Origin of the sequence: Actinomadura latina NBRC 106108, from assembly GCF_001552195.1 — a bacterium.
Classification (GTDB): Bacteria; Actinomycetota; Actinomycetes; order Streptosporangiales; family Streptosporangiaceae; genus Spirillospora; species Spirillospora latina.
This window is the reverse complement of the sequence record NZ_BCQS01000003.1, coordinates 733,177-957,665: the sequence shown is the minus strand read 5'-3', so window position 1 is coordinate 957,665 and position 224,489 is coordinate 733,177. Positions and strand designations below refer to the sequence as shown.

Genomic DNA, 224,489 nt, shown 5'->3' with positions numbered 1-224,489 from the left:
GCCGAGGCCGCGCCCGGAAAGCTGCGGGACGGCCGCGCCGCACGCTGCCACCAGCGGCGCGAGCGGCAGGGTGATCTTGTCGCCGACGCCGCCCGTCGAGTGCTTGTCGGTGGTCGGACGGTCCAGGGACGACCAGTCCATCCGCTCCCCGGAGCGGATCATCGCCTCCGTCCAGCGCGCCACCTCGGCCCGGGTCATGCCGTTCAGCAGGATCGCCATCGCCAGCGCCGACATCTGCTCCTCGGCGATCGCGCCATGGGTGTAGGCGTCGACGGCCCAGTCGATCTGGTCATGGGTCAGCACGCCGCCGTCGCGCTTGGCGCGGATGACGTCAATGGCGTCCACGAATCACGCTCTCTCGATGAGGTCGTCGGGGCCGAACGCGTCCGGGAGGACGTCCGACATGGGCTGGATGCCGCGGACGGTCTCCAGCAGCATCGGGGCGCCGCCGTGCTCCCAGAGGAGCTGGCGGCAGCGCCCGCACGGCATCACCGGGTCGCCGTGCCTGTCGACGACCGACACCGCGACCAGGCGAGGCCGCGACGACTTGCCGGGGCCGTGCAGCGCCGACACGAGCGAGCATTCCGCGCAGAGCCCGACCCCGTACGAGGCGTTCTCCACGTTGCAGCCGGTGATGATCCGGCCGTCGTCCGCCAGCGCGGCGGCACCGACCGGGAAACCGGAGTACGGGCAGTACGCGCGCGTCATCGCCTCCCGCGCGGCGTCGCGCAGGACGGGCCAGTCGATCTCCATACGCGCTATCTTGCCTCGCCCCGCCGGTACTGGAGCCCGTTGGCGGCGGGCATCCGGAGCCGCTGGCTGGCCAGGGCCAGGACGAGCAGCGTCGTCAGGTGCGGCGTGAAGGAGACCAGCTCGCCGGGGACGATCTCGCTCATCAGAAACCAGGCGAGCAGCCCGGCGGCCGAGACCAGCGCCAGCACCGCGCCGAGGTAGGCGTTGCGCATCTCGCGGCGCGCCAGGTCGGTGATCGCGTGCGGCCGCAGCCGGTTCGCGCGGACGCCCTGCCAGACCGCGACGGCGATCAGCAGGATCGCCACGAACAGCAGCAGCGCGTGGACGGCCTCGCCGCCGCCGCGCACGTTCATCGCGTCGGTGTACCCGAACAGCAGCGAGCCCGCGGCGAGCCCGCCGGGACGCCAGTTGCCGAAGATCATGGCGGCCAGGCCGATGAAGCCGCGGCCGTTGGTCTGGCCGTCCTGGTAGAGCGGGGCGGCGACGGTGACGAGGAACGCGCCGGCCAGCCCGGAGAACGCGCCCGAGATCATCACGGCGGCGTACTTCATCCGGTACACCTGCACGCCGAGCGACTCGGCGGCGTACGGGTCCTCGCCGCAGGAGCGGATGCGCAGGCCGAACGGGGTCCGCCACAGGATCAGGAAGCTGAGCGGGACGAGCAGCAGCGACACCAGCGTCAGCAGCGACATGTCGCTCGTCAGCCCGCGGACGATCCCGGCGGCGTCCGACAGCACGAACCAGTGGTGGTCCTCCAGCGAGCCGAGCCAGTCGGGGCTCTGCCAGCCGCCGATCTTGCCGCCGGACAGCACCGGCAAGGTCAGTGTCGCGATCGGATCGACCGGTGGAGACTGCCGGGGGCCGCCGCCCAGGGCCTTCGCCTCGCCGGTGTCGAAGATCAGCCCGGCCAGGAACTGCGTCAGGCCCAGCCCGAGGATGTTGATCGCGACGCCGGACACGATGTGGTCGACGCCGAACGACACGGTCGCGATCGCGTGCAGGAGGCCGCCGAGCGCGCCGCCGATGATCCCGGCGAGGACGCCGATCCACGGACCCCACTGGTAGCCGGCCCAGGCGCCCGTCCAGGTGCCGAGGATCATCATGCCCTCAAGGCCGATGTTGATCACGCCGGAGCGTTCGGACCAGAGCCCGCCGAGGCCGGCCAGGAAGATCGGCACGGCGAGGCGCAGCGCGGCGCTGACCGTCCCGCTGGACGTCACCGGGTCGGCGTCGTCCACGACGCGGACCAGCGACAGCAGCACCAGCAGGCCGGAGATGATCAGCAGGTAGTGCGGCCAGCGCAGCTGGAACTTGCCGTTGGCGGTCTTCTTGACGGCCGCCGTTTCGGTCACGGCGCTCATGAGGCGCTCCCAGCGGCCTCGCGGGCCAGGTCGTGGCCGGTGGCCAGCTCGGCGGCGACGGTCCGCTGCTGCAGCCGGATCTCCCAGCGCCGGACGAGCTCGTACACGATGACGACGGTCAGCACGACCACGCCCTGCATGACGCCGACGATCTCCTTCGGCACGTCGACCTCCTGGAGCACGTCGGAGGTCTGGTCGAGGAACGCGAACAGCAGCGCCGCGAGCGCGATGCCGGCCGGATGGTTGCGGCCGAGCAGCGCCACCGTGATGCCGGTGAAGCCGAGCCCGGCCGGGAAGTTCAGCGAATACTCGTGGGACGCGCCGAGCAGCTCCGGCATGCCGATCAGGCCGGCCACCACGCCGGACGCGATCATCGTGTAGACGATCATGCGGCCGGCGTTGACGCCGCTGGACTGCGCGGCGGACGGGGACAGTCCCGAGATCTTCAGGTCGAACCCGAACCGGGTGTAGTTGATGACGACCCAGAACACGATCCCGACGAGGACCGCGAGGGGCAGCAGCCCGTACACGTCGCCCGGCAGGTCGATCCCGATCGAGGACAGGAACCCGTTCAGCGGCCCCACCCGTCCCGACTCGGGGATCTGCGGGGTCGCGACGTTGTTGCTGCCCGGCCGGACCTCGGCGAGCCGCTTGTCGTTCAGCAGGTAGGCGATGACGCCGGTCGCGATCGCGTTCAGCATGATCGTGGACAGCACCTCGCTGACCCCGCGGGTCACCTTCAGCACGCCCGCGATCGCGGCCCACAGCCCGCCGACGACCATCGCGGCGACGATCACCAGCAGCTGGCCGAACGGCGCCGGCAGGGTGAGCGCGCCGCCGAGCGCGGCGGCGAGGAACGCGGCGATCCGGTACTGGCCGTCCACGCCGATGTTCAGCAGCGCCATCCGGAACCCGATCGCCACCGCGACCGCCGACAGGTAGTACCTGGTCGCGCGGTTGACGATGTCGACGATCGAGTTCTCGGTGGTGCCGTAGTCGATCATGCTGCGGATCGAGCTGATCGGGTCGGCGCCGGTGACCCGCAGCAGGATCATCGTGATGCCGAGCGAGATCAGCAGCGCCAGCACCGGCGCGCCGATCTTCAGCCCGAGCCCGGTCGGGCCCATCCCCTTCAGGATCGCCTTCCACGCCGGCACCGCGGCGATCTCCGCCGCGCCCGGCGTGGTCGCCGTCCGGCCGGACGCCGGCGGCTCGCCGGCCTCCGGGCCCTGCGGCGCCTCGTCCGGCCGCTCCGATTCGTCCGGTTCGCGCTGCCCCGGCACGGACGGGTCCTCGCCCGGCGGCGTCGGGTCCTTCGGCCCGCTCATGAGGCGCCGCCCGCGCCGGTCATGGCGGAGCCGAGTTCCTCGGGGGTGACGGTCCGCGGATCGACTTCCGCGACCAGCCGGCCCCGCAGGATCACGTGCAGGGTGTCGGACATTCCGATGAGTTCCTCAAGGTCGGCGCTGATCAGCAGCACGGCCAGCCCGTCCGCGCGGGCCTGCCGCAGGTGTTCCCAGATCGCGGCCTGGGCGCCGACGTCGATGCCGCGCGTCGGATGCGCGGCGATCAGCAGGTGCGGGTCGCCGGACATCTCCCGGCCGACGATGAGCTTCTGCTGGTTGCCGCCCGACAGCGCGGCGGCGGGCACGTCGATCCCGGGCGTCCGGACGTCGTACTCCCGGACGATCCGGGTCGTGTCGCGGCGGGCGCCGCGCCGGTCCACCCACGGGCCGCGGACGTTCGGCTTCTGCGTCTGGTGGCCCAGCATCCGGTTCTCCCAGAGCGAGCCTTCGAGGACGAGCCCGTGCCGGTGCCGGTCCTCGGGGATGTAGGCGATGCCGGCCTCGCGGCGCCGCCGGGTCGACCAGTGGGTGATGTCGTCGCCGCTGTAGACGATCGTCCCGGTGTCCGCCGACCGGACGCCCATGATCGCTTCGATGAGCTCGGTCTGCCCGTTGCCCTCGACGCCGGCCAGCCCGACGATCTCGCCGCGGCGGATGCGCAGCGAAACGTCGTCCACCACGGGACGGCCCTCGGCGGTCAGCACGGTCACCCCGCTGACCTCCAGCTCGACGTCCGCGGTGACGGTGGACTCGCGCAGCTCCGGGGTCGGCAGCTCGGAGCCGACCATCAGCTCGGCCAGCCGCCGGGAGGTGACCTCGTGCGGGTCGAGCCGCGTCGCGACGGTGGTGCCGCGCCGGATCACCGAGATCGTGTCGGCGACGGTCAGCACCTCGTCCAGCTTGTGCGAGATGAACAGGACGGTGAGGCCCTCGGCGCGCAGCTCCCGCAGGTTGCCGAACAGCTCCTCGACCTCGTGCGGGACGAGCACGGCGGTCGGCTCGTCCAGGATCAGCACGCGGGCGCCCCGGAAGAGGACCTTGAGGATCTCCACGCGCTGCCGCTCGCCGACGCCGAGTTTCTCCACCAGCGTGTCGGGGTCGACGTGCAGCCCGTACGCCTGCGACATCTCCTTGATCTTGGCGCGGGCGGCGGCGAAGTCGATCCGGCCGCGCCGCCACCCCTTGGCGCGGGGCTCGGCGCCGAGGACGACGTTCTCCAGCACGGTCAGGTTGTCGGCGAGCTTGAAGTGCTGGTGGACCATGCCGATGCCGCGGCCGATCGCGTCGGCCGGCGTCCGGAAGGAGACCTGCTCGCCGCCGACCTCGATGGTGCCCTCGTCCGGCTTCTGCATCCCGTAGAGGATCTTCATCAGCGTGGACTTGCCGGCGCCGTTCTCGCCGCAGAGCGCGTGCACCTCGCCGCGCTCGATCGTGAGGTTGATGTCGCGGTTGGCCACCACTCCGGGGAACCGCTTGGTGATCGATGTCAGCCGTACGGCCGGCACCTGCTCAGGCACGAGTGCCCCTCCTCCTGCCTAGGACGCGCTGTCGGCGACGGTGGACGCGGTGCGCACCGGGAGCCACCCGGCCGGGTGGCTCCCGGTGCGGCACGGCCGGACCGCCGGGTCAGGCCTTGGTCGGGACCTTCGTCTCGCCGCTGACGATCTTGGCCTTCAGCTCTTCGAGCTTGGCCTTGATGTCGTCGACGTTGCCGCCGGACGTGGAGTAGCCAACGCCGTCGTTGCTGAGGTCGTAGGTCTTGGTGCCGGCCTTGGACGTGCCCTTGGCGACGCCCTCGACGAAGTCGAACACCGACACGTCCACGTGCTTCACCATCGAGGTGAGGATGTGCTCCTTCACCCCGGCGACCGCGGGCTGGTTGTACTGGTCGGAGTCGACGCCGATGGCCCACTTGCCGGCCGCGCCGACGGTCTTGATGACGCCGATGCCGGCGCCGCCCGCGGCGTGGTAGATGACGTCCGCGCCCTGGTCGAGCTGGCCCTTGGCGGCCTCGTTGCCGAGGCTCGTGTCCTTGAAGCCGTTGAAGTTCGGCGGCTGCGTCAGGTACTTCGGCGGCAGGATCTTGATGCCGGGCTTGGCCTCCTTGGCACCCGCCTGGTAGCCGGCGAAGAACTTCTGGATCAGCGGCACGTTGACGCCGCCGATGAACCCGATCGTGCCGCTCTTGGACTTCAGCGCCGCGGCGGCGCCGACCAGGTAGGACCCCTGCTCCTCGGCGAAGCAGGCGCCGCTGACGTTGGCGCCCTCGACCTTGCACTGGTCGGCGTCGACGACGAGGAACTTGGTGTTCGGGAAGTCCTTGGCGACCTTGACGATCGAGGTGGTGTAGGCGAAGCCGACCCCGATGATCGGGTTGTAGCCCTTGTTGGCGAGCAGCCGCAGGCGCGACTCCTTGTCGGAGTCCGGCTCGTCCGGCTTGGCCGAGATCTCCTCGGTCTGGACGTTCAGGTCCTTCTTCGCCTTGTCGAGCCCGGCGGCGGCCGAGTCGTTGAAGGACTGGTCACCGCGGCCGCCGATGTCGAAGGCCAGGCCGATCTTGAGGGTCTTCTTGGCGCCCTCGTCACCACCGCCACCGGTGTCCGCTTTCTTGCCACCGCATGCGGAAGCGCTGAGCAGCAGCGCCGCACCCGTCACGGTGACGAGCGAAGTCTTCAGTCCACGGCGCAAGGTAGCGCTCCTTCCGTTCCCACCCACGGTCCGGCGACCGGTCCGGTCACCGAAATCGATCGGACGCTACCCCGCGAAAGCGGGCAAACTTCCCGCCTGCACTGATTCGCAATAGGTCCGTTACCAATGCGTACGCATATCGCCACAGGTCAGCGACGACGTCGGTGGCCAGGGCGGACACATGGGTGTGCCAGGTCACGGGGTACCGACGGGAGACGGAAGGTCACACTGCGTGACGCGGTGGTCAGGCGATCGCCGCGCCCTCGATCCGCTCGGTGTCGCCGGGGCGGCCGCCCTCCCACAGCGCGGTCAGCGCGGTGGCGCTCAGCACGCGCAGGCCGACCGCGATGCACCGCTCGTCGACGTCGAAGTCGCCGCGGTGCAGGTCGTACTCGCCGGACGAGCCGGGGGTGCGGACGCCGAGCCGGGCGAGCGCGCCGGGGATCGACTCCAGGTACCAGCCGAAGTCCTCCCCGCCGAGGCTCTGCGGCGTCGGGACGACGCCCTCCTCGTCGATGACCTGCGCGGCGGCGTCGCGGAACATCTGCACGCTGGCCGCCTCGTTCACGGTCGGCGGGACGCCCCGGACGTATTCGAGGGACGCCTCCACGTCGTAGGCGGCGGCCACCGACTGCAGCAGCGCCTTCATCATCTCCGGCGCGCGGTGCCACGCCTCGTCGTCCAGGCAGCGGACGGTGCCCTCGGCGATCCCGTCGTCGGGGATCGCGTTGGCGACGGACCCGGCGGACACGCGCCCCCACACCAGCGACAGGCTGGAGCGCGGGTCGACGCGCCGGGACAGCGCGGACGGCAGCTCGGTGACGATCTTGGCCAGCGCGTAGACCAGGTCGGCGGTCAGGTGCGGCCGGGCGGTGTGCCCGCCGGGGCCGGTGACCTTGACGTAGACCTTGTCGCAGGCCGCGGTGATCGGGCCGGTTCGCAGCCCCAGCTGGCCGACCTCGATGCGCGGGTCGCAGTGCAGCGCGAACGCGCGGTCGACGCCCGCGATGCCGCCGGCGGCCATCACGTCCAGCGCGCCGCCCGGGGTCTCCTCGGCGGGCTGGAACAGCAGCCGGACGCGGCCCGGCAGCAGCCCCGCCTGGGCCTGCTGCGCGAGGAACAGGCCCGCGCCCAGCACCATCGTGGTGTGGACGTCGTGGCCGCACGCGTGCGCGACGCCCGGGACCGTCGACCGGTACGGGGCGTGCTCCTTCTCGTCCGCCAGCGGGAGGGCGTCGATGTCGGCGCGCAGCGCGACCGTGGTGCCATCGGCCGGGCCGATGTCGCAGAACAGACCGGTGCCCTTGGGCAGTACCACCGGGTCGAGGCCGGCGGCGCACAGCCGCTCGGCGATCTTCGCGGTGGTCCGGTGCTCGGCGTAGCCCAGCTCGGGGTGCGCGTGCAGGTCCCGGCGGAACGCGATCAGCTCGTCCTCGTGCGCGGCCAGGAACGCGTCGAGCTGCGGCTGCAGGACGGCCCCGCCGAGCACCGCGGGCACGCCCGCATGGCCCGCCCCGGGCACGCCGGCCGCGGACACCGCCGCACCGGATGCCGCGGCCCCGTTCAGGCGGCCGGCCGCGCCGGCCTCCCGATCCGCCGGGTCCGCGACGGTTGCTGGTTCAGGGCCGGGCATCACCCCGGGTCCCGGATGTGTCATCTGCGCCCCCTGCGCGACGGCGGAGCCGAACGGCGTCCGCCCGGTGGTGTTCTCGTTCTCGGGAACGTTCTCTGCTACTTGTTCGCTCTTCGGCGGTGAAGCGTTCACGGGGCCGACCGGGTCCGTCGCGCCCGCCAGCTCACCGGGACGGGCCGTTCGCTGCGGCCTCTCAGGCTCCGGCATGTACGACCTCCCCCAGTGTGACGAACCGGTCCTCCGCGAGCTCCGCGATCGCCGCGTCGACGATGTTCTCCAGCGTTCCGCCCCCGGCGCGGATCGCGCGCTGCCGCTCGTACGGGGCCCCGTGCTCCAGTACCTCACCGGCGACCTTGAGCTCCTCGGCGCAGCCGAGCCGGTCGGCGACCGGCTCCAGCTCCCGGATCAGCTCGTACAGCTCGTCCCGCAGCGGCGCGGTGTTGCCGCTGTCGTCGGTGATGACGATGGCGTCGAGCCCGTACCTGGTCGCGCGCCACTTGTTGTCGCGCACCACCCAGGCGGCCGGTCTCGGCAGCGTGTAGCCCCGGTCGAGCTGCTGATCGAACAGCGTGACCAGACTCTGGCACAGCGCCGCCGCCATGCCCACCTCACGGAGGGTGGGGATGCCGTCGAACATCCTGATCTCGACGGTCCCGAAGTCGGGATGCGGGCGGATGTCCCACCAGACCTCTTTGATGCTCCTTATCGTTCCCGAACGCATCAGCGTGGCCATGTAATCCTCGAAGGCCGCCCAGTCGTCCAACGAGTGGGGAGGTCCGGCCGTCGGCAGCTGGCCGAAGACGACCGCCCGGCAGGACGCGAGGCCGGTATCACCGGCGCTCCAGAACGGGCTGGACGCGGTGAGCGCCAGGAAGTGCGGAAGGTAGGACGAGAGCGCGTTGACGATCGGGATCGCCTTGGCGCCGTCGGAGATGCCGACGTGGACGTGAACGCCGAACGTCTGGATGCGCCGGGCCAGCCACTGCATCTCCTCGACGAGCTGGGCGTAGCGCCCCATGGGCGCCATCACCGCGTCCCGCCAGTCGCTGATCGGGTGGGTGCCCGTGCAGGCGAGCGCGATGCCGCGGTCGGCGGCGGCGGCCCGCAGCGCGCCGAGCGTGCCGGACAGGTCGGCCTTGGCCTCCCCCACGGTGCTGCAGATGCCGGTCACGACCTCGACCATCGACTCCATGAGCTCGTGGCGGATACGGGGATTGTCGCCGTCCAGGCTGAGCGAGGGCAGGGCGGCGAGCACCTCGCGTGCGTCCTGCCGCAGGTGCCTGGTCTCCGCATCGACGAGCTGGATCTCCCACTCGACGCCGAGCGTCGCCCCGTTCGATACGTTGAAGTCAATGGCCACGGCCAACCTCCGTCCACAATCCTTGCAGGTCGTTGCGTGGCACGTGGCGCAATTCAGCCAGCGGGTCCCTAAGCCTGGACAAACGCCGGGCCCAGGTCACGTGTTCGCTCCCATGATGGCGCTCGTGCCCGCCACCCTGCCGGGTGTCCATGCCCTTTGCGGATCATTTGACTCATGCGGGCGGGGGGCGGACGCCCCGGGGTCCTACTTTTCGGTCATCGATCTTGTTCGGGACACCACTAGATCGAACTAGTCAGCCCGTCCCAAAATACCGCCGATGACGGACCGTGACCAAGGTTTGGTGTCCCTTACGTACCGTCATATCACGTCTGCGTCATGCGTCGCGTCCATCCCGTGCTTGCCGTCTTCGCGGTCGGGTACCCCTTCGCCGGATACGTCGCCTAGTCTTCGGGGGAGTCATGGGCGTTGGGCGCCTGCGCGTCGGGAGCGAAGCGGCTCCCACGGGAAAGAGGAGCGTCGAGAGCTTGCGAGCCGAGCGACGAGGGCCGGCCGGCGTCCGCCGCGCCCTGACGGTGATCACGATTCCGGTCACGGTGGGGGCCGTCGCCGCCGCACCCGCCCTGGTCGCGGCACCCGCCGCGGCGGCCGCTCCGGCGGCGGGCCCGGTGGCCGCACCATCGGCCGCGCCGACGGCCGAGACCGTCGGCGGGCCGCAGCTCGCCGGTCGCGGCGTGGTCGTGAACAAGGCGCCCGGCATCCCGGCGCTGCCGAAGATCAAGGCCGCCTCGTACCTGATCGCGGACGCCGACACCGGCGCGGTCCTCGCCGCCAAGGACCCGCACGGGCGCTACCTCCCGGCCAGCACGATCAAGACGCTGACCGCGCTGACGCTGATACCCAAGCTGGACCCGGGCCGGCTCGTCCGCCCGTCCCAGCACGCGTGCGACGTCGAGGGCACCAAGGTCGGGCTGACGCCGAAGATGCAGTACAAGGTCTCCGACCTGTTCCACGCGATGCTGATGATGTCCGCGAACGACGCGGCGTTCACGCTCGCCGAGGCGGACGGCGGCGTGCGGAAGACCCTCGCCGACATGAACGCCGAGGCGAAGCGGATCAACGCCCACGACACCCTCGCCGGGTCGCCGAACGGGCTCGACCGCGACCTCGGGCTGAACGTCCGGACCCAGCACACCTCGGCCTACGACCTGGCGCTGATCCTGCGCGAGGGCATGAAGAACCCGCAGTACCGCGCGTACATGCAGGCCGTCGACATCAAGTTCCCGGCGCCGCCCACCAAGAAGCAGCGCAAGAAGGGCCTCAAGGTCGGCGGCTACCCGATCCACACGCACAACCACATGCTGCCGGGCGAGCGGCAGTCCTACCCCGGCATGATCGGCGGCAAGAACGGCTACACGATCGCGGCCCAGCAGACGTTCGTCGCCGAGGCCCGGCGCGGCGGGCACACGATCGTGATCTCGCTGATGCGCGCGGACCGGCCGCCGTCCCCGTACGCGGCCAAGCTGCTGGACTGGGGTTTCGCGGCCCGCGGCAAGGTGCAGCCGGTGGGCGCGCTCGTCCCGCCCGGCGACATCAGGCAGGCCAAGAAGGACGGCGACTCGGGCGGCGTGCTGCCGGACGCCCCGCTCGCCTCGGACGACGCGTCCCGCAGGTGGCTGCTCCTGGGCGGCGGCGCGGCCGGCGCGCTGCTGGCGATCATGGCGCTGTTCGTCGTCCTGCGGCGCCGTCGCCGGCTGGAGGCCGCCCGCTCCGTCCCGCGCGACACCCGCCGGTAGGTCAGCGCGCCGAAGGCGCGGACGAGGGCTCCTCGCCGGCCTCGGCGCGTTCCTGGAGCGCCTCCACCTCGGCATGCTCGGCGCAGTTCTCCGGGTTGTCGGCGTCGGCGGTGAGGACGACCCGGCGCGTCGCCGTCCACGCGGCGGCGAACAGCGCGAACCGGGACGCGATGTTGATCCACACCATCAGCCCCACCAGGACGGCGAACGTGCCGTAGACGGGGTTCTGCGTCGTCCGGGCGAGCAGGAGCGCCGCGACCTGCTTCAGGATCTCGAACCCCACGGCGCCGAACAGCGCGCCCCGGATGATCCGCCGCCACGGCGCGCGGGTGCCCGACAGCCGGCTGAACAGCACCAGGAACACCACGGTGTCGAACATGATCGCGCAGCCCAGCGACAGCAGCCGCAGCCCCGTCCCGGCACCGGTCACGTCGTCCCACCCGAGCCAGCCGAGGACGGTGTGCGTGGCGGAGTTCGTGACCGTCGTGACCGCCATCCCGGAGATGAGGATCACGCCGAGGAACGCCAGCACGGCGGCGTCCCAGACCCGCATCAGGACGTAGTTGCCGCCGCCGCCCGGCTCGTTGCCCCAGATGTCGCGCAGCGACTCGCGCAGCACCTGCACCCAGCCGAGCCCGGTGAACAGCAGCGCGACCAGGCCCAGCACCCCGACGGCCGTCTTGGACTGGGCGATCTGCTCGACCTGCAGCTGGCCCCCGAGCCCGGGCAGCTGCGAGTTGATCGCCCGGACGAAGTAGTCGCGGGCCTGCGCGCTGACTCCGACGAGGTAGCCGAGCAGCGAGTACGCGAGCGCCAGCAGCGGGAAGAACGACAGGAACGCGTAGCACGTGAGCGCGGCGGCGAGCCGGTCGCCGCGCCGATCCTGGTACCGCTCGAACGCCCGGACCTGGTGGTCGAACCACCGCCACCGCTCCCGCGCGCCCCGCAGCAGGCCCTTCCCCTTGCCGAACAGGGACTCGATCCGCCCCTGCACTCGATTGATCACCTGCCGCATCTACGCAACGTACCCACACCGCCCGACTCGATACCGCATTCGGTAATCACTCGTTCAACCCAGCGCATCGATGCCCGGCGCGCCGCGTCCCCGCAGCGCGGGGAGCGCTAGCGACCGGAGCGAGGAGACTCGTGCCGCGCGGCCGGGGGGTCCGGGGGGTCGTCCCCCCGATAGACAGTGGCGCCGTCGCCGAAGATGTAGTCGCACCGGCGGCGCCAGACACCGTCCAGGCCGTGCTCGTAGAGGGAGAAGCCCCAGGCCAGGAAGTCGGCGCTGTAGGCGGCGAGTTCCTTGAACGCGCGGTCCATGACGTCGTCGGGCAGGTGGTGGGCGATGGTGACGTGCGGGTGGTAGGGGAACGGCAGCGGCCGGCCGAGAGGGCCCGACATGACCTTCTCCTGGACGCGCTCGCAGCCGCCGATCCCCTCGGCGAGCGCCACGAACACGACCGGGGACACCGGCCGGAACGTTCCGCTGCCGCGCAGCCTGATCGGGAACGGGCGCTCGGCGTGTGCGATCCCGATCAGGTGCTCGTGGATGCCGTCCAGCGCGGCCTCGGCCACCTCGGTCGGCGGGAGCAGCGTGATGTGCGTCGGGATCGCGTGCGCGAGCGGGTCGCCGAACGAGGCGCGCCTGGCCTGCAGGTACGTGCCGTACGGGTCGGGGATCGGGATGGCGACGCCGATCGCGCGGCGGCCGGGCCGGGACACCGCCGGAATGCCCCCGGTCATCGTGGTCTGGGCCGCGGAGGGGGCCTCCCCCTGGCCCCCCGCGGCGTCGCCGTCGAGCGGTGCGCGGTCAGCGACCACGTCCCACGAATCCCACCCGTTCGCGCACCGTCTCCATCGTCCGCACGGCGACCTCGGAGGCGCGCCCGGCGCCCTGGGCGAGGAGCCGGTCGAGGTGGTCCTCGTCGTCCAGCAGCTTGAGGGTGCGCTCCCTGATCGGCGTGAACGTGTCGAGGACGACCTGCGCGAGGTCCTTCTTGAACTGCCCGTAGCCGGAGCCCTCGTAGCGGGCCTCCAGGTCGGGGACGGACGTGCCCTCCAGCGCGGCGTAGATCCGCAGCAGGTTGGTGATGCCGGCCTTCTTCTCCTCGTCGTAGACGACCTCGGAGCCGGTGTCGGTGACCGCGCGCATGATCTTCTTGCGCATCGGGCCGGGCTCCTCCAGCACGTCGATGATCCCCTGCGGCGAGGACGCCGACTTGCTCATCTTCGCGCCCGGCTCCTGCAGGTCGGTGATCTTCGCGGCGCCCTCGGGGATGTGCGCGTCCGGCTGCACGAACGTCTCGCCGAACCGGTGGTTGAACCGCTGCGCGAGGGTGCGGGTCAGCTCCAGGTGCTGCCGCTGGTCCTCGCCGACGGGCACCCGCAGCGGCCGGCCGGCCGCCGGGTCGGGCGTGTAGAGCAGGATGTCGGCGGCCTGCAGCACCGGGTAGGTGAACAGGCCGACGCTCGTCCCGGCCGAGCCCTGCTTGGACGACTTGTCCTTGAACTGGGTCATCCGGCCCGCCTCGCCGAACCCGGTGAGGCAGCCGAGCACCCACGCCAGCTCCGCGTGCTCGGGGACGTGGCTCTGCACGAACACGGTGGCGCGCTCGGGGTCCAGGCCCATCGCGAACAGCTGCGCGGCGGCGACCTTCGTGCGGCGGCGCAGCAGATCGGGGTCCTGCTCGACCGTGATCGCGTGCAGGTCGACCACGCAGTAGAACGCCTCGTGCGTCTCCTGCATCGCGACCCACTGCCGGAGCGCGCCCAGATAGTTGCCGAGGTGGAAGGAGTCGGCGGTGGGCTGGATGCCGGAGAACACGCGCGGCGTCACCGCGGTGGTTCCGGACGCCGGCTGGCTGGGCGCTTCGGACTGGCTGGGCGCTTCGGGCATGTGCACGATTCTCTCAGGTGTCACTCGAGACTCCGCCCCCGGTGGCCCGCTCGCCGAGCGGACCGGCGGCGGCGTCGCCGGTCACCGCCCGCGGGGTCGCGGACGGCGTGCCGGGCGGCACCGGCAGGGCCTGCGGCGTCGCGCGCGGCATGACGCGCACCCGGGCCACCCGCCGGCCGTCCATCCGGGCCACCGCGAGGCTGCGGCCGCCGGCCTCCACCGAGTCGCCCTCGGCGGGCACCCGGCGCAGCACCGCCATGATGTGCCCGGCGACCGTCTCGTACGGCCCGTCCGGCAGCCGGATGCCGGTCTCGGCGGCGAAGTCGTCCAGGTTGAGCAGGCCGTCGACCTCGACCACCCCGCCGTGCAGGCGCCGTGCCTGCGCGTCCTGCACATCATATTCGTCGCGGATGTCGCCGATGAGCTCCTCCAGGAGGTCCTCCAGCGTGACGATCCCGGCGACGCCCCCGTACTCGTCCATGACGATCGCCAGGTGGCAGCCCTCGCTGCGCATCTCCGACAGCGCCGGCAGGACCCGCTTCGAGGGCGGCAGGAACTTCACCGGGCGCACCAGGTCGCCCACCGGCACGTCCTTCTCCGGCGGCTCGGGCGCCAGCAGGTCGCGGATGTGCACGAACCCGACCACCTCGTCGTGGGAGTCGCGGCAGACGGGGAACCGGGAGTGCGGGCTGCGCGCGGCGAGCCGGGCGGCGGCGCGGACGGGGAGCGTCGCGTCCAGGAACACCACCTCGGTGCGCGGCACCAGGACCTCGCGCAGCGGCCGCTCCCCCGCCGCGAACACCTCCCCGATCAGTGCCCGCTCCTCGGCGGTGAGCTGGGTGTTCCGCGCCACGAGCGCCCGCATCCGCTCCGCGGTGATCTCCTCGCGCAGCGCTTCCGGGTCGCCGCCCGACAGCCGTACGACCAGGCTGGCCGAGCGGGACAGCAGCCAGACCAGCGGGCGCGCGAGACCCGCCGGCCGCCGGGGCGGCGTCCGGTCCATGCATTCAGCCTTCCCAGATCGGCGTTCCGGATAGCCTGGGAGGACCCCGCCGTCCCAGAGTCTTCTTCGTGGAGGTCCGTCAGTGAAGCTGCTCGTCACCGGAGGCGCCGGCTATGTCGGCAGTGTCGTCTCCGCTCTGCTCCTGGAGGCGGGGCACGAGGTCGTGGTGCTCGACGATCTGTCCACCGGGCACGAGGACGCGGTGCCGGAGGGGGCCAGGCTGGTGCGCGGCACGCTGCGCGACACGGCCGCGGACGTCCTCGGCGGCGCCGGGTTCGACGCCGTCCTGCACTTCGCGGCCAAGTCCCTCGTCGGCGAGTCGGTGGAGAACCCCGGCCTCTACTGGGACAAGAACCTCGGCGAGTCGCTGGCGCTGCTGGACGCGATGCGCGTCGCCGGCGTGCCCCGGATCGTGTTCTCCTCGACGGCCGCGACCTATGGGGAGCCGGAGTCGACGCCGATCCTGGAGACCGACCCGGCCCGTCCGACCAACCCGTACGGCGCGACCAAGCTGGCGATCGACACGGCCCTCGCCGAGTACGCGCGGCTGCACGGCGTCGGCGGGGTGTCGCTGCGGTACTTCAACGTGGCGGGCGCCTACGGGCGGCTCGGCGAGCGGCACACCGTCGAGACCCACCTGATCCCGAACGTGCTGAAGATCGCGCAGGGCGACGGCGCGGCGGTGAAGATGTTCGGCGACGACTACCCGACGCCGGACGGCACCTGCGTGCGCGACTACATCCACGTGGTCGACCTCGGCCGCGCCCACCTGCTCGCGCTGGACGCCTGCGAGCCGGGCACCCACCAGATCTTCAACCTGGGAAGCGGCAGCGGCTACTCCGTGAAGGAGGTCGTGGACGCGTGCCGCGAGGTCACCGGCCGCGAGATCCCCGCAGAGGCGGCGCCGCGCCGGGCCGGCGACCCGGCCGTGCTGATCGCCTCCTCGGAGAAGATCCAGGCGCAGCTCGGCTGGAAGCCCGAGCGGGACCTGCGCACCATGATCGCCGACGCGTGGACCTTCCTGCGGTCCCGATGACCGACGGCTTCGCGGACGCCTACGGGCGCGCGCCGGACGGTGTCTGGCACGCGCCCGGCAGGGTCAACCTGATCGGCGAGCACACCGACTACAACGACGGGTTCGTGCTGCCGTTCGCGCTGTCGCGCGGCGTCTCGGTGGCCGCCGCGCGCCGCGACGACGGCATGGTCGAGGTGCGGTCCCGGCAGGCGTCCACCGTCGTGACCGCCCCGGTGGACGGCCCGCCGGTCGTCTCCGAGGGGTGGCCCGCCGAGCGCGCCTGGGCGGCGTACCCGGTCGGTGTGGCGCGGGTGCTGCGCGAGTACGGGACGGGCGGCGCGTCGCTGCTGATCGACTCCGACCTCCCGCAGGGGGCGGGGCTGTCGTCGTCCGCCGCGCTGGAGTGCGCGACGGCGCTGGCGCTCCGCGACCTGTACGGCGTGGAGATCGACCGTCCCGCGCTGGCCCGGCTGGCGCAGCGCGCGGAGAACGAGCAGGTCGGCATGCCGTGCGGGCTGATGGACCAGTCGGCGTCCCTGCTGTGCGAGGCGGGGCACGCGCTCCTGCTCGACTGCCGCAGCGAGCTGTCGTCCCAGGTCCCGTTCGACCCGGCCGCCGCCGGGCTGAGCCTTCTGGTCGTGGACACGCGCGCCTCGCACACCCTGACCGGCGGCGAATACGGCCGCCGCCGCGCCGAATGCGAGGAGGCCGCGTCCCTGCTCGGCGTGGACGCGCTGCGCGACGTCAAGGATCTGGCCGCCGCGCTGGGGAGCCTGCGCGACCCGGTGCTGCGCCGCCGCGTCCAGCACGTCGTCACCGAGAACCACCGCGTCGAGGCGAGCGTCGGCCTGCTGCGCGCGGGCGCCCTCCCCGAGTTCGGCGGGATGCTGAACGCCTCGCACCTGTCCCTGCGCGACCAGTTCGAGATCTCGTGGCCCGAGGCCGACGTCACCGTCGACGCGGCGCTCCGGGCGGGCGCCCGCGGCGGCCGCATGGTCGGCGGCGGCTTCGGCGGCTCCGTCATCGTCCTGACGCCTGCGGCCCGCGCGGACAAGGTCCGCGAAGCCATCACGGCGGCCTACGCGAAGCGGGCCTGGACGCCCCCGGAGTTCCTGGACGCGATACCCTCCCGGGCCGCTCACCGGCTCAGCTGATCTCCGCGAGCCGTAGGACGGGGCACGTCAGCCGTAGGGCGCGGCACGTCAGCCGAGCGCGGCCCGGATGTCCTCCAGCAGGCGGGTGGCCTCCTCGGCGGGGCCGGTCTGGTCGAGCGCGGTGAAGCCGTCCACGGCGGCGGACGCGTGGGCAGCGGCGTCGTCCACGCGGCCCGCCCGGGCCAGGACGCGAGCCTGCTCGAACGACGTCAGGGCGGTCTCCCAGACGCGGGCGGGCTCGTTGTCCGGGGGCAGGCCCGCCAGCGCGGCGCGGGCCGTCTCCATGGCGGGGACGGCCGCGTCGACGTCGCCGCTCCACATCAGGCACACCGCGGCGCGGCGGCGGGCGCGGACCACGCCGTACGGGTCGCCCGCCTTCTCGTACGCCTCGGCGGACTCGGCGTACCGCTCGGCGGCCGGGCCGTCCATGTCGAGTTCCGTCAGGACGTCGGCGGCCTCGTAGCGGAAGTGGGCCTCGGCGCCGTGCTCCCCGTCGCGGGCCGCGTCGTCGGCGAGGGACGCGAACGTCGCGGCGGCGCCCTCCTCGCGGAGCTGCTTCTGCGCGTGCGCCAGGACCAGCCGGGCGCGCTGCCTCGCGTGGTGGACGGACGGGTCGGCGTCGCCGCCGGGTTCGGGGAGGGCCTGCAGGACCTCTTCGGCGGCCTCGGCGGCCTCCAGCGGCCGGTCGGTCGACAGGTAGCCGCCGGCGAGGTCCACCCGCAGGTGGACGGCGTTCTCGTGCATGCCCTCGGCCGTCCACTCCGCGATGGCCTCGACGAGGTCGGGGACGCCGTCGGCCGGGCGGTCCAGGGCGATCAGCGAGGCGCCGCGCTCGGCGAGGGCGGCGGCGCGCAGCGGGGACGGGCCGGGCATCGCGGCGAGCGCCTCGTCCAGCAGCGCGAGGGTCTCCTCGTCCGGGGCGTTCTGCCGCCGCGCCACCGCCCGCGCGAGCTGCAGCGCGGGCGCGGCGATCTCCTCGGGGTCGCCGGACGCGCGGGACAGCTCGGCGGAGCGGCGCAGCGCCGCGATCCCGTCGTCGGTCTCGCCGGACATCAGCAGCGCCTGCCCCCGCAGGTACCACAGCTCACCGGCGCGGTCGGGCGCGTCGCCGGCGGCGGCCCGGTCCAGCGCGGTGAGGGCGTCGGCGGGGCGGTCGAGCCTGAGGTAAGCGGCGGCGAGGCGGAGCAGCGCGGCCGGCGCGTCATCGGCCTCCACCGGGTGCGCGGTGCAGTGCTCGGCCGAGGCGATCACCTGGTCGAGCCCGCCCGCGTCGCCGAGGTCGACGCGCAGCGCGCCGAGCCGGCCGAGGGTGCGGTGCCGGCGCGTCTCGTCGCCCAGCTCGCCGAACAGCCGGGCCGCCTCCTCCCAGCATTCGACCGCCTCCCGGCCGGCGCGGTCGACGGCGTGCTCGACGCCCCGGGCGTCCAGGCGGCGGGCATGCTGCAGCGGCGTCGGCTCGGTCGTCGCGGCCACGGCGTCGAACCGGCGCCACGCCGCCAGCATCCCCGGCAGGTCCTTCTTCCTGCGGCACCGGTCGGCGGTGTCGAGCAGTTCGTCGAGATCGTCGAGGTCGTCGAGGGAGGCGAGGTCGTCCCGCGGGGCGGGTTCCGGTGCGGGGGCCTGGGCCGCCGGGCGGCGGTGGTGCGCCGCCAGCGGGAGGAAGCCGATGACCGGCTCGGCGGCCAGCGTGGCGCGCACCCGGTCGCCCTGGTGGGACGTGCCGTTGCGGGCGTCGAACCGGGCGGCGAGCCCCGTCGCGCGTTCCGCCAGCTCGGCGTGCAGCCCGGACAGGGGGACGTCGGCGGCCGGGCGGCCGTCCGCGGCGGGGCGCCGGATCGTCGTGGCACCGTGCCCGGCGGCCGTCAGCCGGCCGAGGAGGAGGGCCGCCGCGGCGGAGAACCCCATGTCCGGGTACGCGCTGGGGGCGCGGTCCAGCCAGCCGAGATGCCGCTGCAGGATCTCCAGGCCGCGCGCCTCGTTGCCGGTGACCGCGCAGAACTCCAGGTGCTCGGCGATGTCGCCGAGGTCGGCGAGCCGCGTCCGGTGCACCCGGTAGGCGCGGCGGTGCGCGTCGGCGGCCTGCTCGGCACGGCCCGTCCGCAGGTACACCGGCAGCAGTGACGTCTGGATCGACTGCGGCTGCTCGTTGCAGTTCAGCTGCGCCGTCAGCACCGGCGCGGCGATCTCGAACGCCTCCTCATGGCGGCCGGCCTCGACGAGGTGGCGGGCCATGCCGGTGGGGTCGCACCCCTCGCAGTCGGACAGCTCATCGCGTTCGGCGGCGCGCCACTTCACGTACCACTCGTCGGCCGTCCCGTCGCCGACGTGCCGCGCCACCACGTTGCGGTAGTGATACACGGCCTGGAGGCTGTGCCCGCCGGCCTTGTAGCGCCGCTCCATGTCGTCCAGCACGGCGTAGGTACGGTCCAGCGGGATCTCGGGGAAGAGGGTGAGGGAGCTGACGATCGCCTTCATCTGCCACAGCAGACCGTGCGTCTCGTCGAACCGGCCCGGGTCGCGGTCGTGGTCGGCGAGCGTCCGGCTGAACGTCGCGAACGCCTTCGCGGGCTCGCCGCCGTACCGGTACGCATCGGTCAGCCGGACCCGGACGTGGAACGCCAGCACGTCGTCACCGGCCGCCTCCGCGCGGCGCAGCGCGTCCTCGACGAGGACGGTGCGGGCCTCCCCGTAGGGCAGTTCCTGCGACCGCGCCATCAGCGCGTAGACGTCGTCCGTGCTCACTTGGGCTCCTCCGGGGAGTGGACGGCCCACTCCAGCAGGCCGATGAAGGAACGGTTCAGCACCGCCGTGTCGGCGGGCCGCAGCGGATGGTGGCCGAGCAGCAGCGCCTGCCCGTACAGCGCTTGGACGGCCGGCTCGACCGGCCCGCCGCCGCCCAGCGACGTGACCCGCCGGGCCAGCGGATTGCGGTAGTTCAGCACCAGCTGGGGTCGTTCGACACCGGTGGGGTCGACGGCGCCGAGCACGTCCGCCCAGAGCTCACCGGCCTCCTCCCTGGCCCGCGTCAGCTCCTCCCGGAACTGCGCGTCGCGGCTGGTCAGGTACAGCGCGGGCAGCGAGGCGGGGTCGAAGTCGCGGACGACCACCTCGCAGCCGAGCCGCTCCACCGCCCGCTGCGCCGCCGCGAGGAACGGCCGCAGCGCCAGCTCCGCCGCCGGGTCGAGGACGCCGAACGTCGTGGTCAGCTCCGCCGCGTCCAGCCGGGCCAGCCGGATGTCGGGGTCCACGTCGGGCAGCCGCTCGATGATCTCGGTGTCGTGCACGTAACCGCCGTTGACCAGCCCGACGCCCTGCGCGCCCGCGACCGCCGACAGCCGCCGGAACTCGTCCACGCTCCCGGTGAACCGGCCGTCCGGATGCCGGCGGCGGAACTCGTGCAGCGTCATCGGCCCGGCGGACGTCTCGTACTCCAGCCAGCGGTCGACGATCCGCAGCATGGCGTCGTCGTGCAGCGCCATCGCCTTCACGCCGAGCTGGTGCAGCCGCAGGAAGGCGCGGAGCCGCGCCGGGTCGGTCTCGGCCAGCCTCACCAGCCACTGCCGCAGCACCTCCCCGAGCCCCAGCCGCGCCGATTCGAGCAGCTCGTCCTCGTACAGGGCCTCGCGGCTCGCGGTCGGCCGCAGCTCCCCCGCGTCCACGACGCAGCGGGCGAAGAACGCCCACTCGGGGAGCAGCCCCTCGACGCTCTCGGCCAGCAGCATCCGCTTCAGGTAGACGCGGTGCGCGGCGCGCGCGGTCGGCGAAACGGGCGCGGGCAGGATGAACGCGACCCCGGTCAGCCCCGCCTCGGGCACGTCGAGATCGACGACGTCGAACGGCGTGAACCCGTAGAGCTCCTCGCAGTACTGCTCCAGCGCCCGCCGCCGCCCGCCCGGATCGCGGTGGGACGCCTGCCACGGCGGCCCGTCCCCCGTGATCGGCACACCGTCGACGACCAGATCGACCGGCAGCAGCGATCCGTAGGTGCTGGCCAGTTCGGTCACGACCTCCGGGCTCAGCAACTCCCCCGCGCCCGGACGCGCCCGGAGCGTCACCGTCGTGCCGGGCTCGTCTCGCTCGCCCGGCTCGACCTGGTAGCTGCCCTCCGAACGGCCCGTCCATCTGACGGCGTCACCGCCGCGCGCCGACCGCGTCACGACCTCGATCTCGTCCGCGACGAGGAACGCCGACAGCAGCCCGATGCCGAACTGCCCGAGGAAGTCGTGCCGCGCGAACCCCAGCTCGTCCCGCTTGGACGACCGCCCGATGGTCGCCAGCAGCGTGTGGACCTCGTCCTCGGTGAGCCCGACCCCATCGTCGTGGACCCGGAGCGTGCCGCCGCCGGTCTCGATCTCGACCCGGCCGCCCGCGCCCCGCGCGGTGATCGCGTCCACCGCGTTCTGCAGCAGTTCCCGCAGGTAGACGCGCGGGCTCGCGTAGAGATGGCGGCTGAGCAGATCCACCACACCCCGCAGATCCACCTGAAACGCCTGTTCCGCCACCGTCCGCCTCCTGATCACCTTTCCGAGCCATCACACACTAGCGACCGGTACCGACGCCTTCAGATCATTTTGGAACGCTCGCTTCCCGTGGACGCGGCCGCCCGCGAACATGGGACGAGCCCCGGACCGGTGCGGTCCGGGGCTCGTCCACTGGAGAGGTCAGATGAGGCCGAGCTTGCGGACGGCGTCGCGCTCCTCGGACAGCTCGTTCACCGACGCGTCGATGCGGGCGCGGGAGAAGTCGTTGATCTCCAGGCCCTGGACGATCTCCCACTCGCCGTCCTTCGTGGTGACCGGGAAGGACGAGATCAGGCCCTCGGGGACGCCGTAGGAGCCGTCCGACACGACCGCCATGGACGTCCAGTCGCCGTCGGCGGTGCCGTTCACCCAGGTGTGCACGTGGTTGAGCGCGGCCGACGCGGCGGACGCCGCCGACGAGGCGCCGCGCGCCTCGATGATCGCGGCGCCGCGCTTGGCGACGGTCGGGATGAAGTCGTTCTCCAGCCACGCCTGGTCGTTCACCGTCTCGGCGGCGTTCTTGCCGGCGATCTCGGCGTGGAAGATGTCCGGGTACTGGGTGGCGGAGTGGTTGCCCCAGATCGTCATCTTCTTGATGTCGGCGACGGAGACGCCGGCCTTCTTCGACAGCTGCGCGAGGGCGCGGTTGTGGTCGAGGCGCGTCATCGCGGTGAAGCGCCCGGCGGGGACGTCCGGGGCGTGGGACTGCGCGATCAGGGCGTTGGTGTTGGCCGGGTTGCCCACCACGAGGATCTTGACGTCGTCCGCCGCGCCCGCGTTGATGGCCTCGCCCTGCGGCTTGAAGATGCCGCCGTTGGCCTCCAGCAGGTCGCCGCGCTCCATGCCCTTCGTGCGGGGGCGGGCGCCGACGAGCAGCGCCACGTTCGTCCCCTCGAACGCCTTGGTGGCGTCGTCGAAGATGTCGATGCCGGACAGCAGCGGGAACGCGCAGTCGTCCAGCTCCATCGCGGTGCCCTCGGCGGCCTTCACCGCCTGCGGAATCTCCAGCAGGCGCAGGCGTACGGGCACGTCCGCGCCGAGGAGGTGCCCGGACGCGATGCGGAACAGCAGCGCGTAGCCGATCTGGCCCGCGGCGCCGGTAACGGTGACGGTGACTGGGGTGCGCGTCATTGTCCTTCTTCTCCTGGAGTGACCTGACGGGGCTCAGGCGGCCATCCTTCGAACCCGACCGCCGAAGAGCCGCGCCGCCGCGGTTTCTCTCGCCGTCGAGATACTTCCGTGGTTCAGGCTATCGCGCGTCCCCTACCCGGCAACCCCCCAGGTGCACCCACCGGCATGGCGCCGCCCCGGAACACGCGGAAGGCCGCCCCGGACGGATCCAGGACGGCCTCGGCGGAAGACTCGGGGGGTCAGCCGTTGATCTTCTTCTGGAGGTTGGTGTCGAGCGCCTCCAGGAACTGCTGCGTGGTCAGGTACGGCGTGTCACCGCCGACCAGCAGGGCCAGGTCCTTGGTCATCTGGCCGTGCTCGACGGTCTCGACGCAGACCTCTTCGAGCGAGCGGGCGAAGCCGATCAGCTCCTTGTCGCCGTCCAGCTTGCCGCGGTGCTCGAGGCCGCGGGTCCAGGCGAAGATCGACGCGATGGGGTTGGTCGACGTCGGCTTGCCCTGCTGGTGCTGCCGGAAGTGGCGGGTCACCGTGCCGTGCGCGGCCTCGGCCTCGACGGTCTTGCCGTCCGGGGTCATCAGGACGGACGTCATGAGGCCGAGCGAGCCGAAGCCCTGGGCGAGGGTGTCGGACTGGACGTCGCCGTCGTAGTTCTTGGTGGCCCAGACGAAGCCGCCCTCCCACTTGAGCGCGGCGGCGACCATGTCGTCGATGAGCCGGTGCTCGTAGGTGATGCCCTTGGCCTCGAAGTCGGCCTTGAACTCGGTCTCGAAGATCTCCTGGAAGAGGTCCTTGAACCGGCCGTCGTAGGCCTTGAGGATCGTGTTCTTCGTCGACAGGTACAGCGGCATCTCGCGGTTGAGCGCGTAGCGCATGCTCGTCCGCGCGAAGTCGCGGATGGAGTCGTCGAAGTTGTACATGCCCATGGCGACGCCGCCGCCCGGGAAGTCGGCGACCTCCATCTCCATCGGCTCGGAGCCGTCCCGCGGCGTGAAGGTGATCGTCACCTTGCCGGGGCCGGGGACGACGAAGTCGGTGGCCTTGTACTGGTCGCCGTGGGCGTGCCGGCCGATGATGATCGGCTTGGTCCAGCCCGGCACCAGGCGCGGGATGTTGGACACCACGATCGGCTCGCGGAAGATCACACCGCCCAGGATGTTGCGGATCGTCCCGTTCGGGGACCGCCACATCTTCTTCAGGCCGAACTCCTCGACGCGCGCCTCGTCGGGGGTGATGGTCGCGCACTTGACGCCGACGCCGTGCTCCTTGATGGCGTTGGCGGCGTCGATGGTGACCTGGTCGTCCGTGGCATCACGGTGCTCGATCCCCAGGTCGTAGTACCTCAGGTCCACATCGAGGTAGGGCAGGATCAGCTGGTCCTTGATGAATTTCCAGATGATCCGCGTCATTTCGTCGCCGTCGAGTTCGACGACCGGGCCCGCTACTTTGATCTTGGGCATGCTTGTGCTGTCCCTTTCCTACACCTGGCCAGCAGTCCTTGTAAGGCTCAACTGGCTAGGCTAGCCGAGGCGGTCACGCGGTCTAGACCTGGCCTGGCCCCGAACGCCGCCACCTGGGACGACGCACTAGCCCGGTGGTCCGTTTCCGGGCGCGGAGCGGCGTCCGGCGATGAGCAGCCGGATGCCGCGGGCCGCGGCCGTGAGGGCGATGAGGATGCCGAACGCGCCCGCGAGGACGAGGCCGGTCTTGTTCATCGGCGGGACGCTCAGCGACACGAACGCGACCATCTCGCCGAGGAGGACGAGCGTCCAGCAGTCGACCGACCGGCTGCGGACGGCGAGCGGGCCGAGCTGCGACTCGGGCAGCAGCAGCCGGGCGAGCGCGCCGACGAGCAGTGCGGCGGCCATCAGGCCGGAGCCCTTGCGGAAGTAGTTGAAAGCGCACAGGGTCAGGCCGGCGCCCACCCCGCTGAGCACGAGCAGGTACGGCAGCTGCGCCAGCCAGTGCGGCGCGGCGCCCCTGCGTCGCGGCGCCCTGCGCCTGCGCCGGTGCACCTGAGTGCTCATGGTCCTCACGGTATCGCCGATCGCGCGACCGGACGACATCGCCGCGATGGAACGGTCCGTCTTGTCGCCCATCGGCCGGAAAAGCGGTGTGACACAGGGTGCCCGGGTGATGCCGGAGAGGCCGGAATCCCTTGCGCCATCGGTGCTACTCGCCAGTAGGAGGGTGTGACGGCACGGCGCCCGGGTAACCCGGCAGACAGGGGTCGCTAACTAGCTGGGAGGACTGCCGTGGAGGGGCCGTTCATGCGGATCGAGGACAGCGGGCTGGTGATGCCGCTGCGCCCCGACGTTACGACGGTCGGGAGAGGGAGAGGAGTCGACGTACGCCTCGACGACCCGAGTGTGTCCCGTTTGCACGCAGAAATCGTCCGACGCGGTCCGTACGTCTACGTGGTGGACATGGGCCTGTCCCGCAACGGGACGCGCGTCAACGGCCGGCCGATCGCCCGCCGTGTGCTGGAGGACGGTGACGTCGTGAGCTTCGGCACGGCGCGCTGCCGGTTGGGGGGCATCCCCCGTGAGGAGGTCGACCCGGACGTCGAACTGCGGCGCGCCGTCGCGCCCGAGCTCACCCGCCGCGAGGTCGACGTGCTGACCTCGCTGTGCCGACCCGCCCTGTCCGACGAGGCGTTCGTGGCCCCCGCCACGGCACGCGACATCGCCGGCGAGCTGGTGGTGACGGAGGCGGCCGTCAAGCAGCACCTGCTGCGCCTCTACCAGAAGTTCCGCATCCCCGAGGGCGCCAACCGGCGCACCCGGCTCGCCAACGAGGTCATCGCGATGGGCCTCGTCCGTCCGCTGCCACCGGTGCACGTTCCGCACCAGGGCCGTCCGCCGATGGACGGCCGGGTCCCCGGAGTGCGGGGGACGACGGAGAACCGGAGGCCGGGCAGCCCCGGCCACGCCCACGGGCCGGGACGTCCGGCCCCTAGCACGGCCGGACGGAGGGCCAGCTGATGTGAACCTGCGGTCGCCCTCCCGGCAGCGCGAGCATGAGGGCGATCGCTGAACCTCCGACGGGGCGGCGCAAGTGACGGCGCGGCCCGGCCAGGAGCAATGTGTGCGGGGCCGCCACCTCGGTGCTGAGTGGCGGCCCCGGCCACGTGTCAGAGGCTCTTCTCGGCGGCCTCGACGACGTTCACGAGCAGCATGGCGCGGGTCATCGGCCCGACACCGCCGGGGTTGGGCGCGACCCATCCGGCGACCTCCCGGACGTCGGCGGCGACGTCACCCGCGAGCTTGCCGTCCACACGGGAGACGCCCACGTCGAGGACGGCGGCGCCCGGCTTGACCATGCCGGCGGTGATGAGGCCCGGAACGCCGGCGGCGGCCACGACGATGTCGGCGGCGCGGGTGTGCGCGGCCAGGTCGCGGGTCGCCGTGTGGCAGAGCGTGACGGTCGCGTTCTCGCTGCGCCGGGTCAGCAGGAGCCCGAGCGAGCGCCCGACCGTGATGCCGCGGCCGACGACGGTGACCTCCGCGCCCTTGATCGGGACGTCGAAGCGGCGCAGCAGCTCGACGATGCCCTTCGGGGTGCACGGCAGCGGCCCCGGCTGCATGAGGACGAGCCGGCCGAGGTTCACCGGGTGCAGGCCGTCGGCGTCCTTGGCCGGGTCGATGCGCTCCAGCACGCGCTGCTCGTCCAGGCCCTTCGGCAGCGGGAGCTGGACGATGTAGCCGGTGCACGCGGGGTCGGCGTTCAGCTCGGCGACGGCCCGCTCGACGTCGTCCTGGGTGGCGGTGGCGGGCAGGTCGCGGCGGATGCTCTCGATGCCGACCTCGGCGCAGTCGCGGTGCTTCATGCCGACGTACGCGTGGCTGCCCGGGTCGTCGCCGACCAGCACGGTGCCGAGCCCGACGGTCACGCCGCGGTCGCGGAGCGCCTCGACGCGCACCTTGAGGTTCGAGCGGATCTCGGCGGCCGTGGCCTTGCCGTCCAGAATCTGTGCCGTCATGCGTTCCTCCGCGTGGATCTCGCCGGGGCCCCGCGGGGCCGGGCCCGGCTCGAGGTCCCGTCCACCCAGGCGCGCGGTGTCCGGACTGTCGTTCGCTCCCCGGTGGTGATCCACCTTGCCGCGCCAGTCGCGTGAAAACCCATGGTAGCGGCGGGGCGGGTCAGTCCTCGGAGCGCTGCCGCGAGGTGATGATGCGGTCGGTGCCGTGCCAGCCGAGCTGGGCGGCCAGGACGGCGGCGAGGAAGGCCGCGATCAGCCCGATCACCTGCCGGGAGTCCATCAGCAGGGAGTCCGCCAGGTACACCGACCTCAGCATGACGGCGAGCAGCACGTCCATCGCGCCTCCTCATGGAACGCCCGCGCCGGGGTCAAGGGAGGGTCATCAAGGCGCGGCCGGGCCGAGGCTACCCGCAGTGCGGAGTGGAATATCCGGGGCCAAACCCGGTGCGGCGGTGTTCTCCGCCACACCGGGCCGGCCGCCGGTCAGTGGTAGAAGTGCCGGACGCCGGTGAAGTACAGGGTGATCCCGGCCTTCTCCGCCGCCTCGATGACCTTGTCGTCGTTGACGGAGCCGCCCGGCTCGACGATCGCCTTCACGCCCGCCTCGGTCAGCACCTCCAGGCCGTCCGGGAAGGGGAAGAACGCGTCCGACGCGCCCACGGCGGACGCGGTCCGCTCGGCGCCGGCCCGCGCGACGGCGAGCTTGGCGGAGTCGACCCGGTTGACCTGCCCCATGCCGACGCCGACGGTCGCGCCGCCGGCGGCCAGCAGGATCGCGTTGGACTTCACCGAGCGGATCGCCCGCCACGCGAACGCCAGGTCGCGCAGCGTCGCGTCGTCGGCGGCCTCGCCGGTCTTCAGTTCCCAGGTGGACGGGTCGTCGCCGGGCGCGTCCACGCGGTCGACGCCCTGCAGCAGGACGCCGCCGTCGATGCGCCGGTACTCGGTCGCGCCGGCCGGGGCGTCCGGGCAGACCAGCAGCCGGACGTTCTTGAACCGGTTCTTGAGGACGGTGACGGCCTCGTCGTCGAAGGCGGGGCCGATGACGACCTCGGCGAAGCTCTCGGTGACCTGCCGCGCCATGTCCGCGGTGACCGGGCGGTTCGCCGCGATCACGCCGCCGTAGGCCGAGACGGGGTCGCAGGCGTGCGCCTTGCGGTGCGCCTCGGCGATGTCGGCGCCGACCGCGATGCCGCACGGGTTGGCGTGCTTGATGATCGCGACGCACGGCTCGGTGAAGTCGTAGGCGGCGCGGCGGGCGGCGTCGGTGTCCACGTAGTTGTTGTAGGACATCTCCTTGCCGTACAGCTGCTCCGCGCCGGCCAGCCCGGTCTCGCCGGGCGAGCGGTACAGGGCCGCGCGCTGGTGCGGGTTCTCGCCGTACCGGAGGGTGTCCGAACGCTCCCAGGTGGCGCCGAGGAAGTCGGGCCACTGCGTCTCGGCGGCCGTCTCGTCCGGGGCGTAGCCGCTCGCGAACCAGGACGCCACGGCCACGTCGTAGGACGCGGTGTGCGCGAACGCCCGCGCGGCGAGGCGGCGGCGCTCCGCCAGGGTGAACCCGCCGGCCTGCACCGCGTCGAGGACCGTCGCGTAGGCGGACGGGTCGACGACGACGGACACGCTCGCGTGGTTCTTCGCGGCGGCGCGCACCATGGTCGGGCCGCCGATGTCGATCTGCTCGACGCACTCGTCCGGCCCCGCGCCCGAGTCGACCGTGTCGGCGAACGGGTACAGGTTCGCGATCACCAGGTCGAACGGCTCGACGGCGAGGTCTTCGAGCTGCTGGAGGTGGTCCTCCTTGCGCCGGTCGGCGAGCAGGCCCGCGTGCACCCTCGGGTGCAGGGTCTTGACCCGTCCGTCCAGGCACTCGGGGAAGCCGGTGAGCTTCTCCACCCGCATCACCGGGACGCCGGCGGCGGAGATCCGGCCCGCCGTCGACCCGGTCGAGACGATCTCCACCCCGGCCTCGTGCAGGCCCCGGGCCAGCTCCTCCAGCCCGGTCTTGTCGTACACGCTGATCAGCGCACGCCTAATCGCCACCCGACTCACCGGCCGAGCTCCCCTCATGGTCGTCGGAAGAATCCCTGTCGGACGCATCACCGCAGGTCCCGCACTTCATGGAGACCCGCCTGCCGCGCGTGGTCCAGCCGTCGCGGGCGAGCCGTCCGACGACGTCGACGAGGAGCCGGCGCTCCACCTGCTTGATCCGCTCGTGCAGGGAGTCTTCGTCGTCATGCCAGCCCACGGGAACGGTCTCCTGGGCGATGACGGGTCCGGTGTCCACGCCTTCGTCGACGAAGTGAACCGTACAGCCCGTGACCTTCACGCCGTACGCCAGGGCGTCCCGTACGGCGTGGGCGCCGGGGAAGGAGGGCAGCAGCGCGGGGTGGGTGTTGACCGTCCGGCCGCCGAACCGCGCCAGGAAGCGCGGGCCGAGGATCTTCATGAAGCCGGCGGAGACGACGAGGTCGGGTTCGTGCTTCGCGACGGCCTCGGTCAGCGCCGCGTCCCAGCCGTCCCGGGACGGGAAATCCGGGATGCAGACCGTAAAAGTGGGCAAACCCACACGCTCTGCGCGTTCGGTTCCCGCGATATCGGGGCGGTCCGCGCCCACGGCCACGACTTCCGCCCCGTAGGCTGGATCCGCGCACGCGTCGAGCAGCGCTTGTAGGTTGGTCCCCGCGCCGGAGACGAGGACGACGAGCCGGGCGGACACCATGACTCCCAGGTGGACGTTGACGGGGTGTGCGGCCACCACGAAGCCTATCGGGCGGGCTCGGCGCCGCTTCACCGCAGACAGCACCCACGGGCCAGGAGGAAACGAAACGTGAGCGAGCAGCGGGGCCGCGAGGCCCGTCCCGATGACCGCCCGGACGGGCGGCCGGCGGGAGAGCCGCCCGCGGGACCGTCCGAGGCGCGGCAGACCGGCGTGCGGGCCCTCTGGCTCGGCGGCATCGCGCTGGTGACCTCCCTGTTCTTCTACCCGCTCGGCCTGGTGCTGGGCGTCGCCTCGCTCGTCGTCGGGATCAGGGCCCGGCGGCAGGCGCGCGGCACGGCGGACGCCGTGCCCGGCGCCGTCCCCGGCATGGTGATGGGCGCGATCGGCCTGGCGATGTCGGTGCTGATGGTCGGGATGGCGGTCTTCCTGCGCACCGAGTTCAGCGGCTACTGGGACTGCGTCAACGCGTCCAACACCCACACCGACCAGCAGGCGTGCCGCGACGAGTACTACCCGAAGATCGAGGACAAGCTCGACCTGCCCCCCGGCTGGATGGACAAGTACGGGCACCTGCTCTAGCCGCCCCCTGGCCGGCTAGTCGCCGGCTAGTCGCCGCGTTCGGGTTCTTCGCGGAGGACGTAGATGGCGCCGCCGCGGTTCTCGGTGCGGTTCGGGTCCGCGCGGGGCGGCGGGACGGGCCTGGGCGGTTCCTCGGGCTCGGGAGCCGGGTCGTCCACGATGTGGCCCTCGACGACGATCGTGCCGTCGCCCGGCGGTGACGGCGGTGGCGCCGGTTTCGGTCCGGGGCGTTCTCCGGCGAGGTCGGGCAGCGGATCGCTCCGGCGGCGGGGACGGCGCGGGGCGAGGACGGGGTCGGCCTCTTCGAACTCCAGCGGATCGGGCGCGTGCGGGGCCCTCGGCGCCTTCGGCGCGGGCGTCGCGGGCAGGTCGTAGTCGCCCGGGACGGGGGCCGACAGCGGCACCGCCGCGGGCTTCGGCCGGACGCGCCTCTTCGGCGCCTTCCCGGGCCTGCTCTTCCGGGTGGCCGCGCGCGCCGGGCGCCGCAGCACCATCCAGTTCGCCACCCACGCCGCGATGGCCGCGGAGATGCCCACCTCAAGGGCCGCCAGCAGCCCCACCTGCCAGGCGGACGGCCCCACGGTCGCCATCCGCCCGCCGCCGAGCGGCCCGCCGGACAGCGCGCTGAGCAGGGCCGCCACGGCACCGGTCAGCGCGCCCGACACGAACCCCCACAGCGGCGCGCCCTCCGCCACCGGGCTCGGCAGCGACCTGATCGTGAGGACGCCGCCGACCGCGCCCGCGACGAACGGCGCGGCCAGCGCGAGCAGCGACAGCGCCGGCGCCGGGCCGGGCTGCGGCAGCGCGGCGAGCGGCGGGAACGCGGGGACGATGTCCAGGAACACCCCGGTCGGCGAGACGCTCGTCCCTGCGCCGACGGAGAACCCCGGCCCGACCGCGTAGGCCATCCCCCAGATCACCGCGTTCGGCAGGAAGGCCAGCTCGACGAGCAGCAGCAGGACGCCGCCGACGACGCCGGGGGCGAGCATGCCGTAGAGGTCGTCGGCGCCGGCCGTGTTCATGGCGAGCGCCGCGCCCACGAGCACCGCGCCGGACGCGAGCAGCACGCCGAGCGCGCCCGCCACCCCGATCACCAGCGAGCGGGGCCGCTCGGGCAGCAGCCGCAGCAGCGCGCCCAGCCCGGACCGGACCCGCCGTCCCTTCGCCTCCGCCGCGACCTGCGCGGCGACCACGGCCCGCGCGGCGCCGAGGCCGCCCGCGATGACGGCGACGAGGAAGCACGCGATGAGCGCCTGCCACGCCGACGGCCGCACCTCCTCCGACGAGGCCGCGAGCGCGAGCAGCGCGGCCAGCCCCGCGTACGGCGCGGCCTGCGCGACCGCCACGTGCACGACCGCGATCCGGGGACGCTGCCGCAGCCCGGCGACCCGGATCATCCACCCGCCGCCCCGGTACAGCAGCACGCCCGGCAGGACGAGGACGCCCAGCGGCAGCAGCCCGACCCGTCCCTGCCCGTAGGAGAAGCCCGCGTGGTGGGACACGAGCCAGAAGTTCACGGCCGTCCGGAACACCCCGGACATGCCGTGGCCGAGCGCGGTCTTCGGCGCCGCGATCCACCCGATGAGCGTGATCGTGGTGAGCACGGCGAGCCCGATCCCGACGCACCACAGCGCCGCGACCAGCCCGGTCACGTACAGCGGCCGCGCCATGGCGGCGGCCGGCTGCCCCCTGGCGGCCTCGGCCCGCGGCCGTCCGCCGGCCCGTCCGGGCCCGCCCTTCGCCGGCTCCCGCTTCGCACGCCGCCCGGGGGTCTCGTCGCTCACCGCTCCATGCTGGCACCACGCCCGCCCCCGGACGCCCCGCCCGCCCGGCGTGTCGCCTTGTCGTCGCGCCGCCGGGCCGCCACGCACCGGACGGACGCGAAAGACGCCCGGGCCGCGGCGAGGCGGCTCGGGCGTCTTTTCGGTGCGCGCGGGATCAGCGGTTCTTCATGATCTCCCGCATGAGGACGGCGGTCTCGCTCGGGGTCTTGCCGACGCGGACGCCGACCTTCTCCAGGGCCTCCTTCTTCGCCTGCGCGGTGCCGGCGGAGCCGGACACGATCGCGCCCGCGTGGCCCATGGTCTTGCCCTCGGGGGCGGTGAACCCGGCGACGTAGCCGACGACCGGCTTGGTCACGTTCTTCTCGATGAAGGCGGCGGCGCGCTCCTCGGCGTCGCCCCCGATCTCACCGATCATCACGATGGCGTCGGTCTCCGGGTCGTCCTGGAACGCCTGGAGGGCGTCGATGTGGGTCGTCCCGATGACGGGGTCGCCGCCGATGCCGACGCAGGTGGTGAAGCCGACGTCGCGCAGCTCGTACATCATCTGGTAGGTCAGCGTGCCCGACTTGGACACGAGGCCGATGCGGCCCGGCGTGGTGATGTCGGCCGGGATGATGCCCGCGTTCGACTTGCCGGGGGACGCGATGCCGGGGCAGTTCGGCCCGATGATGCGGGTCTTGTTGCCGTGCTTCTCGGCGTACGCCCAGAAGTAGGCGGTGTCGTGCACCGGGATGCCCTCGGTGATGACCACGCAGAGCGGGATCCCGGCGTCGATCGCCTCGACGACGGCGTCCTTGGTGAACTTCGGCGGGACGAACACGACCGACACGTCCGCGCCGGTCTCCTCCATGGCCTCCTTGACGGTGCCGAACACCGGGAGGACGGTGCCGTCGAAGTCGACCGTCTGGCCGGCCTTGCGGGCGTTCACGCCGCCGACGACCTGGGCGCCGGACGCGAGCATCCGGCGGCCGTGCTTGGTGCCCTCGGAGCCCGTGATGCCCTGGACGATGATCTTGCTGTTCTCGGTGAGCCAGATGGCCATGCTCATGCACCTGCCGCTGCGAGTTCGGCGGCGCGCTCGGCCGCCGCGTCCATGGTGTCGACCTGCTGGACGCCGGGCAGCGCCGCGTCGTTGAGGATCTTGCGCCCGAGTTCGGCGTTGTTGCCGTCCAGCCGGACGACGAGCGGGCGGTCGACGGACTCACCGCGGTCGGCCAGCAGCTTGTAGGCCGAGACGATGCCGTTCGCGACGGCGTCGCAGGCGGTGATGCCGCCGAAGACGTTCACGAAGACCGACTTGACGGCCGCGTCGGACAGGACGATCTCCAGCCCGTTCGCCATCACCTCGGCGGACGCGCCGCCGCCGATGTCGAGGAAGTTCGCCGGCTTCTGGCCGTCGAACCGCTCGCCCGCGTAGGCGACGACGTCGAGGGTCGACATGACCAGGCCCGCGCCGTTGCCGATGACGCCGACGCTGCCGTCCAGCTTCACGTAGTTGAGGTCCTTGGCCTTGGCCGCGGCCTCCAGCGGGTCGGCGGCGGCCTTGTCCTCGAACTTGTCGTGGTCCTGGCGGAAGCCGGCGTTGTCGTCCAGCGTGACCTTGCCGTCGAGGGCCTTCACCTGGCCGTCGGCGGTGAGGATCATCGGGTTCACCTCGACGAGCGAGGCGTCCTCGTCGCTGAACACGGCCCACAGCCGCTCGATCAGCTCGGCGGCTCCGTCCAGGGCCTCCTCCGGGAGGCGGCCCTTCTCGGCGATCTCGCGGGCCTTGGCCCGGTCGATGCCGTCCAGCGGCGAGACCGGCACCAGCGCCAGCCGGTCGTGCGGCACCTCCTCGATCTCCACGCCGCCCTCGACGGAGCAGATGGACAGGAAGGTGCGGTTGGCGCGGTCGAGCAGGAAGGAGAAGTAGTACTCCTGCGCGATCGCGCTCCCCTCCTCGATCAGGACCTTGTGGACCGTGTGGCCCTTGATGTCCATGCCGAGGATCTGGCCGGCGAGCGTCTCCGCCTCGTCGGCCGTGTCGGCCAGCTTCACGCCGCCGGCCTTGCCCCGGCCGCCGGTCTTCACCTGGGCCTTGACCACGACCTTCTTGCTGCCCGCGGAGAACAGCTCCTCCGCGATGGCGCGCGCTTCCTGGGGAGTATGGGCGACCTTGCCGGTAGGCACCGGTACCCCGTACTCGGCGAAGAGTTCCTTCGCCTGGTGTTCGAACAGGTCCACGAGGGCGTCCTTAACGGATCGACAGCCAAAGACCACACGAGTCGGCGATCTGCACGGGTTTCCGTGCGGCCTGCACTCTGCGGTCCGCTCCGTCGATGCAGCCTAGTCAACCCGCCTGCGTGGTGATGCCGCCGGGTCCATATGTCACGGAGTGTCCCCTCTCGAAGGCAAGTGTCACCGGGCGGAAGGTGTCTCATCCTGAGGGGTGGGCACGAGTGGCTCGTGAGGAGGATGAACCAATTGACATAGTTTGATGTACTTATTTCGCTTCGGCGGGTGCGGCAAAGGGGGCTGGACGCATGGCGATGGCGGATGAACGGGACCCGTCCCCCGCAGCCGCCGTCCCCCTACGGGCCGTCCACGTCCAGCCGTCGCATCCCCTCAGGCGGTCCAGACCCCGCAGGGCCTCGGGCGTGCGCAACGTCCGCCGCACCGCCGCCCTGCTGATCGTCGCCGCGCTCGTCGCGACCGGCGGCGCCACCGTACCGGAACCGTCCAGCCCCGGCTGGGCGAGTCCCGGGCTCATCGGCGGGGGCGGCTGGCCGTTCGCCGGCGTCCCGCTCTCCCCCGAGCAGGCCGAGGGGGCCGCCTACCTGCCGGACAGCTCGGTCATCCGGCTCGCGGACGGACGCATCCGGCTCATCCCGTCCGGCGGCGACACGCCCATCACGGTGAAGCCGTCCGACCCCCGCGTCGCCACGGCCGTCCGGTCGGACAACGCGTGGCTGTCGCAGGGCACCGTCCCGACCGGCGGCAGGGACCAGACCTACCGCGACATGGCGGCGCGCGCTCTGCTCGACCTGCGGCTCCTCACCCGCCCGAACGGGGCGTCGCTCGCCTCCTGGTACACCAAGTGGCGGTACAGCTGGCCGCGCGACTCGGCGTTCGCCGTCGCCGCGTTCACCGTCACCGGCCACCCGTCGGAGGCCCGCCGCGTCCTGCGCTTCCTCGCCCGAGCGCAGAGCGGGAACGGCATGTGGGCCGCCCGCTACAACGCCGACGGGACGGCGGTCGCCGACGGCCGCCGGCCCCAGCTCGACTCGCTCGGCTGGGTGCTGTGGGCGGCCTGGTTCCACCGCGTCCAGACCGGCCCCGCGGACGAGCTGCCCGACCTGTGGCCGATGGTGAGGCGCGCCGCCGACCACCTGGCGCGCTCCCTGGACGCCGAGGGCCTGCCGCCCGCCTCGTCCGACTACTGGGAGCGCGACCCCCTCCGCGAGCAGGACCCGCGGCGCCCGACGCTCGGCGTCGTCGGCCCCGTGCTCGCGGGCCTGCGGTCCGCCGCGGACCTCGCGCTGCTGCGCGGCGACACCGCCAAGGCCGCCGAGTGGCAGCACGCCGCGCACCGCGTCGCCGACGCCGTGGCCAGGCAGTTCGCGCCGTACGGCTACCCGCGCTCGCCCGTCCTCGGCGGCCTGATGGACACCTCCGTGACGTTCCTCGCCCCGCCGTTCGCGCCGGCCGACGCGGAGATCACGGCCGCGATCGGGAACGCCGCCCGCAGGCAGGCGCTGCCGAACGGCGGCGTGCTGCCGGGCGAGCGCTGGTCCGGCACCCCGGACGTCGCCTGGACCCCGGAAACGGCCCTCTTCGGCCTGAACTCGGCCGCCTCGGGCCGCCCGGACGAGGCCCTCGGCCGGCTCGGCTGGCTCGGGGCCCACCGCACGTCCCTGGGCGTCCTCCCGGAGAAGGTCGGGCCGGACGGCAAGCCCGCCGGCCCCGCTCCCCTCGGCTGGACGGCGTCCCTCGTCCTCCTCACCCTCTCCGCCCTGGAACGCCCCCTCCCCGTCCCTTAGCCGGACTGCTCGTAGACCGGGCTTCGCCACCGGCGCGTCGCGATGGCGCCCGGCTTGCCAGTGGGGAACGCGACGGTGACCGGTGAGCCCCCGGGAGTCACGAGCTCCACTCGTCGGCGAGGACGGCCCAGACCTGGGTATCCCTGCGCTCGCCGTCCAGCACGAACGCCTCCCGCAGAATGCCCTCGCACGTCATGCCGAGCCGCTCCGCGACGGCCGCGCTGGCGGTGTTGCGCGGGTCGCACAGCCACTCGACCCGGTGCAGCCCCCGCGTCCCGAACGCCCAGTCGATCATGTGGCGGACGGCCGTCGTGACCAGCCCGCGCCCGCGCGCCCCGGCCGCCAGCCAGACGCCCGCCTCGCAGACGCCCCGTTCGGCGTCGAACGTCCGGAAGACCGTCCCGCCCTGGAGGACGCCGTCGACCCAGATGCCGTAGATGCGCCCCCTGTCGGCGGCCTGCTTCGCGGCGTAGGACTGGAGCAGTTCGCGGGCCGACTCCTCGTCCACGACCGTCCGGGCCCAGGGGATGTAGGCGTGGATGTCGGCACGGACCTTCCGCGCGTGCTCGGCGAACTCGGCCGCCTGCCACGGTTCCAGCGGACGGAGTTCGGCGCCGTCGGCGAGCGTGCGAGCGAACATGGGGCCTCCCGGTGGACGCCGTCGCGGAGGATCAGAGCTTTTCGATGGTGGCGAAGCGGAGGACGAGGGTGCGGACGCCGTAGTCGCCGCCGAAGTCGACGCTGGCCTTCTCGCCCCGGTCGTAGACGGAGACGACGGTGCCGAGGCCGAAGGCGTCGTGGGTGACCTTGTCGCCCGGGGAAAGGGACGGGACGGGGCGGTTTCCCGGGGAGCGGGTGCCGGGCCGCTCCGCCATCCGGGACATCGCCGGGGTGGACGTCGACGAGGCTTCGCGCTCCCACTCGAGGAGGGTCGCGGGGACTTCGCCGAGGAAGCGGGACGGCGGGTTGACCTGCGGCGCCCCCCAGGAACTGCGCATCGCGGCGCGGGAGACGTAGAGGCGCTGCCGGGCGCGGGTGATGCCGACGTAGGCGAGGCGGCGCTCCTCTTCGAGCTCCTTCGGGTTGCTCATGGCACGCAGGTGCGGGAAGACGCCGTCCTCCATGCCGGTCAGGAAGACGACCGGGAATTCGAGGCCCTTCGCGGTGTGCAGGGTCATCAGGGTGACGACGCCCTGGTCGGTCTCCGCGGGCTGCTCGCCGGGCGGGACGGGACCGCCCTTGGCGCCGCCGGGAATGGAGTCGGCGTCGGCCACCAGGGCGACCTGCTCCAGGAACTCGGGGAGGCGGCCTTCGGCGGACTCGCCGTCGAGGCGCTCCTCGAACTCGCGGGCGACGGCCTCCAGTTCCTGGAGGTTCTCGACGCGGGTCTCGTCCTGCGGGTCCTTGGAGTTCTGGAGTTCCTCCAGGTAGCCGCTGGCCTTGAGGACCTCGGTGATCAGGTCGGCGGGGGTGAGCGTCCCGGCGGCGGTGCGCAGCTCGTCCAGCAGGGCGACGAACTCGCGGACGGCGTTGATCGAGCGGGTCGCCATGCCCGGCACGTCCTCGGGCACCCGGAGCGCCTGCCAGAACGAGATCCGCTCGCGGGACGCGTACGCCTCGACGCAGGCTTCGGCGCGGTCGCCGATGCCGCGCTTGGGGACGTTCAGGATGCGCCGCAGCGACACCGTGTCCTCGGGGTTGGCGAGGCAGCGCAGGTACGCGAGCGCGTCGCGGATCTCCTTGCGCTCGTAGAAGCGGACGCCGCCGACGACCTTGTACGGCAGGCCGACGCGGATGAACACCTCTTCGAAGACGCGCGACTGGGCGTTGGTGCGGTAGAAGACGGCGACGTCGCCGGGACGGGCGTCGCCGTCGTCGGTGAGCCGGTCGACCTCGTGGGCGACGAACGCGGCCTCGTCGTGCTCGTTGTCGGCCACATAACCGGTGATCTTGGGGCCTTCGCCCTGGTCGGACCACAGCCGTTTGGGCCGGGGACGCGGGTTGCGCTCGATGACCGCGTTGGCCGCGGACAGGATCGTCTGCGTCGAGCGGTAGTTCTGCTCCAGGAGGATCGTGGTGGCGTCCGGGTAGTCGCGCTCGAACTCCAGGATGTTGCGGATCGTGGCGCCGCGGAACGCGTAGATCGACTGGTCGGCGTCGCCGACCACGCACAGCTCGGCCGCGCCCACCCCCTCGACCGGGGCCGTCAGCTCGCGGACGAGTTCGTACTGCGCGTGGTTCGTGTCCTGGTACTCGTCGACGAGGACGTGCCGGAACCGCCGCCGGTAGTGCTCGGCGGCCTCCGGGAACACCTGCAGCAGGTTGACCGTCATCATGATCAGGTCGTCGAAGTCCATGGCGCCGGCCTGCTGGAGCCGCGCCTGGTACATCTCGTACGCCTCGGCGAGCGTCTGCTCCATGTGCGTCGACGCGCGGTTCTTGAACGTCTCGTAGTCGATCAGCTCGTTCTTCAGGTTGGACACCTGCGCGCTGAACGACTTCGGCGGGTACCGCTTCGGGTCGAGGTCGAGCTCGCGGCAGACGAGCGCCATGAGGCGGTTCGCGTCGGCCTGGTCGTAGATCGAGAAGCTCGTGGGGAAGCCGAGGCGCTTGGCCTCGCGGCGCAGGATCCGCACGCACGCGGAGTGGAACGTCATCACCCACATGGCGCGCGAGCGCGGCCCGACGAGGGCGCCGACGCGCTCCTTCATCTCGGCGGCGGCCTTGTTGGTGAAGGTGATCGCGAGGATCTGGCCGGGGTGCACGTCCCGCTCGCCGAGCAGGTGGGCGACGCGGTGGGTGAGCACCCGCGTCTTGCCCGAGCCTGCGCCCGCGACGATGAGCAGGGGGCCGCCGGAGTGCACGACGGCGGCGCGCTGCTGCGGGTTGAGGCCATCGAGCAAGGGGTGAGCTTCGGTCTTCGACATCACGAGCGAGTCTACGGCGCGGCGCGGACGTTTTCGGCGCGTCCCGGAGTCCGGCCGCGCCCGCCCGCGCGGGCCCCCGCGGCAGCATGTGGACAGATGGCCTGCTTTTCACGTCCCCGGGGTTGATTGGATCTCGCGCCCGGCGGACGTTGGGCAGACGGAGCGGACATATGAGCCGGCCGCGCCGGTCCACGGGTGAAGGCCCCGCACTTCGACGCCGCATGTCCGCTCGCAGGGGCGCAGGGTCATCAGGACCTCGCGCACTGTCAGGGGAAGGTGGTTTCGATGACGATCCACCAGCAGGACTTCCAGGCGCCGCGGGACGCCGAATCGATGCTGATCGACATTCCCGCCCAGCGAGTACGGCGAGCGGTCCCCCCGGTTCCCGGGCCCGCGCCTCGTCCGGTGCCGGTTCCGGCGCCGCTGAGGACCGGGCACCGGTTCCTCGTCTACAAGCAGGACCCCTCGGTCACCGACCTCGGCGCCCGGCTGGCGTTCATCCCGACCGTGGTGCTGAACGGCCCGACCGACGCCCGCGTCCGGACGGAGCTGGAGGGCGTGACCCCGGTCGTCCGCAACATCAGCGGCGACTTCGTGTTCGCCGCCGGAAGCCCGCAGTTCGACTGCGCGCACGCGTTCGCCGTCGTCCGGCAGACGATCGCCATGTACGAGCGGCACAACGGCGGCGACCCGATCCCGTTCGCGTGGAACGTCGGCGGCAACACCGACCGCATCACGGTGTTCCCGCACGCCGGCGAGGGCGCGAACGCCTTCTACAGCAGGACGGCGAAGGCGCTCAAGTTCCTGTTCTTCACGCCGCAGGGGGACGGCGCCGTCCTGCACACGTGCCGGTCGCTCGACATCGTGGCGCACGAGACCGGGCACGCGGTCCTGGACGGCCTCAAGCCGGGCTGGCTGTCGGCGGACAACCCGCCGCAGACGGGCGGGCTGCACGAGGCGTTCGGCGACATCACCGCGATCTTCCTGGCGCTGGCCGAGCCGGACCAGGCGGAGGCCCTCGTCGCGCTCACCAAGGCGAACCTGCACGACAAGTCGTTCCTGTCGGAGCTGGCGGAGGAGTTCGGCAAGGCGCTCGGCATGCCGTCCGGGCTGCGGAACGCCGACAACGACCTCAAGCTCGGCCAGGTCGGCAACGAGGTCCACGCGATCTCGCAGGTGTTCACCGGCGCGATCTACGACGTCCTCGCGGACATGTTCACGTTCGAGATGAGCCGGCAGCGGCGCACGAAGGACGCGACGATCGTGCTGATCGAGACGGCGTCCGCGCTCTGCAGGCTGGTGTTCGACGCGATCGCGGCGTCCCCGGCGACCGGCGCCCGGTACGTGGACGTCGCGAACAAGATGCTGGAGGTGTCGGCGGGCCGCGGCGACCCGGCGATCTACCGGACGTTCATCCGGAACCGGTTCGCGGTCCGCGAGATCACGACGGCGGCGACGCCGCTGCGCGACCTGATGAGCGGGCAGATGGCGATGACCGACCCCGGCTACACCGGCGACGGGCGGGACGTGACGGAGGTCGAGGCGCACGACGAGCACTCGGCGAGCCTGCGGGCCGACCAGGACAGGTCGCGCTGCTGCGGCACCATGCAGATGCCCGAGTACCAGGTCGTCGCCCCGGAGAAACTGGCCAGGCGGGGGTCGCTGGAGGACGATGACATCCTCCGGGACGAACTGGACGAGTTGCGCCGGGCCTTCAGCAAGTAGGCGACCGGCGGGGAGGCGTTCATGCGCGTGAAGATCGAGAGCGCCGGCGGGTTCACCGGCCGGAACACCGTCGTCGCGCTGTACGACACCGCCGCGCTCCCCGCCGGGCGGGCCGGCCGCATCCGGGCGGCGGTGGACGCGCTCGCCGCCGCCCAGGAGCGCGGCGAGCCGGACGAGATCGGCGCCGACCTCCCCGCCTACCGGGTCACGGTGGACGAGCCGGACGAGGAGCCCCGCGTCTTCGAGGTGCGGGGCGACCCGACGGCCGGCGTCGGCTCCGTCCTCGGCGCCCTCCTCCACGGCCCGGACGCGGGCCCCGACACGACCTGAAGCCGCCGTGGGCGGGTTGGTCCCGGCCCGCCCACGGCCGCTCAGCCGCTCAGCCGCTCTTGCGGTGGTCGCGGGCGGACTCGGCCGCGGCGTGGACGGCGGCGAGCCCGGCGCCGGTCGCGGCCATGGACGCCGCCGCGACCGCGCCCTCGACCAGCGGCGCGTCCGCGAGCAGGACGTCGTCGCCGCCCGTGTCCTCGATGAGCATCTTCGCGGTGAGGACGGAGCTGCCGAGGTCGGCGAGCAGCACGACGCCCTCCCCCTCGTCCGCCGCCGCGACGGCCTGCTCGACCAGGTCGATGCTGGTGCCGAGCCGCCCTTCGGAGTCGCCGCCGGCGGGTTCGACCACGGCCTTGCCGACGCCCATCGCGCGGGCGACCTCGGCGACGCCCTCGGCGAGCGTCCGGCTGTGCGAGATGATCACGATCCCGACCATGTCAGCCCTCCCCCGCGACGTCGGCGAGCCCGCGCAGCAGCAGCGCGCTGGACGAGGCGCCGGGGTCCATGTGCCCGACGCTGCGCGGCCCCAGGTAGCTGGCCCGCCCCTTGCGCGCCTGCATCGGGACGGTGCCGTCGGCGCCCTCGGCCGCGGCGCCGGCGGCGGCGCGCACGCAGCCGGCGAGGTCCGCGCCGTCCGCCAGCGCCGCCTCGTAGGCCGCGACGGCCGGCGCCAGCGCGTCGACCATCGTCTTGTCGCCGTCCTCGGCCTTCCCGAGGTCCCGGACGCCGTCCAGCCCGGCCCGGAGCGCGGCGCCGAGCGCGGCGGCGCCGACCTCTTCGGCGTCGCCGAGCGACTTGCCGGCGCGGCGCAGCAGCGTCCCGTACAGGGGGCCGGACGCGCCGCCGGTCTTCGACACGACGGCCCGTCCGGCGGCGATCAGCACCTTCCCGGGCGGGGCGTCGTCCGGGAGCGCCTCGACGGCGGCCCGGAAGCCCCGGTCGAGGTTGTGGCCGTGGTCGCCGTCGCCGATGGCCGCGTCCAGCCGGGTGAGCCGCTCGGCGTCGGCCGACACCAGCTCGGCCGCGTGCCGGATCCAGGCGGCGAGATCTGCCGCGTTCAACGGCCCCACCGCAGTCCCGGCGTCTCGACGGGCGCGTCCCAGAGCCGGGTCAGCTCGGGCGTCACCCGGCACACGCTGACCATGCAGCCGGCCATCTCCAGGCTGGTCACGTACGGCCCGACCAGGCGGCGGACGACGGTCGCGCCGTGCCCCTCCAGCCACTCGGCCGCCGCCGCGTAGGCGACGTACTGCTCGATCAGGGGGGTGCCGCCCATCCCGTTGACCAGCACGAGCACCTCGGATCCGGACAGCCGCATGTCCGCGTCGATCGCGCTGAGCGAGGCGTCCACGATCTGCGTCGCCGTGCCGGCCCGGACGCGTTCGCGGCCGGGCTCGCCGTGGATGCCGATGCCGAGCTCCATCTCGTCCTCGCCCAGCTCGAACGTGGGCGTCCCGGCGGCCGGGACCGTGCAGGACGACAGCGCCACGCCGAACGACCGGCTGCGCTCGTTCACCTCCCGCGCCACCGCCGCGACGGCGTCCAGCGCGGCGCCCTCCTCCGCGAGCGCACCGGCGATCTTCTCGGCGAACAGGGTGGCGCCCGTTCCCCGCCGCCCCGCGGTGAAGGTGCTGTCCTCCACGGCGACGTCGTCGTTGACGATCACGGACGTGACTTCGATCTCCTCGTCTTCCGCGAGCTCGGCGGCCAGCTGGAAGTTCATGACATCGCCGGTGTAGTTCTTCACCAGGTGGAGGACGCCGGCGCCGCCGTTCACCGCCATCGTCGCCGCGATGATCTGGTCGGGCACGGGCGAGGTGAACACCTCGCCGCAGCAGGCCGCGTCCAGCATGCCGTGGCCGACGAACCCGGCGTGCAGCGGCTCGTGACCGGACCCGCCGCCCGACACCAGGGCGACCTTCCCGGCGCGCGGCGCGTCCGCCCGCACGACGGTGCCGTTCTCCGGGTCGACGTTCAGTTCGGGATGCGCGGCGGCCAGTCCGCGCAGCGCGTCGGAGACCACGTCCGCCGGGGCGTTGATGAGTTTGCGCATGCTCATGCTGTACCCCCGTGCGGCGCCGCGTCCCAGGCCCAATCCGGGATCGGCAAGATCCGGATAGGTTGCCTGCGTGACGAATGGACCTTCGTTCCTGTACGACTGCGACACCGGCATCGACGACGCCATAACGCTGCTCTATCTGGCCTCCCTCGTGCGCGCGGGCGAGGCGGAGCTCGTCGGCGTCGGCACGGTGCACGGCAACATCGACCCGCTGACAGGCGCGCTGAACACGCTGCGCGTGCTGGAGGCGGCGGGGATCACGGAGGGCGTGCCCGTCGCGGTCGGCGCGGCCCGGCCGATGGCGCAGGACGTCCACTACGCCCTGGACTGGCACGGGACCGACGGCCTGGGCGACACCCGCCTGCCCGACCCGGCCGGGCGGCCGGTGGCCGAGTCCGCGCCCGCGCAGATCGTCCGGCTGGCGCGCGCGATGCCCGGCGAGCTGACGCTGCTGGCGACGGGCCCCCTGACGAACCTGGGCGCGGCGCTGCTGCTGGACGGCGAGCTGCCGTCGCTGATCCGCGAGGTCGTGGTGATGGGCGGCGCGTTCGACCACCCCGGCAACATCACGACGCACGCCGAGGCGAACATCTGGCACGACCCGGAGGCCGCCGACCTGGTGTTCGCGGCGGACTGGCCGGTCGTGCTGGTGCCGCTGGACGCGACGCACCCGACGGCCGTCCACGACGACTGGCTCGACCGGCTGGCCGCCCACGACGGCGAGGTCGCCCGCTTCGCCGCCCGCGTCCTGAAGTTCTACGAGGTCGCCTACACGCCCACGCTGAAGCGGCGGGGCGCGGTCATCCACGACGCGCTCGCCGCGATGCTGGCCGCCGACCCGGAGCTCGGCGAGTACACGCACCGTCCCGTCCGGGTGGAGCTGCGGGGCGAGCTGACGCGCGGCACGACCGTGTGGGACGCGCGCTCGCTGCCCGCCGAGGACACCCGCCGCCCGGTCAAGATCGCGGTCGGCAGCGACGTGCCGGCGTTCCAGGAACGCCTGCTCAGGGCCCTGACCTCGCGCTGAGTTCCGTCCCGCGCGGGAAGGTCCCGATCTTTCGGATGTGCCCGGATCGTTCAATGACCTTATTGTTGAAACCGTGACCAATGTTCTGGACAACGATGAGCCGAGCGAAGCTCGTCCGTTGAATGGCGGCGGGCGGGGGCTGGAGGACGGTGAGCCGAGCGAAGCTCGTCCGTTGAATGGCGGCGGGCGGGGGCTGGAGGACGGTGAGCCGAGCGGAGCTCGTCCGTTGAATGGCGGCGGGCGGGGGCTGGAGGACGGGGAGCTGCAGCGGATCCTGGTGGTGATGGCGCACCCCGACGACGTCGACTTCGGCGCGGCCGGGACGGTGGCCGGCTGGACGGACCGGGGCATCGAGGTCGTCTACCTCATGGTGACCGACGGCGACGCGGGCGGTTTCGACGACAACGTGTCCCGCGAGGAGATGGCGGCGCTGCGCCGGGAGGAGCAGCGCGCGGCGGCCAAGTGCGTCGGCGTGGGCGACGTCCGGTTCCTCGGCTACTCCGACGGCCGGGTGGAGGCGACGCTCGATCTGCGCCGCGACATCGCCCGGGTGATCCGGCAGGTGCGGCCCGACCGGGTGCTGATGCCGAGCCCGGAGCGCAACTACGAGCGGATCTATCCGAGCCATCCCGACCACCGCGCGGTCGGCTCGGCCGCGCTCGACGCCGTCTACCCGGACGCCCGCAACCCGTACGCGTTCCCGGAGCTGCTCGCCGACGAGGGCCTGGACGCGTGGACGGCGCGGGAGGTGTGGATCAGCGGCGGGCCCGTCGTGAACCACTACGTCGACATCACCGACCGGTTCGAGCGGAAGGTGAACGCGCTGCGCGCGCACGTGAGCCAGACGGGGCACATGGGCGACGGGCTGCCGGAGATGCTGCGCGGCTGGCTGGGCGCCAACGCCGCGGCGGCGGGCCTCCCGGAGGACCGGCTCGCCGAGTCGTTCCAGGTCGTCGACACCGCCTGAGCTTCCAGGAGTTTTCGGTCACACTACAAATACACTTCTTCACAAGCCGTAATTAACTGCGAATCGGGCATGTACCCCATGTGACAGAACACGGGGGGTTGTCATGCCGGATGAGATCGAAGCCACCGCCACCTCCTGCGCCGGGCCGGATGTGATCTTCAAGCATCTGTGCGTCGCGGAGGCGTGGGGCGAGTGGGGCGGCTTCTGGATCCGCGCCAGGCGCGAGGCCGACGGCACCGAGCACCCGAACGGGATCGGGGCCGTCCGGTCCGTCCCGCCCTGGCGCGAGGAGGTCGTGGCCTGGGACCCGCCGCGGCACTACGGGTACGTCGCGCTGGCCGGTCCGCCGCGGCGCCGCGTCCGGGCGGACGTGACGCTGGAGCCCTGCCCGGCGGGCACGCTGATCCGCTGGCGCGGCGAGATCGAGGGCTTCCCGGGCACCGGGCCGTTCACGCGGGCGGCGCTGCGCCGCCGGTTCGGCGCCTACGCGCGCCGGGTCGCCCGGCACTCCGAGCGCTGCGAGCCGGGCTGCCCGGCCCGCCTTCCGGGCGTCCTCTAGCAACTCCTGATCATTACGGGTCGCACGAATTCGGGGGGATCGATGCGGCGTCATGTCATCGTGCTCGCGCTGGCCGCGGGCGCCACCGGAGCGGGGCTCACCGCCCACTGGGTCGCCTCCGACGCACCGCACCGCAGGAGCGGCGTGGTCGTCGGCGCCACCGAGCCGATCACGGCCGAGCAGGGCGCGGCCGTGGCGAAGGTGCAGGCCCGGCCGTTCGACGCGTGGGCGCTGAGCCACGCCGTCCGCGCCTACCTCGGGACACGTCCGGGCAAGGCCGGGGTGATGGCGAGGGACCTCCGCACAGGGCTGTCCTTCGGAGAGAACGAGAAGGGCCGGTTCGTCACCGCCAGCATCGTGAAGGTCGACATCCTGTCGAGCCTCGTCCTGCAGCGGCAGCGCGGCCATCACGCCCTGACCGCGGCTCAGCGGGAACTGGCCGGACGGATGATCCGTGAAAGCGACAACAGCGCGGCGGACGCCCTGTACTCCGCCGCCGGCTACGGAGAGGGCGTCAGGAAGGCCAACAAGAAGTTCGGGCTGAGGAACACGAAACCGTTCCCCACCTCATGGGGTTCGTCCCTGACGACTCCGGCCGATCAGGTCCGCCTGCTGGCGAACCTGGTCTCCGACAAGAGCCCCATCAAGGCTTCGGGCCGCCACTACATCCTGGACCTGATGGGGTCCGTCCTGAAGGAGCAGGCGTGGGGCGTGAGCGCGGCGGCCCGTCCGGGCGACAAGGTCGCGCTGAAGAACGGCTGGGCGCCGATCCACAACCAGGGGAACGGCTGGGCGGTGAACAGCGTCGGCCGCGTCACCGGACACGACCACGACTTCCTCATCGCGGTGTGCAGTGGCGACAACCCGACGATGGAGGCCGGCGTGTCCACGGTCGAGCACGTGGCCGAGATGGTCGCGAGCACCATGCGCGACTCGCGCTGAGCGGGGCGTCCCGGGCCCGGGCGGCGGGCCGGCCGCCCGGCGGACGCCGGGATCGTCAGCGCTGCAGCGGGCGGGTGAGCTTCGTGCCCTCGTCCGCCGCCACGGCGACGCAGGTGACGGAGCGGTCGCCCTGCCGCCACGAGTCGTCGGTCGGGTAGTAGTAGGAGTTCGCGAGGCTGCCCGCCGCCGGGTCGCGGCTGATCCTCGCCCGCGTGCGGATCTTGCAGCCGTCCGAGGCCAGCCGCCGCAGCTGCGCCTCCGGCGGCAGAGTGCTGCCGGACAGCCGGAAGACCGCCGTCACCTCGCCGTCGTGCGGCGACGTGCACGGGACGATCTTGACGCTCTCGACCTCGACCGGCTCGGACGCGGACGGGTTGGCCGCGGCCGTGTTGTCGTTGATGCAGTCGCCGAGCTTCATCTTCTTCGCGTCCACCTCCTTCGGCTTGGTCCGGGTCACGCTCGGCGTGGCCCGGTCGCCGCCGGAGGAGTCGCTGTTCGCGGCGATGACGCCGATGGTGACGCCCGTGACGATCCACAGGCAGGAGAAGATGATGCCCGCGATCGCGAAACCGCGGCCGCGGCCGCCGTTCCGGCCGATCTGGCTCAGCGCGATCGCGCCGAGGATGAGCCCGAGGACGCCGAAGCAGCCGAGCAGCCCGGTGACGAACGCCGCGACCGCCAGGCCGTTGGTCTTGTCGTTGCCGTACGGCGACCCGTAGCCGGGGCCCGGCGGCGGAGGGGGCGGGTACGGCGGCTGGGAACCCGGATATCCGGGTCCGGGGGGTGGATATGCCATGACCAGCGACTGTATCGGCCGCTGACACCGCTTTCAGCCGCTATGCCCGCTATACGGCTTACACGAGGCGGCGGGCGGCAGCCCACCGGGACAGCTCGTGCCGGTTCGACAGCTGCAGCTTCCGCAGCACGCTGCTCACGTGCGTCTCCACCGTCTTGACGGAGATGAACAGCTCCTTCGCGATCTCCTTGTAGGCGTAGCCGCGCGCGATCAGCCGCAGGACCTCCCGCTCCCGCTGGGTGATCTGGTCCAGCTCGGGGTCGACCGCCGGGACGTCGGTGGCGGCGAACGCGTCCAGCACGAAACCGGCGAGGCGGGGGGAGAACACGGCGTCGCCCTCCGCGACCCGGCCGATCGCGTCCGTCAGCTCCGGCCCCGAGATCGTCTTGGTGACGTAGCCGCGCGCCCCGCCCCGGACGACCCCGATCACGTCCTCCGCCGCGTCCGACACCGACAGCGCGAGGAACTTGGACGCGACGGAGCCGTGCAGCCGCCGCAGCACCTCGATGCCCCCGCCGCCGGGCAGGTGGACGTCCAGCAGCACCACGTCCGGCCGCACCCCGCGGATCACCGCGACCGCCTCGTCGACGTCGCCCGCCTCGCCGACGATCTCGACGCCGCCGCCCAGCTCCGCCTTGACGCCCGTCCGGAACATCTGGTGGTCGTCGACCAGCACGACCCTCTTCAGCGCCTCGCTCACGATTTCCTGATCTCCAAACGCACCTCGGTGCCCTCGCCCGGCGCGGTGCGGACGGTCGCCTTGCCGCCGTTGCGCTCCATACGTCCGATGATGGACCCTCGCACGCCCATCCGGTCCCCGGGGACCTGTTCGAGGTCGAACCCCTTGCCGCGATCGCGGACGAAGACGGCGATCGCGTCGCTCTCCACCTCCGCGTACACCGACACCGACGGCGCCTCCGAGTACTTGGCGGCGTTCACCATCGCCTCCCGCGCCGCCTGCAGCGCCGCGCCGAGCCGCTCGTCCAGCGCCGTGTCGCCCACGCAGACGATCTCGATCGGCACGCCGTGGTCGTCCTCGACCTCCCCGGCGAGCTCCCTGATCGCGGCGGCGAACGTCTGGTCGGGGTCGGCGCGCGGCTCGTACAGCCAGGTCCGCAGCGTCCGCTCCTGGGACCGGGCGAGCCGCTGCACCTCCCGCATGTCGTGCGCGTTCCGCTGGATCAGCGTCAGCGTGTGCAGCACCGAGTCGTGGATGTGCGCGGCCAGCTCGGCGCGCTCCTGGGAGCGGATGCGCTCGTGGCGCTCGGCGTCCAGGTCCTGCCAGAGCCGCACCACCCACGGCGTCACGATCACCGCGACCCCGGTCAGGATGATCGCCATGGCGATGATCACGGACCGCGCCTGGTCGGCCTCCACGTTCTGCACGACGACGCCGCCGATGCCGCCGACCACCAGCAGCAGGCCGAGCAGGCTGCGCAGCCAGCGCTCCCGGAGCGGCAGCGTCCACCGCTGCCGCTGGTCGCGGTCGGCCTGCTGCCACAGGATCGCGGCGCCGACGCCGCCGACGATGAACGGCCACAGCGCCCACTGGACGATCCCCGCCGCGCCCCACGGCAGCGCCGCGAGGCCCAGCGTGACCGCCGCGTAGGCGAGCAGCTGGCCCCAGTCGCGGCCGCGCCGCCGGTCGGCCGCCGGGGCCCGCTCCGGTGCCGGGACGAGGATCCAGAACGCGGCGTACGCGGCGACGCCGAACCCGCTCGCCACCGTCAGCAGCACGAACGCGGCCCGGACGAGCAGCACGTCCACGCCCAGATGGCCGGCCAGCCCGCGGCACACCCCCGCCACGAGCCCGCCCTCGGCGGAGCGCTCCAGCGCGGGCGGACGCACCGGCGCCGCGTCCGGCAGCTCCGCCGTCTCCTGGCTCACCGCCGCCCCTTCCTCGGTACTCCCACGCCACCGATCGTCACACGCGCCCGCCCGGACCGCATCAGGGACGCACCCCGGAACCCGGTTCAGGGTCGGGTCAGGGACGTCCCCGATACCGCGCGCGGGCGGTGAAGGGCCACGATGGCAGGCATGGACGGCGAGCAGAAGACGCAAGAGCGGACGGACCAGGGCTACCAGCGGCTGGCGCGGGACGCGGACCGGCGGCTGCTCGCCGGCGTGTGCACCGGCCTCGGCCGCTACACCGGCATCGACCCCGTCGTCTTCCGCGTGGGCTTCGCGATCCTCGTGCTGGCGCACGGGCAGGGGATCCTCCTCTACATCGCGGCGGTGCTGCTGATGCCCGCGAGCCCCGGCGAGTCGTCGCTCGCGGAGCAGTTCTTCAAGCGGTGGTTCGACGCGCAGGCCGTCCTGTCGATCCTGGGCGCGCTGCTGTGCGTCGGCGTCGCGCTGACCTTGTTCGGCGGGGCCTACACCGACGCGATCGCCGTCATGGTGGTGTTCGGGCTGGTGCTGGTCGTCGCGCACTCGCGCGGCGCGGACCTGGTGGCGGCGGCGCGGTCCGTCCCCGAGCGGCTCGCCGGGCACCCGCCGGAGCCGTCCGCCGCGTGGACGCGGTCGGAGGACGTGATCGTCGGCGGCGTGTCCCTCTACAAGGACCTGTCCGGGGAGCGGCCGGCGGGCGGCGGGCTGCCCGCGGGCATGATCGACCTCGCCGAGTACTCGGCCACGCGCGCCGACGCCCTCGCCGACGAGGCTCCGGCGGCGGCGAAGGCGGCCAAGAAGGCGCCCGAGAAGGACGGATGCGGCGGCGGGTCGCCGGCGGCCACGATCACGGTGCTGCTGGCCATGGCCGCGGGCGCGGCGATGATCCCCGTCGCGAAGGGATACCCGGCGCCCGACTCCTGGCTGATCGTCATGGCGCCCGCGCTCGCGGTCGTCGGGTTCGGCCTCGTCCTCGGCGGCTGGTTCCGCACGCACGGCCTCGCCACGGCGGGCACCCTGCTGACCCTCAGCATGCTGACGACGACCGTGGTGGGCGACATGCCGCGCAACGCCGAGTACGGGGACATCGACTGGCGCCCCACCGACGTGTCCCAGACGAACCAGACCTACAAGGTGGGCGTCGGCCAGGGCGACCTCGACCTCACCGCCCTCCCGATGGCCCCCGGGCAGCGCGTCACGATCGACGCGCAGGTGGGCCTCGGCGGCCTCGAGGTCACGATCCCGGCCGCCGCCCGCGTCATGGTGGACGCCCGGATCGCGCTCGGCGACCTGCGCATCCAGCAACGGACGACGAGCGGGCCGAACGCCAAGGTCACCCGCGTCCTGGAACCCGAGACCCCCGGCGGGAACCCGCCCGTGATCGAGCTGCGGATACGCAGCAAGGTCGGAGACGTGGACGTGCACCGTGCCTAGGGGGAACGACGTGGCCAAGCGATACCGGTTCGACCCGGCGGGCCCGGTGACCGGGGTGTTCTTCCTCGCCCTCGCCGGGCTGTTCCTCGCCGAGGGCCTGACGGACGAGCCCATCCTTTCCGCCACGGTGCTGGCCCCCGTGGTGCTGATCGGGCTCGGTCTCGTCGGGACCGTCCGGGTGCTGACCCGGGGACGCCGCCGCCACCTGCGCTGACATCGCCGCGATCACGCCTCCCCGCACTCCCGGAACGGGAAGTAGTGTGAGCCCGACGGCAGGTGACGGAATGGGGTTCGATGGCAGGGCAGACCGGGCCGCCCGAGGCGGGACGCACGGAGGTGCTGCCCGGGTCTCGCTCCGCGCTGGATCCGGGCCGCGCCATCAAGCCCGGACGGCACGGCCTCTCCCCCGAGACCGTCGCCGGCATCCAGCGTGAACGGCTGATCGACTCGTTCGTCCAGGTCGTCTCGGAGCGCGGCTACGCGCACACCACGATCAGCAGCGTCACCGAGGGCGCCGGCGTCACGAAGAAGACGTTCTACGCGCACTTCGCCGACCTGGACGAATGCTTCCTCGCCGCCTACCAGCGCGGCATGGACATCCTGCTCCGGCGCATGACGCAGGCGTACGAGTCGGCCGCGGACCAGCCGGACGGCGTCCACGCCGCCCTGCGCGCGCTGCTCGCCGCCCTCGCCCGCGAGCCCAGGTTCGCGCGGGTGTCGCTGGTGGAGGTGAACGCGGCGGGCCCGCAGGTCCGGCAGGCGCGCCTGGACAACCTCGCCCGGTTCCGCGACTTCCTCACCCGCCCGTCCCTGCCGCCCGTCCCGGTCGCCGTGGTGGACGCCATCGTCGGCGGCATCTACAGCGCGATCCACGTCCAGATGGAGACCGGCGAGCCCGGGGAACTCTCGTCGCTGCTGCCCTCGCTGACCTATTTCGCGCTGCTCCCGCTGATCGGCCGGGAGGCCGCGTCCCGCTACCTCACCGACGACGCCGGCTGAGGCTCAGCGGGCCACGCCGGCGTGCAGGCTGACGGCGAAGGCCGGGCCGGGGTTCGTCAGCGCCTGCGAGGCGCCGTGGACGCGGACGCGGTTGGCGCGCAGCGGCCGCTCGGTGACACCGCGCTCGGTGATCGTGACGACGGCCAGTTCGCCGGCGACCAGGGTGCTGACGCCGCCGTGCACGGTCCCGCCGTGTCCGGGCGGCCACGTCGTCAGCCAGGTCGTCAGCCAGGTCTCATCGTCCAGCGGGACGTTCCGCGGGCGGTCGGCGTCGAACCGGACGAGCCGCCACCACTCGTCGGGGCGCGCGGCCAGCTCCCGGACGCGAGCGGCGAGCTGCCCCGCGGTGGGCGGGCGGACGGCGACCGCGCGGCCGTGCGGATCGTCCTGGCCACGCATGGTGAGGTCGGGAACCATGAGAAAGGTCCTTCGTGTACGAGTGTCGGCCGGTGAGAACGGGTTCAGCGACAACACGAAGGACACAGCGCGCTGGCCGCGCGGCGCAGGGCCACGGGGCTGTCAGTCGACACGCGCTCGGTCACGCACCCAAGAAGACACGCACCGCCGCCCCTTGTCAAACCGATCGCGGGCGTGTCAGCGGCTGATGACCAGGTAGACGAGCCCGCTCAGGATCAGCGTCACGATCAGCGATCCCAGGCATCCGAGGCGAGACGAGAAGAAGAGGAACATAACGGCCTCCTACCCCGCAATCCCAGCTCATCGCCCCAGAGATCGGCACACCCCGGGCGACGCGGCGATCGGGCGGTCCAGCGGTGCGGCGGTGTCACTGACGACGGCATCGTCGGTCCGATAGCCTGGCCGGTTCTGCTTCGCGTGCACTGGCCATCATTGGGCCAGACGTCGGTAAATATGCGACGTCGGGGGCTAGTACGGCATTCAACCGCGGCATAGGTTCGTAGGGTCGCCTTCCACGGAGGTGGCCCCGATGACGTGGCCTGACCAGCGCGCCCCGCCCCTGGGGACCTCTCTTCTCCATGTCCACACCGAGACGTCCCTGGGAGAAACGCATGCCACGTATCCGTGTCGAGGTAGACGGTGCGACGTATGAGGACGACGTCGAACCGCGCCTGCTTCTCGTCCATTATCTGCGCGAACGGCTGGGGAAGGTCGGGACCCCGGTCGGGTGCGACACCAGCAACTGCGGAGCCTGCACCGTCCTGATGGACGGGATGAGCGTGAAGAGCTGCTCCGTGCTCGCCGTCCAGGCGGACGGCCGCGATGTGACCACCGTCGAGGGACTCGGCGTCGACGGCACCCCGCATCCGATGCAGAAGGCCTTCCACGAGGAGCACGCGCTCCAGTGCGGCTACTGCACGCCCGGCATGATCATGGCGTCGCTCGATCTGCTGCGGGAGAACCCCGACCCGTCCGAGGACGAGGTCCGGGAGGGCCTCGAAGGCAACCTGTGCCGGTGCACCGGCTACCAGAACATCGTCAAGGCGGTGCGGCGAGCGGCGAGCGACATGCGCGAGCCCGCCGGGCAGGAGGTGACGCCGTGACCGTGCAGGAGGTCGGCAGCCCGCGCAAGCGGTCGGAGGACGCACGGCTCATCACCGGCCGGACCCGGTGGACCGACAACATGACCCCGGCGGGGACGCTGCACGTCGCGTTCCTGCGCAGCCCGATCGCGCACGCCCGGGTCACGAACGTCGACACTTCGCGCGCCAAGCAGAGCCCCGGTGTGGTCGCCGTGTTCAGCGGCCAGGACCTCGCCGAAGAGCAGGGGTCGCTGCCATGCGCGTGGGTCGTCACCGAGGACATGAAGCACCCGGACCACCCGCCCATGGCGGTGACCGAGGTGCGCTACGTCGGCGAGCCCGTCGCATGCGTCGTCGCCCGCGACAAGACCGCGGCCGTGGACGCCCTGGAAGAGATCGACGTCGACTACGAGCCGCTGTCCGCGGTTGTGGACATGGAGGCGGCACTGGCCGAGGGCGCCGACCTGGTCCATGACGACCTGGGCACGAACAAGTCCTACACGTGGGTGTTCGAGAACGGAGATCTCGACGCCGCGATGAGGGACGCGCCGGTCGTCATTGAGCGCCGCTACGTCCAGCAGAGGCTCATCCCCACGGCGATGGAGCCGAGGTCGGTTCTGTGCGTCCCGGAAGGGGACGAGTTCACGCTGTACTCGGCCACGCAGATCCCGCACATCCTGCGGCTGATGCTGGCCACGGTCACCGGTATCCCCGAGCACCGGATCAGGGTCGTCGCACCGGACGTCGGCGGCGGCTTCGGCTCCAAGCTCCAGGTGTACGGGGAGGAGGTCCTCGCGCTGCTGCTGGCCCGCAGGCTCGGCCGCCCGGTCAAGTGGACGGAGACGCGCAGCGAAGGCAACATGACCGTCCACCACGGACGGGACCAGATCCAGCGGCTCACGCTCGCCGCCGAGCAGGACGGCCGGATCCGTGGCCTGAAGGTGGATCTGCTGGCCGACATGGGGGCGTACCTCATGCTGGTCACGCCCGGCATCCCGCTGCTGGGCGCGTTCATGTTCAACGGCATCTACAAGATGGACGCGCTCTCGTTCACCTGCACGGGCGTGTTCACAACGAAGATGCCCACGGACGCGTACAGGGGCGCGGGCCGTCCGGAGGCCACGTTCGCGATCGAGCGGATCATGGACGATCTGGCCGCCGAACTGGGCATCGACCCCATCGAGGTGCGGCGCCGCAACTGGATCAAGCACGAGGAGTTCCCGTACGAGACGATCGCGGGCCTCACGTACGACTCCGGCAACTACGAGGCGGCGACGGACAAGGCCCTGGAGCTGTTCGAGTACGACAAACTCCGCGCTGAACAGGCCGACAGGCGAGAACGGCAGGATCCGGTGCAGCTCGGCATCGGGGTGTCCACGTTCACGGAGATGTGCGGGCTCGCGCCGTCCCGGGTGCTGGGTTCGCTGTCGTACGGCGCCGGCGGCTGGGAGCACGCGGCCGTGCGGGTTCTGCCGTCCGGCAAGGTCGAGGTGGTCACCGGTTCGTCCGCGCATGGGCAGGGCCACGAGACGGCCTGGGCACAGATCACGGCGGACAAGCTCGGTGTCCCGTTCGAGGACGTGAAGGTCCTGCACGGCGACACGGCCATCTCGCACAAGGGCATGGACACGTACGGTTCCCGTTCGCTGGCCGTGGGCGGGGTCGCGCTGTTCTCCGCCTGCGAGAAGGTCGTCGACAAGGCCCGCACGATCGCCGCGCATCTGCTGGAGGCGTCCGAGCAGGACCTGGAGTTCACCGCCGGGCGGTTCAGCGTCCGGGGCGTCCAGGATGAGGGGAAGACGATGCAGGAGGTCGCGCTGGCCGCATTCGCCGCGCACGACCTGCCGGACGGCATCGAGCCCTCACTGGACTCCGACGCCACGTTCGACCCGGACAACTTCTCCTTCCCGCATGGCACGCACCTGTGCGCGATGGAGGTCGACACAGAGACGGGGATGGTGAAGATACGCAAGTACGTGGCGGTGGACGACGTCGGCAAGGTCGTCAACCCGCTCATCGTGGAGGGGCAGGTCCACGGCGGGCTCGCGCAGGGCATCGCCCAGGCGCTGTACGAGGAGGCCGTGTACGACGCGGAGGGCAACCTCACCACGACGACCATGGCCGACTACCTGATCCCGTCGGCGGCGGACCTGCCGACGTTCACGACCGACCGCACCGAGACGCCCGCGACGACCAACCCCATGGGCGTGAAGGGCGTCGGTGAGGCGGGCACGATCGCCTCCACCCCCGCGGTCGTCAACTCGATCGTGGACGCGCTGCGCCCGCGCGGCGTGACGGACGTGCCGATGCCGTGCACGCCCGAACGCGTCTGGCGCGCGCTGCGCGGAGAATCCGCCCCGGCCGCCGCCGAACCGGGCGCGGCCGGCGGCCTCGGCTCGGTCGGAGGTGACCAGTGATCCCCGCGGCGTTCGACTACGTGCGGCCCGCCTCGCTGGACGACGCCGCGAGGGCGCTGTCCGACGCGGGCGAGGACGCGAAGGTGCTGGCCGGCGGGCAGAGCCTGATGCCGCTGCTGCGGATGCGGCTCGCCATCCCGGACGCGCTGATCGACCTGGACCGCCTCGACGGGCTCCGGGAGATCCGCGACGACGGCGACGCCATCGTCATCGGCGCGATGGCGACGCACCACCAGGTGATCCGCGATCCGCTGGTGCGCGAGCACGTCCCGCTGATCGCGAAGACGACGGAGACGGTCGCCGACCCGGCCGTCCGGCACCGCGGCACGTTCGGCGGGTCGCTGGCGCACGCGGACCCGGCGAGCGACCTTCCGGCCGTGGCGCTGGCGCTGGACGCGGTGCTCCTCGTCCGGTCCGTGCGCGGCGAGCGGGAGATCCCCGCGGCGGAGTTCTTCGTCGACTGGATGACGTCGGCGATGGAGCCGGACGAACTGCTCGTGGGGGTGCGCGTGCCGAAGCTGGGCGCGGGCTGGGGCGTGCACTACGAAAAGTTCCACCGGACGGCGCAGGCGTGGGCGATCGTCGGTGTCGCGTGTGCCGTCCACCGCAACGGTGACGGGATCGATGACGCACGGATCGCGCTGACCAACATGGGGCCGACCCCAGTGCGGGCCAGTGCGGTGGAGACCGCCGTCAGGGGCGGGTCGGCGTCCGAGGACGCGTTCCGGACCGCCGCGGCGCAGGCCGCGGCCGGCACGGAACCGCCCACCGACCTGAGCGGGTCGTCGGAGTACCGGACGCATCTGGCGACGGTGCTCACCGCGCGGGCGCTGACCGCCGCCGCGGGCTGACCGGATCATGCGGCCGGACCCCGGGGGTCCGGGACCCGGCCGCATGATCGCCCGGCCCCCGGGTAACGCCCCCGGGTAACGGATCGGCTGTCAGCGGCCCCCACTGGCGACGGGATGGGCCGCCGCCGTAAGGTCGCGGGCAAGTTCTCCGGACGATAAGGACTTTGATCATGGAGCTCGACCACGATTTCACCGTCCCCGTACCGGTGGATCAGGCCTGGTCGGTGCTGCTCGACGTGGAGCGGGTCGCGGCCTGCATGCCGGGCGCCACGCTCGACTCGGTCGACGGCGAGGAGTACTCGGGGCGGATGAAGGTGAAGGTCGGCGCGATGACCATCACCTACCGCGGCACCGCGCGGATCGTCTCGGCGGACGAGGCCGCCCGGGTCGTGGCGATGGAGGCGTCCGCGAAGGAGGCGCGCGGCTCCGGCACGGCGGCGGCGACCGTCCAGGCGAGGCTGCACGCGCAGGACGACGGCACGACGCGGGTCGCCGTGCACACCAAGCTGAACGTGACGGGGCGTCCCGCGCAGTTCGGCCGCAACATCCTGTCCGAGGTCGGCTCGAAGATCATTTCACGGTTCGCGAAGGCGCTGGAGGCCGAGCTGGAGTCGTCCGACGAGACGTCCGCCGCCGCCGCGCCCACTGCGCCCGCTGAGAGCCCCGCCGAGGCCGCGAAGGCTGAGGTGGAGGCCGAGACCGGGGTGGCGTCCGCGAAGCCCGCGGAACCGGCCGACAAGCCCGGCCCGGTGAAGGCCACCGACGAGGCGGCCGCCCGGGCCGAGGCGGCCGTGCCGGCCGCCGCGCCGGAGCGTCCCGCGCGGCGCCCGCTGCACGTGGCCGACGAGGACGACGCGATCGACCTGCTGGAGATCGCGGGTCCGTCGGTCGCCAAGCGGGCCGTCCCGGCGGTCGGCGGCCTGGTCGCGCTGCTGCTGGCCATCCGGTTCCTCCTGCGGCGGCGCCGCAGGCGCTGACGCCCGGCGGGGGTCAAACCGGGGTCAACGATCGGCCCGCGGACGGCGGCGACGGTGGAACGGGCCGCCGCCGATGCCGTCGGCTTGACCCGTGGACGCCATCGAGCTTCAGCGGATCGCCCGGATCGAGGACGGCAACTGGTGGTACCGCGAGCGGCGGGAGATCCTGTCCGCGGAGCTGCTGCGGTTCAGCGTGCCCGGCACGGCCGTCGACATCGGCGCCGCGTCCGGCGCGCACTGCCGGGTGCTGGCCGAGCACGGCTGGCGGGCCACCGGCATCGACCTGAGCCCGGCCGCCGTGGCGCTGGCGCGCGCGCACGGCGTCGAGGCCTACGAGGGCGACGCCCGCTACCTGCCGCTGCCGCCGTGCGAGTACGACCTCGCGCTGGCGCTGGACGTGCTGGCGCACGTCGACGAGGACGCGCGGGCGGCGGCGGAGATCGCCCGGGTGCTGCGGCCGGGCGGGATCGCGCTGCTGTCCGTGCCGTGCGACATGGCGCTGTGGTCGGCGCACGACGTGGCGCTCGGCCGCGTCCGCCGCTACACCCGCCGCACGCTCGCCGAGCTGGTCGAGGGCGCCGGGCTGGTGCTGGAGGCGGTGTGGAGCAGGGGCGTCCTGCTCCGGCCGCTGCTGCGCCCGTTCAGGCACCGGACGGCGCGCCGCGAGGACCTGGCGCCGCTGCATCCGCTCGCCAACGAGGCGCTGCGCCTGTCGGCCGCGCTGGAGCGGCGGCTGCCGGTGTGCGGCGGGTGGCCGGGCGTGTGGCTGTTCGCGCGCGCCCGGCGGCCCGGCTGACGCGTCAGGCGAACAGGTGGGCGAACACGTGGTCGACGACCCTGGCCGCCGCGTGGCCGTCGTCGTAGGGGCAGTACTTCACGAAGAACCGGTCGTAGGCGTCCGCGTACCGGTCCTCGCTGTCGGGTGCGGCCCTGACCGCCTTGGCGAGTTCCGCCGACGTGGTCACGACCGGTCCGGGCGCCTCGGCCTCCAGGTCGAAGTAGAAGCCGCGCACATGGTCGCGGTACCGCTGCAGGTCGTAGGTGTAGAGAACGATCGGGCGGCCTAGGACGGCGTAGTCGAACATGGCGGACGAGTAGTCCGTGACGAGTACGTCGGCCGCCATGTAGAGCTCGGTGACGTCGGGGTAACGGGACACGTCCATGACGAAGTCGTCCGCCGCCGAACGGGCCTTGTCCGTGACGAGGTGGTGCGTCCGCAGAAGGAGGACGTGGTCGTCGCCCAAGGTCTGCCGCACGGCCTCCACGTCTAGCTCAAGTGAGAAGCCCTGCTTACCGGGCCCGTGGCGCCGGTCGTCCCGCCATGTCGGCGCGTAGAGGACGACCTTCTTGCCGTCCGGGATCCCCAGGCGCTTGCGCACGCGGGTCCCGACGCTCTCCCATTCGGGGGCGCTGAGGACGTCGTTGCGCGGGTATCCGCTCTCCAGGACGTCGCCGTCGTACCGGAACGCCCGCCGCATGATCTGGGTGGCGTACGGGCTCGGGGACACGAGCAGGTCCCATCGCGGCACCTCCCACTCCATCCAGTCGTGGCGTTCGGTGCGCTGGTAGGGCATGTCCTTCAGATCGTGGGCGAGGCGCTTCAGCGGGGTGCCGTGCCAGGTCTGGACGTAGGTCTGGCCGTCGCGCTTGAAGTACCAGGGCGGGAGCCCGTGGTTGGTGATGATGTGCCTTGCGCGCGCGAGGACGCGGTAGTGCTCGCGGCTTCCGGCCAGGACGGTCCTGGTCTTCACGTCGGTTGTGAAGTCGATGGAGAACTGGTCGTCCTGGGTGACCCACACGCATTCGAGGTCGGGGTTGCGTCGGGCGAGTTCCTCGTAGATGGCCCTGGGGCTGCAGCTGTACTGGGTTCCGTCGTAGCTGTCGAAGACGACGATGTCCGTCAGGGGGCTTCGCAGATAGACGGGGTAGTCGCGCTGCTGGAGCAGCGCCTGGGCGTGGCTGCCTCGTTCGTCGTCGCCCAGGGCGGGACGGCTGTGCAGGGTCAACGCGTCGATCTGGTGTACGCCGACTTCGTACTCGTGGGTGCCGACGCGCCTCCGGTCGGGCAGAGCCGGGATCGCCTCACGCTCGACGACGACCGCCACCTCGCCGGACCGCGCGCGCGCCAGCACGTCCCATGTTCCGCTGGGCAACGGCAGGTCGGTCCCGAACACGGCCATGGCCGCGGGGGTGAAGGCGGCGGTGAAGCGGTGCTGGTCCCAGGTGACGGGTATGCGGTGCTCGTCGCCCGTCCGGCGCCGCCGCACGACGAAGTGGCCGGGACGGTCCTCCGGGGCCGCGTAGTCGCCAGTGAAGGTGAGGAGCCCGTCGTCGTCCCATTCGGCGGCACGGACGACGGGGCGGAAGGTGCGCTCGACGGCGCGCAGGTTGCCGAACGACGTGCGCGTGAGCGCCAGTTCGCGGTCGTGCCCCGGCAGGGCGTGGCGGACGGGCTTGACGTTGCTCGCGACGGTGAGCCGCAGCGGGCCGCCCTCGCCGGTCAGCCGGATGTCCCAGTCGATGGCGTCCCGCAGGTGGGGCTGCCGGGGGTCGGCCAGCGTGGAGGTCAGGAACTCCAGCGGGAGCCGCGCCGTGAAGTCGAACCCGGTGCCCTCGGCCATGCGCAGGACGGCCGACTGGCGCAGCGTCACCTCGCCGCGGACCTCCTCTCCCCCGTGCCTGCGGGCCGCGACCATGGCGGCCCCGGCGCCGAGGGCGCGCCGCGTCCAGCCGGTCAGTTCGAGCACGTCCCCGTCGCGGCGGATCCGGGTGAGGACGGCCTTGGCCCGCTTGACGTGGACGGCGAACACATCGTCGTCGCCGGCCGCCGGCTGGACGGCCACGTGCTCGTCCACCTGCCGCGCCGCCGTCCACCGCACGGCCGGGGCCGTCGCGGTCAGCCGCTGCGCGGCCCTGCGTCCCGCCGTGGACACCTCGGCCAGGAGCTCGTAGGTGGCCGTCCGCCACTCGTCGCCGTCCAGCAGGTACTCGGGCTCCACCCGGACGGTGAACCCGGACCAGTCGTAGGAGACGCTCGACTGCCCGGACCGTGCCGTGGCCTCCGGGCAGCGGGTCCGTTCCACCGGCAGCCGGACCTCCCTGCCGGTCTTCACGTCCCGCATCCAGACCCGGATGCGGGAATCGGCCGCCGCCGACACGTCGAACCGGTCGAAGTGGGCGTGCCCTTCGACGATGAGGGTGTCGACGTCCCATTCGACACGGTCGATGTCCGCCCAGAGGCCGATCTCGTCGGTGACGTCGTACACGTCGACGGGGATGTCGCGTTCGGCGTCGTCGAAGAAGGGGTAGCGGGCGTACCAGCGCGGGCGGAGGCGCCCCCTGGGCACGATCGGGACGTCCTGGAGTCCGCCCTCCTCGAACCGGAGCACTTCGAGCAGTTCGGGCACCATGCGCTCGCGGAGCAGGTGCAGCTCCAGGCGCCTGATCGCGTCCAGTCCTCGGGTGGCCGAGCGGTCGGCGTCGGCGACGACCTCAGCGCCCAGCTCGACCAGGCGCTCGCGTTCCTCCCAGGTGGCGGCGGGCAGGGCGAGCATCAGCTCGCGCAGGTCCAGGTCGAGCGCGTACATGTCGTGGACGGCCAGAAGCTCGGGTGCGTGGTCGTGGACGAAGTTCCGGACCTTCGCGAGGGTCGCCATCCGGTCGGTGATGTGGGCAGGTTCCGGACGGAGCCGCGGCGCCGTTCCCGGACGGTCGCGCCAGAAGTAGACGGTCGTGTCGAGTACGTCCACCACGGAGGCCAGGAGCTGGCTCTGCACGGCGATCAGGGTGTCGTGGTCCGTGCCCGGCTCGAAGCGGTGCGCGTCCCAGAACGAACGCCGGTACACCTTGTTCCAGAGCGTCCGGTCTTGCAGGAGCGTGGGGTGGCGGGTGACGTGCGTGGACTTCATCGTCTTCGCATAGGGCTCGCGGTGCAGCGGTGACTGCCACACCTGTTCCCCGTCCAGGCACACGACGTTTCCGCCGGCGAGATCCGACCCGGTCGAGTCGAGGGTGCCGACCAGCAGCTCGTAGGCGTAGGGCGGTAGCGCGTCCTCGCCGTCCGCGAAGGCCAGATACCTGCCCTTGGCCTGCTCCACGCCGGCGTCGGCGGCCGGTGTGGCGGGGCCGGGCTGGAGCAGCGCGAAGCGGTCGTCGTGCCCGGCGAACTCCTTGGCGACGACCGCGCCGCCGTCGTCGGACCCGTCGTCCACCATGAGGACCTCGACGTCGCGCAAGGTCTGGCCTGCGAGCGACTCCAGGCACTCGGCCAGGCGGCCGCCGGTGTTGCGGAACGGGACGACGATGCTGATCTGCGGGGACACGAGCGACTCCGTGTTGGGGTGAGCGGGGTTGTCAGTGACCGGATCGGAGGACCCGGTCCAGCACGCGGGAGGCGGCGCGGCCGTCGTCGTGCGGGCAGTAGCGGGCGGCGAAGGCGGCGCGGGCGTCCCGGTACCCGGTCTCCAGGGCGGCCGGGTCGCGCAGCGCCTCGACGACCTCCCGGGACGTGCTCAGCAGCGGCCCCGGTGCCTCCGCGTCGAAGTCGAAGTAGAAACCGCGCACGTGGTCGCGGTAGCGCTCCAGGTCGTAGGTGAAGAACACCATCGGGCGGCCGGTGACGGCGAAGTCGAACATGGACGACGAGTAGTCCGTGACCAGCACGTCGCTGATCAGGAAGAGCTCGGAGATGTCGGGATAGACCGACACGTCCATCACGCAGTCGCCCGGCCGCAGCTTCGGCCGGTCCGTGACGAGATAGTGCGTCCGCAGGAGCAGGACGTGGTCGCGGCCGAGCGCCGCCCTGAACCGGTCGATGTCGAGTTCGAGGCGGAACGCGCGCTTGCCGATCGAGTGGTGGAAGTCGTCCCGCCAGGTCGGCGCGTAGAGCACGACCCGCTTGCCCTCGGGAATGCCGAGGCGCCGCCTGACCGCAGCGGCGATCTCGTCCCGGTGCGGGCTGCTCAGCACGTCGTTGCGGGGATAGCCGCTTTCGAGGACCTCGCCCTGATAGCCGAACGCCCGCCGGAACAGCGGCACCGAGAACGCGTTCTGCGCGAGGAGCAGATCCCACTGCGGGACGTCGTACTCCATCCAGTCGACGCTCTCGGTGCGCTTGTAGGGCATCTGCTTGACGTCGTAGCCCAGTTTCTTCAGCGGCGTCCCATGCCAGCACTGCACGTACGTCTGGTCGTCGCGCTTGGTGAACCACTCCCGCTGCGACCAGTTGCCGAAGACGAAGCGCGCGCGGGCGAGTGCCTCATAGTGCTCGCGCGTACCGACCAGGACCGTGCGGGCACCCGCCGGCCTGCCGAACTGGCCGTTCTCTGTGACCCACACGCATTCCAGGTCGGTTCCGCGCCGCCGAAGCTCGTCATAGATGCCGCGCGGGTTGCACGCGTACTGGCGTCCCCGGTACGCGTCGAACACGGCCAGGTCGCGGACGGGCAGGTTGAGGTGCCGCCGGTAGTGGCCCGACCGGATCCGGCTCTGCGCGTAGGCTCCGCGCTCGTCGTCGTCCAGGGCGGTCTCGATCCGCAGGGTCAACTGGTCGGTCTTGTGGGCGCGGACGGTGATGCGGTGCAGGCCCGCCTCGAACGGCTCGGGCAGGTCGCGGAGGGTGTGACGCCTGATGACGACCGGGTGGTCCTGTCCGCCGATGGTCGTGAGGACGTCCCAGCGGCCGGCCACCAAGGGACGGGACAGCCCGAGCACCGGCATACGCGCGGGAGAGAACCTCGCGGTGAAACGGTCGCCTTCCCAAAGCAACGTGACGTTGTGCTCCTCGGACGACCGCCGTCGCCGGAGGAACAGCGAATCGGGCCGTCCGGCACGGTCGGTGCAGGTGCCCGCCAGACGCAGGGCGCCATCGGACGACCACGACACCTCTTCGACGACGAGGGCCCGTCCGCGCACGACGATGCGCAACGTGCTCCGCCGCGTCCTGGCGACCTCCAGCTCCCCGCCGGGGACGGGGAAGGCGGTTCCGGCCGCGTCCGCGTCCAGGTAGGGCTTGACGCCGCCCGGCAGGCTGACCTCCCAGTCGCCCTGCCGCCGGGCCAGCCCGGCGACCGGCAGCCTCGCCCGGAACCCCTCGCCGCCGACCGGTTCGACCGGGCCGGTCACCGTGGCGCGCCCCGCCTTCGGCGCGGCGGTGACGCGCGGCTCGTCCCCGAGCGGGGTGCGGCTCCAACCGTCCAGGCACAGCTCGCCGCGCTCCAGATGGCAGCCGACGACCGCCGCCGGCGTCCGCCGCACCTGCACCACGAACCGGTTCCGGGCCGCGACGCCCTGGACGAGGACGCCCGGCGCGCACTCCCGGTCGTCCGGCCACTGCCGGCCGGTGAGGCGCGGGTTCGCGAACGTGCAGCGCCGCCGCAGCCCCCGGTTGACGATCTCCACGCAGGGGACCCAGTCGACGTCGCGCCAGCGTCCGAAAATCCTCAGCGCCGCCGGGTCGATCTCCGCGACGAACCCGGACCAGTCGTAGGAGACCCCCGACTGCCGCGACCGGGCGGTCACGTCCGGCCGGCGGACCCTCTCGACCGGGACGCGCACCAGCCCGCGCCTGTTCGCCGCGACCAGCCACACCCGGATGCGGGAACCGTCCTCGGTCGAGGAGTCCAGGTGCCGGATGTAGGCGTGCCCCTCGATGCGGAGCCGCCCGTCGACCCAGGTGGCGCGGTCCACGGCCGCGACCGGCTTCAGCTCGTCGGTCACGTCGTACACGTGCGCCGGGACGCCACGCTCCTCGTCCTCGAAGAACGGGAACTCCGCGTACCAGCGTTGCCGCAGGCCGCGCCGGACCCGCGGCACGTCCGCCGCCTGCCGGAGCAGGGCGAACCGGAGGACCTCCAGCAGTTCCGGCAGCATCCGCCGGGACAGCAGGTGCAGTTGCAGGCGCGTGAGCGCGGGCTGCCGCTTCACCACGCGCGGGCTGATCTGCCGGGCCAGCGCGGCGCCCATCGCGACGAGTTCCTCGCGGTGGTCGTCCTGCGTCCTGGGGAGGGCCTCCAGGAGGACGCGAAGCTCGATGGGGACGAGCGCGTGCTCGTCGTAGGCGTTCAGCAGGTCGGGTGCGTAGTCGGCCAGGCCGTCCCGCAGCGCACGGGCGGACGCCATGCGCTGGTTGATGTTGTCCCAGTCGTAGCGGTCCTCCGTGATGGACCCGGGCCGCTTGCGCCAGTAGTAGACGGTCTCCGTCAGGACGTCCACCGACCGGGCCATGGCGTGCGCGCGCGCCGTGACGGGCGGGTCCTCGTAGAAGCCCGTGGGGAATTCCAGACCTGCCTTGTCCCAGAATTCACGGCGGTAGACCTTGTTCCATGGCGTCCGGTCGCGCATGAGCACGGGCTTGGACGACACGTGCGTCCTTGAGCACGCGTCTGTGAAGACACCATCGTGCAAGGGGGACTGCCATTTCCGGTCGGCGTCCATACGCTCGACGTTGCCGGACGCCATGTCGGAGCCCGTCCGCTCCAGGGACCCGACCAGCCACGTGTAGGCGTCGCGCTCCACGACGTCATCGGCGTCGGCGAAGGCCAGGTAATCGCCTTTCGCCTGCCGCACCCCCGCGTTGCGTGCGGCCCCGGGGCCCTCCTGCTCCCGCGTGAACAGGCGGAACCGCTGGTCGCGGGCGCACATCTCCTTGGCGATCACGGCGCTGCCGTCGGCGGACCCGTCGTCCACCAGGATCACCTCAAGGTCGCGCAGCGTCTGGGCGGCCAGCGACTCCAGGCACTCCCGGAAGTACTCCTCGGTGTTGTGGAACGGCACGACGACGCTGAGCTTCGGCATGGGGCCTCCTTCTCGCCCCACCGAGCATGGTGACGTTACGCCACCGCATGAACACGCATCGCCATTGCCAAGCCGTCCCCTGGCACAGACTTGACCTCGTCTAGCCGCGGTTTACCGGGGCGTTAAGGTCGCGCCGGCCGGATGCCGGGCGCGACACCGGAGTCGGCCATGGCGATCCGGACGCTCTCGGCGAGCACCTCGAACTCGTCCGCGCGCGGGCACGTCGACCGGAACCCGAGCCCGATCGTCCGGAACGGCGCCGGCGGGGTGAACCGGTGCAGTTCGAGGTTCGGGGCGCGGCCCGTCTCCACCGGCAGCGCGGTCTCCGGGACGAGCGTCACGCCGAGCCCGCCCGACACGAGCTGGACCAGGGTCGCCAGGCTCGTCGCATAGGTCGCGGCGGCGGCGCGCGCGCCCACGTCCCGGCAGACGTCCAGGGCCTGGTCGCGCAGGCAGTGGCCCTTGTTGAGGAGGAGGACGTCCAGGTCGTTCAGGACCTCTCGCGGGATCTCCTCGTCGCCCAGCTCGAACCCCGCGGGCGCGACGAGCACGAAGTCCTCGTCGTAGAGGGCGACCTCCGTGACCCCGGCCGTGAGGACGGGCAGCGCCAGGAGGACTACGTCCAGCCGTCCGGCGAGCAGTTCCGTGACGAGGTGTTCTGTCTGCTCCTCATGCACCGACAGCTTCAGGTCGGGGAACTCCTTGGCGAGCCTCGGCAGGACGATGGGCAGCAGGTACGGCGCCACGGTCGGGATCACGCCCACCTTGAGCGGGCCCACCAGCGTCCCTTGGACGGCCTTGACCTCGTCTACCAGGCGATCCAGTTCCGCTAGGACGATCTCCGCCCGCCGTGCGACCTGCTGCCCGGCGGGGGTCAGCAGTACTTTGCGGGTCGTCCGCTCGACAAGGTGGGTTTCCAGCGATTCCTCAAGCGCGGCCACCGCCCCGGAGAGGGCGGGCTGGCTCATGCGCAGCGCGGCGGCGGCGTCCCGGAAGTGCAGATGCTCGGCGAGCGCCAGGAACGCCCGCAACTGAGCCACCGTCGGTCTGCTGATCGCCATCTCAATCGAACGGTACCTCTCGGCCGTCACGGATCGTGATGAATCGCTGGTCAGCCGACGGTGTGATTCACCACAGCGGCAGCCGGTCCGGGTGCGGGATAGGTGAACCGGGCTCGGCGACACGCCTCGTGAACGTGCCGTGGAATCCGAACGGGATGTGGTGCTTCAGGTGGAGCGTGGCGACATCCTCCAGGCCTCGGGCGTCCAGGATGCTGAGCTGCGACCGGTGTTCCGCAGCGAGATACACCACGCTCAGCAGCCACCCGTCGTCCTCGGCCGCATCGGGCGTTCGGGGCACGAAGATGGGTTCGCCCACGTAGGCGTGCGGCCCCATCTCATGGACCTCTGTACGGCCGGTGTCGCTGTCGACCTTCAGGACGCTGTCGTACTCGCCGCTGGTCCCCGTCCGTCCGCTCATGTAGGTGTAGCGGTGCGGGCGTGTGGAGCGGCGCCAGTCGAACTGCGGAAGCTCGCCCGGCACATCGGAGAGCTGCGTCCCGATCACGCGCCCCGACGGCGTGATCCGGTACCGCATGAGCCTGCTGGCCGGCAGTTCGGGGAACCGCGTGCGGAACCCGGTGAGGTCCCGCCGGATCTCCTCGTAGTCGTCGAACTCCACCAGGTCGACGACCGTGTCCGTGCCGTCCTCGAAGGCGTTGGCGACATGGAGGTGGACGAGCGTCTCGTGCTCCACGATCCGCGCCGGCCCGCCGTTGCGCGGGACGAGCACGAACCGCGTCCCCTTCTCCGGACGGTGCCGGATCGCGTCGAACATGGGTCCGCCGCTCAGCATCGTGCGCAGGTCGAACATGTACGGGTCCAGGACGAACACCATGTGCTCGCTGGTCAGCGCGACATCGTGGTTCCAGGGCATGTTCAGCATCCGCACCCTGGCGAGCCGCCGCATCCGGCCCCGCCGGTCGACCTTCCAGCAGTTCAGTGCGGGGAACGGCGCGAACTCCTGGCCGAAGTTGAACATCTCCCCGGTCGCCGGGTCCCACTTCGGATGCGCGGAGAACGCCTTGAGCATGCCCCGGAGCCGCCCGCCGAAGTCGTGGATGCCGAGGGTCTCCAGGGTGTCCGGGTCGAGCCGGTAGGGCGGCCCGCCCTCCCACAGGGCCAGCAGCCGGTCGGCGTGCATCACGACGCCGGTGTTGGCGGCGTTGGCGGGCCCCTTCGCCTTGGCGAAGTTGGTCCAGAACCCGCCCGGGAGCGCCGTCCCCACGGCGGGGCGGCGCGCACGGCCGGCGACCATGCCGTCGTGGAACTGCGGCGTCCGGACGTACCGGTTGCGGAACCTGACCTCGCGGCCGTCGAAGGCGAACTGCGAGACCATCCCGTCGCCGTCGAAGAGGTGGTGCAGCAGCGTGCGCCCGACCTCCCACTTGCCCGGCCCGATCCGGTACAGCGTCCCGGTCAGGCCGGCCGGGAGCTCGCCGTCCACCTCGTCGATGACGTAGTCGTGCTCGTGCATCAACGGGGTGAAGATGTTCTCCATGTCCGGCGCGGTCTGCAAGGGCACGGCGGCCTCCCCGTTCTGGATACGGACGTCCCCAGAAACGTAAGTTCTAACTTACCGCCGCGTCAATGCGCGTCCACCGGCAACTCGCCCGCGCCCCCGGGCCGCGGGCGAGCCACCGGCGGCGACGCTCAGCCGCGGTGGGGCTGCTCGTTCGTCCAGCCCGCCGACGTGACCGTCGTGTAGCTGAGGACGTCCCCGGGCTCGCGCTGGGGAACGTCCACGGCGATCCGCTCGAAGCCCATGAGGCGGTAGGTGTCCGGGTCGAGGACGACGCGCGTCTCCGTCGCGGCGTCGCGCATCGCCAGCCCGATCCCCGTGCGGCCCTTGGCGTCCTTCACCGTGCCGATCGCCTTCACCCCCGGCAGGTCCGCCATCGCGCGGAAGACGACCGACCGTCCGGACGCCGACACGGGGTTCAGGGTGATGAGCCGGAGCCCCTTCCACAGGTAGTCGACCGTGGCGGTCTTGCGGGGATCGCCCAGCATGAGGGTCTTGTACCGGTCCGGATTCTCGCCGAACTTCTGGAGCTGCTGCTCAAGGGCCAGCATCTGGAACTCGCACTCGCTCGGCCGGTCCGCGTTGGCCGCGCACTTCTTCCGGATGTCCGCCGGGTCGTGCTGCGCCAGCGAGGCCTTCTTGTGCTCCGGTGTCTCGACCCGCTTCTCCCAGCCGACCGTTCCCAGGTCCTTCGTGGTCAGCGTCAGCCGGTGGCCGTCCGCCTCCACGCGCATGCTCTGCGGCGAACCGGCCTTCTTCCAGGCGTCGGCGTCCTTCGGCGTCAGCGGCCTCGCGCCGGGCGCCACCATGGCGTACTCGACGTCGGGGTCGGAGCTCGAACGCGCCTTCCAGCGGTCCCATCGGTCGCCGTAGGTGATGGAGTAGCCGTCCGCTCCCCCGACGCGGTACACGTTCCCGTCCTCGCTCACGACGTGCCAGTAGCGTCCGGGCGCCTCTGTCGACGCGTGATCGGCGGCGGCGAGCAGGATGCGCTGCGCGTTCGGGTCCGTGGATCCGAGCTGCGGCGCTTCGCCGTCCGAACCGGTTCCGCCGCCGGTGAGCACCGTGGCGACGCCGACGGCGAGCGCCATGGCGGCGGCGGCCCCGGCCAGGCCGAACACGGGACGCCGGCTCATCTGGCGCCGCGCCGCGGGCTTGCCCGCGTGCAGGCGGCGGCGCCCCTCCGCGACGACGTCCTCGGACGGCGGCTCCTCCAGCAGCAGTGCGCGGATCATGCGGTCGTCATTCATCGCTGTCCTTCCCGAGGGCGTCCTTCACCTTCGCGCGGGCGCGGCTCAGCCGCGACGTGACCGTGCCGTAGGGAACGCCGAGTGCTTCCGAGATCTCCTGGTTCGACAGTTCGCTGAGCGCGCTGAGCAGCAGGACGTCCCGCTGGCCCTGCGTCAGCGAACGCAGCGCCTTGGCCAGGCGCGGCTGCAGGCCCTCGGCCCGCACCCAGTTGACGACCCGCTCCTCATGGCCGCCGTCGATCGTCTCCGGGCCGACCTTCGCCATCGCCCGGTACCGGCGCGACTCCTGCCGCCGGTGCTGCGCCACCAGCTTCGTGGCGATCCCGAACAGCCAGGGCCGGATGCTCCCCCGCTCCGGGTCGAAGCGGTGCCGCTGCCGGAGCGCGATGACGAACGTGTCGGCGGCGATGTCGTCCGCCACGTCCCGTCCCAGCCGCCCCGCGATGTAGCGGTGGATGTCGGTGAAATGCTCGTCGTAATGCACCGCGAAGTCGTCGGCCTGACGCGGTTCGGGCCGAGCGATCCCGGTGCCCTTCACGTCTGGTGACCTGTCATTGGGGCGCCTCTCTGCGAACGGGTACGGTCACCCATCACTCCGCCCGCAGCCCCGATTCTGCTCCCGCGGATTCACGCGACATGCTCACAGCCGATGTACGTGATTGCGTACCCTCACTCGGAGGGGGGGTGCGATGCAACCGATGTCCGCGAGCGAGTTCCACTCGAACCTGGCCGCCGTGACCAGCCTGCGCGAGTACGAGTCACTGAAGGAGACGGCGGCCAGCGGCCGGGCAACAGCCGATCTTGATCATGCAGAGAAGAAGCGGCGCGGTCCCCGGCCAACCGGCCCCTGGATCAAAGGTCGTAGTGCCCCGCCTTGACCCGCCCCAGGAGAGCCGCCAGGTCGCCCGCGCTGACTACCAGGTGCGCAGCGGACAGGCTCTTACTGTCCCGAATCCCGACAGCACCCTCCAAGGAGGCGAGCTCCACGCAGTCAGAGGTTCCGTGTGACTGGCTGTAGCTGCTCTTCCGCCATGTCGTCATAGCACTCGCCTATCTGCTCTAGGTGCTCACGCGACTGATCCTCGCTCCAGGCTCGTGCCGCGAGCCGCTGGAAGCGCGACGCCACACCAACGGCCTCAGTCTGATCATCGATGACTCGACCGATACCCAGCGCGTTACCCGAGTAGGCCGCCAAGCGCCGACCTGGCAGCGTGAAGCACCAATAGGAACCATCTACGCCCGTATGCGGCGCAGCCGACAGCGGAAGTATACGGACGGAGACATGGCGTGACTTGCCCATCTCAACCAGTTTGTTCCGCTGATCCGCCATGACCTGCGGACTCGCCATCTGCCGAAGAGCTATCTGGTCGATCAGGATCCATAGGTTCGGCTGACCGTCCAGGATCGCCGCCTGAAGATCCATCCGCATCGCCACTGCCACTTCAAGGTCATCAATGAGACCCGCGGCGTGGCCTGCCGCCAGCAGACTCCTCGCATATTCCTCCGTCTGAAGCGGAAGCGGCACCAGGTTGTGGGAGTAGATGCAGTGCTCGATGGCCTTGCGCTGGTAGCGGTCGAGGCGGGATGGGGCGTTTGCATCGATTCCGAGTTTTGCGTAGCCCAGCCAGATCGTGAAGACGCCGCCGGTGTCCCATGCCTTGTCGAGGGCGGCGCACTCGCGGGTGCCGAGTTGCTTCTCGCCGGACTCGTATTTGGAAACCTGGCCGATGGAGCAGTTGAGGAGCTTCGCGACGTCGGCCTGGGTCAGGCCGCGCTGGAGGCGCAGGAAGCGCAGGTAGTAGGCCAGGAAGGCGTAGATCGACTCGTGCGGGTCAGGGGACGGACGGACCATGATCGCGCACCTCCGCACTTCATTGTTTTTCTGATGTTGTCGGCAACAATGACAACCATAAGCCTTGTTGGTCAATCTGTGGCGCGGAATAGGAACGTCCACGACAGAGGCGATCACGAGAATGGGTATCGACAAATTCCGCAAGGATGACTTCATAGACGAAACGGACTCGCTTCCGGCCGTCCAGCGGACCGAGGCGCGGTGGGCGGAGCCCTATCGGGCGCGTGGTACCGGGCTGTGGACGGTCCATCTGCGCCGGCCCGAGACGCTCCGGAACAGCGACGGGCACCTGGTCGCCACGGTCACCGCGGGCGATCTCCACACGCTCGGCGACCTCATGGCCCAGCAGGACGCGCTGGCGAGGGAAGGCCGGCGGTGAGCGCCATGATCGAGGGAACGTCGGCCGGCCCCAAGGCACTGCGGCGAAGCCTTCTCGCCACACCCGACGCCGTCCAGCAGGGCCGTCTCATCGTGGAGTCGCAGGCCCTCCAGTGGAGGGTTCCGCAGAGCACGGTGGACGACGCCGCCCTCATCGCGTCCGAGTTGCTGACGAACGCCAGTCGGGCAACACCGTGTCAGGCGATCACGTTGCGGCTGGCCCTCGTCCCGGCCGGGCTGCGCATCGAGGTGTGGGACGGCTCCCCGGAGAAGCCGCAGGCGTCCACGCCCGACCTCACAATGCCGACGGAACCCCTGCCGGACGACGCGCCGGACCCGGGTGGGTGGGGCCTGAGCATCATCGCGTCTCTCGCCGAGGAACACGGCTGCCGTCCCGAGCACGGCGGTAAGAGCGTCTGGGCTGTCTTGCCCACAACTTTCAGGAGGAGTTCATGAGTCGGCCGTACGAGTTCGTCAAGGGCACCTTGTGCCTGGAGTTCGACCGCCACGAGTGGCAGGGCTTCATCGAGAGCGTCACGAACAACGAATTCGACATCTGACGCACATCAGACTGCGGGCCCCGTTCCCCCTGGGCGGGGCCCGCTTGGTGGAAGGCTCGGCCCGTGACCATCCCGCCGTTCGATTACGACGCCTATCAGCGGGACGAATACCGCGACGACCGGCTTCGCAAGCCGTCCCGGACGATCCGGCAGGCGCCGGTCACGCCGGAGGTTCTGGTCACTCCATGCGTGCGACGGGCGACAGAGGCTCTACACTTGCTCGCTACGCAGGGTTAGGCCCGATTTCGGATGAGTTTCTGTGATTTACGTCTATTGGACGTCACTTCAGTGCATCGCCGGAATTTCATCACCGCAGGTCACGGCGTTTTCCGGGGCATTGATAGGTAACTCCTATCGCACTCTTGGGATTAATCGATTTCTCTTTTGAATCGATCCGCGGCACTGTGAGTGACATCGGCCGCCGAGGCGCAGAACCCCGCGGCCCCTCCTGCGCCTCCTCAAGCGGAGGCGACCCTCTCTTGACGAAGGAGCATCCGTGCTTACTGTCGGTGACCAGTTCCCCGAGTACGAGCTCACCGCCTGCGTCTCGCTGGACGCCGAGAACGCGTTCGAGACGATCAACCACAAGTCCTACGAGGGCAAGTGGCGCGTCGTCTTCTTCTGGCCCAAGGACTTCACCTTCGTGTGTCCGACCGAGATCGCCGAGTTCGGCCGCCTCAACGAGGACTTCGCCGACCGCGACGCCCAGGTGCTCGGCGCGTCCGTCGACAACGAGTTCGTCCACTTCGCGTGGCGCAAGGACCACCCGGACCTGCACGAGATCCCGTTCCCGATGCTGTCGGACCTCAAGCGCGAGCTGACCGAGGCCCTCGGCATCCTCACCGAGGACGGCGTGGCCCAGCGCGCGACGTTCATCGTCGACCCGAACAACGAGATCCAGTTCAGCATGGTGACCGCCGGTTCCGTCGGCCGGAACGTCAAGGAGGTCCTGCGGGTCCTCGACGCGCTCCAGAGCGACGAGCTGTGCCCCTGCAACTGGAACAAGGGCGAGGACACCCTCGACGCCACCAAGCTGCTGGCCGGCGCCTGATCCCGAACCCCTTCACGGCCGGCCGCGCGTCGCGGCCGGCCGTTCGCATGAAAGGACGCATGATCATGAGCGTTGACGCGCTGAAGAGCGCCCTCCCGGGCTACGCCAAGGACACCAAGCTCAACCTGGGGTCGCTGACCTCCACGTCCCAGCTCACCGAGCAGCAGCTCTGGGGGACGGTCCTCGCCTGCGCCCTCGCCACGCGCAGCGCCGTCGTCATCCGGGAACTGGCCGAGGACGCGGGCGACTACCTGTCCGCCGAGGCGTTCGAGGCGGCCAAGGGCGCCGCGTCGATCATGGCGATGAACAACGTGTACTACCGCTCCACCCACCTGATCGGGGACGAGACGTACGCGACGCTGCCCGCCAAGCTGCGCATGTCGATCATCGGCAGGCCCGGCGTCGACAAGGTCGACTTCGAGCTGTGGTGCCTCGCCGTGTCCGCGATCAACGGCTGCGGGCAGTGCCTGGAGTCGCACGAGAAGGTCGTCCGCGGGGGCGGCCTGTCGCGCGAGCTCGTCCAGGAGGCGCTGCGGATCGCCGCCGTCGTCAACGCGGCCGCCGCGACCCTGGACGCCGAGGCCGCCCTGGCCCCCGCGACCGTCTGAACCACCGGAGAAACGTGAGGGCCCGGGTGCGCGCACCCGGGCCCTCATGTCTTACCGGCCGGTCACTCCCACTCGATCGTGCCCGGGGGCTTGGACGTGATGTCGACCGTGACGCGGTTGATCTCGCGGACCTCGTTGGTGATACGGGTCGAGATCCGCTGCAGGACGTCGTACGGGAGCTTCGCCCAGTCGGCGGTCATCGCGTCCTCGCTGGTCACCGGGCGCAGGACGATCGGGTGCCCGTACGTCCGGCTGTCGCCCTGCACGCCCACGGACCGGACGTCCGCCAGCAGCACCACCGGGAACTGCCAGATGTCGCGGTCGAGACCGGCGCGGGTCAGCTCCTCCCGGGCGATGGCGTCGGCGTCGCGGAGGATGTCCAGGCGGTCGCGCGTGACGGCGCCGATGATGCGGATGCCGAGGCCCGGCCCCGGGAACGGCTGCCGCCAGACGATCTCGGACGGCAGGCCGAGCTGCTCGCCGAGCGCGCGGACCTCGTCCTTGAACAGCGTCCGCAGCGGCTCGATCAGCTTGAACTGCAGGTCGTCGGGGAGGCCGCCGACGTTGTGGTGCGACTTGATGTTGGCCGCGCCGGTGCCGCCGCCCGATTCGACCACGTCCGGGTAGAGGGTCCCCTGGACAAGGAATTCGACCGGCTCGGACGCGTCCTCCGCACTCTTCTGGGGGGACGCCCCCCCAGACCCCCCGGAACCGCCGTGGACAATCTCTCGAGCCGCCTCCTCGAACACGCGGATGAACTCGCGGCCGATGATCTTGCGCTTCTCCTCGGGGTCGGTGACCCCGTCGAGGGCGGCGAGGAAGCGGTCCTGGGCGTCCACGACGTGCAGGTTCACGCCGGTGACGGCGACGAAGTCCTTCTCGACCTGTTCGGGCTCGCCCTTGCGCAGCAGGCCGTGGTCGACGAACACGCAGGTCAGCTGGTCGCCGATGGCCCGCTGGACGAGCGCGGCGGCGACGGCGGAGTCGACCCCGCCGGAGAGCCCGCAGATCGCCCGCCTGCCGCCGACCTGCTTCCGGACGGCCTCGATCGACTCGTCCGCGATGTTCACCATCGTCCAGCTCGGACGGCATCCGGCGCCTTCGTAGAGGAAACGCCGGAGAATCTCCATGCCGTACTGGGTGTGCAGAACCTCCGGGTGGAACTGGACGCCGAAGAAGCCGCGCTCCAGGTCCTCCATGCCGGCGACCGGCGTGACGTCGGTGCTGGCCGTCACGGTGAAGCCGGACGGGGCGCCGCTGACGAAGTCTCGGTGGGACATCCACACCGCCTGCTCGTGCGGCAGGCCCGCGAACAGCATGCCCGGGGACGCGACCGCGACGGTCGCGCCGCCGTACTCGGCGACGTCGGAGTTCTCGACCGTGCCGCCCAGGGCCTGCGCCATCACCTGGTGGCCGTAGCAGATGCCGAGCGTCGGGACGCCGATGTCGAACAGCCCCTCCGGCGCGATCGGGGCGCCGTTCTCGTACACCGACGCGGGGCCGCCGGAGAGGATGATCGCCTTCGGCCGCTTCGCGAGCATCTCCGCCGCCGGCATGGTGGACGGGACGATCTCGCTGAACACATGGCACTCGCGGACGCGCCGCGCGATCAGCTGCGCGTACTGCGCGCCGAAGTCGACGACGAGAACGGTGTCAAAGGACTGGTCTGCGGCCACCAGCTAAGCCTTTCGCACGGCCGGAAGGGGGCTCCAGTCTACGGGCCCGCTGCCTGCGCCGATGCGCCGACCCCCGACACTCCCATCACATGGTGCGATTGGCCGATAACGGTCGGCATTCGTTTACCTTGATCCCACTCGCTGCGGCACTTCGTTCTGATACGTCTTGGTGACGTCCTGTAGTCGAAAGCACCGCGCCCGCATGGTCCCCGTCCGCAAGCGACCTCCCTAGGAGTGCCGTGAAGCTGCTCGCCGCCGCCGTCCTGATCGCCGCTCTCGTCCCCGCCGCTCCGTCCGGGCCCGCCGCCTTGCGCGGGCCCGCGGACGACTGCGCGCACCCCGAGGCGCGGCTGCGGACGAACGGCCACGGCCGGGAGCGCAACGACCTGACCCCGGCGCAGGCGGCCATCGTGGAGCGGCGTCTCGACCGGATCCTGGACGGCCTCGGCCTGAGTCTCGACGCGGACGACCAGCCGGACGGCACCGACGTGCGTCAGGCCGCCCAGATCACCGTCCCGGTCTACTTCCATGTGATTCACGACGGGGCGACGGGCAACGTGTCCACTGCGGAGGTCGAGCGCCAGATCAGCACCATGAACGCGTCCTACGGCGGACGCAACGGTGGTGCGAACACGGGCGTCTCCTTCGTACTGCGTGAGATCAGCCGTTCCGACAACGCGGCCTGGTTCCAGGACCCGGAACGCTACGAAGGCACCTACAAGCCGATGCTGCACAAGGGCGGCAAGGGCACGCTGAACCTGTACAGCACCTACATCGGCGGCGACCTGCTCGGCTGGTCGACGTTCCCATGGAAGTACAAGGCCGACCCCGCGATGGACGGCGTGACCATCCACTACGGCAGCATGCCGGGCGGCGGCATAGAGCACTTCAACAAGGGCTTCAGCGCCACCCATGAGGTGGGGCACTGGCTGGGGCTCTACCACACGTTCCAGGACGGTTGCGGCGGCAAGGGCGACCGGGTCGCCGACACCCCTGCTGAGCGCGACCCCTCCAACGGCTGCCCGACCGGCAAGGACACTTGCCCCGCCCCTGGGTCCGACCCCGTGCACAACTACATGGACTACAGCTACGACACGTGCATGACGTCCTTCACCACCGGCCAGGGTGCCCGTATACACGAGGTGTGGCAGGCCTACCGCGCTTAGGAGGCCCTCCGGAGCCGAGCCGCATCGTCTTCGGGCAGGCGCCGGAGGGCCTCGCGCAACGTCACGCCCGAGATGGTGCCGAGACGGGGCTCGACCCATCGCACCACCCACGCCGGGTCCTTCTTGGAGAGCTCTCGGAGGACCCACCCCAGGGCCTTCCTGATGAAGAACTCGCGCTCGCCTATCAGCGCGTCTCCGAACCGGCTGATTCTCTCCAGATCCGGGTTTCCCGTCCGGACGCCCGGCAGCAGCGCCAGGACGGCCGTGCGCCGTATCCACATGTAGGGGTCGGCGACCCATGCGTCCAAGGCCGTCGCCAGTTCCGGATGCCGGACGACCAGCCGGCCGACGACCCTCTCCGCGATGTTGTCGACGTACACCCAGCTCGCTGAGTCGCGGACGAGGCGTTCCGCCATCCCCATGTCGCGAGGCTCCAGCAGCGCGGCCCGTTTGACGAGCACCTCTATGGCCGCCATGCGGGCTTCATGCACGGGACGGCCTTCGTCGGACACGTCCCAGAGAACCCGTGCAAGGCTCAGCAGCTCGTTCCGCGTAGGCGCGGCCTTGACCGCCGACACGGCGACCTTGCGCACCGCCGGTACGGGGACGCCGATGTGCGTGAAATCGCTCTTCAGATAGCGTTTCTCGCTCTCGGCCCGCGCCGGGTCGGCCTGCGCGCGCAACTCCGCCAAGATCTGCGCCGCCGCCCCCTCCACGTCCATGCGGGACACGCTACGCCCCGACGCTAGGGCGCCGTTTTCAGCGTTACACGTCCCCATTCGTCCAGGTTTGCCAAAGACGTGACGTTTGTTCGCATCCACTCTTGTTCCAGCGATGACTCCGCTCCCCCAGCGCGCGCTCCCCCGCTCGCGCCGCCCCCCAAGGAGTTCCATGAAACGCGCCGGAATCGCCACCGTCCTCGGCCTGGCCGCCGCCTTCACGGCGTACGCGCCCTCCGCCCCCGCCACCCTGGCGGCCCAGTCCGCCCAGTCCGCCCAGTCCACCCAGTCCACCCAGTGCGCCGACCAGCCCGCGCAGGCCCGCGTCCGGGCCGGGGCCCACGTCACCGAACGGAACCAGCCGAGCTCGGCCAAGGTCGCCGCGATGGAGAAGGACTTCCAGAAGCGCGCCGGCAAGCTCAAGACGATGCGGGCCGCCGCGGCCATCACCGTCAGGGTGCACTTCCAGGTCGTCTACGGCAGCGCGGGCAACGTGTCCGACACGACGCTGCAGCGGCAGCTCACCGTCCTCAACAACGCCTACGCCGGCAGCAACGTGACGTTCACCCTCGCGGAGATCAGGCGGACGAGCAACGCGTCCTGGTTCTCCGACCCGGAGGGCTACGAGCGCCAGATGAAGAGCTCCCTGCACACCGGCAACGCACAGGACCTCAACATCTACACCGCCGACCTCGGCAGCAGCCTGCTCGGCTGGGCCACGTTCCCGAGCAGCTACCGCTCCCAGCCCACGATGGACGGCGTCGTCATCCACTACCAGAGCCTGCCGGGCGGCGCTCTGGGCAACTACAACGAGGGCGACACCGCCACCCACGAAGTGGGCCACTGGATGGGCCTCTACCACACCTTCCAGGGCGGCTGCAGCGGCCAAGGCGACCGCGTCTCCGACACCCCCGCCGAGCAGAGCCCCGCCTCCGGCTGCCCGACCGGCCGCAACACGTGCTCCGCCCCTGGAGCCGACCCGATCCACAACTTCATGGACTACAGCTACGACTCGTGCATGTACGAGTTCACTCCGGGCCAGAACGCCCGCATGCAGTCCCAGTGGGCCGCCTACCGCGCCTGACCAGCCCCCTCGGAGCCCACTGCGGCCACCCCGCCGCGGTGGGCTCCACCACGTCCACCAGAGCCGCGGCGCCCACCGCCCCGGGCCACCGGGAAATCAGGTGATGTCGACGATGGGGAGTTTCAGGGCCGCAGGGGCGTCCGCCGGGACGACCGGGTTCTTCGGCCGGACGGGGGCCACGCGGCGGTAGGCGGTGCCCAGGGCCGGGCGCGGGTCGTCCTCGGAGCGGTTCGGCCAGAACGACATGGCGCGCTCGGCCTGGGCCGTGATGGTCAGGGACGGGTTGACGCCCAGGTTGGCGGAGACGGCCGAGCCGTCCACGATGTGGAGGCCGGGATGTCCGTAGACGCGGTGGTAGGCGTCGATCACGCCCGTCTCGGCGGAGTCGCCGATGGCGCAGCCGCCGAGGAAGTGGGCCGTCATCGGGATGTCGAACAGGTCGCCCCAGGTGCCGCCCGCGATGCCGCCGATCTCCTCGGCGATCCGGCGGGTGGCCTCGTGGCCCTCCGGGATCCAGGTCGGGTTCGGCTCGCCGTGGCCGGCGGACGCGCGGACGTCCCAGCCGAACGGGCCCCGCTTCGGGCGCAGCGTGATCGAGTTGTCGCGGGTCTGCATGACCAGGGCGATGACCGTCCGCTCGGACCAATGGCGGACGTCGAAGAGCTGGATGAGGTCGCGGGGCCTGCGCACCACCTCGCGCGCGAACTTGCGGAGGCGGGGCCGGTGCTTCTCGCCGGGGCGGTCGCCGTCGACGAGGAGGGTCTGCAGGCCGGCGAGAAGGTTGGAGCCGCGGCCGTAGCGGACGGGCTCGACGTGCGTGTCGGGCGTCGGATGGAACGACGAGGTGATCGCGACGCCCGCGGAGAAGTCCGGGCCGGGCTTGCCGTTGCCGCGGCCGCCACCGAGGATCGCCTCGGAGTTCGTGCGGGTCAGGGCGCCGAGACGGTCCGACAGGCCCGGGAGGGCGCCGGTCGACTTGAGCTTGTGCAGCAGCTTCTGCGTCCCGTACGTGCCGGCGGCGAAGACGACCTGGCCGGTGGTGAACGTCTTGCGGTTGCGCCCGAACGAGCCGGTCCGCACGATCTCGACCTCGTAGCCGCCGCCGGGCAGCGGCTTGACCGAGGTCACGCGGCTGAGCGGCATCACCCGGGCGCCGGCCTTCTCGGCGAGGTACAGGTAGTTCTCCGTGAGCATGTTCTTCGCGCCGTGGCGGCAGCCCACCATGCACTCGCCGCATTCGAGGCAGCCGCGGCGGCGCGGGCCGGCCCCGCCGAAGAACGGGTCGGCGCTCTCGATCCCGGCGCCGGGCCCGAAGTAGACGCCGACCGGGGTCTTGACGAAGGTGTCGCCCTTGCCCATCCGGTCGGCGACCCTCTTCATGACCTTGTCGGCCTCGGTCGTCGTCGGGTTCTGGACGACGCCGAGCATCCGCTTCGCCTGCTCGTAGTAGGGCGCCAGCTCCTGCTGCCAGTCGGTGATGTGCGCCCACTGCCGGTCCTTGAAGAACGGCTCCGGCGGGACGTACAGGGTGTTGGCGTAGTTCAGCGACCCGCCGCCCACACCGGCGCCCGCGAGCACCATCACGCGGCTCGACTTCGCACCCCGGACGAGGTGCATCCGCTGCATGCCGGTCAGGCCGAGCGCCGGGGCCCAGAGGTACCGCGCTATCCGCCAGTTCGTTTTCGGCAGCTCCGGATACCGGGCCCCCGGCGCGCCGGACGGGTTCGTGTCGAAGCGGCGGCCCGCCTCGATCACGCCGACCCGGTAGCCCTTCTCGGTCAGCCGCAGCGCCGACACGCTGCCGCCGAACCCCGATCCGACGACGAGCACGTCGAAGTCATGCTTCACGGGCGATCCCTACTTGATGCGCAGCTTCTTCATGAGCTTGATGCCGGACGCCATGTAGTCCGCGAACTTGTCGTACGCGATGGCGCCGGGGGGTTCGAGGTCCATGAGGTGCTGGCTCGCGACGGTCTGCACCTCGGTGAACTTCAGCAGGCCCTCGGTCCCGTGGCGGCGTCCCATACCGGACTGCTTCATCCCGCCCATCGGGGAGTCGTACGACGCGAACGCGGCGCCGTAGCCGTCGTTCACGTTGACGGTTCCCGCCTGGATGCGGGCGGCGAGACGGCGGCCCCGCGCCGCGTTCTTCGTCCACACCGAAGCGTTCAGGCCGTAGGGGGTGTCGTTGGCGCGGGCGACGACCTCGTCCTCGTCCCGGTACTTGTAGACCGCGACGACGGGCCCGAACGTCTCGTTCGCGCACAGGTCCATGTCGCCGTCGACGTCCGCGAGGATCGTCGGTTCGTAGAACAGCGGGCCGACGTCGGGACGCGCCTTGCCGCCGGCGAGGACGGTCGCGCCCTTCTCCACGGCCTGGTCGACGTGCCGGCTCACCGCGTCCAGCTGACGCTCGTAGGTCATCGAGCCCATCTCGGCGTCGAAGTCGAGGCCGGCGCCGAGCTTCATGTCCTTGACCAGCTCGACGAACCGGGGGACGAACCGGTCGTAGATGTCCTCGTGGACGTACATCCGCTCGATCGAGATGCACAGCTGGCCGGCGTTGGTGAAGCACGCGCGGATGGCGCCGCGCGCGGTCCGCTCGACGTCGGCGTCCGCCATGACGATCATCGGGTTCTTGCCGCCGAGCTCCAGCGAGTAGCCGACGAGGCGGGACGCGACCTTCTCGGCGATGGCCTTGCCGCCGCGCGTCGAACCGGTGAACGAGACGTAGTCGGCGCTCTCCAGCAGCGGGTCGCCGATCTCGGACGGCTCGCCCACGACGATCTGCCACAGGTCCTTCGGCAGCCCGAGGGAGACCAGCAGGTCCAAGACCCACAGGCTGGACAGGCATGTCTGGGTGTCCGGCTTGTGGATCACCGCGTTCCCCGCCATGATCGCCGGCGCGATGTCGCTCGCTCCCAGCGCGAACGGGTAGTTCCACGGGGAGATCAGCGCCACGACGCCCTTCGGGTGCCGCAGTTCCTGCACGCGCGTCAGCCCCGGCATCATGCCCTGCCGCCGCTTCGGCTTCAGCAGCTTGGGGGCCCGCCGGGCGTAGTACAGCGAGCACAGCGCCACGTCGAGGAACTCCTCCATCGCGTGGCGGCGCGCCTTGCCGGTCTCCAGCTGGATGACGTCGAGGATCTCCTCGCGCCGGTCGACCAGCGCGTCCGCCAGCCGCAGGAACGGCTTGACCCGCTCCCCTGCGGGCAGCGCCGCCCAGGCCCGCTGCGCCTCCCGGGCGCGCTCGTGGGCCTTGCGGACGTCGTCGGCACTGGAGACCGGAACGGTAGCGAGCGGCTCACCGGTGAACGGGCTGGGGATCGTCGCGCTCTCTGAGCCGTCCGAGACCACGTGGGAGACCAGCCGGTCGACCAGGGTCTGGGAGAGCTGCGCGTCTTTGGCAGGGACCGTCGGGGATGCCATGCAGGCAGAGTATGACCCCCTGGCCATTTTTGGCTACCTGCAAGTAACGCACTACGTGCAGTGATATGCCCCACCTGATCCCGTAGTGTCCGTCACCAGCTGACAACCGGCGGCGAACGGAGCGTTCCAAGACGGCCGGAATTGCGCAACTCCCAGACTGACCATGTCCGACCGGTGTATTCCGAAGAGGACGGGAGAATCTCGGCGCGCGACCCGCCGCCCGGACCGGCCGCTGCCACGCGTCCGGCCACGGCGAGCCGCCGCCGCACAAGGGGAGGAACGGACGCACGCCCGCGAACGGAGCCGCGCACGGGCGGCCGGCGCCCGCGCGGGAAGGTACGGCCACGGCACATGGGGAGCCGGACACGCGACGCACGAGGAGCACGTGTCTCGGCCAGGGAGGGGACAGCGTATGAGGGACGCCTACGGCGACAGGCGGTCTGAGGATGCCATCGCGGGGGGCGGGGCCCTGCGGCCGCCCGGAGGCAGCGGCCCCGGGCCGCGGCGGGACCGGCGGGAGCAGACTCGCGTCGCTCTGCTCAGCGCCGCCGAGCGCCTCTGGGCCGAGCACGGCATCCACGGCGCCTCGCTCGACGACATCGCGGCGGCGGCCGGGCTCACCAAAGGCGCCGTCTACTCCAACTTCGCGGGCAAGACCGACCTGCTGCTCGCGCTGATGGAACGCATCACCAGCGACCGCACCCGCCCCGACGTCTGCGACGAGCTGCGCGCCGCCGGAGACGGCGCCGGCCTCAGCGGCCGCCCGTCCCGCCACGACGCCGACGACGGGCCCCGCCGCATCACGCTGCTCCTCGTCGAGTTCTGGCTCTACGGCATGCGCGACTACGCCGCCGGCTGGCGGATCGCCGACTGGTACGCCGAGCGCCGCGCCCAGCTGGCCAGCGAACTCGAACCCGCGGACGGCATCGCTCCCGCCGACCGCGCCACCCTCACTCTCGCGCTGGACTTCGGCCTGGCCTTCCAGCACCTCCTGGACCCGGACCGAGTCCCCGCCGATCTCTACAGGACCGGCAAGTCCCTCGTGCAGGCCCCCTGCCCGGACGCCCCCGCCTGACCGCGCCCGCATCGCGGCCCCACGACGTTCACGGCCGGTTCGGCCGGTTCGGCCGGGTCAGGGGGTCGCGATGGGGACTATCTCGGGGGCGCCCTTGCGGTGGGCGTCGGCCTCCTGGTCGTCGTCCTGCGTCTGGGAGGCGCGTTCGGCCTCCACGCGCTTGCGGTAGTACTCGATCTCGCGGTCGCGCTGCTTCTTGGACCAGCCGAGGACGGGGGCCAGGAGGTCGGCGGCCTCCTGGGCGACGCCGACGCCGCGGTCCCAGGTCTCGATGGAGACGCGGGTGCGGCGGGCGAGGACGTCGTTGAGGTGCCGGGCGCCCTCGTGGGTGGCGGCGTAGACGACCTCGGCGCGGAGGTAGTCCTCGGCGCCCGTCAGCGGCTTGGCCAGGTCGGGCTTGTCGGAGATCAGTTCGAGCAGATCGTCCACGAGGGTGCCGTAGCGGCGCAGGAGGTGCTCGATGCGAGCGACGTGCACGCCGGAGCGGGACGCCAGGCGGTGGCGGGCGTTCCACATCGCCTGGAAGCCGTCGCCGCCGACGAGCGGGATGCGGTCCGTGCAGGACTCGGCGACCTTGCCGTCCAGGCCGTGGACGACGGCGTCGATGGCGTCCTTGGCCATGACGCGGTACGTCGTGTACTTGCCGCCGGCCACCAGGACCAGGCCCGGGACGGGGTGCGCGACGACGTGCTCACGGGAGAGCTTGGAAGTCTCCTCGGTCTCGCCGGTGAGCAAGGGGCGCAGGCCCGCGTAGACGCCCTCGACGTCGTCGTGGGTGAGGGGGGTGTTGAGGACGGAGTTGACGTGGTCCAGCACGTAGTCGATGTCGGCCTTGGAGGCGGCCGGATGCGCCCTGTCGAGGTCCCAGGCCGTGTCGGTGGTGCCGATGATCCAGTGGCGTCCCCACGGAATCACGAACAGGACGGACTTCTCCGTGCGGAGGATGATCCCCGTCGAGGAGTGGATGCGGTCCTTGGGGACGACCAGGTGAATGCCCTTCGAGGACTTCACATGGATCTGGCCGCGCCCGCCGACGAGTTCCTGGATGTCGTCCGTCCAGACGCCGGTGGCGTTCACGACCTGCTTCGCGCGGACCTCGCTCGTCGTGTTCCCTTCGAGGTCGCGGATGCGCAGGCCCGTGACGCGTTCCCCCTCGCGCAGGAAACCGAGGCACTGGGTGCGGGACGCGATCTGGGCGCCGTACTCCGCGGCCGTCCGCAGCACCGTCATCACGTAGCGGGCGTCGTCGACCTGCGCGTCCCAGTACTGGATCGCGCCGGTGAAGGAGTCCTTGCGCAGGGACGGCGCGAGCCGCAGCGCGCCGCGCCGGGTCAGGTGCCGGTGGTGCGGGACGCCGCGGGTGCTGCCCATCTGGAACGCGAGCGCGTCGTACAGCGCGACGCCCGCCCCCAGGTACGCCCGCTCCCACACGTGGTGGGTCGTCGGCAGCAGGAACGGGACGGGCTTCACCAGGTGCGGCGCGATCTGCTGCAGCAGCAGGCTGCGCTCGGTCAGCGCCTCCCGGACGAGGTCGAAGTTGTACTGCTCCAGGTAGCGCAGCCCGCCGTGGATCAGCTTCGACGAGCGCGACGACGTCCCGGACGCGAAGTCGCGCGCCTCGACCACCGCGACCGACAGCCCCCGGGTGGCCGCGTCCAGCGCCGCGCCCGCCCCGACGATGCCGCCGCCGACGACGACGACGTCGAACTCCTCGCGCGCCATGCGGTCGAGCGCCGCCGCCCGCTCGGCCGGGCCCAGCCGGGAACTTCCAAGTCCGGTCACCGGTGATGCCGTCATCGCATATCCCCCCACAGCGTTCGGTTCCCAGCAGTACCTACCCAAGAGTAGGGACGGGCCCACTCCCGAAAACCCTGAACGAGCGTGGGTTCGCTCTCAGTCGGTGGACCGGCGTGGAGCCACCACGACCTGTACCCGCTGGAACTCCTTCAACTCCGTGTAACCGGACGTCGCCATGGCGCGGCGCAGGGCCCCGATGAGGTTCATGGAGCCGTCCGCGACATGGGACGGGCCGTAAAGGATCTGCTCCATCGTCCCGATCGTCCCGATGTCGAGGCGGGTTCCGCGCGGGACGTCGCCGTGGTGCGCCTCGCTGCCCCAGTGGTAGCCGCGCCCGGGCGCCTCGGTGGAGCGGGCGAACGGGGAGCCGACCATCACGGCGTCGGAGCCGCACGCGAACGCCTTGGCGATGTCGCCGCTGTTGACCATGCCGCCGTCGGCGATCACGTGGACGTAGCGTCCGCCGGACTCGTCCATGTAGTCGCGGCGGGCGGCCGCCACGTCCGCGACCGCGGTGGCCATGGGGACGGCGACGCCGAGGACGGTCCGCGTCGTGTGCCCCGAGCCGCCGCCGAACCCGACCAGGACGCCGGCGGCGCCGGTCCGCATCAGGTGCAGCGCGGCCGTGTAGGTGGAGCAGCCGCCGACGATGACGGGGACGTCGAGGTCGTAGATGAACTGCTTGAGGTTGAGGGGCTCGGCCCGTCCCGACACGTGCTCGGCGGACACGGTCGTCCCGCGGATCACGAACAGGTCGACGCCCGCGTCGATGACGGCCTTGTGGAACTGGGCGGTGCGCTGCGGCGACAGCCGCGCGGCGACGGTGACGCCCGCCTCCCGGACCTCTTCGATCCGGCGGCCGATCAGCTCGTCCTTGATCGGCTCGGAGTAGATCTCCTGGAGCCGCTCGGTGGCGCGCACGTCGTCCAGCGAGGCGATCTCGGCGAGCAGCGGCTCGGGGTTCTCGTACCGCGTCCACAGCCCTTCGAGGTCGAGGACGGCGAGGCCGCCGAGCCGGCCGACGGCGATCGCGGTGGCGGGGCTGACGACGCTGTCCATCGGCGCGACGACCAGCGGCATCTCGAAGCGGTAGGCGTCGATCTGCCAGGCGACGCTGACCTCCTCGGGGTCGCGCGTCCGGCGGGACGGCACGATGCCGATGTCGTCGAAGGCGTACGCCCGGCGGCCGCTCTTACCCCGGCCGATCTCCACCTCAGCAGCCACTCTGTTCCTTTCATCGCCCTCGGCGTCAGGCGCTGGAGCACCTTCGTCGGCGGGCAATGCGGCGATCGCTGCATCGCTCCGACTCGCCCAGGGGCCCGCTGCGCGATCAGGTTCTCGCAAGCTCGAACCCGGCTTCGCACGCGATCGCAACGTTTCGGTTGTTGCAGGTCTGGTTCCTACCCTGGGGATTCTATCGGCCTTGGTAATTCGGGGCTTCTACGGTCATCTGGATGTCGTGGGGGTGGCTTTCGCGGAGGCCGGCGGCGCTGATCCGCATGAGCTGGCCGCGCTCCTGGAGTTCGGGGATCGTGCGGGTCCCCGCGTACCACATGGACTGGTGCAGGCCGCCGACCAGCTGGTGCGCGACGTTGGCGAGCGGGCCGCGGTAGGGCACCTGGCCCTCGACGCCCTCGGGGATCAGCTTCTCCTCGGCGCTGACGTCGGCCTGCGCGTAGCGGTCCTTGGAATAGGACGCGCCGCGCTCGCGGTTGCGCATCGCGCCGAGCGAGCCCATGCCGCGGTACGACTTGTACTGCTTGCCATGGACGAAGATCAGCTCGCCCGGGGACTCCTCGACGCCGGCGAGCAGGCTGCCGAGCATGACCGTCTCGGCGCCCGCGACCAGGGCCTTGGCGATGTCGCCGGAGTACTGCAGGCCGCCGTCCCCGATCACCGGGACGCCGGCCTCCTTCGCCGCGCGGGCCGCCTCGAAGATCGCGGTGATCTGCGGGACGCCGACGCCGGCGACGATGCGGGTGGTGCAGATCGAGCCGGGGCCGACCCCGACCTTGATCGCGTCGGCGCCCGCGTCCACCAGGATCTTCGCGCCGGCGTAGGTGGCCACGTTGCCGCCGATGACCTCGACCCCGGAGTTGCCCTTGATCACGGCGATCGTGTCGGCGACGCCCTTGGAGTGGCCGTGCGCCGTGTCCACGATGATCACGTCGGTGCCGGCCTCGATCAGCGCGCGGGCGCGGCGGATCGCGTCCTCGCCGACGCCCACGGCGGCGGCGACGAGCAGCCGGCCGTCGGAGTCCTTGGTGGCGTCCGGATACTGCTCGCTCTTGGTGAAGTCCTTGGTGGTGATGAGGCCCTTGAGCCGGCCGTCGGCGTCCACCAGCGGGAGCTTCTCGACCTTGTTGCCCGCCAGCAGCCGGAACGCCTCGTCCCGCGACACGCCCACCGGCGCCGTCACCAGCGGCATCGGGGTCATGACCTCGCGGACCGAACGGGACAGGTCGGACTCGAAGCGCATGTCGCGGTTCGTCACGATGCCGACCAGGACGCCCCGCACGTCGGTGACCGGCACGCCGGAGATCCGGTAGCGCGCGCACAGCTCCTCGACGTCGGCGAGCGTCGCGTCCGGCAGGCAGGTGACCGGGTTGGTGATCATCCCGGACTCGGACCGCTTGACCCGGTCGGCTTCCTCGGCCTGGTCCTCGATCGACATGTTGCGGTGCAGGACGCCGATGCCGCCCTGCCGCGCCATCGCGATCGCCGTGCGCGCCTCGGTCACCGTGTCCATCGCCGCGGACAGGAGCGGGATCCGCAGCGAGATCGCGCGGGTGAGCCGCGTCGTGGTGTCGGCCTCGCCGGGCTGCATGTCGGAGTACCCGGGGAGCAGCAGCACGTCGTCGAAGGTCAGGCCCTGCGGGAGGAACTTGTCGGGCTCGGCGGCGGGGTTCATGACGTCCTTCCCGTGGTGGTGGCGGCATCGGGCCAGGTCACGCGGGACCCTGTTCCCATGGTAGGCCGTGAGCCCGCGCCGGGACGGGCTCTTGCGCACGACGGGCACGTGGTCTTGATGACACCACTCAACAAGCCGGACGGCGCCGAACATTCCCGTCACTCCTCCACGCAGCGTGTCTGTTCGCGCACAGAGGAGAGCGGGGGGTGCACCTTTCGGGCCGTCCGGCAGTAGCGTGGGAGTGTGCACGACGACGCTCCGCTCGACCCGTTCGCCGGAGATCCGGAGGATCCGGCGGCGGCGCTCGGCGACCCCGGCGACGAGGCCGCTCCGCTCACCGTGACGGAGCGGGAGGACGTGCTGGCCGACCTCGCCGACCTGGAGGTGTTCCGGGCGCTGCTGGAGCCGCTCGGCGTGCGCGGGCTCACCGTCGACTGCGGCGACTGCGGCAAGCTGCACTACATCGACTGGGAGCTGCTGCACGGCAACCTGCGCCACCTGCTGGACGCCGGCCTGCCCCGCGTCCACGAACCCGCCCTCTCCCCCGACCCCGTCGACTACGTGAGCTGGGAGTACGCGCGCGGCTACGTCGACGGCGTGATCGACAGCGAAGAGGGCCACGACGAGACCTAGCCGCCGCACCCGCCGGTTCCGGAGGGCCCGCCGGTTCCCGGAGGGCCGTCAGCCGTCCCAGCGTGGGGTTTTGTAGTTGTTCGCTTGTTCCTCGGCTTCGCGGCGCAGGTCGTCCAGGCGGCGGCCCAGGTCGTCGTCGGGCGGGCCGGCGTCCGGGCGGCCGGACGGGGCCGAGCGCGTGATCGCGGCGGGGAGGTCCGGGCGGCCGTGCTCGTGCCGGGGCGGGAACAGCTGCTCCAGGCGCCGCTTGAGGCGTTCGATGTCCGCGCGCTCGAGGTCGCGGCGCGGCTGGGACGCCGTGCCGGGCACCGGGCGGGCGGGCGGCCGCGGACGCTCGTGCGTCGCGGCGTCGACGTCGGCGGCCGCGGGCTCGCCGTTCCGACCGGGCATCCCGGACGAGCTGGGGGCCGGGGCGGCGGCGGAGCGGTCGGCGACGCCGCCGCCCGCCGCCGCGACGCCGGTGCTGGCGAGGACGGCGCCCGCCACGCCCAGCGCGACGATGGTGCGGGGCCCGCGGCGCCGCGGGCCGGGGCCGGGCGGGGCCGGCGGGGCCGGGTCGGCGATCTGCTCGTCCACGTCCGCGACCAGCGCGCTCAGCAGCCGCACCGCCGGGTCGGACTCGTCGGCCGGACGCGCCGGGCCGGGGCCGCGCCGCGCCGCCAGCGACTCGATGAGCGCGTCGGTACGGCGGACCGCGGCCAGGTCCGCGGCCAGGTCCGCGGCCGGCGGCCGGGCCGCCGGGGCCGGGGCATCACCGGAGTGCGAGGGCTCGGCCGGATTCGGGGCGCCCCCGATGCCGGTGAGGGGGCCTCGCTCCGTCAAGCGATCGACTCCTCTCTGGCCATCGCCCGGAGCCGGGCCAGGGCCCGGTGCTGCGCGACCCGCACCGCGCCCGCGGACATGCCCAGCACGTTGCCGGTCTCCTCGGCCGACAGGCCCGCGACGACCCGCAGCAGCACCAGCTCGCGCTGGTGCTCGGGCAGCCGGGTGAGCAGGTCGCGGGCGCGCTGCGCCTCGATGTAGCGGACCACGGTCTCCTCGGGCCCGGGACGGTCGTCGGGACCGTCCGGCAGGTCCTCGGTGGGCACCGCGGCGCGGACCGCGCTGCGCAGCGCGTCGGCGATCTTGTGCGCGGCGATGCCGAAGACGAAGGAGGCGAAGGGGCGGCCCATGTCCCGGTAGCGGGGCAGGGCCGACAGGACGGCGATGCAGACCTCCTGTGCCACGTCGTCGGCGATGTGGTACTGCCCGGAGACGCGGCCGAGCCGGGCCCGGCAGTACCGGACGATCATGGGACGCACCTCGGCGATGAGGACCTCGATGGCGCCTGGATCGCCCTGCACGGCGAGGTTCGTCAGCTCCCTGAGATCGCCGTCGCCCGCGACCGCGGCGCGCGGAACCCGGGTCCCGCGGCCGGTGTCGCGGGGCGGTGGAGGGGCAGGCCCTCCCGAGGGTTCGGCAGCGCGCGCGGTCATGGTCCCGGCGTAGCATCCCTCGGTCACGTCAAGCATGATGCCCAGCACCGCCGGGCGTGTCTGCCCCGTCCATGGCAACGGAATGGTCACAGTGCTGGAACGAACCTGGGGATACTACGCCGCGCGTTCGCTCCACCGCCCGGTGTCACGAAATCTTGACCGGCTCCTCCAGCTCCGGACAGGTCCTCAGTCGGCGAAAGGCGAGACCCCCGCCCGGACGGACGGGGGCCTGCCATGCGGTTCCGGACGGCTCAGTGGCCGTGCCCGTGACCGTGGCCGTGACCGCCGGCGGCCGGCTCCTCTTCCTCCGGCTTGTCGACGACGAGCACCTCGGTGGTGAGCAGCATGCCCGCGATCGACGCGGCGTTGGTGACCGCCGAACGCGTGACCTTCACCGGGTCGATGACGCCCTGGGCGATCAGGTCGCCGTACTCGTCCGTCGCGGCGTTGTAGCCGTGCCCGGCCTGCAGCGCCTGCACCTTGGAGACGACGACGTAGCCCTCCTGGCCGGCGTTCTCGGAGATCCACCGCAGCGGCTCGTTCAGCGCGCGGCGGACGGCCTCGGCACCGGTGGCCTCGTCGCCGGACAGCCCGAGCGCGTCGAAGCCCTCCTTGGCGACGTGCACCAGCGCGCTGCCGCCGCCGGACACGATGCCCTCCTCGATCGCCGCGCGGGTCGCCGAGATGGCGTCCTCCAGGCGGTGCTTCTTCTCCTTCAGCTCCACCTCGGTGGCGGCGCCGACGCGCAGCACGCAGACCCCGCCGGCCAGCTTGGCCAGGCGCTCCTGCAGCTTCTCGCGGTCCCAGTCGGAGTCGGAGTTCTCGATCTCGACCTTGATCTGGTTGACCCGCGCGTTGATGTCGTCCGCGGAGCCCTCACCGTCGACGACGGTGGTGGCGTCCTTGGTGACGGTGATGCGGCGGGCGCGGCCGAGGTCCTCCAGCCCGATGGAGTCGAGCTTGAGGCCGATGGCCTCGCTGACGACCTGGCCGCCGGTGAGGGTGGCCATGTCGCCGAGCATCGCCTTGCGGCGGTCGCCGAAGCCGGGCGCCTTCACCGCGACCGACAGGAACGTGCCGCGGATCTTGTTGGCGACGAGCAGCGCCAGGGCCTCGCCCTCGACGTCCTCGGCCACCACGAGCAGCGGCTTCTTGGTCTGCGCGACCTTCTCGGCCAGCGGCAGGAACTCCTGCACGTTGGAGATCTTGCCGTCCACGATGAGCACGTAGGCGTCCTCCAGGACGGCCTCCATGCGCTCGTGGTCGGTCACCATGTGCGGCGACAGGTAGCCCTTGTCGAACTGGAGGCCCTCGGTGAACTCCAGCTCAAGGCCCATCGTGTGGGCCTCCTCGACGGTGATGACACCGTCCTTGCCGACCTTCTCGAACGCCTCGGCGATCAGCTCGCCGATCTGCGGGTCCTGCGCGGAGATGGTCGCGACGTGCGCGATCTCGTCCTTCTCCACGATCTCCCGGGCCGACTTCAGCAGCTGGTCGGACACGAACTGGGCGGCGGCGTCGATGCCGCGCTTGAGCGCGAGCGGGGACGCGCCGGCCGCCACGTTGCGGGTGCCCTCCCGGACCAGCGCCTGCGCGAGGACGGTCGCCGTGGTGGTGCCGTCGCCCGCGATGTCGTTGGTCTTGGTCGCCACTTCCTTGGCGAGCTGGGCCCCGAGGTTCTCGTAGGGGTCCTCCAGCTCCACCTCGCGGGCGATGGTGACGCCGTCGTTGGTGATCGTCGGCGCGCCGAACTTCTTGTCGATGACGACGTTGCGGCCGCGCGGGCCGATCGTCACCTTGACGGCGTCCGCGAGAGCGTTGACGCCGCGCTCAAGAGCCCGGCGAGCGTCCTCCTCGAATTCCAGGATCTTCGCCATGCGGATACTCCTCTTCACGCGATCCGCCCCGGCAGCCCCGCCGAAGGCGGCGCCGACCGGGGCGGGTGCATCACGTCTCGGTGATTACTTCTCGATGACCGCGAGCACGTCGCGGGCCGAGAGGACGAGGTACTCCTCGTTGTTGTACTTGACCTCGGTGCCGCCGTACTTGCTGTAGAGCACGACCTCGCCGACCTTGACGTCGACGGGGACGCGCTCGCCCTTGTCGTCGACACGGCCCGGGCCCACCGCGATGACGGTGCCCTCCTGGGGCTTTTCCTTCGCGGTGTCCGGGATCACCAGGCCCGACGCGGTGGTGGTCTCGGCCTCAAGCGGCTGGACGACGATGCGGTCCTCAAGCGGCTTGAGAACAACCTTGGTGGCGGTCGTCACGATCTGACCTCCCCTTCGATTGGTCCTCGGCCGGCCACGGATGACCGGCCAGCACATGTGACAGAGAGGCGACCCTGGACCGGCCTGCCGTCGCGGGTGCCAGACCGACCTTTGTCGCTGTTTGTTGGCACTCTCAGTACGAGAGTGCCAGTCATGGAGACTATTCCGTGCCCGTGAGCGCGTCAACACGGACACGGGCGCACGGGGCAGTGTTCACCGACCGCTAACTTCCCCCCATGGACATCGCGTCGTTCCGGGCCCTGCGCACCCCGTCCGGCCAGGCACTCCTCAGCGAGGCGGCGGACGCGGACGTGCGCGAGGACGCGCTGCTGGCGACGGCGTCCCGGTTGCGCGAACGCCACGATCCGGCGCTCGTCGCGGCGGCGCTCACGCAGGTGCGGCTCCGGGAGCGGGCACGGGTCAAGTTCGGTGCGGACGCCGACCGCATGTACTTCACGCAGGCGGGGCTTGAGCAGTCGACCCGCGCGAGTGTGGCGGCACATCGTGCGCGACGGTTCGCCGCCCGTCTGGACGGCGCACGCGTGCTCGACCTCGGGTGCGGCATAGGCGCCGACCTCATCGCGCGGGCGCGTGCGGACCTCGCCGGGGAGGGCGTGGAACTCGACCTCCTCACGGCAGAGGTGGCGCAGGCGAACGTGGCCGCTTTTGGACTCAACGCCTCTGTGCGCATCGGGGACGCCACCAAGGCCACCCTGGACGGGTTCGACGCGGTGTTCGCCGACCCCGGGCGACGTACTGCTCGTGGCAGGGTCTTCGACCCCCGCTCGTACGAGCCGCCGCTTGACATCGTCCTGGACATGGCCCGGAAGCTGCCTGCCGCCTGCGTCAAGGTGGCGCCCGGCATACCGCATGAGGCCGTTCCAGACGACGCAGAGGCCGAGTGGGTGTCGGTCCACGGCGACGTCAAGGAGGCGGCCCTCTGGCTAGGGTCGCTCGCAGGGGACGTGGGACGCCGAGCCACGCTGCTCAAGTCCGACACCGACCCGGAGGTCTGGACGCTGACCCCGCAGGGGCTCGACGTCCCGGATGTGCGCGCGTGGGGCCGTTACCTGTACGAGCCTGACGGAGCGGTGATCCGCGCCCATCTGGTGGGTGAGGTGGCGGAGCTGGTCGGCGGCGGGCTCGCGGACCCGCACATCGCGTACATCACGTCCGACCGGCTGTGCCCGACACCGTTCGCGTCCGCCTACGAGATCGAGGACGTGCTGCCGTTCTCCGTGAAGCGCCTGCGCTCGGAGCTGCGGCGCCGCGAGGCCGGCGTGCTGACCGTCAAGAAGCGCGGCTCGGCCGTCGACGTCGACCGGCTGCGGCGCGACCTCGGCTTCGGCGGACGCAGGGCGCGCCGGGGCGGCGCGGAGCTGACGCTGGTGGTGACGCGCGTCGGGCGCGACCCGGTCGCCCTCCTCACCCGCCCCGTCCCGGGCGCCTGACCGGGCCGGCGCGGGCACCGGACGGCAACCGTGCCCAAAGATCTTCCGCACGGGCGGGCAACGCCAAGCGGGACCGGGCGACGCGCCACGGCGGTGCAAATCATCGGCGTTTTCCGGCATCACGTCCACCAGGGATTGCGGGTGCCCGGCAAGGGCGCGGCACCGGCCGCGAATCGGCGCACCGAGATCAACGCACCCGAAAACACCGAGGCGGCTTCAGCGGCAGGGACTTCGGGCCCGCGAAATACCCTCCGAAATAGGGCCTGAGCCCGCCGCGCGGCATCACATTCCCGTGGATACGCGTCGGCCATCCGTACTCACCGGCGGTTCGGGAACTGCCGATGTCGGACGAGATGTACGGACACGGCGCCACACCGCGCCCGCCGCCCACCACTGACACATCACCACGAGCACCGCGATTGCCGCGAAGCGGGGAACAAACCCGCACCCGGCCATTTTTCGCTATTCACCCCAGCCGGATAACAGGCGCATTCCGCAGAACTCACAATCTTCTCTGCTACCCGTTTTAGCGGCTCTCTACACGCACTACAGTGGCCATCTCACAGATTCATTTGCCGTGCGTCATTTCGTCGCGCCGGCACACGAAGGAGCATCGGGTGGAAACGAATCACAACTTCCTGCAGACGGGGGGTCAACCGGTCTCGGATCGGATGCGGGAGTTGCTCGCCCGTGCGGCGCAGGACCACGTCTATGAACAGCGCTCACAGGGTCAGGTCCTGGACGAGATTCGGCAGCGGCTGGAGGGCATGGAGTGGCTGCTCCGCGAGGTCCGCGAGCGGGAGCTCAGCGGGCTGACCGGGCAGATCGAGAGCGTCCGCGGCCAGGTCGACGAGCTGTCCGGCAAGCCCCCGGAATGGGCCGAGGGACTGGCCGAGCACATCGAGTCGTTCGGCGAGCGGGTCAAGCCCGTCGCCGAGCTGCCCGCGCTGTGGGCTGACGTCGGCGTCGTCGCCGAGAACGTCGACGAGGGCCTGACCCGGATCCAGGCCGTCCTCGACTCGGCGCAGCAGATCACCGACGCCACCCGGCAGGCGTCCCAGCGCATGGACGAGATGACCAAGCGGCTGGACAAGCTCCAGGGCAGCATGGAGGCCGCGTCCGTCCGCTTCAACCGGCTGGACAAGTCGCTCGCCGAACTGGGCCACCGGTCCGAGCGGCTGGAACACTCGATCAACGGGGTCACGTCGCGGGTCGACCAGTCGCTCGGCGAGATGGCCGAGCGGATGGAGCAGGGGCTCGAGGCCGTCAGCGGCCGGGTCGAGGGCGTCGGCGGCCGGCTCGACGGACTGGACGGGCGGCTGGACGGCGTCGACGGCCGGCTCGAAGGGCTGTCCGGCAAGCTGGAGGGCCTGGACGGGCGGTTCGAGGGCCTCGACGGCCGCATCGACGGGGTCGGCGAGCGGATCGGCCGGCTCCCCGCCACGCTGGAGATCGCCGAGCTGCACCGCATGCTGCGCGACCTCGCGCAGCGTCCCGCGGCCGAGTACGGCGACCGGTTCGACGCGCTGGAGAAGCACCTCGCCGAGGCGGTCGACCCGCTGATCGAGGAACTGCGCGCCCGGCCGGACCGCGACGAGGTCAAGGCGACCATGTCGCAGATCGCCGAAACCGCCTACAGCGACGTCGCCAAGCGCATGGACGAGTTCTCCCGCCGGTTCGAGGACGTGCACGAGGACGTCCGCAAGCGCATCGAGAACATCCACGAGGAGGTCGCCAAGCGGGTCGACGGCGCGCTGGAGGAGTTCACCGCGCAGGTCGACCTCGTCTCCCGCCGGGTCGAGTCGGTGCACGCCGACGTCGCCAAGCAGGTCGAGTCCGTGCACAGCGACGTGACGCGGCAGGTCGGCAACGTCCACGACGACTTCGGCAAGCGGATCGGGGACATCCACGAGGACGTCACCCGGCAGGTCGGCAACATCCACGAGGACGTCGCCAAGCAGGTCGGCAACATGCAGGAGGACGTCGCGCGGCAGGTGGGCGGCGTCCAGGCGGAGTTCGCGCGGCGCGTGGAGGGCATGCAGGACGAGGCCGGGCGGCGCGCCGACGCCGCGCAGGCCGACTTCGCCAAGCGCTTCCTGCACGTCGAGGACGAGGTCGTCCGCAAGGTCGACGGCGTCCACGACGAAGTCTCCAAGCAGGTCAACGCGGTGCACGAGGACGTGCTGAAGCGGCTGTCCACGCTGGAGGAGACGATGCTCGCGCTGGCCGAGGCGCTGCTGCGCCCCCGCCGCGACCCCAAGGACTGACCTCCGTCCGGGTGGGGCCGCGCGGGCCCCACCCGGACACCTCCGGATACCCAACGGAATCCGCGGCGTTTGTCCGGCAACCGCCCGCGACGACCGAAGGTGCTCCTGCAAGCCGCCCCGCTGACGTGCATTCTGTTACGTTCTGTCTTCGCAAAATCACTCCCAATACCCTTCGGAATCCGTTTTTATGGATCAGGTGACTCGCACACCGGCTCCCTGCCTGCCGACCGGCGCCCCACCCGGCCACCTCACCCTTCGCTGGGTCGAGGGGTGTCTCGGCAAGGGCGCCGAGGTCCGCATGGTGCGGCCGCTCGCCGGCGGGACCACGCACGCCAACCACGCCCTGCTCGTGGAGAGCGGCTCGGGCAGCGCCCACCGCCTCGTCCTGCGCCGCTGGACGAGCCCCGCCGCCTCGCCCGACTTCTGCCCCGAACGGGAGATCGCCGCGCTCGCGCTCCTCGCCGGCTGCGAGATCCCCACCCCGGCCCTCGTCGCCGCCGACCCCGCCGGCGCCTACTGCGACGTCCCGGCCCTGCTGATCACCCGGCTCCCCGGCCATCCGCCCCGGCCGTCCCCCGACGACCTGCCCGAGTACCTCATCCAGCTGGCCGCCGCGCTGCTGGCGGTGCACGCGCTGAACGGCGCGTCCACGATGCCCCCGTACGTCCCGTACAACCGGCTCGACGTGCGGCGCCCGCCCAAGCACGCGCTCCGCCCCGGCCTGTGGGAGCGCGCCTTCGAGGTCGCGGCCCGTCCGGCCCCCGAGGCGCCCGTCCGGTTCATCCACCGCGACTACCACGCCGACAACACGCTGTGGTCCTACGGAAGGCTCACCGGCGTCGTCGACTGGTCGGACGCCTCGTCCGGCCCCGTCGCCGCCGACATCGCCTGCATGCGCCGCGGCCTCGCCCTCCGCTACGGCACCTCGGTCGCCGACCGCTTCCTCGCGTCCTTCGACCAGGTCTCCGGAGGTCACGTCCACGACCCCTACTGGGACGTCCGCTGCCTCCTGGACCTGCTCCCCGAGACCGAGGACCACACGATGGACGAGGCCAAAGTCCCCCTCTTCGAGGACTACCTGGCCGCGCTCCTGGCGGAGTGCTAGCTCCTCAGAGCGTGATCGTCTCTATGGGGAGGCTGGAGTCGGCGGGGAGTTCCAGGTCGGACGGGGACGCGCCGGAGGCGACCAGTTCGGAGCCCAGGGCGGCGACCATCGCGCCGTTGTCGGTGCAGAGTTTGGGGCGCGGGACGCGCAGGCGGACGCCGGCCGCCTCGCAGCGTTCGGCGGCCAGGGCGCGGAGCCGGGAGTTCGCGGCGACGCCGCCGCCGATCAGCAGGTCGCGGACGCCGTTGTCCGCGCAGACCTTCAGGGCCTTCTGCGTCAGGACGTCGACCACGGCCTCCTGGAAGGACGCGGCCACGTCCGGCACCGGGACGGCCTCGCCCGCGCGCTCCTTGGCCTCCACCCAGCGGGCCACCGCCGTCTTCAGGCCGGAGAACGAGAAGTCGTAGGTGCCGTCCTTGTACTTGCCGCGCGGGAACGCGATCGCGGCGGGGTCGCCCTCGCGGGCCATCCGGTCGATGATCGGGCCGCCGGGGAAGCCGAGGCCGAGGACGCGCGCGACCTTGTCGAACGCCTCGCCGGCCGCGTCGTCCACCGTGCTGCCGAGCGAGCGGACGTCGCCCGCCACGTCCGGCACCAGCAGGATGGACGAGTGGCCGCCCGACACCAGCAGCGCCACGCAGGGCTTCGGCAGGGGGCCGTGTTCGAGCTGGTCGACGCACACGTGCGCGGCGAGGTGGTTGACCCCGTACAGCGGCTTGCCGAGGGACAGCGCGTACGCCTTCGCGGCCGCGACGCCGACCATCAGCGCGCCCGGCAGGCCCGGCCCGGCGGTGACGGCGAACGCGTCCACGTCGGTGAACGCCACGCCGGCGTCCGCCAGCGCGCGTTCGACGGTCGGCCCCATCGCCTCCAGGTGCGCGCGCGACGCGACCTCCGGCACGACGCCGCCGAAGCGGGCGTGCTGCTCGACGCTGGAGGCGATGGCGTCCGCCAGCAGCGTGTTGCCGCGCACGATCCCGACCCCGGTCTCGTCGCACGACGTCTCGATCCCGAGCACCAGCGGCTCGTCCCGAATCATCACTTCTCCCGGTTGAAGCCCATGGGCCGGCGGCGGTCGAGCGTGCGGCTCATCACGATCGCATCCACGTCCGAGGGCTGGTAGTAGCGCTTGCGGAGGCCGACCCTGACGAAGCCGAACCGCTCGTAGAGGCGGTGCGCGGCGTCGTTGTCGGCGCGGACCTCCAGGAACACCGACTCGCTGTTGCGGCGGACGGCCTCGTTCAGCAGCTCGGTGAGCAGCGCCGCGCCGATGCCGTGCTTGCGCCGGTCGGCGCGCACCCCGATGGTCTGCACGTCGGCCTGCCCGCCCGCCGCCGCGAGGCCCGCGTAGCCGACGATCTCGCCGCCGGGTTCGGCCGCGACGACATAGTGGCGGGTGCGCGGCTGGTCGGCGAGTTCGCCGCGCAGCATCTCCTCGCTCCAGGCGTCCTCGGGGAACAGGGCCTCCTCCAGCCGGTGGACGGCCGGGAGGTCCGCGTCCGTCATGGGCCGCAGGACGAGATCGGTCATGCCGGTGTCACCTTTTTGCGGGGGCCCGGTTCCTTCGCGTCCGGCCTGCGCAGGTACAGCGGCTCCGGCGTGAGCAGTCCGGGGACCTTGAGGCCGGCCAGGCGGGACACGGTCAGCTCAGCGAGGGCCCCGGCGGTCGGCAGCAGCGGTTCATGGCCGGAGTCACCGAGGACCTCCGGGTAGAGGGCGGCGCCCTCACCTACGACGGGCAGCCCTTGCGGGACATCCGACGGCGGGCCGACGGCAGGTTCGGTGGCGCGCGCGCGGGCCGAGTCGTACCGCGCCCAGTAGACCTCCTTGCGGCGGGCATCGGTGGCGACGACGAACGGCTCGTCCCGGCCGGTGGCCCAGGCGATGATGTCCAGGGTGCAGACGCCGTGCACGGGGATGCTCAGGGCCTCGCCCATGGCGCGGGCCGTGACGAGCCCGACGCGCAGCCCCGTGTAGGGCCCCGGCCCGACGCCGACGGAGATCGCGCTCAGGTCGTCCGGCGCAGCCCCGGCCTCCGCCATCACCTGCGCGATGTACGGGGCGAGCAACTCGGTATGCCTTCGCCGGTCGACCGCCTCGGCCGCGCCGCGCGGCACGGCGCCCTCGCCGGGAATCCACTCGTACAGCGCCACGGTGATCGCGGCGGTCGCGGTATCGAAAGCCAAGACCAGCACGGGTTGTAAGCCTACCGGTCAGGCGGCCCGTGCTGGTTCAGCCCTGATTGAGGGCCTGGATCACGGCCTTGGCGACGTCGGTGGCGCCGCCGTTCGCGGACTTGGACGAGAGCGGGTCGCCGTCGTTCGAGCCCGAGTAGTGGATCGTGACCAGGATGTTCGCGAGCCGGACGTTGCCGACGGCCTCCCCCGCCCCCTGCTTGTCGTCGACGCTGTACACGATGTAGCCGTCGTCGCCGACGTTCTCGAGGCGGAGCTTTTCGGTGAGCTTCTGGTCGGGCAGCAGCGCCTTGCCGGACTCGTCGGCGGTGCGCTCGGACGTGAACGTCCTGGTCGCGGCGTCCGTGGGCGTCTGGTCGGCGTTGCCGGCGATCGCGCGGAGCTCGACGGTGAGCTGCCGCTTGGTGTCGCCCGCGTAGGCGCCCCACACGCACTGGTTCTGCCGCTCGCTGCTCTGGTAGCTGTCGGCCTGGGTGCGCTCGGAGCCCGGCGCCAGCCGGTCGATCAGGTCCTGGCCGACGATCGTGCAGGAGTCGGGGACGACGGAGCGCTCGCCCTTCGCCGTCGGGGAGCTCTCGGCGGCGCCGCTGCCGACGATGTCGCCGCCGTCCTTGTCGCCGCTCGCGCCGACGCCGCCCAGGATGACGATCATCGCGAGCACGCAGACGGCGATGCCGGCGACGATGCCGCCCAGGATGACGCCCCAGCGCCGTCCGCCGCCATCGCGCGCCACCCGGTGGCTGCCGGTGCGGTAACCGCCGCTGTCGGCCCGCCGCCGGCCGCTTCCACCGGCGCGGTATCCGCCGGTGTCGCTCCCGTATCCGCCGCTCCCGTATCCGCCGCTGCCGGACCGGTAACCGCCGCTACCGGTCTCGTACGGGCCGGTCTCCCGCTGGTACGGGCCGCTGCCCCGCTGGTACGGGCTCGCCTCGCGCCGGTAGGCACCGGTCTCGCGCTGGTACGACCCCGGCTCCGACCGGTACTTGCCGGTCTCGCCGGCACCGTACGAACCCGACTCGCCCGCACCGTACGAACCCGACTCGGCGGGACCGTACGAACCGGACTCCGGGCGGTACGCGCCGGAGTCCCGCTGATAGGGGGCGCCGCCCCTCTGGTAGGGACCGCTACCTGATTGGCCGGACCCGTAACCGCCGGTTTCGTACCCGCCGGTCTCAGAACCGGCGGTCGGGTACCCGCCCGTCCGGTATCCGCCGGTCTGCTGACCGCCGGTTCCCGAGGGGCCGCCGGACTCCAGGCCCGGGGACGGCGTGTACTCGCCGCCGCCCGTGCCGTATGCACCGCCGTCCGGCCGGTAACCACCGCCTGGCCCTTGGCCACCGCCCGAACCGCGGTAGCTGTCGCGGTCACTACCGCTGCGATGGCTACCACTCACCGGTTCCCACTCCCACTAGGAAATCGATATGTCGCGTAGGTGAGGCTTGTTCGGCAAAGAGTACGACATGCAGCCGTAAAGTGGTCCATCCTGGATGGCAAAAACCACAGAAGTTGCCCGCAGGCCCTCATCCAGCGCCGAGTTCCAGGTCGGACCAGCGATGACCGACCCCGACGATCCTTACTTCGCGTCCCTCGCCGGGCCCGTCCCCGCGCGAAATGATCAGTTCCAGGCGGTCTTCGGCGAGGCCCTCCGCGAGCCCTTCTCCCCATTCCACGATCGTCACCGATTCGTCCACGGACGCGTCGAGATCGAGATCGTCGAGTTCCGCGAAACCGCCGAGCCGGTAGGCGTCCACGTGCACCAGCGGCGGGCCGCCCGCGAGCGACGGATGCACCCGCGCGATGACGAACGTCGGCGAGGTGATCGGGCCCCGCACCTTCAGGCCCTCGCCGATCCCCTGGGTGAGCGTCGTCTTGCCCGCGCCCAGATGCCCGGTCATGACGAGCAGGTCGCCCGCCCGGAGCCGGCCGGCGAGGCGCAGCCCGAGCTCGTGCATGTCCGCCGCGGTCGGGACGGTGACGGTGATCGCGTTCACGCCGTGCGCTCCTCCTCCTGCTGCTGGTAGCCGGGCTGGACGCGGGCGATCAGCCGCCGCAGCGCGCCGGTCACCACCCCCGGGTACTCCAGCGGCAGCACGTGCCCGGCAACCTCCACCTCTACCAGTTCCACGTCCGGCATCGCCGCCGCGATGCGGCGCGCGTGCTCGACCGGGGTCAGCCGGTCCCGCCCGCCGGCCAGCACCACCGCGGGCACCCTGCCGAGGACGCCGAGGCAGCCGACCTTGTCGTGGCCCATCAGCGCCGGGTAGAACTCGGCGATCACGTCGATCGGCGTCGCCCTGATCATCTGCTCCAGGAAGTCGACGACGGACGGGCTGACGTACTTGTCGGCGAACGCCATCTTCCGGGTGACGACGAACGCGAGGTCGGCGCCCAGCCCGCGCGCCTTCTCCACGAGGTCGGCGCGGCGGCCGAGGCCGCGCAGCGTCCCCGGCGCCAGCGGCCGGACGGCCTTCGCGACCACCAGCGGCAGCCCCAGCGTCATCTCCGCCAGGTCACCGCAGGACGTGTTGACGAGCGCGACGCCCACGACCTGCCGGTCGAACAGCTCGGGATGCCGGTCGGCCAGCGCCATGATCGACATCCCGCCCATGGAGTGCCCGATGAGGACGACCGGCTCGTCCGGGCCGACCACCGCCTTCAGCACCGCGTGCAGGTCGTCGCCGGTCTGCTCGATCGTCGCGCGCTCCAGCTTCCCGCGTCCGGACCGGCCGTGGCTGCGCTGGTCCCAGAACACCATGCGCAGCGACCCCTGCAGGTCGCGGCGCTGGTAGTGCCACGAGTCCTGGTTGAGGGTGTAGCCGTGGCAGAACACCAGGGTGAGGCCGGCGTCGTCGGGGCCGTCGATCTCCACGTGCAGCGGGACGCCGTCGTCGGCCTCGACGGTCAGCTCGCGCCCGCGCAGCAGGCCGAACGGCTCGCCGGCGTCCGGGTCGGGCCGCAGCCGCACCCGGCCGACGGCGAAGTGCCGCAGCCCGACGGCCGCGCCCACGCCCGCCGCGCCGACGCCGGCGACGATGCCGGCCACGCCGATCCTGCGCCTGCTCTTGCTGTCCATGCACGCGCCCCCTACAGCGCCCGTCCCGGATACGCCCTCGGCACCCGGGACCCGATGCGGGTGACGATCTCATAGGAGATCGTGTCCAAGGCGTCCGCCCACTCCTGCGCGGTCGGCTCACCCTGGCCGCCCGGCCCGAACAGGATGATCTCGTCACCCGCCGACAGCCGGTCGTCGCCCAGGTCGATGACGAACTGGTCCATGCAGACCCGCCCGGCGATCGTCCTGCGGCGTCCACCCGCGAGGACCTCCAGGAGGTTGGAGCCGTGCCTGGGGATCCCGTCGCCGTACCCCACGGGCACGACGGCCAGGTTGGTGGCCTCACGTGTGGTGTACGTGTGACCGTACGACACTCCGCGACCTGCCGGGACACGCTTGACCAGCGCCGCGTCCGCCGCCAGCGTCATCGCGGGGCGGAGCCCGAACGTCCCGAGCCGGGGCACCGGGGTCAGCCCGTACGTCGCGATCCCGGGGCGGACGAGGTCGAACCGCGCCTCCGGCAGGGTCAGCGCGGCCGCCGAGTTCGCCAGATGCCGGACCTCGAAGCGCGCACCCGCCTTCTCCGCGTACGCGACCATCTCGGTGAACGCGCCGAGCTGCGCCGCGATCGACGGGTGGCCCGGCTCGTCCGCGCACGCGAAGTGGGACATGACCCCGGCCACCCGCACCTGCCCGGCGGCCTCGGCCTTCAGCGCCGCGTCGACGAGCGCCTCCCAGTCCGCGCCGCCCGCGCCGCCCCGCGACATGCCCGTGTCGGCCTTGAGGTGCACCCGCGCCTGCCGCCCGCTCCGCTCCGCCGCCCGGACGACCTCGTCCAGCAGCCAGATCGCGCCCACGGTGAGGTCGATGTCCCGCGCGACGGCCTCCGCGTACGGCTCGCCGGGCACGCCGAGGCAGACCAGCGTCCGGGCGGTGAGGCCCGCGTCGCGCAGCCGCAGCGCCTCGGCCAGCTTCGCGACCCCGAGCCACGTCGCGCCGCCGGCGAGCGCGGCCCCGGCGGCCTCGACCAGTCCGTGCCCGTACGCCTCGGCCTTCACCATGGCCATGACCTCGGCGCCCCGGACGCGCTCGCGCAGCAGCCCGATGTTGTCGCCGATGGCGCCGAGATCGACGCGCGCCTCCGCAGGAACCCTCATAATCATCCAGTGTGCCGCCCCGATGGCCATGCCCAGTCGTTATCGCCAGGTCATGACCGGGACATCGGCGTCCGATGAGCGCTCCCGCAGCACTCCTCGCCCGATAAGACGCACTTGTCCGGCCCCGGGTTCAACACGCCCCGGTCCTCACGGCCGCATGGCTCGGGCCGCGCTCCCCCGGTCGACACTGCGGAAGGCGGCGGGGAGGGCTCCGATGACGTCGCAGGCGCTGATCGGCGACTCCGCGCCGGGGGCGGGAGCGGCGGCCAGCCGGGCGGCCAAGCCGTGGAGGTAGGCGCCGGCGGCGGCCGCGTCCAGGGCGGGCAGGCCGCCTGCCAGGAGGGCGCCGATCAGGCCGGACAGGACGTCGCCCGTGCCGGCCGTCGCCAGGCGGGGGCTGCCGGTCGGGTTCACCCGGACGGGGCGGTCGGCCTCGGCGACCAGGGTCGTCGAGCCCTTGAGCAGGACGGTCGCGGAGAGTTCGGCGGCGGCGCGGCGGGTGTGGTCCAGGCGGGCCGCCTCGATGTCCGCGCGGTCGGCCGAGATCAGGCGGGAGAGCTCGCCCGCGTGCGGGGTGAGGACCGTCGGGGCGGTGCGGCGCAGCAGGTCGCGGCGGCGGGCCAGGACGGTGAGGCCGTCGGCGTCCACCAGGACCGGCAGATCGGTGCCGAGGACGGCTTCGAGGAGGGACTCGGCTGCGGCGCCGGTGCCGAGGCCGGGGCCGGCGACCCAGGCCTGGACGCGTCCGACGCGTTCGAGGACCCCGGCGTCCTGGCGGCCGGGTTCGATCACCGTGGTGACGGCCTCGGGCCAGCGGTGGCGGACGAGCTCCACCGGATGCGCGACGGAGGCGAAGCGGACCATGCCCGCGCCGCCGTGGACGGCGCCGCCGGTGCACAGGACGGCCGCGCCGGTGAACTCGTCGCCGCCCGCGAGAATGCCGACGACGCCGCGCCGGTACTTGTCGGACTCGGGGCCCGGCTCGGGCGGCTGGACGTCCGCGGGGCGGGGCACGACGACGTCCGGGTCGGGCAGGTCGGGGCCGAGCCCGATGTCGACCAGTTCGACCACTCCGCAGTAGGACGCGCCGGGGTCGATGAAAAGGCCCGGCTTGTGCGTCCCGAACGTGACGGTGACGTCGGCGTGGACGGCGGCGCCCTCGACGCGGCCGGTGCTCGCGTCCACGCCGCTCGGCACGTCGCAGGCGACGACGACGCCGGTGGACTCGGAGGCGAGCGCGGCGTACCGGGCGTGCGGTTCGCGGAGCCCGCCGGCGCCGCCGATGCCGGTGAGGCCGTCGATGATCAGGTCGGCGCCCGCGAGGGCGGTCTCCGCGCCGCTGGAGAGGCGGCCGCCGGCGGCCAGGAGGGCGGCCAGGCCGGCGTCGTGGATCGTGGAGCCCGCCTGGACGGCGTGCACCCGGGCGCCCCGCCGGGCGAGCCGGGCCCCCGCGTAGAGGGCGTCGCCGCCGTTGTCGCCGCCGCCGGCGAGGAGGACGACGCGGGATCCGTACACGGCGGGCAGGAGGCGGGCGCAGACCGAGGCGAGGCCGGCGGCGGCGCGCTGCATCAGGGCGCCGTCCGGGAGGCGGGCCATCAGGGCCGCCTCGGCCGCTCGCACCTTGCCGACCTCGTGCGCGTACCTCATCCCCGGCTCCCCAAGTCGATCACACACTTAGAGTGCCACGGGAATGCGCTCCGCAACCCTCGCACGCGGCGCATTTGTACGTTGCACTGCAAGTTTCAGTGTCATGTGCGGAAAAGAATCATCGGCCGTAGAATCTTCCTCATCCGCTCCGGGGTATTCGCGCCGCGGCACCGGGTGCGGCAGAATACGCCCAGATCAGTCCGCCGGGACTGGAGAGGCCCGAGCAATGAGCACTTCCCGAGGTCCCTCCGTCCGGCAGCGGCGGCTGGCCGCCGAGCTCCGGAGGCTGCGCGAGCGCAGGGGTCTCACCGGGGACGAGGTCGCCGCGCGGCTCGCCTGGTCCACCGCCAAGGTCAGCCGGCTCGAGAACGCCCGCACCGGCGCGAAGATCGGCGATGTGCGGCGGCTGCTGGAGCTGTACGAGATCGACGGCTCCCGGCACGCGGACCTCGTCTCACTGGCGCAGGACGCCGCGCAGCGCGGCTGGTGGGAGGAGTACCGCGACCTGCCGAGCCCGCTCGCCGATTTCATCGCCCTGGAGTCCGAGGCCACGGCCGCCAGGGAATGGGGCAGCACCGTCTTTCCCGGGCTGCTGCAGACGGAGAACTACGCGCGGCACGTGATCGGCGGCTGGAGCGACCTGGCCACGCTGCCCCCGCAGGAACTGGAACGCCGGCTGGACGTGCGAATGCGGCGGCGGGAGCTGCTGCAGGGGACGCGCCCGCTGGAACTGTCGGCGGTGCTGGACGAGGCGGTTCTGCAGCGCCTGATCGGCGACCAGAAGGTCATGCGGGAGCAGCTCGAACATCTGTACCGGATGACCGAGCTGCCGAACGTGACCGTGCAGATCCTGCCCTTGGGGATCGCACACTCGGTGTTGGCCGAATCGTTTATACTTCTGGAATTCTCACCTGTGCATGACATCCTTTTCCCTGATATCGTGCACGTGGAATCCCTGACAATCAGCCACTTTGCGGATGAGGCGGTTACCTATATGTACAGGCTCGCCTATTCAAGCCTGGCGGGCCAGGCGCTGCCCACCGACGAATCCCGGCGGCGCATCGCCGCGGCCAAAGACGCCTGGTGACGGGTCCGCTAAGGGGCTCAATCCTTGTGAAAGGCACCGAGTGTCCCCTTTCGCCACTCCTGCTCCGCAATGGAGGAGAAGCGCCCACTGCGGGGCGAGCAACACGTGCGTCGAAATCGCCGCACTGGTCGGTTCGTCCCATTCTATCGGCGCTCGCGACGCCAAGCACGGCGCGCAAAGCCCGGTCCTGTCGTTCTCGCACGGAGCGTGGCAGGACTTCCTCGATCGAGCCAAGAAGGGCGAATTCGATCTGGGCCGATGAGGCGGCGCTGAAACGCCGCTGAGCCCCTCCGCCGCCTCACGAGGGCGGAGCGGAGGGCACGCCGACGAGCCGGGTCGCCACGTCAGACCCGGCTCTTCGCCACCACACCGGAAACTCTGGACCCGCCTCGCCGCGCCTGTCACACGGGTACCGCGCCACCCGTTCGTGATCAGGCGTTTTTTGCGATCTTGTTACCGTGTGCTTGACGCACCGGCAGCGCCGCCGAGTTCAATGCAACTTTCGATGCAGGGAGCCGGAATGAGTTTCCACGCGACACCGCCCGGACAGTGGAGGAAAAGCACCCGATGCGCCAGCAACGGCTGCGTCGAGGTCGCCCGGCTGGACGACGACGCCGTATCCGTGCGGGACACCGAGGACACCGCCGCACGTCTCGCCTTCGGCCTGGCCGAATGGAGCGCGTTCACCGCCGACGCCAAGGCCGGCCGTTTCGACCGCCCCTGAAGGCAGCGCCGAAAGGAACGCTGCAAATTTCACCGGACTGAGATTCTCACAACGGCGCGAGAATTGCTGACGCGGACGCCTCTCAAAGCCGCTGAGAGGCGTCCGCAAGGGCGGGTCACTCGACGGTGACGGACTTCGCGAGGTTGCGGGGCTGGTCGACGTCGTGCCCCTTCGCGGTCGCCAGTTCGCACGCGAACACCTGCAGCGGAACGGTCGTGACGAGCGGCTGCAGAAGGGTCGGGACGGGCGGGACGCTGATCAGCGTGTCGGCGTACGGCTCGACCGACTCGTCGCCCTCCTCGGCGATGACGATCGTCCGCGCGCCCCGGGCCCGGATCTCCTGAATGTTCGACACGATCTTGTCGTGCAGGACGTCCCGCGCGCGCGGCGGCACCACGACCACGACCGGCAGGTTCTCCTCGATCAGCGCGATCGGGCCGTGCTTCAGCTCGCCGGCGGCGAAGCCCTCGGCGTGCATGTAGGCGAGCTCCTTCAGCTTCAGCGCGCCCTCCAGCGCCACCGGGAAGCCCACATGGCGGCCGAGGAACAGCACGCAGTGCTCGTTCGCCAGCGACCGGGCCAGCTCGCGGACCGGCTCCATGGTCTCCAGGACCTTGTCCACCTTCTCCGGCATCCGCTCCAGCAGCTGCACCATCGCGAACACCTCGTCCCCCCACTTGGTGCCGCGCACCTGCGCCAGGTACAGCGCGATGAGGTAGACGGCGACGAGCTGGGTGAGGAACGCCTTGGTCGACGCGACCGCGATCTCCGGCCCCGCGTGGGTGTAGAGGACGCCGTCGCACTCGCGCGGCAGCGTGGAGCCGTTGACGTTGCAGATGCCGAGCAGCTTGGCCTTCTGCTCGCGGGCGTGCCGGACGGCCATCAGCGCGTCCATCGTCTCGCCCGACTGGGAGATCGCGATGACCAGCGTCGTCGGCGACAGGATCGGGTCGCGGTAGCGGAACTCGCTGGCCAGCTCCACCTCGCAGGGCAGCCCCGCCCAGTGCTCGATCGCGTACTTGGCGATCAGGCCCGCGTGGTAGGACGTGCCGCACGCCACGATGATGATCTTGTCGACCTCGCGCAGCTCCCGGTCGGAGATGCGCATCTCGTCCAGGTGCAGCCGGCCGTCGGAGCCGATCCGGCCGAGCAGCGTGTCGGCGACGGCGCGCGGCTGCTCGGCGATCTCCTTGAGCATGAAGTAGTCGTAGCCGCCCTTCTCGGCGGCGGACACGTCCCAGTCGACGTGGTACTCCTTCACCTCGGCGGGACGCCCGTCGAAATCGGTGACGGTCACGCCGCCGGCGCGCAGCTCGACGATCTGGTCCTGGCCCAGCTCGATCGCGTCGCGGGTGTGCGCGATGAACGCGGCGACGTCGCTGGCCAGGAAGTTCTCGCCGTCCCCGACGCCGACGACGAGCGGCGAGTTGCGGCGCGCCCCGACGACGAGGTCGGGGTCGCCGGTGTGCACGGCGACCAGCGTGAACGCGCCCTCCAGGCGGCGGCAGACGCGGCGCATGGCGGCGGCGAGGTCGCCGCCCGCCTTCAGCTCGTCCTCCAGCAGGTGCGCGACGGCCTCGGTGTCGGTGTCGGACGCGAGGCCGTGCCCGCCCTCCTCCAGCTCGGCGCGCAGCGCGGCGAAGTTCTCGATGATCCCGTTGTGGATCACCGCGACCGAGCCGGTGCAGTCGACGTGCGGGTGGGCGTTGCGGTCGTTCGGCGGGCCGTGCGTCGCCCACCGGGTGTGCCCCATGCCGAGCGTCCCGGCGGGCGGCGGCTCCTCCGCCAGCGCCCCCCGCAGGTTCGCGAGCTTGCCCGCGCGCTTCGCCGTCGCCAGCTTCCCGTCGGCCAGCACGGCCACTCCGGCCGAGTCGTAGCCGCGGTACTCCAGCCTCGCCAGCCCCTCGACGACGACGTCGAGCGCCGCCCGGCCGCCTACGTACCCCACGATTCCGCACATGGCGGCAACTCTATTCGGTGTCCTGGCCAGGGCCTACCCGCAGGCGGCGCGGACGTTGCCGCTACCGTGAACAGCCGGTGAAAACCCGGTGACACGCTGAACCGCCCCCGTAGTGTTCAGCCATGACGGACGGATGGGACAGCGTGCCGAGCCCCTACGTGGAACTCTCCCGCGACGCCTGGCGCGGGCTGCGGGAGAACACGCCGCTGCCGCTCACGCCCGGTGAGCTGGAGGCGCTGCGCGGCCTGAAGGACCCGATCGACATCGCCGAGGTCGAAGAGGTCTACCTGCCGCTGTCCCGGCTGCTCAACCTGTTCTTCCTGGGGGACTGGCGGCTCCGCGACACCGTCAGCGGGTTCCTCGGCGGCGAGGTGCGGCCGACGCCGTTCATCATCGGCGTGGCGGGCAGCGTCGCGGTCGGCAAGTCCACCACGTCCCGGCTGCTGCGCACGCTGCTGGCCCGCTGGCCGGAGCATCCGAGCGTGGAGCTGGTGACGACCGACAGCTTCCTCTACCCGAACGCCGTCCTGTCCGAGCGCGGGCTCATGGACCGGAAGGGCTTCCCGGAGTCCTACGACCGCCGCGCCCTCGTCCGGTTCGTCGCCGCGATCAAGGCGGGCGCGGCGGAGGCGCCGATCCCGGTGTACTCGCACCTGGAGTACGACATCGTGCCGGACGCGGCGCAGACCGTCCGGCGGCCCGACATCCTGATCGTCGAGGGGCTGAACGTGCTGCAGGCGCCGCCGCCCGGCACCCTCGGCGTGTCCGACTTCTTCGATTTCTCCATCTATGTGGATGCGCGGGTCGAGGACATCCGGCAGTGGTACATCGACCGGCTGTTCGCGCTGCGCCGCACCGCGTTCACCGACCCGCGCTCCTACTTCCACAAGTACGCGCACGAACTGGACGAGGACGAGACCGCCGCGTTCGCGCAGCGCGTGTGGCGGGACGTCAACGAGATCAACCTCGTCTCCAACATCCTGCCGACACGCGCCCGCGCCACTCTCGTCCTGCACAAGAACCGCGACCACTGCGTCCAGCGCGTCCGCCTCCGCCGGATCTAGCTAGCGCCAGGGGCCGGTGACGGCGAACGTCGTGCCCGGTGTGTAGACGTTGACGAACATCGTCCGGCCGTCCGGGGAGAACGTGACGCCGGCGAACTCGCCCCATTCGGGTTCGTCCTCCGTGCCGATGTTCTGCCTGTTCCGGGCCATCGGGTAGACCTTGCGGCGGCGGGACACGCCGAACACGTACTGGGCGCCGTTGCCGTCCTCGCACACCATCAGCCCGCCCTGCGGCGCCAGGCAGATGTTGTCGGGCGATTCGCCCGGCTTCTGGACGTCGGTGCCGGGCCCGAACACGATGACGAGGGTGAGGCGGCGGTGGCGCGGCTCGTACGACCACACCTGCCCGAAGTGGTCGGCGCGTGAGCCGTCCGCCGTCTTCGCGAAGCTCGACACGAAGTAGACGCGGTCGCCGCCCCAGTAGCAGCCCTCCAGCTTCTGCGCGTGCGTGATGCCGCCGGGCCCGAAGTCCTGGAACCGGATCCCGGTCTCCTTCGCCAGCGGATCGGGCACCTTCTTCCACTCGACGTGGTGGAACACCGTGCCGGGCTCCTGGACGACCGACAGGTCCGGGACGTCCGGGACGCACAGCGCCTCCAGGCGTCCGCCGGCCCGCAGGCTGCCGAATCCGCCGCGCGGGTTCTCCGGCAGGAAGCGGTAGAACAGCCCGAACGGCTTCTCGAAGGCGTCCTCGGTCTCGTAGACGGTGCCGTCGCGCGGGTCGACGGCGATCGCCTCGTGCTGGAACCGGCCCATCGCGGTCAGCGGCTCGGGGACGGTCCGGTCCCGCCGGTACGGGTCGACCTCGAAGATGAACCCGTGGTCCTTGGTGTAGTTGCCGGTGCCGGCCTTGTCCTCGGTCTCCTCGCAGGTCAGCCACGTGTGCCACGGGGTCGGGCCGCCGGCGCAGTTGACGGCCGTCCCGGCGATGGCGACGCGCTCGGTGCGCACCCGCCCGGCCCGGTCGACCTCCAGCGCGGTGCAGCCGCCGAGGCCCCCGGGGTCGTAGGTGACGCCCTCGACCGGCGGCACCCGGTGCTCGGCGTCCGGGCGGTTCTCGTGGTTGCGGACGAGCCACGTGCGGCCGCGTCCGGGAAAGGCGGACATGCCGTCGCAGTGGCTCGGCACCGCGCCCTCCCCGGAGCGGAGCGGATCCCCCTCCCGGGACAGGACGGTGTAGCGGAACCCGCGCGGCAGGTCGAGCAGGCCGTCCGGGTCGGGCACGAGCGGCCCGTACCCGTCATGGCGGCCGGCCGGGGCGGCTGCGGCGCCCCCGGCGAACAGCTGCTCGACGGCGCCGGTGAAGGCGATCCCCGCCCCCACCGCGCCCGTCCCCGCCAGGAGCCGGCGGCGCGTGACTGACATGGGTGCACACTCCCTTGACTGGAACGATCAAAGACCCTCCAGGCCCGTTGTAACACGCGTCACACCGCACGGATACGGCACACCCCGGCAGACCGCTGTGGATCGACGTATCCGGTCAGGCTCCGCAGGCTGTCGTGGCCGGACAGGCTCATCAGCATCGCCGCCGTCCATCCGTCCTCGCCGAGATGGGTCAGCCTGGAGTGGCGCAGCTGGTACAGGGTGTAGCCATGGCCGGCCGGGTCGTCGTCCCGCGTGGCCCGCTTGAAGAGGTACTGCGCACGCTCGTAGGAGAGCCGGCCCCGGCCCGTGACCGGGCACAGGTCGGACGCGCCGGGCATGCGCGCCGGGGCCGGCCGCCGGTCGGCGAGGAAGACCGGGCCGCGCCGGCGCCCGTCGATCAGGGCGAAGAGCCGGCGGGTGGTGACGGCCTGCCAGCGGATCCAGCGGACCGCACCGTCCCGGACGACGCTGCCGCGGTCGTGCATGAGGTCCAGGTCCTCGATATTGAGCGAGAGCACCCATTCGGCGCTGGCCGCCGACTCGTACAGCAGCCGCCAGAGCGTCCTCTCCCGGTGCGGGACGTCGGCGCGCTCCAGCAGGTCCGCGATGGTCTTCCGGTCGAGGACGCGCGTGCGCCCCCGCGGTTCCGGCCGCCGCGCGACGCCGGCGGCCAGGTCTCCGACGGCCCACCCGCGCCGGGCGGCCCAGGTCGTGAACGACCGCAGCGTGGCGCGGTGCCGGTTCCAGGTGCGGGCGGCCGATTCCTCCCACGTCCCGGTGAAAGCCTCGGCGACGCGTTCGGGGGTGAGTTCGGTGAGCGGCGCGCCATCCCCGAACTCCCGGCGCAACCACCGCATCGTCTGCCCGTAGGACCGGACGGTGTCGGCGTCCAGGTCCCGGCGGACGAGGAATTCCTCCGCCGCCCGCCCCAATGGGACCTCGGCCGTCAAGATCATTTCTGTAGTCATGATCATTTCCCCGCCCGGCCCGCCGAAAAGGGATCCGATAGCGCATCATTGGCATAGCCGTCCAAGGCGTCCACTTCCTTCTGATTTCCGATATTCGGTCACCGCGATCGGTCGCGGCCACCGGCTTGACCCCTTCCCCGGACGCCGAGCATTGGAAACCTCAATGCCCAGGGAATTGTTATGGGGCAGCATAGGAGTGGCTTCGCAGATATCTTCTCCGCTCACTCATGACAGGGAATGCAGCATTCCCTGTCCTAGCGGGCCGGCGGCGGACTCGCCTGCAAATGCCATGGGCATTGCTTTACCGTCCACTGGTTCTCTTCAATGGCACTGCTGCGTAGCGTGAGGACCGGTCGAAGACCATCGTGAATTCGTTGTCCACCGAAAAGTGCCACAGCGAATGCACGGCAGACCGGGCGCGGCGATTAACCAGAGAGTGTCACCAGGACCCTCGATCGCCGGGTCCTTCAGAAAGGCGAGAGCATGACGACCTACACGATGTCCGTCACCAACTACTCGGAACTCGCGCAAGGCAGCCCCAAGTTTGCGATCGTGGCGGAGCTGCCCGAGGCGCGCAACGGCAGCGCCCTCAGCACCGCGTGGCTGACCCAGGTCATCCACCCTGGGAACACCTACACGTTCACCTGGGACATCAACTGGGGATTCGCGTGGTCGGCGAGCGGTGCGGTCAAGGACTACCAGTGGACTGCGCACGGCTCCCTTGAGGCCGACCCGGCCTCGGCGGCCCAGTGCGCCGCCCAGTTCGACTATGTGGAGGGGGATTTCCTGCTCCGGTCGATGACCCGCGACCCGGATCCGGCGCACGACAAGCTGTGGATCAGCAACACCGGTTCCGTGCCGACGCCGAGCGTCCAGCCGAGTTCGGTCGCCATCACTCTCGACGGGCAGCCGGCATGCGTGGTCGAGGCGGGACCCAACATCACGCAGCGGGGCACTCTGCACCCCCGCTACCACATCCTCGCCGGGAACCTGAAGAAGTGTCAGATGCTGGATATGGCGTCGTACACCGACGCCCAGCTCATCTCGTACGACAACGGGGTCCAGGCGAAGACCGTGGTGCTGGACGACAAGAACAACTGGCACGTCGCGAACGGCGAGGCAGTCGACCCCGGCACGGTTCTGAACACGCCCCCGGCGGCGGTGATGAGCAGCTGACCGGCGTGATCCGACCGATTTCATAACGTGCCCGGTGCCCCTCGGACGGCCCGGCCCGAGCCGTCCATCCACCGTTCCTTCACACGGGGCACCGGGCATCTTCATCGGGCACGACGAGGCATCTCGGAACAGCAGAGCACGGAAGAGGAGAGAACAATGGTGCAGTTGCTGCAAGGCAGGCCGCGCACGCTCGATCAGACGAATCGGACCGTCCGGAGGCAGATCGGCGACCAGGCCGACGGTATCGAGTTCGTGGACCTGTGGCGTACGGGCCGCACCATCATCTCCTCCAGCGGGCGCAATCCCGTCCGCATTGACAACCAGGGCCTCGGGTTCGAGGTCATCGACAACACCGGTCACTGCTACGGAAAAGGCCAGCAGATCAGCGCGAAGGGAGGAAACGCGACGTACGCGGTGATCTGCCTGGCGGACAGCCTGCAGATCCCGCGGGACCCGCACCACGCCGACACGGTGAAGGCGGCGGTGCAGAACGCATTGAAGCTCAGCGCGAGCAGCGATCCCGGCTGCGTCTACGTAGTGGTCCCGTAGCGGGATCGGCACGGACATCGCACCGTCTCGGTGCGGTCTTTTGATGGAGGGAATTAATTCATGAGCAGCGATAATTCGCAACCTTGGTCCGCTTCCGTACCGGTTGAGATCATGGCGGTGAGAGACGAGATCGCCGCAGCCATCGAGGCCGAGATCCAGCATCAGCCCAGCGCCGATTTCGCCGATGACTTCCGGGGGGCAGGGAATGTGCAGGGAGTCTCCATCGGGCTGGCTGAGGCGGACGCCGGGGGTACGTCGTCACCGGTCGTCGATGTGCACCTGGCGGAATCGGCGACCCATGATGACGCCCGGTCCACCGTCGTGGACGCGATGGGGGTCCGGTCGGCGGGCGACGTCCCCATTCGTTTCATCACCAGCGGAGTCATCGAAGCACTGGAGGACAACAAGAAACTCGTCCGGCCCGCCCCGGGCGGCTTTTCGATCGGCAACTGCCGGTCGCGGGGAGCCGGCACGCTCGGCTGCCTGGCGAAGCACACGGACCCGGACGACGACCGGGTGCTCCTGCTCAGCAACAACCACGTCATCGCCCGCCTGAACGACGCGGAGCCCGGCGAGCGCATTTCGCAGCCGGCCGTCCGCGACCGCGGGCGCTGCCCGGAGGACGAGATCGCCGAGCTGCTGGAATTCGTGCAGCTGCACTTCGTCGACGGACAGGAGCGCCCGGCGAACTATGTCGACTGCGCCGTCGCCGAGTGCGATCCGGACACGGTGACGCCGCAGATCGGCTACACGGACGGAGGCACGGTCAGCTACTTCGACATCAGCGATCAGCCCGTCCTCGCCACGCAGGGCATGCAGGTCGGAAAGTCCGGCCGCACCACTGGACGCACCCGGGGAACCGTGACCGGTCTCGGCTGGTGCGGCGTGGTCAACTACCGGAACCGAACCCTGCGGGCGTTCTTCCGCGAGCAGATAACGATCCAGGGCGCCGAAGGGACCCGCTTCTCGGCGCCCGGCGACTCCGGGTCCTGCATCTGGACGTGGGACGCACCGAAGAATCCGGTGGGTCTGCTCTTCGCGGGCTCGGAGAGGGGGATCACCTACGCGAACCCGATCTCCAAGGTCTTGAGCGCACTCGAGATCGAGCTCCACACCCGTAGTTGACGCCGGCACAGGAGAGGTCATGGGAAAGGGCCGAGAACCGCAGGATCACGAGTCTCCCCATGACTCTCCGGCAGGGGCGGCGGCATCGTCCGGTCCGCCGCCCCACCCGCCGTCCATGGCGCAGGCGATACAGCGGCACGCGGAGCGGATCCTGTCGATCGACGGCGTCGTGGGGCTGGACCAGAGCCGTGCACCGGACGGGACCGACGTCATCCGTGTCCACGTCACGAGCGAATCCGTGCGGCGCGATGTGCCACAAGAGCTGGACGGGTATCCCGTAACGACCCTCGTCACCGGAACACCCGAGGCCTACTGACCGGACCGGCGGTGAGACCGCCGCCAGAAGGCGGCGATCGCCTCGCGGATCCGGACGGGAGGCCCGCCGGTCCCCGGCGGGCCGCTGCCCGTCAGTCGGCGCTGGCGACCGGGAGGGAGCGGAGCCGGAAGGTCGCCAGCAGGGTCGCCGCGGCGGTGACCAGGACGAGCAGCGTGATCGCCAGCGGCAGGTCGACGGTCGAGGTGACCGGGGAGGCGTCCGTCAGCGCGTCCGTGATGGACAGGCACCACTGCTGGATGGACGCCGACTTGGCGCCCGGCGCGAAGTTGCCGAGCAGCGACTCCCAGACCAGCGCGTACAGCAGGCCGATCGTGACCGCGTTGCGGCTCGCGACGGCGAGCGCGACGAACACCGCGCTGTAGGCGACGCCGCCGACCAGGACGCCGACCGTGAACGCGGGCGTCAGCTGCGCCGTCGTCCCGGTGAGGATGAGGCCGGCGAACAGCGTCGGGACGGTCGCGAACGCCGTCGTCAGGACGATCGCCACGACGAGCTTCGTCAGCACGATCACCTCGCGGGGGATCGGCTTCGTCAGCACGTACATGATCTGGCCGTCGTCGATCTCCGGGCCGATCACGCCGGTGCCGGCGATCAGCGCGAGCAGCGGCAGCAGCGTGGCGAGCCCGAACCGCTGCAGGACGCCCGCGGAGACGTCCAGGTCGTCCTGCCCTGCGGCGCGCAGCACGACCGCCAGGATCAGCAGGATCAGCGGCAGCCCCATCAGGAGCAGCGCGCGCTTGCGTCCGAGCATCCCCCGGAACGTGATCATCGCAATCGTCGGGTTCATCGGCTGGCCACCAGGTAGGAGAAGACGCTTTCGAGGGATTCGTCCGCCGGGGAGACCTCCCACAGCCGGACGTCCGCGTCGCGGGCGAGCTGCGGGAGCAGCAGGGTGAAGCGCTGGAAGTCGACCGCCTCGATCCGCAGCCCCTTGTCGGTGAGCTGGACACTGCGGGCCGAGCCGTCCGCGATGATCGAGGCGGCGAGCCGCCGGTCGTCGGACGAGCGGACGGCGAAGATGTGCGGCCGGTCGGTCATCAGCCGCCGGATCTTGCGGAAGTCGCCGGACGCGGCGTGCCGGCCCGCGACGATGACCTCGATGTGGCTGGCCAGCCGTTCGACCTCCTCCAGGATGTGCGAGGAGAACAGGATCGTGCGCCCCTCCTCGGCCATCCGGGTGATGAGGTCCATGAGCTGGAGCCGCTGCCGCGGGTCCATCCCGTTGAACGGCTCGTCCAGCAGCAGGACGGGCGGGTCGTGCACCAGGGCGGACGCCATCTTGATCCGCTGCTTCATGCCCTTGGAGTAGTTGCCGATCGGGCGCTGCGCGGCGTAGTCCATCTCGACGAGGCCGATGGCGCGGCGGGCGGCGGCGGCCGGGTCGGACAGCTTGTGCAGCTTCGCCATCGCGACGATGAACTGCTCGCCGGTGAGGAAGTCGTACGCCGACTCCCGCTCGGGAACGAGCCCCAGGCTGCGGTAGACGCCCGGGTTCCGCCAGATCGGCTTCCCGTCCAGCGTGACGCTGCCGGACGACGGCGCGAGGAACCCGCCCATCATGTGGATGAGCGTCGACTTGCCGGCGCCGTTCGGGCCGAGCAGACCGGTCACGCCCGGCCCGACCTTCATCGACACGCCGTTGACCGCGACGACATTCCCGTACCAGCGGGACACGTCCTCCAGGACCAACTCACTCATGACAGGCCCGCCTTCCGGAAACGGCGGTACAGGACCGCGATCGAGCCGAGGACGATGACGGCGCACACCGCGAGCGCGACCGCGCCGCCGGTGATGCCGGGCGCGATGCCGGGCGAGGACGACTGCGCGCCGAGCAGCCGGACCTGGACGATGTCCACGAGGTTGAACGGCGTCCCCAGCCCGATCCAGCCCTGCAGGGTGAAGTTCGTCTCCGCCTCGGCGATGCCCTGCACGGCGCCGACGAACGCGGCGCTGATCATGTAGACGGCGATGACCGCGGCGACGCCGAAGCCGCGGCGCGGCGTGAACGCGGCGACCACCATCCCGATCGCGGCCAGCACGAGCGCGTAGAGCACGCACCCGACCAAGGCGCCGAGGTACTTCAGCAGCTGCTCGCCGGAGTCGGGCATCTTGGTGATCAGGCCGCCGACGTACAGGACGGTGACGGGCACCGCCATCAGCGCGAACAGCGCGGTCGTCAGGGCGGCGGCCTTCGCCAGGACGAAGTCCAGATGGCCGACCGGGCGCGAGAAGTACAGCGGGATGACGTGGAAGCGCACCTCCCGCGAGGCCAGCACCGGCGCCTGCGTGGCCAGGAAGATCGCCACGATGACCTGCATGATGTTCACGTAGGAGGAGTAGCGGAACAGGGCGTCCGGCTCCTTGCTGAACGCGAACGCGGCGACCGACCCGGCGGCCGGCAGCATCATGATCGCCACCAGCAGGAACGGCATGACCTTGGCCCGCGCGGGGCGTCCGAGCCCGAACGCTGCGCGCAGGTTGTGCACGTACAGCGACCGCATCACGTAGGCGCGGCCGTTGCGGCGCCCGTCGTAGTGGCGGTAGCCGATGTCGTGGATCGTGCTCGTGCTCATCGCGGCGCTCCCTGCTGGACGGTTCCGGCGGGGGCCGGCGGCGCGGGCGGCCCGGTCTGGAAGACCTCCTCGATGTGGTGGCGGCGCTGCTCCATCCGGATCAGCCGCAGCCCGAGGCCGGCGACGCCGTCGCGGATCTGGTCGTAGGTCGTCTCGCCGGCGATGTCCACGATGAGGAACCGGCCCTCCGGATGGACGGACACGCCCTGGTCGTGGAGGTGCTGCCCGAGCACGTCCCGTCCCTCGTCGACCTCGACGGTCAGCACGCCGCTCGCGGTCGTGTACGCCTCGACGGCCTGGGACCGCAGCAGCCTGCCGCCGTCGATGATGACGACGTGGTCGCAGACCCGCTCCAGCTCGCCCAGCAGGTGGGAGGTGACGAGGACGCTGATCCCGAACTCGGCGCCGATGCGGCGGATCAGGTCGAGCATCTCGTCGCGTCCGGCCGGGTCGAGGCCGTTGGTCGGCTCGTCCAGGAACACGAGCTTCGGGTCGTGGACGAGGGCCTGCGCGAGCTTCACCCGCTGGCGCATGCCGGTCGAGTATCCGCCGATGGGGCGGTAGCGCTCCTCGTACAGGCCGACGTGCCGGAGCGTGTCGGCGGCGCGTTCGCGGGCGGCGGCCGGGGGGAGCCCGCACATGCGGGCCATGTGCACGACGAACTCGGTCGCGGACACGTCCGGCGGCAGGCAGTCGTACTCGGGCATGAACCCGACGCTCTCCCGGATCCGCAGGCCCTCGCGCGCTATGTCGAGGCCCAGCACGGTCGCGGTGCCGGACGTCGGCGGCAGCAGCCCGAGCAGGATCTTGATGAGCGTCGACTTGCCGGCGCCGTTGGCTCCGACGAGCCCGACGACGCCCGGTTCGACGGCCACGTTGAGGTCGTCCAAGGCGGTCACCCGGGGGAACCTCATCGTCAGGCCCTGGGTGGCGATTATCGGCATGGTCCGAATTTAGCGGCTGGTATCGGGCGGCACGTCACCCTGAAGTGCTATGCGGGGGCAGCCTTTCGTCCAGTCTTGCGGCGACCTAAGTACGACGTCCGGCGGCCGGACGTCGCCCCCGCCGGAGAACGACGCCCCACAGCGCCTTCTGGACGAGCAGCGTGAGCGTCCCCGCGATGATCATTCCGGCGAAGTTGACGGCGAGCTGCAGCAGTGAGCCGGTGATCTCGCTGCCGTGCTTGAGCGCCAGCGCGACCGCGAGGTTCCCGGCGGCGGGCACGGTGGTGACGGAGATGAACACCCCGACCAGCGCCGACGACTTGCCCGCGGTGAGCGACAGCACCCCGGCGCCGCCGGCGAGCAGCGCGACGATGAACGACCAGCGGTCCGGGCTGTAGATGAACGCGGTGAGCGGGCGCTGGTCGGGCAGCCGGTCCAGCTCGATCACCCCGATCCACCGGCTGACCAGGGCGCACACATAGGTGAGCACGATCGCGACGGCGAACCCGACGGCCAGCGCCCGCACCGCCTGGACGATGTGCCCCGGCCGCCATCGGACGAGCCCGTAGCAGATCGCGGCGACCGCGCCGAACTCCGGCCCGAGGACCATCGCGCCGACCACCAGCACCGGCGAGTCGATCAGCGCGGCGATCCCCGCCAGCTGCGTGGCGAGCGCGAGGAACGCGACGAACGACCAGGTCAGCGCCGTTCCTTCGGTGACCTGCCGGTCGAGTTCCTGCCAGATGACGGCGTCGTCGCCATGCCCGGGCGCCCGCTCCTTGGCCTGGTCGGCGGTATGCGACAGCGTCAGGTCGACCTTGTCGAGCGCGATGGACCCGTCCCGGTGGACGTCCATGGCGCGCAGCGCGTCCAGCACCTCGTTGGCGGATTCGCGGGCGATGTCGGCGGTCAGGAGGTCGCCGCGCGGGGACCGGGCGGCGCCTCCGATGACGACGACGTTGGTGGCGCCGGCGCAGTCTGCCAGCACCGCGCAGACGGCCTCGGTGCGGTCCGCCGGGACGATCGCTCTCAGATGCAGCACCGGCCAATGGTGCCGCAAACGGAGGGGTCGTGTGGCGGCGGCGGTACGACATGCGGTTTGATCGGCTATTTGCATGCCTATTGGTGAAAAATAACGACAACGACCCCAGGGTGGTGACGGCATGACGCGACATGACCGGATTCGGCGGGAACCGGGCCGGAGGCTGCTGGCCGCGGCGGCGCTCGCACTCGCCGTCCCGCTGGCGCTGTCCGGCTGCGAGGCGACTCTGAACGCCGGTGCACCGTCCGAAGCGCCCGGCGGCGCCGTGTCCGGCCAGGGCGACGGGAACGCGGCCAGCCCGCTCGACAACCCCAAGGGCACCAAGCCTGGCCTCGCCGCCATCACCTCCGGCGGCGACCGGGCCGAGGCGCGCAAGCTCATCGAGAAGGTCGACACCAAGGGACGCGGCCCGAAGACCGGCTACGAGCGCGACAAGTTCGGCTACGCGTGGATGGACAGCGCACCCGACGTGCCGTTCGCGCACAACGGCTGCGACACGCGCAACGACCTGCTGAAGCGCGACGGCGAGAAGGTCCGCTACCGGTCCGGGTCCGACTGCGTGATCATCTCCCTCACGCTGCACGACCCGTACTCCGGCAAGACGATCGAGTGGAAGAAGGCGCACGCGACGGCCGTCCAGATCGACCACGTGATCCCGCTGTCGTACGGCTGGCAGATGGGCGCGGCGCGCTGGTCGAAGGACAAGCGCGAATCCCTCGCCAACGACCCGCTGAACCTCATCCCGGTGGACGGCCCGCTCAACGGGGCCAAGAGCGACTCCGGCCCGGCGTCGTGGCTGCCGCCGAACAAGCGCGTCCGCTGCTCCTACAGCGTCCGCTTCGCACAGGTGGCGCTGAAGTACGACCTGCCGGTCACGGACGCCGACAAGAAGATCATGCTCGACCTGTGCGGCGGATGACCGCCGGGCCCGCGTCCGCCGGCGCTCGGGTCACCGCACGGCCGAATATGCTCGTCCGATGAGCGACGAAGTCAACGAGCAGGGCACGGCGGACGAGCGGCCGAGGGTCCGGACGGAGCGGGGCGTCGGCGCGCGGGCGACCGGGGCGGAGGTGACCGGGGCGTCCGCGACCGGGCTCACGGTGCGGCTCGGGAACGGGCTCGGGTCGCTGGCGGTGGGCTCGATGGCGCTCGGTGCGCTGGCGATCGGCGCCGTCGCGATCGGCAAGCTCGTGGTGAAACGCGCCGTCATCGCCCACCTCGAGGCCGGGACCGTCGAGATCAAGCACCTCAAGGTGGGTCGCCTGGAGATCGACGAGCGCTAGCCCAGCGCGGTCTTCACGACGCCGGCGAGGTGCTCGGCGACCGACTGGGCCTGGTCCTCCGAGGCCGCCTCGACCATCACGCGGACCATCGGCTCGGTGCCGCTCGGCCGGATCAGGACACGGCCCGTCTCACCCAGGTCCGCCTCCGCGGCGGCGACGGCCCCGGCCAGCTCCGAGGACGTCTTCGCACGGTTCTTGTCGACGTCCCGGACGTTGATGAGCACCTGCGGCAGCCGGGTCATCACCTTGGTCAACTCGTCCAGCGGGCGGCCCCGGCGGACCATCGCGGCCGCCAGGTGCAGGCCGGTCAGGACGCCGTCGCCGGTCGTCGCGTGGTCCAGCATGATGACGTGGCCGGACTGCTCGCCGCCGAACCCGAAGCCGCCCGCCTTCATCGCCTCCAGGACGTACCGGTCGCCGACCGCGGTCTCCACCACGGTGATCCCGGCCTCCCGCATGGCCAGCTTGAAGCCGAGGTTCGACATGACCGTCGCGACGACGGTGTCGGACGGCAGCGCGCCCGACTCCCGCAGGTCGAGGGCGAGGATGGCCATGATCTGGTCGCCGTCCACGACCTCGCCGGTCGCGGTCACGGCCAGGCAGCGGTCGGCGTCGCCGTCGTTCGCGATGCCCACGTCCGCGCCGTGCTCGCGGACGGCGTCCCGCAGCGCCTCCAGGTGCGTGGAGCCGCAGCCCGAGTTGATGTTCAGGCCGTCCGGCGCCGCGCCGATCGTGTAGACCTCGGCGCCGGCGCGGCGCAGCGCCTCCGGCGCCACGTCGCAGGACGCACCGTTCGCGCAGTCGACCACGACGCGCAGGCCGTCCAGCGACACCGTGACCGTCGACAGCAGGTGCGCGACGTACTGCTCGACGGCGCCGTGCGCCTCGCGGACGCGGCCGACGCCGGCACCGGTCGGCGGGTCCCACTCCTCGCCCAGCCGCGCCTCGATCCGGTCCTCGATCTCGTCCGGCAGCTTGTAGCCGCTGCGGTCGAAGAACTTGATGCCGTTGTCGGGGGCCGGGTTGTGCGACGCCGACAGCATCACGCCGAGGTCGGCGTCCAGCGCGTGGGTCAGGTACGCGACGGCCGGGGTCGGCAGGACGCCGAGGCGCAGCACGTCCACCCCGGAGCTGGCGAGGCCCGCCACGACGGCGGCCTCCAGGAACTCACCGGAGGCCCGCGGGTCGCGCCCGACCACGGCGAGCGGCCGGTGGCCTTTGAACGCGCCCTGCTCGCCCAGCACCCGCGCCGCCGCGACGGACAGGTCCATGACGAGCGGTGCGGTCAGGTCGCGGTTGGCGAGCCCGCGCACGCCGTCGGTCCCGAACAGACGAGCCACAGTTCAACTCCCGATGAGACTGGACGACCCCGGAAAGCGTACGAGCCGCCGCACCCGCCGCGCCGGCCACGCGGAACGGCCGCGTGGAGGCCACGGGGTGCGACGGCTCGTACCGCCGATCAACGCTTGCTGTACTGCGGAGCCTTGCGGGCCTTCTTGAGACCGGCCTTCTTGCGCTCCGGCACCCGCGCGTCGCGGGTGAGGAAGCCGGCCTTCTTCAGCGCCGGGCGGTGCTCGATGTTCGCGAACTGCAGCGCGCGGGAGATGCCGAGGCGCAGCGCACCGGCCTGGCCGGTGGTGCCGCCGCCGCCCACGCGCGCGAGCACGTCGAACTGGCCCTCCAGGCCCAGCAGCACGAACGGCTCGTTCACGATCTGCTGGTGAACCTTGTTCGGGAAGTACTGGTCCAGGGTGCGGCCGTTGATCTTCCACTGGCCGCTGCCGGGGACGATGCGGACCCGCGCGATGGCCTGCTTGCGGCGGCCGGTGCCGGCGGCCGGGCCGGTCGCGACCGGCTGGCCGAGGAGGCCCTCGCCGGCGGCTTCGGGGGTCTCGGTGCTGTACTCGGACGGAGCGTCCTCGTACGAGTCGAGTTCGGCGCCCGCCTCGGGGGCGCCGGTGGTGTCGTCCACGGTTCTCCTCAGGGTGTTCTAGCCAGGGCGGCCGACCCGTCTGACGGGTGCCCCGGCGGCCTCGTGTCTCTGGGTGCGCCCGGAGGCGCGGGTGTCACTTCGCGATCTGGCTGATCTGGGTGATCTCGAACGGGACCGGCTTCTGCGCCTGGTGCGGGTGGTCCGGCCCGGCGTAGACCTTCACCTTGCCGAACATCTTCCGGCCGAGGGAGTTCTTGGGCAGCATGCCCTTGATCGCCTTCTCGACCGCCCGCTCGGGGTTCTTCGCCAGCAGTTCGGTGTAGGTCACCGAGCGGAGCCCGCCCGGGTACCCGGAGTGCCGGTACGCCTTCTTGCGCTCCGCCTTGTTGCCCGACAGCGACACCTTGCCGGCGTTCACGATGACGACGAAGTCACCGGTGTCGAGGTGCGGTGCGTAGATCGGCTTGTGCTTGCCCCGCAGCAGCTGCGCGACCTGACTGGCGAGACGGCCCAGCACGACATCGGTCGCGTCGATGACGTACCACTGACGCTGGACGTCAGCGGGCTTAGGGGTGTACGTGCGCACGGTCGTCAGCCTTCGTTTCTCGTCGACTTCAGCGGTTTCGATCCTCCGCTCCCCCTCGCGGGCGAGCGCCACGTATCAGCGGAAATCCTGCTCGCGCCGATCAGAGGATCATCCGACCGTGCGCTCCGGGAGGCCGGGGCCCGCGTTCGCGGCACTTGACGCGTACGCCTCGGGACGCACCGGCTCGCTGCGGCGCCGCGCCGCCCTGCGGGCAGGCGTCACGCACACAACAACTACGCAGGATACAGGATGGCGAGCGCAGCACGCACCACGCTCGTCAGACGGGAGAGGCGAAGCACGCCCACCTGCCGCACAGTCTTTCCCCCTTGCGGTCCAGGACGAGCCAGGTCGCACCGAGGAGACACTGAGCGGCGTCAAAGTGACGGTGGGTAGTGATTTTGATCTTTCTTGAGAGATTCTCGTAACTCGGGGTGCATATGGGGATATGGTGCCGGGCGACCGAGTCCACGCCGGCTCGTGCCGGCCCGCACCCGGGAGCCCCCGCTGTCCACTCCCCGCAGACCCGGCGGTTCCGCCGGAGGCCACCAGCCCAGGCATGACGGGCGGAGCGGCCCCATGCGCCGCGCCGACGTCCCCCCTCCCCGCGACGAACTCGTCGCGGGCGGCCCGCGACGCGGCGCGTCCCGTTCGGGACCCCCGCCGCGCGGACGCCGCCCGGACGACGGCGCCGCGCACGGCCGCCGGCCCGGCGGCAGGGGACGCAAGCGGTCCCGGGCCAAGAGCGCGACCGGGCTGATGGTGGTCGTCACCGCGTCCGGCCTCGCCATCGGCATCGGCGTCGCGATCGACCGGCTCGTCCTGCCCCAGCTGCGGTCGGAGAAGACCGCCGCGTCCGGGCCGGACGCGCGGCCGTCCGCCGTGATCCCGCCGGGGCCGCAGAGCGACGCGCCGACCGGGACCGGCCCGGAGTCCGGCGCCCCCGCGGACGGCAGGCGCGCGCCCAGCGCATCGCCCTCGCCCACGGCCGCGGAGCAGACGCCGCCGCTGAAGCCGATCCACCCGAGCAAGAGCGCGTCGGCCGAGCCGTCCAAGTCCAAGAAGGCGTCCGAACCGGCCCGGCCGCCGTCCGGCGGAGGCGGCGGATCACCGGGCGGCGGCGGCGCATCGTCCGGCAGCGAGGCCACCGTCGTGTCGCTCACGAACGCCGAGCGCGCCAAGGAGGGCTGCCAGCCGCTGCGCACCGACTCGCGGCTCACCGTCGCGGCCCGCAAGCACTCCGCGGACATGGCGGCCAACAACTACTTCGACCACACGTCCCGCAACGGCGACAGCCCGTGGAAGCGGATGGAGGACGCCGGGTACACGAGCCCCGGCGCGGAGAACATCGCCAAGGGCTATCCGACCGCCGCGGCCGTCGTGAAGGGCTGGATGAACAGCCCCGGTCACCGGGCCAACATCCTGAACTGCGGCCTGCGCGCCATCGGCGTCGGCGTGGCCTCGGGACCCGGCGGCCCGCTGTGGACCCAGGACTTCGGCTGGAAGTGACCGGACCCGCTCCCGAATGAGGGACGGTAAGGTCCACCCCATGGGTTATCCGGGCGATCAAGGCAAACCCGGCGACTGGCCCCCTCGGCAGGCGCCGCACGCGCCGTACGGACCCCGAGCCGAAGCGCCGCCGTACGGCCATGACAGCGACGAGGCCCCGTTCGCACCGCGCGACCGGGGCGACGACCACCCCACCGCGTGGAACGACCAGCCCGGCGGGTGGGACGACCGGCCGACCGCGGCCTGGGGCGACGAGCCCGTCGCGGGCGGCGCCTTCGGCGATGACGCCTACGGCTTCCCCGAGGGCGCGCCACCCGGTCCGTCCGGCGGGCCGCCCCCGCCCGGGCGGCGCCGCAACCTGCCGCTGATCATCGGCGGCTCGGCCGTCGCCGGCATCCTGCTCATCGGCGGCGGTGTCGGGCTGTCGTCGCTGCTGAAGGACGACTCCAAGCCGAAGGCGGCGCCGACGCAGGCCGCGTCCACGCCGGCGCAGCCGACGCCGAGCCCGACGAAGCCCGTCCTCGCGCCGGTGAAGCTGCAGAGCCGCAGCACCGACCCGAAGCCGCTGACCCTCAAGGAGGTCTTCGGCAAGGGCAAGTTCACGGCGGGCGGCTACAAGTACGTGCGGACGGCCGCGGACGCGAAGAAGAGCTGTACCGGCGTCGTCGGCGGCACTGCCTTGGAGAAGGCCCTGAAGAAGGGCGGCTGCACGCAGGCGCTGCGGGCGACCTACGCCCTCTCCACCGGCTCGCTCATCGGTACCGTGGGCGTGTTCAACCTGAAGACCGAGGCGGCCGCCAAGACGGCCGTGAAGGCCGCCGCCGGCAAGGACGCGTTCCTCCAGGCGCTGCCCGGCAAGGGCGCGTCCAAGACCAACGGCAAGGGCGAGGCGTTCGGCACCTCGCAGGCACGCGGCCACTACGTCATCATGACGTGGGTGCAACGCCCGGACGGCAAGAAGGTCGCGAGCAAGTACCATGCGGCCGTCCGAGTCTTCGGTACGCAGATGGTCAAGGGCAGCAATCTCGCCCTGGCCCTGCACTACAGGGAAACCGAAGGCAAGCCCCTCCAAAAGTGACCTCTCCGAAATACCCTCACTGCTTATGTCTGGACCTAGAGACACCCGGGAGACCGCCGAGCAGGCGGGGACGTCAGGCGTCCCCGCCGATCCGGCGCCGCCCAGCTTCGGCGGCACGGCTCCCCCGGCCGGCGCCGGGCCCGCCGACGCGGCCTCGGCGCCCCCCGCCGATAAGGCCGCCGGCGAGGCGGCATCGGCCGCCGAGGCCGCCTCCTTCCGGCTGCCCTCGTTCGGCCTGGAGGCCCCCTGGTGGGCCGCCGAGTCCGCCGGCACGGCCCCGCCCGCCGGAGAGCCGCCGGCGGCCGCGGCGCAGCCCCGGGCCGAAGAGAGCGCTCCCGCCGTCGAGCCCGAGGCCGCGGCGCAGACCGCGGCCGACGACAGTGCACAGGACGACGGCGCGCAGGACGACGGCGCGCAGGACGACGGCGCGCAAGAGGACAGTGCGCAGGAGGACGGCGCGGACGAGGAGGGCCCCGCCGGGCCGCCCGCCACCGGGCCGCCCGGGACGCTCGTCGCCGGCGAGGGGGTACCGTCGGTCGACTCCCGCCGGGCCGTGCCCGCCGCGCCGCTCGTCAAGCCCCCCACCGCGGGCGACGACACCGACCCCGACGGCTTCGCCGCCGTCCGCCCGGAGGGCGCCGCCCCCGAGGAAGAAACCGCAGAGGACGAGACCACCGTGGACAACTCCGCCGTGAACGAGACCGCGGAGAACGGTCCCGCGCCGCTCTCCGCCTTCGAGAAGGCGAAGGAGGCCGAGAACGCGGCCGCGCAGACGGCCGTGCTGGTGCCCGACGCGATCCTGCCGCCCGGTGTGGTGCCGCCCACCGGCAGCGGACCGTTCCCGCACCCCGAGACGGCGGACGGCGCCGCGGCCGGCGCCCAGACCCCCGTGATCGCGCCCGTCTACCACGCCGAGGGCGGCGTCCCGCTCGACACCCCGCCGCCGCCCGGCACTCCCCCGCAGGGCGCGTCCGGCGGGAACAGGCGCCGGACGCTGCTGATCGGCGGCGGCGCCGCGGTCGTCGTCGCGGCGGCCATCGCGCTGTTCACCGTCGGCGGCAACGGCCCGAGCGGCGAGGGCGAGGCCCGCAAGGCGGCCGAGCCGTCCGCGGCGCCGACCTCGGCCGCCCCCGCGACGCCGGCCCCCTCGGCCGCCCCGGTGAACATCGCCGACGAGAAGACCGACCCGAAGGACCTCTCGTTCCGCGACGTGTTCCCGCAGGAGAAGCTCCGCCTCGGCGGGCGGACCTACACGCGGGACCGCTGGTCCCTCAACCGCGACGTCAAGTACGCGGCCCGCGGCTCGATGCTCAGCGCGCTTGAACGCGAGCAGTGCCGCAAGATCATCCGCGCGACGTACATCGACCGGGAGACGGGGCTCGCCGTCACCTCCGGGGTCGCGGTGATGCCGACGAAGGCCGCCGCGGTCACGGTGAGCAAGGCCGGCGACCCCGCCAAGTACGAGTGGTTCCGCGGCATGGCCGGCAAGCACTCCCCGGACATCGACCGCGCCGGCGGCTACGCGGCGGCGACCGTCCGCGGCCGGTACGTCGCCTACGCCTACGTCCAGTGGGCGAACGGCAAGAAGGCCAAGCCCGGCGACCCGCTGATCAAGCAGGCCGCCCAGCAGTTCATCGACCACGACCTCCGCCCGATCATGGCCCGCGCGCACGGCTGAGCCGGCCGCACGACGGCCGCGGGCCCCGCCGGGGGAGCCGCGGTCGTCACGCGCCTAGGCCGTCCCCTGCTGGGACGAGGCGGGCTGCTGCTCGACGGCGGCGGTGGCGTTGAGGGTCCGGACGCGGCGGGTCTCCTGGGCGCGCCTGGCCAGGCTGTCGTCGTCGGGGTAGCGGATCTCCTCCAGCGACAGCCCGTGCGCGGGCGCCACGTTCACGGCCGAGTCGCGGACGCGGGCGGCGAGCACCTCGGCGGGCCACTCCACGTCGCGGCGGCCGTCCCCCACCATGAGCAGGGCGCCGACCAGCGCGCGGACCATCGAGTGGCAGAAAGCGTCGGCCTCCACGGTCGCCAGCGCCAGATGCGGGTCGCGGTCGTCGCGGGCCCACTCGTAGCGCAGCAGCTCGCGGATCGTCGTCGCGCCCTCCCGCTTCCGGCAGTACGCGGCGAAGTCCGCCTCTCCGACCAGGCGCCGCGTGGCGTCGTTCATGCGGGACAGGTTCAGCGGACGCGGATGCCACAGCACGTCGTGGCGGCGCAGCGGCTCCACCCCGACGGGGTTGTCGCACACCCGGTACACGTACCGGCGCGCCAGCGCGGAGAACCGCGCGTCGAACCCCTCGGGCGCGATCGACACGCGCCACACCCGCACGTCCGGCGGCAGCAGCCCGGCGAGCCGGCGCGGCATCGTTCCGTTGATCGCCGAGTACGCCGCGACCGGCACCACCAGGTGCGCGACCTGGCCGCGTGCGTGGACGCCCGCGTCGGTGCGGCCGGCGACGGTGAGCATGGGCGGCGGGTCGAGGCGCAGCATGCGCGCCAGCGCGTCCTCGATGACGCCCTGGACGGTCCGCTGGTTCGGCTGTCTCGCCCAGCCCGCGAAGCCCGACCCGTCATAGCCGATGTCGAGCCGGAGTCGTACCAGAGCGGTCATGTCAGCCGAATTGTCCTTCTGCGTCACTGCCTGTTCCGTTCCACCCTGAGCCGGCCCGCTCGATGGGCACTCCCCTGACACGCTCCCCGGTGAATCGCCGCCCGCCTGACCTGACCATGGATCAAGTCTCGCAAAGATGAGGGCCCGCCGTCCCGAGGCAGACGGCGGGCCCTCCCAATCATGTCGGCCGAGACCCTTAATGGAATGGCCAAGGGGTCGCTCACCCCCGCGTGCGCGGTGATGAGCGGGCCCCTGGACGACCGGCGTTCTACTTGGCGTCGCCCTCGTTGTCCTTGGCGTCCGCGGCCGCGGTGTCCTCGGCCTTGGCCTCGGGCTCGTCGGCGGCGGCCTTGCTGAGGGTGACCTCGCCCTCGGCGGGGAGCTCCGCCTCGCTGACCTTCGGCGCCTTCCCGCCCGTGGCGGCCGCCATCGGCTCCGCCACCAGTTCGATGACCGCCATGGGGGCGTTGTCCCCCTTGCGCGGGCCGATCTTGGTGATGCGGGTGTAGCCGCCGGGGCGGGTCTCGAAGCTCGGCGCGATCTCGGTGAAGAGCGTGTGGATGACGCTCTTGTCGCGGATCGTCTTGGCCACCAGGCGGCGGTTGTGCAGGTCTCCCCGCTTGGCCTTGGTGATCAGCTTCTCCGCCAGCGGACGCAGCCGCCGGGCCTTGGCCTCGGTGGTGGTGATGCGGCCGTGCTCGAACAGCGCCGTCGCCAGGTTCGCCAGGATCAGCTTCTGGTGCGCGGCGCTGCCGCCGAGGCGGGCGCCCTTGGTGGGCTGAGGCATCGTGGTGTCCTTCCTGCACCGGCCGTGTCAGGTACCGGTGTCAGCTGGTTCCGCGACGGCCGGGGAACGCGCCCCCGGCCGTCCGGAATCGGGTTTCTAGTACTGCTCGGTCTCGGCGTAGCTCGTGTCGTCGTCGCCGTAGTTGTCCGCCGCCGCGCTCGGGTCGAACCCGGGCGGGGAGTCCTTCAGCGACAGGCCCATGTCGTTGAGCTTCTGCTTGACCTCTTCGATCGACTTGGCGCCGAAGTTGCGGATGTCGAGCAGGTCCTGCTCGGAGCGGGCGACGAGCTCGCCCACCGAGTGGATGCCCTCGCGCTTCAGGCAGTTGTAGGAGCGGACCGTGAGGTTCAGCTCCTCGATCGGCAGGGCCAGGTCCGCGGCGAGCGCGGCGTCCGTCGGGGACGGGCCCATGTCGATGCCCTCGGCCTCGACGTTGAGCTCCCGGGCCAGGCCGAACAGCTCGACCAGGGTCTTGCCGGCGGACGCGACCGCGTCGCGCGGCAGCATCGACTGCTTGGTCTCCACGTCCAGGATGAGGCGGTCGAAGTCGGTGCGCTGCTCGACTCGGGTCGCCTCGACCTTGTAGGTGACCTTCAGCACGGGCGAGTAGATGGAGTCGATCGGGATCCGGCCGATCTCCTGGCCCGGCTGCTTGTTCTGCGCGGCGGAGACGTAGCCGCGGCCGCGCTCGACCGTCAGCTCCATCTCCAGCTTGGCCTTGTTGTTCAGCGTGGCGATGTGCAGGTCCGGGTTGTGGACCTCGACGCCCGCCGGCGGCGCGATGTCGGCCGCGGTCACCTCGCCCGGGCCCTGCTTGCGCAGGTACATGACCACGGGCTCGTCGTGCTCGGACGAGACGACGAGCTCCTTGAGGTTCAGGATGACGTCGGTGACGTCCTCCTTGACCCCGGGCACGGTGGAGAACTCGTGCAGGACGCCCTCGATGCGGATGCTGGTGACGGCCGCACCGGGAATCGAGGAGAGTAGCGTGCGACGCAGCGAGTTGCCGATCGTGTAGCCGAAGCCCGGCTCCAGCGGCTCGATGGTGAACCGCGACCGGTACTCGTCGACCTGCTCTTCGGTGAGAGTGGGACGCTGAGCAATGAGCATGGTGGTGCCTTCTTTCCGCGGTGCCCGCTATTTGACGACCGCGTTCTGGAGTGTTCCCCGTCTCGCCGGGATCCCACGCGGGGACCCCGGCGAGACGGCGTGCGCCCTACTTGGAGTAGAGCTCGACGATCAGCTGCTCCTGGACGGGAGCTTCGATCTGCTGCCGGACGGGCAGCGAGTGCACGAGGATCCGCATCTTCTCGCCGTCCACCCCGAGCCACGCCGGGACGGGACGCTCGCCGATCTCGGCCTTCGCGACCTGGAACGGCGTCGACTCCATCGACTTGGGCTTGACGTCGATGATGTCGGCCTCGCTCACCAGCGCCGACGGGATGTTGACCTTCTTCCCGTTGACCCGGATGTGGCCGTGGCGGATGAGCTGGCGGGCCATGTCGCGGGACTTGGCGAAGCCTCCGCGGTAGACCACGTTGTCGAGCCGGCGCTCCAGGAGGGCGAGCAGGTTGTCACCCGTCTTGCCCTGCTGGCGGTTCGCCTCGACGTAGTAGTTGTGGAACTGCCGCTCCAGGACGCCGTAGATGCGCCGCGCCTTCTGCTTCTCGCGAAGCTGCAGCAGGTACTCGGTCTCCTTGGGCCGACCGCGGCCGTGCTCACCCGGCGGGTAGGGACGGATCTCGATCGGGCACTTGGGGCCCATGCACTTGCTGCCCTTGAGGAACAGCTTCATCTTCTCGCGGCGGCAGAGCTTGCAGTCCGCACCGGTGTAACGAGCCATTGTTCTAGATCTCCCCTGCCTCAGACCCGGCGACGCTTCGGCGGGCGGCAGCCGTTGTGCGGAACGGGCGTGACGTCCTGGATCGAGCCCACCTCCAGGCCGGTCGCCTGCAGCGACCGGATGGCGGTCTCGCGGCCCGAGCCCGGGCCCTTCACGAAGACGTCGACCTTGCGCATGCCGTGCTCCATCGCGCGCCGGGCGGCGGCCTCGGCGGCCTGCTGCGCGGCGAACGGGGTGGACTTGCGCGAGCCCTTGAACCCGACGTGGCCCGAGGAGGCCCAGGAGATCACGTTGCCGTTGGGGTCGGTGATCGAGACGATCGTGTTGTTGAACGTGCTCTTGATGTGGGCGTGCCCGTGAGCGACGTTCTTCTTTTCCTTGCGGCGCACCTTCTTGGCGCCGACACGGCTCTTAGGAGGCATGTGCTCTCTCTACTCTTGAGGTCATCGATCCGGAGGACCGACTCCGGACTACTTCTTGCCGGCCTTCTTCTTGCCGGCCACGGTCTTCTTCTTGCCCTTGCGGGTGCGCGCGTTGGTCTGCGTGCGCTGACCGTGCACCGGAAGCCCGCGGCGGTGCCGGATGCCCTGGTAGCACCCGATCTCGATCTTGCGGCGGATGTCGGCCTGGACCTCGCGGCGGAGGTCGCCCTCGATCTTGTAGTTGGCCTCGATCCAGTCCCGCAGCTTGATCAGCTCGTCGTCGCCGAGCTGGTGCACCCGCATGTCGCCGCTGACGCCGGTACCCGCCAGGGTCTCCAGCGCCCGCGTCCGGCCGATGCCGAAGATGTAGGTGAGAGCGACCTCGAGGCGCTTTTCGCGCGGGAGGTCAACGCCGAGGAGGCGTGCCATCGTGGGCAGTTCCCTTCATTCTGCGGAGGTATGGACGCACCGCGTCCGCACACACCCTGCCCGGGTGGCGGCCTCGGCCTCCGACGATCCGAGGGTGGTCCTCACGCGCCGTTGCCGTACGGCCCGATCTCCGGGGTCCGGGGGTCGCCCCCGGGTGGACACCGGTCCCTGGGAGGGAAGCTCTGCTTCCGACCCGGGTGATCGCGCTGCGTACGGCGTGCGTGTGAAGGCTGCGGTGCGCTTGTCGGTTGTTGAGCGTCAGCCCTGACGCTGCTTGTGGCGCGGGTCCGAGCAGATGACCATGACCCGGCCGTGCCGGCGAATGACGCGGCACTTGTTGCAGATCTTCTTGACGCTCGGCTTGACCTTCACTGGGTCTCCTAGAGATAAGGGTCACCCCCGCGCCGCCACGCACGGGGAAGGCAACCCCAGTGGGATTACTTGTAGCGGTAGACGATCCGACCGCGCGTGAGGTCGTAGGGGCTCAGCTCCACAACAACGCGGTCGTCCGGCAGGATCCGGATGTAGTGCATCCGCATCTTGCCGCTGATGTGGGCGAGCACCTTGTGCCCGTTCTCGAGCTCCACCCGGAACATGGCGTTCGGGAGGGACTCGATGACGGTGCCCTCGATCTCGATGGCCCCTTCTTTCTTGGGCATGTCCTCCGCGCTTCGCTGATCGGCTCATTGGACGCGGCCCGGCTCTCCAGAGGAGAATCGGCCGCAACCCACCACGACGCGAGAGCGTCGGAAACGGGGAATCAGGCGGCCGGCGACGGACCGACACAGGAGTCTACGTCAACCGGACGCGCAATGCGAAATCGGCGGACGCCACGGGTCCGGAGACTGCTCCCGACACAAGCATACATCGCCCGCGCGTTGTACCTTTCCAGGAGTAGAGACGTCAGAGGAGGGTCAGCATGCCGAGCTATGACTTCGCGCTGATCCTCAGCCGTCCCCTCTACGAGGACGAGCTGGACCCGCTGTTCGACCGCACGCACGGCGCGGTCACGGTGTCGATCATCAGCGAGGCGCAGCACGCCGACCGTACTCCAGCCCCCGCCCACCACCATCCAAACGACGAGCTCCGCTCGGCCGACCGGCTGGGCAACGCGTCCTGCTCGTGGACGGGCGCCACCCTCGCCGCCGCGATCATGGAAGTGGTCGGGCACGTCGAGGAGAGCGCCCCCGGCCTGCACGTGCTGCAGGTCGAGGCCGACCTGCTGCTGACCATCCGCGACATCGCCGAACGGGTGGGCCGCTCGCTCGACTCCGTCCGGCACGCGATCACCGGCGCGCGCGGCGCGACCGGCTTCCCGCCCTCGGAGATGTCCACCGCCGGGCACCGGCTGTGGCGCTGGTCGAAGGTGGCCGCCTGGTACGGGCTGGACGACCCGCAGCTCGTCGAGGCCAAGCCGACCGTCCAGGCGATCAACGGCTGGCTCGCCCTCCGCGACGTCGTCCCCGACATCGCCCCGGCCCCCGAGGAGGTCACCTCGGCGCTCTCCCTCGTGATCCCGCACGTCGCCTGAACGTCACCAGCCGGACGGGCACCAGGCCGGGTTCGGCTCGACGTTCGCGAACCAGGCGGACGGGATGACGCGGCCGTCCGGGAGGCGATGCGTCTCCGGGCCGGGGACGGGGTCGAGGCCGGCCCGCCACAGCGAACGGACGCTCGCCACGTTCTCCGGCTCCGCGCCGGCCCGGACCTCGGTGAAGTGCAGGTGCCGCTGCGCGAGCACGAGGCCCGCGGTGAACAGTTCGGCGCCGAGCCCGCGGCCGCGGTAGGCGGGGGCCAGGTTGCCGCCCAGCTCGCAGACCTCGGCCGACAGCGGCAGCAGGCTGACGGCCCCGGCGGCCGTGCCGCGGTCGGGATCGATGGCGATCAGGCCGGTCTGGATGCGCGGGCTCGGCAGCCCGAACCGGCCCCGGCCGCGGCCGGCGGGCGCGGCGAGGAGGCGCTCGCGCTCGTCCGGCGGGAGCACCGCGTCCGGCCGCCAGCCGAGCCACCGCTGCGCCGCCGGGTCGCCGGCGGTGGCGGCGATGCGGCGCAGATCCGACCGGGTCGCCGAGCGGAAGACCAGCCGCGGGGTCAGGATCACGTGCCCGCCGCCGGCGCAGCCGCGGACGACCCTGTGCGACCGCTGCCGCATCGCCATGCGCGCCCTCCCGCCGTGATCCACCGTGATCCGCTGTGATCCGCCGCCGAGCAAGGTAGCGGGCGGACGCGCGGGACGGAAGACGCCCGTAATGTCGTTATCCACGGAGCGGAGTCGACAGCCGGGCGGGCGGACGCGAAGATCGTCGGGGGCACGGCCGGGGTACCCGGCACGGGGGCCGTGATGTGCTGGGGGCAAGGGGAGGATCCATGGCGATCATCGCGCAGCTGAGCGACATCCATCTGGCGGCCGGGCGGGACGGCGAGGTGGACGACGGCTCGGGGCCGGTGCGCGCGCTGCGGTCCGCCGTGTCGAGCCTGCTGTCGCTGCCCGCGCGCCCCGACGCGGTCGTCCTCACCGGCGACCTCGCCGACGCGGGCCGGCCCGCCGAGTACACGCGGCTGCACGCGCTGCTGTCGCCGCTGCCGATGGCCGTCTACCCGATGTGCGGCAACCACGACGACCGCGACGAGATGCGGAAGGTGTTCGGCGACCATCCCGCGGTCGCGGCGACCGCGACGGCCCCGCGGGCGCCCGTGCAGTACGCCGTCGACGTCGCGGGCGTGCGGCTGATCTGCTGCGACACCACCGTGGACGGCCACCCGCACGGGCACATGAGCGAGGAACGGCTCCGCTGGCTGGAGGAGGTCCTCCGCGCGGCCCCCGACACGCCGACGGTGATCGCGACGCATCATCCGCCGTATCCGATCGGGATGCGGTTCATCGACGACCTGCGGTTCGTCGACCCGGCCGGGTTCGCGGCGGTGATCTCCCGGCACCCGCAGGTGGTGCGGATCATCTCCGGGCACGTCCACCGGGCGTCGGTCGGGTCGCTCGCCGGACGAGTGAGCACGACCTGCCCGAGCACCTACCGGCAGCTGTTCCTCGACCTGACCAAGCAGGGGCGCGCCGCCGTCACCGGGGAGCCCGCCGGCTTCGCCCTCCACCTCATCGGCGAGGACGGCACCGCCACCACGCACTTCGCCCCGACCGGCAACTACCGGCCGCTCATGGACGTCGAGTAGGGGCCCGGCCGGAGAGGGCTCAGCGGTCGCCGTCCCGGTCGCCGAAGATCGTGCGCATCAGCAGGATCGCGCCCCACGGGCCCGCCACCCAGATCCACCACGGGTAGACCGCACCGGTCGTCACCAGGACGATCAGCCAGACGGTGAAGTTGATCGCGCTGACCGTCGCCCACGCGCCCCACATGGCCTTCATGCCGCGCACGTCGAGATCGCGGGACGGGACCTTGGCCACGGACGCGGTGCTCTTCGGCTGCGTCGCCGGGACGGGCAGCTGGTACAGGTCCTCCTCCGGCAGATCGGAGGTGATCTCCTGCAGCTCCCCGACGGTCTTCGCCCCGTACACCGAGTCGACCCGCTCCTGCAGCTCGTCCATCGTGATCCGGCCGAGCGCGCAGTGCTCGCGCAGGCTCGCGGCCACCCGGTCGCGGTCGGCGTCCGACGCCCGGATGTCAGGGTTCGGCGCCATCGTTCCTCCGCTCCTCAGGACGAGTTGTCAGTTCCATTCTGCGTGGCCGGACCCAGCTTCTGGAACCATTCGCGGCCTTCGTCCAGTGCGGTCAGGACGCGCGGGCCGTCCGGCGTGACGGCGAACGTGTGCTCGAAGTGCGCCGAGTAGCGCCCGTCGGCCGTCACGACCGTCCAGCCGTCGTCCAGTTCCCGGGTCTCCTTGGTGCCGAGGTTCACCATCGGCTCGACCGCGAAGCACATTCCCGGCTCCAGGACGGGGCCGTACCCGGCCGGGCCGTGGTTCGGGATCAGCGGGTCCATGTGCATCTCGGTGCCGATGCCGTGCCCGCCGTAGCCCTCGACGATCCCGTAGGGCCCCTGAGAGCGGATGTAAGCCTCGATCGCGTGCGACATGTCCGTGAGGCAGGCTCCGGCCCTGCCGGCCGCGAGACCGTGCCACAGGGACGCCTCGGTGACGTCCAGCAGCGTCCGCAGCTCCTCGGTGATCTCCCCGACCGGGACGGTGATGGCGGCGTCGCCGTGCCAGCCCGCCACGATCGCGCCGCAGTCGATGGAGATGACGTCGCCGTCCCGCAGCACCTTCCCGGCCCGCGGGATGCCGTGCACGATCTCCTCGTTGATCGACGCGCAGATCGTCCCGGTGAACCCGTGGTAGCCCTTGAAGGACGGGATACCGCCGTTGTCGCGGATGTGCCGTTCGGCGAGCGTGTCGAGGTCCAGGGTGGTGATCCCCGGCTTGACCGCCTCGCGCAGCAGCTCCAGCGTCCGGCCGACGAGCAGCCCCGCCGCCCGCATCAGCTCGATCTGCTCCGCGGTCTTCATCTGGATGGTGGGCCTGCGCCGTTTGAACATCATTCCCCCTGCACCGGGTCGGCCGCCGGGCGGGCGCGGAGCCGCAGGCCCCGCGCCCGCGCCGTCACTGCTCCAGCGGGCGCAGCGCGGCGAGCGCGCGCTTGGTGACCTCTTCGACCGGGCCCGTGGCGTCGATGCCGACGAGAATGTTCTCGTCGGCGTAGAACTGCACCAGCGGGGCCGTGTCGTGCTTGTAGACCTCCAGGCGGTGCATGACGACCTGTTCCTTGTCGTCGTCGCGCTGGAACAGGTGACCGCCGCAGTCGTCGCAGATGTCGTCCTGCTTGTCGTCGAAGTCGACGTGCCAGATCCGCCCGCACTTGTCGCAGGTGCGCCGGCCCGACAGCCGCCGGACGACCTCGTCCTCGTCGACCACCAGCTCCAGGACGATGTCGAGGCGCGTGTCCCACTCGGCGAGGATCTTCTTCAGCGTCTCCGCCTGCGGGACGTTGCGCGGGAACCCGTCCAGCAGGAACCCGTCGCGGGCGTCGTCCTCACCCAGCCGGTCGCGCACCATCGCGATGGTGACCTCGTCCGGGACGAGGTCGCCGCGGTCCATGTACTGCTTGGCCTGGAGGCCGAGTTCCGTCCCGCCGCTGACGTTGGCGCGAAAGATGTCACCTGTCGAGATCTTCGGGACCGACAGATGAGATGCGATGAACTGGGCCTGCGTCCCCTTGCCCGCTCCCGGGGGGCCCACCAGCACGATACGCACTACCGGAGGAAGCCCTCGTAGTTGCGCTGCTGCAGCTGACTCTCGATCTGCTTCACGGTATCCAGTCCGACGCCGACGACGATGAGGATGCTCGCGCCGCCGAAGGGGAAGTCCTGGCCGGCCTTGAGGAGTGCGAAGGCCACCATGGGGATCAGCGACACGAGCCCCAGGTAGAGCGCACCGGGTGTGGTGATCCGGGTCAGCACGAAGTCGAGGTATTCGGCGGTCGGCCGACCAGGACGGATACCTGGGATGAACCCACCATACTTCTTCATGTTGTCGGCCACTTCAGTGGGGTTGAAGGTGATCGCCACGTAGAAGTACGTGAAGAAGATGATCAGGACGAAGTAGAACCCCATGTGCCACGCGTTGCTCGGCTGCAGGTACGGCTGGATCTTCTGCAGCCACTTGGTGTTGGGCCACAGCTGGGTCGCCAGGATCGGCAGGTAGAGCAGCGACGACGCGAAGATGATCGGGATGATGCCGGCCTGGTTCACCTTCAGCGGGATGTACGTCGACGTGCCGCCGTACATGCGCCTGCCGACCATCCGCTTGGCGTACTGGACGGGGATCCGCCGCTGCGCCTGCTCCACGAAGACGACGGCCGCCATGATCGCCAGGCCGACGAGGACCACGATCGCGAAGACGAAGCCGTTCTTGGCCTTGTAGATGCCCCAGAACTGGCCGGGGAAGACCGCCACCACCTGGGTGAAGATCAGGACGGACATGCCGTTGCCGACGCCGCGGTCGGTCATCAGCTCGCCCAGCCACATGATGACGGTCGTGCCCGCCACCATGCAGACCACCATCGTGATGATCGGGAAGATGCTCGTGTCATGGAGGATGTCGCCGCTGCCGGACACGCCCTGGAACAGCTGCCCGGTGCTCGCCATCGCCACGATGCCCGTGGCCTGCAGGATCGCCAGGCCCACCGTCAGGTAACGGGTGTACTGTGTGATCTTCGTCGTGCCGGCCTGGCCCTCCTTCTTCAGGGCCTCCAGCCGGGGGATCACCACCACCAGCAGCTGCAGGATGATGCTCGCCGTGATGTACGGCATGATGCCCAGCGCGAAGACCGACAGCTTGAGAAGCGCACCACCGCTGAACAGGTCGACGAGGCCGTAGAGCTGGTTGCTCTCCTTGGCCGCGGCCGCGGTGTCCTTCAGCACCTTCACGTTCACGTTCGGTGTCGGAACGATCGATCCGATCCGGAACACCAAGATCATGAACAACGTGAACAGAATCTTTTTACGCAGGTCAGGCGTACGGAAAGCCCGAGCGAACGCGGTCAGCACCATTCCTCCTGCGCGACTGGCGGGTTCATCATGGCCACCGAGGGGCCGGTTACAGGTCCATGAGGTCGGGCGGAGGATACCCGAGGAGATGCGTAAGTGCGCAATCTCACGCGAGTCGCCTTCGCCCGTGTGACTCTAACAGCAGATGACGCCGGGGCCGTCCCGCCTTTCCCGGAGACCTCACGGTCCCGGGCGTCAGGCGAGTACGGCCCCGGCATCGAAGTGGGCTTCTTACAGCTCGTCGGTGGTTCCACCGGCCGCCGCGATCTTCTCCTTGGCGGCGCCGGAGAAGGCGTGCGCCTTCACCTGGACCGCGACGGAGATGTCGCCGGTGCCGAGGACCTTGACCGGACGGCCGCGGCGCACCGCGCCCTTGGCCGCCAGATCGTCCGCCGTGACCTCGCCGCCCTCGGGGTAGAGCGCGGCGAGCTTGTCCAGGTTCACGACCTGGAACTCGACCCGGTTCGGGTTCTTGAAGCCCTTCAGCTTCGGCACCCGGCGGATGAGCGGCATCTGGCCGCCCTCGAAACCGACGGGGACGGTACTGCGGGCCTTGGTGCCCTTGGTGCCGCGGCCGGCGGTCTTGCCCTTGGACGCCTCGCCGCGGCCCTTGCGGACCTTGGCCTTGTTGGAGCCGGGGGCCGGACGCAGGTCGTGCACCTTGAGGGGCGTGCCCTCCGCGGCGTCGCCGCTCTTCTCGAGATCAGCCATGTCAGTCGACCTCCTCGACGGTGACCAGGTGCGCCACCGTCCGGATCATGCCGCGCACCTCGGGGCGGTCTTCGCGGACCACGGTCTGCCCGATCTTCTTCAGGCCGAGGGTGCGCAGCGTGTCACGCTGGTTCTGCTTCTCGCTGATCACGGACTTCTTCTGCGTGATCTTCAGATTGCTCACGACGACGCGGCCTCCGCCCTGGGCTCGCTGCCCGCGGCGCGCGCGCGCAGCATGGCCGCCGGGGCGACGTCCTCGATCGGCAGGCCGCGCTTGGCCGCGATCTCCTCCGGACGCTTCAGGGCCTTCAGCCCCGCGATCGTCGCGTGCACGATGTTGATCGCGTTGTCGCTGCCCAGCGACTTGCTCAGCACGTCGTGGATGCCGGCGGCCTCCAGCACCGCGCGCACCGGGCCACCGGCGATGACACCGGTACCGGGGCTGGCCGGACGCAGCAGGACCTCGCCCGCCGCGTCCCGCGCCTGCACCAGGTGCGGGATGGTGCCCTGGATCCGCGGCACCTTGAAGAAGTGCTTCTTGGCCTCTTCGACGCCCTTGGCGATCGCCGCGGGCACCTCCTTGGCCTTGCCGTAGCCGACGCCGACGGTGCCGTTGCCGTCACCGACGATCACCAGGGCGGTGAAGCTGAAGCGACGCCCGCCCTTGACGACCTTGGCGACACGGTTGATCGCCACGACCTTCTCGATGTACGACTGGCCCTTGTCGGCGCCACCGCGGCGGTCGTCGCGGCGATCGCGACGGTCGCCACCCTGACCGCCACCACGCCTCTGCGCTGCCATCAGTGGTTCCTTCCATTAAAGCTGCTGGGTGGGGGCTGGAGGACGGTCATCAGAGCTGCAGGCCCCCCTCGCGCGCACCGTCCGCTACAGCGGCGATGCGGCCGTGGTACTTGTTGCCGCCGCGGTCGAACACGACCGCGTGGACACCGGCCTCCTGGGCCCGCCGGGCGACGAGCTCGCCGACCTTGCGGGACTTGGCCGTCTTGTCGCCGGAGTCGGCGCGCAGGTCCGCCTCCATCGTCGACGCGCTGGCCAGCGTGTGGCCCTTGTCGTCGTCGATGACCTGGACGAACACGTGCCTGCTGGAGCGGGTCACGACCAGGCGAGGCCGCGCGGCGCTGCCCACGACCTTCTTCCGGACCCGCAGGTGCCGGCGCTTGCGGGACTTGGCCCGCGCCGACGTGGCCTTCGCGGCCAGGGTCTTGGTGCCTGCCATGACTACTTACCAGCCTTTCCGACCTTGCGGCGGATCTGCTCGCCCTCGTAACGCACGCCCTTGCCCTTGTACGGGTCGGGCTTGCGCAGCTTGCGGATGCGGGCGGCGATCTCGCCGACGAGCTGCTTGTCGATGCCCTCGACGGTCAGCTGCGTCGGCCTCTCGACGGTGAGCTTGATGCCGTCCGGCGCTTCGAACGGGATCGGGTGGCTGTACCCGAGCGAGAACTCGACGTTCTGGCCCTTCGCCACCACCCGGTAGCCGACGCCCTGGATGACCAGGGTCTTCTTGTAGCCGTCGGTGACCCCGACGACCATGTTGTTGATCAGCGTCCGGGTGAGCCCGTGCAGCCCGCGCACCTTGTTGATGTCGTTCGGCCGGGTGACGACGATCCTGCCGTCCTCCTGGCTGACCTCGATGGGCTCGGCGACCGTGTGCGACAGCGTGCCCTTCGGCCCCTTGACGGTGACCTCCCGGCCGTCGAGGCTGACCTCGACGCCGCTCGGCACGGCGATGGGGAGACGTCCAATACGAGACATTGTTAGGTACCTCCCCTCACCAGACGTAGGCGAGGACTTCCCCGCCCACGCCGCGCTTGCCCGCCTGACGGTCGGTCATCAGACCGGAGGACGTCGAGATGATCGCGACGCCCAGTCCGCCCAGGACCTTCGGCAGGTTGTCCTTCTTCGCGTACACGCGCAGACCCGGCTTCGAGACGCGCTTGATGCCGGCGATCGAACGCTCACGGGTCGGGCCGAACTTGAGCTCGATGTTGAGCTTCTTGCCGACCTCGGCGTCCTCCACGCTCCAGCCCGAGATGTAGCCCTCCTGCTGGAGGATCTCGGCGATGTGCGCCTTGATCTTCGAGTACGGCATCGCCACCTGGTCGTGGTACGCCGAATTCGCATTGCGCAGACGCGTCAGCATGTCTGCGATCGGGTCGGTCATCGTCATGGCCTACTGGCCCTCCCTCGCCACGGTTTCCTCGGGTTGATGCGGCCCGTGGACCTTTGGCGCGGTCGTGGGCGCCCTCTCGGGCTCCCGGTTGGTCATTACAGGCCGGTGTCCCGTCCCCCGGGGTCGTCCCCCGGGGGACGCGGTCACCAGCTGGACTTCGTGATGCCGGGCAGCTCGCCGCGGTGGGCCATCTCCCGGAAGCACACACGGCACAGGCCGAACTTCCGGTAGACGGAACGCGGGCGCCCGCAGCGCGAGCACCGAGTGTACGCGCGCACACCGAACTTCGGCTTCCGCGCCGCCTTGGCGATCAGCGACTTCTTCGCCATGCTCAGCTCTCCTTGAAGGGGAAGCCCAGGAGCTTGAGCAGCGCCCGGCCCTCGTCGTCGGTCTTCGCGCTCGTCACGACCGTGATGTCCATGCCCCGCGAGCGGTCGATCTTGTCCGGGTCGACCTCGTGGAACATGACCTGCTCAGTCAGCCCGAAGGTGTAGTTGCCATTGCCGTCGAACTGCTTCGGCGACAGGCCGCGGAAGTCGCGGATGCGGGGCAGCGCGGTGGCGAGCAGCCGGTCCAGGAACTCCCACATGCGGTCGCCGCGCAGCGTGGCGTGCGCGCCGATCGGCATGCCCTCGCGCAGCTTGAACTGCGCGATGGACTTGCGGGCCCGGTTGACCGCCGGCTTCTGGCCGGTGATCAGCGACAGGTCGCGGACGGCGCCCTCGATCAGCTTGGCGTCCTTGGCCGCGTCGCCGACGCCCATGTTGACCACGATCTTGGTCAGCGTGGGAATCTGCATGACGTTGGCGTAGCCGAACTGCTCGCGCATCTGCCCCGCGATCTCCTCGCGGTAGCGGACCTTGAGGCGCGGCGTCGGGACGGGACGCTCTGTGGTGGTCTCGGTCATCGGTCTCAGATCTCCTTACCGCTGCGGCGCGAGATCCGGACCTTCGTGCCGTCCTCGTTGATGCGGTAACCGACCCGGACCGGCTTGCCGTCCTCGACGATCGCGACGTTGCTGACGTGCAGCGGCGCCTCGACAGTGACGCGGCCGCTTTCCTTGCCGGCGCGCTGCTGGTCGGCCTTGATGTTCTTGGTGATGAGGTTGACGCCCTCGACGACGACGCGCTCCGCGCGCGGGTCGACGCGCAGGACCTTGCCCGTCGCGCCCTTGTCCTTGCCGGCGAGGACGATGACCTCGTCGCCCTTGCGGATCTTCATCAGAGCACCTCCGGCGCGAGCGAGATGATGCGCATGAACTTCTTCTCGCGCAGTTCGCGGCCCACCGGGCCGAAGATACGGGTGCCGCGGGGGTCGCCGCCGTCCCGGATCAGGACGGCGGCGTTCTCGTCGAAGCGGATGTAGGAGCCGTCCGGGCGCCGGCGCTCCTTGCGGGTGCGCACGACGACCGCCTTGACGACGTCACCCTTCTTCACGCCCGCGCCGGGAAGGGCGTCCTTCACCGTCGCGACGATGATGTCGCCGACTCCCGCGTAGCGCCGACCCGAGCCGCCGAGAACCCGGATGCAAAGGATCTCCTTCGCACCCGTGTTGTCGGCGACCTTGAGTCGCGACTCCTGCTGGATCACGTCAACTCCTGTTCGTCACACCGGTTCTGCACCGGACGTCGTCCGGCCAGCCTGGTGGAACCAGTCATGTACAGTGCGGGGCTCGCGCCCCGCGGGCCTACTTGGCCTTCTCGAGGATCTCCACCACGCGCCACCGCTTGGTGGCCGACAGCGGACGGGTCTCCATGAGCCGGACGCGGTCGCCCACGCCGCACTCGTTGCCCTCGTCGTGCGCCTTGTAGTTCTTCGTGCGGCGGATCACCTTGTGGTACCTGCGGTGGGTCACCCGGTCCTCGACGGACACGACCACGGTCTTGTCCATCTTGTCGCTGACCACGAGACCCTCAAGGACCTTGCGGCTGCTCCGCTTCTCCGTCTGCTGCTCGGTCATTCGTTGCCCTCCGCGGCGTCCTCGGCGACCGTGACGATGCCGAGCTCGCGCTCGCGCATCACTGTGTAGATGCGAGCGATCTCGCGCTTCACGGTGCGCAGGCGCCCGTGGCTCTCAAGCTGGCCGGTCGCGGCCTGGAAGCGGAGGTTGAACAGCTCCTCCTTGGCTTCCTTCAGCTTGGTGACCAGGACGTCCTCGGGCTCGGTCCGCAGGTCGTCGGCGGCAAGACCCTTGGCCATCAGGACTCACCCACCTCTCGCTTAACAATCTTGCACTTCATCGGGAGCTTGTGGATCGCGCGCGTGAGGGCCTCCCGGGCGATCCGCTCGTCCGGGTAGGAGATCTCGAAGAGCACGCGGCCCGGCTTCACGTTGGCCACCCACCACTCGACGGAGCCCTTGCCGGAACCCATGCGGGTCTCGGCGGGCTTCTTGGTCAGCGGACGGTCCGGGAAGATGTTGATCCAGACCTTGCCGCCACGCTTGATGTGACGGGTCATCGCGATACGCGCGGCCTCGATCTGCCGGTTCGTCACGTACGCGCTCTCGACGGCCTGGATGCCGTACTCGCCGAACGTCACCCTCGTGCCGCCCTTGGCCATGCCACGGCGCCTCGGGTGGTGCTGCTTGCGGTGCTTGACCTTGCGAGGGATCAGCATCGGTTACTCAGCTCCCCTCACCCTGCGGAGCAGCCTCGGCCGCCGGGGCCGGCTGCTCGGAACCCTGCTGCTGCTTCGGCTCGGCGCCGCCGCGGCCACCGCGGTCGCCGCCGCGCTCGCCGCCGGCACCGCCGCGTCCGCCACGACCGCCGCGGCCGCCGCCACGGCGCTCGCCGCCGCCGCCACCGCGACGCTCACGGCCGCCGCCGCCACCGCCGCCGGCCGCGCGCTGCTGCGCGGCCTTCTGCTCGCGCTCGGCGCGCGTCGCCGCGGCCTCGCCCTTGTAGATCCACACCTTGACGCCGATGCGGCCGAACGTCGTCCGGGCCTCGTAGAAGCCGTAGTCGATGTCGGCGCGCAGCGTGTGCAGCGGGACCTGGCCCTCGCGGTAGAACTCCGACCGCGACATCTCGGCGCCGCCGAGGCGGCCGCCGCACTGCACCTTGATGCCCTTGGCGCCCGACTTCATCGCGGACTGGATCGCCTTGCGCATGGCGCGGCGGAACGCGACGCGGCTGGACAGCTGCTCGGCCACGCCCTGCGCGACGAGCTGCGCGTCGATCTCGGGGTTCTTGACCTCGAGGATGTTCAGCCGGACCTGCTTGCCGGTCAGCTTCTCCAGGTCCCCCCGGAGGCGCTCGGCCTCGGCGCCGCGGCGGCCGATGACGATGCCCGGCCGGGCGGTGTGGATGTTGACCTCGACACGGTCACGGGTCCGCTCGATCTCCACCTTGGAGATGCCCGCCCGGTCCATGCCCTTCTGCAGCATGCGCCGGATCTGGACGTCTTCCTTGACGTAGTCCTTGTAGAGCTTGTCGGCGAACCACACGGACTTGTGGTCGGTGGTGATGCCGAGCCGGAACCCGTGCGGGTTGATCTTCTGACCCACTACCGGGCCCTCCTCGTCTTCTTACCGCCGCCCGACGCGGAAACCGCGTCGTCCCGCGACTCCACGACCACCGTGATGTGGCTCGTGCGCTTGTTGATGCGGTAAGCCCGGCCCTGGGCGCGGGGGCGGAAACGCTTGAGCGTCGGCCCCTCGTCCACCCACGCACGGCTCACGACGAGCGCGTCCGAGTCGAGCTTGAAGTTGTGCTCGGCGTTGGCGATGGCACTCGCCAGCACCTTGCCCACCGGCTCACTAGCAGCCTGGGGGGCGAACCGCAGCACCGCCTGAGCCTCCGCGGCAGGCAGGCCGCGGATGAGGTCCACCACGCGGCGGGCCTTCCTGGGCGTGACGCGGATGTACCGCGCCTGGGCCCTGGCTTCCATCGCTGATCCTCTCCGTACGATCTACTGCTCTGCCTGCTCAGCCTCGGCGGCTGCGGCGGTCTTCCTTGACGTGGCTGCGGAACGTCCGCGTCGGCGCGAACTCGCCGAGCTTGTGTCCCACCATCGAGTCGGTGATGAACACCGGCACGTGCTTGCGGCCGTCGTGCACGGCGATCGTGTGACCGATCATGTCCGGCACGATCATGGAGCGCCGCGACCACGTCTTGATGACGTTCTTGGTGCCCTTCTCATTCTGGACGTCGACCTTCTTCTGAAGGTGGTCGTCCACGAACGGGCCCTTCTTAAGGCTACGTGGCATGACGAGCGACTCCTACCGCTTCTTCTTGCTGCGACGACGGACGATCAGCCGGTCGCTCGACTTGTTCGCCTGGCGAGTGCGGCCTTCCTTCTTGCCGGCGGGGTTCACCGGGTGGCGGCCACCGGAGGTCTTGCCCTCACCACCACCGTGCGGGTGGTCGATCGGGTTCATGGCGACACCGCGGACGGTCGGGCGCTTGCCCTTCCACCGCATCCGGCCGGCCTTGCCCCAGTTGATGTTCGACTGCTCGGCGTTGCCGACCTCGCCGACCGTCGCGCGGCACCGCACGTCCACCATCCGCATCTCGCCGGAGGGCATGCGCAGCGTGGCGTACTTGCCCTCCTTGGCCAGCAGCTGGACGCCGGCGCCCGCACTGCGGGCGATCTTGGCGCCGCCGCCGGGGCGCAGCTCGATGGCGTGCACGACCGTACCGGTCGGGATGTTGCGCAGCGGCATGCAGTTGCCCGGCTTGATGTCCGCGCCCGCGCCGTTCTCCACCCGGTCGCCCTGCTTGAGTCCGCGCGGGGCGAGGATGTAGCGCTTCTCGCCGTCCACGTAGTGCAGCAGCGCGATCCGCGCGGTGCGGTTCGGGTCGTACTCGATGTGCGCGACCTTGGCCGGCACACCGTCCTTGTCGTGCCGGCGGAAGTCGATCACGCGGTAGGCGCGCTTGTGCCCGCCGCCCTGGTGCCGGGTGGTGATGCGGCCGTGGTTGTTGCGGCCGCCCTTCTTGGGGAGCGGACGCAGCAGCGACTTCTCCGGCTCGTCGCGCGTGACCTCGACGAAGTCGGCCACGCTGGAGCCGCGACGCCCTGGAGTCGTCGGCTTGTAGTTACGGATGCCCATCTTTTTCGTTCATCCCTTTATCTGCTCCGGAGCCTCGGCCGGTTAGGCCGGGCCGCCGAAGATGTCGATCCGCTCGCCCTCGGCCAGGCTGACGATGGCTCGCTTGCTGTCCTTGCGCTTGCCGTAACCGAACCGGGTGCGCTTGCGCTTGCCCTGCCGGTTGAGCGTGTTCACGTTCGTCACCTTGACGCCGAACACGGCCTGGACGGCCTGCTTGATCTGCGTCTTGTTGGCGTCCGGGCGGACGATGAACGTGTACTTGTTCTCGTCCAGCAGCCCGTAGCTCTTCTCCGAGACGACCGGCGCGATGATGATGTCGCGGGGGTCGGCGATCTTGTTCATGGGTGCGACCCTCCTTACTTCTTCGCCGCGCGCGAGATGAACTCGTCGTAGGCCGTCTTCGTGAAGACGACGACGTCGTTCACCAGCACGTCGTAGGTGTTGAGCTGGTCGGAGACGAGAACGTGCACGCTCGGCTCGTTGCGCAGGCTCTTCCAGGTCAGCTCGTCCTCGCGGTCCAGGACCAGGAGGACGCGCTTGGCCTCGGTGCCCGCTCCGTGCGCATCGGCAAGCACCGTGCGCAGGGCCTTCACTGCCGTCTTCGTCTTCGGGGTGTCGCCCTCGATGATGCTGTCGACCACGTGCACCCTGCCGTAGCGGGCGCGGTCGGACAGGGCGCCGCGCAGCGCGGCCGCCTTCATCTTCTTGGGCGTCTTCTGCGAGTAGTCCCGCGGCTGCGGGCCGTGCACGGTGCCGCCGCCGGCGAACTGGGGCGCGCGGATCGAGCCCTGGCGGGCGCGGCCGGTGCCCTTCTGCCGGTACGGCTTCTTGCCGCCGCCGCGGACGTCGCCGCGGGTCTTGGTGGAGTGCGTGCCCTGGCGCGCGGCGGCCAGCTGCGCCACCACGACCTGGTGGATCAGCGGCACGCTGGTCTTCGCGTCGAAGACCTCGGCGGGCAGGTCGATGTCGAGCTTGGAGGTCACTTGCCCGTCCCCTTCACTGCGTCGCGGACCAGCACCACGCCGCCGTTGGGACCGGGAACCGCGCCCTTGATGAGCAGCAGGTTCTTCTCCGCGTCGATGGCGTGGACGGTCAGGTTCTGCACGGTGGTACGGGCGTTGCCGTGCCGTCCCGCCATGCGGAGGCCCTTGAAGACGCGACCGGGGGTCGCGCAGCCGCCGATCGAACCCGGGGAGCGGTGCTTGCGCTGGGTGCCGTGCGAAGCGCTGAGGCCCTTGAACCCGTGGCGCTTCATGACACCGGCGGTGCCCTTGCCCTTGCTCGTCCCGGTCACGTCGATCTTCTGGCCGGCCTCGAAGACGTCGGCGGTGATCTCCTGGCCGAGTTCGTACTCGGTGGTGTCGTCGGCCCGCAGTTCGACGAGGTAGCGGCGCGGCGTCACGCCGGCCTTCTCGAAGTGACCCGCGCGCGGCTTGTTCACCTTGCGGGGGTCGATCTGCCCGAACCCGAGCTGGACGGCGGTGTAGCCGTCGTTCTCCTGGGTGCGGAGCTGGGTCACGACACACGGCCCGGCCTGGACGACGGTCACCGGAACGATCCGGCCCTCATCGTCGAAGACCTGGGTCATGCCGAGCTTCTCGCCCAGGACGCCCTTCCTCTGCGTACTCATTCTCGGTGCGTCCCTCAGAGCTTGATCTCGATGTCAACGCCGGCCGGCAGGTCGAGCCGCATCAGCGAGTCGACCGTCTTGGGCGTCGGGTCGATGATGTCGATCAACCGCTTGTGCGTGCGCATCTCGAAGTGCTCGCGGCTGTCCTTGTACTTGTGCGGCGAGCGGATGACGCAGTACACGTTCTTCTCGGTCGGCAGCGGCACCGGGCCCGCGACCTTGGCGCCCGTCCGCGTCACCGTCTCAACGATCTTCTTCGCGGAGGTGTCGATGACCTCGTGGTCGTAGGCCTTGAGCCGGATGCGGATCTTCTGTCCCGCCATGGTGGCCTCGGTGTCCTTTGCTGTAGTGCCGCTGTTTACTTCATGGTCGTGACGCGGCGGCCCAGTTGCCGGGGTCCCGGCGGCTGGGCCGCCGCGTTACGAGGGGTGTTACTTGATGACCTTGGTGACGCGACCGGCGCCGACCGTCCGGCCACCCTCGCGGATGGCGAACTTCAGGCCCTCCTCCATGGCGACGGGCTGGATCAGCTCGACGCGCATCTCGGTGTTGTCGCCCGGCATGACCATCTCGGTGCCCTCGGGGAGGTTCACCACGCCGGTGACGTCCGTGGTCCGGAAGTAGAACTGCGGACGGTAGTTGTTGAAGAACGGCGTGTGCCGGCCGCCCTCGTCCTTGGACAGGATGTAGACCTGCGCCTCGAACTCGGTGTGCGGGGTGTTGGTGCCCGGCTTGATGACGCACTGGCCGCGCTCGACGTCCTCGCGCTTGATGCCGCGCAGGAGCAGGCCGACGTTGTCGCCCGCCTGGCCCTGGTCGAGCAGCTTGCGGAACATCTCGACACCGGTGACGGTGGTCGAGGTGGACTCGGGCTTGATGCCGATGATGTCCACGGTCTCGTTGACGTTGACGACACCGCGCTCGATGCGGCCGGTCACGACGGTGCCGCGGCCGGTGATCGAGAAGACGTCCTCGATCGGCATCAGGAACGGCTTCTCGGTGTCGCGCACCGGCTCCGGCACGTTCTCGTCGACGGCGTTCATGAGCTCGACGATGGACTCGGCCCACTTCTCGTCGCCCTGCAGCGCCTGGAAGGCGGACACGCGGATGACGGGAAGGTCGTCGCCCGGGAACTCGTACTCGGAGAGCAGCTCGCGGACCTCGAGCTCGACGAGCTCCAGGATCTCCTCGTCGTCCACCATGTCGCACTTGTTCAGCGCGACGACGATGTAGGGGACGCCGACCTGGCGGGCCAGGAGCACGTGCTCCTTGGTCTGCGGCATCGGGCCGTCGGTGGCGGCGACCACCAGGATGGCGCCGTCCATCTGCGCCGCACCGGTGATCATGTTCTTGATGTAGTCGGCGTGCCCCGGGCAGTCCACGTGCGCGTAGTGCCGGGCCTCGGTCTGGTACTCGACGTGCGCGATCGAGATCGTGATGCCGCGCTCGCGCTCCTCCGGCGCCTTGTCGATGTCCTCGAACGGCGTGAAGGGGTTGAGGTCCGGGTACTTGTCGTGGAGCACCTTGGTGATCGCCGCGGTAAGGGTGGTCTTACCGTGGTCGATGTGTCCAATGGTGCCGATGTTCACGTGCGGCTTCGTCCGCTCGAACTTGGCCTTCGCCACTGGTTGCTCCTTGTTGCGATCCTCGGCCGTCTAGACGACCGCTTCGATGTACGTCTTGGTGATCTGTGGGCAGGCCCGGGTGCTTACTCGCCCCGCGCCTTGGCGATGATCTCCTGCGCGACGTTCGTGGGAACCTCGGCGTAGGAGTCGAACTGCATCGTGAAAACAGCCCGGCCCTGGGTCTTGCTTCGCAGATCACCCACGTAGCCGAACATCTCCGACAGGGGCACGAGCGCCTTGATGACGCGCATGCCGTGCCGCTCGTCCATGGACTGGACCTGGCCGCGGCGGCTGTTGAGGTCGCCGATCACGTCGCCCATGTTCTCCTCGGGCGTCGTGACCTCGACGGACATCATCGGCTCCAGCAGCGTGGGGGACGCCTTGCGGGCGGCCTCCTTGAACGCCATGGAACCGGCGACCTTGAACGCCATCTCCGAGGAGTCGACCTCGTGGTAGGCGCCGTCCCGCAGGGTGACCTTGACGCCCACCATCGGGTAGCCGGCGAGGACCCCGAACTCGGCGGCCTCCTGGCAGCCCGCGTCGACCGACGGGATGTACTCCCGCGGGATGCGGCCACCGGTGACCTTGTTCTCGAACTCGTAACCGTCGGACCCGCCGCCCAGCGGCTCCAGGTCGATGATCACGCGGCCGAACTGGCCGGAGCCGCCCGTCTGCTTCTTGTGGGTGTACTCGACCTTCTCGACCTTGCGGCTGATCGTCTCGCGGTAGGCGACCTGCGGCTTGCCGACGTTCGCGTCGACCTTGAACTCGCGCTTCATCCGGTCGACGAGGATCTCCAGGTGGAGCTCGCCCATGCCGGAGATGACGGTCTGCCCGGTCTCCTCGTCCGAGCGGACCTGGAAGGACGGGTCCTCCTCGGCGAGCCGCTGGATCGCGGTGCCCAGCTTCTGCTGGTCGGCCTTGGTCTTCGGCTCGATCGCGACGTGGATGACCGGCGCCGGGAAGTTCATCGACTCCAGGACGATGGGGTCCTTGTCGTCGCACAGCGTCTCACCGGTGGTGGTCTGCTTGAGGCCCATCACCGCGACGATGTCGCCGGCGCCCGCGCGCTCGATCTCGGTGCGCTTGTTGGCGTGCATCCGGTAGATCTTGCCGATGCGCTCCTTGCGCTCCTTGACGGAGTTCATCACGTTCGTGCCGGACTCCATGACGCCGGAGTAGACGCGGACGAAGGTGAGCTTGCCGAGGTGCGGGTCGCTCGCGATCTTGAACGCCAGCGCCGAGAACGGCTCCTCCTCGCTCGGCTTGCGCGTGAGCACCTTCGCCTCGTCGCGGATGGCGTGGCCCTCGATGGCCTCGACGTCCAGCGGGGAGGGCAGGTAGCGGACGATCGCGTCCAGCAGCGGCTGCACGCCCTTGTTCTTGAAGGCCGTGCCGCACGTCACCGGGGTGAGCTTCGCACCGATCGTCGCGCGCCGGATGCCGTCGTGGAGCTGCTCGACGGTGGGCTCGTTGCCCTCCAGGTAGAGCTCCATGATCTCGTCGTCGTTCTCGGCGAGGGTCTCGACCAGCCGGTCGTGCCACTCGCGGGCCGCCTCGGCGTGCGACTCGGGGACGTCGACCGTGTCGTACATCTCGCCGAGCTTGGCCTCCTCGTTCCACACGAGGGCCTTCATCGTCACGAGGTCGACGACGCCCTTGAAGTCGGCCTCGGCGCCGATCGGCAGCTGCAGCACGAGCGGGGTCGCGTTGAGCCGGTTCTCGATCATGTCCACGCAGCGGTGGAACTCCGCGCCGACCCGGTCGAGCTTGTTGACGAAGCACATGCGCGGGACGCCGTAGCGGTCGGCCTGGCGCCACACGGTCTCGGACTGGGGCTCCACACCGGCGACCCCGTCGAACACCGCGACGGCACCGTCGAGCACACGCAGGTTGCGCTCCACCTCAATGGTGAAGTCGACGTGCCCGGGGGTGTCGATGATGTTGATCGTGTGGTCGGTCTCGTCCACGGGCCAGTGGCAGGTCGTCGCGGCGGAGGTGATGGTGATCCCCCGCTCCTGCTCCTGCTCCATCCAGTCCATGGTGGCCGCGCCATCGTGGACCTCGCCGATCTTGTAGCTCATCCCGGTGTAGAACAGGATGCGCTCGGTCGTCGTGGTCTTGCCCGCGTCGATATGGGCCATGATCCCGATGTTGCGGACCCTGGCCAGGTCTACACCGGTTTTGGTAGCCACTGTCGTCCTCGCGTCGTCTCGTCGGTGCAGTTCGCCGGGGTTACCAGCGGTAGTGAGCGAAGGCCTTGTTGGACTCCGCCATCTTGTGCGTGTCCTCGCGCTTCTTGACAGACGCGCCAAGACCGTTGCTCGCGTCGAGCAGCTCGTTCATCAGCCGCTCGGTCATGGTCTTCTCGCGGCGCTGCCGGGCGTACACCACCAGCCACCGGAGGGCGAGCGTGGTGCTGCGGGCCGGCCGCACCTCGACGGGGACCTGGTAGGTCGCGCCACCGACGCGGCGGCTGCGGACCTCCAGGGTCGGCTTCACGTTGTCGAGGGCGCGCTTCAGCGTGACGACCGGGTCGTTGCCGGTCTTCTCGCGGGCGCCCTCAAGGGCCTCGTAGACGATGCTCTGCGCGATCGAGCGCTTGCCGTCCAGGAGAATCTTGTTGATGAGCGCGGTGACCAGCGGCGAGTTGTACACCGGGTCAGCGATCAGCTGGCGCTTGCCAGCAGGGCCCTTGCGCGGCATCAGCTCTTCTCCTTCTTCGCGCCGTACTTGCTACGCGCCTGCTTGCGGTTGCGGACGCCCTGCGTGTCGAGCGAACCGCGGATGATCTTGTACCGAACACCCGGGAGGTCCTTCACACGGCCGCCGCGCACGAGCACGATCGAGTGCTCCTGCAGGTTGTGACCGACGCCGGGGATGTAGGCCGTGACCTCGATCCCGCTGGTCAGCCGGACACGGGCGACCTTGCGAAGCGCGGAGTTCGGCTTCTTGGGCGTCGTCGTGTAGACGCGCGTGCAGACGCCCCGGCGCTGGGGGCTCGCCTGCAGCGCGGGCGTCTTGTTCTTGGTCACCTTGTCCTGGCGGCCCTTTCGGACCAGCTGCTGGATCGTGGGCACCGCGTCTCCGTCTTCCTCGTACCGAGCCGGTAAGTCTTCTTGCTGCAATCACCACCTCAGGCGAGGCTGTGACCTGCCGGTTTCCCGACCTCTCCGACCCCCGCGGTCGGGCGTGTCGCCACCCCACGGAAATGCAACCGCGCGAAACCGACACAGACCGCCCGGCCCTTAACATGGGCCGAATCAAGCCGGGGAGTAGATGCGGCGCTGGGGCTGGCCTACCGGCCTCGCCGACGCACACGCACAGTGGCCCGCACAGCGGGCGCAAGTGAAGAGATTACCGATCCTCGCAGCAAAGTGCAAAACAAGCAGCGCACGCGCTCTTCGCACCGCCTCCGGCGGTCCGGTACCGCGGCGATCGCCGCACCGCTCCGGCTCGCCCGGCGGGCCCGCTTCGCGATCAGCCGCCCGCTCCGCCCGAACCCGGCATCGCCAGCGATCGCAACGCCGAGGTTGTCGCGGGCCGACCTCAAGGATGTTTTGCCCTGAGATTAGCGCATGGTTGCGGCGATGGCCGAGGACGGCGTTCAAGCATTCTGTCCCACGCTTCCCGGTTAGGGAAGATGTGGACCAGCCTTTACGCCGTCCCCGGACGTCATCGCAGTGCCGCGCGGGTCTACAGAACGAACGTCACGACCACGATCACGAGGATCACGACGATGGCGACGCCGCCGACGACGAGCCAGAGCATGTTCTTGCCGCCCTTGCCCTCCTCGGCTCCGGCGCCGGCCCCGTAGGCCGGCTGCTGGCCGTACTGCTGCTGGCCGTACTGGGCGGGCTGGCCGTACTCGCCGGGCTGGCCCGGCTGACCGGGCTGGCCGTACGCCTGCTGCTGACCGTACTGCTGCTGGTCGCCGGGCTGACCGTACTGCTGGCCTTGGGCCGGCTGCCGGCCCTGCTGGTCGTACTGACCCTGCTGCTCGTATTGACCCGGCTGGCCGTAGCCCTGCTGGTACTGCTGGCCGTACTGCTCGGGCTGGCCGTACGCCTGCTGCTGCTCGGGCTGGCCGTAGGCCTGCTGCTGGCCGAACTGCTGGTCGGCCTGCGGCGGGGCCTGCGACTGCGGCTGCTGCTGCCCCCACTGCTGCCGGCCGATGTCGAGCCGGGTGCTGTCCGCCGTGCCGGGCGTCTCGGCGGCGTGCCGTCCCTGGGACGGGGCGGACGGGTCGAACGCCTCGGTCGGGCGCGCGTCCTCGACACCGCTCTCACCGGGCGGGGCGTACAGATCGTCCACCGAGGGCGAAGGGCCGGACGAGGTCGAGCCGGCGCCGAAGCCCGACTCGGGCGGCGGCACCATCATGGTCCGCTCGTGGTCGCCCTGCCCCTGCTGCTGACCGGACTGCGGACGGCCCTGCTGCGGCGCCTCCGGCGACCACGGCTCGGGCGTGGACGGCGGCGTCGGCGCCTGCCACGGCTCGGCCGGCGGGTCCTGCCTGCGCTCGGGGCCGGTGGCGACCGGCACGTCGGTGCCGGGCGACCAGTGCAGCGTCGCCTGGTCGTCGATCGGGGGGCGCGGCGGCTGCTCGGGCTCGGGCGCGCCGGTGCCGGGACTCGGCACGATCACCGTGCGGTCGCCGGAGACGTCCTGCGGCTGCTCCGGCTGAGGCTGCTCACCGGGCGTGCCGGGCCGGCCGCCGAACGGCGGCGGCTGCTGCCCGTACTGCGGCTGCTCCTGCGGGGCGCCGTGCATCGGCTGCTGCGGGTACCCGGGCTGCTGCGGAGGCTGCTGCCCGTACTGCTGCTGGCCGTACTGCTGCTGGTCGTGCTGGGGCTGGTCGTACTGAGGCTGGTCGTACTGGGGCGGCTGCCCGTAGCCGGGCTGAGGCCGGCCGTACTGCTGCGGCTCCCCCGGCGGGACGTACTGCTGCGGGTCCTGCGGGGGCGTGAAACCGCCGGGGGGCGGGCCGTAGCCGGCGGGCGGCTGCCCGTACGGCGGCGGCTCCTGCGGGGCGCCGTAGGGCGGCTGGGGCGGTGCCGGAGGCTGCTCGCCGAACTGCTGCAGCGGCTGCTCGACCATCGTGGGGGGCGGCGGAGGCGGCGCGGGCCGCTCCTCCTCGCGCGGCTCGGGCGGCGTCGCGCCGCCGCCCTGGCCGGTCTGGCCGCCCAGCTGCGGAGCCCCGAACACCACGGTGCGGTCCCCCAGCGGCCGGGCGGGAGGTTCCTGGCCCTCCAGCGGCCCGGGCTTCCCCTCGTCCTCCGGCAACGGCCGCTGCGGTCCCTGCGTACCGTCGTTCTCGGTCATCGTCGGGCTCCTTCAGCGCCGTCGTCCCGGGGCTCCTCAGCTCCCGGCAGCCCGGAGGCGCGCGGCGCATAACGCCGCCTCCGAACCTTCACCCATATCACCACGTGGCGGTCTTGCCATGCGTGGGCGTTCTCGTCCACAGCCTGCCCCGATCTCCCGGGGAATCGCAAATCACCACCCCCTGATAGACGCCGGACGCCCCCTGTACGTTCCGTGCGGGGACGTCCGCGCCCATCTACCCGTCAGGAGTGCCCCAGAACCTCGTGCGGGCGGTACGGGGCCTCCAGCCGCGCGGTTTCCTTCTCGTCCAACTCCAGGCCCTCGGCGGCGATCGCGTCGTCCATATGAGTGAGTTTCGTCGCTCCCACGATCGGCGCCGTCACTCCGGGACGTCCGAGCAGCCACGCGAGCGCCACCTGCGCCGCCGGCACGCCGCGCTCGCCCGCGACCTCCCTGACGGCGTCGACGACGTCGAAGTCGGCATCGGTGTACAGGCCGTCCCCGAAGGCGTCGTTCTGGGCCCGGACGGTCTTCCGCTCACCGCCCCTCTCCCGGTTCCCGGCGAGGAGGCCGCGCGCCAGAGGGCTCCACGGGATGACACCGACCCCTTGGTCGAGGCAGAGCGGCATCATCTCCCGCTCCTCTTCCCTGTAGACGAGGTTGTAGTGGTTCTGCATCGACACGAACTTCGTCCAGCCGTGCGTCTCGGCGACGTGCTGCGCCTTGGCGAACTGCCACGCGTACATGCTGGACGCCCCGATGTACCGTGCCTTGCCCGACTTCACGACATCGTGCAGGGCCTCCATGGTCTCCTCGATGGGCGTCCCGTAGTCCCACCGGTGGATCTGGTAGAGGTCCACGTAATCTGTGCCCAGCCGCCGTAGCGAGTCGTCGATGCCCGCCATGATGTGCTTGCGCGACAGGCCCCGGTCGTTCGGGCCGTCCCCCATCGGCATGCAGACCTTGGTGGCGAGGACGTAGTCGTCCCGCCGCGCGAAGAACGTCGGCAGGAGCCGGCCGGTGATCTCCTCGCTGACACCGAGCGAGTACACGTCGGCGGTGTCGAAGAACGTCACCCCGCCGTCCACCGCCCGCCGGACGATCGGCTCCGCCGCGGCCTCGTCCAGCGCCCACTTGCGCACCGCCGGGTCGCCATAGCTCATCATCCCCAGGCAGATCCGCGAGACCTTCAGCCCACTCCTGCCGAGCCGTACCTGTTTCATGTCTGTCTCCTCTCAACTCTCTCCACGGTGCACCGCCACCCCGGCGATCACCAGTCCCACCCCGCCGGCTTCCGCGATCGTCGGCACCTGCCGCAGCACCACCAGCCCCGTCACGGCGGCGGTCGCCGGCAGCAGCGAGACCATCAACGCGTACGTGGCCCGGCTGAGCCGCGCCATGGCCAGCTGATCACACACGTACGGGATGACGGACGACGTAATGCCCACACCGATCCCCGCGGCGACCAGCATCGGGTCGTCCAGCACCGGCACGGCCTGCACAACGCCGATGGGAAGGACGAACACGGTGGCGGCGACCATCGCCATGGCCAGCCCGTCGATGCCTCCCGCGTCCGACTGCGCGGCCCGGTGCGCGACCACCACGTACAGCGCGAACAGGCCCGCGTTGGCGAATGCGAAGACGAACCCCAGCGGCTCCCCCTCGAATCGCACTTCCGTCAGCACGTACACGCCGCCGACGGCCGCGACCAACGCGACCAGGTTGCGCTTCGTCCGCACTCCCAGAGCGGCCAGGGCGATGACGGGCAGGAACTCGATGGCGGCGACCGTGGCGAGCGGCAGCCGCGCGATCGCCATATAGAAGGACGCGTTCATGGCCGCGAGCACAGCACCCCCAGGGCGGAAACGACATGGCCGTATCGTCGGCCGATGCCTAAGTTGGGGGAATGGCGAACCGAAGGAGCCGACCGGGCCGCGCCTACGAACCCAAGCCGCTCGACGCGATCGACCTTCAGATCCTCACCGAGCTGCAGCGGGACGGCCGTGCGCCGCTCGCCGAGCTGGGCCGCCGCGTCGCCCTGTCCGCCCCGGCCGTCGCCGAACGCGTCCAGCGCCTTGAGGAGACCGGCGTCATCACCGGCTACCACGCGACCGTCGACCCGGTCGCGCTGGGCTTCCCGATCACGATCCTCGTCCGGGTCAGCCCGAATCCCCGCGAGCTGAGCCGCATCCCCAAGATCGCCGACGAGGTCCCGCAGATCACCGAGTGCCACCGCATCACGGGCGACGACTGCTTCTTCTTCATCGCCCACCTCCGCAGGGTCGAGGAACTGGAGCCGATCCTCGACCGCTTCACCCCCTACGCCCGGACGACGACCTCGATCCTCCAGTCCTCTCCGGTCCCCCGGCGCCCCCTCCCGCCCGCCTGACCCCGCCCCGCTGCGGCAGCAGCGCAACCGCGGCCGGGGGGCGCGACCGCGTTCCGGCGGCGGGCGAGGTTCGACGGGCGCAGGCGTTCGAGATCACCGAATGGGCCGACGCCCACCCGCCGCGCTGAGCCCTGACCGCTGATGGCTCCGGGAGGGGGCCGTTCCTCGCCGGACGGGCCCCCACCGCCGGCACGTGCGGCGGCGTGGTCGACATCCGTAAATGTGCCGTTAAGTGTTGGTCGATCACGGTTTGTGGCATCGGCGTGGGCGGGCAACCTTCGAGCACCGAGTCGGCGGCGATCGACCGCGACCGGGAGGGGGATCGAATGACGACCAAGACCGCCCACGGATCCGCTTCGACGATGACACGACCACGGACATCGGGATGGCTCGCCTTCGCGGGCACGCTCGCCCTGGTGATCGGCGCGTTCAACATCATCGACGGCCTGGTGGGCCTGTTCAGGGACAATTACTACCTCGTCGGCCAGAACCAGATCCTGGTGTTCGACTACACGACCTGGGGCTGGATCTGGCTGATCCTCGGCATCGTCCAAATCGCGGTCGGTGCGGCGATCCTGTCCGGGAAGATGTGGGCTCGTGCGACCGGGGTCTTCTTCGCCGTCGTCGCCGCCATCGGGCATCTGGCGTTCCTGCTCGCCTTCCCGATCTGGTCGGTGCTGACCATCGCCCTGTGCGTCCTGCTGATCTACGCGCTCACCGCACCTCCGGCGGGGGCGAAGGCCGGCTGACGAAGGCCGGCTGACGAAGGCCGGCTGACGAAGGCCGGCTGACAGGGCGCGGACGCCCCAGCCCTCCGCGCGTCGAAGGGGCCCGTCCGCATGGAACGGGCCCCTTCGACGCGCGGCGGGCTCAGGCGAACGCGTGGCACTCCACCGTGGCGCGGCGCTCGGTCATGCCCTGCTGGACCGCCGCGTTCACGCACGCCTGCTGCTTCTCACTGAGCTTGGGCTTACCGCACTCGGTGACGCTGGAGTAGGTGCGGCAGTCCTGGCGCGTGCCCCGGTCCTGGGACGGCTGGGCGGCGGCGGCGCTGCCCACTCCGGCGACTCCCACGAAAGCGGCGATCAGCGCACCGGTCATGACCCTCTTCATCTGGCTTTCTCCCCCGTCGCGTACATCAGGCAACGAGTGCCTTCATCCCCGCCCCACACAGCGACAAAACCGGACAAAGGTCAAGGAAACGGAGATACACCCAGGTCAAGCCCACGGCTGCTGCACGCAAGCGGTGGCGGCTCAGCGGACGCCGGTCGGAAAGAGCCACTTGAGTGCGGTCAGGCCCTTGTCGAGGTATTTGGCGTGCCCCTCCTGGAGCCCGTAGGCCATGTCCTCCAGCACGCTGCACCTGGCGTAGAAGCCGGCGCGCGCTTCGATCTCCTCGGCGTCGTGGACACCCGCCTGGTAGTTGCGGAGCGCCAGGTCGAGAGCGGCGGGGCCGAGGTCGCGGTAGAGCAGGCCGAAGTCGTAGGCCGCGTCGGTGATCGCAGCATCGCTCCAGTCGATGATCCCGGTCACCGCCCAGGTGGCCGGGTCGATGAGGACGTGTTCGATCCCCAGATCGTTGTGGGAGAACACGAGTTCGCCCCGCTCGGGCGGCGGCGGAGCGCTCAGGAACGCCTCCACGGCCCGGCGATGCGCCACCGGGACCGCCTCGCCGACCAGCGGGTAGGTCTGTGCCGCCTCCTCCAGCCACGCTGCCGCCGGCTCGTCATCGACCTCCACCAGGCCGTCCACCCGGGCGACCGGGACAGCATGCAAGGCGCCGAGGAACTCCCCGAGCGCTGCGGCGATCGAGTCGGCATGGGCCGCGCGCTGTGCCGGGGCCACGTCGATCAGCGGGATGCCCGGAAGCTTGAAGTAGGCGAGGCACCCGTCCTCTGCCACCGTGAAAACCGGCTCGGGCACCGGCAGCGGCGACACGTCCGCGACCGCGGCGAGAAGGCGGGCCTCGCCGCGCACCCGAGCGGCCCGCCCCACGGCATCGGACTCCTTGCCGAAACGGACGATCAACTCGTGGTTGGCCTCGAAGGCGATGTTGTCCTCGCCTTCGCCGAGCAACTCCACCGAGTGGATGCGATAGCCGGGACGATGCGCGACCACCACGTCACGGACGTCCCCTGCGCTCCGGCCTCCCATGGACCGACTGTAGACGGCTCGGGCCTCGGCGGCCGGACGCAAAAAGGCCCCACCCGGGCGGGTGGGGCCTCTTCGCGTGTCGTCAGGCACGGGTGTCCGCGAGCCGGGACGCCGCCGGAGCGGCGTCCCGGGACGGGACGCTAGCGGTTGTACTGGCCGAAGTCGTACTCCTCCAGCGGGACGGCCTCGCCGGAGCCCTGCCCGAAGGCGTACTCGGCGCCGTCGTCGTAGGAGCCGACGGAGTAGACCGCCGCCTTCGCCTCCTCGGTCGGCTCGACCCGGACGTTGCGGTACTGCGGCATGCCGGTACCGGCCGGGATGAGCTTGCCGATGATGACGTTCTCCTTGAGGCCGAGCAGCGGGTCGCTCTTGGCGTGCATCGCGGCCTCGGTGAGCACCCGGGTCGTCTCCTGGAAGGACGCCGCCGACAGCCACGACTCGGTCGCGAGCGAGGCCTTGGTGATGCCCATCAAGACGGGGCGGCCGGCGGCGGGGACGCCGCCCTCGGCCACGACGTTCCGGTTCGTCTCCTCGAAGATCGGACGCTCGACCAGGTCACCCGGGAGCAGGTCGGTGTCGCCCGACTCCAGGATGTTCACCCGCTTCAGCATCTGGCGGACGATGATCTCGATGTGCTTGTCGTGGATCGACACGCCCTGCGACCGGTACACCTCCTGGACCTCCTGGACCAGGTGGAGCTGGACGGCGCGGGGGCCGAGGATGCGCAGCACCTCGTGCGGGTTGATCGCACCCGCGATGAGCTGCTGGCCGACGCCCACGGACTCGCCCTCCTTGACCAGGAGGCGGGACCGCATCGGCACCTGGTAGGCGATCTCCTCGGAGCCGTCGTCCGGGACGACGACGACCTTGCGGGCCTTCTCCGTCTCGTCGATCTTGACGCGGCCGGCGACCTCGCTGATCGGGGCCACACCCTTGGGGATGCGGGCCTCGAACAGCTCCTGGACGCGCGGCAGACCGTGCGTGATGTCGCCACCGGCCACACCGCCGGTGTGGAAGGTGCGCATGGTCAGCTGCGTGCCGGGCTCACCGATGGACTGCGCGGCGATGATGCCGACGGCCTCGCCGACGTCCACCCGCTTGCCGGTGGCCAGCGAGCGGCCGTAGCAGGCGGCGCAGACGCCGATCTTGGCCTCGCAGACCAGGGCGCTGCGGGTGCGGACCTTCTCCACGCCCGCCTCGACCAGGCGCGTCACGACCGCGTCGGACAGGTCGGTGTCGGCCGGGAAGATGACCGTCCCGTCGACGACGACCTCCTCGGCGATCGTGCGGCCGACCAGGCTGGTCTCCGAGGTGGCCAGCTTGACCAGGGTGCCGTCGTGCAGCCGGTCGGCGACCTCGAAGGGGATCGTGCGGTCGGTGCCGCAGTCCTCCTCGCGGACGATGACGTCCTGCGCGACGTCCACCAGGCGCCGGGTCAGGTAACCCGAGTCGGCGGTGCGCAGCGCGGTGTCGGCGAGGCCCTTGCGGGCGCCGTGCGTCGAGATGAAGTACTCGACGACCGACAGCCCCTCGCGGAACGACGACTTGATCGGACGCGGGATGGTCTCGCCCTTCGGGTTGGAGACCAGGCCGCGCATGCCGGCGATCTGGCGGAGCTGCAGCGGGTTGCCGCGGGCGCCCGACTGGATCATCATCCAGATCGGGTTGGCCTTCGGGAACGCCTTCTCCATGTCCACCGCGACATCCGCGGTGGCCTTGTTCCAGATCTCGATGAGCTCCTGCTTGCGCTCGTCGTCGGTGATCAGGCCGCGGTTGAATTCCCGCTGCACCTTCTCGGCGCGCGCCTCGTAGCCGGTCAGGATGTCCTGCTTGTTGGGCGGCGTGATGACGTCGGCGATCGCGATCGTGACACCGGACCTGGTCGCCCAGTGGAACCCGGTGCTCTTCAGCGCGTCGAGCGCGTTGGCCACGGCGACCTTCGGGTACGTCTCCGCCAGCTCGTTGACGATCGCCGAGAGCTGCTTCTTGCTGATCTCGTCGTCCACGAACGGGAAGTCGTCCGGCAGCGTCTCGTTGAACATCGCGCGGCCGAGCGTGGTCTCCAGCCGGTACGGCCGGCCGGGCTCGTAGCCCTCGGGCGCGATCCACTCGCGCGGCGGCGGGATGTCCTTCAGCCGGATCTGGATCTTGGCCTGGAGGTCGAGCTCGCCCCGGTCGTAGGCCATGATCGCCTCGGCGACCGACCCGAACGCGCGGCCCTCGCCCGTGGCGCCGTCCTTCTGCGTCGTCAGCCAGTACAGGCCGATGACCATGTCCTGGGTGGGCATGGTGACGGGCTTGCCGTCCGACGGCTTCAGGATGTTGTTGGTCGACAGCATCAGGATCCGCGCCTCGGCCTGCGCCTCGGCGGACAGCGGCAGGTGCACCGCCATCTGGTCGCCGTCGAAGTCCGCGTTGAACGCGGTGCAGACGAGCGGGTGGATCTGGATGGCCTTGCCCTCGACCAGCTGCGGCTCGAACGCCTGGATGCCGAGCCGGTGCAGGGTCGGCGCGCGGTTCAGCAGCACCGGGTGCTCGGTGATGACCTCTTCCAGGACGTCCCACACGACGGGACGCGCGCGCTCGACCATCCGCTTGGCGGACTTGATGTTCTGCGCGTGGTTGAGGTCGACCAGCCGCTTCATGACGAACGGCTTGAACAGCTCCAGCGCCATCTGCTTGGGCAGGCCGCACTGGTGCAGCTTGAGCTGCGGGCCGACGACGATGACCGAACGGCCGGAGTAGTCGACGCGCTTGCCCAGCAGGTTCTGCCGGAACCGGCCCTGCTTGCCCTTGAGCATGTCGGACAGCGACTTCAGCGGACGGTTGCCCGGCCCGGTGACCGGGCGGCCGCGGCGGCCGTTGTCGAACAGCGCGTCGACGGCCTCCTGCAGCATCCGCTTCTCGTTGTTGACGATGATCTCGGGAGCGCCCAGGTCGAGCAGGCGCTTGAGCCGGTTGTTCCGGTTGATGACCCGGCGGTACAGGTCGTTCAGGTCGGACGTGGCGAACCGGCCGCCGTCGAGCTGCACCATCGGGCGCAGGTCCGGCGGGATGACCGGGATGCAGTCCAGCACCATGCCGAGCGGGCTGTTGCGGGTGTTGAGGAACGCCGAGACGACCTTCAGCCGCTTCAGGGCGCGGGCCTTCTTCTGGCCCTTGCCCGTGCGGATGATGTCGCGCAGCTTCTCGGCCTCGGCGTCGAGGTCGAAGTTCTGCAGCCGCGCCTGGATGGCCGCGGCGCCCATGCCGCCCTCGAAGTACTTGCCGAACCGGTCGCGCATCTCGCGGTAGAGCAGCTCGTCGCCCTCCAGGTCCTGGACCTTGAGGTTCTTGAAGCGGCTCCAGACCTCGTCGAGGCGGTCGAGTTCGCGCTGCGCGCGGTCGCGCAGCTGCTTCATCTCCCGCTCGGCGCCGTCGCGCACCTTGCGCTTCTGGTCGGCCTTCGCGCCGGCCTCCTCCAGCTCCGCGAGGTCGCCCTCCAGCTTCTGCTGGCGGGCCTCGACCTGCGCGTCGCGGGCCTGCTCGATCTGCTGGCGCTCCACCGAGATGTGCGCCTCCAGCGTGGGCAGGTCGCGGTCGCGCCGCTCCGTGTCCACGCTGGTGATCATGTAGGCCGCGAAGTAGATGATCTTCTCGAGATCCTTCGGGGCCAGGTCCAGCAGGTAGCCGAGGCGGGACGGCACGCCCTTGAAGTACCAGATGTGCGTGACCGGCGCGGCCAGCTCGATGTGGCCCATCCGCTCACGGCGCACCTTGGCGCGGGTCACCTCGACGCCGCAGCGCTCACAGATGATGCCCTTGAAGCGGACGCGCTTGTACTTGCCGCAGTAGCACTCCCAGTCCCGGGTCGGGCCGAAGATCTTCTCGCAGAAGAGCCCGTCCTTCTCCGGCTTGAGGGTCCGGTAGTTGATCGTCTCCGGCTTCTTCACCTCGCCGTGCGACCACTGGCGGATATCGTCGGCGGTCGCCAGACCGATGCGAAGCTCGTCGAAGAAGTTGACGTCAAGCAACTGTTTTCCCCTTGAGTTCTCAGACCTCGTCGACGCTCATCGCGCCCTCGTTAGGACGGCGGGACAGGTCGATGCCGAGCTCCTCCGCGGCGCGGAAGACGTCCTCGTCGGTGTCGCGCATCTCGATGGACATGCCGTCGCTGGAGAGCACCTCGACGTTGAGGCACAGCGACTGCATCTCCTTGATGAGCACCTTGAAGGACTCGGGAATGCCGGGCTCGGGGATGTTCTCGCCCTTGACGATGGCCTCGTACACCTTCACGCGGCCGAGGACGTCGTCGGACTTGATGGTCAGCAGCTCCTGGAGCGCGTAGGCGGCGCCGTACGCCTCCAGTGCCCAGACCTCCATCTCACCGAAGCGCTGGCCGCCGAACTGGGCCTTACCGCCGAGCGGCTGCTGGGTGATCATGGAGTACGGGCCGGTCGACCGCGCGTGGATCTTGTCGTCGACCAGGTGGAGCAGCTTGAGGATGTAGATGTAGCCGACCGAGATCGGGTCCCGGTAGGGCTCGCCCGTGCGGCCGTCGAACAGCCGTGCCTTGCCGCCCGGTCCGACCATGCGGTCGCCGTCGCGGTTCGGCAGCGTGCTCTCGATCAGGCCGGTGACGTCGCTCTCCTGCGCACCGTCGAACACCGGCGTCGCGGTGTTCGTCCACGGCTCGGCCTCGTCGGCGCCGATGGCCCTGAGGGCCTTCTTCCAGTCGGTGTCGTCGCCCTCGACCTTCCAGCCGCGGGAGGCGACCCAGCCGAGGTGGGTCTCCAGGACCTGGCCCACGTTCATGCGCCCGGGGACGCCCAGCGGGTTCAGGACGATGTCGACCGGCGTGCCGTCCTCCATGAACGGCATGTCCTCGACGGGGAGCACCTTGGAGATGACGCCCTTGTTGCCGTGCCGGCCGGCGAGCTTGTCGCCGTCGGTGATCTTGCGCTTCTGCGCGACGTACACGCGGACCAGCTCGTTCACGCCGGGCGGGAGCTCGTCGCCGTCGTCGCGGGAGAACACCCGGACGCCGATGACCTTGCCCTGCTCGCCGTGCGGCACCTTCAGCGAGGTGTCGCGGACCTCGCGCGCCTTCTCACCGAAGATCGCGCGGAGCAGCCGCTCCTCGGGGGTCAGCTCGGTCTCGCCCTTCGGGGTGACCTTGCCGACGAGGATGTCGCCGGGGACGACGTCCGCGCCGATGCGGATGATCCCACGCTCGTCGAGGTCGGCGAGGACCTCCTCGGAGACGTTCGGGATGTCCCGGGTGATCTCCTCGGGGCCGAGCTTGGTGTCGCGGGCGTCGACCTCGTGCTCCTCGATGTGGATCGAGGAGAGGACGTCGTCCTGCACCAGGCGCTGGCTGAGGATGATGGCGTCCTCGTAGTTGTGGCCCTCCCACGGCATGAACGCCACGAGGAGGTTCTTGCCGAGCGCCATCTCGCCGTCGTCGGTGCACGGCCCGTCGGCGACGACCTGGCCGACCTCGACCCGCTGGCCCTCGTCGACGATCGGCTTCTGGTTGAAGCAGGTGCCCTGGTTGGACCGCTTGAACTTGGACACCCGGTACGTCGTCCGGGTGCCGTCGTCGTTCATGACGGTCACGTAGTCGGCCGAGACCTCCTCGACGACGCCGGCCTTCTCGGCCGTGATGACGTCGCCGGCGTCGACCGCGGCGCGGTACTCCATGCCGGTGCCGACCAGCGGCGCCTCGCTGCGCAGCAGCGGGACGGACTGGCGCTGCATGTTGGAGCCCATCAGCGCGCGGTTGGCGTCGTCGTGCTCCAGGAACGGGATCATCGCGGTGGCGACCGAGGTCATCTGCCGCGCCGAGACGTCCATGTACTGGACCTCGCGGGCGGGAACCAGCTCGACCTCGCCGCCCTTGCGGCGGACCAGGATGCGGTCGTCGACGAAGGTGCCGTCGTCGTTCAGCAGGGAGTTGGCCTGCGCGATGACGTAGCGGTCCTCCTCGTCGGCGGTCAGGTAGTCGATCTGCTCGGTGACGACGCCTTCGGTGACCTTGCGGTACGGCGTCTCGACGAACCCGAACGGGTTGACCCGGCCGAACGCGGCGAGCGAGCCGATCAGGCCGATGTTCGGGCCTTCCGGCGTCTCGATCGGGCACATGCGGCCGTAATGGGACGGGTGGACGTCGCGGACCTCCATGCCCGCCCGCTCACGCGACAGGCCACCGGGCCCCAGCGCGTTCAGCCGCCGCTTGTGCGTCAGCCCGGCCAGCGGGTTGGTCTGGTCCATGAACTGGGACAGCTGGCTGGTGCCGAAGAACTCCTTGATGGAGGCGACGACCGGCCGGATGTTGATCAGGGTCTGCGGCGTGATCGCCTCGACGTCCTGGGTGGTCATCCGCTCGCGGACGACGCGCTCCATCCGGGCCAGGCCCAGCCGGACCTGGTTCTGGATCAGCTCGCCCACCGTGCGCAGGCGCCGGTTGCCGAAGTGGTCGATGTCGTCGACCTCGATCGGCACCGGGACGGCCCCGAGGGTGGCCTCCTCCTCGCCGGCGTGCAGCCGGACGAGGTACTCGACCGTGGCGACGACGTCGTCCTCGGTGAGGGTGCCCTGCCGCATGTCCAGGTCGAGGCCGAGCTTCTTGTTGATCTTGTAGCGGCCGACCTTGGCGACGTCGTACCGCTTCGGGTTGAAGTACAGGTTCTCCAGCAGCGTCTGCGCGGACTCGCGCGTCGGCGGCTCGCCCGGACGGAGCTTGCGGTAGATGTCGAGCAGAGCGTCGTCCTGGCCGGACGTGTGGTCCTTCTCCAGGGTGACGTTGATCGACTCGTAGGAGCCGAAGCGCTCGCGGATGCGCGCCTCGTCCCAGCCGAGCGCCTTGAGCAGCACCGTGACGGGCTGCTTGCGCTTGCGGTCGATGCGCACGCCGACGTTGTCGCGCTTGTCGATCTCGAACTCGAGCCAGGCGCCGCGGCTCGGGATGACCCGGCAGCCGTAGATGTCCTTGTCGGACGCCTTGTCGAGGGCGCGGTCGAAGTAGACGCCGGGCGACCGGGTCAGCTGGGAGACGACGACGCGCTCGGTGCCGTTGATGATGAAGGTGCCCTTCGGGGTCATGAGCGGGAAGTCGCCCATGAACACCGTCTGGCTCTTGATCTCACCGGTGGTGTTGTTGATGAACTCCGCCGTGACGAACAGCGGGGCGGAGTAGGTCATGTCCTTGTCCTTGCACTCCTCGACGGAGTACTTGGGCGGTTCGAACCGGTGGTCCCGGAACGACAGGGACATGGTTCCGGAGAAGTCCTCGATCGGACTGATCTCTTCGAAGATCTCCTCCAGCCCCGACTGGGTCGGGACGCTCTTACTTCCGGCCTTCTGGGCCGCCTCGACCCGGGCCTTCCACCTCTCGTTGCCCAGCAGCCAGTCAACGGAGTTGGTCTGCAGTGCAAGGAGGTCCGGGACTTCGAGCGGCTCCTTGATGCGCGCGAAGGAGACGCGGTTCGGACCGGTTGCGGTATTCGAGGCGTTGCGCGAGGCTGCCAAGAGTGGTCCTTCCGAGGGCTCGCGGCGTAACTGACGACACGCACGCCAGACGATCCACGTCCGAGACCTGATTTTTCAGGGTCTACAACAGACCCCTGCAGGGGTGCACTCACACGTGGATAGTCAGAGGGCAGCGCAAAGGGGCAGTGTAGCCGACTGGTACACCGCTCGCAACTCTAGCGCCGCAGTATGCATCACGTTGCCATGGAGCATCGCCCCTCAGCGCCTCTCAGTCAAGAGCGGACTTGGACTTTTCAGGCCCTGACCTGCAGTGAGGAAGGCCATAGTTTAGGGCACCGGCGAGGGTCGGGCATCCGTCGGCGCGGCCCGGTGCGTCCGGGTCCCCGCGAGGCGACCGGATCCACCGGGACCCCCGGCGCAAAAAGAACCCCGTGACCTCGGCGGGAGGCCACGGGGTGCGTTCGTTCAGGCGGCTAGGAGATGACGGTCAGCTCGGACGCCAGCCACTTGCCGTCCTTGTTCACCATCGTCATCTTGATGCGGAGCGGCTCGGGGAGGCGCTGCTGCTTGTCGTCCTTGGTGACGGACGAGCGGTTGGCGTAGACCAGGGTGACGACCTTGTCGGGGGACGCGCTCACCACGCCGACCTTCATCACCGTCGTGTTGGAGACGGCCTGCTGCTGGACGGCGACGGTCCTGAGCTCCTGGGCGAGCTTCTCGTAGTCGGTGTGCAGCTTGCCCGTCGTCGTGGCGGACGCGGCCTTCAGGTCGGCGTCGAGCGTCTGGTAGTCGTACGAAGAGAGCTTCTGGGCCGCGCGGGACGACGCCATCGACGCGTCCTTGCCCGCCTGCTCGGTCGCCTTCTGCTCGCTGACCTTGAGGTAGAGGACGGTGGTGCCGGCGCCGAGGGCGATCGTCAGGACGGCCAGGACGGCGATCACCGTCGAGAGCCCGCCGACGCGGCGGGAGCGGCGGGGTTCGTCCTCCTCGTCGTCGTCCGCGACGGCCTTCGCCGCCTTCTTGGACTTCAGGCGCGCCGGCTTCGCCGGCTTCTCGTCCTCGTCGGCCTCGTCGGCCTCGTCCTCGTCGGCAACGTCCTCGTCGTCGGCCTGGACGGTCCCGCCCGCGACGGTTTCGTCGTCCTCGGCGGTCTCGTCCCCGGTCTCGCTGTCCGCTGCGGCGGCTGAGTCGGCTTCTGAGGCGTCTTCGGGGGCGGGCTCGCCTTTGGCGGCCTTCCGGGACTTACGGGGCTTCTCCGGCGATTTGGCGGCCTTCTCCGGCTCCTCGGCCTCCTCGGCCCCCGCGGCGGCGGCCTCGTCGGCGGCTATCTGGGCCAGGCGGGCGGCCTCGCGGGCCTTCGCGGCGGCCTCTTCGGCCAGCTTCGCCGCCTCTTCGGCCTTGGCCGCCTTGTCGTCGGGCTTCTTCTTGCCCCGTCCGAGCATCGTCACGGGACAACCTCCAGTCCGGACACGAGCCAGCGGTCGTCGACCCGCGTGAGGTCCATCTGGTAGCGGTAGCCCTGCGGCGTACCGTTCTGCACCTTGTCGTTGGTGACGGTCCCGTTGAGGGAGACCATCACCTCGGCGGAGTCGCCGTCCATCGACACCAGCGCGGCGTTGACGTCACTGACCGTCGACTTGGCCTTCGCCTTGGTGATCTGCTGCATGAAGGCGTTCGACTGGCTCGCCAGCTTGTTCTTCAGATCGCCCGTGGTGCCGGCCACGATGCGGTCCATGTCGCGCTGCGCGGTGGAGGCGTCGAGCGACATCAGGTTGACGCCCATCTGCCGCGCGGACTGGATCGCCTTCGCCCGCTGGCCGGCCTCGTCCTTGTTGCGGAGGGTCACGACGCCGAGCCAGCCGGACGCGATGGCCAGGCCGACCACGATGACGCTGAGCGTGATCGCGGTGACCAGGGGCAGGCGGCGCCTCACCGTGCCCGCCTCACTGGCTCAGAGGTCCGAGCAGGAGCCACTTCCACGAGGATTCCTCTCCCAACTGACGGGTTCCGGCGCTGCGCGGCATGACGTATCGCTTGCCGTCGGGCCCGTAGACCGCACCGGTCGTTGGATCGTATCCAGCGAATTCCACTGAATCGGACGGATACGAAAGGATCAGCCGGCCGTCGTCGACCTGGCCGGCGGGGGCCGCCGCGGCGGCCTTCGTCTTGGCCCCGCTCTTGCCCTCGGCCTGCGACTTTCCGCCCTCGGTGCCGGTCGCGCCGCCCGCGGGGAAACCGGCGCCGGCGGTGGCGCCCGCCGGGACCTGCGGGTACGGCAGGATCTCGTCCTTCGGGAAGTTGCGCGAGCCGCGGACGGCGGTGGGCGCGTTGTGCGGCGCCTTGCAGCCGGCGTCCAAGCGCGGCTTCTTGGGGGACGTGTCCTGCGGCCAGCGGTGCTTGACCTTCTCGTAGCCCTGCGTGCACGGCGGCGGCGAGTCGATGTTCAGGTCGAGGCCCAAGTGCTGGGTCCCGTCGCCGGGCGTCACGGTGAACGCACCGGCGACCGTCACCGGGTACAGGATGAACAGCGACCGGAGGCCCGCTTGGCGGGACGTGATGATCTGACCGGTCGTGGTGAGGTTCGCCAGCAGGACGGGCAGCGTCGGCGCGAGCTGCTTGATGGCCTTGTGCGTCTCGTCCACGGCGCCCGGCACGCCGTCGATGGTCCTGCGGAGGGCCGGGTCGTCGTTGCGGAGGGACGTGGTGAGCTCGTTGAGGTTGCGCGCGAAGCCCTGGATGTTGGCGGCCTGCCCGCGCTGGGTGTCCAGGACGGTGACGCTGTTGTCCAGGAGCTGCTTGGTGTCGGGGTAGGCCTCGTCGGCCGTCTTCAGCAGCCGGTCGGTGTCGTCCAGGATCGACTGGAGGTCCTCGGCGGAGCCGGAGAACGCCTTGTCCAGCTCGTCCACGATGGTGCCGAGGTCCTTGGTGTTGACGGAGCCCACGAGCGAGTCGACGTTGCGCAGCAGCTCGGCGGTGGACACCGGCAGCGTGGTGCGCTCCTTCGGGATCGTGTAGGCGTTGCCCTGGTCGAGGTAGGGGCCGCTCTTCTTGGTCGGCTCCAGGTCGATGTACTGCTCGCCGACCGCGGACCGGTTCGCCACGATGGCCTTGGTGCCGTCGCGGGGGATCCGCTCGCCGCGCTTCAGCACCAGCTTGACGCGGATGCCGCCCTTGGTCAGCTCGATCGGGCCGACGCGCCCGACGGGCACGCCCCGGTAGGTGACCTCGGCGTTGGTGAACACGCCGCCGGAGTCGGTGAGGTCGACGTAGGCGACGTACTCCTTGCCGAGGAGGTCGCGGCCCAGCCCGATGTAGTTCACCGAGACGATCGCCACGCCGACGATCGTGATGACGACGAACGCGATCAGCTGGACGATGACGCCGCGCTTCAGGATCACGACAGGCCCCCCGTCATCAGGGTCCGCAGACCGCCGTCGTCGGAGCCGAGCGCGCCGGTCCGCTCCGGTGTGGGCGTGCTGGACGTCTTCTTCGATGTCGGCGTCGTCTTCGGAGTCGGCGTCGACTGGCCGGGCAGGCCCGGGACGCCGCCGGGCGCCTGCGGCAGCACGCCGAGCGGCGAGTCGGGCAGCGTGACGTTCGGGACCTGCAGCATGTTGCGCATCTGCTTGCCGCTGCCGAGCGTCCCTTCGAGGTCGGTGCCGCCGAGCAGGTTGCGGGCGATCGACTCGAAGTCCAGGTCGACGGTCAGCCGCACGTTGCCGTAGTCGCCCTCGACGACGTTCTCGAACGTGGCGGGGAACGGGAACGTGATCAGCGACTCCAGCGACCTCGGCAGGTCGTTGCCGGCCTTGTTGAGGTTCCGAAGGATCTTGTCCACGTCCCGCAGGTTCGCCAGCAGGTCGGCCTTCGACCGGTCGATCACGGTGGTGGTGGTGCGGCTGAGCTTGTTCAGCGCGACCAGCATCTTGGTGAGGTCGGCGCGGTTGCGGTTGAGGACGTCGATCGCGGGGCCCGTCTCGTCGATGGTGTCCTGGATCGTCTTGCGCTCGTCCGCGAGCTTGCCGGTCAGCCGGTCGATGCTGTCGAGCGCGCGGGTGATCGCGGCGCGGTTGCGGTCCAGCGTCCCGGCGAAGGTGTTGACCCGCTCCAGCACCGACCTGATCGTGTCCGTGCGGCCGTTCATCGCGGCCTGCAGTTCGTGGCTGATCGTGGAGACCTGCTCCAGCCCGCCGCCGTTCAGCAGCAGCGACATCGCCGACAGCACCTCTTCGATCTCGGTGCCGCGGGACGTGCGGTTCAGCGGGATCAGGTCGCCGGTGCCGAGCTTGCCGTTCGGGGCCTCGTACGTCGGCGGCTCGATCTGCACGAACTTCTCGCCGAGGAGGCTGGTCTGGCTGACCGTCGCGATCGAGTTGTCCGGCAGGTCGATGTCCCCGCGCATCTTCACCGTGACGAGCGCGTACCAGCCGCCCTGGCCGGGGCTGCCGCCGGTGAGCTTGATGTCGTCGACCTTGCCCACCGACACGTCGTTGACCTTGACCGCCGACTGCGGGACGAGGTCCAGCACGTTCGCGAACTCGATCTTGACGGTGATGGGGTGCGAGCCGAGGTCGGGGCCGCCGGGCAGCGGCAGCGACGAGACGCCGTTGAACGAGCAGCCCGACAGGGCCGTCGTCGCGGCGATCGCGGCGGCGCCCAGCAGCCGGGCGCGGCGCACCGGCCGTGTCCTGCTCATCGGCCACCTCCAGGCAGCAGCGCGCTGAGGTCTCCGGGCCTGCTGCTCGTCCCGGCCGTCGCGGTCTTCGTGGTCGTGTTCGTCTTGGCGGTCTTGCCCGTCTTGCCCTGGCGGCCGCCGGGGCCGTAGGCGTCCGGCGGGATCGGCACCGGGTCGTAGTGCGTGGTCAGCGCGGTGATCCAGGACAGGTCCAGGCTGAAGCCCGTCAGCGCCTTGCCGATGCCGTTGTACGGCTTGACGAAGTCGAGGCATTCCTTGGCGGGCGTGCCGACCGAGTACGCCAGCGAGCAGATCCAGTCGGCCAGGTCGTGGAACTGGCGGAAGTTGTTGCGGGTGTGGATGGTGCCGCTGATCGGGTCGTACGCGCGGGCCAGGTTGTTGACGGCCAGCGGGCCGGCGGTGAGGATCTCGGCGAGCGCGTCCTTCTCCTTCACCAGCACGCCGGTGATCTGGGCGAGCTGCCGGACGTTCACGGCCAGCTCGCTGCGGTTGTCCTTGACGAACCGCTGCACGTTCCGCAGCGTCGGGGCGAGGGTGTTGAGGGCCGCGCTCAGCTCCTCCTTCTCCCCCGCGAGCTGCGCCGACACCCCGTTGAGGTGCCCGGTGAACGACTTGATCTGCAGGTCGTTCGCCTTCATCGCGTCGGTGATGATCCGCAGGTTCCGGATCGTGTCGGCGACGTCGCCGCGGTCGGTGCTCAGCGTGCTGAGCGCCTTGGACGCGTCCGCGATCGTCTGCCTGATGTCGTCGCCCTGCCCCTCCAGGTTCGCGGCGCCGACCTGCAGGAGCCGCGACAGCGAGCCCTGCTGGCCGTCCGGCCCGGGAGCGTTCGCGCCCTCCGGCCCGAGCGCCTTGGAGAGGTCGCTCAGGCTGCCGCCGACCTCGTCGACCTCGACCGGGACGGCGGTGCGGCTGGTGGTCAGCGTCGCGCCGTCGGCGAGGACGGCGCCGCTCTTGTACACGGGCGTCAGCTGGATGTAGCGGTCCGCGACGAGCGTCTGGTTGATGATGACCGCCTGCGCGTTCGCGGGCACCTTGTACTTGGCGTCGTACTTCAGTTCGACCTTGACCGCGTCGCCGACCGGGTCGACGCTCGTGACCTCGCCGACCGGGATGCCGAGGATGCGGACGTCCGCGCCCTTGTACAGGCCGACGGTCTTGGTGAAGTACGCCGTCATGCGGCGCTGCTCCGGCTCCTGGAGGATCAGCAGGAGCGCGGCGACCAGCACCGCGACGGCGAGGATCGCGCCGCCGAGGCGTAGGACGGTTCCTGAGTTGCGCACTGTGACCTGCCTGCTCACGGGAGGAACGGCAACGGGTTGCTGCTGTTGCCGGTCTGGTTGCCGTTCTGGCCGCCCTGCTTCTTCGTCGTCGTCCCGCCGCTCTTCGGGGCGTCCTGGATCGAGGCGGGGATCGGGAGGAGGTTCTGGATCCAGGAGTCGAACCAGCGTCCGGTGCCGGTGACGTCCGAGAACTGCCGCGCGAACGGCGCGAACAGCTGCAGGATCCGGTCCAGGTTGTTCTGGTTCTTCAACAGGATCTGGTTGACCTTCGCCAGGTTGTCGAGCATCGGGCGCAACTGCTTCTCGTTCTCCCTGATCAGGGCGTTCACCTGCTGGGACAGGGTCACGGTGTTGATCAGCAGCTGGTGGATGACCGCGCGGCGCGCCTGCACCGCCTGCAGCACCTTGTCGCCGTCCTGGACGAGCTTGGCGAAGTCCTGGTTGCGGTTCGCGAGCAGCTGCGAGACGTCCTTGGCCTTGCCGGCCAGCTCGTGCAGCTCGTCGTCCCGCGACGCGATCGTGTCGGACAGCCGCCGCAGGCCCTGCAGCGACGCCCGGACCTCCTCCGGCGAGTTCTTGAACGTCTCCGACAGCACGTCGAACGACTTCGCGACCTGCTGGACGTTGATCGCGCCGACCCGCTGGCTCAGCTCGCTGATCGCCGGGACGACCTCGAACGGGGTGTGCGTCCGCTCGATCGGGATGTTGCGGCCGAGCCTGCCGGTGCCGCGCGGGGTGAGCTCCAGGTAGTGCGAGCCCAGAATCGTCTTGATCTTGATGCCGGCCTCGGTGCGGGAACCCAGCCGCACGCCGTCGTCCACCCGGAAGGTGACCTTGACGTGGTCGCCGTCCAGGTCCAGACCGGTGACCTTGCCGACCTTGACGCCCGCGATGCGGACCTCCTCGTCGGCCCTGAGCCCGGCCGCCTCCTTGAACGACGCCGTGTGGGTCTTGCCGCCGGCGACGAACGGGATGCTCTCCAGGTTCATCGCCAGCACCAGCAGCACGGCGATGATCGCGAACGCGGAGAGCCCGATGGGGACCGGGTTGCGTTCCCGGAACGGAATCCTCATCTACTTGCACCTCGCGTTCTCGTTCACGATCGCCGGCGTCTGGTAGACCGGTCCGCCGGGCAGCCGCACCCGCGCGTCGAGACCGCAGATGTACATGTTGAACCAGGACCCGTAGGACGAGATGTTCACGAGCCCCTCCAGCCGCTTCGGCGACCGCTTCAGCCCCGCGTCCAGCTCGGCGCCGTTCGCGTTGAACGTCCCGGCGAGCTTGCGCAGCCCGGCGATGTCGTTCTTGATGCTCGGGCGCGCGTCGGAGAGCAGGTCCTGCGTCGTGCCGGTCAGGTCGTTGAGCGCCGCGACCGAGTCGAAGATCGCCTTGCGGTCGCCGGAGACGCCGCTGACGAAGCCGCGCAGGTCCCGCACCAGCTGGTCGACCTGGTCGTGCCGCTCGTCGATGGTGCCGAGCACGGTGTTCAGGTTGTCGATCACCCGGCCGATGACCTGGTCCCGGTCGGCGAGCGTGTTGGTCAGCGACGCGACGTGCGCGAGCAGGCTGTTGATCGTCCCGCCCTCGCCCTGCAGCACCTGGATGATCTGCATCGCCAGCGAGTTGACGTCCTTCGGCTCCAGCGCGCGGAACAGCGGCCGGAAGCCGTTGAACAGCGTCGTCAGGTCCAGCGCCGGCTTGGTCTGGGCGACCGGGATCGTCCCGCCCGGCTTCAGGTAGTCGTTGGCCTGCCCGGCGCCGTCGGTCAGCGCGAGGTACCGCTGGCCCATCAGGTTCCGGTAGCGGATCTGCGCCTGCGTGGTGGACGGCAGCCCCGCCTTGAACGGGCCGTCCTCCGCGACGCTGAACGTCACCTCGGCCTTGTCGCCCCGGTAGAGCTTGATGCCCTCGATCTGGCCGACCCGGACGCCCGCGACCCGGACGTCGTCGTTGTCGAGCAGCCCGGTGGCGTCCGTGAAGATCGCCTTGTACTCGCGGGTGTCCTGGAAGCGGAGGTTGGCGATCGTCATCGCGAGGATCCCGGTGACCACCGAGGTGATGACCACGAAGATGGCCAGCTTGATCGCCGCGTTCGTCGTCCTCACTTGATCGTCACCACCGATCCGTCTCGCAGCAGCGGACCGAACATCAGCGCCGACACGTCGGACAGCTCATCGGAGTTGGTCCGGGTCAGCGGCCCGAGCACGCTCTTGAGCTGCTCCTTCGGGGTCAGCGAGCCGGTGTCGACGAACACGTTCGACAGCGCCCGGCCGCGGCTGCCGCCACCGCCGTTCGGGTCGTCGGGGTTCTTCCACCAGAGGTCGTCCTGCGTGCCGTCCAGCGCCAGGTAGTCCGGGGACGGCACCTTCGGGTTCGGCAGGCCGTAGCAGCGCGGGTTGCGCTGGTCCTTGGCCTCCGGCTTGTCCAGCGGGTACTTGAAGCCCGGCCGCGGCTTGACGATCTCGATCGTCAGGTTGAAGGTCTTGGACCCGCCGCCGCCGGCCACCCGCTCGGCCTCCGGCTTCAGCTTCATCATGCCGGCGAACACGCAGGGCAGCGACGGCGAGTACCGCGCCACCAGGCTCGCGACGTCCCGGTTGGCGATGTTCACGCCGATGATCTTCGGGCCGTTGTGCCGCATGAACGCGTCGCCGTCCTGCGCCAGCGCGGTCGTCGCCGGGATCAGCTGCTCGATCGTGGCCCGCTTGTCGGTGATCGTGCGGCTGGTCACGTTGAGGTTGCGCAGCGTCTGCAGCAGGTCGGGCGCCGCCGCCGCGTAGATGTCGGAGACGTCGGCCAGGCCGTGCAGGTCGTGCACCAGCGTGCCGAGCTGCGGGTTGATCTTGCGGAGCAGGTCGTCGGCCTGCTCCAGGTTCTGGCCGATCTGGTCGCCGCGGCCCTGCAGCGCCGTGGCGAGGGCGTTCAGCGTCGCGTTCAGCTCGGCCGGCTTCACCGCCTGCAGCAGCGGGAGCAGGTCGTTCAGCACCTTGTCGATCTCGATCGCGGCCTGCGAGCGGTCCTGCTGGATGACCTGGCCCTCGCGCAGCCCGAGCGGGCCCGGCTGGTCGGGGATCTCCAGATCCACGTACTTCTCGCCGAACAGCGTCTTCGGCAGCAGCCGCGCCTGCACGTTCCGCGGGACGAGCTTCGCCTTGCCCGGGTCCAGCGCGAGGTGCAGCGTCGCGCCGCCGGCGGTCGCGTCGGTGCCGCGCACCTCGCCGACGATCAGCCCGCGCACCTTCACGTCCGAGTGCGGCAGCAGCTGCAGCCCGGCCCGCTCGGTCTTCACCTTCACCTCGGTCACGGGCGTGAACGCCTTGTTGTACAGCGCCACGGTCAGCGCCAGCAGCAGGACGATCACGGTGATCATCCCGATGCCGAGCACCCGGTAGCGAACCTGTTCGCTCATCGCGCCGTCACCCCGCGATCCGGACGGTGGTGGTGGTGCCCCAGATGGCCATGCCGAGCAGCAGGTCGGCCACGTTGATCACGACGATGCTGGTGCGCACCGCGCGGCCCACCGCGACGCCGACGCCCGCCGGGCCGCCGCTCGCGTGGTAGCCGTAGTAACAGTGGATCAGCATCACCAGCACCGCAAAAATGATCACTTTGCCGAAGGACCACAAGATGTCGTTCGGCGGTAGGAACAGATGGAAGTAGTGGTCGTAGGTCCCGGTCGACTGCCCGTAGAACATCGTCACGATCACCCGCGTCGCGCCGTAGGAGGCGAGCAGGCCGACGATGTACAGCGGGATGACCGCGATCATCCCGGCCAGCATCCGGGTCGTGACGAGGAACGGCATCGACGGGACGGCCATGACCTCCAGCGCGTCGATCTCGTCGGAGATCCGCATCGCGCCGAGCTGCGCGGTGAAGCCGCAGCCGACCGTCGCCGACAGCGCCAGCGCCGACACCAGCGGCGCGATCTCGCGCGTGTTGAAGTAGGACGCGACGAACCCGGTGAACGCGGCCGTGCCGATCTGGTTCAGCGACTCGTAGCCCTGCAGGCCGACCTGGCTGCCGGTGAAGAACGTCATGAAGCCGACGATCACCACGGAGCCGCCGATGACGGCGAGGCCGCCGGTGCCGAGGCTCACCTCGGCCAGCAGCCGCAGCACCTCGGTGCGGTAGCGGCGCAGCACCCGGAACACCCACGCGAACGCGCGGGCGTAGAACGACATCTGGTGACCGAAGTCGTCCAGCCGCTCCAGCGGCGCGCTCACCACGCGGGAGACCGCCTTACCCGTCTTTCCAGGGGCAGCCATCACATCCCCTTCGACGGGACGAACTGGAAGTACAGCGTGGAGATCAGGAAGTTCTCCAGGAACAGCAGCATGAAGGTGATGACGACGGTCTGGTTGACCGCGTCACCGACGCCCTTCGGCCCGCCCTTGGCGTTCAGTCCCTTGTACGCGGCGACGAGGCCGGCGGTGATGCCGAACACGAACGCCTTGAACTCGGCCTGCAGCAGGTCGGGCAGCTGCGCGATCGCGTTGAACGACGCCAGGTAGGCGCCGGGCGTGCCGCCCTGCAGCATGACGTTGAAGAAGTAGCCGCCCATGAGGCCGACCACCGACACCAGGCCGTTGAGGAACAGCGCGACGAACGCGCACGCGAACATCCGCGGCACCACCAGGCGGTGCAGGGGGTTGATGCCCAGCACCTCCATGGCGTCGATCTCCTCGCGGATCTTCCGGGAGCCGATGTCGGCGCACATCGCCGACCCGGCCGCACCGGCGACCAGGAGCGAGGTGACCAGCGGGCTGGCCTCCCGGACGATCGCGACGACCGCGGTCGCGCCGGTGTAGGACTGCGCGCCGAGCTGCCGGATCAGCCCGCCGACCTGCAGCGACAGGACGCCGCCGAAGGGGATGGCGACCAGCATGGTGGGGACGACCGTCACGCTGACGATGAACCAGGCCTGCTGGATGAACTCGCGCCACTGGAACGGCCACTGGAACGTCGCGCGGGCGACGTCCAGGCAGAGGGCGAAGAACCGGCCGGGCTCCTTGACGACCACGTTGGCGGCGCCGTCCCCGATCTTGCGGAACGTCGCCGAGCCGCCGCCCTTCCCCTCTCGCCGGCCCGCGCCGATGCCGGATTTTTGAGGAGTGGACATCAGTAGCCTGCACCACCCGCGTGCCGGCCGGGCGGCGGGTTGCCGGGGAACCGGCCGCCGGGGCCGCCGGGGGGCGGGCCGGGCGGCGGACCGCCGGGTCCGCCCGGGGCGGGGGCGCCGACGGGCGCCATGGACGCCACGTACCGCGGCCACTCCTCCACCCAGTTGCGGCCGAGGTCGTCGATGAACGAGCCGGGCGGCGGGGTGACGCCGTGCGCGGCGCACCACGCGCCGGGCGCGTGCATGCCGGCCCGGATCAGCCCGTTGCTGGCCATCTGCTGCGGCGGGATCGGCGGCAGCTTGCCCGAGTCGAGGCCCATCTTGGCCTCGGCCTCCAGCTCGGAGGCGTCCTTCTCCTCGGACATGCCGATCGGGCCGACCTTGCTGGCGTTGAGGAACTGCCGGACGACCGGCTCCTCGCTGGACAGCAGCATCTCCCGGGGCCCGAACATGGCGAGGTTGCGCTGGTAGAGCAGCCCGATGTTGTCCGGGACGGTCCGCGCCGTGTTGATGTCGTGGGTGACGATGAGGAACGTCGCGCCGATCTGCGCGTTCAGGTCGATGAACACCTGGTTCAGGAACGCGGTGCGGACCGGGTCGAGGCCGGAGTCGGGCTCGTCCACGAGGAGGATCTCGGGGTCCAGCACCAGCGCGCGGGCGAGGCCGGCGCGCTTCTTCATACCGCCGGAGATCTCACCGGGAAGTTTGTGCTCGGCACCGAGGAGACCGACCATCTCCATCTTCTCGAGAACGATCCGCTTGACCTCGGACTCGGACTTCTTGGTGTGCTCGCGCAGCGGGAAGGCGATGTTGTCGAAAAGGTTCATCGAGCCGAACAGCGCGCCGTCCTGGAACAGGACGCCGAACAGCTTGCGGGTCTCGTACAGCTGGGACTCGGGCAGGTAGGGCAGGTCCCTCTCGCCGATCCAGATGTGCCCGCGGTCCGGCTTGAGCAGCCCGACGAGCGACTTCAGGAAGACCGACTTGCCGGTACCGGACGGGCCCAGAAGAACGGAGATCTCACCTGCGGGAATGGTCAGCGACACGTCCTGCCAGATCACCTGGCGGCCAAAGGACTTGGTCAGGCCCTCGACTCTGATCTCGACGCCCACTCGTCACCTTTCGTCCAGGCCGGGGGAAATCCCGAACCAATGAGCGAGTAGCACTCAGGCTCTTGCTGTCGTCACACGGCGTGTCCGCCGTGTTGCTACCGTCCGGTAGCCGCGCCGGGTTTCACTACCGTAGCGGGCCGCCGTCCAAATGGAAGGGGTTCCAGTCCAGATCAGCGGCTAAATGCGACGTCGTAAGACAATCGTTACTTACGGCACCTATGAGACTAGTGGTCCAAGAACCAGAGCCTCAAGACCGGGTCCCGGCCGCCCGCAGACCGCCCGGCGAACCCGACGGAAGGGACGGAGACCGCCCAGTGTGACCACAGCGTCAGAACGGGACGGTACGCCGCCCGCCGATGGCCACACAACCCGTCGCGGCACACGCTTTTTCGCGGACGTTTATCACTCCCGCACAGGAATCGGATCCCCCGGCTGAGCAGGACTGAGCAGAGCCGAGCACACCGGAACGCGAAGGAGGCGGCCACCCCGGGAAGGGGTGGCCGCCTCCTTGGAGAGCGGTGGAGCCGCGAGGCTCCGGAGCTCTGGAGCCGTCCTACTTGACGGTGACCGACGCGCCGGCCTTCTCCAGGGCCTCCTTGGCCTTGTCGGCGGTCTCCTTGTTGACCTTCTCCAGCAGCGGCTTCGGCGCGCCGTCGACCAGGTCCTTGGCCTCCTTGAGGCCGAGGCTCGTCAGCGAGCGGACCTCCTTGATGACCTGGATCTTCTTGTCGCCGGCGCCCTCGAGGATGACGTCGAACTCGTCCTGGACGGCAGCCTCCTCGCCACCGGCGGCCGGGGCGCCCGGGGCGGCGGCGACGGCCGCGACCGGCGCGGCGGCCTTGACGTCGAAGACGTCCTCGAACTGCTTCACGAACTCGGAGAGCTCGAGAAGGGTCATCTCCTTGAAAGCGTCGAGCAGCTCGTCGGTGCTGAGCTTCGCCATGATGTTTCCTCCGCTATGGCTTGAATCTCGGGTGGTACGGGAACCGCGGGTGTGCCTACTCGGCGGACGCCTCGGCGGCGGCGGGTGCCTCGGCAGGGGCCTCGGCGGTCTCGCCCTCGCCCTCGCGCTTGGCGCGCAGGGCCTCGGCGAGCTGGGCCGCCTGCGTCGGCAGGGCGTTGAACAGCGCGGCGGCGTTCGCCATCGAGCCCTTCATCGCACCGGCCAGCTTGGCGAGCAGAACCTCACGCGACTCGAGGTCCGCCAGCTTGGTGATCTCGGCGGCGTCCATCGACTGACCGTCGATGTAGCCGCCCTTGATCACCAGCATCGGGTTCGTCTTGGCGAAGTCGCGCAGGCCCTTGGCGGCCTCCACCACGTCGCCGCGCACGAACGCGATCGCCGACGGGCCTTCGAGCAGCTCACGGAACCGCTCGTCGACACCGGCCTCGTTCGCGGCGCGCTTGGTCAGCGTGTTCTTCACCACGCGGAACCGCGCGTTCTCGCCGAGGTTGTCGCGCAGCTCCTTGACCTGCGCGACGCTGAGCCCGCGGTACTCGGTCAGCACGGCGCCGCTGGAGCTCTCGAACTCGCCCTTGAGCTCGGCGATCGCCGCGTCCTTGTGGGCCTTGGCCATAGCCCTCCTTCCGATTACCTGGGTGGTCCGATCCGCGCCCGTCCCACGCGATGGGGACTGGGACGCCGATCCACCAAAAAACGCCCCGGCGCAGGCGCACGGGGCGTCCAGGCAAGGCACGGAGGCCATGCGGAAGCTCTCGTCTCACCTACGCAGGCCGCCCGAACTGAGTCGGGTCCTTCGGCCGCCTCACACGGAGGCGACGACCGGCGGTCTTCGGCAACGGACAGAATACGTGCGTCACCGGCTAAGGCCAAATCGGTAACGCGACGAGGGACCGCGCCCTCCGCGGGGCGCGGTCCCTCGTTCGTTCACGTGGCGGGTCAGGCGCCGGGGAGGCCGCCGCCGCCACCGAGCTTGCTCAGCATCTCGCCGAAGTCCGTGACCTGGCTCGCGGGCGGCGCGGTGATCTGCACCGGCTTGCCGTAGTCGCGGTACTTCATCGTCATGTTCAGCGTGCCCTCGGACGTCTGGTCCGACTTCATCTTCAGCTGGCGCGGCAGCTGCTGCCCGTCCACCCAGAGGTCGAAGTGCATGTTCTCCATGCCGGACGAGGTGAGGTTCTTGCGGTAGGCCTCCCGCATCTCCGGGGAGAGCTTCGCGATCGCGTCCTCCATCCGGTAGGTGCCGGTGAAGTGGGTCGTCTCGATGCCGTCCACCGTCTCCTTGCCGACCTCGCGCGCGTCCTTGGACGCGGTCAGCATCTTGGTGTTCTGCACCGGGTCCATCTGGCGGGACTGCTGCAGCAGCTGTTCGATGTTCATGCCGGACTTCTTGCCCACGTCTTCCAGCGAGATCTTGATCCAGGGCTTGGACGCGTCACCGCCGAGCGCACTCAGCATCGCCATCTTCATGTAGATGGTCCGGCCGACGAGCCGCTGCTCCATGCCGCCGATCGACTTGCCGCCGGCCGACATGTCCGCGAAGTTCATGCTGTAGGCGAGGTCGGGCTTCGTCCGGTACTGCATCGTGCCGTTCATCGACACGTCGCCCTCGGACGTCCCCGCCATCAGCATGGACATGTCGGCCTTGAACGAGTCGGTCTGGCCGGTCTTCTCCGCGGCCTTGCCGAGCACCTGCGCGGCCGTGAGCTTGATGTTCTTGCCGGCCTCGTCCACCTTGTTCCCGGCGTCCCCGAGACAGCCGGTCATCGAGAGGGCGAGGCCGGTGGCCAGCGCCGTGGCGGCGGCGAAACGACGGATCATCGTGGGGGTTCTCCTTGTTGGCTGGTCGCCCGGGCGCACGGGCCGAACGTTGGATCAGACGCCGGAGAACTCCGTCCGGTTCACTCCGATCGATGTGATCCGGGTTCAGTTGCCGCCGAGGAACGAGCCGAGCGACAGTTCGCCCACCTGGTCGGACGGCGGCCGGTTCACCGTGAACGAGTCACCATAGTCGCTGTAGCGGACGGTCACCGAGCCGGTCTCGCCCTGCGAGCCGTTCGCCTTGGACACGATCTTGCGCGGCAGGTTGTCGCCGTCCGTCCACAGATCGAAGTTGATCTTGCCGTTGGCGCGGTCCTTCGGCAGCCATGTGGCGACCTTCTGGCGCGCCTGCGGGTCGAGCCGGTTCAGCGCGTCCTGCACGGTGACCGTGCCGGTGTAGTGGACCGTCCGCACGCCGTCGACGGTCTCCGTGCCGACCCGGCGGGCGTCCTTGGAGCCGGTGAACATCTTCGTCTGCTCGGCCGGGTCCACCTTCTGCACCTGGTTGACCAGGCCCTGGACGTCGAACCCGGTCTTCTGCGACACCTGGTTCACATCGATCTTCACCCAGGGCTTGCCGCCGCTGACGAACTGGGCGAGCTGCGGGACCTTCGCGTAGAGGACGTTGTCGGTGAAGACCGCCTGGCCCTTGGCGCCCGGAACGCTCTGCCCGTTGTGGCTGAACTCGTCCAGCTTCGCGCTGAACTTCAGCGCCGGGCGCAGCTGGAACTGCCCGTCGGCGTGGATCCTGCCGGCGCCGTCCCCGGTGCCGGTCACGGTCAGGTCGGCCTTGAACGTGTCGGCGTTCTCGGCCTTCTGGGACGTCTTCAGCAGCGCCTGCCCGGCACTGAGCTTCATGTTCTCCGTGTTCGCCGACCCGTCCCCGTTGCATCCGGACAGGACGAGCGCGGCACCCACGGCGGTACTGCCGACCGCCACCACGAGTCGTCGGTTCATGAGGGTTGAGCCTCCCTTGTCGCCCTTCTGGTGTTCCCAGTGTTGCGGGACGCCAACATCCGGGGCATCCCCCGGTGGTACGAACGGGCGCTCAGGCGGTACGACCAACGGCGTAGCCCGCGCACTGCCGGACGGCGGCGCGGGAACGCGGCGTCAGCGGTAGGAACCGAAGGTCATCGACCCGTTGAACGTCGCGCCGGGCGCCTGCGCGTTCAGCTGGATCGACGCCGGACGGGCCTTGCTGTCGGCCCACAGGTCGAGCCCGCAGCCGGTGGCGTCCGGGATCCAGGTGCGGAAGCGGGTCGCGGCGTCCTGCGGAAGCAGCGTGTAGACGCCGCCCATCAGCGCCTGCGCGGAGAAGCGGGTCTTGCCCGCCGCGTCCGGCTCGCTCGCGATCATGCCCGGCAGCGTCCCGATCATGAAGGTGAACTGCCGGGGGTCGGAGTCGTTCTGCAGCTTGCCCAGCTGGGCCGCGGTGAGCGTGGACGTCGTCCACTTCGCGCCGTCGAAGCCCTTCAGGGTGGTCCCGCTCACGATCACCTTCTGGGTGACCTTGCTCTGCTCGCCGTCCTGGCTCGTCGTCGTGACGCCGGTGGCGCTCATCGCGAACGTCGGCCACAGGGTGAACGAGGCCGTCTCGACGGCGTGCTGGAAGTCGCCGTTCGCCCCGATCGTCACCTTCATGTCCGTCTTGCGGGTGAAGGAGTGCAGGCTGGGGCCCGGCTGGGGCGGTGCCGTGGGCAGGCCGTGCGCGCCGCCGCCGTTCCCGGTGCCGGGAGCGCCCGAGCCGGGGGCCTTGCCCGTGCCGGGGCCCGGCGCGGCGGGCGCGCCCGGCGTGACGGTGCCGGACGCCGAGCCGTTCGGGTTGGTCCCGTTCTGCTGGGCCATGGCCGCGGCCGGCGGCATGGCGCCCGCGTCCTTCGCGGAGTCCCCGCCGACCTTGACGGCCATCAGGATGGCCGTGGGCACGACGGCCACCGCGGTCACGGCGGAGATGGCTATGGCCCGGTCGGTACGACGCTTCACAGGGACAATTCAACACCAAGTTCCCCGCAGGTAACAAAACAACCTGGGAACGAATTGTCCGGATCCGGACTGCGATCTTTGTATCCACGGCGTTCGGTGCTAAGCGGACGCCGGTCGTCCCGCCAGCCGGGCGCGGAGGGCCGACTTGCGGATCTTGCCGGTGCCGGTCCGCGGCAGCGCGTCGGCGTACTCGATGCGGCGCGGTGCCTTGAAGCCGGCGAGGCGGGCGCGGCAGGCGGCGATGAGGTCCGCTTCGCTCGGCGGAACGCCGTCGGGGACGATCACCGCGCAGACCGTCTGGCCCCAGCGCGGGTCCGGCAGCCCGACCACGGCGACCTGGCCGACGCCCGGGACCGTGCGGAGAACGTCCTCGACCTCCAGGGAGGAGACGTTCTCGCCACCGGTGATGATCACGTCCTTGAGGCGGTCAACGAGGTAGAGGTAGCCGTCCGCGTCGATGCGGCCCGCGTCGCCGGTGCGGAACCAGCCGCCGGTGAACGCCTCGGCCGTCGCATCCGGATCGTCCCAGTAGCCGGTCGTGACCTGCGGACCCCGGACGCCGACCTCGCCCAGCGCGCCGGGCGGGAGCGGCGTCCCGTCCGCGTCCAGCACGGCGATCTCGGCGCCCCGCGCGGGACGTCCCGCCGACCCGGCCAGCTCCGGCCTGGTCGTGATGGCGGCGCGGTGGTCGGCCGGCGAGAGGAAGACCGCATTTCCGGACAGCTCGGTCATCCCGTAGCCCTGGTTGAAGTCGCAACCGAGCATGTCGGCGGCGCGGCGCAGCAGCGGGACCGGCATCGGCGCCGACCCGTACGCGATCACGCGGACGCCGCCGCGCAGGACGTCCAGCGCCGCCGGGTCGTCCGCCGCGTGCGCGAGCAGATCCTCCAGCATCGTCGGGGCCAGCGACAGGTTCGTGACACCGTGCCGGCGCGCCGCCTGCACGAGCGCGGCCGCCGTGAACCGGCGCAGCACGACGGCATGCCGCCCGAACAGGTGGTGCAGGATGACCTGATACCCGGCCACATGGCACAGCGGGAACGGCGTGCAGAACACGTCGCCCGGCCGCACGGGACGGCCGGAGGCCGTGACCCCGATGCCCGCGAGCAGGCTCCGGTGCGTGAGACGCACTCCCTTGGGACGGCCGGTCGTGCCGCTGGTGAACATCAGCCACGCGACATCGTCCGGGGCCGTTTCGGACGCCGACGCGGGGCCGTCCCAGGGCAGGTCCGTGACGCTTGCCAGGGGCGGGTGGTCCGGCGGCAGATCGCCGTCGGCGGCCAGGCGGCCGAGGAGGTCCGGTTCGCCGAGGACGAGTCCGGCGCCGCTGCGGGCGATCTGGTCCGCCCATTCCCGCGGGTGCAGCCGCTGGTTGAGCGGCACGAGGATCCGGCCGTCACGCGGAACTCCGTAGTAGGCGGCCACGTACTCCGGGCGGTTGTGGGCCAGCAGCGCCACCCGCGCGCCTCGCGGACAGCGCGCTGAGAGGTAGGTGCTCAGTGCGTCCGCCCGGGCGCGGAGGTCCCGGAACGTCCAGGTCGTGTCGTCCACCGACAGCGCCGGGGCCTCGGGCGCGTCCGCCGCCGCCGCGTCGAGCACGTCGTGCAGCCGGCGCTGCGAACCGTCCATCACACTCCTCGCCATCCCGGCGAATGTACCGAGCACACGGCGGGCCGGAGCCGCCGATACCGCTGGGTGGACGCCGGGACGACGGAAGGGCGTCCCCGCCGCGGCGGGGACGCCCTTCCGGTGACGCGATCAGGCGGTCTCGAAGTCCGCCGCCAGGTTGCGGACGGCGTTCGGGTCCACCGGAATGCTCGGGCCCATCGACGTCGCCAGCGACGCCTTCTTGACGTACCGGCCCTTCGCGGCGGACGGCTTGAGCCGCTGGATCTCGTCCACGGCCGCGGCGTAGTTCTCCACCAGGTGGCGCTCCTCGAAGGACGCCTTGCCGATGATGAAGTGCAGGTTCGCGTGCCGGTCCACCCGGAACTCGATCTTGCCGCCCTTGATGTCGGTCACGGCCTTCGCCACGTCCATGGTGACGGTGCCGGTCTTCGGGTTCGGCATCAGGCCGCGCGGGCCGAGCACCCGGCCGAGCCGGCCGACCTTGCCCATCTGGTCAGGCGTGGCGACCACCGCGTCGAAGTCCAGGAAGCCGCCCTGGATCCGCTCGATGAGGTCGTCGGAGCCCACGATGTCGGCGCCCGCGGACTCCGCCTCCTGCGCCTTCGCGCCGACGGCGAAGACCAGCACGCGGGCGGTCTTACCGGTGCCGTGCGGCAGGTTGACGGTGCCGCGCACCATCTGGTCGGCCTTGCGCGGGTCGACGCCCAGCCGCATCGCGACCTCGATGGTCGCGTCGAACTTGGTGACCGCGGTCTCCTTGGCGAGCTGCACGGCCTCGGCCGGGGTGTACAGCCGCTCCCGGTCGATCTTCTCCGCGGCTGCGCGGTAGCCCTTGCTGCGCTTCATGGTCGTTCCTCCACTGGAACTCGTGGTGCGGGCCGGCGCCGGCCCTCCCACTGGGTGACTTACTTGACGTCGATGCCCATCGAACGCGCGGTGCCGGCGACGATCTTCGCGGCGGCGTCCAGGTCCTTGGCGTTGAGGTCGGGCATCTTGGTCGTGGCGATCTCGCGGATCTGGTCGCGGGTCACCGAGCCGACCTTGTTCTTGTGCGGCTCGCCGCTGCCCTTCTCCACGCCCGCGGCCTTCAGGATGAGCTGCGCGGCCGGCGGCGTCTTGGTGACGAAGCTGAACGACCGGTCCTCGTAGATGGTGATCTCTACGGGGATGACGTTGCCGCGCTGGGACTCCGTGGCGGCGTTGTACTGCTTGCAGAAGTCCATGATGTTGACGCCGTGCGGACCGAGCGCGGTACCGACCGGCGGCGCCGGCGTCGCCTGCCCGGCCTGCAACTGCACCTTGACGAGCGCGGCGATCTTCTTCTTCGGAGGCATGCGAACCCCTATGTCCCATTTATGGTGGTCCCGACTCCCGGTCGTCCGGGCAACACGACGGCTGGGACGCATCCACCGTGTAGGAACCGCTGAACTCGACATCCCCACCCGGGCGGTACCGCCGGCCGCAGGTTCGCCTGGCACTGTGCGAGTACTGCCGAGTACTGCTGCGAGGCGCGGATCATTGACGCTTCTACGCCGGGGATGACCCACCTAGCATACGGCCTCTCGAAGCCGGTCGGTCACGACGTCCGCGCGGGGCCCGTCCGGAAAGTGCTCGGGCCGTCCCCGCGTGAGCGGGAACGGCCCGAACGCGGCCTGGAAGCGGTCAGATCTTGGAGACCTGGTTGAAGCTCAGCTCGACCGGGGTCTCGCGGCCGAAGATGGAGACCAGGACCTTCAGCTTCTGCTGCTCGGCGTTGATCTCGTTGACCGAGGCGGGGAGGGTGGCGAACGGGCCGTCCATGACGGTGACGGACTCGCCGACCTCGAAGTCGACGGTGGGCCCCGCCTTCGCCTGCTCCTTGGCGGTCTTGGTGGCGCCTTCCTCGGGCTGGGGGGCCAAGAGGTTGGCGACCTCGTCCAGGCTCAGCGGGGACGGCTTGTTCAGCAGGCCCACGAACCCGGTGACGCCCGGCGTGTTGCGGACGGCGGCCCACGACTCGTCGGTCAGCTCCATCCGGACGAGGATGTAGCCCGGCAGGACCTTCTCGTTGACCTTCTGCCGCTTGCCCTGCTTGATCTCGGTCACCTCGTGCTGCGGGACCTCGATCTGGAAGATGAAGTCCTCCATGTTGAGGGTCTGCGTGCGGGTCTCGATGTTGGTCTTGACCCGGTTCTCGTAGCCCGCGTAGGAGTGCACGACGTACCAGTCGCCCGGCTGGAGGCGGAGCTCCATCTTGAAGTCGGCGTACGGGTCGGCCGGCGGCTCGGGCGCGGCCTCCTCGTCTTCGTCCGCGTCCTCGCCCTCGACCGCCGCGTCCTCGCCCTCGACGGCCTCGGCCAGGTCAGCGGCGCCTTCGGCGGCGTCCGGCGCGACGCCCTCGCCCTCGAGCTTCGTGTCCGCGGGCTCGGCGTCGCCGGCGGACACGGCCGCTTCGGCCGTCTCGTCGGCGGGCTCGGCCGCCTGGTCGGCCGCAGCAGCCGCAGCGGACTGGGCCTCTTCAACGGCCTCGTCGTAGGGCTGTGAGGGCTCGGACACAGTGACTCTTTCTCTCGGTCTGCGGTGATGGACTTGCAAAGGGTGCGGCGGGCCAGGTCGGACCCGCGGCCGGGACGTCAGCCGAAGATGGCGTAGACGCCCTTCTGCAGCCCGTAGTCGAAGCCGGAGACGACCGCGACCATGATCAGCACGAACACCAGTGCCGCGGTCGTGTAGGTGACCAGCTCCCGCCGCGTGGGCCAGATGACCTTGCGCAGCTCGGCGAGGACCTGGCGCACGAACAGCGCGGGCGAGGTCCGCCTGGACGGGGCCTTCTTCCTGCCCTTGCCCTTGCCTTCGTCCTTGGCCTCGGGCTCGTCGCGCTCGTCGCGCGTCTCAGTCGCCATTTGCCGCCGTTCACCTCATAGGTCGTGATCCAACCACCACGTGGTTGCCGCCCGATCCCGCGCCGTGGCCTGCCACGGCGCCCGCCGTGACGCGACCGGCACGGGTGCGCGCACCGCACCTCGCAGGGCAGGAGGGACTCGAACCCCCAACCGCCGGTTTTGGAGACCGGAGCTCTACCAATTGAGCCACTGCCCTTCATTCTCCGGCTAAGGAGAACACCCGACCATGGGATCGGGACGGTGCCGGGTCCCAGCTTACGGCCTCACGTTGATGCCCGCGTGCGGACAGGCTCGTATACCGGTGACGCGTCACTTGGAGGGTGAGTCTACGTGGCGGAGGGCCCTGCGTCGAACCGATACTCAGACATCGTTCACCGGCCGGCGGCGGGGCCGACGTGACCGGCGCGGATATATGGCTCGGGTCACGAACGGCGATCTGTAACGATGGGGGCATGAGCACTGACCGTCCTCGCATCTCCAAGCGCATCGCCGCGATATCCGAGTCCGCCACGCTGGCCGTCGACGCCAAGGCCAAGGCGCTGAAGGCGGCGGGCCGTCCGGTCATCGGGTTCGGCGCGGGCGAGCCCGACTTCCCCACGCCCGACTACATCGTCGAGGCGGCGGTGGCCGCCTGCGGGGTGCCGCGCTTCCACAAGTACACGCCGGCGGGCGGGCTGCCGGAGTTGCGCGCCGCCATCGCCGAGAAGACCGAGCGCGACTCGGGTTACCGGGTCGAGGCGAACCAGGTCCTCGTGACCAACGGCGGCAAGCAGGCGGTGTACGAGGCGTTCGCGGCACTGCTCGACCCGGGCGACGAGGTGATCGTCCCGACCCCGTACTGGACCACCTACCCCGAGTCGATCAAGCTGGCGGGCGGCGTAGCCGTGAACGTCGTCGCCGACGAGACCACCGGCTACAAGGTGAGCGTCGAGCAGCTCGAGGCGGCCCGCACGGACCGGACGAAGGTGCTGCTGTTCGTGTCGCCGTCCAACCCGACCGGCGCCGTGTACTCGCGGGACGAGATCGAGGCCATCGGACGCTGGGCCGACGAGCACGGCCTCTGGGTCGTCACCGACGAGATCTACGAGCACCTCGTGTACGGGGGCGCCGAGTTCCACTCGATGCCCGTGGTGGTGCCGGAGCTCGCCGACCGGACGCTCGTCCTGAACGGCGTGGCGAAGACGTACGCGATGACGGGCTGGCGGGTGGGCTGGCTGATCGGCCCGGCGGACGTCGTCAAGGCCGCGCAGAACCTCCAGTCGCACGCGACGTCCAACGTGGCGAACGTGTCGCAGGCCGCCGCGCTCGCCGCGGTGAGCGGCGACCTGTCGGCCGTGGCGGAGATGCGCAAGGCGTTCGACCGGCGCCGCCAGACGATCGTGCGGATGCTGAACGAGATCCCCGGCGTGGTGTGCCCCGAGCCGGAGGGCGCGTTCTACGCCTACCCGTCGGTGAAGGCGCTGCTGGGCAAGGAGCTGCGCGGCAAGCGCCCGGAGACGTCGGTCGAGCTGGCCTCGCTGATCCTTGAAGAGGCGGAGGTCGCGCTGGTGCCGGGTGAGGCGTTCGGCACGCCCGGCTACTTCCGCCTCTCCTACGCACTGGGCGACGACGACCTCGTCGAGGGCGTCTCGCGCGTCGCGAAGCTGCTCGCCGAGGCGAACTGAACCTGCACGGAACTGAACCTGCACGCATGAACCGGCCCCGGGCGCACACGTGCCCGGGGCCGGTCTCATGTGGACGGGGCATGCCCGGCCCCGTCCGCAGACGCCCGGACGGGACGTCCCGCAGCGGCCCCTCTCCGCTGTGAACCGTCCCGCCAGGGCGGGTATCAGGGGCGTACTCCTTCGGCGATGCGCATGAGCTGGTCCTTCGCCGATCCCTGCGCGGTCACGGTGACGCCGACTCCGGGCCGGGCCAGCCATGAGATCTGCCGCGCCGAGTCGGCGCGGTCGCCGGTCAGCGCCGGCATCCCCCGGACGGACGTGCGGCCCGGGACGCCCGGTGTGCGTATGAGGTCGCCCGGGCCGCTGAATCCGCTGCCCTTCACCAGGGCGATCTCCACCCAGCCGGCCGTGCCGCGCCAGGCGCACGTCGTGGTCTCGCGGTCGGCGTCCCGGGCCGCCCGGCACGGGCCGGTCGCGGTCAGGCCGCCCGGAATGTAGGTGATCCAGCCCGGCAGCCTGCCGACCACGCCGTCCGCACCTGGCTTGCGCGGTTCCGTCCCGGCGCCGGACGACGGGTGCGGCTCCGGGTTCGGTGAAGCTCCCGCCTCGGGCCTCCCCTTGGACGGCGGGGACGCGGGGAGGCCCGGGGCGGGAGGTCGCTCCGGCGGCCGGGACGCCGGGACGGTGGCGGTGGGGCGCGCCGTCTCGGAACTCCCGGCCGGTGCGGCCCGGAACGACTGATAGGTGGGCACGAGGGCGAGCGCGGCGACGGAGGCGGCGGCCACGCCCGCGGCGGCGTGCATCCGGGCCCTCCGGCGCCGGTGCCGCCGTTTGACGTCGGTGACGAGCGACGGCGACGCGGACGTCCCGGCCACCCGCTCGGCCATGGCCTTCCGCAGTTCACTCTCCAGGTCCATCGCTCATCTCCCCAGTGGCGCCAGGTTCGTGTCGAGGCGCTCCCGGAGCCTGGCGAGCCCCCGGGACGCCTGGCTCTTGACCGTTCCGACCGAACAGCCGAGCGCCTGCGCCGTCTCCGCCTCCGAGAGGTCCTCCCAGAAGCGCAGGACCAGTACCGCCCGCTGCCGCGGGCCGAGCTTGCGCAGCTCGTCCATGAGCGTCCCCCTCAGCTCGACGGCGTGGTTCGGCGATGCGGCGGGCGTCTCCGGGAGCCGCTCCATGTGGATCTCGCGGAGCACCTTCCACCGGCGGGCGCGGCTGATCACGAGGTTGACCAGGATGCGGCGGACGTAGGGTTCCGGATCGCTGTCCGCCTCCAGCCGCCCCCAGTGGCGGTAGGCCTTCTCCAGCGCGGTCTGCAGGATGTCCTCGGCGTCCTGCCGGGCCCCGCACATCAACGCCGCGGTGCGCAGCAGGGCATCGCCGCGTGCCGCCACGAACTCCACGAACGACTCGTCGTCTCGACGCCCCACTGTGCTCCGTCCCGGCTAGTGCGGTTCCGGTCCTTCCACCGGGCGGACGGCCCCCGCGCCAGGGCCGCCCGCCCGTGCTCGGGTCAGCGCGCCTGCCGCAGCGCGGTGGCCACGTCCCGAGGCCCGCCGGCGAGGACGGGGCTGCCGTTGACGAACAGCGAGTATCCGCTCGGGTCGAACAGCAGCACGCCGCCGCCGTTCGGGCTCTGCCAGCCCGCGACGCCCGCCACGGTCACCGGGGTGCCACCCTCGGGCAGCCGCAGCGCCTGCCGGAGCTGATTCTGCGTCATCCCGGCCGGCGTCTTCAGCGTTTCGACGGTGAGCCACCGGCCGGCCTCGCCGGTCCACTTCTGGGTGACCGCGCAGATCTTCTTCTCGCGCAGGTCGGCGGTGCCGGGGACGGCCGAGGCGTAGCGCAGGCCCTTCGGCAGCATGACGGCCTTCTCGACCGTGCCGCCGACCTTCACCGCGGGCCGCAGGGTGCTGCAGTCGAGCTTCGGCAGGGCGGCCGGGCCCGGCTTTGCGGGGACGCGCGCGGACGGCTTGGCCGCCGGGGCGCCCGGCAGGTCCTTGGCGGACGGCGCGCAGGTCGGCAGGTTCGCCGGGACCTTGCCCTTGAGGTTCGGGGCCTGCGCGTCCGTCGCGGGGAGCTCCGCCTTCGGGACGTCCTGGGCGGGGACGCCGGTCTCGGGCAGGTCCTTCGTGACCGGGTTCTGCTTGAGCCGCTGCTCGACCTGCTTCTTCGCGCCGGTCTCGGGCACCGTGCCCTTGGGCAGCTCGACTCCCTTGGGCAGCTCGACTCCCTTGGGCAGCTCGGACCTGGCCGGGAGGCAGGTCGGGAGCGTCTTGGGCGCCGGGTCCTCCGCCTGGCGCGCGGCCGCCGGAGCCTGGGCGCCGCTCGACTGGAGGCCCGCCTCATGGTGGGTGCCGGTCATCGCCCAGGTGGCGCCGCCGCCGACGGCGACGGTCCCGACGGCGGACGCGGCGATCAAGGCGGCCTTCAGCGTGATCATGGTGTATCCCTCTCTGCCCGGTGTCTTGCTGCGGGGGGTGGCCCGTATCTCTCTGGCGCCCCTCGTATACGCACGGTGCCCGGGTGGGGTTGCACGCGGTGCCGAAGTTTTTCCGAGATGCCCATGAACGGGATGGCCGCCGCGTGTCATACGAGGTAGTCCGGTGTGGTGATCCTGCGTGTACGGGATTCGGCGGGGCCGATGATCCGGCAGCATTGGGTCATGGAGGCCAGTACCGTTTCAGCCCGCCCGGCCCAGCAGCACTCCGTGCCGGACCGCTCCGTGCCGAGCGACGGGGAGCCCGCCACCGCGCGGGGCGCCGCCCGTCCGGACGTGGCCCTGCTCCCGAAGGCGCACCTGCATCTGCACTTCACCGGGTCGATGCGGCATTCGACGATGGTGGAGCTCGCCGGCCGGCACGGCGTCCACCTGCCGGACGCGCTCGTCGAGGACTGGCCGCCCAAGCTCCACGCGACCGACGAGCGCGGCTGGTTCCGGTTCCAGCGCCTGTACGACATCGCGCGCTCGGTGCTGCGGACGCCGGACGACCTGCGCCGCCTGCTGCGCGAGACCGCGGAGGACGAGGCGGCGGAGGGGTCGGGCTGGCTGGAGATCCAGGTCGATCCGAGCGGCTACGCGGCGAAGTTCGGCGGGCTGACTCCGACCGTCGAACTGGTGCTGGACGCGGCGCGGGAGGCGTCGGAGGCGGCCGGCGTCGGCATCGGCGTCGTGATCGCGGCGAACCGGACGCGGCATCCGCTGGACGCCAAGACGCTCGCGCGGCTCGCCGTCCGCTACGCGGGCAAGGGCGTGGTCGGGTTCGGGCTGTCCAACGACGAGCGGCGGGGCCGCGCCTACGACTTCGAGGGCGCGTTCCGGATCGCGAAGCGCGGCGGGCTGCTGTCGGACCCGCACGGCGGCGAACTGCTCGGCCCGGCGAGCGTCCGGGAGTGCCTGGACACGCTGGACGCCGACCGGATCGGGCACGGCGTCCGCGCCGTGGAGGACCCGCGGCTGCTGGCGGCGATCGTCGACCGGGGCGTGACGCTGGAGGTGTGCCCGGCGTCGAACGTCGGCCTCGGGGTGGCGGCGACGGCGTCGGACGTCCCGGTGCGGCGGCTGTTCGAGGCGGGCGCGTCGATCGCGCTGGGCGCGGACGACCCGCTGCTGTTCGGGTCGCGGCTGGCCCGCCAGTACGAGCTGGCCCGCACCGACCACGGGTTCTCCGACGCCGAACTGGCGGAGCTGGCCCGGCAGTCGATCAGGGCGTCGGCCGCTCCGGACGACCTGCGCAAAACCCTGCTGGACGGCGTCGACGCCTGGCTCGCGGGCTAGCGTTCCGGGTCGGCGGGGCGTTCCGCGGCGCTCGTCCTCGGGCTCACGCCGTCCAAGCTAGTGGCCGGCCGGGCGCCACAGTCCGCGGCGTTCGAGGTGGGCGGTCAGCAGCTCCCCGGTGCGCACGATGTGGCCGCGCATCTCGGTGCCGGCCGTCCGGGCGTCCCCGTCCCGCAGCGCCGCCAGGATCCGCGCGTGGTCGCGGACGGCGAGTCCGGGCCAGTCGTCGAGCCGCCCGTACAGCCCGCGCGGGACGTACCGGGCCGCCGCCGCGAGCGACCAGGCGAGCTTCGGGGAGTCGGCGGCCAGGTTGACCGCCCGGTGGAAGAGGTGGTCGTACTCCTCCTGCAGGTCGGGTCGGCGCGCGGCCATGGCACGTTCCAGGGCGCGCTGGAGCCCGTCCAGCTCCCGGAGCAGGCCGGCGTCGGCGCGGAGGGCGGCGCGGGCGGTGAGTTCGGCGGCGATGCCGGCCTGCACCCAGAACAGGTCCTGGACGTCGCGTTTCGACAGCGGCGCGACGACGAACCCGCGTCTCGGCTCCAGCACCACGAAGCCCTCGCTGCGCAGCGACTTCAGCGCCTCCCGGACGGGCGTGACGCTGATGCCGAACTCGGCGGCCAGCCGTTCCAGCCGGAGGAACTCACCGGGCCGGAGCCGGCCGTCCATGATCAGCTCACGGATGCGGGCGGCGGCCTCGTCGCTCAGCTGCGGCCGGGTGCCGAGCGCCGGCCGGGGCGGGGGGAGGGGGGCGGGTAGGGCCACGGTCGTACTCCAAGTCCGGGGCCCTACCGCGACGCGCCCCGCGGCCGGCAAGGGCCCTTGCCCCTAGTGGTTCCCGTTCCGTCAGGCGGCGATGCCCTCGGCGAGCAGGATGGCGCCGAATATGGCGAATCCGGCGGCGGCGCCGTACTTGATGACGCGCTCGGGGAGGTTCCGGCCGAGCAGCCGGCCGGCGACGATGGCGAGCGCGTCGGCGGCGACCATGCCGATCGTCGAGCCGGCCCACACGCCGGTCAGCGCGAGGAACCCGCCGTGGTCGGCGGCGAGGGTGACGGTGGCGAGCATCGTCTTGTCGCCGAGTTCGGCGAGGAAGAACGCGCCGCCGACGGCGAGGATCGCCGATCCCGTGGCGCGGCGGGCCTTGTCGCGTTCGTCGTCGTCCAGCTCGTCCCCGCGCAGCGTCCACAGGGCGAACCCGAGGAACGCGATGCCGGCGAGGATCGAGAGGGGTCCGGTCGGGAGCGCGGCCCCGAGCGCCGCGCCGAGCGCGACGCTCCCCAGGTGGACGATCGCGGTCGCGGCCGTGATGCCGAGCAGCACGTGCAGGGCGCGGAAGCGGGTGGCGAAGGTCATGGCCATGAGCTGGCTCTTGTCGCCCAGTTCGGCGACGAAGATCACGACCAGGCTGATGAGGAAGGCGGACACCGGATCCCTCTCGCTCGGATGCCGGGCGAAGGGCGGGGCTGTGCGCGCTCGACCCCGGCCCGGCATGACTGCCAGGCCGAAGGTCTCGTCCGCCGCGATCTGGATCGGCCCGCGCGACCGGGCGCCGTCGGCGGCGCCAGCATGTCGATCACGCGATTGGGACTACTCCCCCTCGACCCATCCACCCTACAACCCCTGGTCAGGCTGCGCACAGGTCAGAGGGTGGCGCCGATCATGACGGGTTCGTTGACCAGGGTGACGCCGAAGGCGGCGTGGACGCCGGCGCGGACTTCGCGGGCCAGGGCGAGGAGGTCGGCTGTACTGCAGCCGCCCGGGTTGGTGAGGGCGAGCGTGTGCTTGGTGGAGATGCGGGCCGGGCCGAGGGCGTGGCCCTTGGCGAATCCGGCGCGGTCGATGAGCCAGGCGGCGGACGTCTTGACCCGGCCGCCGGCCTCCGGGTAGCACGGGAACGTCGCGTCCGGGCCGAGGCGTTCGGCGACGCGGCGTTCCAGTTCGGCGAGCTGGGCGGCGTCGAGGATGGGGTTGGTGAAGAAGGAGCCGGCGCTGCGGGTGTCGGGGTCGGCGGCGTCCAGGACCATGCCCTTGCCGCGCCGCAGTTCGAGGACGGCGTCGCGGGCCTCTTTGAGGGTGACGCGGTCGCCCGGCCGGACGCCCAGCTTGCGCGCCAGTTCGGCGTAGGCGATCGGCTGCGACTCTTCCGCCTCGTGCAGCGCGTACGTCACGTCCAGGACGACGTACCGGTCGCTGCCCTTGAAGGCGCTGTGCCGGTAGGTGAAGCGGCAGGCGTCGCGGTCGAGCGCGACGACGGCGCCGGCCTCCCGGTCGTAGGCGCGGACCTCGACGATCGTCTCGCTGACGTCCTGCCCGTAGGCGCCGACGTTCTGGATGGGGGTGGCGCCGACGCGGCCGGGGATGCCGGACAGGCACTCGACGCCGGCGAGGCCGTCGGAGACGCAGCGGGCGACGAACGGGTCCCAGTCCTCGCCGGCCCGGACGCGGACGAGGATCCGGTCGCCGTCGGCGGCGGCGCGCTCGGTGCCGCGGGTGCCGACGTGCACGACGGTGCCGGGGAAGCCGTCGTCCGAGACGACCAGGTTGCTGCCGCCGCCGAGCACGAGGACGGGCTCGCCCTCGTCGTCGGCCCTGCGGATCGCGGCGACCAGTTCCGCCTCGGTCGTCGCCTCGACGAAGCGGCGGGCGGGGCCGCCCAGCCGCAGCGTGGTGTATCCCGCCAGGTTCACGTCTTCGGCGAACACCGCCACGTCGTCTTCCCCTCCCGTACGTGCCGCCGGCCTCGGCACCGGCCGGGGCGGCCCCGGCCGATGCGTCGCTGCTCGTCAGGCGAGCCTGACGACCGCCTTCGCGCGCGTGAGGACCTTCTGGTCGTTGGACCTGGCGGTGAGCGCGACGACGACCTTGTTGTCGTCGAGCTTCTCCTCCACCTTGCCGCTGATCTCCAGGGTCGCGCCGCCCTCGTCGGGGACGACGACCGGAGAGGAGAACCGTACCCCGTAGTCGACCACGGCGCCCGGGTCGCCGGTCCAGTCGGTGACGAACCGGCCGCCCTGCGCCATCGTGTACATGCCGTGCGCGATCACGTCCGGGAGGCCGACGGCCTTCGCGACGGACTCGCGCCAGTGGATCGGGTTGAAGTCGCCGGACGCGCCCGCGTACATGACGAGGTTCGCGCGGTCGATCGCGTACGTCTGCGCGGGGATCTCGGTGCCGACCTCGACGTCGGCGTAGTTCACCTTGGCGGTCATCAGGCCCCCCGCTCCACGATCGTGTTGTAGGTCTTGCAGACCAGTTCGCCCTCGGTCGTCGTGACGTCGGTCTCGATGACCATCTTCTCGTTGCTGCCGATCGACTTGATCTCGGTGATCGTCGCGGTGCAGGTCACGACGTCGCCGGCGCGGAGCGGGCGGGTGTACTCGAAGCGCTGCTCACCGTGCACGACCATCGCGTAGTTCAGCCCGAGGTCGGGGTCGGCGAGGCCGGCGTTGCCGAGCGAGACGACGATGGGGAAGGTGGGCGGCGCGATGACGTCGGGGTATCCGGCCGCCTTGGCCGCCTCCTGGTCCCGGTAGATCGGGTTGCGGTCGCCGATCGCGTCCGCGAACTCGCGGATCTTCACCCGGCTGACCTCGTACGGGTCGCTGGGCGGGAAGCTCCGCCCGATGAAATCACGGTTGAGTGCCATGCAATCCGTCCCTCCAGGTCGAACGGGGCCACCCTGCCTGGGCGCCTGCCCGGGCGCCCGCCTGAGCACGCCTGATTCCGTCTTCGCTCGGACGGTAACAGAATGGCGTTCAGCCCGCCCTTGCCGGGTCTCACTGGCGAGGACGGGCTGATTGTCGTCGGGGCAAGCGCGCCAAGAAGTCGCTGCTTTGCCGGCCTTGCGGCGCTGAGCCCGCGGGTTGCGCGTTGGACGGCGACCCCGGCTTCGGCCGGCGTGTGTCCCGCTGCGGACGGCGGGCGGTGGCAGCCGGCCCGTGCTGAGCGCAGCGGGGCAGTATTTCGCCGCCCGAACCTCAGCTAGCGGGTTTCGCGGTGCGGGCGGTGGCAACGGCAGTTGGGGCAGTACTTCTTGATCTCCAGGCGGTCCGGGTCGTTGCGCCGGTTCTTCCGCGTGATGTAGTTGCGGTGCTTGCACTCCTGGCAGGCCAGCGTGATCTTCGGCCGGACGTCAGTGGCAGCCACGATGGAGTGCCTTTCTGGGTAAGGGACATGGATCTCGGACCTCGGCCGCCCGGGGAGGGCGGCCGGCGATTCGACCCAGCCTGCTCACCCCCGGGACGGAGATGAGAGGCACGGGTAGTAGCGAGGGCCGGACTTGAACCGGCGACACAGCGATTATGAGCCGCTTGCTCTGCCTGACTGAGCTACCCCGCCGTGATGGTCGGTGTGGACCGGATTGCAAGGATACCGGATGCTCACCGAACCCTGGAAACGCAAAAACCCGGATCGAGATCGGGGATTCGGTTTCGCGGGTTCCGCTGGACCGCCTCCCAGGCTACCGGGTGTGCCGGTGAGCTGCGAAACGCCCTGCTGGAACCGGTGGGACGGTACCACAGCGCCCTGTACGGAGCGAATCGGCCCGTTCCGGCATGGAGGCACGAGCCCCGAGAACGACGAAGGCCGCCGTCCGATGGTGCCGGATGGCGGCCGGTATGCCGTGAGCCCCTTTACGGAATCGAACCGTAGACCTTCTCCTTACCATGGAGACGCTCTGCCGACTGAGCTAAAGGGGCTTGCGTCGCTCGCGCAGTGAAACCATACACGGCCTCGGCGAGTGTGGCGAACCCGATTGCGGCGTCGGCGTCGGCGCAGGTCAGCGCAGCAGGTTGCGGGCGATGACGAGCTGCTGGATCTGGCTCGTCCCCTCGTAGATGCGGAACAGCCGGACGTCGCGGTAGAAGCGCTCGACGGCGACGCCGCGCATGTAGCCCATGCCGCCGTAGACCTGGACGGCCCGGTCGGCGACGCGTCCGACCATCTCGGAGCAGAAGTACTTGGCGCAGGACGGCCCCTGCTTCGTGTCCTCACCGGCGTCGTAGGCGCGGGCGGCTTCCAGGACCATGGAGCGTCCGGCGTACAGCTCGGTCTGGGAGTCGGCTATGAGCCCCTGGACGAGCTGGTACTCGCCGATCGTCTTGCCGCCCTGGCTGCGTTCCTTGGCGTAGGCCACGGTCTCGTCCAGAATTCTCTGGGCGAGGCCGACGCAGACGGCGGCGATGCTGAGCCGCCCGTGGGCGAGGGACGCCATCGCTGTGCGGAAACCCGTTCCCTCGGTGCCGACCATGGCGTCGGCGGGGACGCGAACATTGTCGAAGAAGACCTCGGCCGTGTGGGCGCCGCGCTGGCCCATCTTCTGGTCGGACGGGCCGATGCTCAGGCCGTCCGTGCCCTTCTCCACGAGGAAGGTGGAGATGCCGCGGGAGCCGGTGCCGCCCGTCCTGGCGAAGACCATGAAGACGTCGGCCTCGGGGGCGTTGGTGATGAACCGCTTCGCGCCGTTGATGACGTAGTCGTCGCCGTCGCGTTCGGCTGTCGTGGTGAGGGTGCTGGGATCGGAGCCGGCCTCGGCCTCGGTGAGCGCGAACGCCCCGATGACCTCGCCGGACGCGAGTTTCGCGAGCCAGGCGTCCTTCTGCGCGTCCGTGCCGGAGTTGACCAGGACCTGCCCGGCGATGCCGTTGCTGGTGCCGAACATGGAGCGGAAGGCGGGGCTCGCGTAGCCGATCTCGAAGACGAGGCGCACCTCCTCGCTCAGCGTCAGCCCCAGGCCGCCGTACTGCTCGGGCAGCGCGTACCCGAACAGGCCCATGTCCTGGGAGGTGCGGCGCAGCGCCGCCGGGATCGCGTCGGTCTCCTCGATCTCCTCCTCGCGGGGGATCACCTGCTCGCGGACGAAGCTGCGGACGGCCTTGAGCACGTCGGCGAAATCCTGTGGCTCCATGGACGTCATTCTAGAATCTGATTCCAAGATAGTGGACGGTTTCGAGGTCTCGTACCGCCGCGCCGAAGTGATCGGCTAGAACCGGACGAAGACCGCGGTCGCGTCGTCGTACTGCTTGCCCCGCGGTTTCGTACCCGCCGCTTCAGCGATCCTCGTTCTCCGGACGAGTTCCCTCGGGCCTTCCTCGTCGAGGAGCTGGAGCAGCTCGTCCCAGTCCAGCTGGCCGAACCGCTCCACCAGCCTGGACGCTCCGTCGCTCAGCACCGCCGCCCGTTTCAGTCCGGCGACCGGGACCTCTCCGGTCAGCCCCTCGTACGCGGCCTCCGGTTTCGTGCTCGCCACCCAGAACCCGCCGGGGCTGTTCCGCGACCTGCGCACGCCTTCGAGGGTGTAGCTGGGCAGATGATCGACGCGGTCGTCCCGGAAGACCCTGATCTCGCCGACGTCCACCACGATCGGGGAGTCGGCGAGCACGAACCACTCCACGACCTCGCCGCGGCGGCGCAGCAGCGACACCGTCGCGGACGGGCTGTCCGGGTTGCGCAGGTCGCACGCGTCCGTGTGCGCCTCGCTCGTCACCTTGATGGCCTCGGCGACCAGGTCGGGCAGCGGCTTGCCGTCCTCCAGCGCGAGCAGCGCCGCGATCCGGCCGCCGAGCCTGCGCACCAGCCACGCCGGATCGTGCCGGCACCCGCTGTCCACCCCCGGCGGCGCCGTCGCCCCGTCCAGCAGCACGACCCAGCCGGGGCCGGCCGCCACGAAGTCCTCGTTCTCCCGTCCCGGCGTCGCCTCGCTCACATAACTCACCTGCACGGTTGCAGGTCTACCTGGTGGACGGCCCGGCCGGGACCGCTAGACCAAACCCGCACACCCCGGCCCGCCGACCTGCCGCTCTGCTGTATCGGCGTCTCGCCTTCCGCGGCGTTGGGCCGGACGGCCCGCGCGGTCGCCCCGGCTCGTGGTCACTGTCCGTGGTCATGGTCCTGACGAAGGCGGGACTTCCAGCGTCGAATTATGGACATCTGGGCGGTGCGAATTCAGCTGATCATGGGCCGTCGCGTCGGGGGACGTCCGGTGGGAGATCCGCAGATCAAAGGTGATGAAGCGGATGCGCCGACCGGCTTCAGCCCGTGTTTCGACCTGATCCATATGACCGCTTCCGGACAGTGATCTTTGTATCCATGCCCGGTTTCGCCGGCTTCCTCAAATCCCGGCCCGGCCGCGGCCACCCCCGGCCCACCGTCGACCGGGCGCATGTTTCCACAGGTCAGAGGCAGGAAATGGACGAGCCGACGAGAAACTTGGTCCATGACAGAGCGTGATGGACCGTCCCGGCGAGGGATCCAACGGGCCGCCGAGGATGGCCCCTCGCGGCACATTCGCCGCATGTCGACCATCTGAGGTTTTACCCACCTGAGCACGCAAAAGCCCTAGTCAACGCGTTACGGTGCCATCCGTTCGCCGCGGCGTGTGGCGAGGTCACCACCCGTCCAGCAGCGAAGGGGAGCGGTCCGTGGAACGTCATGCTCAGCGCTCGCGCACCCTCGCGGCGGTCACCGTCGGGCTGGCGGGCCTCGTCGCGGCGGCGTTCCTCGTATTCCAGGCGTTCCGCGAGCACCCGGCCACCGCCGCCCCGCCGATGCCCGGGCCCGCCGCGTCCGCCGCGTCCGCCGCGTCCGGCACGGCGAGGCCGTCCGCGTCCCCCGCGCTGCCGCGGTCGGCGCCGCTCCGCCTGGAGGTGCCGCGGATCGGCGTCCGGACGCCCCTGATGACGCTGGCCAAGAACGCCGACCGGACGGTCGAGACCCCGCCGCTGAGCCGCGCCCAGGAGGCCGGCTGGTACCGGCTCGGCGCCGCGCCCGGCAGCCGGGGCGCGGCGGTGATCATCGGGCATGTGGACACCGCCGGCGGGCCCGCGGTGTTCTACCGGCTCGGGGCGCTCCGTCCCGGCGACCGGGCCCGGGTGCTCCGCGCCGACGGCCGCACCGCCGTGTTCCGGATCGACTCCGTCGAACGCGTCGGCAAGGACCGCTTCCCCACCCGGCGGGTCTACGGCGATCCCGGTTACGCGGCGATTCGCCTGATCACCTGCGGCGGCCGCTTCGACCGCGGCAGCGGCCACTACACGGACAACGTGATCGCCTTCGGTCACCTGGTGCGGTCCGAGGAGGCGCGCTGACATGCCCGCGACCTTCGACCCCGCGTCCTTCGCCGGCTCCGAATGCACCGTGACCATCCCCGACCGCTCCGCCGCGCACCGGATCACCGGTTCCGGCCGCCCGGGATCGGCCCGTGCCGGACGTCCCGTCCCCGCCGCCGGGACGGGTCGCCTGGCGTTCGAGGCGGCGGGGGGCTCGCCGACGGTCACCCTGCCCGACCGGGCCGCGCCCGGGATCGCGCCGCCGGCGGGACCGCGCCTCCTCGCGCCGCCCGCCCCGTCCCCTTCCCCTCGACCGCAGGCGCCGCCCTCCGGTCCACGCCGCCTGGAGCCGGCACCCGCCCGTCCGCGGACGGGCGCCGCCCGCTCCCACCGGCGGACCGGGGACGGCAAACGCGACCTGCCGCACATCCCCGTGGACGCGATGCGCGTGACCGTGCTGATCCCGGCGCACAACGAGGCCAAGCAGATCACCGAGACGATCGCGTCGCTGCGCCGCCAGGAGCGCCCCCCGGACAACATCGTGGTGATCGCCGACAACTGCACGGACGCCACCGCCGCGTTCGCGCAGCTCTGCGGCGTCGAGATCGTCGGGACGCGCGGCAACGAGCACAAGAAGGCCGGGGCCCTGAACCAGGTCCTCGACCGGCTGCTGCCGATCCTCGGCCCGGAAGACGCGATCATGGTGATGGACGCCGACTCGGCCCTCGACCCCGGCTTCATCCGGCACGGCATCGGCTACCTGGCGGACGGGCGCTACGCCGCCGTCGGCGGAACCTTCACCGGCAAGCGCGGCGGCGGCGCCGTCGGCATGTTCCAGCGCAACGAGTACGCCCGCTACGCCCGGGACGTCCGGCGGCTGCAGGGCAAGGCGCTCGTCCTGACCGGCACCGCCACCATCTTCCGCGCCACGACGCTCCAGGAAGTGGTCGCGGCCCGCAGGTCGGAGCGCCTTCCCGGGCTTCCCCACGTCTACGACGTCCGCGTCCTCACCGAGGACAACGAGCTGACCCTGGCCATCCTCCACCTCGGCTTCCGCATCATCTGCCCGGGCGAATGCACGCTCACCACCGAGGTGATGCCGACCTGGCGGGAACTGGCGCAGCAGCGGCTGCGCTGGAAGCGCGGCGCCCTGGAGAACCTCGTCGACTACGGCTGGACGCCGATCACCCGCCCGTACTGGGGACGGCAGTTGCTCTCCCTGGTCGGCATCCTGGTGATCACCGCCTACCTGTCCTCGCTCGTCTACTCGGCGATCTGGCTCGGCGGCATCCAGATCAGCCCCATCTGGGCCGCCGTCACGGTGATCTTCATGGTGGAGCGCGTCGTGACCGTCCGGCAGCGCGGCGGGCTCCAGATGGCCATCGCCGCCACCATCGTCGTCGAAATGGTCTTCGACGTCTTCCTCCAGATCGTCCAGGCCCGTGCCTTCTGGCAGGCGGCCTGGCGCAAAGAAAGGAAATGGTAGGCATGTACAACACACCCCCCATCGGCGGCATCGCCGCGGGTTTCGGCGGTGCCGCCGCGGCGTCCCCGTGGCTCGGCCTGCAGGCCCTCTGGCTCGGCCTGGCCCTGTTCACCGTGGTCTCGGCCGGCCTGGCCGTGAAGCGGATCCTCCCCGCCCGCAAGGGCTGACCCTCCAGGAAGGCCGGGGCGCGCGGCTGCCTCGGCCTTCCGCATCCGGGTGTTCCGCTCAGGCGGCGCTGGCGAACTCACGGTCGACAGACTCCTCCGCGGCCACGGCAGGGGACGGCCCGTCCAGGAGTTCGGCGAGGCGGGCCAGCCCTGCGAGACCGGGGAGCACACTGCCGTCCGGGCCTAGGACCGCCGGAACCACCTGCGTGATGCTCCGCCATTCCGCGCGCCACCGCTCGATGCGGCGCTGACCGGTCACCGTCAGAGGCCCGCCGAGCACGCTGACCGTGGCGCCGTAGCGCCGCTCGGTGCCGGCGGCCACCCGTCCGGCGTCCACGGCCATTGCCAGGTCGGGGCCGTACCGGTGGACGTCCGCCGGCGTCCGCGGGTACATGAGTTCCGCGATGATCCGGCGGACCTCGTAGGGACTGCTCAGGTGCCGTCCCTCCACCCACGCGGCGTCGAAGAGCGCCCGCCGCACCTCGTCGGCCAGGCCGTCGGTCAGCGCCTCGGCGTAGGCGGCCACGGCCGCGCCGGTGTTGCTGACGAGGGCGGGCGGCGCGTCCGGCACCCGCTCGCCGGGTCGCGCCACGCCGGCGATCTCCCCCAGCTCACGGGCCCACTCCTCCTTCGCGGCGCCGCTCGGCGAACCGGTGAGCGGCAGCCGCGGATCATGCTCGACGGCCCGCCACTCGACACCGGTCCCGCCCCGCCGGACGAACTCGTCCACGCGCAGGCTCGCCAGATGGGAGTAGGGGCAGTTGAAGTCCCCGTAGACGATGTAAGTCATCGCGCATCCCTCCTCGATGACGAAGGCCTTATTTACTCCAGTTTGTACTAGTAAAAAATAAAAAACCAGCCCCCGCCGTTGTGACGCGGCTCTCGCCGCCCGCGCGGCACGGGGAGCATCCACCGGCCGCGCGATCAAGATGCCGTGCTCAGCGGGCTCGCGCGCCCTGCTGCTGTTCGGTCACTTCACCGCGATCGTGGAGGCCGAGCCCGACATGCCTCCGCGCCATGGACTGCGTCCCGTCCCGCCGACGCGGCAGGGATCGAGCTGCGGGACGTGTGGTTCCGCTACAGCGAGGACCACCCGTGGATTCTGCGCGGGGTCGACCTGCACATCCCTCCCGTCCGGGCAGGGCGTCGCCCTGGTGGGAGTGAACGGCGCGGGGAAGAGCACACTGGTCAAACTCCCGTGCCGCTTTTACGACCCGGACAAGGGCTCCGTCCTCTGGGACGGCGTCGACCTTCGCAAAGCCCCCACCGCCAAGTCAGCAGGAGGTTCTGACCATCTGCCGCGCCGGCCGCGCCGGTGCCCGCTCAGGCCCAGGGCGGCGTCAGGGGCCCCTCCCCAGTGGTGATCAGTCGGCGGAGGCTGCCGTTGACGAAGAAGTTCCAGCCGCCGGAGCAGTCGTCGAAGCACTCGAAGGTGGGAACGAGCCCCACGTGCGTGAACCGGACCTCGGTCTGATCACCCGTCCGGGCGATGTCGAAGGTGATGTCGGTGCCGACCCATTCGGCCGGGTCCTCGACGAACGTGAGCTTGGCGTCGAGCACGCGCCAGACGATCTTCTGGCCCGGCACGGATTCGGTGACCCGCTGCCGGGAGTAGTGGATGTCACCGTAGCTGTAGGCGAACTCGTCGCCGATCTGGTCGGCGCCGCCTTCGATTTCTCCCGTCCACCAGCCCCGCACGTTCGCGATGGCCGCGAACACCTCGGCCGGGGTCTGGTCGACTACGAAGGACGTGGCAAAGCTCTGACTGGTCATGACATTCCTTCTGGTAGTGAAGCGAGTCATTCAAGGTGGGACCGGAGTGCGGCGAGACGGCCGTCCCAGTCACGGGCCAGGGCGGCGAGGAACTGCTGCGCGACCTGCATCGGTGCGGACTGCAGCCGGTAGAGGACCCGGCGCCCGCCCCCGGGCTCGGTCGCGACGAGTCCGGCCTCGGCCAGCAGCGCCAGGTGTTTCGCGATGCCCTGCCGGGTGATCGGCAACTGGGCGGCCAGGTCCGTCGCCGTCGCGGGTCCACCCGCGGCGAGGGCGGCCAGGATGGCCCGCCGGTTCGGGTCGGCCAGCGCCACGAACACCGCTTCCGCGACCGACTCCGAAGCGGCGGCCTCCGGCCCTTTCTCAGGCATGGAGATAGGCGACCAACTCGTCGAGTTCGCTGGCCCAGCCCGAGGTGTTGCCCTCGAACGCCTTGCGGTGCCGGTCGGCGTCGAGCTGGGAGAATCCGCTCTCGACCACGGTGACCGTCGTGCCGGTCTCGTCCGGGACCAGGGTGAACTCGACGTAGGTGCGGCGCGGGTCATCCTCGGGCAGGCCGTTGATGCCCCAGGTGTAGCCGAAGACCGTCTTCGGTTCGATCCGCTCGACGCGCAGGTGCGCCTTCTCCCCCGAATCCCAGGTCAAGGTGGCGGTACCGCCGACCCGCAGGTCGATCTCGGCGCCGTCGCCGAACCAGCCGGCGAGCCCGTCGGCGGTGGTGATGGCCGCCCACACCCGGTCCAGCGGCCGCTCGATGCGCACCGTGCGTTCGATCCGGTCTGGAAACCCCATCGGGGCACCCCCTTGTACATAGCAACCATCCAGTTGCTATAACCGTAACGCAACCATCTGGTTGCGTCAACCCGCGAAGGCCGCCCCTGCCACGTCACGCGCCCACCGCCGGAACAGCCGGCACAACGAGAACGGCCCCTGACAGCGTCACAGCCAGTCAGGAGTCGCTCAACGTACCCAGGACTCGAACCTGCGCAGCCCAGCCAGCAGATCGCCTCTCAACCTGCGGTTATGCCACTCGGCCGGACATTCGGCATGGCGACCTTCTCCCAGGCCCTCCGCTCTTGAGGCTGGCTTCGGACTACCGTGAACCTCGGAACAGCCAACCCGCCGAAGGGCGCACCATGGCAGAGATCACGGTGAAGAGGTGGAGCGCCGACCACTTCACACCAAAGGCAGAGAAGAGCAAGGCGGGCAAATGCGCGCAAGGGGGTTCTGCGGTCTGCAAGCGTGAGGCAGAGTTCACGATCGTCTACCCAACCGGTGAGTCGATCGCCACCTGTCCGGACCACCTCATCACGTACGTCCGCACAAGGATCAACGACGACGAACGCTAAACACGTACCCAGCACGGCTGACCTGGGCGACAACGCGTGCCATGAGCCGCGGATATCTATCTCCGCGACCAGCGACACCCGGGCGCCTCCGGCGCCATCTGGATGCCTGCCGGGGCTCTTGGAAGCGAACAGCCTCCGACCGTTTGCACTGGTCAGAGGCTGTTTCAGCGTGGGTGGCGGGTCCAGGATTCGAACCTGGGTAGGCTAAGCCGACGGATTTACAGTCCGCTCCCATTGGCCACTCGGGCAACCCGCCGTGGGTGTCGCTTGCGCGACGGCACTGGAAAGAATAGCGGACAGTGGGAGTGGGTGTGACATCGAGGGCGGGCGTCCGGGGCGTGGGCTTGATCGTTTGGAGTCGATACGCTCTCTGGATCCGGAAGTTGCTGCTGAGGGGATGTGTGGGCCGTGGCCGACTCGTCGTTTGACATCGTGTCGAAGCTCGACCGGCAGGAGGTCGACAACGCGCTGAACCAGGCCGCCAAGGAGGTGGCGAACCGGTTCGACTTCAGGAACGTGGACGCGGGGATCAAGTGGTCGGGTGAGTCGATCGAGATCCAGGCGAACACGGAGGAGCGGGCCAACGCCGTGCTGGACGTGCTGAAGGACAAGCTCGTGAAGCGGGGGATCTCGCTGAAGGCGATCGACGCGGGCGAGCCGAAGCTGTCCGGGAAGGTGTACAAGCTGGGCGTGGGGCTCAAGGAGGGCATCGCCCAGGAGGACGCCAAGAAGATCGGGAAGATCATCCGGGATGAGGGGCCGAAGGGGATCAAGGCCCAGATCCAGGGGGACGAGCTGCGGGTCAGCTCGAAGAAGAAGGATGATCTGCAGGACGTCATCGCGCTGCTCAAGGGCAAGGATCTTGATGTGGCCCTGCAGTTCGTGAACTACCGATAGTCCGCTCTGGGAGCGCGCCGGCCCCATCCCCCGCAGAGGGGGCCGGCGTGCTCTCGTGTTCTATGACGCGGCCGTGTCCGGAGTGGTTCGGCGGAATCCGGGCGGAGTTGCGGCGAGGCGCGTCCGGGCGAGGGCCAGGGGCACGAATGGTCTAGTGGTGCCCGGCCATGCGTTCCAGGCGGGCTATGCGGTCGGCGGTAGGCGGGTGGGTGGAGAAGAGCGTGCCCATGCCGAAGCCGGTGAAGGGGTTGGCGATCATCAGGGAACTGGTGGTGGCGAGCTCGGGGTCCTGCGGCAGCGGCATCGCGCGGGTGCCGGCGTCGATCTTGCGGAGGGCGGCGGCGAGGGCGAGCGGGTCGCCGGTGAGGCGGGCGCCGGCGGCGTCGGCGGAGTACTCGCGGGTGCGGGAGATCGCCATCTGGACGACGGCGGCGGCGATCGGGCCCAGGACGAGCATGAGGAGGGCGCCGAGGATGCCGGGGCCGTCGTCGTCCTCGGAACGGCCGATGGGCAGGAAGATCGCCAGGTGCGAGAGGTAGGTGATCACGGTGGCGATCGCGGCGGCGACCGAGGAGATCAGGATGTCCCGGTTGTAGACGTGGGACAGTTCGTGCCCGAGGACGGCGCGCAGTTCGCGTTCGTCCAGGATGTGCAGGATGCCGCGGGTGCAGCAGACGGCGGCGTTGCGCGGGTTGCGTCCGGTGGCGAAGGCGTTGGGCTGGCGGGTCTCGGAGATGTAGAGGCGCGGCATCGGCTGCCGGGCGGCGGTGGAGAGTTCCCGGACGAGCCGGTACAGCACCGGCGCCTCGACCTCGCCGACCGGGTGGGCGCGCATGGAGCGCAGCGCGATCCGGTCGCTGAAGAAGTAGGCGACGCCGTTGGTGCCGAGGGCGATGACCAGCGCGATCGTCAGCCCGGCCGTGCCGCCGAACGCCCATCCGGCGACGAGCATCAGGGCGGACAGCGCGGCGATCAGTGCTGCCGTCTTGACGCCGTTGCTCTGCACTTCCGTTGCCTCCCCGTCGACTCCGGCATGAACATCAACGGTTTGACCTGGGTCAACGTTCCCGTTCAGGTGGCCTGCGACACGGTCTGCAGGACGATCTGCGGCGCGGCCGACAGGACGATCGCGCCCGCGGCCGTCGCGGCGATCGCGGCGCGGACCGGCAGGCCGGGCCCCTCGTCGAGGTGCTCCCCGGGTGCGGACGGTGTGAACAGGCGCACGGCCCAGGCCAGGTAGTAGTACAGCCCGATCACCGTGTTGATCGCCATCACGACGGCCAGCCAGGTGACGCCGCCCGCGACGGTGGCGCGGAAGACGACGACCTTGGCGAACAGTCCCATGACGCCGGGCGGCAGGCCGGCGAGGCAGATCAGGAAGAAGGCGAGGGCGGTGGCGGCGGCGGGGCTGCGGCGGGCGAGGCCGCGGTAGTCGTCCAGGGTGCGGCGGCGGTGGTAGCCGATGACGACGGCGAACGCGCCGAGGTTCATGACGGCGTAGAGGGCGACGTAGGCGGTGGTGGCGGCGACGGCCTCGGGGAGCCGGTGCGAGCCGACGGCCAGGGGCGCGAGCATGTAGCCGGACTGGGCGACCGACGACCAGGCGAGCAGCCGGATCGCGGTCCGCTGCCGGAGTGCCATCAGGTTGCCGAGGGTCATGGTGAGGGCGGCCAGGACGGCGATCACGGGTCCCCAGACGTGCCCGTAGGCGGGCAGGCCGAGGGCCAGGACGATCGCGAGGCCCGCGAATCCGGCGGCCTTCGACACGACGGACAGGAACGCGGCGATCGGCAGCGGGGAGCCCTGGTAGACGTCCGGCGCCCAGAAGTGGAACGGCACGGCGGCGACCTTGAACGCGAACCCGGCGAGGACGAGGACGGAGCCGACCGAGGCGATCGGGTCCAGGTCGGCGTCCAGGTGGGCGAGGGCCGGTGCGATGCGGTCCAGATGCATGGCGCCGGTCGCGCCGTATACGAGGCTGATCCCGAACAGCATGATCGCGGTGGAGACGACGGAGACGAGGAACAGTTTCAGCGCCGCCTCGGACGCCGTCCCGTCGTAGCGGCGCAGGGCGGCGAGGGCGAAGACCGGCAGGGAGAGGGTCTCCAGCGCGACCACGAGGAGGACGAGGTCGCGGGCCGCGACGAGCGCCAGAGCGCCGATCACGGCGGCCAGCAGCAGGAAGTGGTACTCCCCCACCGGCATCTTGGAGTCGGTGATCTCCCGCAGGGACAGCAGGACGACGATCACGGCGGCGCCGAGGACGATCCCCTGGAAGAGCAGCGTGAAGTCGTCCGCGACGTAGGAGCAGGAGCGCGGGCCGCCGGCGCGCAGGCCGTCCGGCAGGCAGAACGTGGCGCGGCGGTCGCCGGAGGCCAGCGCGGCAACGGCGATCAGGGCCGCCAGCAGCGACCCGGCCGAGACGAGGGACAGCGCGCGGCGCGGCGCGTCGAACGCGTCCGCGAGCAGCAGCCCGAGCGCGGCGGCGGCGAGGATCAGCGGCGGCGCGATCGCCGCGTAGTCGATGCCCTGGATCATCAGCCGCCTCCGAACAGCGCGCGGACGGGGCCGGTGGTCACGTCCAGCAGGGTCTTCGGCCAGAGGCCGACGAGCAGCGTGAGCGCGATCAGCGGCGCCCAGGCCGCGTACTCCTGCACCGAGACGGCGGCGACCGGCCCCCGCTCGGCACCGGGGGGAGGCCCGTGGGTGAGCTTGGCGAGCATCCGCAGGAAGTAGGCGGCGGTGAGGACGGCGCCGAGCGCCGCGACGGCCATGAACGTCACGAACGTCTCGCGCGGCAGGTCGGCGTGCGGGCGGTACGCGCCGACCAGCGCCAGCACCTCGCCCCAGAACCCGGCGAGGCCCGGGAGCCCGAGCGAGGCGACGGACGCGAACGTCAGGATCGAGGCCAGCCGGGGCGAGCTGCCGAGCATGCCGCCGCCGATCGCGGTCATGTCGGTGGTCGCCCAGCGTTCCTTGACGGAGCCGGCGAGGAAGAACAGCAGGCCGGTGATCAGGCCGTGCGCGACGTTGCCGAACAGGGCGGCGTTGATCCCGACCGGGGTGAGGGTGGCGATGCCGAGCAGGACGAAGCCCATGTGCCCGACGGACGAGTAGGCGATCATCCGTTTGAGGTCGCGCTGGGCGAGGCAGGCGAGCGCGCCGTAGACGATCCCGATGACGGCGAGGAGGCCGAGCCACGGCGCCCAGAACCGGGCGCCGTCCGGGGCGAGCGGCAGCGCGACGCGGACCAGCCCGTACGTCCCCATCTTCAGCAGCACCCCGGCGAGGAGGACGGAGCCGACGGTCGGCGCCTCGGTGTGCGCGTCCGGCAGCCAGGTGTGCAGGGGCCACATCGGCGCCTTGACCGCGAAACCGATGCCCATCAGGGCGAACGCCGTGATCTGTATGCCGTGCGACAGGCCGGACCCGTGCCGGCCGGCGAGCGCGGTCATGTCGAGCGTGCCGGACGTCGCGCCGACGAGCAGCATCCCGGCGAGGAGGAGGCCGGAGCCGAGGAGGGTGTAGAGGATGAACTTGTAGGCGGCGGCGCGGCGTCCCGTCCCGCCCCAGAGCATGATCACCACGTACATGGGGACCAGGACGGTCTCGAAGAACACGAAGAACAGCACGAGGTCGAGGGCGACGAACGTGCCGAGCATCCCGATCTCCAGGACGAGCAGGAGCGCGGTGAGCAGCCGGATCCGGCCGCCCGCCGGCGGGTGCCGCAGCGTGTAGAGGAAGCACAGGAACGTCAGCAGCGCGGTGAGGACGACGAGCGGCAGCGAGATCCCGTCCACGCCGAGGTGGAAGCGCAGGCTGATCGCGGGCGCCCAGGGCCGGTCGACCTCCAGCTGCATGCGGGACGTGTCGCCGAAGTCGAACGCGGTCAGCGCGGAGACCGCGACGAGCAGCGTCGCGCCGGACACGGCCGTCCCGAACGCGCGGACGGCGAAGTCGGTGCGCAGGAACCGGTTCGCCGGGACGAGCAGCGCCAGCGCCCCGCAGAGCGGGATCGCCATCATCAGCACGAAGATCAAAGGAGGATCACCACCCCGGCCACGATGACGACGACGCCGGCGAGCAGGCCGGTGAGGTAGGTCTGCGGGTTGCCGTTCTGCGGGACGCGGAGTACCTCCGCGAGGCGCCGCGCTCCGCGTCCGGTGCCGACGACGGCCGCGTCCACGCCGACCCTGTCGAACGTCACGACGTAACGCGCCAGAGCTTGAACGGGACGGACGATGGCCGCCGCGTACAGCTCGTCCACGAAGAAGGCCCGCGCAAAGGCGGGACGGACCGGGCCAAGCGCGCGCGCAGGATCCAGTGCCGGGTCACGGTTCCACACCAGGAAGGCGGAACCCGCCCCAAGGGCCACCAGCAGGACGCTGAGCAACGACGCCCCGAGGTGGGGACGCAGTTCAGAAGCACCGAGCCCGAAGAATCCGAGGATCGCGGCAGGGACGGCCAGCGCCGCGACCGTCCACGACATGAGGCGCGACGGGTCACGCACCTCGTAGGAACCGCGCGTCTCACCGAAGAACGTCATCAGCCATGTGCGCATCGCGTAGGCCGCCGTCAGCACGACCGTGACCAGCAGCCCCAGATACACCAGCCACGCGATCCCGCCAGGCAGGGCGTGGGGCTCACCGATCCCGAGCACAAAACCCTCACCGGGCTTGACGTCGAAAGCCTTCCGGACGAGCCCGCCCGGCGCGCCGCCGTGTGTGGCGGAGAGTTGGGCGGCCTCGATGATGGAGTCCTTGCTGAACCAGCCGCTGAACGGCGGGACGCCCGCGAGCGCGGCCAGGCCCACCGTCATCGACCAGAAGGTGATCGGCATGCGGCGCCGGAGCCCGCCGTAGTCCCGGAGCATGTTGGACCCGGCCGTCACGATGACGCATCCGGCGGCGAGGAACAGCAGCGCCTTGAACGCGCCGTGCGTGAGCAGGTGGAAGACCGCGGCGGATTTCGCGCCGACCGCGAGACCGGCGGCCATCACGGCGAGCTGGCTGATCGTCGAGTACGCGAGCACGCGTTTCAGGTCGTCCTGCGCGAGGGCGGCGCACGCCGCGCCCACCATGGAGATCACCGCCATGACGGCCAGCACGGTGCGGGCGCCCGGGGTCAGGACGAACACTCCGTACAGCCGCGCGACGACGTAGACGCCGGCGGCGACCATCGTCGCCGCGTGGATCAGCGCGCTGATCGGCGTGGGGCCCGCCATCGCGTCCGGCAGCCAGGTGTGCAGCGGGAACTGCGCGCTCTTGCCCGCGACCCCGGCGAGCAGCAGCAGCGCCGCGGCCGTGACCGTCGTGCCGGGCAGTTCGCCGGCCCGCGCGAGGATCCCGGAGATCTGGAAAGTCCCGGCGCCGACGCCGAGGACGATCACGCCGATCAGGAACCCGGCGTCGCCGAGCCGCGTGACGAGGAACGCCTTGACCGCCGCCCGCGAGTTCGCCCGGTCCTCCCAGTGGTGCCCGATCAGGAAGTACGAGCAGATGCCCATGACCTCCCAGCCCGCGTACAGGACGAGGAGGTCGCCCGCGTAGACGACCAGGAGCATCGCCGACGTGAACAGCGAGATGAACGCCGCGTAGGACGAGTAGCGCCGGTCGCCGCGCATGTAGGCGACCGAGTACACCTGGACGGCGAGGGCGACGCAGCACACCATGAGCCCGGCCAGGGCGGACAGGCCGTCCACCTGGAGGCCGACCCGGATCGGCACCGATCCCGTGTCGACCAGCGCGAGCATGCCCGTCCGCTCGCCCGGATCGCGCCACACGACGAACGCGACGATCGCCGACAGGACCAGCGACACCGCGATCGGCGCGCAGGCGAGCACGCCCGGGCCTCCGCCCGGCGCGCCGCGCACGGCGCGGGTCAGGGACGGCCCGGCCAGCATTCCGGCGAACGCGGCGAGGAACGGCAGCAGCGCCGCCAGCGAGGCGAGCCAGATCATCGCGCGTCGACCGCCTCGGGCTCGGGTTCCGGCTCGACCGGACGCGGCCGGGGGCCGTCGTCCTCCTCGGCGAGCGTCCGCAGCCGGTCGACGTCGATCATCTTCCGGTTGCGGAACACCAGCAGGACGAGCGCCAGCCCGAGCCCGATCTCCGCCGCCGCGATCACGATCGTGAACAGCGTGAGGACCTGGCCGCCGTGCAGCCTGTCCCGGTACCAGACGTCGAACGTGACGAGATTCAGGTTCACCGCGTTCAACATCAGCTCGACCGACATCAGCACGAGGATCGCGTTGCGGCGCGCCAGTACCCCGTACACGCCGACGGAGAACAGCAGCGCGGCGACGACCGTCGGGTAGGCGAGGTGCATCAGCCGTCCTCCTTCCCCGGCCCGATGTCGGAGCGCGACAGGACGATGGCGCCGACCAGCGCGGCCAGCAGCAGCACCGACAGCACCTCGAACGGCAGCACCCACGTCCGGAACACGGCGGCGCCCAGTTCCTCCGCCGACCCGCCGCCCGCGTGCAGCGGCATCCGCTCGTCCCGGAAACCCATGAGCATCACGGTGACGAGGACGGCGGCCGTGGCGGACGCGACGGCCAGGGCGGCCCACCGGTTCCCGGAGTCGAGGTCGGCGGACTCCCCGATCGGCGCCCGGGTCAGCATGATCCCGAACAGCAGCAGCACGACGATCGCGCCGACGTAGATCAGGACCTGCACCCAGGCGACGAACTCCGCGGTCAGCACCAGGTAGCCGCCCGCGAGCGCGCCGAACGACACCACCAGCCACAGCGCCGCGTGGACGAGCCGCCGCGTCGTCACCACCAGGACCGCCGACCCGACCGCGATCACGCCGAGCAGCGTGAACACGACCTCCTGGCCGCTCATCCGGCCGCACCCCGGCGCGCGGCCCGCGCCGCCGCCTTCTCCGCCGCGCCCACTTCCTTCGGCGGTTCCGCCGCCGGGTCGTGGGCCTGCGGCGGCGGGACGGTCCACATCCATTCGCGCAGCCGCTCCTTCTCGTGCGTCAGCTCCGCGATGTCGTACTCGGCGTACTCGAACTCCGGCGACCAGAACAGCGCGTCGAACGGGCACACCTCGATGCAGATCCCGCAGTACATGCACAGCGCGAAGTCGATGGCGAACCGGTCGAGGACGTTGCGGGTCCGGGGACGTCCGCCGCCCTCGGCCGGGAGCGTCTCCTTGTGGGAGTCGATGTAGATGCACCAATCAGGGCATTCTCGGGCGCACAGCATGCAGACAGTGCAGTTCTCCTCGAACAAGGCGATGACACCCCTGCTGCGCGGTGGCAGATCGGGCTGCACTTCGGGGTACTGACGCGTTATGGACCGTCGCGTCATCGTCCGCAACGTGACCGCCAGCCCCTTGGCCAGCCCGCCTCCTGGTAGCCGTCCCACGCGCCCCATGATTGCGCACGATGGGCGCGGGGGGAACGTGATGGGCACGGCGTTCGTCCTACGTGGAGTGGGCCCGTGTGGTATCTGACGCGCTTACGGGCAGGGGAGGGCATGTGAGTCATCACGCAGACCGCCCTTACGATCCTGACCCCGGCCGCCGGCCGCACCCCTCATCGAGCCACCCGCCGGGCCATCCGCATCCCGGTCACACGCAGCCGAGCCGCCGTCCGGCGCCGCGGCCGTACGGGCCGGCCGGGGCGCGTCCGCCCTACCCGGGTGCGCCCTTCCCCGGTCCGCCCGTCCCGCCGCCGCCTCCCCCGCCGCCGGTGCCGCTGCCGCCGCCGGACGCGGCCAACGGCGTGCTGTGGGCTTTCGTGCCGTTCATCACACTCGGTTACGGGACGCCGTTCTCGTTCCTCTACGCCGCCATCCGGCGCGGATCGTGGGGGTTCGGAGCCACCGCCGCCGGGTACGGCGTCGGCACGGCGGCCGTCGTGACCATGATGCAGTCCGGCGATCCGGTCCTCGCCGTCCTGGGGACGTTCGTGGGCGTCCTGCTGTGGCTGGCGGGCACCGGGCACGCGTTCGCCGTCCGGACGGCCGTCTTCCCCCGCGAGTCGCCCCGCAACCGCCAGAACGAACGCGCCATCGAGATCGCCAAGTACCGCCGGACGCTGCGGGAGGAGGCCCGCGCGCTCGCCGCCGAGGACCCGGCGCTCGCCCGCGAGCTGCGGATCGGCCGTCCCGACGTGCCCCGCACCTACGACGACGGCGGGCTCGTGGACGTCAACCACGCGCCCCGCGAGATCCTTGAGGCGCTGCCGGGCATGACGCCCGAAATGGTCGACCGCGTGATCGACCGGCGTGCGGAGCAGGGCGGGTTCCTGTCCGTGGAGGAGATGGCGGTGGACGCGGACATCCCGCCCGACGTCCTCCCCGAGATGGCCGACTTCACGATCTTCCTGCGGTGACCCTCAGACCGCTGCGGTGACCATCAGACCGCGACGGCGATGACGCCCGTCAGCGCGAGCTGGGCGAGCGACAGCGGGACGAGCCACGCCCAGGCGAGCTTCTGCAGCTGGTCCTCGCGCATGCGCGGGTAGCTGACCCGCAGCCAGATGACGCAGAACGCCAGCACGCTGATCTTGAGGAGCGTCCAGAGCCAGCCCAGCTCGGTGTTCAGGAACGGGCCCTTCCAGCCGCCGAGGAACAGGACCGTCGTCAGCGCGCACAGCACCACGATCCCGGCGTACTCGGCGAGCAGGAACAGCGCGAACCGCAGCCCGCCGTACTCGGTGTACGGGCCGAAGATGATCTCCGAGTCGGCGACCGGCATGTCGAACGGCGGGCGGCGCAGCTCGGCGAGGCCCGCGACGAAGAACACCACGGCGCCGACCGCCTGCCACGGCAGCCACCACCAGCGCCACTCGTCCACGATCCCCTGCAGCGACAGCGTCCCCGCGGCCATCGCCGCCGACGACGCCGCGAACACCATCGGCAGCTCGTACGACATCAGCTGCGCGGCGACCCGCATCCCGCCGAGCAGCGAGTACTTGTTCGCCGACGCCCAGCCCGCCATGATCGCGCCGATCACGCCGACGCCCATGACGGCGAGCGCGAAGAAGACCCCGGGCCCGAGGTCGAGCGCGACCTGCCCGCCCGGCCCGACCGGGATCACGAGCAGGACCAGCAGGTACGGGACGAGCGCCACGCCCGGCGCCAGCTTGAACACCCACCGGTCGGCGTCGCGCGGGACCACGTCCTCCTTCTGCGCGAACTTCACCCCGTCGGCGACGAGCTGCGCCCAGCCGTGGAAACCGCCCGCGTACATGGGGCCGAGGCGGCCCTGCATGTGCGCCATCACCTTGTGCTCGGCCTGCCCCACCAGCAGCGGCAGCACCGCGAACGCCGCCGCGACGAGGACCAGCTTGACGACGATCTCAAGCATCCGTCCCCCGCCCTTCCGGGGGACGGCCCTCAGGCCCACGAGGGGCCCTTGGACGGTCCTCGCTCCGCGGGCGCTCCGCCGCGGCCGCCCAGGGCCCGGTCTCCGGCACCCCGGGCGGGCGGACGCGGCGGCGGCTCGGGGCGCCGTGGCCCGACTCGCCCGGCTCCTTCGCGCCCGGCCACGGCTTGGCGACGCGGGCGGCGAGCACGAAGTCCTTGCGCAGCGGGTGGCCCTCGAAACCGTCCGGCAGGAGCAGCGGGACGAGGTTCGGATGTCCCTCGAACAGGATCCCGAACATCTCCGCCGTCTCGCGCTCGTGCCACGAGGCGCCGCGGTAGATACCCGTCGCCGTCGCCAGCACCGGGGCCCGCTTCGGGACGCGCGTCCGGACCAGCAGATGGTGCCGGCGTTCCAGCGAGTACACGTGCACGACGACGGCGAAGCCGTCCTCCAGTTCGTCCACGCCGGTCAGCCAGTCGAAGAAGCCGCAGGCCAGGTCGTCGCGAGCGAAGGTCAGCGCGTCCACCCAGTGCTCGGGCGGGACGCCGACGGCGAGGCCGCCGAACGTCTCCTCGGTGCTGACCTCGTCGCCGAACCGGCCCGTCCAGGCGTCCGCGAGCCCGGCCGCGCGCTCGGCGCTCACCGGTCGCGCCCGATCCGGTCGTCATGGTCGTCGTGGTCGTTGTGGCCGTCGTCGTGGTCGTCGTCGTGGCCGTCGTCGTCGACCAGCCCGGGGATGATCGACGGATCGTGCTCGATCGACCAGACGGGCCGCGTGGCCGTCTCGTCCTCGACCGCCGGGACGGGACGGGTCACCTCCTCGGCGGGATGCACCGGAGGCGCGTCGTCCGGCAGCGCCCGGACGGGGCGGGTCTCGTCGTCGGGCCGCGCGGGCGCCGGTCCGGGCTCGGCGGGGACGTCGCCGAGGTGCGGGACGGGCTTCGTCTCGTCCTCGGCGCCCGCGCCTTCCTGGCGGGCCTCCTCGCCCATGACGTCCCAGTGCTCGAACGTCTCGTCCTGGTCCGGCGGGGGCGGGGGCGGGGGCGGCTGGATCGGGCGGCGCAGCACCGTCGCCGACAGCGGGCGCGGCGCCGGCGGCGGGCTGACCGGGTCGCCGCCGCCGTAGCGGTCGCCGAGCGACTCGGCCGCGATCTTCTCCTGCAGGTGGACGATGCCCTGCAGGAGCGCCTCCGGGCGCGGCGGGCAGCCGGGCACGTACACGTCCACCGGGATGATCTGGTCGACGCCCTTGGTGACGCAGTAGGAGTCCCAGTACGGCCCGCCGCAGTTGGAGCAGGCACCGAACGAGATGACGTACTTGGGTTCGGGCATCTGCTCGTACAGGCGCCGCACGGCGGGCGCCATCTTGTCGCTGACGGTGCCGGACACGACCATCAGGTCGGCCTGCCGGGGGCCGGGCGCGAACGGGATGACGCCGAGCCGTATGAAGTCGTGCCGGCTCATCGACGTCGCGATGAACTCGATGGCGCAGCAGGCCAGGCCGAAGTTGAAGACCCACAGCGAGTAGCGGCGGCCCCAGTTGAGCACGAACTTGATCGGCTTGGGCGCGAGCCGCGACAGCGGTCCCACGCTCGGCGGCGGTAGATCGATGGTGCCCACAGCGCCATTGTTACAGCGCCCGGCGCCTCAGACCCAGGAGAGGACGCCCTTCTTGCCCGCGTACGCGAGCCCGGTCGCCAGGAACGCGAGGAAGACGAACATCTCGCCGAGCGTCGTGGCCCCGTAGCCGGGGGCCGAGAAGACCGTCGCCCAGGGGAACAGGAACACCGCGTCCACGGCGAACACCACGTACAGGTAGGCGAAGACGTAATAGCGTACGTAGGAGTGGGCCCAGCCCTCGCCCACGGGGTCGACCCCGCACTCGTACGTGGTCAGTTTCTCTGTCGTCGGACGATCGGGACGCAGCATCCGGTTGGCGGCGAGCGCACCGCCGACGATCCCCGCGCCCACGAGGAGCAGGACGACCACAACGACATACGTGTCGAAATAGTTATGCACCAGATCCTCCTCGCGTGCGTCTCATCCAGTATCCCCTGCCCCAAGGTCAGGGGAGTGTGGCGTGGAACCTCCTCCCGGAGGACCACAATGTCATGGTTTTGCTGCACACTAGGTTTGCATTGGGTCAGGTTGACCTGGAAGGACGTGACCGGATGAGCAACCCCCCGCCTCCCCCGGGCTGGGAATCCCCGGGCGGTGCCTCCTGGCCGCCTCCGCCGCCGCCGGCGGGGCCGGGCGGCCCCGGTCCGGGCGGGCCTGGAAGCCCAGGTGGTCCCGGCGGTCCGGGCGGGCCTCCCCCGCCCGGCGGCTTCGGCGGCCCCGGAACCCCGCCGCCCTTCTTCCCCCCGCCTCCCGGCGCCCCGATGGGCCCCCCCATGCCGCCGCCGAAGCGCGGCGGAGGCGGCGGGCTCGTCCTCGGGCTGATCGGCGGCGGCCTCGTTTTCCTCATCATCATCGCCGTCGTCGTGTACGCGGTGTCCGTGGGCGGCGGCAAGTCGCCCGAGGAGAAGCTGACGGCCGCGGCCACCAGCATGTCCACGGCCCGCGCCGTGCAGCTGAAGGGCACCTTCGGCGGCGCCGAGACGCTGCGCGGCGAGCTGAACGTCACCAGGGGCGGCCGCGCGATGGGGCCCGTCACCTGGGGCGGCGACAACGTCACCATCCTGTCGGCCGACGGCAAGCTGTTCGTGAAGGCCGACAAGGCGTACTGGGAGAAGGAGATCACCGCCGACGACCCGTACTACCTCAAGTCCGGCGAACAGTGGGGCCGGCTGGACGAGGACGAGCTCAACCTCGACTTCAAGACGCAGCTGTCGCCCTCGGCGCTGGCGGCCAAGATCCGCTCCGCCCGGACGTCCAGGGTCAAGCCGATCAAGACCACGTGGCAGGGCAAGAAGGCCCTCAAGTTCAGCACCTTCTCGTCCACCCTCTACATCACCGACGACGATGACGCGGAGCTGCTGCGCTACGAGGCGACCACGCCCCGCGTCGCGCTGGACGTCACCCCGAAGGACTCCGGTGACGCCTCGTCCCTCGTCTCGGACATGCGCTCCAGCATGGGCGAGCTGCGGGACTCCTTCAACGGCTCGGCCCGGCCGTCGGTCGACGAGTGGAAGAAGGGCGGCTGCAACAGCGACTCCGGCTGCACGGTCCAGGCGAAGATCCGCCCGCCGTTCGGCGTGGACAAGCCCGTCACCATCGAGGTGCGGTACCGGCTCACCGCCGGCACGCTGACCGGCCGGGACCTCGGCGACTGCACGACCAAGGTCACCATCACCGGCTCCACGTCGCAGTGGGCGAGCTGCCGGGTCAGCAGCAGCGCGTGGAAGAGCTGGGCCAAGGCCACCGGCGGCACGTTCTACAAGCACGCCGACTACAAGGTGATCGGCGCCACGTCCACGGAGGTGCAGGGCCTGCAGAACGGCCTGGAAAGCGAATGACGCGCAGGTGAGGCGCCCGGCGCGCGGTACCGCGCGCCGGCCCTGGGCCAGCCGGGTGCCCGGTGGCGCTCCTCCCCGTCCGGGGAAAGCGCCGCCGGGCACCCTTATGCTCTGTGGAGACGCCCTCCAGGGCCCCGGCGGCCGCCCCTCACCCCCCGGACCGGTCCCGAGCCTCGCCGGCACCCTCTGAGGACGCCTCCCCATCCCTTGCTTTGTGCCTGACGGTCGGGCCGCAACCCGGCCCCGGAAGTGAGCAGAGTGAGCCCCAGTGAGCGCTGATCAGGACGACCCGTCCCCGACGTCCTCGCACCATCCCCCCATGGACCCCCGGGCGACCCCACGCACTCCCCAGAGCGTCCCCGTCCCGCCCTACGGGGCCGGTGCCACGGGCGGGCCCGTCCCGCCCGGGAAGGGCGGGCGGCAGCGGAAGGGACGCGGAGCGCGGGTCATGATGGTCGCCGGGGCGGCGGCCGTCGCCGTGGTCGCGGCCGGCGCCGTCGCCGCGGTCGCGCTCGGCGGGGAGGGCGAGCCGGCGAAGAAGAAGGCCACGCCCACCGTGTCGGCGCCGCCGCCCGCGTGGACGGTCGCGCTGGGGCGCGATCTCACGTCCGGAACCGGCCTGCGATACGACGGCACGCTGACGCTGAAGGGACGGCCCGTCCAGGCGCACCTCCGGGTGACGCCGTCGGGTTCGGCCAGCGGGCGGATCATCGCGGGCACCCTGGCGGCGGACGTCGTCGCGATCGACGGCACCGCCTACCTCAAGGCGGGGCTCGCGTTCTGGCGCGACTTCGCCGGTGAGATCGCGCATCCGGAGTACTACGCGGACCGCTGGTCGAAGGCGCCCGCGTCGGTCCCCGGCTTCGACGTGCCGGACGTCCTCGGGCCCGAGTCCATCGCCGGGGCGCTGGGCAAGACGTCCGGGAACCCGCCGGTGGAGGACGTGAACGGCGTCCGGGCGTACCGGATCCGGACGTCCGCCGCCGACTACCTGGTCACGGCGGCCGCGCCGTACCGGCTGCTGGCGGTGCGGGGCGCCGGGCAGAACGCGCCGCGGTTCACCGCCGCGCCGGTCGCCGCGCCCGCGACGCTGTTCACCGAGCTGCGGCCGAGAGTGGCCGCGCTCGGCGGCGCGCCCGACCCGAACCTGGCGTTCAGGCCGGGGACGCTGACGTTCAGCAACTGCGACCAGAACACCAACGGCTGCACGGTGAGCCTGCCCGCCACGCTGACCGCGCCCCAGGGGAGCGTGCCGGACGGCGCGCGGGCCGCGCTGCGGGCGACGATCAGTTCCGGGGACAAGGCGCTCGGCTCCTGCGCGACCGCCGGCCCGGTGCAGGCCGACCGCTCGGTGGTGCTGCGCTGCACCGTCACCAGCAGGCTGTGGCGGAACTGGATGCGGAAGGCGCTCGACAACCCCGGCTCCTACCCGTACGAGGCGGCGGCCCGCGTCGTCGGCGAGGCGCTGGACGCGGCCGACGTCCCGAAGCTGCTCGCGCGGGTCGACCGGGAACGCAAGGCCGTCCTGAAGCCGAATCCGGCCACCACGGGATCGCCCGGGCCGGGAACGCCCTCGGCCGAGCGATCGGACGGTCCCGAAGTCGCCACATCCCGGTCACCAGGGCAACCGTAAGGTGACGCGTTCCAGGGGCGGTGCGGTCGCGGGGAGCCCGCGCTGTCTACACTTCGGGTCGTGAACTCCACGTCCCTGGGGAGCCTCGGCTCCTCGGCGAGCTCCGCGCAACTGGTCCGGCGATTGCACGTCGACCTGTGCCGGCAGCGCAGCAGCCTGTGTTCCGGGATGAACTAGGGCACCGCCCCAGGTCGTACTTTCCGGTGAGCGGTCGTCCCGATAACACCATCCGATCCCGGACATACCATGAAGGCAAGCCTAAGTAGCATCACGATCCCGGGTGCCTCCCCCGGGACGGTGCTGCCCGTCGAGGAGGTCTTCCTCTGTGACCAAACAGGTCCAGCAACTCGACCGCGTCATCATCCGCTTCGCCGGCGACTCCGGCGACGGCATGCAGCTGACCGGTGACCGCTTCACCCAGGAGACCGCGGCGTTCGGCAACGACTTGTCGACGCTGCCCAACTTCCCTGCCGAGATCCGCGCCCCTGCCGGGACGCTGCCCGGCGTGTCCAGTTTCCAGTTGCATTTCGCCGACCACGACATCCTCACGCCCGGGGACGCGCCCAACGTGCTGGTCGCGATGAACCCGGCCGCGCTCAAGGCCAACCTCGCGGACCTGCCGCGCGGCGCCGACCTCATCGTCAACACCGACGAGTTCAGCAAGCGCAACCTCACCAAGGTCGGCTACGAGACGAACCCCGTCGAGGACGACTCGCTCGCCGAGTTCCGCGTGCACGCGCTGCCGCTGACGTCGATGACGGTGAAGGCCCTTGAGGACTTCGACATCTCCAAGAAGGACGCGGAGCGCGCGAAGAACATGTTCGCGCTCGGGCTGCTGTCCTGGCTGTATCACCGTCCCACCGAGGGGACGCTCGGCTTCCTGGAGAAGAAGTTCGCCAGCAAGCCCGAGATCATGAAGGCGAACATCGCCGCCTTCCAGGCGGGCTGGTCCTACGGCGAGACCACCGAGGCGTTCTCGGTGCAGTACGAGGTCAAGCCGGCCGACCACGAGCCCGGCCTCTACCGCAACATCACCGGGAACCTCGCGCTCGCGTACGGGCTGGTCGCCGCGGGCGTGCAGAGCGGGCTGCCGATCTTCCTCGGCTCGTACCCGATCACCCCGGCGTCCGACATCCTGCACGAGATGTCCAAGCACAAGAAGTTCGGTGTGCGGACGTTCCAGGCCGAGGACGAGATCGCCGCGGTCGGCGCGGCGCTCGGCGCCTCGTTCGGCGGGTCGCTCGGCGTCACCACGACGTCCGGGCCGGGCATCGCGCTGAAGAGCGAGACGATCGGCCTCGGCGTCGCGACCGAGCTGCCGCTGCTGGTCATCGACGTGCAGCGGGCGGGCCCGTCCACCGGCCTGCCGACCAAGACCGAGCAGGCCGACCTGCTGCAGGTCATGTACGGCCGCAACGGCGAGGCGCCCGTGCCGGTGATCGCGCCGCAGTCCCCGTCGGACTGCTTCTACGCGGCGATCGAGGCGGCCCGGATCGCGGTGAAGTACCGCACGCCGGTGATCCTGCTGTCGGACGGCTACCTCGCGAACGGCTCCGAGCCGTGGAGGCTGCCGGACGTGGCGTCGCTGCCGAAGATCGAGCCGAACTTCGCGGAGCCGTCGCAGGAGGACTTCCAGCCGTTCAAGCGCGACCCGGAGACCCTCGCCCGCCCCTGGGCGATCCCGGGCACGGCCGGGCTGGAGCACCGGATCGGCGGCCTGGAGAAGGCCGACGGGTCCGGCAACATCTCCTACGACCCGGCCAACCACGACACCATGACCCGGCTCCGCCAGGCCAAGGTGGACGGCATCGCGAACGACGTCGAGCCGCTCGCGGTGGACGACCCGTCCGGCGCGGCCCGCGTCCTCGTGCTGGGCTGGGGCGGGACGTACGGGGCGATCTCCGCGGGCGTCCGGCTGGTCCGCGCGACCGGCCGGAACATCGCGCAGGCGCACGTGCGGCACCTCAACCCGTTCCCCGCGAACCTGCCCGAGGTCCTGCGCTCCTACGACAAGGTCATCGTGCCGGAGATCAACCTCGGCCAGCTCGCGATGCTGCTGCGCGGCCGGCTCCTCATCGACGTGATCGGCTACAACCAGGTCCGCGGCCTGCCCTTCAAGGCGGAAGAGCTGCAGGTCGTCATCCAGGATGTGATCGACAGTGAGTGAGAACGGCTCCTCCAACGGGATCGGCTCCCCCAACGGGAGCGGCGCCGTCAACGGGAACGGGAACGGCCACGGGAAGTCGCTGCTCTCCCTCGTCCCGAAGACGGACGCGAAGCAGACGATGAAGGACTTCAAGACCGACCAGGAGGTGCGCTGGTGCCCCGGGTGCGGTGACTACGCGATCCTCGCGGCCGTCCAGTCCTTCCTGCCGGAGCTCGGGCTGCGCCGGGAGAACATCACGTTCATCTCCGGCATCGGCTGCTCGTCGCGGTTCCCGTACTACATGAACACCTACGGGTTCCACTCGATCCACGGCCGCGCGCCCGCGATCGCGACGGGGCTCGCGACGTCCCGTCCCGACCTGTCGGTGTGGGTGGTGACCGGGGACGGCGACTCGCTGTCGATCGGCGGCAACCACCTGATCCACGCGCTGCGCCGCAACGTCAACCTGAAGATCCTGCTGTTCAACAACCGGATCTACGGGCTGACGAAGGGGCAGTACTCGCCGACGTCCGAGCTCGGCAAGATCACCAA

The 224,489-nt window shown here is 70.9% G+C and carries 225 protein-coding genes, 4 tRNA genes and 1 riboswitch (2 of these 230 only partly in view); of the genes, 62 read left to right on the top strand and 167 right to left on the bottom strand.

Translation table 11 applies throughout. The features are described from left to right. The 8 genes from AL2_RS05335 to AL2_RS05300 all read right to left on the bottom strand — a co-directional run. Positions 1-345 carry the 5' portion of a thymidine phosphorylase gene (locus tag AL2_RS05335; protein WP_067629696.1) on the bottom strand. The gene continues 930 nt to the left of window position 1, outside the view, so the window shows 345 of its 1,275 coding nt (coding positions 1-345); the start codon lies at positions 343-345; its stop codon lies beyond the left edge, outside the window. Positions 346-348: 3 nt separating this feature from the next. Then, on the bottom strand, positions 349-753 hold the full coding sequence (locus AL2_RS05330) for a cytidine deaminase (protein ID WP_067629693.1): 405 nt from the start codon (positions 751-753) through the stop codon (positions 349-351). A 5-nt stretch (positions 754-758) separates the two neighbouring features. Then, entirely contained in the window at positions 759-2,114 is a 1,356-nt protein-coding gene (locus AL2_RS05325) for an ABC transporter permease (protein ID WP_067629690.1), read from the bottom strand. Further along, the gene (locus AL2_RS05320; protein ID WP_245666333.1) at positions 2,111-3,442 is read right to left on the bottom strand and encodes an ABC transporter permease; all 1,332 of its coding nucleotides are present in this window, start codon (positions 3,440-3,442) and stop codon (positions 2,111-2,113) included. Before AL2_RS05320 ends, AL2_RS05325 begins: the two co-directional genes overlap by 4 nt. Then, positions 3,439-4,977: an ABC transporter ATP-binding protein gene (locus AL2_RS05315; protein ID WP_067629687.1), complete on the bottom strand. Its 1,539-nt coding sequence runs from the start codon at positions 4,975-4,977 to the stop codon at positions 3,439-3,441. Before AL2_RS05315 ends, AL2_RS05320 begins: the two co-directional genes overlap by 4 nt. 109 nt (positions 4,978-5,086) lie before the next feature. Further along, the gene (locus AL2_RS05310) at positions 5,087-6,148 is read right to left on the bottom strand and encodes a BMP family lipoprotein (protein ID WP_067629684.1); all 1,062 of its coding nucleotides are present in this window, start codon (positions 6,146-6,148) and stop codon (positions 5,087-5,089) included. A 244-nt stretch (positions 6,149-6,392) separates the two neighbouring features. Continuing rightward, positions 6,393-7,646 carry an amidohydrolase gene (locus AL2_RS05305; RefSeq protein WP_376741324.1) on the bottom strand — a complete coding sequence of 418 codons (1,254 nt, stop codon included), beginning with the start codon at positions 7,644-7,646 and terminating at the stop codon, positions 6,393-6,395. A 328-nt stretch (positions 7,647-7,974) separates the two neighbouring features. Further along, positions 7,975-9,141 (bottom strand): glutamate--cysteine ligase, encoded by a 1,167-nt coding sequence (locus tag AL2_RS05300; RefSeq protein ID WP_067629681.1) that lies wholly within the window; start codon positions 9,139-9,141, stop codon positions 7,975-7,977. A gap of 485 nt (positions 9,142-9,626) precedes the next feature. Here AL2_RS05300 and AL2_RS05295 point away from each other — a divergent pair, with 485 nt between their 5' ends. Further along, entirely contained in the window at positions 9,627-10,895 is a 1,269-nt protein-coding gene (locus AL2_RS05295; RefSeq protein WP_245666331.1) for a D-alanyl-D-alanine carboxypeptidase family protein, read from the top strand. Position 10,896: 1 nt separating this feature from the next. Here AL2_RS05295 and AL2_RS05290 read toward each other — a convergent pair whose 3' ends face one another. The 4 genes from AL2_RS05290 to AL2_RS05275 form a co-directional block, all read right to left on the bottom strand. Further along, the gene (locus AL2_RS05290) at positions 10,897-11,910 is read right to left on the bottom strand and encodes a YihY/virulence factor BrkB family protein (protein ID WP_067629678.1); all 1,014 of its coding nucleotides are present in this window, start codon (positions 11,908-11,910) and stop codon (positions 10,897-10,899) included. A 107-nt stretch (positions 11,911-12,017) separates the two neighbouring features. Further along, entirely contained in the window at positions 12,018-12,719 is a 702-nt protein-coding gene (locus tag AL2_RS05285; RefSeq protein ID WP_245666329.1) for a 2'-5' RNA ligase family protein, read from the bottom strand. After that, a complete protein-coding gene (trpS, locus tag AL2_RS05280) occupies positions 12,709-13,794 on the bottom strand; it encodes a tryptophan--tRNA ligase (protein WP_083945940.1) in 1,086 nt (361 codons plus the stop codon). Before trpS ends, AL2_RS05285 begins: the two co-directional genes overlap by 11 nt. A gap of 13 nt (positions 13,795-13,807) precedes the next feature. Next, the gene (locus AL2_RS05275) at positions 13,808-14,797 is read right to left on the bottom strand and encodes a hemolysin family protein (RefSeq protein WP_067629675.1); all 990 of its coding nucleotides are present in this window, start codon (positions 14,795-14,797) and stop codon (positions 13,808-13,810) included. Between the two features lie 82 nt (positions 14,798-14,879). Here AL2_RS05275 and galE point away from each other — a divergent pair, with 82 nt between their 5' ends. Together galE and galK are read left to right on the top strand one after the other, a co-directional pair. Further along, positions 14,880-15,833 (top strand): UDP-glucose 4-epimerase GalE, encoded by a 954-nt coding sequence (gene galE / locus AL2_RS05270; protein ID WP_067629672.1) that lies wholly within the window; start codon positions 14,880-14,882, stop codon positions 15,831-15,833. Continuing rightward, on the top strand, positions 15,830-16,966 hold the full coding sequence (gene galK, locus AL2_RS05265) for a galactokinase (protein ID WP_067629668.1): 1,137 nt from the start codon (positions 15,830-15,832) through the stop codon (positions 16,964-16,966). The genes galE and galK overlap by 4 nt, the downstream gene beginning before the upstream one ends. A gap of 48 nt (positions 16,967-17,014) precedes the next feature. On the opposite strand, the gene AL2_RS38300 is transcribed toward galK, so the two are convergent. From AL2_RS38300 to AL2_RS05240, 5 genes are all read right to left on the bottom strand, one after another. Beyond that, the gene (locus AL2_RS38300) at positions 17,015-19,708 is read right to left on the bottom strand and encodes a hypothetical protein (RefSeq protein ID WP_067629665.1); all 2,694 of its coding nucleotides are present in this window, start codon (positions 19,706-19,708) and stop codon (positions 17,015-17,017) included. Further along, a complete protein-coding gene (locus AL2_RS05255; RefSeq protein WP_067629662.1) occupies positions 19,705-21,468 on the bottom strand; it encodes an HSP90 family protein in 1,764 nt (587 codons plus the stop codon). Before AL2_RS05255 ends, AL2_RS38300 begins: the two co-directional genes overlap by 4 nt. 159 nt (positions 21,469-21,627) lie before the next feature. Next, positions 21,628-22,617 carry a malate dehydrogenase gene (locus tag AL2_RS05250; protein WP_067629659.1) on the bottom strand — a complete coding sequence of 330 codons (990 nt, stop codon included), beginning with the start codon at positions 22,615-22,617 and terminating at the stop codon, positions 21,628-21,630. 239 nt (positions 22,618-22,856) lie between these two features. Beyond that, complete coding sequence (locus tag AL2_RS05245; protein WP_067629657.1) at positions 22,857-24,074, bottom strand: NADP-dependent isocitrate dehydrogenase; 1,218 nt, start codon at positions 24,072-24,074, stop codon at positions 22,857-22,859. A gap of 126 nt (positions 24,075-24,200) precedes the next feature. Next, the gene (locus AL2_RS05240; RefSeq protein WP_083946050.1) at positions 24,201-24,641 is read right to left on the bottom strand and encodes a DUF3017 domain-containing protein; all 441 of its coding nucleotides are present in this window, start codon (positions 24,639-24,641) and stop codon (positions 24,201-24,203) included. Positions 24,642-24,869: 228 nt separating this feature from the next. Here AL2_RS05240 and AL2_RS05235 point away from each other — a divergent pair, with 228 nt between their 5' ends. Further along, complete coding sequence (locus tag AL2_RS05235; RefSeq protein ID WP_067629652.1) at positions 24,870-25,598, top strand: FHA domain-containing protein; 729 nt, start codon at positions 24,870-24,872, stop codon at positions 25,596-25,598. A gap of 149 nt (positions 25,599-25,747) precedes the next feature. Here AL2_RS05235 and AL2_RS05230 read toward each other — a convergent pair whose 3' ends face one another. The 4 genes from AL2_RS05230 to purN form a co-directional block, all read right to left on the bottom strand. Then, positions 25,748-26,596, bottom strand: a complete 849-nt coding sequence (locus AL2_RS05230; RefSeq protein WP_067629649.1) for a bifunctional methylenetetrahydrofolate dehydrogenase/methenyltetrahydrofolate cyclohydrolase — start codon at positions 26,594-26,596, stop codon at positions 25,748-25,750. A gap of 56 nt (positions 26,597-26,652) precedes the next feature. Then, positions 26,653-26,737: riboswitch (ZMP/ZTP riboswitch) on the bottom strand. Positions 26,738-26,756: 19 nt separating this feature from the next. Beyond that, positions 26,757-26,933 carry a hypothetical protein gene (locus tag AL2_RS37245; protein WP_157438007.1) on the bottom strand — a complete coding sequence of 59 codons (177 nt, stop codon included), beginning with the start codon at positions 26,931-26,933 and terminating at the stop codon, positions 26,757-26,759. 146 nt (positions 26,934-27,079) lie between these two features. Beyond that, the gene (gene purH, locus AL2_RS05225; protein WP_218003628.1) at positions 27,080-28,645 is read right to left on the bottom strand and encodes a bifunctional phosphoribosylaminoimidazolecarboxamide formyltransferase/IMP cyclohydrolase; all 1,566 of its coding nucleotides are present in this window, start codon (positions 28,643-28,645) and stop codon (positions 27,080-27,082) included. Then, entirely contained in the window at positions 28,626-29,315 is a 690-nt protein-coding gene (gene purN / locus AL2_RS05220; protein WP_067630398.1) for a phosphoribosylglycinamide formyltransferase, read from the bottom strand. Before purN ends, purH begins: the two co-directional genes overlap by 20 nt. A 108-nt stretch (positions 29,316-29,423) precedes the next feature. On the opposite strand from purN, the gene AL2_RS05215 reads away from it, so the two are divergent. Then, positions 29,424-29,894, top strand: coding sequence for a DUF4190 domain-containing protein (locus tag AL2_RS05215; protein WP_067629617.1), 471 nt, complete (start codon positions 29,424-29,426; stop codon positions 29,892-29,894). 26 nt (positions 29,895-29,920) lie between these two features. Here AL2_RS05215 and AL2_RS05210 read toward each other — a convergent pair whose 3' ends face one another. The 3 genes from AL2_RS05210 to sucC all read right to left on the bottom strand — a co-directional run bounded on the left by AL2_RS05210 (position 29,921) and on the right by sucC (position 33,901). After that, the gene (locus AL2_RS05210; RefSeq protein ID WP_245666327.1) at positions 29,921-31,678 is read right to left on the bottom strand and encodes a cell division protein PerM; all 1,758 of its coding nucleotides are present in this window, start codon (positions 31,676-31,678) and stop codon (positions 29,921-29,923) included. A gap of 154 nt (positions 31,679-31,832) precedes the next feature. Continuing rightward, positions 31,833-32,720 carry a succinate--CoA ligase subunit alpha gene (sucD, locus tag AL2_RS05205; protein WP_067629614.1) on the bottom strand — a complete coding sequence of 296 codons (888 nt, stop codon included), beginning with the start codon at positions 32,718-32,720 and terminating at the stop codon, positions 31,833-31,835. Positions 32,721-32,722: 2 nt separating this feature from the next. Continuing rightward, complete coding sequence (sucC, locus tag AL2_RS05200) at positions 32,723-33,901, bottom strand: ADP-forming succinate--CoA ligase subunit beta (protein ID WP_067629612.1); 1,179 nt, start codon at positions 33,899-33,901, stop codon at positions 32,723-32,725. A gap of 299 nt (positions 33,902-34,200) precedes the next feature. Between sucC and AL2_RS05195 the strand changes: the two genes are divergently transcribed. Continuing rightward, complete coding sequence (locus AL2_RS05195; protein ID WP_245666325.1) at positions 34,201-35,697, top strand: glycoside hydrolase family 15 protein; 1,497 nt, start codon at positions 34,201-34,203, stop codon at positions 35,695-35,697. Between the two features lie 97 nt (positions 35,698-35,794). Here the strand turns inward: AL2_RS05195 and AL2_RS05190 are convergent, their stop codons facing one another. Together AL2_RS05190 and pcrA are read right to left on the bottom strand one after the other, a co-directional pair. Next, positions 35,795-36,337: a GNAT family N-acetyltransferase gene (locus tag AL2_RS05190; protein ID WP_067629598.1), complete on the bottom strand. Its 543-nt coding sequence runs from the start codon at positions 36,335-36,337 to the stop codon at positions 35,795-35,797. Between the two features lie 31 nt (positions 36,338-36,368). Beyond that, entirely contained in the window at positions 36,369-38,624 is a 2,256-nt protein-coding gene (pcrA, locus tag AL2_RS05185) for a DNA helicase PcrA (protein WP_210748200.1), read from the bottom strand. Between the two features lie 285 nt (positions 38,625-38,909). On the opposite strand from pcrA, the gene AL2_RS05180 reads away from it, so the two are divergent. After that, positions 38,910-40,349 carry a gluzincin family metallopeptidase gene (locus tag AL2_RS05180; protein ID WP_067629593.1) on the top strand — a complete coding sequence of 480 codons (1,440 nt, stop codon included), beginning with the start codon at positions 38,910-38,912 and terminating at the stop codon, positions 40,347-40,349. A 21-nt stretch (positions 40,350-40,370) separates the two neighbouring features. Further along, positions 40,371-40,679, top strand: coding sequence for a protealysin inhibitor emfourin (locus AL2_RS05175; protein WP_067629585.1), 309 nt, complete (start codon positions 40,371-40,373; stop codon positions 40,677-40,679). Positions 40,680-40,728: 49 nt separating this feature from the next. Here AL2_RS05175 and dhaM read toward each other — a convergent pair whose 3' ends face one another. From dhaM to dhaK, 3 genes are read right to left on the bottom strand one after another with little or no spacing between them, the layout of a single operon-like run. Then, positions 40,729-41,115 (bottom strand): dihydroxyacetone kinase phosphoryl donor subunit DhaM, encoded by a 387-nt coding sequence (dhaM, locus tag AL2_RS05170; protein WP_067629584.1) that lies wholly within the window; start codon positions 41,113-41,115, stop codon positions 40,729-40,731. Position 41,116: 1 nt separating this feature from the next. Next, positions 41,117-41,749: a dihydroxyacetone kinase subunit DhaL gene (dhaL, locus tag AL2_RS05165; RefSeq protein WP_376741322.1), complete on the bottom strand. Its 633-nt coding sequence runs from the start codon at positions 41,747-41,749 to the stop codon at positions 41,117-41,119. Continuing rightward, positions 41,737-42,732: a dihydroxyacetone kinase subunit DhaK gene (dhaK, locus tag AL2_RS05160; RefSeq protein ID WP_067630391.1), complete on the bottom strand. Its 996-nt coding sequence runs from the start codon at positions 42,730-42,732 to the stop codon at positions 41,737-41,739. Before dhaK ends, dhaL begins: the two co-directional genes overlap by 13 nt. A 76-nt stretch (positions 42,733-42,808) precedes the next feature. On the opposite strand from dhaK, the gene AL2_RS05155 reads away from it, so the two are divergent. The 4 genes from AL2_RS05155 (at position 42,809) to AL2_RS05140 (ending at position 46,233) form a co-directional block, all read left to right on the top strand. Beyond that, entirely contained in the window at positions 42,809-43,765 is a 957-nt protein-coding gene (locus AL2_RS05155; RefSeq protein ID WP_245666323.1) for a nucleoside hydrolase, read from the top strand. Positions 43,766-44,048: 283 nt separating this feature from the next. Then, entirely contained in the window at positions 44,049-44,732 is a 684-nt protein-coding gene (locus AL2_RS05150) for a PIG-L deacetylase family protein (RefSeq protein ID WP_067630384.1), read from the top strand. Positions 44,733-44,835: 103 nt separating this feature from the next. After that, positions 44,836-45,291: an SRPBCC family protein gene (locus AL2_RS05145; protein ID WP_067629580.1), complete on the top strand. Its 456-nt coding sequence runs from the start codon at positions 44,836-44,838 to the stop codon at positions 45,289-45,291. Between the two features lie 42 nt (positions 45,292-45,333). Next, a complete protein-coding gene (locus tag AL2_RS05140; protein WP_067629578.1) occupies positions 45,334-46,233 on the top strand; it encodes a serine hydrolase in 900 nt (299 codons plus the stop codon). Positions 46,234-46,288: 55 nt separating this feature from the next. On the opposite strand, the gene AL2_RS05135 is transcribed toward AL2_RS05140, so the two are convergent. From AL2_RS05135 to AL2_RS05125, 3 genes are read right to left on the bottom strand one after another with little or no spacing between them, the layout of a single operon-like run. Continuing rightward, positions 46,289-47,029 carry a DUF4190 domain-containing protein gene (locus AL2_RS05135; RefSeq protein ID WP_067629576.1) on the bottom strand — a complete coding sequence of 247 codons (741 nt, stop codon included), beginning with the start codon at positions 47,027-47,029 and terminating at the stop codon, positions 46,289-46,291. A gap of 58 nt (positions 47,030-47,087) precedes the next feature. Next, a complete protein-coding gene (locus AL2_RS05130) occupies positions 47,088-47,729 on the bottom strand; it encodes a LuxR C-terminal-related transcriptional regulator (RefSeq protein WP_376741323.1) in 642 nt (213 codons plus the stop codon). Next, positions 47,726-48,916 carry an ATP-binding protein gene (locus tag AL2_RS05125; RefSeq protein WP_245666321.1) on the bottom strand — a complete coding sequence of 397 codons (1,191 nt, stop codon included), beginning with the start codon at positions 48,914-48,916 and terminating at the stop codon, positions 47,726-47,728. Before AL2_RS05125 ends, AL2_RS05130 begins: the two co-directional genes overlap by 4 nt. Before the next feature lie 150 nt (positions 48,917-49,066). Between AL2_RS05125 and AL2_RS05120 the strand changes: the two genes are divergently transcribed. From AL2_RS05120 to AL2_RS05110, 3 genes are all read left to right on the top strand, one after another. Continuing rightward, positions 49,067-50,353: a PspC domain-containing protein gene (locus tag AL2_RS05120; protein WP_067629574.1), complete on the top strand. Its 1,287-nt coding sequence runs from the start codon at positions 49,067-49,069 to the stop codon at positions 50,351-50,353. A 10-nt stretch (positions 50,354-50,363) separates the two neighbouring features. Next, positions 50,364-50,567 (top strand): hypothetical protein, encoded by a 204-nt coding sequence (locus tag AL2_RS05115; RefSeq protein WP_067629572.1) that lies wholly within the window; start codon positions 50,364-50,366, stop codon positions 50,565-50,567. A gap of 80 nt (positions 50,568-50,647) precedes the next feature. Then, on the top strand, positions 50,648-51,352 hold the full coding sequence (locus AL2_RS05110; protein WP_067629571.1) for a TetR/AcrR family transcriptional regulator: 705 nt from the start codon (positions 50,648-50,650) through the stop codon (positions 51,350-51,352). Between the two features lie 3 nt (positions 51,353-51,355). Here AL2_RS05110 and AL2_RS05105 read toward each other — a convergent pair whose 3' ends face one another. Further along, a complete protein-coding gene (locus AL2_RS05105) occupies positions 51,356-51,769 on the bottom strand; it encodes a cysteine dioxygenase (RefSeq protein ID WP_067629569.1) in 414 nt (137 codons plus the stop codon). A 611-nt stretch (positions 51,770-52,380) separates the two neighbouring features. On the opposite strand from AL2_RS05105, the gene AL2_RS05100 reads away from it, so the two are divergent. From AL2_RS05100 to AL2_RS05080, 5 genes are all read left to right on the top strand, one after another. Next, positions 52,381-52,872, top strand: a complete 492-nt coding sequence (locus tag AL2_RS05100; protein WP_067629567.1) for a (2Fe-2S)-binding protein — start codon at positions 52,381-52,383, stop codon at positions 52,870-52,872. Next, positions 52,869-55,268 carry a xanthine dehydrogenase family protein molybdopterin-binding subunit gene (locus AL2_RS05095; RefSeq protein WP_067629566.1) on the top strand — a complete coding sequence of 800 codons (2,400 nt, stop codon included), beginning with the start codon at positions 52,869-52,871 and terminating at the stop codon, positions 55,266-55,268. Before AL2_RS05100 ends, AL2_RS05095 begins: the two co-directional genes overlap by 4 nt. Beyond that, positions 55,265-56,119 (top strand): FAD binding domain-containing protein, encoded by an 855-nt coding sequence (locus tag AL2_RS05090; RefSeq protein WP_067629564.1) that lies wholly within the window; start codon positions 55,265-55,267, stop codon positions 56,117-56,119. Before AL2_RS05095 ends, AL2_RS05090 begins: the two co-directional genes overlap by 4 nt. Positions 56,120-56,289: 170 nt before the next feature. After that, entirely contained in the window at positions 56,290-57,096 is an 807-nt protein-coding gene (locus AL2_RS05085; RefSeq protein ID WP_067629560.1) for an SRPBCC family protein, read from the top strand. A gap of 91 nt (positions 57,097-57,187) precedes the next feature. Continuing rightward, positions 57,188-57,892 carry a class I SAM-dependent methyltransferase gene (locus AL2_RS05080; protein WP_067629554.1) on the top strand — a complete coding sequence of 235 codons (705 nt, stop codon included), beginning with the start codon at positions 57,188-57,190 and terminating at the stop codon, positions 57,890-57,892. A 4-nt stretch (positions 57,893-57,896) separates the two neighbouring features. Here AL2_RS05080 and AL2_RS05075 read toward each other — a convergent pair whose 3' ends face one another. From AL2_RS05075 to AL2_RS05040, 8 genes are all read right to left on the bottom strand, one after another. Next, complete coding sequence (locus AL2_RS05075) at positions 57,897-61,418, bottom strand: bifunctional glycosyltransferase/CDP-glycerol:glycerophosphate glycerophosphotransferase (RefSeq protein ID WP_067629553.1); 3,522 nt, start codon at positions 61,416-61,418, stop codon at positions 57,897-57,899. Between the two features lie 31 nt (positions 61,419-61,449). Beyond that, the gene (locus tag AL2_RS05070; protein WP_067629552.1) at positions 61,450-64,890 is read right to left on the bottom strand and encodes a bifunctional glycosyltransferase/CDP-glycerol:glycerophosphate glycerophosphotransferase; all 3,441 of its coding nucleotides are present in this window, start codon (positions 64,888-64,890) and stop codon (positions 61,450-61,452) included. Positions 64,891-65,012: 122 nt separating this feature from the next. After that, complete coding sequence (locus AL2_RS05065; protein ID WP_067629551.1) at positions 65,013-65,951, bottom strand: LysR substrate-binding domain-containing protein; 939 nt, start codon at positions 65,949-65,951, stop codon at positions 65,013-65,015. A 67-nt stretch (positions 65,952-66,018) separates the two neighbouring features. After that, positions 66,019-67,473: a carotenoid oxygenase family protein gene (locus AL2_RS05060; protein ID WP_210748201.1), complete on the bottom strand. Its 1,455-nt coding sequence runs from the start codon at positions 67,471-67,473 to the stop codon at positions 66,019-66,021. A 128-nt stretch (positions 67,474-67,601) separates the two neighbouring features. Continuing rightward, positions 67,602-68,720, bottom strand: a complete 1,119-nt coding sequence (locus tag AL2_RS05055) for a hypothetical protein (RefSeq protein ID WP_067629549.1) — start codon at positions 68,718-68,720, stop codon at positions 67,602-67,604. After that, positions 68,713-69,258 carry an RNA polymerase sigma factor gene (locus AL2_RS05050; protein WP_067629548.1) on the bottom strand — a complete coding sequence of 182 codons (546 nt, stop codon included), beginning with the start codon at positions 69,256-69,258 and terminating at the stop codon, positions 68,713-68,715. The genes AL2_RS05055 and AL2_RS05050 overlap by 8 nt, the downstream gene beginning before the upstream one ends. Positions 69,259-69,572: 314 nt before the next feature. Then, positions 69,573-69,761, bottom strand: coding sequence for a DUF397 domain-containing protein (locus tag AL2_RS05045; protein WP_067629547.1), 189 nt, complete (start codon positions 69,759-69,761; stop codon positions 69,573-69,575). Continuing rightward, positions 69,712-70,572, bottom strand: coding sequence for a helix-turn-helix domain-containing protein (locus tag AL2_RS05040; protein WP_067629546.1), 861 nt, complete (start codon positions 70,570-70,572; stop codon positions 69,712-69,714). The genes AL2_RS05045 and AL2_RS05040 overlap by 50 nt, the downstream gene beginning before the upstream one ends. A gap of 121 nt (positions 70,573-70,693) precedes the next feature. On the opposite strand from AL2_RS05040, the gene AL2_RS37240 reads away from it, so the two are divergent. The 4 genes from AL2_RS37240 to ahpD all read left to right on the top strand — a co-directional run bounded on the left by AL2_RS37240 (position 70,694) and on the right by ahpD (position 73,169). Beyond that, positions 70,694-70,951 (top strand): PDC sensor domain-containing protein, encoded by a 258-nt coding sequence (locus tag AL2_RS37240; protein ID WP_067629543.1) that lies wholly within the window; start codon positions 70,694-70,696, stop codon positions 70,949-70,951. A gap of 5 nt (positions 70,952-70,956) precedes the next feature. After that, complete coding sequence (locus AL2_RS05030; RefSeq protein WP_157438006.1) at positions 70,957-71,406, top strand: ATP-binding protein; 450 nt, start codon at positions 70,957-70,959, stop codon at positions 71,404-71,406. A gap of 600 nt (positions 71,407-72,006) precedes the next feature. Next, a complete protein-coding gene (locus tag AL2_RS05025; protein WP_067629542.1) occupies positions 72,007-72,561 on the top strand; it encodes a peroxiredoxin in 555 nt (184 codons plus the stop codon). Between the two features lie 65 nt (positions 72,562-72,626). Next, a complete protein-coding gene (gene ahpD / locus AL2_RS05020; protein WP_067630371.1) occupies positions 72,627-73,169 on the top strand; it encodes an alkylhydroperoxidase, AhpD family in 543 nt (180 codons plus the stop codon). Positions 73,170-73,231: 62 nt separating this feature from the next. On the opposite strand, the gene guaA is transcribed toward ahpD, so the two are convergent. Continuing rightward, positions 73,232-74,848 carry a glutamine-hydrolyzing GMP synthase gene (gene guaA / locus AL2_RS05015; RefSeq protein WP_067629541.1) on the bottom strand — a complete coding sequence of 539 codons (1,617 nt, stop codon included), beginning with the start codon at positions 74,846-74,848 and terminating at the stop codon, positions 73,232-73,234. Positions 74,849-75,084: 236 nt separating this feature from the next. Between guaA and AL2_RS05010 the strand changes: the two genes are divergently transcribed. Continuing rightward, positions 75,085-76,011 carry a zinc metalloprotease gene (locus AL2_RS05010; protein ID WP_067629540.1) on the top strand — a complete coding sequence of 309 codons (927 nt, stop codon included), beginning with the start codon at positions 75,085-75,087 and terminating at the stop codon, positions 76,009-76,011. Here the strand turns inward: AL2_RS05010 and AL2_RS05005 are convergent. Further along, entirely contained in the window at positions 76,008-76,733 is a 726-nt protein-coding gene (locus AL2_RS05005) for a DNA alkylation repair protein (protein WP_067629539.1), read from the bottom strand. The two genes, AL2_RS05010 and AL2_RS05005, sit on opposite strands and share 4 nt — an antisense overlap. A gap of 169 nt (positions 76,734-76,902) precedes the next feature. Here AL2_RS05005 and AL2_RS05000 point away from each other — a divergent pair, with 169 nt between their 5' ends. Further along, positions 76,903-77,814, top strand: coding sequence for a zinc metalloprotease (locus tag AL2_RS05000; RefSeq protein WP_067629526.1), 912 nt, complete (start codon positions 76,903-76,905; stop codon positions 77,812-77,814). Positions 77,815-77,910: 96 nt separating this feature from the next. On the opposite strand, the gene AL2_RS04995 is transcribed toward AL2_RS05000, so the two are convergent. Then, a complete protein-coding gene (locus AL2_RS04995; protein WP_067629525.1) occupies positions 77,911-79,662 on the bottom strand; it encodes an FAD-dependent oxidoreductase in 1,752 nt (583 codons plus the stop codon). Positions 79,663-79,671: 9 nt separating this feature from the next. Continuing rightward, complete coding sequence (locus AL2_RS04990; RefSeq protein ID WP_067629520.1) at positions 79,672-81,243, bottom strand: succinic semialdehyde dehydrogenase; 1,572 nt, start codon at positions 81,241-81,243, stop codon at positions 79,672-79,674. A 412-nt stretch (positions 81,244-81,655) separates the two neighbouring features. Between AL2_RS04990 and AL2_RS04985 the strand changes: the two genes are divergently transcribed. Then, a complete protein-coding gene (locus tag AL2_RS04985) occupies positions 81,656-82,318 on the top strand; it encodes a TetR/AcrR family transcriptional regulator (protein WP_083945930.1) in 663 nt (220 codons plus the stop codon). A 57-nt stretch (positions 82,319-82,375) separates the two neighbouring features. On the opposite strand, the gene glpD is transcribed toward AL2_RS04985, so the two are convergent. The 3 genes from glpD to guaB form a co-directional block, all read right to left on the bottom strand. Continuing rightward, complete coding sequence (gene glpD / locus AL2_RS04980) at positions 82,376-84,115, bottom strand: glycerol-3-phosphate dehydrogenase (protein ID WP_067629517.1); 1,740 nt, start codon at positions 84,113-84,115, stop codon at positions 82,376-82,378. A 96-nt stretch (positions 84,116-84,211) separates the two neighbouring features. Next, positions 84,212-85,327 carry a GuaB3 family IMP dehydrogenase-related protein gene (locus AL2_RS04975; protein ID WP_067629515.1) on the bottom strand — a complete coding sequence of 372 codons (1,116 nt, stop codon included), beginning with the start codon at positions 85,325-85,327 and terminating at the stop codon, positions 84,212-84,214. 202 nt (positions 85,328-85,529) lie between these two features. Then, entirely contained in the window at positions 85,530-87,026 is a 1,497-nt protein-coding gene (gene guaB / locus AL2_RS04970; protein WP_067629514.1) for an IMP dehydrogenase, read from the bottom strand. A gap of 243 nt (positions 87,027-87,269) precedes the next feature. Between guaB and AL2_RS04965 the strand changes: the two genes are divergently transcribed. Further along, positions 87,270-87,659, top strand: a complete 390-nt coding sequence (locus tag AL2_RS04965; protein ID WP_067629513.1) for a DUF5319 domain-containing protein — start codon at positions 87,270-87,272, stop codon at positions 87,657-87,659. Positions 87,660-87,707: 48 nt separating this feature from the next. Here AL2_RS04965 and AL2_RS04960 read toward each other — a convergent pair whose 3' ends face one another. The 4 genes from AL2_RS04960 to groES form a co-directional block, all read right to left on the bottom strand. Then, positions 87,708-88,481 (bottom strand): hypothetical protein, encoded by a 774-nt coding sequence (locus tag AL2_RS04960; protein WP_067629511.1) that lies wholly within the window; start codon positions 88,479-88,481, stop codon positions 87,708-87,710. Beyond that, positions 88,478-89,170: a sigma-70 family RNA polymerase sigma factor gene (locus tag AL2_RS04955; protein WP_376741341.1), complete on the bottom strand. Its 693-nt coding sequence runs from the start codon at positions 89,168-89,170 to the stop codon at positions 88,478-88,480. Before AL2_RS04955 ends, AL2_RS04960 begins: the two co-directional genes overlap by 4 nt. A 215-nt stretch (positions 89,171-89,385) precedes the next feature. Next, positions 89,386-91,011 (bottom strand): chaperonin GroEL, encoded by a 1,626-nt coding sequence (groL, locus tag AL2_RS04950; RefSeq protein WP_067629510.1) that lies wholly within the window; start codon positions 91,009-91,011, stop codon positions 89,386-89,388. A gap of 84 nt (positions 91,012-91,095) precedes the next feature. Next, complete coding sequence (gene groES, locus AL2_RS04945) at positions 91,096-91,404, bottom strand: co-chaperone GroES (protein WP_067629509.1); 309 nt, start codon at positions 91,402-91,404, stop codon at positions 91,096-91,098. 236 nt (positions 91,405-91,640) lie between these two features. On the opposite strand from groES, the gene AL2_RS04940 reads away from it, so the two are divergent. The 3 genes from AL2_RS04940 to AL2_RS04930 all read left to right on the top strand — a co-directional run bounded on the left by AL2_RS04940 (position 91,641) and on the right by AL2_RS04930 (position 96,227). Next, entirely contained in the window at positions 91,641-92,855 is a 1,215-nt protein-coding gene (locus AL2_RS04940) for a class I SAM-dependent methyltransferase (RefSeq protein WP_067629508.1), read from the top strand. Between the two features lie 617 nt (positions 92,856-93,472). After that, positions 93,473-95,122: an apolipoprotein A1/A4/E domain-containing protein gene (locus AL2_RS04935; RefSeq protein WP_083945929.1), complete on the top strand. Its 1,650-nt coding sequence runs from the start codon at positions 93,473-93,475 to the stop codon at positions 95,120-95,122. Between the two features lie 187 nt (positions 95,123-95,309). Continuing rightward, positions 95,310-96,227, top strand: coding sequence for a phosphotransferase family protein (locus AL2_RS04930; protein ID WP_067629501.1), 918 nt, complete (start codon positions 95,310-95,312; stop codon positions 96,225-96,227). 4 nt (positions 96,228-96,231) lie between these two features. On the opposite strand, the gene tsaD is transcribed toward AL2_RS04930, so the two are convergent. The 8 genes from tsaD to AL2_RS04890 all read right to left on the bottom strand — a co-directional run bounded on the left by tsaD (position 96,232) and on the right by AL2_RS04890 (position 104,278). Continuing rightward, positions 96,232-97,266: a tRNA (adenosine(37)-N6)-threonylcarbamoyltransferase complex transferase subunit TsaD gene (tsaD, locus tag AL2_RS04925; protein WP_174550809.1), complete on the bottom strand. Its 1,035-nt coding sequence runs from the start codon at positions 97,264-97,266 to the stop codon at positions 96,232-96,234. Next, positions 97,266-97,757 (bottom strand): ribosomal protein S18-alanine N-acetyltransferase, encoded by a 492-nt coding sequence (rimI, locus tag AL2_RS04920; protein WP_067629496.1) that lies wholly within the window; start codon positions 97,755-97,757, stop codon positions 97,266-97,268. Before rimI ends, tsaD begins: the two co-directional genes overlap by 1 nt. Continuing rightward, a complete protein-coding gene (tsaB, locus tag AL2_RS04915) occupies positions 97,754-98,422 on the bottom strand; it encodes a tRNA (adenosine(37)-N6)-threonylcarbamoyltransferase complex dimerization subunit type 1 TsaB (RefSeq protein ID WP_067629495.1) in 669 nt (222 codons plus the stop codon). The genes rimI and tsaB overlap by 4 nt, the downstream gene beginning before the upstream one ends. A gap of 37 nt (positions 98,423-98,459) precedes the next feature. After that, the gene (locus tag AL2_RS04910) at positions 98,460-99,815 is read right to left on the bottom strand and encodes a hypothetical protein (RefSeq protein ID WP_067629494.1); all 1,356 of its coding nucleotides are present in this window, start codon (positions 99,813-99,815) and stop codon (positions 98,460-98,462) included. 127 nt (positions 99,816-99,942) lie between these two features. After that, entirely contained in the window at positions 99,943-100,404 is a 462-nt protein-coding gene (gene tsaE / locus AL2_RS04905; RefSeq protein WP_376741344.1) for a tRNA (adenosine(37)-N6)-threonylcarbamoyltransferase complex ATPase subunit type 1 TsaE, read from the bottom strand. A gap of 5 nt (positions 100,405-100,409) precedes the next feature. Next, entirely contained in the window at positions 100,410-101,495 is a 1,086-nt protein-coding gene (locus AL2_RS04900; RefSeq protein ID WP_067629493.1) for an alpha/beta fold hydrolase, read from the bottom strand. A gap of 11 nt (positions 101,496-101,506) precedes the next feature. Then, positions 101,507-102,631 carry an alanine racemase gene (gene alr, locus AL2_RS04895; protein ID WP_067630357.1) on the bottom strand — a complete coding sequence of 375 codons (1,125 nt, stop codon included), beginning with the start codon at positions 102,629-102,631 and terminating at the stop codon, positions 101,507-101,509. A gap of 147 nt (positions 102,632-102,778) precedes the next feature. Continuing rightward, positions 102,779-104,278, bottom strand: coding sequence for an NAD(P)H-hydrate dehydratase (locus tag AL2_RS04890; protein ID WP_067629492.1), 1,500 nt, complete (start codon positions 104,276-104,278; stop codon positions 102,779-102,781). 226 nt (positions 104,279-104,504) lie between these two features. Between AL2_RS04890 and AL2_RS04885 the strand changes: the two genes are divergently transcribed. The 3 genes from AL2_RS04885 (at position 104,505) to AL2_RS36085 (ending at position 106,089) form a co-directional block, all read left to right on the top strand. Further along, complete coding sequence (locus AL2_RS04885; RefSeq protein ID WP_067629487.1) at positions 104,505-105,365, top strand: helix-turn-helix domain-containing protein; 861 nt, start codon at positions 104,505-104,507, stop codon at positions 105,363-105,365. Continuing rightward, on the top strand, positions 105,256-105,627 hold the full coding sequence (locus AL2_RS40030) for a DUF397 domain-containing protein (protein WP_083945928.1): 372 nt from the start codon (positions 105,256-105,258) through the stop codon (positions 105,625-105,627). The genes AL2_RS04885 and AL2_RS40030 overlap by 110 nt, the downstream gene beginning before the upstream one ends. Before the next feature lie 258 nt (positions 105,628-105,885). Beyond that, complete coding sequence (locus tag AL2_RS36085; protein ID WP_083945927.1) at positions 105,886-106,089, top strand: DUF397 domain-containing protein; 204 nt, start codon at positions 105,886-105,888, stop codon at positions 106,087-106,089. Between the two features lie 115 nt (positions 106,090-106,204). Here the strand turns inward: AL2_RS36085 and glmS are convergent, their stop codons facing one another. Next, the gene (gene glmS / locus AL2_RS04880) at positions 106,205-108,049 is read right to left on the bottom strand and encodes a glutamine--fructose-6-phosphate transaminase (isomerizing) (protein ID WP_067629485.1); all 1,845 of its coding nucleotides are present in this window, start codon (positions 108,047-108,049) and stop codon (positions 106,205-106,207) included. Positions 108,050-108,171: 122 nt separating this feature from the next. Here glmS and coaA point away from each other — a divergent pair, with 122 nt between their 5' ends. Beyond that, positions 108,172-109,113 carry a type I pantothenate kinase gene (gene coaA, locus AL2_RS04875; RefSeq protein WP_067629483.1) on the top strand — a complete coding sequence of 314 codons (942 nt, stop codon included), beginning with the start codon at positions 108,172-108,174 and terminating at the stop codon, positions 109,111-109,113. Here coaA and AL2_RS04870 read toward each other — a convergent pair whose 3' ends face one another. Next, entirely contained in the window at positions 109,114-110,478 is a 1,365-nt protein-coding gene (locus AL2_RS04870) for an alkaline phosphatase PhoX (protein ID WP_067629481.1), read from the bottom strand. It abuts the gene before it with no gap. A 59-nt stretch (positions 110,479-110,537) separates the two neighbouring features. Next, positions 110,538-111,428, bottom strand: coding sequence for a tyrosine-type recombinase/integrase (locus AL2_RS04865; protein ID WP_169806464.1), 891 nt, complete (start codon positions 111,426-111,428; stop codon positions 110,538-110,540). A gap of 501 nt (positions 111,429-111,929) precedes the next feature. Between AL2_RS04865 and AL2_RS04860 the strand changes: the two genes are divergently transcribed. From AL2_RS04860 to AL2_RS04845, 4 genes are all read left to right on the top strand, one after another. Then, on the top strand, positions 111,930-112,622 hold the full coding sequence (locus tag AL2_RS04860; protein WP_067629475.1) for a RhiA family protein: 693 nt from the start codon (positions 111,930-111,932) through the stop codon (positions 112,620-112,622). Between the two features lie 156 nt (positions 112,623-112,778). Continuing rightward, the gene (locus AL2_RS04855) at positions 112,779-113,171 is read left to right on the top strand and encodes a hypothetical protein (RefSeq protein WP_067629474.1); all 393 of its coding nucleotides are present in this window, start codon (positions 112,779-112,781) and stop codon (positions 113,169-113,171) included. Positions 113,172-113,231: 60 nt separating this feature from the next. Continuing rightward, a complete protein-coding gene (locus AL2_RS04850) occupies positions 113,232-114,296 on the top strand; it encodes a chymotrypsin family serine protease (RefSeq protein ID WP_157438005.1) in 1,065 nt (354 codons plus the stop codon). 115 nt (positions 114,297-114,411) lie between these two features. Beyond that, on the top strand, positions 114,412-114,612 hold the full coding sequence (locus tag AL2_RS04845) for a hypothetical protein (protein ID WP_067629470.1): 201 nt from the start codon (positions 114,412-114,414) through the stop codon (positions 114,610-114,612). Between the two features lie 91 nt (positions 114,613-114,703). Here AL2_RS04845 and AL2_RS04840 read toward each other — a convergent pair whose 3' ends face one another. From AL2_RS04840 to AL2_RS04820, 5 genes are all read right to left on the bottom strand, one after another. Beyond that, entirely contained in the window at positions 114,704-115,420 is a 717-nt protein-coding gene (locus AL2_RS04840; RefSeq protein WP_067629468.1) for an ABC transporter permease, read from the bottom strand. Beyond that, positions 115,417-116,331 (bottom strand): ABC transporter ATP-binding protein, encoded by a 915-nt coding sequence (locus AL2_RS04835; RefSeq protein ID WP_067629466.1) that lies wholly within the window; start codon positions 116,329-116,331, stop codon positions 115,417-115,419. Before AL2_RS04835 ends, AL2_RS04840 begins: the two co-directional genes overlap by 4 nt. After that, the gene (locus AL2_RS04830) at positions 116,328-117,206 is read right to left on the bottom strand and encodes an ABC transporter permease (RefSeq protein WP_067629464.1); all 879 of its coding nucleotides are present in this window, start codon (positions 117,204-117,206) and stop codon (positions 116,328-116,330) included. Before AL2_RS04830 ends, AL2_RS04835 begins: the two co-directional genes overlap by 4 nt. Next, the gene (locus AL2_RS04825; protein ID WP_067629462.1) at positions 117,203-118,150 is read right to left on the bottom strand and encodes an ABC transporter ATP-binding protein; all 948 of its coding nucleotides are present in this window, start codon (positions 118,148-118,150) and stop codon (positions 117,203-117,205) included. Before AL2_RS04825 ends, AL2_RS04830 begins: the two co-directional genes overlap by 4 nt. Positions 118,151-118,235: 85 nt before the next feature. Next, entirely contained in the window at positions 118,236-119,192 is a 957-nt protein-coding gene (locus AL2_RS04820) for a DUF389 domain-containing protein (protein WP_067629460.1), read from the bottom strand. 121 nt (positions 119,193-119,313) lie between these two features. Between AL2_RS04820 and AL2_RS04815 the strand changes: the two genes are divergently transcribed. Both AL2_RS04815 and AL2_RS04810 read left to right on the top strand, forming a co-directional pair. Beyond that, the gene (locus AL2_RS04815; protein WP_067629459.1) at positions 119,314-120,111 is read left to right on the top strand and encodes an HNH endonuclease family protein; all 798 of its coding nucleotides are present in this window, start codon (positions 119,314-119,316) and stop codon (positions 120,109-120,111) included. A 58-nt stretch (positions 120,112-120,169) separates the two neighbouring features. After that, positions 120,170-120,475 (top strand): hypothetical protein, encoded by a 306-nt coding sequence (locus AL2_RS04810; RefSeq protein ID WP_067629456.1) that lies wholly within the window; start codon positions 120,170-120,172, stop codon positions 120,473-120,475. Here AL2_RS04810 and glmM read toward each other — a convergent pair. The 3 genes from glmM to rplM form a co-directional block, all read right to left on the bottom strand. Further along, positions 120,472-121,815 carry a phosphoglucosamine mutase gene (gene glmM / locus AL2_RS04805; RefSeq protein WP_067629454.1) on the bottom strand — a complete coding sequence of 448 codons (1,344 nt, stop codon included), beginning with the start codon at positions 121,813-121,815 and terminating at the stop codon, positions 120,472-120,474. The genes AL2_RS04810 and glmM overlap by 4 nt on opposite strands. A gap of 119 nt (positions 121,816-121,934) precedes the next feature. After that, positions 121,935-122,447, bottom strand: coding sequence for a 30S ribosomal protein S9 (gene rpsI, locus AL2_RS04800; protein WP_067629452.1), 513 nt, complete (start codon positions 122,445-122,447; stop codon positions 121,935-121,937). A gap of 94 nt (positions 122,448-122,541) precedes the next feature. Next, positions 122,542-122,994, bottom strand: a complete 453-nt coding sequence (rplM, locus tag AL2_RS04795) for a 50S ribosomal protein L13 (RefSeq protein WP_067630355.1) — start codon at positions 122,992-122,994, stop codon at positions 122,542-122,544. A 576-nt stretch (positions 122,995-123,570) separates the two neighbouring features. Here rplM and AL2_RS04790 point away from each other — a divergent pair. From AL2_RS04790 to AL2_RS04780, 3 genes are read left to right on the top strand one after another with little or no spacing between them, the layout of a single operon-like run. After that, positions 123,571-124,500, top strand: a complete 930-nt coding sequence (locus AL2_RS04790; RefSeq protein WP_083945925.1) for a CAP domain-containing protein — start codon at positions 123,571-123,573, stop codon at positions 124,498-124,500. A 40-nt stretch (positions 124,501-124,540) separates the two neighbouring features. After that, positions 124,541-125,578, top strand: a complete 1,038-nt coding sequence (locus AL2_RS04785) for a hypothetical protein (protein ID WP_067629450.1) — start codon at positions 124,541-124,543, stop codon at positions 125,576-125,578. A 25-nt stretch (positions 125,579-125,603) separates the two neighbouring features. Then, entirely contained in the window at positions 125,604-127,256 is a 1,653-nt protein-coding gene (locus tag AL2_RS04780) for a hypothetical protein (protein ID WP_067629448.1), read from the top strand. A gap of 54 nt (positions 127,257-127,310) precedes the next feature. On the opposite strand, the gene truA is transcribed toward AL2_RS04780, so the two are convergent. The 8 genes from truA to infA form a co-directional block, all read right to left on the bottom strand. Next, positions 127,311-128,189, bottom strand: coding sequence for a tRNA pseudouridine(38-40) synthase TruA (gene truA / locus AL2_RS04775; protein WP_083945924.1), 879 nt, complete (start codon positions 128,187-128,189; stop codon positions 127,311-127,313). Positions 128,190-128,457: 268 nt separating this feature from the next. Then, positions 128,458-128,976, bottom strand: coding sequence for a 50S ribosomal protein L17 (gene rplQ, locus AL2_RS04770; RefSeq protein WP_067629446.1), 519 nt, complete (start codon positions 128,974-128,976; stop codon positions 128,458-128,460). A 96-nt stretch (positions 128,977-129,072) separates the two neighbouring features. Beyond that, positions 129,073-130,086 carry a DNA-directed RNA polymerase subunit alpha gene (locus AL2_RS04765; RefSeq protein WP_067629445.1) on the bottom strand — a complete coding sequence of 338 codons (1,014 nt, stop codon included), beginning with the start codon at positions 130,084-130,086 and terminating at the stop codon, positions 129,073-129,075. 106 nt (positions 130,087-130,192) lie between these two features. Continuing rightward, positions 130,193-130,819 carry a 30S ribosomal protein S4 gene (rpsD, locus tag AL2_RS04760; protein WP_067629443.1) on the bottom strand — a complete coding sequence of 209 codons (627 nt, stop codon included), beginning with the start codon at positions 130,817-130,819 and terminating at the stop codon, positions 130,193-130,195. A 20-nt stretch (positions 130,820-130,839) separates the two neighbouring features. Next, the gene (gene rpsK / locus AL2_RS04755) at positions 130,840-131,241 is read right to left on the bottom strand and encodes a 30S ribosomal protein S11 (protein WP_021596710.1); all 402 of its coding nucleotides are present in this window, start codon (positions 131,239-131,241) and stop codon (positions 130,840-130,842) included. 48 nt (positions 131,242-131,289) lie between these two features. Next, positions 131,290-131,670 carry a 30S ribosomal protein S13 gene (rpsM, locus tag AL2_RS04750; RefSeq protein WP_067629442.1) on the bottom strand — a complete coding sequence of 127 codons (381 nt, stop codon included), beginning with the start codon at positions 131,668-131,670 and terminating at the stop codon, positions 131,290-131,292. A gap of 258 nt (positions 131,671-131,928) precedes the next feature. Beyond that, positions 131,929-132,042, bottom strand: coding sequence for a 50S ribosomal protein L36 (rpmJ, locus tag AL2_RS04745; RefSeq protein WP_021596712.1), 114 nt, complete (start codon positions 132,040-132,042; stop codon positions 131,929-131,931). 65 nt (positions 132,043-132,107) lie between these two features. Further along, positions 132,108-132,329, bottom strand: a complete 222-nt coding sequence (gene infA / locus AL2_RS04740; protein WP_067629441.1) for a translation initiation factor IF-1 — start codon at positions 132,327-132,329, stop codon at positions 132,108-132,110. Positions 132,330-132,589: 260 nt separating this feature from the next. Here infA and AL2_RS04735 point away from each other — a divergent pair, with 260 nt between their 5' ends. After that, complete coding sequence (locus AL2_RS04735) at positions 132,590-133,201, top strand: hypothetical protein (RefSeq protein WP_067629439.1); 612 nt, start codon at positions 132,590-132,592, stop codon at positions 133,199-133,201. Between the two features lie 3 nt (positions 133,202-133,204). Here the strand turns inward: AL2_RS04735 and AL2_RS04730 are convergent, their stop codons facing one another. Then, positions 133,205-133,828 (bottom strand): GNAT family N-acetyltransferase, encoded by a 624-nt coding sequence (locus AL2_RS04730; protein ID WP_067629437.1) that lies wholly within the window; start codon positions 133,826-133,828, stop codon positions 133,205-133,207. Positions 133,829-134,037: 209 nt separating this feature from the next. Between AL2_RS04730 and AL2_RS04725 the strand changes: the two genes are divergently transcribed. Next, positions 134,038-134,853, top strand: a complete 816-nt coding sequence (locus tag AL2_RS04725) for a phosphodiesterase (RefSeq protein WP_067629434.1) — start codon at positions 134,038-134,040, stop codon at positions 134,851-134,853. Between the two features lie 19 nt (positions 134,854-134,872). Here AL2_RS04725 and AL2_RS04720 read toward each other — a convergent pair whose 3' ends face one another. From AL2_RS04720 to AL2_RS04565, 32 genes are all read right to left on the bottom strand, one after another. Continuing rightward, positions 134,873-135,319 (bottom strand): DUF1707 SHOCT-like domain-containing protein, encoded by a 447-nt coding sequence (locus tag AL2_RS04720; protein WP_067629433.1) that lies wholly within the window; start codon positions 135,317-135,319, stop codon positions 134,873-134,875. 14 nt (positions 135,320-135,333) lie between these two features. Continuing rightward, positions 135,334-136,173: a type I methionyl aminopeptidase gene (gene map / locus AL2_RS04715; RefSeq protein ID WP_067630349.1), complete on the bottom strand. Its 840-nt coding sequence runs from the start codon at positions 136,171-136,173 to the stop codon at positions 135,334-135,336. 64 nt (positions 136,174-136,237) lie between these two features. Further along, the gene (locus AL2_RS04710; protein WP_067629428.1) at positions 136,238-136,888 is read right to left on the bottom strand and encodes an adenylate kinase; all 651 of its coding nucleotides are present in this window, start codon (positions 136,886-136,888) and stop codon (positions 136,238-136,240) included. Then, positions 136,888-138,183, bottom strand: a complete 1,296-nt coding sequence (gene secY, locus AL2_RS04705; RefSeq protein WP_083946042.1) for a preprotein translocase subunit SecY — start codon at positions 138,181-138,183, stop codon at positions 136,888-136,890. Before secY ends, AL2_RS04710 begins: the two co-directional genes overlap by 1 nt. A 231-nt stretch (positions 138,184-138,414) precedes the next feature. After that, entirely contained in the window at positions 138,415-138,894 is a 480-nt protein-coding gene (gene rplO / locus AL2_RS04700) for a 50S ribosomal protein L15 (RefSeq protein WP_067629427.1), read from the bottom strand. Between the two features lies 1 nt (position 138,895). Beyond that, positions 138,896-139,078, bottom strand: a complete 183-nt coding sequence (rpmD, locus tag AL2_RS04695; RefSeq protein ID WP_067629426.1) for a 50S ribosomal protein L30 — start codon at positions 139,076-139,078, stop codon at positions 138,896-138,898. Continuing rightward, positions 139,075-139,695 carry a 30S ribosomal protein S5 gene (gene rpsE, locus AL2_RS04690; RefSeq protein ID WP_067629418.1) on the bottom strand — a complete coding sequence of 207 codons (621 nt, stop codon included), beginning with the start codon at positions 139,693-139,695 and terminating at the stop codon, positions 139,075-139,077. The genes rpmD and rpsE overlap by 4 nt, the downstream gene beginning before the upstream one ends. Before the next feature lie 49 nt (positions 139,696-139,744). Further along, positions 139,745-140,131: a 50S ribosomal protein L18 gene (gene rplR / locus AL2_RS04685; protein ID WP_067629417.1), complete on the bottom strand. Its 387-nt coding sequence runs from the start codon at positions 140,129-140,131 to the stop codon at positions 139,745-139,747. A gap of 2 nt (positions 140,132-140,133) precedes the next feature. Then, complete coding sequence (gene rplF, locus AL2_RS04680) at positions 140,134-140,670, bottom strand: 50S ribosomal protein L6 (protein WP_067629415.1); 537 nt, start codon at positions 140,668-140,670, stop codon at positions 140,134-140,136. Between the two features lie 16 nt (positions 140,671-140,686). Then, positions 140,687-141,085: a 30S ribosomal protein S8 gene (rpsH, locus tag AL2_RS04675; RefSeq protein WP_067454634.1), complete on the bottom strand. Its 399-nt coding sequence runs from the start codon at positions 141,083-141,085 to the stop codon at positions 140,687-140,689. Positions 141,086-141,231: 146 nt separating this feature from the next. After that, positions 141,232-141,417 carry a type Z 30S ribosomal protein S14 gene (locus AL2_RS04670; protein ID WP_018657585.1) on the bottom strand — a complete coding sequence of 62 codons (186 nt, stop codon included), beginning with the start codon at positions 141,415-141,417 and terminating at the stop codon, positions 141,232-141,234. A 2-nt stretch (positions 141,418-141,419) separates the two neighbouring features. Further along, positions 141,420-141,995 (bottom strand): 50S ribosomal protein L5, encoded by a 576-nt coding sequence (rplE, locus tag AL2_RS04665; RefSeq protein ID WP_067629413.1) that lies wholly within the window; start codon positions 141,993-141,995, stop codon positions 141,420-141,422. A 5-nt stretch (positions 141,996-142,000) separates the two neighbouring features. Further along, positions 142,001-142,309 carry a 50S ribosomal protein L24 gene (rplX, locus tag AL2_RS04660; protein ID WP_067629409.1) on the bottom strand — a complete coding sequence of 103 codons (309 nt, stop codon included), beginning with the start codon at positions 142,307-142,309 and terminating at the stop codon, positions 142,001-142,003. Next, positions 142,309-142,677, bottom strand: coding sequence for a 50S ribosomal protein L14 (gene rplN, locus AL2_RS04655; protein ID WP_067629407.1), 369 nt, complete (start codon positions 142,675-142,677; stop codon positions 142,309-142,311). The genes rplX and rplN overlap by 1 nt, the downstream gene beginning before the upstream one ends. Positions 142,678-142,774: 97 nt before the next feature. After that, the gene (rpsQ, locus tag AL2_RS04650; RefSeq protein WP_067629405.1) at positions 142,775-143,047 is read right to left on the bottom strand and encodes a 30S ribosomal protein S17; all 273 of its coding nucleotides are present in this window, start codon (positions 143,045-143,047) and stop codon (positions 142,775-142,777) included. Further along, positions 143,044-143,286 (bottom strand): 50S ribosomal protein L29, encoded by a 243-nt coding sequence (gene rpmC, locus AL2_RS04645; protein WP_067629403.1) that lies wholly within the window; start codon positions 143,284-143,286, stop codon positions 143,044-143,046. The genes rpsQ and rpmC overlap by 4 nt, the downstream gene beginning before the upstream one ends. Then, positions 143,286-143,705, bottom strand: coding sequence for a 50S ribosomal protein L16 (gene rplP / locus AL2_RS04640; RefSeq protein ID WP_067629401.1), 420 nt, complete (start codon positions 143,703-143,705; stop codon positions 143,286-143,288). The genes rpmC and rplP overlap by 1 nt, the downstream gene beginning before the upstream one ends. 7 nt (positions 143,706-143,712) lie before the next feature. Continuing rightward, entirely contained in the window at positions 143,713-144,594 is an 882-nt protein-coding gene (gene rpsC / locus AL2_RS04635) for a 30S ribosomal protein S3 (RefSeq protein ID WP_067629399.1), read from the bottom strand. Continuing rightward, positions 144,594-144,977 (bottom strand): 50S ribosomal protein L22, encoded by a 384-nt coding sequence (rplV, locus tag AL2_RS04630; protein WP_067629397.1) that lies wholly within the window; start codon positions 144,975-144,977, stop codon positions 144,594-144,596. The genes rpsC and rplV overlap by 1 nt, the downstream gene beginning before the upstream one ends. A gap of 37 nt (positions 144,978-145,014) precedes the next feature. Next, entirely contained in the window at positions 145,015-145,296 is a 282-nt protein-coding gene (rpsS, locus tag AL2_RS04625) for a 30S ribosomal protein S19 (protein ID WP_067629394.1), read from the bottom strand. A gap of 12 nt (positions 145,297-145,308) precedes the next feature. Then, positions 145,309-146,142: a 50S ribosomal protein L2 gene (gene rplB / locus AL2_RS04620; RefSeq protein WP_067629392.1), complete on the bottom strand. Its 834-nt coding sequence runs from the start codon at positions 146,140-146,142 to the stop codon at positions 145,309-145,311. A gap of 42 nt (positions 146,143-146,184) precedes the next feature. Next, on the bottom strand, positions 146,185-146,484 hold the full coding sequence (gene rplW, locus AL2_RS04615) for a 50S ribosomal protein L23 (protein ID WP_067629391.1): 300 nt from the start codon (positions 146,482-146,484) through the stop codon (positions 146,185-146,187). A 14-nt stretch (positions 146,485-146,498) separates the two neighbouring features. Continuing rightward, positions 146,499-147,125, bottom strand: a complete 627-nt coding sequence (rplD, locus tag AL2_RS04610) for a 50S ribosomal protein L4 (RefSeq protein ID WP_067629389.1) — start codon at positions 147,123-147,125, stop codon at positions 146,499-146,501. Continuing rightward, positions 147,122-147,772 (bottom strand): 50S ribosomal protein L3, encoded by a 651-nt coding sequence (rplC, locus tag AL2_RS04605; RefSeq protein WP_067629387.1) that lies wholly within the window; start codon positions 147,770-147,772, stop codon positions 147,122-147,124. The genes rplD and rplC overlap by 4 nt, the downstream gene beginning before the upstream one ends. Before the next feature lie 14 nt (positions 147,773-147,786). Beyond that, positions 147,787-148,095 carry a 30S ribosomal protein S10 gene (gene rpsJ, locus AL2_RS04600; RefSeq protein ID WP_018657599.1) on the bottom strand — a complete coding sequence of 103 codons (309 nt, stop codon included), beginning with the start codon at positions 148,093-148,095 and terminating at the stop codon, positions 147,787-147,789. 108 nt (positions 148,096-148,203) lie between these two features. Continuing rightward, complete coding sequence (gene tuf / locus AL2_RS04595; protein WP_067629385.1) at positions 148,204-149,397, bottom strand: elongation factor Tu; 1,194 nt, start codon at positions 149,395-149,397, stop codon at positions 148,204-148,206. An 83-nt stretch (positions 149,398-149,480) separates the two neighbouring features. Next, positions 149,481-151,592: an elongation factor G gene (gene fusA / locus AL2_RS04590; RefSeq protein ID WP_067629383.1), complete on the bottom strand. Its 2,112-nt coding sequence runs from the start codon at positions 151,590-151,592 to the stop codon at positions 149,481-149,483. A gap of 40 nt (positions 151,593-151,632) precedes the next feature. Then, positions 151,633-152,103: a 30S ribosomal protein S7 gene (gene rpsG, locus AL2_RS04585; protein ID WP_067629381.1), complete on the bottom strand. Its 471-nt coding sequence runs from the start codon at positions 152,101-152,103 to the stop codon at positions 151,633-151,635. Further along, on the bottom strand, positions 152,103-152,477 hold the full coding sequence (gene rpsL / locus AL2_RS04580) for a 30S ribosomal protein S12 (protein WP_067629379.1): 375 nt from the start codon (positions 152,475-152,477) through the stop codon (positions 152,103-152,105). The genes rpsG and rpsL overlap by 1 nt, the downstream gene beginning before the upstream one ends. 616 nt (positions 152,478-153,093) lie before the next feature. Beyond that, on the bottom strand, positions 153,094-154,719 hold the full coding sequence (locus tag AL2_RS04575; RefSeq protein WP_067629377.1) for a hypothetical protein: 1,626 nt from the start codon (positions 154,717-154,719) through the stop codon (positions 153,094-153,096). 242 nt (positions 154,720-154,961) lie between these two features. Continuing rightward, positions 154,962-155,942: an aldo/keto reductase gene (locus tag AL2_RS04570; protein ID WP_067629375.1), complete on the bottom strand. Its 981-nt coding sequence runs from the start codon at positions 155,940-155,942 to the stop codon at positions 154,962-154,964. Positions 155,943-155,954: 12 nt separating this feature from the next. Beyond that, entirely contained in the window at positions 155,955-156,554 is a 600-nt protein-coding gene (locus tag AL2_RS04565; RefSeq protein ID WP_083946040.1) for an EamA family transporter, read from the bottom strand. Between the two features lie 71 nt (positions 156,555-156,625). Between AL2_RS04565 and AL2_RS04560 the strand changes: the two genes are divergently transcribed. Continuing rightward, positions 156,626-157,108: an Lrp/AsnC family transcriptional regulator gene (locus tag AL2_RS04560; protein ID WP_067629373.1), complete on the top strand. Its 483-nt coding sequence runs from the start codon at positions 156,626-156,628 to the stop codon at positions 157,106-157,108. A 362-nt stretch (positions 157,109-157,470) separates the two neighbouring features. Continuing rightward, entirely contained in the window at positions 157,471-157,857 is a 387-nt protein-coding gene (locus AL2_RS04555) for a DUF7144 family membrane protein (protein WP_067630344.1), read from the top strand. Positions 157,858-157,978: 121 nt separating this feature from the next. Here the strand turns inward: AL2_RS04555 and AL2_RS04550 are convergent, their stop codons facing one another. The 26 genes from AL2_RS04550 to AL2_RS04425 all read right to left on the bottom strand — a co-directional run bounded on the left by AL2_RS04550 (position 157,979) and on the right by AL2_RS04425 (position 188,414). Beyond that, positions 157,979-158,221, bottom strand: a complete 243-nt coding sequence (locus AL2_RS04550; RefSeq protein WP_067629371.1) for a hypothetical protein — start codon at positions 158,219-158,221, stop codon at positions 157,979-157,981. A gap of 141 nt (positions 158,222-158,362) precedes the next feature. Next, positions 158,363-159,262, bottom strand: coding sequence for a phosphotransferase family protein (locus AL2_RS04545; RefSeq protein ID WP_067629369.1), 900 nt, complete (start codon positions 159,260-159,262; stop codon positions 158,363-158,365). A gap of 140 nt (positions 159,263-159,402) precedes the next feature. After that, positions 159,403-163,275, bottom strand: a complete 3,873-nt coding sequence (locus AL2_RS04540) for a DNA-directed RNA polymerase subunit beta' (protein WP_067629367.1) — start codon at positions 163,273-163,275, stop codon at positions 159,403-159,405. Between the two features lie 19 nt (positions 163,276-163,294). After that, a complete protein-coding gene (gene rpoB / locus AL2_RS04535; RefSeq protein ID WP_067629366.1) occupies positions 163,295-166,771 on the bottom strand; it encodes a DNA-directed RNA polymerase subunit beta in 3,477 nt (1,158 codons plus the stop codon). 434 nt (positions 166,772-167,205) lie between these two features. Continuing rightward, positions 167,206-168,174, bottom strand: a complete 969-nt coding sequence (locus AL2_RS04530; RefSeq protein WP_501162028.1) for an Rv1363c family protein — start codon at positions 168,172-168,174, stop codon at positions 167,206-167,208. Positions 168,175-168,176: 2 nt separating this feature from the next. Continuing rightward, entirely contained in the window at positions 168,177-168,665 is a 489-nt protein-coding gene (locus AL2_RS04525) for an Rv1363c family protein (RefSeq protein WP_245666316.1), read from the bottom strand. A 10-nt stretch (positions 168,666-168,675) separates the two neighbouring features. After that, the gene (locus tag AL2_RS04520; protein WP_067629362.1) at positions 168,676-170,130 is read right to left on the bottom strand and encodes an MCE family protein; all 1,455 of its coding nucleotides are present in this window, start codon (positions 170,128-170,130) and stop codon (positions 168,676-168,678) included. Then, positions 170,127-171,428, bottom strand: a complete 1,302-nt coding sequence (locus AL2_RS04515) for an MCE family protein (RefSeq protein WP_067629360.1) — start codon at positions 171,426-171,428, stop codon at positions 170,127-170,129. The genes AL2_RS04520 and AL2_RS04515 overlap by 4 nt, the downstream gene beginning before the upstream one ends. Next, positions 171,425-172,729, bottom strand: coding sequence for an MCE family protein (locus tag AL2_RS04510; protein WP_067629358.1), 1,305 nt, complete (start codon positions 172,727-172,729; stop codon positions 171,425-171,427). Before AL2_RS04510 ends, AL2_RS04515 begins: the two co-directional genes overlap by 4 nt. After that, positions 172,726-173,784, bottom strand: a complete 1,059-nt coding sequence (locus tag AL2_RS04505) for an MCE family protein (protein ID WP_067629357.1) — start codon at positions 173,782-173,784, stop codon at positions 172,726-172,728. The genes AL2_RS04510 and AL2_RS04505 overlap by 4 nt, the downstream gene beginning before the upstream one ends. Beyond that, entirely contained in the window at positions 173,785-174,816 is a 1,032-nt protein-coding gene (locus AL2_RS04500; protein ID WP_067629355.1) for an MCE family protein, read from the bottom strand. Then, the gene (locus AL2_RS04495; RefSeq protein ID WP_067629353.1) at positions 174,813-176,120 is read right to left on the bottom strand and encodes an MCE family protein; all 1,308 of its coding nucleotides are present in this window, start codon (positions 176,118-176,120) and stop codon (positions 174,813-174,815) included. Before AL2_RS04495 ends, AL2_RS04500 begins: the two co-directional genes overlap by 4 nt. Before the next feature lie 7 nt (positions 176,121-176,127). After that, entirely contained in the window at positions 176,128-176,976 is an 849-nt protein-coding gene (locus AL2_RS04490) for an MlaE family ABC transporter permease (protein ID WP_067629351.1), read from the bottom strand. Further along, positions 176,976-177,830, bottom strand: a complete 855-nt coding sequence (locus AL2_RS04485) for an MlaE family ABC transporter permease (RefSeq protein ID WP_083945922.1) — start codon at positions 177,828-177,830, stop codon at positions 176,976-176,978. The genes AL2_RS04490 and AL2_RS04485 overlap by 1 nt, the downstream gene beginning before the upstream one ends. Next, a complete protein-coding gene (locus AL2_RS04480; protein ID WP_083945921.1) occupies positions 177,830-178,942 on the bottom strand; it encodes an ABC transporter ATP-binding protein in 1,113 nt (370 codons plus the stop codon). Before AL2_RS04480 ends, AL2_RS04485 begins: the two co-directional genes overlap by 1 nt. Positions 178,943-179,495: 553 nt before the next feature. Continuing rightward, the gene (rplL, locus tag AL2_RS04475; protein WP_067629349.1) at positions 179,496-179,885 is read right to left on the bottom strand and encodes a 50S ribosomal protein L7/L12; all 390 of its coding nucleotides are present in this window, start codon (positions 179,883-179,885) and stop codon (positions 179,496-179,498) included. A gap of 55 nt (positions 179,886-179,940) precedes the next feature. Continuing rightward, the gene (gene rplJ, locus AL2_RS04470; RefSeq protein WP_067629347.1) at positions 179,941-180,519 is read right to left on the bottom strand and encodes a 50S ribosomal protein L10; all 579 of its coding nucleotides are present in this window, start codon (positions 180,517-180,519) and stop codon (positions 179,941-179,943) included. A gap of 323 nt (positions 180,520-180,842) precedes the next feature. Beyond that, on the bottom strand, positions 180,843-181,724 hold the full coding sequence (locus tag AL2_RS04465; protein WP_067629345.1) for an SCO4651 family lipoprotein: 882 nt from the start codon (positions 181,722-181,724) through the stop codon (positions 180,843-180,845). Positions 181,725-181,829: 105 nt separating this feature from the next. Then, positions 181,830-182,681, bottom strand: coding sequence for an SCO4651 family lipoprotein (locus tag AL2_RS04460; protein WP_210747653.1), 852 nt, complete (start codon positions 182,679-182,681; stop codon positions 181,830-181,832). Positions 182,682-182,834: 153 nt separating this feature from the next. Beyond that, positions 182,835-183,707 (bottom strand): hypothetical protein, encoded by an 873-nt coding sequence (locus tag AL2_RS04455; RefSeq protein WP_157438003.1) that lies wholly within the window; start codon positions 183,705-183,707, stop codon positions 182,835-182,837. Positions 183,708-183,806: 99 nt separating this feature from the next. Beyond that, positions 183,807-185,351: a class I adenylate-forming enzyme family protein gene (locus AL2_RS04450; RefSeq protein WP_083945920.1), complete on the bottom strand. Its 1,545-nt coding sequence runs from the start codon at positions 185,349-185,351 to the stop codon at positions 183,807-183,809. A 114-nt stretch (positions 185,352-185,465) separates the two neighbouring features. Further along, positions 185,466-186,182 (bottom strand): 50S ribosomal protein L1, encoded by a 717-nt coding sequence (rplA, locus tag AL2_RS04445; RefSeq protein ID WP_067629339.1) that lies wholly within the window; start codon positions 186,180-186,182, stop codon positions 185,466-185,468. A 59-nt stretch (positions 186,183-186,241) separates the two neighbouring features. Beyond that, positions 186,242-186,670 carry a 50S ribosomal protein L11 gene (gene rplK, locus AL2_RS04440; RefSeq protein ID WP_067629337.1) on the bottom strand — a complete coding sequence of 143 codons (429 nt, stop codon included), beginning with the start codon at positions 186,668-186,670 and terminating at the stop codon, positions 186,242-186,244. A gap of 328 nt (positions 186,671-186,998) precedes the next feature. Continuing rightward, positions 186,999-187,871 (bottom strand): transcription termination/antitermination protein NusG, encoded by an 873-nt coding sequence (gene nusG, locus AL2_RS04435; RefSeq protein ID WP_083945919.1) that lies wholly within the window; start codon positions 187,869-187,871, stop codon positions 186,999-187,001. 77 nt (positions 187,872-187,948) lie between these two features. Continuing rightward, on the bottom strand, positions 187,949-188,218 hold the full coding sequence (gene secE / locus AL2_RS04430) for a preprotein translocase subunit SecE (protein WP_067629335.1): 270 nt from the start codon (positions 188,216-188,218) through the stop codon (positions 187,949-187,951). Between the two features lie 123 nt (positions 188,219-188,341). Beyond that, positions 188,342-188,414, bottom strand: a tRNA-Trp gene (locus AL2_RS04425). Between the two features lie 256 nt (positions 188,415-188,670). Between AL2_RS04425 and AL2_RS04420 the strand changes: the two genes are divergently transcribed. Next, positions 188,671-189,882, top strand: a complete 1,212-nt coding sequence (locus tag AL2_RS04420; RefSeq protein ID WP_067629333.1) for a pyridoxal phosphate-dependent aminotransferase — start codon at positions 188,671-188,673, stop codon at positions 189,880-189,882. A 164-nt stretch (positions 189,883-190,046) separates the two neighbouring features. Here AL2_RS04420 and AL2_RS04415 read toward each other — a convergent pair whose 3' ends face one another. From AL2_RS04415 to AL2_RS04405, 3 genes are all read right to left on the bottom strand, one after another. Next, positions 190,047-190,799, bottom strand: a complete 753-nt coding sequence (locus tag AL2_RS04415; RefSeq protein ID WP_067629331.1) for a hypothetical protein — start codon at positions 190,797-190,799, stop codon at positions 190,047-190,049. A gap of 3 nt (positions 190,800-190,802) precedes the next feature. Then, the gene (locus tag AL2_RS04410) at positions 190,803-191,312 is read right to left on the bottom strand and encodes a SigE family RNA polymerase sigma factor (protein ID WP_067629329.1); all 510 of its coding nucleotides are present in this window, start codon (positions 191,310-191,312) and stop codon (positions 190,803-190,805) included. A gap of 83 nt (positions 191,313-191,395) precedes the next feature. After that, on the bottom strand, positions 191,396-192,325 hold the full coding sequence (locus AL2_RS04405) for a lipase chaperone (RefSeq protein WP_067629327.1): 930 nt from the start codon (positions 192,323-192,325) through the stop codon (positions 191,396-191,398). A 222-nt stretch (positions 192,326-192,547) separates the two neighbouring features. Between AL2_RS04405 and AL2_RS04400 the strand changes: the two genes are divergently transcribed. Then, positions 192,548-193,660: an adenosine deaminase gene (locus AL2_RS04400; protein WP_083946037.1), complete on the top strand. Its 1,113-nt coding sequence runs from the start codon at positions 192,548-192,550 to the stop codon at positions 193,658-193,660. A 57-nt stretch (positions 193,661-193,717) separates the two neighbouring features. Here the strand turns inward: AL2_RS04400 and AL2_RS04395 are convergent, their stop codons facing one another. The 10 genes from AL2_RS04395 to AL2_RS04350 all read right to left on the bottom strand — a co-directional run bounded on the left by AL2_RS04395 (position 193,718) and on the right by AL2_RS04350 (position 200,363). Beyond that, a complete protein-coding gene (locus tag AL2_RS04395) occupies positions 193,718-194,422 on the bottom strand; it encodes a GntR family transcriptional regulator (RefSeq protein WP_067629325.1) in 705 nt (234 codons plus the stop codon). A gap of 81 nt (positions 194,423-194,503) precedes the next feature. After that, a complete protein-coding gene (locus AL2_RS04390) occupies positions 194,504-195,085 on the bottom strand; it encodes a TMEM165/GDT1 family protein (RefSeq protein ID WP_067629323.1) in 582 nt (193 codons plus the stop codon). 215 nt (positions 195,086-195,300) lie between these two features. Further along, positions 195,301-196,368, bottom strand: a complete 1,068-nt coding sequence (locus AL2_RS04385) for a UDP-N-acetylmuramate dehydrogenase (RefSeq protein WP_067629321.1) — start codon at positions 196,366-196,368, stop codon at positions 195,301-195,303. Between the two features lie 75 nt (positions 196,369-196,443). Next, a complete protein-coding gene (locus tag AL2_RS04380; protein WP_067629319.1) occupies positions 196,444-196,869 on the bottom strand; it encodes a MaoC family dehydratase in 426 nt (141 codons plus the stop codon). Next, the gene (locus AL2_RS04375) at positions 196,869-197,306 is read right to left on the bottom strand and encodes a MaoC family dehydratase N-terminal domain-containing protein (RefSeq protein ID WP_067629317.1); all 438 of its coding nucleotides are present in this window, start codon (positions 197,304-197,306) and stop codon (positions 196,869-196,871) included. Before AL2_RS04375 ends, AL2_RS04380 begins: the two co-directional genes overlap by 1 nt. Positions 197,307-197,641: 335 nt before the next feature. Then, a complete protein-coding gene (gene rpmG / locus AL2_RS04370; protein ID WP_067629315.1) occupies positions 197,642-197,806 on the bottom strand; it encodes a 50S ribosomal protein L33 in 165 nt (54 codons plus the stop codon). 118 nt (positions 197,807-197,924) lie between these two features. Next, positions 197,925-197,998, bottom strand: a tRNA-Met gene (locus tag AL2_RS04365). A gap of 286 nt (positions 197,999-198,284) precedes the next feature. Beyond that, positions 198,285-198,357, bottom strand: a tRNA-Thr gene (locus AL2_RS04360). Positions 198,358-198,437: 80 nt separating this feature from the next. Beyond that, positions 198,438-199,565, bottom strand: coding sequence for an acyl-CoA dehydrogenase family protein (locus tag AL2_RS04355; protein ID WP_067629313.1), 1,128 nt, complete (start codon positions 199,563-199,565; stop codon positions 198,438-198,440). Between the two features lie 75 nt (positions 199,566-199,640). Further along, a complete protein-coding gene (locus AL2_RS04350) occupies positions 199,641-200,363 on the bottom strand; it encodes a PP2C family serine/threonine-protein phosphatase (RefSeq protein WP_245666314.1) in 723 nt (240 codons plus the stop codon). A 216-nt stretch (positions 200,364-200,579) separates the two neighbouring features. Between AL2_RS04350 and AL2_RS37235 the strand changes: the two genes are divergently transcribed. From AL2_RS37235 to AL2_RS37230, 4 genes are all read left to right on the top strand, one after another. After that, positions 200,580-200,735 carry a hypothetical protein gene (locus AL2_RS37235; protein WP_157438002.1) on the top strand — a complete coding sequence of 52 codons (156 nt, stop codon included), beginning with the start codon at positions 200,580-200,582 and terminating at the stop codon, positions 200,733-200,735. A gap of 343 nt (positions 200,736-201,078) precedes the next feature. Then, positions 201,079-201,744 carry a class F sortase gene (locus tag AL2_RS04345; RefSeq protein ID WP_067629309.1) on the top strand — a complete coding sequence of 222 codons (666 nt, stop codon included), beginning with the start codon at positions 201,079-201,081 and terminating at the stop codon, positions 201,742-201,744. A gap of 1 nt (position 201,745) precedes the next feature. Continuing rightward, positions 201,746-203,191: a glycosyltransferase family 2 protein gene (locus AL2_RS04340; protein ID WP_083945917.1), complete on the top strand. Its 1,446-nt coding sequence runs from the start codon at positions 201,746-201,748 to the stop codon at positions 203,189-203,191. Between the two features lie 2 nt (positions 203,192-203,193). Then, on the top strand, positions 203,194-203,358 hold the full coding sequence (locus AL2_RS37230; protein WP_157438001.1) for a hypothetical protein: 165 nt from the start codon (positions 203,194-203,196) through the stop codon (positions 203,356-203,358). Between the two features lie 58 nt (positions 203,359-203,416). Here AL2_RS37230 and AL2_RS04335 read toward each other — a convergent pair whose 3' ends face one another. Then, a complete protein-coding gene (locus AL2_RS04335) occupies positions 203,417-204,148 on the bottom strand; it encodes a DsbA family protein (RefSeq protein WP_067629307.1) in 732 nt (243 codons plus the stop codon). A gap of 139 nt (positions 204,149-204,287) precedes the next feature. Between AL2_RS04335 and AL2_RS36080 the strand changes: the two genes are divergently transcribed. Beyond that, entirely contained in the window at positions 204,288-204,722 is a 435-nt protein-coding gene (locus AL2_RS36080; RefSeq protein ID WP_369688475.1) for an ATP-binding cassette domain-containing protein, read from the top strand. On the opposite strand, the gene AL2_RS04330 is transcribed toward AL2_RS36080, so the two are convergent. From AL2_RS04330 to AL2_RS04320, 3 genes are read right to left on the bottom strand one after another with little or no spacing between them, the layout of a single operon-like run. Beyond that, positions 204,682-205,131 (bottom strand): SRPBCC family protein, encoded by a 450-nt coding sequence (locus tag AL2_RS04330; protein ID WP_067629305.1) that lies wholly within the window; start codon positions 205,129-205,131, stop codon positions 204,682-204,684. The two genes, AL2_RS36080 and AL2_RS04330, sit on opposite strands and share 41 nt — an antisense overlap. 26 nt (positions 205,132-205,157) lie before the next feature. After that, complete coding sequence (locus tag AL2_RS04325) at positions 205,158-205,502, bottom strand: ArsR/SmtB family transcription factor (protein WP_067629299.1); 345 nt, start codon at positions 205,500-205,502, stop codon at positions 205,158-205,160. Further along, positions 205,495-205,923, bottom strand: coding sequence for an SRPBCC domain-containing protein (locus tag AL2_RS04320; RefSeq protein ID WP_067629294.1), 429 nt, complete (start codon positions 205,921-205,923; stop codon positions 205,495-205,497). The genes AL2_RS04325 and AL2_RS04320 overlap by 8 nt, the downstream gene beginning before the upstream one ends. Positions 205,924-206,267: 344 nt before the next feature. On the opposite strand from AL2_RS04320, the gene AL2_RS04315 reads away from it, so the two are divergent. Further along, positions 206,268-206,480, top strand: a complete 213-nt coding sequence (locus tag AL2_RS04315) for a hypothetical protein (protein WP_067629292.1) — start codon at positions 206,268-206,270, stop codon at positions 206,478-206,480. Between the two features lie 174 nt (positions 206,481-206,654). Here the strand turns inward: AL2_RS04315 and AL2_RS04310 are convergent. Next, a tRNA-Tyr gene (locus AL2_RS04310) sits at positions 206,655-206,736 on the bottom strand. Between the two features lie 152 nt (positions 206,737-206,888). Between AL2_RS04310 and AL2_RS04305 the strand changes: the two genes are divergently transcribed. Further along, complete coding sequence (locus AL2_RS04305; RefSeq protein ID WP_067630324.1) at positions 206,889-207,377, top strand: YajQ family cyclic di-GMP-binding protein; 489 nt, start codon at positions 206,889-206,891, stop codon at positions 207,375-207,377. A gap of 151 nt (positions 207,378-207,528) precedes the next feature. Here AL2_RS04305 and htpX read toward each other — a convergent pair whose 3' ends face one another. The 7 genes from htpX to AL2_RS04270 form a co-directional block, all read right to left on the bottom strand. Further along, a complete protein-coding gene (htpX, locus tag AL2_RS04300; RefSeq protein ID WP_083945916.1) occupies positions 207,529-208,383 on the bottom strand; it encodes a zinc metalloprotease HtpX in 855 nt (284 codons plus the stop codon). Between the two features lie 65 nt (positions 208,384-208,448). Beyond that, positions 208,449-209,915, bottom strand: coding sequence for an NADH-quinone oxidoreductase subunit N (locus tag AL2_RS04295; RefSeq protein WP_067629290.1), 1,467 nt, complete (start codon positions 209,913-209,915; stop codon positions 208,449-208,451). Further along, positions 209,915-211,408 (bottom strand): complex I subunit 4 family protein, encoded by a 1,494-nt coding sequence (locus AL2_RS04290; protein ID WP_312032850.1) that lies wholly within the window; start codon positions 211,406-211,408, stop codon positions 209,915-209,917. Before AL2_RS04290 ends, AL2_RS04295 begins: the two co-directional genes overlap by 1 nt. A 5-nt stretch (positions 211,409-211,413) precedes the next feature. Continuing rightward, positions 211,414-213,336, bottom strand: coding sequence for an NADH-quinone oxidoreductase subunit 5 family protein (locus AL2_RS04285; protein ID WP_067629287.1), 1,923 nt, complete (start codon positions 213,334-213,336; stop codon positions 211,414-211,416). Continuing rightward, positions 213,333-213,704 carry an NADH-quinone oxidoreductase subunit NuoK gene (gene nuoK / locus AL2_RS04280; protein ID WP_067629286.1) on the bottom strand — a complete coding sequence of 124 codons (372 nt, stop codon included), beginning with the start codon at positions 213,702-213,704 and terminating at the stop codon, positions 213,333-213,335. The genes AL2_RS04285 and nuoK overlap by 4 nt, the downstream gene beginning before the upstream one ends. After that, positions 213,704-214,222: an NADH-quinone oxidoreductase subunit J family protein gene (locus tag AL2_RS04275; protein WP_067629285.1), complete on the bottom strand. Its 519-nt coding sequence runs from the start codon at positions 214,220-214,222 to the stop codon at positions 213,704-213,706. The genes nuoK and AL2_RS04275 overlap by 1 nt, the downstream gene beginning before the upstream one ends. Beyond that, the gene (locus AL2_RS04270) at positions 214,219-214,590 is read right to left on the bottom strand and encodes a 4Fe-4S binding protein (RefSeq protein ID WP_245666312.1); all 372 of its coding nucleotides are present in this window, start codon (positions 214,588-214,590) and stop codon (positions 214,219-214,221) included. The genes AL2_RS04275 and AL2_RS04270 overlap by 4 nt, the downstream gene beginning before the upstream one ends. Before the next feature lie 488 nt (positions 214,591-215,078). Between AL2_RS04270 and AL2_RS04265 the strand changes: the two genes are divergently transcribed. Next, complete coding sequence (locus tag AL2_RS04265; protein WP_067629282.1) at positions 215,079-215,723, top strand: helix-hairpin-helix domain-containing protein; 645 nt, start codon at positions 215,079-215,081, stop codon at positions 215,721-215,723. 23 nt (positions 215,724-215,746) lie between these two features. On the opposite strand, the gene AL2_RS04260 is transcribed toward AL2_RS04265, so the two are convergent. From AL2_RS04260 to AL2_RS04245, 4 genes are read right to left on the bottom strand one after another with little or no spacing between them, the layout of a single operon-like run. Next, the gene (locus tag AL2_RS04260; RefSeq protein ID WP_067629280.1) at positions 215,747-216,700 is read right to left on the bottom strand and encodes a complex I subunit 1/NuoH family protein; all 954 of its coding nucleotides are present in this window, start codon (positions 216,698-216,700) and stop codon (positions 215,747-215,749) included. Then, entirely contained in the window at positions 216,693-217,343 is a 651-nt protein-coding gene (locus tag AL2_RS04255; protein ID WP_067629278.1) for an NADH-quinone oxidoreductase subunit C, read from the bottom strand. The genes AL2_RS04260 and AL2_RS04255 overlap by 8 nt, the downstream gene beginning before the upstream one ends. Beyond that, complete coding sequence (locus AL2_RS40245; protein ID WP_083945915.1) at positions 217,340-218,320, bottom strand: NADH-quinone oxidoreductase subunit B; 981 nt, start codon at positions 218,318-218,320, stop codon at positions 217,340-217,342. Before AL2_RS40245 ends, AL2_RS04255 begins: the two co-directional genes overlap by 4 nt. A 27-nt stretch (positions 218,321-218,347) precedes the next feature. After that, positions 218,348-218,719: an NADH-quinone oxidoreductase subunit A gene (locus AL2_RS04245; protein WP_067629276.1), complete on the bottom strand. Its 372-nt coding sequence runs from the start codon at positions 218,717-218,719 to the stop codon at positions 218,348-218,350. A 374-nt stretch (positions 218,720-219,093) separates the two neighbouring features. On the opposite strand from AL2_RS04245, the gene AL2_RS04240 reads away from it, so the two are divergent. The 4 genes from AL2_RS04240 to AL2_RS04225 all read left to right on the top strand — a co-directional run. Continuing rightward, complete coding sequence (locus AL2_RS04240; protein WP_174550808.1) at positions 219,094-220,158, top strand: hypothetical protein; 1,065 nt, start codon at positions 219,094-219,096, stop codon at positions 220,156-220,158. 268 nt (positions 220,159-220,426) lie between these two features. After that, positions 220,427-221,791 carry a hypothetical protein gene (locus tag AL2_RS04235; protein ID WP_157438000.1) on the top strand — a complete coding sequence of 455 codons (1,365 nt, stop codon included), beginning with the start codon at positions 220,427-220,429 and terminating at the stop codon, positions 221,789-221,791. 325 nt (positions 221,792-222,116) lie between these two features. Next, positions 222,117-223,958: a 2-oxoacid:acceptor oxidoreductase subunit alpha gene (locus AL2_RS04230; protein ID WP_067629271.1), complete on the top strand. Its 1,842-nt coding sequence runs from the start codon at positions 222,117-222,119 to the stop codon at positions 223,956-223,958. Between the two features lie 19 nt (positions 223,959-223,977). After that, positions 223,978-224,489 carry the 5' end (the start) of a 2-oxoacid:ferredoxin oxidoreductase subunit beta gene (locus AL2_RS04225; RefSeq protein WP_376741298.1) on the top strand. It continues 580 nt past the right edge of the window, so only the first 512 of its 1,092 coding nucleotides appear in the window; it begins with the start codon at positions 223,978-223,980; its stop codon lies off the right edge, out of view.

Excerpts from the sequence above, each read along its gene's own strand:
- AL2_RS05330 (WP_067629693.1), bottom strand. The coding sequence starts at position 753 with ATGGAGATCGACTGGCCCGTCCTGCGCGACGCCGCGCGGGAGGCGATG.
- AL2_RS05325 (WP_067629690.1), bottom strand. The coding sequence starts at position 2,114 with ATGAGCGCCGTGACCGAAACGGCGGCCGTCAAGAAGACCGCCAACGGC.
- AL2_RS05320 (WP_245666333.1), bottom strand. The coding sequence starts at position 3,442 with ATGAGCGGGCCGAAGGACCCGACGCCGCCGGGCGAGGACCCGTCCGTG.
- AL2_RS05290 (WP_067629678.1), bottom strand. The coding sequence starts at position 11,910 with ATGCGGCAGGTGATCAATCGAGTGCAGGGGCGGATCGAGTCCCTGTTC.
- trpS (WP_083945940.1), bottom strand. The coding sequence starts at position 13,794 with ATGCCCGAAGCGCCCAGCCAGTCCGAAGCGCCCAGCCAGCCGGCGTCC.
- AL2_RS05275 (WP_067629675.1), bottom strand. The coding sequence starts at position 14,797 with ATGGACCGGACGCCGCCCCGGCGGCCGGCGGGTCTCGCGCGCCCGCTG.
- galK (WP_067629668.1), top strand. The coding sequence starts at position 15,830 with ATGACCGACGGCTTCGCGGACGCCTACGGGCGCGCGCCGGACGGTGTC.
- AL2_RS05250 (WP_067629659.1), bottom strand. The coding sequence starts at position 22,617 with ATGACGCGCACCCCAGTCACCGTCACCGTTACCGGCGCCGCGGGCCAG.
- AL2_RS05245 (WP_067629657.1), bottom strand. The coding sequence starts at position 24,074 with ATGCCCAAGATCAAAGTAGCGGGCCCGGTCGTCGAACTCGACGGCGAC.
- AL2_RS05240 (WP_083946050.1), bottom strand. The coding sequence starts at position 24,641 with ATGAGCACTCAGGTGCACCGGCGCAGGCGCAGGGCGCCGCGACGCAGG.
- AL2_RS05230 (WP_067629649.1), bottom strand. The coding sequence starts at position 26,596 with ATGACGGCACAGATTCTGGACGGCAAGGCCACGGCCGCCGAGATCCGC.
- AL2_RS37245 (WP_157438007.1), bottom strand. The coding sequence starts at position 26,933 with ATGGACGTGCTGCTCGCCGTCATGCTGAGGTCGGTGTACCTGGCGGAC.
- purN (WP_067630398.1), bottom strand. The coding sequence starts at position 29,315 with ATGGTGTCCGCCCGGCTCGTCGTCCTCGTCTCCGGCGCGGGGACCAAC.
- sucD (WP_067629614.1), bottom strand. The coding sequence starts at position 32,720 with ATGGCCATCTGGCTCACCGAGAACAGCAAGATCATCGTCCAGGGCATC.
- AL2_RS05195 (WP_245666325.1), top strand. The coding sequence starts at position 34,201 with ATGGCGATGGCGGATGAACGGGACCCGTCCCCCGCAGCCGCCGTCCCC.
- AL2_RS05190 (WP_067629598.1), bottom strand. The coding sequence starts at position 36,337 with ATGTTCGCTCGCACGCTCGCCGACGGCGCCGAACTCCGTCCGCTGGAA.
- pcrA (WP_210748200.1), bottom strand. The coding sequence starts at position 38,624 with ATGTCGAAGACCGAAGCTCACCCCTTGCTCGATGGCCTCAACCCGCAG.
- AL2_RS05180 (WP_067629593.1), top strand. The coding sequence starts at position 38,910 with ATGACGATCCACCAGCAGGACTTCCAGGCGCCGCGGGACGCCGAATCG.
- AL2_RS05175 (WP_067629585.1), top strand. The coding sequence starts at position 40,371 with ATGCGCGTGAAGATCGAGAGCGCCGGCGGGTTCACCGGCCGGAACACC.
- dhaM (WP_067629584.1), bottom strand. The coding sequence starts at position 41,115 with ATGGTCGGGATCGTGATCATCTCGCACAGCCGGACGCTCGCCGAGGGC.
- dhaK (WP_067630391.1), bottom strand. The coding sequence starts at position 42,732 with ATGCGCAAACTCATCAACGCCCCGGCGGACGTGGTCTCCGACGCGCTG.
- AL2_RS05150 (WP_067630384.1), top strand. The coding sequence starts at position 44,049 with ATGGCGCACCCCGACGACGTCGACTTCGGCGCGGCCGGGACGGTGGCC.
- AL2_RS05145 (WP_067629580.1), top strand. The coding sequence starts at position 44,836 with ATGCCGGATGAGATCGAAGCCACCGCCACCTCCTGCGCCGGGCCGGAT.
- AL2_RS05140 (WP_067629578.1), top strand. The coding sequence starts at position 45,334 with ATGCGGCGTCATGTCATCGTGCTCGCGCTGGCCGCGGGCGCCACCGGA.
- AL2_RS05135 (WP_067629576.1), bottom strand. The coding sequence starts at position 47,029 with ATGGCATATCCACCCCCCGGACCCGGATATCCGGGTTCCCAGCCGCCG.
- AL2_RS05120 (WP_067629574.1), top strand. The coding sequence starts at position 49,067 with ATGGACGGCGAGCAGAAGACGCAAGAGCGGACGGACCAGGGCTACCAG.
- AL2_RS05110 (WP_067629571.1), top strand. The coding sequence starts at position 50,648 with ATGGCAGGGCAGACCGGGCCGCCCGAGGCGGGACGCACGGAGGTGCTG.
- AL2_RS05105 (WP_067629569.1), bottom strand. The coding sequence starts at position 51,769 with ATGGTTCCCGACCTCACCATGCGTGGCCAGGACGATCCGCACGGCCGC.
- AL2_RS05100 (WP_067629567.1), top strand. The coding sequence starts at position 52,381 with ATGCCACGTATCCGTGTCGAGGTAGACGGTGCGACGTATGAGGACGAC.
- AL2_RS05085 (WP_067629560.1), top strand. The coding sequence starts at position 56,290 with ATGGAGCTCGACCACGATTTCACCGTCCCCGTACCGGTGGATCAGGCC.
- AL2_RS05070 (WP_067629552.1), bottom strand. The coding sequence starts at position 64,890 with ATGCCGAAGCTCAGCGTCGTCGTGCCGTTCCACAACACCGAGGAGTAC.
- AL2_RS05065 (WP_067629551.1), bottom strand. The coding sequence starts at position 65,951 with ATGGCGATCAGCAGACCGACGGTGGCTCAGTTGCGGGCGTTCCTGGCG.
- AL2_RS05055 (WP_067629549.1), bottom strand. The coding sequence starts at position 68,720 with ATGAATGACGACCGCATGATCCGCGCACTGCTGCTGGAGGAGCCGCCG.
- AL2_RS05045 (WP_067629547.1), bottom strand. The coding sequence starts at position 69,761 with ATGACGACATGGCGGAAGAGCAGCTACAGCCAGTCACACGGAACCTCT.
- AL2_RS05040 (WP_067629546.1), bottom strand. The coding sequence starts at position 70,572 with ATGGTCCGTCCGTCCCCTGACCCGCACGAGTCGATCTACGCCTTCCTG.
- AL2_RS37240 (WP_067629543.1), top strand. The coding sequence starts at position 70,694 with ATGGGTATCGACAAATTCCGCAAGGATGACTTCATAGACGAAACGGAC.
- AL2_RS05030 (WP_157438006.1), top strand. The coding sequence starts at position 70,957 with ATGATCGAGGGAACGTCGGCCGGCCCCAAGGCACTGCGGCGAAGCCTT.
- ahpD (WP_067630371.1), top strand. The coding sequence starts at position 72,627 with ATGAGCGTTGACGCGCTGAAGAGCGCCCTCCCGGGCTACGCCAAGGAC.
- AL2_RS05005 (WP_067629539.1), bottom strand. The coding sequence starts at position 76,733 with ATGGACGTGGAGGGGGCGGCGGCGCAGATCTTGGCGGAGTTGCGCGCG.
- AL2_RS05000 (WP_067629526.1), top strand. The coding sequence starts at position 76,903 with ATGAAACGCGCCGGAATCGCCACCGTCCTCGGCCTGGCCGCCGCCTTC.
- AL2_RS04990 (WP_067629520.1), bottom strand. The coding sequence starts at position 81,243 with ATGGCATCCCCGACGGTCCCTGCCAAAGACGCGCAGCTCTCCCAGACC.
- AL2_RS04985 (WP_083945930.1), top strand. The coding sequence starts at position 81,656 with ATGAGGGACGCCTACGGCGACAGGCGGTCTGAGGATGCCATCGCGGGG.
- glpD (WP_067629517.1), bottom strand. The coding sequence starts at position 84,115 with ATGACGGCATCACCGGTGACCGGACTTGGAAGTTCCCGGCTGGGCCCG.
- guaB (WP_067629514.1), bottom strand. The coding sequence starts at position 87,026 with ATGAACCCCGCCGCCGAGCCCGACAAGTTCCTCCCGCAGGGCCTGACC.
- AL2_RS04955 (WP_376741341.1), bottom strand. The coding sequence starts at position 89,170 with ATGCTTGACGTGACCGAGGGATGCTACGCCGGGACCATGACCGCGCGC.
- groL (WP_067629510.1), bottom strand. The coding sequence starts at position 91,011 with ATGGCGAAGATCCTGGAATTCGAGGAGGACGCTCGCCGGGCTCTTGAG.
- AL2_RS04940 (WP_067629508.1), top strand. The coding sequence starts at position 91,641 with ATGGACATCGCGTCGTTCCGGGCCCTGCGCACCCCGTCCGGCCAGGCA.
- AL2_RS04930 (WP_067629501.1), top strand. The coding sequence starts at position 95,310 with ATGGATCAGGTGACTCGCACACCGGCTCCCTGCCTGCCGACCGGCGCC.
- tsaD (WP_174550809.1), bottom strand. The coding sequence starts at position 97,266 with ATGATTCGGGACGAGCCGCTGGTGCTCGGGATCGAGACGTCGTGCGAC.
- rimI (WP_067629496.1), bottom strand. The coding sequence starts at position 97,757 with ATGACCGATCTCGTCCTGCGGCCCATGACGGACGCGGACCTCCCGGCC.
- AL2_RS04900 (WP_067629493.1), bottom strand. The coding sequence starts at position 101,495 with ATGGACAGCAAGAGCAGGCGCAGGATCGGCGTGGCCGGCATCGTCGCC.
- alr (WP_067630357.1), bottom strand. The coding sequence starts at position 102,631 with ATGAGGGTTCCTGCGGAGGCGCGCGTCGATCTCGGCGCCATCGGCGAC.
- AL2_RS04890 (WP_067629492.1), bottom strand. The coding sequence starts at position 104,278 with ATGAGGTACGCGCACGAGGTCGGCAAGGTGCGAGCGGCCGAGGCGGCC.
- AL2_RS04885 (WP_067629487.1), top strand. The coding sequence starts at position 104,505 with ATGAGCACTTCCCGAGGTCCCTCCGTCCGGCAGCGGCGGCTGGCCGCC.
- AL2_RS40030 (WP_083945928.1), top strand. The coding sequence starts at position 105,256 with ATGAGGCGGTTACCTATATGTACAGGCTCGCCTATTCAAGCCTGGCGG.
- AL2_RS36085 (WP_083945927.1), top strand. The coding sequence starts at position 105,886 with ATGAGTTTCCACGCGACACCGCCCGGACAGTGGAGGAAAAGCACCCGA.
- glmS (WP_067629485.1), bottom strand. The coding sequence starts at position 108,049 with ATGTGCGGAATCGTGGGGTACGTAGGCGGCCGGGCGGCGCTCGACGTC.
- coaA (WP_067629483.1), top strand. The coding sequence starts at position 108,172 with ATGACGGACGGATGGGACAGCGTGCCGAGCCCCTACGTGGAACTCTCC.
- AL2_RS04870 (WP_067629481.1), bottom strand. The coding sequence starts at position 110,478 with ATGTCAGTCACGCGCCGCCGGCTCCTGGCGGGGACGGGCGCGGTGGGG.
- AL2_RS04860 (WP_067629475.1), top strand. The coding sequence starts at position 111,930 with ATGACGACCTACACGATGTCCGTCACCAACTACTCGGAACTCGCGCAA.
- AL2_RS04855 (WP_067629474.1), top strand. The coding sequence starts at position 112,779 with ATGGTGCAGTTGCTGCAAGGCAGGCCGCGCACGCTCGATCAGACGAAT.
- AL2_RS04850 (WP_157438005.1), top strand. The coding sequence starts at position 113,232 with ATGAGCAGCGATAATTCGCAACCTTGGTCCGCTTCCGTACCGGTTGAG.
- AL2_RS04845 (WP_067629470.1), top strand. The coding sequence starts at position 114,412 with ATGGCGCAGGCGATACAGCGGCACGCGGAGCGGATCCTGTCGATCGAC.
- AL2_RS04840 (WP_067629468.1), bottom strand. The coding sequence starts at position 115,420 with ATGAACCCGACGATTGCGATGATCACGTTCCGGGGGATGCTCGGACGC.
- AL2_RS04835 (WP_067629466.1), bottom strand. The coding sequence starts at position 116,331 with ATGAGTGAGTTGGTCCTGGAGGACGTGTCCCGCTGGTACGGGAATGTC.
- AL2_RS04830 (WP_067629464.1), bottom strand. The coding sequence starts at position 117,206 with ATGAGCACGAGCACGATCCACGACATCGGCTACCGCCACTACGACGGG.
- AL2_RS04825 (WP_067629462.1), bottom strand. The coding sequence starts at position 118,150 with ATGCCGATAATCGCCACCCAGGGCCTGACGATGAGGTTCCCCCGGGTG.
- AL2_RS04815 (WP_067629459.1), top strand. The coding sequence starts at position 119,314 with ATGACGCGACATGACCGGATTCGGCGGGAACCGGGCCGGAGGCTGCTG.
- AL2_RS04810 (WP_067629456.1), top strand. The coding sequence starts at position 120,170 with ATGAGCGACGAAGTCAACGAGCAGGGCACGGCGGACGAGCGGCCGAGG.
- AL2_RS04790 (WP_083945925.1), top strand. The coding sequence starts at position 123,571 with ATGCGCCGCGCCGACGTCCCCCCTCCCCGCGACGAACTCGTCGCGGGC.
- AL2_RS04785 (WP_067629450.1), top strand. The coding sequence starts at position 124,541 with ATGGGTTATCCGGGCGATCAAGGCAAACCCGGCGACTGGCCCCCTCGG.
- AL2_RS04780 (WP_067629448.1), top strand. The coding sequence starts at position 125,604 with ATGTCTGGACCTAGAGACACCCGGGAGACCGCCGAGCAGGCGGGGACG.
- truA (WP_083945924.1), bottom strand. The coding sequence starts at position 128,189 with ATGACCGCTCTGGTACGACTCCGGCTCGACATCGGCTATGACGGGTCG.
- rplQ (WP_067629446.1), bottom strand. The coding sequence starts at position 128,976 with ATGCCTCAGCCCACCAAGGGCGCCCGCCTCGGCGGCAGCGCCGCGCAC.
- AL2_RS04765 (WP_067629445.1), bottom strand. The coding sequence starts at position 130,086 with ATGCTCATTGCTCAGCGTCCCACTCTCACCGAAGAGCAGGTCGACGAG.
- rpsD (WP_067629443.1), bottom strand. The coding sequence starts at position 130,819 with ATGGCTCGTTACACCGGTGCGGACTGCAAGCTCTGCCGCCGCGAGAAG.
- rpsK (WP_021596710.1), bottom strand. The coding sequence starts at position 131,241 with ATGCCTCCTAAGAGCCGTGTCGGCGCCAAGAAGGTGCGCCGCAAGGAA.
- rpsM (WP_067629442.1), bottom strand. The coding sequence starts at position 131,670 with ATGGCACGCCTCCTCGGCGTTGACCTCCCGCGCGAAAAGCGCCTCGAG.
- infA (WP_067629441.1), bottom strand. The coding sequence starts at position 132,329 with ATGCCCAAGAAAGAAGGGGCCATCGAGATCGAGGGCACCGTCATCGAG.
- AL2_RS04735 (WP_067629439.1), top strand. The coding sequence starts at position 132,590 with ATGCCGAGCTATGACTTCGCGCTGATCCTCAGCCGTCCCCTCTACGAG.
- AL2_RS04730 (WP_067629437.1), bottom strand. The coding sequence starts at position 133,828 with ATGGCGATGCGGCAGCGGTCGCACAGGGTCGTCCGCGGCTGCGCCGGC.
- AL2_RS04725 (WP_067629434.1), top strand. The coding sequence starts at position 134,038 with ATGGCGATCATCGCGCAGCTGAGCGACATCCATCTGGCGGCCGGGCGG.
- AL2_RS04720 (WP_067629433.1), bottom strand. The coding sequence starts at position 135,319 with ATGGCGCCGAACCCTGACATCCGGGCGTCGGACGCCGACCGCGACCGG.
- map (WP_067630349.1), bottom strand. The coding sequence starts at position 136,173 with ATGTTCAAACGGCGCAGGCCCACCATCCAGATGAAGACCGCGGAGCAG.
- rplO (WP_067629427.1), bottom strand. The coding sequence starts at position 138,894 with ATGGCTGATCTCGAGAAGAGCGGCGACGCCGCGGAGGGCACGCCCCTC.
- rpsE (WP_067629418.1), bottom strand. The coding sequence starts at position 139,695 with ATGGCAGCGCAGAGGCGTGGTGGCGGTCAGGGTGGCGACCGTCGCGAT.
- rplR (WP_067629417.1), bottom strand. The coding sequence starts at position 140,131 with ATGGCAGGCACCAAGACCCTGGCCGCGAAGGCCACGTCGGCGCGGGCC.
- rplF (WP_067629415.1), bottom strand. The coding sequence starts at position 140,670 with ATGTCTCGTATTGGACGTCTCCCCATCGCCGTGCCGAGCGGCGTCGAG.
- rpsH (WP_067454634.1), bottom strand. The coding sequence starts at position 141,085 with ATGACGATGACCGACCCGATCGCAGACATGCTGACGCGTCTGCGCAAT.
- AL2_RS04670 (WP_018657585.1), bottom strand. The coding sequence starts at position 141,417 with ATGGCGAAGAAGTCGCTGATCGCCAAGGCGGCGCGGAAGCCGAAGTTC.
- rplE (WP_067629413.1), bottom strand. The coding sequence starts at position 141,995 with ATGACCGAGACCACCACAGAGCGTCCCGTCCCGACGCCGCGCCTCAAG.
- rplX (WP_067629409.1), bottom strand. The coding sequence starts at position 142,309 with ATGAAGATCCGCAAGGGCGACGAGGTCATCGTCCTCGCCGGCAAGGAC.
- rpsQ (WP_067629405.1), bottom strand. The coding sequence starts at position 143,047 with ATGACCGAGCAGCAGACGGAGAAGCGGAGCAGCCGCAAGGTCCTTGAG.
- rpmC (WP_067629403.1), bottom strand. The coding sequence starts at position 143,286 with ATGGCCAAGGGTCTTGCCGCCGACGACCTGCGGACCGAGCCCGAGGAC.
- rplP (WP_067629401.1), bottom strand. The coding sequence starts at position 143,705 with ATGCTGATCCCTCGCAAGGTCAAGCACCGCAAGCAGCACCACCCGAGG.
- rplV (WP_067629397.1), bottom strand. The coding sequence starts at position 144,977 with ATGGAAGCCAGGGCCCAGGCGCGGTACATCCGCGTCACGCCCAGGAAG.
- rpsS (WP_067629394.1), bottom strand. The coding sequence starts at position 145,296 with ATGCCACGTAGCCTTAAGAAGGGCCCGTTCGTGGACGACCACCTTCAG.
- rplB (WP_067629392.1), bottom strand. The coding sequence starts at position 146,142 with ATGGGCATCCGTAACTACAAGCCGACGACTCCAGGGCGTCGCGGCTCC.
- rplW (WP_067629391.1), bottom strand. The coding sequence starts at position 146,484 with ATGAACAAGATCGCCGACCCCCGCGACATCATCATCGCGCCGGTCGTC.
- rplC (WP_067629387.1), bottom strand. The coding sequence starts at position 147,772 with ATGAGTACGCAGAGGAAGGGCGTCCTGGGCGAGAAGCTCGGCATGACC.
- rpsJ (WP_018657599.1), bottom strand. The coding sequence starts at position 148,095 with ATGGCGGGACAGAAGATCCGCATCCGGCTCAAGGCCTACGACCACGAG.
- rpsG (WP_067629381.1), bottom strand. The coding sequence starts at position 152,103 with ATGCCGCGCAAGGGCCCTGCTGGCAAGCGCCAGCTGATCGCTGACCCG.
- AL2_RS04575 (WP_067629377.1), bottom strand. The coding sequence starts at position 154,719 with ATGACCGAGAACGACGGTACGCAGGGACCGCAGCGGCCGTTGCCGGAG.
- AL2_RS04570 (WP_067629375.1), bottom strand. The coding sequence starts at position 155,942 with ATGAAACAGGTACGGCTCGGCAGGAGTGGGCTGAAGGTCTCGCGGATC.
- AL2_RS04565 (WP_083946040.1), bottom strand. The coding sequence starts at position 156,554 with ATGAACGCGTCCTTCTATATGGCGATCGCGCGGCTGCCGCTCGCCACG.
- AL2_RS04560 (WP_067629373.1), top strand. The coding sequence starts at position 156,626 with ATGGCGAACCGAAGGAGCCGACCGGGCCGCGCCTACGAACCCAAGCCG.
- AL2_RS04555 (WP_067630344.1), top strand. The coding sequence starts at position 157,471 with ATGACACGACCACGGACATCGGGATGGCTCGCCTTCGCGGGCACGCTC.
- AL2_RS04550 (WP_067629371.1), bottom strand. The coding sequence starts at position 158,221 with ATGAAGAGGGTCATGACCGGTGCGCTGATCGCCGCTTTCGTGGGAGTC.
- AL2_RS04545 (WP_067629369.1), bottom strand. The coding sequence starts at position 159,262 with ATGGGAGGCCGGAGCGCAGGGGACGTCCGTGACGTGGTGGTCGCGCAT.
- AL2_RS04530 (WP_501162028.1), bottom strand. The coding sequence starts at position 168,174 with ATGCTCGGACGGGGCAAGAAGAAGCCCGACGACAAGGCGGCCAAGGCC.
- AL2_RS04515 (WP_067629360.1), bottom strand. The coding sequence starts at position 171,428 with ATGAGCAGGACACGGCCGGTGCGCCGCGCCCGGCTGCTGGGCGCCGCC.
- AL2_RS04505 (WP_067629357.1), bottom strand. The coding sequence starts at position 173,784 with ATGAGGATTCCGTTCCGGGAACGCAACCCGGTCCCCATCGGGCTCTCC.
- AL2_RS04495 (WP_067629353.1), bottom strand. The coding sequence starts at position 176,120 with ATGAGCGAACAGGTTCGCTACCGGGTGCTCGGCATCGGGATGATCACC.
- AL2_RS04490 (WP_067629351.1), bottom strand. The coding sequence starts at position 176,976 with ATGGCTGCCCCTGGAAAGACGGGTAAGGCGGTCTCCCGCGTGGTGAGC.
- AL2_RS04485 (WP_083945922.1), bottom strand. The coding sequence starts at position 177,830 with ATGTCCACTCCTCAAAAATCCGGCATCGGCGCGGGCCGGCGAGAGGGG.
- rplL (WP_067629349.1), bottom strand. The coding sequence starts at position 179,885 with ATGGCGAAGCTCAGCACCGACGAGCTGCTCGACGCTTTCAAGGAGATG.
- rplJ (WP_067629347.1), bottom strand. The coding sequence starts at position 180,519 with ATGGCCAAGGCCCACAAGGACGCGGCGATCGCCGAGCTCAAGGGCGAG.
- AL2_RS04465 (WP_067629345.1), bottom strand. The coding sequence starts at position 181,724 with ATGATCCGTCGTTTCGCCGCCGCCACGGCGCTGGCCACCGGCCTCGCC.
- AL2_RS04460 (WP_210747653.1), bottom strand. The coding sequence starts at position 182,681 with ATGAACCGACGACTCGTGGTGGCGGTCGGCAGTACCGCCGTGGGTGCC.
- AL2_RS04450 (WP_083945920.1), bottom strand. The coding sequence starts at position 185,351 with ATGGCGAGGAGTGTGATGGACGGTTCGCAGCGCCGGCTGCACGACGTG.
- rplA (WP_067629339.1), bottom strand. The coding sequence starts at position 186,182 with ATGAAGCGCAGCAAGGGCTACCGCGCAGCCGCGGAGAAGATCGACCGG.
- rplK (WP_067629337.1), bottom strand. The coding sequence starts at position 186,670 with ATGCCTCCGAAGAAGAAGATCGCCGCGCTCGTCAAGGTGCAGTTGCAG.
- secE (WP_067629335.1), bottom strand. The coding sequence starts at position 188,218 with ATGGCGACTGAGACGCGCGACGAGCGCGACGAGCCCGAGGCCAAGGAC.
- AL2_RS04420 (WP_067629333.1), top strand. The coding sequence starts at position 188,671 with ATGAGCACTGACCGTCCTCGCATCTCCAAGCGCATCGCCGCGATATCC.
- AL2_RS04415 (WP_067629331.1), bottom strand. The coding sequence starts at position 190,799 with ATGGACCTGGAGAGTGAACTGCGGAAGGCCATGGCCGAGCGGGTGGCC.
- AL2_RS04405 (WP_067629327.1), bottom strand. The coding sequence starts at position 192,325 with ATGATCACGCTGAAGGCCGCCTTGATCGCCGCGTCCGCCGTCGGGACC.
- AL2_RS04400 (WP_083946037.1), top strand. The coding sequence starts at position 192,548 with ATGGAGGCCAGTACCGTTTCAGCCCGCCCGGCCCAGCAGCACTCCGTG.
- AL2_RS04380 (WP_067629319.1), bottom strand. The coding sequence starts at position 196,869 with ATGACCGCCAAGGTGAACTACGCCGACGTCGAGGTCGGCACCGAGATC.
- AL2_RS04375 (WP_067629317.1), bottom strand. The coding sequence starts at position 197,306 with ATGGCACTCAACCGTGATTTCATCGGGCGGAGCTTCCCGCCCAGCGAC.
- AL2_RS04355 (WP_067629313.1), bottom strand. The coding sequence starts at position 199,565 with ATGGAGCCACAGGATTTCGCCGACGTGCTCAAGGCCGTCCGCAGCTTC.
- AL2_RS37235 (WP_157438002.1), top strand. The coding sequence starts at position 200,580 with ATGGACATCTGGGCGGTGCGAATTCAGCTGATCATGGGCCGTCGCGTC.
- AL2_RS04340 (WP_083945917.1), top strand. The coding sequence starts at position 201,746 with ATGCCCGCGACCTTCGACCCCGCGTCCTTCGCCGGCTCCGAATGCACC.
- AL2_RS37230 (WP_157438001.1), top strand. The coding sequence starts at position 203,194 with ATGTACAACACACCCCCCATCGGCGGCATCGCCGCGGGTTTCGGCGGT.
- AL2_RS04335 (WP_067629307.1), bottom strand. The coding sequence starts at position 204,148 with ATGACTTACATCGTCTACGGGGACTTCAACTGCCCCTACTCCCATCTG.
- AL2_RS36080 (WP_369688475.1), top strand. The coding sequence starts at position 204,288 with ATGCCGTGCTCAGCGGGCTCGCGCGCCCTGCTGCTGTTCGGTCACTTC.
- AL2_RS04330 (WP_067629305.1), bottom strand. The coding sequence starts at position 205,131 with ATGACCAGTCAGAGCTTTGCCACGTCCTTCGTAGTCGACCAGACCCCG.
- AL2_RS04325 (WP_067629299.1), bottom strand. The coding sequence starts at position 205,502 with ATGCCTGAGAAAGGGCCGGAGGCCGCCGCTTCGGAGTCGGTCGCGGAA.
- AL2_RS04320 (WP_067629294.1), bottom strand. The coding sequence starts at position 205,923 with ATGGGGTTTCCAGACCGGATCGAACGCACGGTGCGCATCGAGCGGCCG.
- AL2_RS04315 (WP_067629292.1), top strand. The coding sequence starts at position 206,268 with ATGGCAGAGATCACGGTGAAGAGGTGGAGCGCCGACCACTTCACACCA.
- AL2_RS04295 (WP_067629290.1), bottom strand. The coding sequence starts at position 209,915 with ATGATCCAGGGCATCGACTACGCGGCGATCGCGCCGCCGCTGATCCTC.
- AL2_RS04285 (WP_067629287.1), bottom strand. The coding sequence starts at position 213,336 with ATGATCTGGCTCGCCTCGCTGGCGGCGCTGCTGCCGTTCCTCGCCGCG.
- nuoK (WP_067629286.1), bottom strand. The coding sequence starts at position 213,704 with ATGCACCTCGCCTACCCGACGGTCGTCGCCGCGCTGCTGTTCTCCGTC.
- AL2_RS04275 (WP_067629285.1), bottom strand. The coding sequence starts at position 214,222 with ATGAGCGGCCAGGAGGTCGTGTTCACGCTGCTCGGCGTGATCGCGGTC.
- AL2_RS04270 (WP_245666312.1), bottom strand. The coding sequence starts at position 214,590 with ATGCTGTGCGCCCGAGAATGCCCTGATTGGTGCATCTACATCGACTCC.
- AL2_RS04260 (WP_067629280.1), bottom strand. The coding sequence starts at position 216,700 with ATGCTTGAGATCGTCGTCAAGCTGGTCCTCGTCGCGGCGGCGTTCGCG.
- AL2_RS04240 (WP_174550808.1), top strand. The coding sequence starts at position 219,094 with ATGCCGCCGCCGAAGCGCGGCGGAGGCGGCGGGCTCGTCCTCGGGCTG.